197 protein-coding genes, 1 other RNA gene, 12 pseudogenes and 2 CRISPR repeat arrays (1 of these 212 cut by a window edge) are annotated in these 230,686 nt (G+C 49.1%); of the genes and pseudogenes, 130 read left to right on the forward strand and 80 right to left on the reverse strand.

Annotation, left to right across the window (positions count from 1 at the left end):
- Positions 1 to 393: 393 nt before the first annotated feature.
- The 8 genes and pseudogenes from ACMYUL_RS00005 to ACMYUL_RS00040 all read right to left on the reverse strand — a co-directional run bounded on the left by ACMYUL_RS00005 (position 394) and on the right by ACMYUL_RS00040 (position 10,661).
- Positions 394 to 762, reverse strand: a complete 369-nt coding sequence (locus ACMYUL_RS00005) for a hypothetical protein (RefSeq protein ID WP_070515436.1) — start codon at positions 760 to 762, stop codon at positions 394 to 396.
- Positions 763 to 785: 23 nt separating this feature from the next.
- Entirely contained in the window at positions 786 to 1,130 is a 345-nt protein-coding gene (locus ACMYUL_RS00010) for an HNH endonuclease (protein WP_415772993.1), read from the reverse strand.
- Positions 1,131 to 1,211: 81 nt separating this feature from the next.
- Positions 1,212 to 1,729, reverse strand: a pseudogene (locus ACMYUL_RS00015) (RHS repeat domain-containing protein); the annotation flags it as partial.
- Between the two features lie 2,556 nt (positions 1,730 to 4,285).
- Positions 4,286 to 4,861: a hypothetical protein gene (locus tag ACMYUL_RS00020; protein ID WP_415771409.1), complete on the reverse strand. Its 576-nt coding sequence runs from the start codon at positions 4,859 to 4,861 to the stop codon at positions 4,286 to 4,288.
- A gap of 9 nt (positions 4,862 to 4,870) precedes the next feature.
- Positions 4,871 to 5,527: pseudogene (locus ACMYUL_RS00025) on the reverse strand (RHS repeat-associated core domain-containing protein); the annotation flags it as partial.
- Positions 5,439 to 5,696: a type IV secretion protein Rhs gene (locus tag ACMYUL_RS00030; protein WP_415771411.1), complete on the reverse strand. Its 258-nt coding sequence runs from the start codon at positions 5,694 to 5,696 to the stop codon at positions 5,439 to 5,441. The pseudogene ACMYUL_RS00025 and the gene ACMYUL_RS00030, both read right to left, overlap by 89 nt.
- A gap of 254 nt (positions 5,697 to 5,950) precedes the next feature.
- On the reverse strand, positions 5,951 to 6,454 hold the full coding sequence (locus ACMYUL_RS00035) for an Imm26 family immunity protein (RefSeq protein WP_415771412.1): 504 nt from the start codon (positions 6,452 to 6,454) through the stop codon (positions 5,951 to 5,953).
- The gene (locus ACMYUL_RS00040) at positions 6,447 to 10,661 is read right to left on the reverse strand and encodes a DUF6531 domain-containing protein (protein WP_415771414.1); all 4,215 of its coding nucleotides are present in this window, start codon (positions 10,659 to 10,661) and stop codon (positions 6,447 to 6,449) included. The genes ACMYUL_RS00035 and ACMYUL_RS00040 overlap by 8 nt, the downstream gene beginning before the upstream one ends.
- A 378-nt stretch (positions 10,662 to 11,039) precedes the next feature.
- Here ACMYUL_RS00040 and ACMYUL_RS00045 point away from each other — a divergent pair, with 378 nt between their 5' ends.
- The 40 genes and pseudogenes from ACMYUL_RS00045 (at position 11,040) to ACMYUL_RS00240 (ending at position 63,359) form a co-directional block, all read left to right on the forward strand.
- Positions 11,040 to 11,591 carry a TagF domain-containing protein gene (locus ACMYUL_RS00045; RefSeq protein WP_415771416.1) on the forward strand — a complete coding sequence of 184 codons (552 nt, stop codon included), beginning with the start codon at positions 11,040 to 11,042 and terminating at the stop codon, positions 11,589 to 11,591.
- A gap of 4 nt (positions 11,592 to 11,595) precedes the next feature.
- A complete protein-coding gene (gene tssA, locus ACMYUL_RS00050; protein ID WP_415771418.1) occupies positions 11,596 to 12,663 on the forward strand; it encodes a type VI secretion system protein TssA in 1,068 nt (355 codons plus the stop codon).
- A 67-nt stretch (positions 12,664 to 12,730) separates the two neighbouring features.
- Positions 12,731 to 13,249 carry a type VI secretion system contractile sheath small subunit gene (gene tssB, locus ACMYUL_RS00055; RefSeq protein ID WP_003761725.1) on the forward strand — a complete coding sequence of 173 codons (519 nt, stop codon included), beginning with the start codon at positions 12,731 to 12,733 and terminating at the stop codon, positions 13,247 to 13,249.
- A 33-nt stretch (positions 13,250 to 13,282) separates the two neighbouring features.
- Positions 13,283 to 14,782 (forward strand): type VI secretion system contractile sheath large subunit, encoded by a 1,500-nt coding sequence (gene tssC / locus ACMYUL_RS00060; RefSeq protein ID WP_003761727.1) that lies wholly within the window; start codon positions 13,283 to 13,285, stop codon positions 14,780 to 14,782.
- Between the two features lie 87 nt (positions 14,783 to 14,869).
- Positions 14,870 to 15,352 carry an Hcp family type VI secretion system effector gene (locus ACMYUL_RS00065; RefSeq protein ID WP_003761730.1) on the forward strand — a complete coding sequence of 161 codons (483 nt, stop codon included), beginning with the start codon at positions 14,870 to 14,872 and terminating at the stop codon, positions 15,350 to 15,352.
- Between the two features lie 159 nt (positions 15,353 to 15,511).
- Positions 15,512 to 16,327 (forward strand): type VI secretion system accessory protein TagJ, encoded by an 816-nt coding sequence (locus ACMYUL_RS00070; RefSeq protein WP_070871337.1) that lies wholly within the window; start codon positions 15,512 to 15,514, stop codon positions 16,325 to 16,327.
- 33 nt (positions 16,328 to 16,360) lie between these two features.
- Positions 16,361 to 16,873 (forward strand): type VI secretion system baseplate subunit TssE, encoded by a 513-nt coding sequence (tssE, locus tag ACMYUL_RS00075; RefSeq protein WP_342032171.1) that lies wholly within the window; start codon positions 16,361 to 16,363, stop codon positions 16,871 to 16,873.
- The gene (locus tag ACMYUL_RS00080) at positions 16,870 to 18,846 is read left to right on the forward strand and encodes a type VI secretion system baseplate subunit TssF (RefSeq protein WP_415771422.1); all 1,977 of its coding nucleotides are present in this window, start codon (positions 16,870 to 16,872) and stop codon (positions 18,844 to 18,846) included. Before tssE ends, ACMYUL_RS00080 begins: the two co-directional genes overlap by 4 nt.
- Entirely contained in the window at positions 18,843 to 19,883 is a 1,041-nt protein-coding gene (gene tssG / locus ACMYUL_RS00085; protein WP_415771424.1) for a type VI secretion system baseplate subunit TssG, read from the forward strand. Before ACMYUL_RS00080 ends, tssG begins: the two co-directional genes overlap by 4 nt.
- A gap of 90 nt (positions 19,884 to 19,973) precedes the next feature.
- Complete coding sequence (gene tssH, locus ACMYUL_RS00090; protein WP_415771426.1) at positions 19,974 to 22,625, forward strand: type VI secretion system ATPase TssH; 2,652 nt, start codon at positions 19,974 to 19,976, stop codon at positions 22,623 to 22,625.
- Between the two features lie 143 nt (positions 22,626 to 22,768).
- Entirely contained in the window at positions 22,769 to 23,395 is a 627-nt protein-coding gene (tssJ, locus tag ACMYUL_RS00095) for a type VI secretion system lipoprotein TssJ (protein WP_342032173.1), read from the forward strand.
- Between the two features lie 25 nt (positions 23,396 to 23,420).
- On the forward strand, positions 23,421 to 24,764 hold the full coding sequence (gene tssK, locus ACMYUL_RS00100) for a type VI secretion system baseplate subunit TssK (RefSeq protein WP_342032174.1): 1,344 nt from the start codon (positions 23,421 to 23,423) through the stop codon (positions 24,762 to 24,764).
- A 24-nt stretch (positions 24,765 to 24,788) separates the two neighbouring features.
- Positions 24,789 to 26,054, forward strand: coding sequence for a type VI secretion system protein TssL, long form (tssL, locus tag ACMYUL_RS00105; RefSeq protein WP_415771429.1), 1,266 nt, complete (start codon positions 24,789 to 24,791; stop codon positions 26,052 to 26,054).
- Between the two features lie 31 nt (positions 26,055 to 26,085).
- The gene (tssM, locus tag ACMYUL_RS00110; RefSeq protein ID WP_342032176.1) at positions 26,086 to 29,643 is read left to right on the forward strand and encodes a type VI secretion system membrane subunit TssM; all 3,558 of its coding nucleotides are present in this window, start codon (positions 26,086 to 26,088) and stop codon (positions 29,641 to 29,643) included.
- A gap of 72 nt (positions 29,644 to 29,715) precedes the next feature.
- Complete coding sequence (locus tag ACMYUL_RS00115) at positions 29,716 to 32,058, forward strand: type VI secretion system Vgr family protein (protein ID WP_415771432.1); 2,343 nt, start codon at positions 29,716 to 29,718, stop codon at positions 32,056 to 32,058.
- A gap of 12 nt (positions 32,059 to 32,070) precedes the next feature.
- Positions 32,071 to 33,207, forward strand: coding sequence for a DUF2169 family type VI secretion system accessory protein (locus ACMYUL_RS00120; RefSeq protein WP_415771434.1), 1,137 nt, complete (start codon positions 32,071 to 32,073; stop codon positions 33,205 to 33,207).
- A gap of 82 nt (positions 33,208 to 33,289) precedes the next feature.
- Entirely contained in the window at positions 33,290 to 37,438 is a 4,149-nt protein-coding gene (locus ACMYUL_RS00125; protein ID WP_415771436.1) for a PAAR-like domain-containing protein, read from the forward strand.
- A complete protein-coding gene (locus ACMYUL_RS00130; RefSeq protein WP_049224943.1) occupies positions 37,435 to 38,139 on the forward strand; it encodes a hypothetical protein in 705 nt (234 codons plus the stop codon). The genes ACMYUL_RS00125 and ACMYUL_RS00130 overlap by 4 nt, the downstream gene beginning before the upstream one ends.
- Positions 38,140 to 38,287: 148 nt before the next feature.
- The gene (locus tag ACMYUL_RS00135; protein ID WP_415771438.1) at positions 38,288 to 42,475 is read left to right on the forward strand and encodes a DUF6531 domain-containing protein; all 4,188 of its coding nucleotides are present in this window, start codon (positions 38,288 to 38,290) and stop codon (positions 42,473 to 42,475) included.
- Positions 42,476 to 42,586: 111 nt separating this feature from the next.
- A complete protein-coding gene (locus ACMYUL_RS00140) occupies positions 42,587 to 43,039 on the forward strand; it encodes a hypothetical protein (protein ID WP_415771440.1) in 453 nt (150 codons plus the stop codon).
- 120 nt (positions 43,040 to 43,159) lie between these two features.
- Positions 43,160 to 47,380, forward strand: coding sequence for a PAAR-like domain-containing protein (locus tag ACMYUL_RS00145; RefSeq protein WP_415771442.1), 4,221 nt, complete (start codon positions 43,160 to 43,162; stop codon positions 47,378 to 47,380).
- Between the two features lie 58 nt (positions 47,381 to 47,438).
- Positions 47,439 to 48,083: a hypothetical protein gene (locus ACMYUL_RS00150; RefSeq protein ID WP_278601177.1), complete on the forward strand. Its 645-nt coding sequence runs from the start codon at positions 47,439 to 47,441 to the stop codon at positions 48,081 to 48,083.
- 144 nt (positions 48,084 to 48,227) lie between these two features.
- Positions 48,228 to 50,036, forward strand: coding sequence for an RHS repeat-associated core domain-containing protein (locus ACMYUL_RS00155; RefSeq protein ID WP_415771445.1), 1,809 nt, complete (start codon positions 48,228 to 48,230; stop codon positions 50,034 to 50,036).
- A gap of 12 nt (positions 50,037 to 50,048) precedes the next feature.
- Positions 50,049 to 50,381, forward strand: coding sequence for a hypothetical protein (locus ACMYUL_RS00160; RefSeq protein ID WP_415771447.1), 333 nt, complete (start codon positions 50,049 to 50,051; stop codon positions 50,379 to 50,381).
- A 30-nt stretch (positions 50,382 to 50,411) separates the two neighbouring features.
- On the forward strand, positions 50,412 to 51,419 hold the full coding sequence (locus ACMYUL_RS00165) for an IS5 family transposase (protein WP_415771449.1): 1,008 nt from the start codon (positions 50,412 to 50,414) through the stop codon (positions 51,417 to 51,419).
- Between the two features lie 425 nt (positions 51,420 to 51,844).
- Positions 51,845 to 52,582: pseudogene (locus ACMYUL_RS00170) on the forward strand (RHS repeat-associated core domain-containing protein); the annotation flags it as partial.
- Between the two features lie 135 nt (positions 52,583 to 52,717).
- Positions 52,718 to 53,038, forward strand: a pseudogene (locus tag ACMYUL_RS00175) (HNH/ENDO VII family nuclease); the annotation flags it as partial.
- A 15-nt stretch (positions 53,039 to 53,053) separates the two neighbouring features.
- Positions 53,054 to 53,521 (forward strand): SMI1/KNR4 family protein, encoded by a 468-nt coding sequence (locus tag ACMYUL_RS00180; protein ID WP_003762528.1) that lies wholly within the window; start codon positions 53,054 to 53,056, stop codon positions 53,519 to 53,521.
- A 225-nt stretch (positions 53,522 to 53,746) separates the two neighbouring features.
- Complete coding sequence (locus ACMYUL_RS00185; protein ID WP_415771452.1) at positions 53,747 to 54,274, forward strand: hypothetical protein; 528 nt, start codon at positions 53,747 to 53,749, stop codon at positions 54,272 to 54,274.
- A gap of 79 nt (positions 54,275 to 54,353) precedes the next feature.
- Complete coding sequence (locus tag ACMYUL_RS00190) at positions 54,354 to 55,976, forward strand: RHS repeat-associated core domain-containing protein (protein WP_415771454.1); 1,623 nt, start codon at positions 54,354 to 54,356, stop codon at positions 55,974 to 55,976.
- A gap of 47 nt (positions 55,977 to 56,023) precedes the next feature.
- Positions 56,024 to 56,871 (forward strand): IS630 family transposase gene (locus tag ACMYUL_RS00195; RefSeq protein WP_099048405.1). Its coding sequence is split into 2 segments (ribosomal slippage): positions 56,024 to 56,339 and positions 56,339 to 56,871, totalling 849 coding nucleotides; the frame shifts between segments, so codons are not numbered across the junction.
- 261 nt (positions 56,872 to 57,132) lie between these two features.
- Entirely contained in the window at positions 57,133 to 57,459 is a 327-nt protein-coding gene (locus ACMYUL_RS00200; protein ID WP_038149889.1) for a hypothetical protein, read from the forward strand.
- Between the two features lie 107 nt (positions 57,460 to 57,566).
- Positions 57,567 to 58,145, forward strand: a pseudogene (locus ACMYUL_RS00205) (RHS repeat protein); the annotation flags it as partial.
- 114 nt (positions 58,146 to 58,259) lie between these two features.
- Positions 58,260 to 58,634, forward strand: coding sequence for a hypothetical protein (locus ACMYUL_RS00210; RefSeq protein ID WP_070514432.1), 375 nt, complete (start codon positions 58,260 to 58,262; stop codon positions 58,632 to 58,634).
- 356 nt (positions 58,635 to 58,990) lie between these two features.
- On the forward strand, positions 58,991 to 59,524 hold the full coding sequence (locus tag ACMYUL_RS00215) for a hypothetical protein (protein ID WP_342031363.1): 534 nt from the start codon (positions 58,991 to 58,993) through the stop codon (positions 59,522 to 59,524).
- A gap of 193 nt (positions 59,525 to 59,717) precedes the next feature.
- Positions 59,718 to 60,248, forward strand: coding sequence for a hypothetical protein (locus tag ACMYUL_RS00220; protein WP_342031362.1), 531 nt, complete (start codon positions 59,718 to 59,720; stop codon positions 60,246 to 60,248).
- An 805-nt stretch (positions 60,249 to 61,053) separates the two neighbouring features.
- Positions 61,054 to 61,296 carry an RHS repeat-associated core domain-containing protein gene (locus ACMYUL_RS00225; protein WP_246830416.1) on the forward strand — a complete coding sequence of 81 codons (243 nt, stop codon included), beginning with the start codon at positions 61,054 to 61,056 and terminating at the stop codon, positions 61,294 to 61,296.
- Between the two features lie 699 nt (positions 61,297 to 61,995).
- Positions 61,996 to 62,391 (forward strand): hypothetical protein, encoded by a 396-nt coding sequence (locus ACMYUL_RS00230; protein WP_415771457.1) that lies wholly within the window; start codon positions 61,996 to 61,998, stop codon positions 62,389 to 62,391.
- An 83-nt stretch (positions 62,392 to 62,474) separates the two neighbouring features.
- Positions 62,475 to 62,612, forward strand: coding sequence for a hypothetical protein (locus ACMYUL_RS00235; RefSeq protein ID WP_415771459.1), 138 nt, complete (start codon positions 62,475 to 62,477; stop codon positions 62,610 to 62,612).
- A 255-nt stretch (positions 62,613 to 62,867) separates the two neighbouring features.
- Entirely contained in the window at positions 62,868 to 63,359 is a 492-nt protein-coding gene (locus ACMYUL_RS00240; protein WP_342031359.1) for a hypothetical protein, read from the forward strand.
- A gap of 90 nt (positions 63,360 to 63,449) precedes the next feature.
- On the opposite strand, the gene purM is transcribed toward ACMYUL_RS00240, so the two are convergent.
- Entirely contained in the window at positions 63,450 to 64,484 is a 1,035-nt protein-coding gene (gene purM, locus ACMYUL_RS00245) for a phosphoribosylformylglycinamidine cyclo-ligase (protein ID WP_415771461.1), read from the reverse strand.
- Between the two features lie 205 nt (positions 64,485 to 64,689).
- Between purM and ACMYUL_RS00250 the strand changes: the two genes are divergently transcribed.
- The 3 genes from ACMYUL_RS00250 to ACMYUL_RS00260 all read left to right on the forward strand — a co-directional run bounded on the left by ACMYUL_RS00250 (position 64,690) and on the right by ACMYUL_RS00260 (position 66,856).
- Entirely contained in the window at positions 64,690 to 65,760 is a 1,071-nt protein-coding gene (locus tag ACMYUL_RS00250; RefSeq protein WP_415771463.1) for an AI-2E family transporter, read from the forward strand.
- A gap of 84 nt (positions 65,761 to 65,844) precedes the next feature.
- Positions 65,845 to 66,561: an S-methyl-5'-thioinosine phosphorylase gene (locus ACMYUL_RS00255; RefSeq protein WP_415771465.1), complete on the forward strand. Its 717-nt coding sequence runs from the start codon at positions 65,845 to 65,847 to the stop codon at positions 66,559 to 66,561.
- A 22-nt stretch (positions 66,562 to 66,583) separates the two neighbouring features.
- Positions 66,584 to 66,856, forward strand: coding sequence for a hypothetical protein (locus tag ACMYUL_RS00260; protein ID WP_415771467.1), 273 nt, complete (start codon positions 66,584 to 66,586; stop codon positions 66,854 to 66,856).
- A 351-nt stretch (positions 66,857 to 67,207) separates the two neighbouring features.
- On the opposite strand, the gene ACMYUL_RS00265 is transcribed toward ACMYUL_RS00260, so the two are convergent.
- On the reverse strand, positions 67,208 to 68,578 hold the full coding sequence (locus ACMYUL_RS00265; protein WP_415771469.1) for a polynucleotide adenylyltransferase PcnB: 1,371 nt from the start codon (positions 68,576 to 68,578) through the stop codon (positions 67,208 to 67,210).
- A 401-nt stretch (positions 68,579 to 68,979) separates the two neighbouring features.
- Here ACMYUL_RS00265 and ACMYUL_RS00270 point away from each other — a divergent pair, with 401 nt between their 5' ends.
- The 4 genes from ACMYUL_RS00270 to purE all read left to right on the forward strand — a co-directional run bounded on the left by ACMYUL_RS00270 (position 68,980) and on the right by purE (position 71,151).
- Positions 68,980 to 69,165: a DUF3460 family protein gene (locus ACMYUL_RS00270; RefSeq protein WP_003761287.1), complete on the forward strand. Its 186-nt coding sequence runs from the start codon at positions 68,980 to 68,982 to the stop codon at positions 69,163 to 69,165.
- 12 nt (positions 69,166 to 69,177) lie between these two features.
- The gene (locus ACMYUL_RS00275; protein ID WP_415771471.1) at positions 69,178 to 69,846 is read left to right on the forward strand and encodes a class I SAM-dependent methyltransferase; all 669 of its coding nucleotides are present in this window, start codon (positions 69,178 to 69,180) and stop codon (positions 69,844 to 69,846) included.
- 1 nt (position 69,847) lies between these two features.
- Positions 69,848 to 70,588, forward strand: a complete 741-nt coding sequence (locus ACMYUL_RS00280; protein WP_107812757.1) for a tetratricopeptide repeat protein — start codon at positions 69,848 to 69,850, stop codon at positions 70,586 to 70,588.
- A gap of 77 nt (positions 70,589 to 70,665) precedes the next feature.
- A complete protein-coding gene (gene purE, locus ACMYUL_RS00285) occupies positions 70,666 to 71,151 on the forward strand; it encodes a 5-(carboxyamino)imidazole ribonucleotide mutase (protein WP_003778018.1) in 486 nt (161 codons plus the stop codon).
- Between the two features lie 112 nt (positions 71,152 to 71,263).
- Here the strand turns inward: purE and ACMYUL_RS00290 are convergent, their stop codons facing one another.
- Positions 71,264 to 71,749 carry a hypothetical protein gene (locus ACMYUL_RS00290; RefSeq protein WP_070513044.1) on the reverse strand — a complete coding sequence of 162 codons (486 nt, stop codon included), beginning with the start codon at positions 71,747 to 71,749 and terminating at the stop codon, positions 71,264 to 71,266.
- Between the two features lie 136 nt (positions 71,750 to 71,885).
- Here ACMYUL_RS00290 and ACMYUL_RS00295 point away from each other — a divergent pair, with 136 nt between their 5' ends.
- Positions 71,886 to 72,221, forward strand: a complete 336-nt coding sequence (locus ACMYUL_RS00295) for a hypothetical protein (RefSeq protein WP_070513041.1) — start codon at positions 71,886 to 71,888, stop codon at positions 72,219 to 72,221.
- Between the two features lie 658 nt (positions 72,222 to 72,879).
- Here the strand turns inward: ACMYUL_RS00295 and ACMYUL_RS00300 are convergent.
- Positions 72,880 to 74,673: a 2-isopropylmalate synthase gene (locus ACMYUL_RS00300; protein ID WP_070514060.1), complete on the reverse strand. Its 1,794-nt coding sequence runs from the start codon at positions 74,671 to 74,673 to the stop codon at positions 72,880 to 72,882.
- 427 nt (positions 74,674 to 75,100) lie between these two features.
- Here ACMYUL_RS00300 and ACMYUL_RS00305 point away from each other — a divergent pair, with 427 nt between their 5' ends.
- The 3 genes from ACMYUL_RS00305 (at position 75,101) to ACMYUL_RS00315 (ending at position 78,565) form a co-directional block, all read left to right on the forward strand.
- Positions 75,101 to 76,219, forward strand: a complete 1,119-nt coding sequence (locus ACMYUL_RS00305; protein ID WP_070514059.1) for a methyltransferase — start codon at positions 75,101 to 75,103, stop codon at positions 76,217 to 76,219.
- A gap of 40 nt (positions 76,220 to 76,259) precedes the next feature.
- Entirely contained in the window at positions 76,260 to 76,943 is a 684-nt protein-coding gene (locus ACMYUL_RS00310) for a 16S rRNA pseudouridine(516) synthase (protein ID WP_415771475.1), read from the forward strand.
- A gap of 362 nt (positions 76,944 to 77,305) precedes the next feature.
- Complete coding sequence (locus tag ACMYUL_RS00315; RefSeq protein ID WP_415771477.1) at positions 77,306 to 78,565, forward strand: glutamate-5-semialdehyde dehydrogenase; 1,260 nt, start codon at positions 77,306 to 77,308, stop codon at positions 78,563 to 78,565.
- Positions 78,566 to 78,668: 103 nt separating this feature from the next.
- On the opposite strand, the gene ACMYUL_RS00320 is transcribed toward ACMYUL_RS00315, so the two are convergent.
- Positions 78,669 to 80,078 carry a hypothetical protein gene (locus ACMYUL_RS00320; RefSeq protein ID WP_415771479.1) on the reverse strand — a complete coding sequence of 470 codons (1,410 nt, stop codon included), beginning with the start codon at positions 80,076 to 80,078 and terminating at the stop codon, positions 78,669 to 78,671.
- A complete protein-coding gene (locus tag ACMYUL_RS00325; protein ID WP_415771481.1) occupies positions 80,057 to 81,628 on the reverse strand; it encodes a VPA1262 family N-terminal domain-containing protein in 1,572 nt (523 codons plus the stop codon). The genes ACMYUL_RS00320 and ACMYUL_RS00325 overlap by 22 nt, the downstream gene beginning before the upstream one ends.
- Positions 81,629 to 82,451: 823 nt before the next feature.
- Here ACMYUL_RS00325 and ACMYUL_RS00330 point away from each other — a divergent pair.
- The 4 genes from ACMYUL_RS00330 to ACMYUL_RS00345 all read left to right on the forward strand — a co-directional run bounded on the left by ACMYUL_RS00330 (position 82,452) and on the right by ACMYUL_RS00345 (position 87,305).
- A complete protein-coding gene (locus ACMYUL_RS00330; protein ID WP_415771483.1) occupies positions 82,452 to 83,249 on the forward strand; it encodes a hypothetical protein in 798 nt (265 codons plus the stop codon).
- Complete coding sequence (locus ACMYUL_RS00335; RefSeq protein ID WP_415771485.1) at positions 83,236 to 83,454, forward strand: hypothetical protein; 219 nt, start codon at positions 83,236 to 83,238, stop codon at positions 83,452 to 83,454. The genes ACMYUL_RS00330 and ACMYUL_RS00335 overlap by 14 nt, the downstream gene beginning before the upstream one ends.
- Positions 83,455 to 83,866: 412 nt before the next feature.
- Positions 83,867 to 85,894 carry a BCCT family transporter gene (locus ACMYUL_RS00340; RefSeq protein WP_415771487.1) on the forward strand — a complete coding sequence of 676 codons (2,028 nt, stop codon included), beginning with the start codon at positions 83,867 to 83,869 and terminating at the stop codon, positions 85,892 to 85,894.
- 487 nt (positions 85,895 to 86,381) lie between these two features.
- On the forward strand, positions 86,382 to 87,305 hold the full coding sequence (locus ACMYUL_RS00345) for an RluA family pseudouridine synthase (protein ID WP_070514054.1): 924 nt from the start codon (positions 86,382 to 86,384) through the stop codon (positions 87,303 to 87,305).
- Between the two features lie 83 nt (positions 87,306 to 87,388).
- Here ACMYUL_RS00345 and ACMYUL_RS00350 read toward each other — a convergent pair whose 3' ends face one another.
- Complete coding sequence (locus tag ACMYUL_RS00350) at positions 87,389 to 88,642, reverse strand: D-alanyl-D-alanine carboxypeptidase family protein (protein ID WP_070514053.1); 1,254 nt, start codon at positions 88,640 to 88,642, stop codon at positions 87,389 to 87,391.
- Positions 88,643 to 88,857: 215 nt separating this feature from the next.
- Between ACMYUL_RS00350 and ilvA the strand changes: the two genes are divergently transcribed.
- Entirely contained in the window at positions 88,858 to 90,384 is a 1,527-nt protein-coding gene (ilvA, locus tag ACMYUL_RS00355) for a threonine ammonia-lyase, biosynthetic (RefSeq protein ID WP_070514052.1), read from the forward strand.
- Between the two features lie 132 nt (positions 90,385 to 90,516).
- Here the strand turns inward: ilvA and ACMYUL_RS00360 are convergent, their stop codons facing one another.
- Complete coding sequence (locus tag ACMYUL_RS00360; protein WP_070514051.1) at positions 90,517 to 90,849, reverse strand: hypothetical protein; 333 nt, start codon at positions 90,847 to 90,849, stop codon at positions 90,517 to 90,519.
- 10 nt (positions 90,850 to 90,859) lie between these two features.
- Positions 90,860 to 91,477 (reverse strand): hypothetical protein, encoded by a 618-nt coding sequence (locus tag ACMYUL_RS00365; RefSeq protein ID WP_246830428.1) that lies wholly within the window; start codon positions 91,475 to 91,477, stop codon positions 90,860 to 90,862.
- 89 nt (positions 91,478 to 91,566) lie between these two features.
- Between ACMYUL_RS00365 and rph the strand changes: the two genes are divergently transcribed.
- The 5 genes and pseudogenes from rph to ACMYUL_RS00390 form a co-directional block, all read left to right on the forward strand.
- Positions 91,567 to 92,292, forward strand: coding sequence for a ribonuclease PH (rph, locus tag ACMYUL_RS00370; protein ID WP_070514050.1), 726 nt, complete (start codon positions 91,567 to 91,569; stop codon positions 92,290 to 92,292).
- 417 nt (positions 92,293 to 92,709) lie between these two features.
- Complete coding sequence (locus ACMYUL_RS00375) at positions 92,710 to 94,146, forward strand: MBOAT family O-acyltransferase (RefSeq protein WP_009311342.1); 1,437 nt, start codon at positions 92,710 to 92,712, stop codon at positions 94,144 to 94,146.
- 15 nt (positions 94,147 to 94,161) lie between these two features.
- Positions 94,162 to 95,238: a peptidoglycan O-acetyltransferase PatB gene (gene patB, locus ACMYUL_RS00380; protein ID WP_415771492.1), complete on the forward strand. Its 1,077-nt coding sequence runs from the start codon at positions 94,162 to 94,164 to the stop codon at positions 95,236 to 95,238.
- A 113-nt stretch (positions 95,239 to 95,351) separates the two neighbouring features.
- Entirely contained in the window at positions 95,352 to 96,461 is a 1,110-nt protein-coding gene (locus tag ACMYUL_RS00385) for an SGNH/GDSL hydrolase family protein (protein ID WP_415771494.1), read from the forward strand.
- Positions 96,462 to 96,516: 55 nt separating this feature from the next.
- Positions 96,517 to 96,630, forward strand: a pseudogene (locus tag ACMYUL_RS00390) (IS5/IS1182 family transposase); the annotation flags it as partial.
- 104 nt (positions 96,631 to 96,734) lie between these two features.
- Here ACMYUL_RS00390 and trpD read toward each other — a convergent pair.
- From trpD to ACMYUL_RS00405, 3 genes are all read right to left on the reverse strand, one after another.
- Complete coding sequence (gene trpD, locus ACMYUL_RS00395) at positions 96,735 to 97,769, reverse strand: anthranilate phosphoribosyltransferase (RefSeq protein ID WP_415771496.1); 1,035 nt, start codon at positions 97,767 to 97,769, stop codon at positions 96,735 to 96,737.
- A 67-nt stretch (positions 97,770 to 97,836) separates the two neighbouring features.
- Positions 97,837 to 98,427 (reverse strand): aminodeoxychorismate/anthranilate synthase component II, encoded by a 591-nt coding sequence (locus tag ACMYUL_RS00400; RefSeq protein WP_415771498.1) that lies wholly within the window; start codon positions 98,425 to 98,427, stop codon positions 97,837 to 97,839.
- A gap of 14 nt (positions 98,428 to 98,441) precedes the next feature.
- Positions 98,442 to 98,777 carry a hypothetical protein gene (locus tag ACMYUL_RS00405; RefSeq protein ID WP_016686410.1) on the reverse strand — a complete coding sequence of 112 codons (336 nt, stop codon included), beginning with the start codon at positions 98,775 to 98,777 and terminating at the stop codon, positions 98,442 to 98,444.
- 142 nt (positions 98,778 to 98,919) lie between these two features.
- Between ACMYUL_RS00405 and ACMYUL_RS00410 the strand changes: the two genes are divergently transcribed.
- The 4 genes from ACMYUL_RS00410 (at position 98,920) to ACMYUL_RS00425 (ending at position 101,614) form a co-directional block, all read left to right on the forward strand.
- On the forward strand, positions 98,920 to 99,798 hold the full coding sequence (locus ACMYUL_RS00410) for a cupin-like domain-containing protein (protein ID WP_415771500.1): 879 nt from the start codon (positions 98,920 to 98,922) through the stop codon (positions 99,796 to 99,798).
- Between the two features lie 261 nt (positions 99,799 to 100,059).
- Positions 100,060 to 100,365 (forward strand): hypothetical protein, encoded by a 306-nt coding sequence (locus tag ACMYUL_RS00415; protein ID WP_415771502.1) that lies wholly within the window; start codon positions 100,060 to 100,062, stop codon positions 100,363 to 100,365.
- A gap of 98 nt (positions 100,366 to 100,463) precedes the next feature.
- Positions 100,464 to 100,814 carry a helix-turn-helix domain-containing protein gene (locus ACMYUL_RS00420; RefSeq protein ID WP_308862247.1) on the forward strand — a complete coding sequence of 117 codons (351 nt, stop codon included), beginning with the start codon at positions 100,464 to 100,466 and terminating at the stop codon, positions 100,812 to 100,814.
- A complete protein-coding gene (locus tag ACMYUL_RS00425; RefSeq protein ID WP_415771504.1) occupies positions 100,718 to 101,614 on the forward strand; it encodes an IS3 family transposase in 897 nt (298 codons plus the stop codon). Before ACMYUL_RS00420 ends, ACMYUL_RS00425 begins: the two co-directional genes overlap by 97 nt.
- Positions 101,615 to 101,695: 81 nt before the next feature.
- Here the strand turns inward: ACMYUL_RS00425 and ACMYUL_RS00430 are convergent, their stop codons facing one another.
- The gene (locus ACMYUL_RS00430; RefSeq protein ID WP_415772995.1) at positions 101,696 to 103,024 is read right to left on the reverse strand and encodes an anaerobic C4-dicarboxylate transporter family protein; all 1,329 of its coding nucleotides are present in this window, start codon (positions 103,022 to 103,024) and stop codon (positions 101,696 to 101,698) included.
- A 408-nt stretch (positions 103,025 to 103,432) separates the two neighbouring features.
- Between ACMYUL_RS00430 and ACMYUL_RS00435 the strand changes: the two are divergent.
- Together ACMYUL_RS00435 and ACMYUL_RS00440 are read left to right on the forward strand one after the other, a co-directional pair.
- Positions 103,433 to 103,495, forward strand: a pseudogene (locus ACMYUL_RS00435) (transposase); the annotation flags it as partial.
- Between the two features lie 186 nt (positions 103,496 to 103,681).
- A complete protein-coding gene (locus ACMYUL_RS00440; RefSeq protein WP_415771506.1) occupies positions 103,682 to 104,170 on the forward strand; it encodes a DUF456 domain-containing protein in 489 nt (162 codons plus the stop codon).
- Positions 104,171 to 104,230: 60 nt separating this feature from the next.
- Here ACMYUL_RS00440 and ACMYUL_RS00445 read toward each other — a convergent pair whose 3' ends face one another.
- The 6 genes from ACMYUL_RS00445 to ACMYUL_RS00470 form a co-directional block, all read right to left on the reverse strand.
- Entirely contained in the window at positions 104,231 to 104,890 is a 660-nt protein-coding gene (locus ACMYUL_RS00445; protein WP_070495735.1) for a YecA family protein, read from the reverse strand.
- A gap of 59 nt (positions 104,891 to 104,949) precedes the next feature.
- Positions 104,950 to 105,732 carry a TrmH family RNA methyltransferase gene (locus ACMYUL_RS00450; protein ID WP_415771508.1) on the reverse strand — a complete coding sequence of 261 codons (783 nt, stop codon included), beginning with the start codon at positions 105,730 to 105,732 and terminating at the stop codon, positions 104,950 to 104,952.
- Positions 105,733 to 106,153: 421 nt separating this feature from the next.
- On the reverse strand, positions 106,154 to 106,729 hold the full coding sequence (locus ACMYUL_RS00455; protein WP_415771510.1) for a sigma-E factor negative regulatory protein: 576 nt from the start codon (positions 106,727 to 106,729) through the stop codon (positions 106,154 to 106,156).
- A 16-nt stretch (positions 106,730 to 106,745) separates the two neighbouring features.
- Positions 106,746 to 107,345 (reverse strand): RNA polymerase sigma factor RpoE, encoded by a 600-nt coding sequence (rpoE, locus tag ACMYUL_RS00460; protein ID WP_049229611.1) that lies wholly within the window; start codon positions 107,343 to 107,345, stop codon positions 106,746 to 106,748.
- Positions 107,346 to 107,427: 82 nt separating this feature from the next.
- Positions 107,428 to 108,771 (reverse strand): tRNA lysidine(34) synthetase TilS, encoded by a 1,344-nt coding sequence (tilS, locus tag ACMYUL_RS00465; protein WP_415772997.1) that lies wholly within the window; start codon positions 108,769 to 108,771, stop codon positions 107,428 to 107,430.
- 93 nt (positions 108,772 to 108,864) lie between these two features.
- Positions 108,865 to 109,824 carry an acetyl-CoA carboxylase carboxyltransferase subunit alpha gene (locus tag ACMYUL_RS00470; protein WP_036491589.1) on the reverse strand — a complete coding sequence of 320 codons (960 nt, stop codon included), beginning with the start codon at positions 109,822 to 109,824 and terminating at the stop codon, positions 108,865 to 108,867.
- Positions 109,825 to 110,043: 219 nt separating this feature from the next.
- Between ACMYUL_RS00470 and ACMYUL_RS00475 the strand changes: the two genes are divergently transcribed.
- The 11 genes from ACMYUL_RS00475 to fdx all read left to right on the forward strand — a co-directional run bounded on the left by ACMYUL_RS00475 (position 110,044) and on the right by fdx (position 119,622).
- The gene (locus tag ACMYUL_RS00475) at positions 110,044 to 110,445 is read left to right on the forward strand and encodes an RNA-binding S4 domain-containing protein (RefSeq protein ID WP_003758524.1); all 402 of its coding nucleotides are present in this window, start codon (positions 110,044 to 110,046) and stop codon (positions 110,443 to 110,445) included.
- A 240-nt stretch (positions 110,446 to 110,685) separates the two neighbouring features.
- Positions 110,686 to 111,696 carry a tryptophan--tRNA ligase gene (trpS, locus tag ACMYUL_RS00480; protein WP_415771513.1) on the forward strand — a complete coding sequence of 337 codons (1,011 nt, stop codon included), beginning with the start codon at positions 110,686 to 110,688 and terminating at the stop codon, positions 111,694 to 111,696.
- A gap of 76 nt (positions 111,697 to 111,772) precedes the next feature.
- Positions 111,773 to 112,312: a hypothetical protein gene (locus tag ACMYUL_RS00485; RefSeq protein ID WP_415771515.1), complete on the forward strand. Its 540-nt coding sequence runs from the start codon at positions 111,773 to 111,775 to the stop codon at positions 112,310 to 112,312.
- 17 nt (positions 112,313 to 112,329) lie between these two features.
- Entirely contained in the window at positions 112,330 to 113,334 is a 1,005-nt protein-coding gene (locus tag ACMYUL_RS00490) for an adenosine deaminase (protein ID WP_415771516.1), read from the forward strand.
- Positions 113,335 to 113,652: 318 nt separating this feature from the next.
- Positions 113,653 to 115,515: a Fe-S protein assembly chaperone HscA gene (hscA, locus tag ACMYUL_RS00495; RefSeq protein WP_070514036.1), complete on the forward strand. Its 1,863-nt coding sequence runs from the start codon at positions 113,653 to 113,655 to the stop codon at positions 115,513 to 115,515.
- Complete coding sequence (locus ACMYUL_RS00500; RefSeq protein ID WP_342031333.1) at positions 115,515 to 116,351, forward strand: DUF695 domain-containing protein; 837 nt, start codon at positions 115,515 to 115,517, stop codon at positions 116,349 to 116,351. The genes hscA and ACMYUL_RS00500 overlap by 1 nt, the downstream gene beginning before the upstream one ends.
- 76 nt (positions 116,352 to 116,427) lie before the next feature.
- Positions 116,428 to 117,186 (forward strand): DUF2314 domain-containing protein, encoded by a 759-nt coding sequence (locus ACMYUL_RS00505; protein ID WP_107812833.1) that lies wholly within the window; start codon positions 116,428 to 116,430, stop codon positions 117,184 to 117,186.
- Positions 117,187 to 117,217: 31 nt separating this feature from the next.
- On the forward strand, positions 117,218 to 117,793 hold the full coding sequence (locus ACMYUL_RS00510; protein ID WP_240600174.1) for a hypothetical protein: 576 nt from the start codon (positions 117,218 to 117,220) through the stop codon (positions 117,791 to 117,793).
- Between the two features lie 125 nt (positions 117,794 to 117,918).
- The gene (locus ACMYUL_RS00515) at positions 117,919 to 118,281 is read left to right on the forward strand and encodes a TIGR02328 family protein (protein WP_070514033.1); all 363 of its coding nucleotides are present in this window, start codon (positions 117,919 to 117,921) and stop codon (positions 118,279 to 118,281) included.
- Between the two features lie 138 nt (positions 118,282 to 118,419).
- On the forward strand, positions 118,420 to 119,220 hold the full coding sequence (locus ACMYUL_RS00520; protein WP_070514032.1) for a hypothetical protein: 801 nt from the start codon (positions 118,420 to 118,422) through the stop codon (positions 119,218 to 119,220).
- A gap of 60 nt (positions 119,221 to 119,280) precedes the next feature.
- Positions 119,281 to 119,622 carry an ISC system 2Fe-2S type ferredoxin gene (fdx, locus tag ACMYUL_RS00525; RefSeq protein WP_003764447.1) on the forward strand — a complete coding sequence of 114 codons (342 nt, stop codon included), beginning with the start codon at positions 119,281 to 119,283 and terminating at the stop codon, positions 119,620 to 119,622.
- A 135-nt stretch (positions 119,623 to 119,757) separates the two neighbouring features.
- On the opposite strand, the gene ACMYUL_RS00530 is transcribed toward fdx, so the two are convergent.
- On the reverse strand, positions 119,758 to 120,369 hold the full coding sequence (locus tag ACMYUL_RS00530; protein ID WP_342031330.1) for a hypothetical protein: 612 nt from the start codon (positions 120,367 to 120,369) through the stop codon (positions 119,758 to 119,760).
- Between the two features lie 260 nt (positions 120,370 to 120,629).
- Between ACMYUL_RS00530 and iscX the strand changes: the two genes are divergently transcribed.
- The 4 genes from iscX (at position 120,630) to ACMYUL_RS00550 (ending at position 125,327) form a co-directional block, all read left to right on the forward strand.
- Positions 120,630 to 120,827 (forward strand): Fe-S cluster assembly protein IscX, encoded by a 198-nt coding sequence (gene iscX / locus ACMYUL_RS00535; protein ID WP_003742471.1) that lies wholly within the window; start codon positions 120,630 to 120,632, stop codon positions 120,825 to 120,827.
- A 342-nt stretch (positions 120,828 to 121,169) separates the two neighbouring features.
- Positions 121,170 to 122,048 (forward strand): methylenetetrahydrofolate reductase, encoded by an 879-nt coding sequence (metF, locus tag ACMYUL_RS00540; protein WP_070515064.1) that lies wholly within the window; start codon positions 121,170 to 121,172, stop codon positions 122,046 to 122,048.
- A gap of 135 nt (positions 122,049 to 122,183) precedes the next feature.
- On the forward strand, positions 122,184 to 124,460 hold the full coding sequence (gene metE / locus ACMYUL_RS00545) for a 5-methyltetrahydropteroyltriglutamate--homocysteine S-methyltransferase (RefSeq protein ID WP_415771521.1): 2,277 nt from the start codon (positions 122,184 to 122,186) through the stop codon (positions 124,458 to 124,460).
- A gap of 267 nt (positions 124,461 to 124,727) precedes the next feature.
- On the forward strand, positions 124,728 to 125,327 hold the full coding sequence (locus ACMYUL_RS00550) for a LemA family protein (protein ID WP_049231164.1): 600 nt from the start codon (positions 124,728 to 124,730) through the stop codon (positions 125,325 to 125,327).
- Positions 125,328 to 125,469: 142 nt separating this feature from the next.
- Here the strand turns inward: ACMYUL_RS00550 and ACMYUL_RS00555 are convergent.
- The 13 genes and pseudogenes from ACMYUL_RS00555 to ACMYUL_RS00615 all read right to left on the reverse strand — a co-directional run.
- Positions 125,470 to 125,592 (reverse strand): annotated as a pseudogene (locus ACMYUL_RS00555) (IS5/IS1182 family transposase); the annotation flags it as partial.
- Positions 125,593 to 125,655: 63 nt separating this feature from the next.
- Positions 125,656 to 126,252, reverse strand: coding sequence for an MlaC/ttg2D family ABC transporter substrate-binding protein (locus ACMYUL_RS00560; protein WP_415771524.1), 597 nt, complete (start codon positions 126,250 to 126,252; stop codon positions 125,656 to 125,658).
- A 110-nt stretch (positions 126,253 to 126,362) separates the two neighbouring features.
- The gene (locus tag ACMYUL_RS00565) at positions 126,363 to 126,914 is read right to left on the reverse strand and encodes a hypothetical protein (protein ID WP_415771525.1); all 552 of its coding nucleotides are present in this window, start codon (positions 126,912 to 126,914) and stop codon (positions 126,363 to 126,365) included.
- Positions 126,915 to 127,064: 150 nt separating this feature from the next.
- Positions 127,065 to 127,433: a nucleolar protein gene (locus tag ACMYUL_RS00570; protein WP_415771527.1), complete on the reverse strand. Its 369-nt coding sequence runs from the start codon at positions 127,431 to 127,433 to the stop codon at positions 127,065 to 127,067.
- 133 nt (positions 127,434 to 127,566) lie between these two features.
- Positions 127,567 to 129,489 (reverse strand): ATP-binding cassette domain-containing protein, encoded by a 1,923-nt coding sequence (locus ACMYUL_RS00575; protein ID WP_415771529.1) that lies wholly within the window; start codon positions 129,487 to 129,489, stop codon positions 127,567 to 127,569.
- Positions 129,490 to 129,681: 192 nt separating this feature from the next.
- Positions 129,682 to 130,449: an amino acid ABC transporter ATP-binding protein gene (locus tag ACMYUL_RS00580; protein WP_342031324.1), complete on the reverse strand. Its 768-nt coding sequence runs from the start codon at positions 130,447 to 130,449 to the stop codon at positions 129,682 to 129,684.
- Positions 130,450 to 130,458: 9 nt separating this feature from the next.
- Positions 130,459 to 131,175 carry an amino acid ABC transporter permease gene (locus ACMYUL_RS00585; RefSeq protein ID WP_342031323.1) on the reverse strand — a complete coding sequence of 239 codons (717 nt, stop codon included), beginning with the start codon at positions 131,173 to 131,175 and terminating at the stop codon, positions 130,459 to 130,461.
- A complete protein-coding gene (locus ACMYUL_RS00590; RefSeq protein WP_342031322.1) occupies positions 131,165 to 131,989 on the reverse strand; it encodes an amino acid ABC transporter substrate-binding protein in 825 nt (274 codons plus the stop codon). Before ACMYUL_RS00590 ends, ACMYUL_RS00585 begins: the two co-directional genes overlap by 11 nt.
- Positions 131,990 to 132,351: 362 nt before the next feature.
- Entirely contained in the window at positions 132,352 to 132,912 is a 561-nt protein-coding gene (gene efp, locus ACMYUL_RS00595) for an elongation factor P (RefSeq protein WP_002219406.1), read from the reverse strand.
- A gap of 40 nt (positions 132,913 to 132,952) precedes the next feature.
- The gene (gene earP / locus ACMYUL_RS00600) at positions 132,953 to 134,104 is read right to left on the reverse strand and encodes an elongation factor P maturation arginine rhamnosyltransferase EarP (protein ID WP_415771532.1); all 1,152 of its coding nucleotides are present in this window, start codon (positions 134,102 to 134,104) and stop codon (positions 132,953 to 132,955) included.
- 48 nt (positions 134,105 to 134,152) lie between these two features.
- Positions 134,153 to 134,431, reverse strand: coding sequence for a hypothetical protein (locus ACMYUL_RS00605; protein WP_415771534.1), 279 nt, complete (start codon positions 134,429 to 134,431; stop codon positions 134,153 to 134,155).
- Positions 134,432 to 134,588: 157 nt separating this feature from the next.
- The gene (locus ACMYUL_RS00610; protein WP_415771536.1) at positions 134,589 to 135,341 is read right to left on the reverse strand and encodes an alpha/beta fold hydrolase; all 753 of its coding nucleotides are present in this window, start codon (positions 135,339 to 135,341) and stop codon (positions 134,589 to 134,591) included.
- 144 nt (positions 135,342 to 135,485) lie between these two features.
- Positions 135,486 to 136,385: an NAD(P)H-hydrate dehydratase gene (locus ACMYUL_RS00615; RefSeq protein ID WP_415771538.1), complete on the reverse strand. Its 900-nt coding sequence runs from the start codon at positions 136,383 to 136,385 to the stop codon at positions 135,486 to 135,488.
- Between the two features lie 134 nt (positions 136,386 to 136,519).
- Here ACMYUL_RS00615 and ACMYUL_RS00620 point away from each other — a divergent pair, with 134 nt between their 5' ends.
- Positions 136,520 to 137,179, forward strand: coding sequence for a cytochrome b/b6 domain-containing protein (locus tag ACMYUL_RS00620; protein ID WP_415771540.1), 660 nt, complete (start codon positions 136,520 to 136,522; stop codon positions 137,177 to 137,179).
- A gap of 90 nt (positions 137,180 to 137,269) precedes the next feature.
- On the opposite strand, the gene aspA is transcribed toward ACMYUL_RS00620, so the two are convergent.
- The 4 genes from aspA to ybaK form a co-directional block, all read right to left on the reverse strand.
- Positions 137,270 to 138,667: an aspartate ammonia-lyase gene (gene aspA, locus ACMYUL_RS00625; RefSeq protein WP_415771542.1), complete on the reverse strand. Its 1,398-nt coding sequence runs from the start codon at positions 138,665 to 138,667 to the stop codon at positions 137,270 to 137,272.
- Positions 138,668 to 138,995: 328 nt separating this feature from the next.
- Complete coding sequence (locus tag ACMYUL_RS00630) at positions 138,996 to 139,871, reverse strand: EamA/RhaT family transporter (protein ID WP_415771544.1); 876 nt, start codon at positions 139,869 to 139,871, stop codon at positions 138,996 to 138,998.
- A gap of 160 nt (positions 139,872 to 140,031) precedes the next feature.
- The gene (locus ACMYUL_RS00635; protein ID WP_342031315.1) at positions 140,032 to 140,643 is read right to left on the reverse strand and encodes a DUF4870 family protein; all 612 of its coding nucleotides are present in this window, start codon (positions 140,641 to 140,643) and stop codon (positions 140,032 to 140,034) included.
- Positions 140,644 to 140,817: 174 nt separating this feature from the next.
- Positions 140,818 to 141,300 (reverse strand): Cys-tRNA(Pro) deacylase, encoded by a 483-nt coding sequence (gene ybaK / locus ACMYUL_RS00640; RefSeq protein ID WP_415771546.1) that lies wholly within the window; start codon positions 141,298 to 141,300, stop codon positions 140,818 to 140,820.
- A gap of 229 nt (positions 141,301 to 141,529) precedes the next feature.
- Between ybaK and ACMYUL_RS00645 the strand changes: the two genes are divergently transcribed.
- A complete protein-coding gene (locus ACMYUL_RS00645; protein ID WP_342031313.1) occupies positions 141,530 to 141,880 on the forward strand; it encodes a RidA family protein in 351 nt (116 codons plus the stop codon).
- A gap of 261 nt (positions 141,881 to 142,141) precedes the next feature.
- Entirely contained in the window at positions 142,142 to 143,188 is a 1,047-nt protein-coding gene (gene recA / locus ACMYUL_RS00650; RefSeq protein ID WP_049225386.1) for a recombinase RecA, read from the forward strand.
- 84 nt (positions 143,189 to 143,272) lie between these two features.
- Here recA and grxD read toward each other — a convergent pair whose 3' ends face one another.
- Positions 143,273 to 143,584: a Grx4 family monothiol glutaredoxin gene (gene grxD / locus ACMYUL_RS00655; RefSeq protein ID WP_415771549.1), complete on the reverse strand. Its 312-nt coding sequence runs from the start codon at positions 143,582 to 143,584 to the stop codon at positions 143,273 to 143,275.
- A gap of 292 nt (positions 143,585 to 143,876) precedes the next feature.
- Here grxD and ACMYUL_RS00660 point away from each other — a divergent pair, with 292 nt between their 5' ends.
- From ACMYUL_RS00660 to ACMYUL_RS00670, 3 genes and pseudogenes are all read left to right on the forward strand, one after another.
- On the forward strand, positions 143,877 to 144,149 hold the full coding sequence (locus ACMYUL_RS00660) for an ACT domain-containing protein (protein WP_415771551.1): 273 nt from the start codon (positions 143,877 to 143,879) through the stop codon (positions 144,147 to 144,149).
- Between the two features lie 14 nt (positions 144,150 to 144,163).
- The gene (locus ACMYUL_RS00665) at positions 144,164 to 145,519 is read left to right on the forward strand and encodes a PFL family protein (RefSeq protein WP_415771553.1); all 1,356 of its coding nucleotides are present in this window, start codon (positions 144,164 to 144,166) and stop codon (positions 145,517 to 145,519) included.
- Between the two features lie 74 nt (positions 145,520 to 145,593).
- A pseudogene (locus tag ACMYUL_RS00670) lies at positions 145,594 to 145,701 on the forward strand (IS5/IS1182 family transposase); the annotation flags it as partial.
- Between the two features lie 11 nt (positions 145,702 to 145,712).
- Here ACMYUL_RS00670 and era read toward each other — a convergent pair.
- On the reverse strand, positions 145,713 to 146,639 hold the full coding sequence (gene era / locus ACMYUL_RS00675) for a GTPase Era (RefSeq protein WP_415771555.1): 927 nt from the start codon (positions 146,637 to 146,639) through the stop codon (positions 145,713 to 145,715).
- A 67-nt stretch (positions 146,640 to 146,706) separates the two neighbouring features.
- Positions 146,707 to 147,426, reverse strand: a complete 720-nt coding sequence (gene rnc, locus ACMYUL_RS00680) for a ribonuclease III (protein WP_009311395.1) — start codon at positions 147,424 to 147,426, stop codon at positions 146,707 to 146,709.
- Between the two features lie 272 nt (positions 147,427 to 147,698).
- Here rnc and ACMYUL_RS00685 point away from each other — a divergent pair, with 272 nt between their 5' ends.
- The 7 genes from ACMYUL_RS00685 (at position 147,699) to ACMYUL_RS00715 (ending at position 153,960) form a co-directional block, all read left to right on the forward strand.
- Positions 147,699 to 148,022: a DUF2185 domain-containing protein gene (locus ACMYUL_RS00685; RefSeq protein WP_009311396.1), complete on the forward strand. Its 324-nt coding sequence runs from the start codon at positions 147,699 to 147,701 to the stop codon at positions 148,020 to 148,022.
- 76 nt (positions 148,023 to 148,098) lie between these two features.
- Complete coding sequence (ribH, locus tag ACMYUL_RS00690; protein WP_009311397.1) at positions 148,099 to 148,578, forward strand: 6,7-dimethyl-8-ribityllumazine synthase; 480 nt, start codon at positions 148,099 to 148,101, stop codon at positions 148,576 to 148,578.
- Between the two features lie 145 nt (positions 148,579 to 148,723).
- Complete coding sequence (nusB, locus tag ACMYUL_RS00695) at positions 148,724 to 149,155, forward strand: transcription antitermination factor NusB (protein ID WP_003744263.1); 432 nt, start codon at positions 148,724 to 148,726, stop codon at positions 149,153 to 149,155.
- Between the two features lie 29 nt (positions 149,156 to 149,184).
- Entirely contained in the window at positions 149,185 to 149,535 is a 351-nt protein-coding gene (locus tag ACMYUL_RS00700) for a hypothetical protein (RefSeq protein ID WP_107812854.1), read from the forward strand.
- 538 nt (positions 149,536 to 150,073) lie between these two features.
- On the forward strand, positions 150,074 to 152,155 hold the full coding sequence (locus tag ACMYUL_RS00705; RefSeq protein WP_342031511.1) for a carbon starvation CstA family protein: 2,082 nt from the start codon (positions 150,074 to 150,076) through the stop codon (positions 152,153 to 152,155).
- Positions 152,145 to 152,339: a YbdD/YjiX family protein gene (locus ACMYUL_RS00710; RefSeq protein ID WP_003744600.1), complete on the forward strand. Its 195-nt coding sequence runs from the start codon at positions 152,145 to 152,147 to the stop codon at positions 152,337 to 152,339. Before ACMYUL_RS00705 ends, ACMYUL_RS00710 begins: the two co-directional genes overlap by 11 nt.
- Positions 152,340 to 152,691: 352 nt before the next feature.
- Positions 152,692 to 153,960, forward strand: a complete 1,269-nt coding sequence (locus ACMYUL_RS00715; protein ID WP_342031510.1) for a DUF945 family protein — start codon at positions 152,692 to 152,694, stop codon at positions 153,958 to 153,960.
- A 247-nt stretch (positions 153,961 to 154,207) separates the two neighbouring features.
- On the opposite strand, the gene ACMYUL_RS00720 is transcribed toward ACMYUL_RS00715, so the two are convergent.
- From ACMYUL_RS00720 to ACMYUL_RS00730, 3 genes are all read right to left on the reverse strand, one after another.
- Positions 154,208 to 154,618, reverse strand: coding sequence for an MliC family protein (locus tag ACMYUL_RS00720; RefSeq protein ID WP_003761628.1), 411 nt, complete (start codon positions 154,616 to 154,618; stop codon positions 154,208 to 154,210).
- A gap of 275 nt (positions 154,619 to 154,893) precedes the next feature.
- On the reverse strand, positions 154,894 to 155,019 hold the full coding sequence (gene ykgO, locus ACMYUL_RS00725) for a type B 50S ribosomal protein L36 (protein WP_003685279.1): 126 nt from the start codon (positions 155,017 to 155,019) through the stop codon (positions 154,894 to 154,896).
- Positions 155,019 to 155,294 carry a type B 50S ribosomal protein L31 gene (locus ACMYUL_RS00730; protein ID WP_415771560.1) on the reverse strand — a complete coding sequence of 92 codons (276 nt, stop codon included), beginning with the start codon at positions 155,292 to 155,294 and terminating at the stop codon, positions 155,019 to 155,021. The genes ykgO and ACMYUL_RS00730 overlap by 1 nt, the downstream gene beginning before the upstream one ends.
- Positions 155,295 to 155,444: 150 nt before the next feature.
- On the opposite strand from ACMYUL_RS00730, the gene hemH reads away from it, so the two are divergent.
- Together hemH and ACMYUL_RS00740 are read left to right on the forward strand one after the other, a co-directional pair.
- A complete protein-coding gene (gene hemH, locus ACMYUL_RS00735; protein ID WP_415771562.1) occupies positions 155,445 to 156,455 on the forward strand; it encodes a ferrochelatase in 1,011 nt (336 codons plus the stop codon).
- Positions 156,456 to 156,584: 129 nt separating this feature from the next.
- Complete coding sequence (locus tag ACMYUL_RS00740; RefSeq protein WP_049229922.1) at positions 156,585 to 156,986, forward strand: c-type cytochrome; 402 nt, start codon at positions 156,585 to 156,587, stop codon at positions 156,984 to 156,986.
- 79 nt (positions 156,987 to 157,065) lie between these two features.
- Here the strand turns inward: ACMYUL_RS00740 and rpoH are convergent, their stop codons facing one another.
- From rpoH to cueR, 5 genes and pseudogenes are all read right to left on the reverse strand, one after another.
- Positions 157,066 to 157,929: an RNA polymerase sigma factor RpoH gene (gene rpoH, locus ACMYUL_RS00745; protein ID WP_003744881.1), complete on the reverse strand. Its 864-nt coding sequence runs from the start codon at positions 157,927 to 157,929 to the stop codon at positions 157,066 to 157,068.
- A 273-nt stretch (positions 157,930 to 158,202) separates the two neighbouring features.
- The gene (gene lnt, locus ACMYUL_RS00750) at positions 158,203 to 159,744 is read right to left on the reverse strand and encodes an apolipoprotein N-acyltransferase (RefSeq protein ID WP_342031508.1); all 1,542 of its coding nucleotides are present in this window, start codon (positions 159,742 to 159,744) and stop codon (positions 158,203 to 158,205) included.
- Positions 159,745 to 159,825: 81 nt separating this feature from the next.
- Positions 159,826 to 160,692: a DUF808 domain-containing protein gene (locus ACMYUL_RS00755; RefSeq protein WP_070515003.1), complete on the reverse strand. Its 867-nt coding sequence runs from the start codon at positions 160,690 to 160,692 to the stop codon at positions 159,826 to 159,828.
- A 441-nt stretch (positions 160,693 to 161,133) separates the two neighbouring features.
- Positions 161,134 to 161,506 (reverse strand): annotated as a pseudogene (locus ACMYUL_RS00760) (transposase); the annotation flags it as partial.
- 10 nt (positions 161,507 to 161,516) lie between these two features.
- Positions 161,517 to 161,909: a Cu(I)-responsive transcriptional regulator gene (gene cueR, locus ACMYUL_RS00765; protein ID WP_003742986.1), complete on the reverse strand. Its 393-nt coding sequence runs from the start codon at positions 161,907 to 161,909 to the stop codon at positions 161,517 to 161,519.
- 147 nt (positions 161,910 to 162,056) lie between these two features.
- On the opposite strand from cueR, the gene ACMYUL_RS00770 reads away from it, so the two are divergent.
- The 3 genes from ACMYUL_RS00770 (at position 162,057) to hisH (ending at position 165,415) form a co-directional block, all read left to right on the forward strand.
- Positions 162,057 to 162,266, forward strand: coding sequence for a heavy-metal-associated domain-containing protein (locus tag ACMYUL_RS00770; RefSeq protein WP_415771566.1), 210 nt, complete (start codon positions 162,057 to 162,059; stop codon positions 162,264 to 162,266).
- Positions 162,267 to 162,365: 99 nt separating this feature from the next.
- On the forward strand, positions 162,366 to 164,528 hold the full coding sequence (locus ACMYUL_RS00775) for a heavy metal translocating P-type ATPase (RefSeq protein WP_415771569.1): 2,163 nt from the start codon (positions 162,366 to 162,368) through the stop codon (positions 164,526 to 164,528).
- Positions 164,529 to 164,770: 242 nt separating this feature from the next.
- A complete protein-coding gene (gene hisH / locus ACMYUL_RS00780) occupies positions 164,771 to 165,415 on the forward strand; it encodes an imidazole glycerol phosphate synthase subunit HisH (RefSeq protein ID WP_415771572.1) in 645 nt (214 codons plus the stop codon).
- A gap of 261 nt (positions 165,416 to 165,676) precedes the next feature.
- On the opposite strand, the gene ACMYUL_RS00785 is transcribed toward hisH, so the two are convergent.
- From ACMYUL_RS00785 to gshA, 6 genes and pseudogenes are all read right to left on the reverse strand, one after another.
- Positions 165,677 to 166,396, reverse strand: coding sequence for an SDR family oxidoreductase (locus ACMYUL_RS00785; RefSeq protein ID WP_415771574.1), 720 nt, complete (start codon positions 166,394 to 166,396; stop codon positions 165,677 to 165,679).
- 393 nt (positions 166,397 to 166,789) lie between these two features.
- A pseudogene (locus tag ACMYUL_RS00790) lies at positions 166,790 to 167,293 on the reverse strand (DNA gyrase C-terminal beta-propeller domain-containing protein); the annotation flags it as partial.
- A 372-nt stretch (positions 167,294 to 167,665) separates the two neighbouring features.
- Positions 167,666 to 169,834 (reverse strand): annotated as a pseudogene (gyrA, locus tag ACMYUL_RS00795) (DNA gyrase subunit A); the annotation flags it as partial.
- 245 nt (positions 169,835 to 170,079) lie between these two features.
- The gene (locus tag ACMYUL_RS00800; protein WP_415771357.1) at positions 170,080 to 170,976 is read right to left on the reverse strand and encodes an IS3 family transposase; all 897 of its coding nucleotides are present in this window, start codon (positions 170,974 to 170,976) and stop codon (positions 170,080 to 170,082) included.
- Positions 170,880 to 171,230, reverse strand: a complete 351-nt coding sequence (locus tag ACMYUL_RS00805) for a helix-turn-helix domain-containing protein (protein ID WP_308862247.1) — start codon at positions 171,228 to 171,230, stop codon at positions 170,880 to 170,882. Before ACMYUL_RS00805 ends, ACMYUL_RS00800 begins: the two co-directional genes overlap by 97 nt.
- A gap of 107 nt (positions 171,231 to 171,337) precedes the next feature.
- Positions 171,338 to 172,690 carry a glutamate--cysteine ligase gene (gshA, locus tag ACMYUL_RS00810; RefSeq protein WP_342031502.1) on the reverse strand — a complete coding sequence of 451 codons (1,353 nt, stop codon included), beginning with the start codon at positions 172,688 to 172,690 and terminating at the stop codon, positions 171,338 to 171,340.
- A 267-nt stretch (positions 172,691 to 172,957) separates the two neighbouring features.
- Here gshA and leuC point away from each other — a divergent pair, with 267 nt between their 5' ends.
- The 7 genes from leuC (at position 172,958) to leuB (ending at position 178,556) form a co-directional block, all read left to right on the forward strand.
- Positions 172,958 to 174,367 carry a 3-isopropylmalate dehydratase large subunit gene (gene leuC / locus ACMYUL_RS00815; RefSeq protein WP_003765512.1) on the forward strand — a complete coding sequence of 470 codons (1,410 nt, stop codon included), beginning with the start codon at positions 172,958 to 172,960 and terminating at the stop codon, positions 174,365 to 174,367.
- A 121-nt stretch (positions 174,368 to 174,488) separates the two neighbouring features.
- Complete coding sequence (locus tag ACMYUL_RS00820; protein ID WP_049224328.1) at positions 174,489 to 174,710, forward strand: hypothetical protein; 222 nt, start codon at positions 174,489 to 174,491, stop codon at positions 174,708 to 174,710.
- 110 nt (positions 174,711 to 174,820) lie between these two features.
- Positions 174,821 to 175,186, forward strand: coding sequence for a VOC family protein (locus ACMYUL_RS00825; RefSeq protein ID WP_415771577.1), 366 nt, complete (start codon positions 174,821 to 174,823; stop codon positions 175,184 to 175,186).
- A gap of 55 nt (positions 175,187 to 175,241) precedes the next feature.
- A complete protein-coding gene (gene leuD / locus ACMYUL_RS00830) occupies positions 175,242 to 175,883 on the forward strand; it encodes a 3-isopropylmalate dehydratase small subunit (protein ID WP_415771579.1) in 642 nt (213 codons plus the stop codon).
- Positions 175,884 to 176,015: 132 nt separating this feature from the next.
- Positions 176,016 to 176,741, forward strand: a complete 726-nt coding sequence (locus ACMYUL_RS00835) for an SH3 domain-containing protein (RefSeq protein WP_415771581.1) — start codon at positions 176,016 to 176,018, stop codon at positions 176,739 to 176,741.
- 35 nt (positions 176,742 to 176,776) lie between these two features.
- On the forward strand, positions 176,777 to 177,238 hold the full coding sequence (locus ACMYUL_RS00840) for a YhcH/YjgK/YiaL family protein (RefSeq protein WP_415771583.1): 462 nt from the start codon (positions 176,777 to 176,779) through the stop codon (positions 177,236 to 177,238).
- A 247-nt stretch (positions 177,239 to 177,485) separates the two neighbouring features.
- Entirely contained in the window at positions 177,486 to 178,556 is a 1,071-nt protein-coding gene (leuB, locus tag ACMYUL_RS00845; protein ID WP_415771585.1) for a 3-isopropylmalate dehydrogenase, read from the forward strand.
- Positions 178,557 to 178,624: 68 nt separating this feature from the next.
- On the opposite strand, the gene ACMYUL_RS00850 is transcribed toward leuB, so the two are convergent.
- Both ACMYUL_RS00850 and ACMYUL_RS00855 read right to left on the reverse strand, forming a co-directional pair.
- Complete coding sequence (locus ACMYUL_RS00850; protein WP_342031496.1) at positions 178,625 to 179,008, reverse strand: hypothetical protein; 384 nt, start codon at positions 179,006 to 179,008, stop codon at positions 178,625 to 178,627.
- A 1-nt stretch (position 179,009) separates the two neighbouring features.
- On the reverse strand, positions 179,010 to 179,231 hold the full coding sequence (locus ACMYUL_RS00855) for a hypothetical protein (RefSeq protein WP_342031495.1): 222 nt from the start codon (positions 179,229 to 179,231) through the stop codon (positions 179,010 to 179,012).
- A gap of 163 nt (positions 179,232 to 179,394) precedes the next feature.
- On the opposite strand from ACMYUL_RS00855, the gene ACMYUL_RS00860 reads away from it, so the two are divergent.
- Both ACMYUL_RS00860 and ACMYUL_RS00865 read left to right on the forward strand, forming a co-directional pair.
- On the forward strand, positions 179,395 to 179,958 hold the full coding sequence (locus ACMYUL_RS00860; protein ID WP_342031494.1) for a YceI family protein: 564 nt from the start codon (positions 179,395 to 179,397) through the stop codon (positions 179,956 to 179,958).
- Positions 179,959 to 180,106: 148 nt separating this feature from the next.
- Positions 180,107 to 180,673 carry a peptidylprolyl isomerase gene (locus ACMYUL_RS00865; RefSeq protein ID WP_342031493.1) on the forward strand — a complete coding sequence of 189 codons (567 nt, stop codon included), beginning with the start codon at positions 180,107 to 180,109 and terminating at the stop codon, positions 180,671 to 180,673.
- 105 nt (positions 180,674 to 180,778) lie between these two features.
- On the opposite strand, the gene ACMYUL_RS00870 is transcribed toward ACMYUL_RS00865, so the two are convergent.
- Positions 180,779 to 182,170: a nucleobase:cation symporter-2 family protein gene (locus tag ACMYUL_RS00870; RefSeq protein ID WP_342031492.1), complete on the reverse strand. Its 1,392-nt coding sequence runs from the start codon at positions 182,168 to 182,170 to the stop codon at positions 180,779 to 180,781.
- A gap of 379 nt (positions 182,171 to 182,549) precedes the next feature.
- Here ACMYUL_RS00870 and dapA point away from each other — a divergent pair, with 379 nt between their 5' ends.
- Complete coding sequence (gene dapA, locus ACMYUL_RS00875) at positions 182,550 to 183,431, forward strand: 4-hydroxy-tetrahydrodipicolinate synthase (RefSeq protein WP_009311445.1); 882 nt, start codon at positions 182,550 to 182,552, stop codon at positions 183,429 to 183,431.
- Positions 183,432 to 183,511: 80 nt separating this feature from the next.
- A complete protein-coding gene (gene bamC, locus ACMYUL_RS00880; RefSeq protein ID WP_070514779.1) occupies positions 183,512 to 184,639 on the forward strand; it encodes an outer membrane protein assembly factor BamC in 1,128 nt (375 codons plus the stop codon).
- Positions 184,640 to 184,927: 288 nt separating this feature from the next.
- Here the strand turns inward: bamC and ACMYUL_RS00885 are convergent, their stop codons facing one another.
- Positions 184,928 to 188,761, reverse strand: coding sequence for an FAD/FMN-binding oxidoreductase (locus ACMYUL_RS00885; protein ID WP_342031491.1), 3,834 nt, complete (start codon positions 188,759 to 188,761; stop codon positions 184,928 to 184,930).
- A 488-nt stretch (positions 188,762 to 189,249) separates the two neighbouring features.
- Between ACMYUL_RS00885 and ffs the strand changes: the two genes are divergently transcribed.
- Both ffs and ACMYUL_RS00895 read left to right on the forward strand, forming a co-directional pair.
- An RNA gene (ffs, locus tag ACMYUL_RS00890) (signal recognition particle sRNA small type) lies at positions 189,250 to 189,346 on the forward strand.
- A 146-nt stretch (positions 189,347 to 189,492) separates the two neighbouring features.
- Positions 189,493 to 190,340, forward strand: a protein-coding gene (locus ACMYUL_RS00895) for an IS630 family transposase (protein ID WP_415771590.1) whose coding sequence is annotated in 2 segments (ribosomal slippage) — positions 189,493 to 189,808 and positions 189,808 to 190,340 — 849 coding nt in all. Because the reading frame shifts where the segments join, the coding sequence is not laid out codon by codon here.
- 57 nt (positions 190,341 to 190,397) lie between these two features.
- On the opposite strand, the gene ACMYUL_RS00900 is transcribed toward ACMYUL_RS00895, so the two are convergent.
- The 3 genes from ACMYUL_RS00900 to folB form a co-directional block, all read right to left on the reverse strand.
- Entirely contained in the window at positions 190,398 to 191,279 is an 882-nt protein-coding gene (locus ACMYUL_RS00900) for a DMT family transporter (protein WP_415771592.1), read from the reverse strand.
- Positions 191,280 to 191,576: 297 nt separating this feature from the next.
- Positions 191,577 to 192,110: an NUDIX hydrolase gene (locus tag ACMYUL_RS00905; protein ID WP_342031512.1), complete on the reverse strand. Its 534-nt coding sequence runs from the start codon at positions 192,108 to 192,110 to the stop codon at positions 191,577 to 191,579.
- Between the two features lie 133 nt (positions 192,111 to 192,243).
- Positions 192,244 to 192,594: a dihydroneopterin aldolase gene (gene folB, locus ACMYUL_RS00910; RefSeq protein ID WP_342031490.1), complete on the reverse strand. Its 351-nt coding sequence runs from the start codon at positions 192,592 to 192,594 to the stop codon at positions 192,244 to 192,246.
- 56 nt (positions 192,595 to 192,650) lie between these two features.
- On the opposite strand from folB, the gene plsY reads away from it, so the two are divergent.
- The 7 genes from plsY (at position 192,651) to ACMYUL_RS00945 (ending at position 200,737) form a co-directional block, all read left to right on the forward strand.
- The gene (gene plsY / locus ACMYUL_RS00915) at positions 192,651 to 193,262 is read left to right on the forward strand and encodes a glycerol-3-phosphate 1-O-acyltransferase PlsY (RefSeq protein WP_342031489.1); all 612 of its coding nucleotides are present in this window, start codon (positions 192,651 to 192,653) and stop codon (positions 193,260 to 193,262) included.
- A 163-nt stretch (positions 193,263 to 193,425) separates the two neighbouring features.
- On the forward strand, positions 193,426 to 194,877 hold the full coding sequence (locus ACMYUL_RS00920; RefSeq protein WP_415771595.1) for a patatin-like phospholipase family protein: 1,452 nt from the start codon (positions 193,426 to 193,428) through the stop codon (positions 194,875 to 194,877).
- A gap of 76 nt (positions 194,878 to 194,953) precedes the next feature.
- Complete coding sequence (locus ACMYUL_RS00925; RefSeq protein ID WP_415771597.1) at positions 194,954 to 195,697, forward strand: epoxyqueuosine reductase QueH; 744 nt, start codon at positions 194,954 to 194,956, stop codon at positions 195,695 to 195,697.
- Between the two features lie 147 nt (positions 195,698 to 195,844).
- Positions 195,845 to 197,068, forward strand: a complete 1,224-nt coding sequence (gene pncB / locus ACMYUL_RS00930) for a nicotinate phosphoribosyltransferase (RefSeq protein WP_342031486.1) — start codon at positions 195,845 to 195,847, stop codon at positions 197,066 to 197,068.
- 417 nt (positions 197,069 to 197,485) lie between these two features.
- Positions 197,486 to 198,727: an NAD(P)/FAD-dependent oxidoreductase gene (locus tag ACMYUL_RS00935; RefSeq protein WP_415771598.1), complete on the forward strand. Its 1,242-nt coding sequence runs from the start codon at positions 197,486 to 197,488 to the stop codon at positions 198,725 to 198,727.
- A 265-nt stretch (positions 198,728 to 198,992) separates the two neighbouring features.
- The gene (locus tag ACMYUL_RS00940) at positions 198,993 to 199,523 is read left to right on the forward strand and encodes a hypothetical protein (RefSeq protein ID WP_049230594.1); all 531 of its coding nucleotides are present in this window, start codon (positions 198,993 to 198,995) and stop codon (positions 199,521 to 199,523) included.
- The gene (locus ACMYUL_RS00945; RefSeq protein WP_415771600.1) at positions 199,523 to 200,737 is read left to right on the forward strand and encodes a beta-ketoacyl-ACP synthase; all 1,215 of its coding nucleotides are present in this window, start codon (positions 199,523 to 199,525) and stop codon (positions 200,735 to 200,737) included. Before ACMYUL_RS00940 ends, ACMYUL_RS00945 begins: the two co-directional genes overlap by 1 nt.
- Before the next feature lie 114 nt (positions 200,738 to 200,851).
- Here the strand turns inward: ACMYUL_RS00945 and ACMYUL_RS00950 are convergent, their stop codons facing one another.
- The 9 genes from ACMYUL_RS00950 to ACMYUL_RS00990 all read right to left on the reverse strand — a co-directional run bounded on the left by ACMYUL_RS00950 (position 200,852) and on the right by ACMYUL_RS00990 (position 210,185).
- Positions 200,852 to 201,220: a hypothetical protein gene (locus ACMYUL_RS00950; protein WP_070495644.1), complete on the reverse strand. Its 369-nt coding sequence runs from the start codon at positions 201,218 to 201,220 to the stop codon at positions 200,852 to 200,854.
- A gap of 105 nt (positions 201,221 to 201,325) precedes the next feature.
- Complete coding sequence (locus ACMYUL_RS00955; protein WP_415771603.1) at positions 201,326 to 202,942, reverse strand: NAD(P)-binding protein; 1,617 nt, start codon at positions 202,940 to 202,942, stop codon at positions 201,326 to 201,328.
- A gap of 85 nt (positions 202,943 to 203,027) precedes the next feature.
- Complete coding sequence (locus ACMYUL_RS00960; protein ID WP_415771604.1) at positions 203,028 to 204,818, reverse strand: hypothetical protein; 1,791 nt, start codon at positions 204,816 to 204,818, stop codon at positions 203,028 to 203,030.
- A 97-nt stretch (positions 204,819 to 204,915) separates the two neighbouring features.
- Positions 204,916 to 206,781 carry a hypothetical protein gene (locus ACMYUL_RS00965; protein WP_415771606.1) on the reverse strand — a complete coding sequence of 622 codons (1,866 nt, stop codon included), beginning with the start codon at positions 206,779 to 206,781 and terminating at the stop codon, positions 204,916 to 204,918.
- Between the two features lie 117 nt (positions 206,782 to 206,898).
- The gene (locus ACMYUL_RS00970; RefSeq protein WP_415771608.1) at positions 206,899 to 207,795 is read right to left on the reverse strand and encodes an IS3 family transposase; all 897 of its coding nucleotides are present in this window, start codon (positions 207,793 to 207,795) and stop codon (positions 206,899 to 206,901) included.
- A complete protein-coding gene (locus ACMYUL_RS00975; protein ID WP_415771610.1) occupies positions 207,699 to 208,049 on the reverse strand; it encodes a helix-turn-helix domain-containing protein in 351 nt (116 codons plus the stop codon). The genes ACMYUL_RS00970 and ACMYUL_RS00975 overlap by 97 nt, the downstream gene beginning before the upstream one ends.
- 80 nt (positions 208,050 to 208,129) lie before the next feature.
- A complete protein-coding gene (gene speD, locus ACMYUL_RS00980) occupies positions 208,130 to 208,513 on the reverse strand; it encodes an adenosylmethionine decarboxylase (RefSeq protein ID WP_070515302.1) in 384 nt (127 codons plus the stop codon).
- Positions 208,510 to 208,656, reverse strand: coding sequence for a hypothetical protein (locus ACMYUL_RS00985; RefSeq protein WP_003742187.1), 147 nt, complete (start codon positions 208,654 to 208,656; stop codon positions 208,510 to 208,512). Before ACMYUL_RS00985 ends, speD begins: the two co-directional genes overlap by 4 nt.
- A gap of 2 nt (positions 208,657 to 208,658) precedes the next feature.
- On the reverse strand, positions 208,659 to 210,185 hold the full coding sequence (locus ACMYUL_RS00990; protein WP_415771613.1) for a DUF4178 domain-containing protein: 1,527 nt from the start codon (positions 210,183 to 210,185) through the stop codon (positions 208,659 to 208,661).
- A gap of 621 nt (positions 210,186 to 210,806) precedes the next feature.
- Between ACMYUL_RS00990 and cas3 the strand changes: the two genes are divergently transcribed.
- The 9 genes from cas3 to ACMYUL_RS01035 all read left to right on the forward strand — a co-directional run bounded on the left by cas3 (position 210,807) and on the right by ACMYUL_RS01035 (position 226,806).
- Positions 210,807 to 213,299: a CRISPR-associated helicase Cas3' gene (gene cas3 / locus ACMYUL_RS00995; RefSeq protein ID WP_246830478.1), complete on the forward strand. Its 2,493-nt coding sequence runs from the start codon at positions 210,807 to 210,809 to the stop codon at positions 213,297 to 213,299.
- 7 nt (positions 213,300 to 213,306) lie between these two features.
- On the forward strand, positions 213,307 to 214,029 hold the full coding sequence (gene cas5c, locus ACMYUL_RS01000; protein WP_070515295.1) for a type I-C CRISPR-associated protein Cas5c: 723 nt from the start codon (positions 213,307 to 213,309) through the stop codon (positions 214,027 to 214,029).
- A complete protein-coding gene (gene cas8c, locus ACMYUL_RS01005; RefSeq protein ID WP_314271814.1) occupies positions 214,026 to 216,083 on the forward strand; it encodes a type I-C CRISPR-associated protein Cas8c/Csd1 in 2,058 nt (685 codons plus the stop codon). The genes cas5c and cas8c overlap by 4 nt, the downstream gene beginning before the upstream one ends.
- A 21-nt stretch (positions 216,084 to 216,104) precedes the next feature.
- Positions 216,105 to 216,944 carry a type I-C CRISPR-associated protein Cas7/Csd2 gene (gene cas7c, locus ACMYUL_RS01010; protein ID WP_314271815.1) on the forward strand — a complete coding sequence of 280 codons (840 nt, stop codon included), beginning with the start codon at positions 216,105 to 216,107 and terminating at the stop codon, positions 216,942 to 216,944.
- Positions 216,945 to 216,957: 13 nt separating this feature from the next.
- Positions 216,958 to 217,617 (forward strand): CRISPR-associated protein Cas4, encoded by a 660-nt coding sequence (cas4, locus tag ACMYUL_RS01015; RefSeq protein ID WP_415771616.1) that lies wholly within the window; start codon positions 216,958 to 216,960, stop codon positions 217,615 to 217,617.
- A gap of 119 nt (positions 217,618 to 217,736) precedes the next feature.
- Positions 217,737 to 219,533: a DUF262 domain-containing HNH endonuclease family protein gene (locus ACMYUL_RS01020; RefSeq protein ID WP_314597834.1), complete on the forward strand. Its 1,797-nt coding sequence runs from the start codon at positions 217,737 to 217,739 to the stop codon at positions 219,531 to 219,533.
- A 332-nt stretch (positions 219,534 to 219,865) separates the two neighbouring features.
- On the forward strand, positions 219,866 to 220,879 hold the full coding sequence (gene cas1c, locus ACMYUL_RS01025; protein ID WP_314597833.1) for a type I-C CRISPR-associated endonuclease Cas1c: 1,014 nt from the start codon (positions 219,866 to 219,868) through the stop codon (positions 220,877 to 220,879).
- A gap of 74 nt (positions 220,880 to 220,953) precedes the next feature.
- Entirely contained in the window at positions 220,954 to 221,247 is a 294-nt protein-coding gene (cas2, locus tag ACMYUL_RS01030) for a CRISPR-associated endonuclease Cas2 (protein WP_308019597.1), read from the forward strand.
- A gap of 189 nt (positions 221,248 to 221,436) precedes the next feature.
- A CRISPR array of direct repeats spans positions 221,437 to 226,108; the repeat unit is 32 nt; unit sequence CCAGCCGCCTTCGGGCGGCTGTGTGTTGAAAC.
- Between the two features lie 392 nt (positions 226,109 to 226,500).
- On the forward strand, positions 226,501 to 226,806 hold the full coding sequence (locus ACMYUL_RS01035) for a hypothetical protein (protein WP_415771619.1): 306 nt from the start codon (positions 226,501 to 226,503) through the stop codon (positions 226,804 to 226,806).
- 241 nt (positions 226,807 to 227,047) lie between these two features.
- On the opposite strand, the gene ACMYUL_RS01040 is transcribed toward ACMYUL_RS01035, so the two are convergent.
- Together ACMYUL_RS01040 and ACMYUL_RS01045 are read right to left on the reverse strand one after the other, a co-directional pair.
- Positions 227,048 to 227,296 (reverse strand): helix-turn-helix domain-containing protein, encoded by a 249-nt coding sequence (locus ACMYUL_RS01040; protein WP_415771620.1) that lies wholly within the window; start codon positions 227,294 to 227,296, stop codon positions 227,048 to 227,050.
- A 20-nt stretch (positions 227,297 to 227,316) separates the two neighbouring features.
- Positions 227,317 to 227,529, reverse strand: coding sequence for a hypothetical protein (locus ACMYUL_RS01045; RefSeq protein WP_415771622.1), 213 nt, complete (start codon positions 227,527 to 227,529; stop codon positions 227,317 to 227,319).
- Positions 227,530 to 227,857: 328 nt separating this feature from the next.
- Between ACMYUL_RS01045 and ACMYUL_RS01050 the strand changes: the two genes are divergently transcribed.
- On the forward strand, positions 227,858 to 228,622 hold the full coding sequence (locus tag ACMYUL_RS01050; protein ID WP_415771624.1) for a S24 family peptidase: 765 nt from the start codon (positions 227,858 to 227,860) through the stop codon (positions 228,620 to 228,622).
- Positions 228,623 to 228,822: 200 nt separating this feature from the next.
- A CRISPR array of direct repeats spans positions 228,823 to 230,686; the repeat unit is 32 nt; unit sequence CCAGCCGCCTTCGGGCGGCTGTGTGTTGAAAC; it runs 218 nt beyond the window's last position.

Genomic DNA, 230,686 nt, shown 5'->3' on the forward strand with positions numbered 1-230,686 from the left:
CTGCTTTAATTCCAATACAAATTTATTCATTAACTATATTTCCTCGCTTTAATTTTATAGATTACTCTATTTTTTCTTTCCATTTCTAGAATCTATTATATTACCCATTCTTCTTGAGAATGCACTTAATTTACCACCCTGACTATTAGAACAAGCCCCACAATGTAGATTATTTATCTAAAGAACAAATATTTCAGACGACCTCAATAAAATATTAAGGTCGTCTGAAAAAAGGTCATGTATACTCAACAACCCAATCAGATCCTGATTAAACAAACTGCCTAGTTTGAGACTCGTAGTCACGCATCAGGTTGTGATGTAGCTTCGTTTCTTTAGGCTGATATGTCAGTTAATCGCAGAGAGGGGATCTGAAATAATACCTGAATTATAGATTTAAAATTCAATGTAATCATCATTATCCATGTAATAATTTAGAGCATCAATAAATTGATCTTTTGTAAAATTTGGATACCGTTCATCTAAGTCATCGTAAATATCCATAAATACATCCCCACTACATAAAATATCCAATCCATTCTCATTTACAAAATCAGGAAAAACTTCTTTTCCATCCACTATTTTTGGACCGTTATCCAAATAACAAACCGTCTCTAAATCAAGGATACTCTCATCTTCATCAGAGGAAATATATATGTATGGAAATTTTGCAAATTTATCAGTATCTTCATCATTAAATAATCTAGCACAATCAATAATTTCTGATATGCTAATTTTTCTTCTAAAAAAATTATCTAAATTCATTTTTTGTTCCTTCTGTGGTTAAATTAACATTTACCTAATGGTTTACCAGTGCGACCGTTTAATTTTCCTCGCCGACCTGGTCTACCACCTCCCCATATACTTCTTCCGCCTTTTCTTTGTGGGTGATATAGACCATGATTTTTTCTATGGTCATTATAATCAACCAGTACCAACCTTTTTGTATCCTCATGATGATGCCATGTTAGTCCCTGTTTATTTTTACCTTTTCCCCAATTGGGACTTGAACTCATATCTCCAGATTTCATCCATTCTTTTAATTCAGGATAACGATTAAGCATATCCCGTTTAAATGATGGGTTAGATTCCATTTTTTTAATAAATGCCTTATTTGCATCATTAAATTGCACAGCATCACTTGAATATCTAATTCCTGAATCTAACTTATGGTCAAAGAAAATATGGTATTTCCCATTATTAGGTCGAGTAGCTAATCCTAACGGGTCAACCCAAGCCTGTACACTCGGAGCAAACCAATAAAGATTATCTCCACCCAGCAACCCAATCGGGTCCTGATTCACAAACCGACCCGCCTCAGGCTCGTAATACCTCATCAGGTTGTAATGCAGCCCGGTCTCTCCCAGACGAAGTGGGTGCGTTTCGGGTCGGTACTCGTCCAGGCGAGTTTGTCTTGGCGTTCTTTGGAAAGGCGTCGTCCGAACGGGTCGTAGGCGTATTCCCAAATCTCGGTATTGCCGGCTGGCTTTTTGATTTCGGCGCGGACGAGTTGGTTTTCGAGATCGTATTGGTAATATTGGTTTTCGCCGTCGGGCAGCTGGCGGTAGATCAGGTTGCCCAATGCGTCGTAGGTGTATTCGATGCCGTTGTATTCTTTGAGGCGGTTGCCGCTGACAGGGTTGGGCTTGGCGGGGGATTTCAGACGACCTTGAATTTTGGGGTCGTCTGAAATCGGGGCGGTCGTTTTGCCCTCTCCCCGGCCCTCTCCCACGGGAGAGGGAGTAGATGTCGGGATGTCGAGGATGTTGTGGGCGGGGTCGAAGGCGAAGGTTTCGCTGCGGCCGGTTTGGCTGTTGCGGGCTTCTTGAATGCGTCCGATTTTGTCGTAGATGTAATTGAGGACACCGCTTCTTTGGTCGGCGCTTTGAATCAGGTTGCCGGCTTTGTCGTAGGCGTAGCGGCGGTTGACGGCGCCGCCGGCCAGCGGGTTTTGTTTGCCGTGAAGCGTTTGTGTGCCGCTCCGGACGGTACGCTGGCTTTTCAGACGACCCATGGGGTCGTAGTCATACAGGCTGCTGATGCTGCCCTGCGTCCTTTGGATTTCGCGGTGCAGTTTGTCGCGTTCGATGTCGCTGACGACTTCGCCGTTAAGGCTGATTTGGTGCAGGTGTCCGCTGCCGTAGTACAGGTAATCGATATGGCGGCCGTCGGGCAGGATGGTGCGGATGCGGTTGCCCAACGGGTCGTATCGGTAGCCTACGGTGGCGCTTTGGCCGTTGTGGACGGTGGTTTCGCCGATGAGTCGGTCGAGTTCGTCGTAGGCGAGTTCGACGCTGCTGTGTTGGTTGCGGGCTTTGGTCAGGTTGCCGGTAATGGGATCGTATTCGAAACGGGTGCGGCTGATGCCTTCGTCTTTACTTTGTCCGTTGCGGTCGGAGACTTTGCGGCTTTGTTTTTCGATCAGTTGGCCGAGGATGTTGCGTTTGAACCGGTGGATGTGCCAAGTCTCGGGACGGTCTTTCAGACGACCTTGATCGGTGCTTTGGCCGTATTCGGTCTGTTGGACCAGTTGTCCGGCGGCATCGTAGCCGTAGGCGGTGATTTTGCCGTCCCAGCCGGTTTCTTGGATCAGGTTGTCGGTCGGGTCGTAATCGAGACGGTAGGTTTCGCCGTTTTCGTTGGTGAGGACGGTCAGACGGCGGGCTTTGTCGTAGGCGTAGGCGAAGGTATGGCCCAGCGCGTTGGTGCGTTTGAGCGGCAGTCCGTCCACCGCGAGTTCGTAGGCGGTTTTGGCACCGAGTCCGTCGATGTGGGCGGTCAGACGGTTGAGGCGGTCGTATTCGAAGGTTTCGTGACTGCCGTCGGGATAGTCGGTACGGACGGGGTTGCCCGCTGCGTCGTAGTGGTGGCGGGTGGTATGGCCCAGCGCATCGGTAACGGTTTCGAGATCGCCGTATTCGGTGTAACCGAAACGGGTGGTTTCGCCGGTACAGTCGGTAAAGCAGACGAGCTGGTCGAGGGTGTCGTAGTGTAGGTGTCGGGTTTTGCCTAAGGCGTCGGTAATGGTTTCGGGCAGCCATTGGGCGTTGTAGCCGTAGCGGGTAATGTAACCGGCGGGGTCGGTGATGCTGATGAGGTTGCCGCGTTCGTCGTAATCGTAGGCGGTAATCCTGCCTGCGGGATCGTTGACGGCAACCGGCAGGTTGAGGGTTTCGTGGTAGTCGATTTGGGTGCTGCTGCCGTCCGGCGCGGTGATGGCGATGACGTTGCCTTCGGTATCGTAGAGATAGCGGGTTTCGCGTCCGAGCGGGTCGCGTTCTACGGTAATGCGGCCGTAGCTGTCGCGTTCGCTGTCGCTGCGTTGTCCGTCGGCGTCGATGCGGTAGACGAGTTCGCGGTTTTCGTCGAAACCGTACACTTCCGTCCGTCCCAATGCGTCGGTAACGACGGTATGGTCTTTGCGGTAGTCGAACGTCCATTCTTCACCGAGGTTGTTTCTGCTTTTAAGCACTTTGCCGTCGGTGTCGTAACGGTCGTATTCGTAGCGGGACACCAGTCCGTCGGGCTGGCTGTGTTCGACCATGATGTGGTTGCGGTAGGCGAAACCGCGCAGTTTTTTGCCGTCGCGTCCGTAAACGGCGGTCAAATCGCCGTAGCCGTCGTAGTCGTAGCGCACCAGTTCCTTGCCGTTGAAGGTGACGGAGGTGAGGCGGTTGACGTAGAAACGTTCGTCTTCGGAAACGAAGACGTCCCGTTCTCCGGCCGGGTCGAAGTCGGGATCATTGTCGTGCAGACGGATGGAGGAGAATGCGGGTTGGAAGTGTCGGCCGCTGCCGTCGTAAATGCTGTGCGGCAGCCCGTTATCATCGTAGCAGAGGCGAATATGGCGGCCGTTGCGGTCGAGTTGTGCGACCAGTTGGAAAATGCCGCAGCCGGAATCAACTTCGGCAAACAGCAGCCGGGCACCGCCGTCGGGGGAGGCGATTTGGTAGAGGTCGTCTGAAAGTTGGTTTTCAGACAACCTCTATGTTAACTGCTAATGAGACTGTTAAAGAACAAATAGTTCAGACGACCTCAAAGAAGATAGTGAGGTCGTCTGCAAAACAGAAATCGCGTGCATACATACCGCGCACACATAACATCAGAATTGAAGGTTTGTGTGGGGCTACGGCTTGCTTTGAATGTGTAGGCTGCTTTTGAACCGTTTTGGGGCTTTGAAAGCAGCCTGCACTTTTGCAGGTAGCCGATGAGGCTACGTGGGCAGCAAGTGCCCGCCCTACGTCAGGATTGGAGGTTTTGTGCGGGCTACGGCTTACTAGACAAATAATCAAACTAAAACAAACTCTGAATTTTCATCATTAATATAATCTATTTTGGTGTAAAAAATTAAATCCCTAACCCCTGCAGAAATTAACCTATCCTTTAAATTATCATTTACTACAATTTGCGCAAATTTCTCTTTACTTTTAGCTATTGAAACATCCCAATCAAAACTTTCTTTAAATTTTTGTATTGAAAATTGATACTCCTCCTCATCATCCCATTCATCTTTTTCATAAATACTATTATTTAAATCCGTGGTGTTTTCATGATTGGTAATATGAACAACATAAAAACCATCTAACACCTTCTGGTTTTTAATATTTACAGGGAAAAACTGTACAAAACCAGCCTCTTGTTCTGGTTTAAGAATTTCTTTTACTTTCTGGCTGACAATTAATGGGCCTACTGTAAATAAAAAATCATACCTGTCTAAAGAATAGCTTTTATTAGGATTCAACTCATAGATCAATTGTACGCCCTGAGAGATTTTTCCTTCGTTATCTAACAACTGATAATTAACAGAGTTCCAGTTAAATTTCAAAAATTTTTGTTCTGACTTTGGATAAATTGCAAAAATCATTTTCAACTCCTATATAGCGTTGTTTAATTTAATTTTTCCTGACAATAGCAACCCTCTATACTTGTCCATAATGCTTTCCACATGCATTTTCTTGATATGAGAAGGGCATTTCATTTGACTAACCTTATCCAATTCCCTTCTAATTCTATTCTCGTAATCCATTTGATGCATCCCTCTATGAATAGTTCTCCCCTCTGGATTATTAGAAGAATGTGTTGGCAATTGAACAATATTTCGATAATTATTCAAGTCAATTTTTGCATCTATAATAGCGGGATGCTCTAAGAAATTGGTTAAAGGTATTATATGATGTCGTTGATGTCCAGATATTACTGGCATCTGTGCATAATCCCCCTGAGGTTTTTGCCTTTTTGCTCCTAATACATCGACCCATGCCTGTACATTAGGAGCAAACCAATAAAGGTTATCTCCACCCAACAACCCAATCGGATCCTGATTCACAAACCGCCCCGCCTCAGGCTCGTAATAGCGCATCAGATTGTAATGCAGCCCCGTCTCTTCATCGAAGTATTGGTTTTGAAGTCGGAACGGTTGATGTGCATTCCGATAGACGCATTCATCCTTTTTCAGACGACCCCAGGCGGTGTATTCGCCGTACCATAAGAGATTGCCGTGGATGTCGGTCATCTCGCGCGGGATGCCGACATTCTTCGCCGAGGTTGTTGCTGCTCTTGAGCACTTTGCCGTCGGTGTCGTAACGGTCGTATTCGTAGCGGGACACCAGTCCGTCGGGCTGACTGTGTTCGACCATGATGTGGTTGCGGTAGGTGAAACCGCGCAGTTTTTTGCCGTCGCGTCCGTAAACGGCGGTCAAATCGCCGTAGCCGTCGTAGTCGTAGCGTACCAGTTCCTTGCCGTTGAAGGTGACGGAGGTAGGCGGTTGACGTAGAAGAGGTCGTCTGAAAGTCGGTTTTCAGACGACCCCTATTTTAACTGCTAATAAGATTGTTAAAGAACAAATGGTTCAGACGACCTCAAGGAGGATAGTGAAGTCGTCTGAAAAACAGAAACAGCGTGAGTAGCGTATATCCTACGTCGGGACTGAAGTTTTTGCTAGACTACGGCTTGCTATTCGTATTTTATATACCACCTTTTAGCATCATCTCCTGTAACTGGACTGTAAGGTAAATATCCTTCTGCCTCTTTATCTGAAATTTCTTGATCATTCCCTAACAAATCAATTTTTCTTTTCATGCCACTTGGTCCATATTCAAAAAACACATTCTTAATTTCATCAGGGGTAAGTTCAAAATTGTCATAATGACCTAAAATTCTCCATTCGCCCTTTTGTATGTGTTTTTTATTATCCAATGTACTATATACATCCAATATAAATATTTTTCCTAGTTGTTTAGCCTCCATTATTTCTTTCGCTGTAATAGCATTAGGATTTGTATGTTGTATATCATATATCTTACAAGCAAACCAGCCATCCAATTTAGCAATTAAAATACCATAACCATATTTTTCTTCAAGTTCATTAATTTTAAAACAAAGAATATCCCCCACTTTAATAAACCTTAACATTGTACGTGTTTTCTTATCCCACTCCCATAAATTTACTTTATCCATTACACTTTCCTTTCAGTTTTTTAAGTAATTTCTTTCGAAACTTCTTAAAATATTCTTGGCGAGATTCTTTACGAGTTTTGCTATTTATATCAAAAGAATTAATTTTATTCTGTCTATTACTTTGAGAAATTTCTTTTCCTACCTCTCCATGTTTTGTATCGTAATATTCAATTAAGGCTTGTTCATACCCCCTTGCTTGGCCATATGTCAAATTACGATGCAAGGGCTCCATTCTTGTTAAGCCATCTTTGGTCAAACGCCCTGTATCTTGATGTTCAGCAATCCTTCTCGCTGTATCGTTCGTAATACCAATGTAATAAGGCTTATCTGCAATTTTTCCGGTATTTGGATCAACATCAAATAATCCGTAAACATGGTAGCCTGGAGTTTCCTCATGAACCAATCCCAATGGGTCAATCCATATCTGGCTGTTAGGAGCAAACCAATAAAGATTCTCGCCCCCCAACAACCCAATCGGGTCCTGATTCACAAACCGCCCCGCCTCAGGCTCGTAATAGCGCTTCAGGTTGTAATGCAGCCCTGTCTCTTCATCGAAGTACTGGTTTTGCAGTCGGAACGGCTGATGCGCGTTCTTGTAAACCCGCCCGTCCTTTTTCAGACGACCCCAGGCGGTGTATTCGCCGTACCAAAGGAGATTACCGTGGATGTCGGTCATCTCGCGCGGGATGCCGATTTGGTCGGTGTGGAAATAGGCGAGGTATTGTTTGCCGTCTTTGGCGTTGTCAAAGATTTGCGCCAGCGGTTCGTAGCTGTCTTGGTCGGTATAGATATAGGTGTAGCTGCCTTTGTAGGTGTACTCCTGAAGTAATCGCGTTCCGTCCCAGACGAAGTGGGTGCGTTTCGGTTCGGTGCTCGTCCAGGCGAGTTTGTCTTGGCGTTCTTTGGAAAGCCTTCGGCCGAACGGATCGTAGGCGTATGTCCAGATTTCGGTATTGCCTGCGGGCTTTTTGATTTCGGTGCGGACGAGTTGGTTTTCTAAATCGTATTGGTAATATTGGTTTTCGCCGTCGGGCAGCTCGCGGTAGATCAAATTGCCCAATGCGTCGTAGGTGTATTCGATGCCGTTGTATTCTTTGAGGCGGTTGCCGCTGACCGGGTTAGGGTTGGCAGGTGATTTCAGACGACCTTGAGTTTTGGGGTCGTCTGAAATCGGAGCGGTCGCTTTGCCCTCTCCCACGGGAGAGGGAGTAGATGTTGGAATGTCGAGAATGTTGTGGGCGGGGTCGAAGGCGAAGGTTTCGCTGCGGCCGGTTTGGCTGTTGCGGGCTTCTTGAATGCGTCCGATTTTGTCGTAGATGTAATTGAGGACACCGCTTCTTTGGTCGGCGCTTTGAATCAGGTTGCCGGCTTTGTCGTAGGCGTAGCGGCGGTTGACGGCGCCGCCGGCCAGCGGGTTTTGTTTGCCGTGAAGCGTTTGTGTGCCGCTCCGGACGGTACGCTGGCTTTTCAGACGACCCATGGGGTCGTAGTCGTACAGGCTGCTGATGCTGCCCTGCGTCCTTTGGATTTCGCGGTGCAGTTTGTCGCGTTCGATGTCGGTTATGACTTCGCCGTTAAGGCTGATTTGGTGCAGGTGTCCGCTGCCGTAGTACAGGTAATCGATATGGCGGCCGTCGGGCAGGATGGTGCGGATGCGGTTGCCCAACGGGTCGTATCGGTAGCCTACGGTGGCGCTTTGGCCGTTGTGGACGGTGGTTTCGCCGATGAGTCGGTCGAGTTCGTCGTAGGCGAGTTCGACGCTGCTGTGATGGTTGCGGGCTTTGGTCAGGTTGCCGGTAATGGGATCGTATTCGAAACGGGTGCGGCTGATGCCTTCGTCTTTACTTTGTCCGTTGCGGTCGGAGACTTTGCGGCTTTGTTTTTCGATCAGTTGGCCGAGGATGTTGCGTTTGAACCGGTGGATGTGCCAAGTCTCGGGACGGTCTTTCAGACGACCTTGATCGGTGCTTTGGCCGTATTCGGTCTGTTGGACCAGTTGTCCGGCGGCATCGTAGCCGTAGGCGGTGATTTTGCCGTCCCAGCCGGTTTCTTGGATCAGGTTGTCGGTCGGGTCGTAATCGAGACGGTAGGTTTCGCCGTTTTCGTTGGTGAGGACGGTCAGACGGCGGGCTTTGTCGTAGGCGTAGGCGAAGGTATGGCCCAGCGCGTTGGTGCGTTTGAGCGGCAGTCCATCCACTGCGAGTTCGTAGGCGGTTTTGGCACCGAGTCCGTCGATGTGGGCGGTCAGACGGTTGAGGCGGTCGTATTCGAAGGTTTCGTGACTGCCGTCGGGATAGTCGGTACGGACGGGGTTGCCCGCTGCGTCGTAGTGGTGGCGGGTGGTATGGCCCAGCGCATCGGTAACGGTTTCGAGATCGCCGTATTCGGTGTAACCGAAACGGGTGGTTTCGCCGGTACAGTCGGTAAAGCAGACGAGCTGGTCGAGGGTGTCGTAGTGTAGGTGTCGGGTTTTGCCTAAGGCGTCGGTAATGGTTTCGGGCAGCCATTGGGCGTTGTAGCCGTAGCGGGTAATGTAACCGGCGGGGTCGGTGATGCTGATGAGGTTGCCGCGTTCGTCGTAATCGTAGGCGGTAATCCTGCCTGCGGGATCGTTGACGGCAACCGGCAGGTTGAGGGTTTCGTGGTAGTCGATTTGGGTGCTGCTGCCGTCCGGCGCGGTGATGGCGATGACGTTGCCTTCGGTATCGTAGAGATAGCGGGTTTCGCGTCCGAGGGGGTCGCGTTCTACGGTAATGCGGCCGTAGCTGTCACGTTCGCTGTCGCTGCGCTGTCCGTCGGCGTCGATGCGGTAGATAAGTTCGCGGTTTTCGTCGAAACCGTACACTTCCGTCCGCCCCAATGCGTCGGTAACGACGGTATGGTCTTTGCGGTAGTCGAACGTCCATTCTTCGCCGAGGTTGTTGCTGCTTTTAAGCACTTTGCCGTCGGTGTCGTAACGGTCGTATTCGTAGCGGGACACCAGTCCGTCGGGCTGGCTGTGTTCGACCATGATGTGGTTACGGTAGGCGAAACCGCGCAGTTTTTTGCCGTCGCGTCCGTAAACGGCGGTCAAATCGCCGTAGCCGTCGTAGTCGTAGCGCACCAGTTCCTTGCCGTTGAAGGTAACGGAGGTGAGGCGGTTGACGTAGAAACGTTCGTCTTCGGAAACGAAGACGTCCCGCTCTCCAGCCGGGTCGAAGTCGGGATCGTTGTCGTTCAGTTGGATGGAGGAGAATACGGGTTGGAAGTGTCGGCCGCTGCCGTCGTAAATGCTGTGCGGCAGTCCGTTGTCGTCGTAGCAGAGGCGGATATGGCGGCCGTTGCGGTCGAGTTGGGCGACCAGTTGGTAAATGCCGCAACCGGAATCGACTTCGGCAAACAGCAGCCGTGCGCCGCCGTCGGGGGAGGCGATTTGGTAGAGGTCGTCTGAAATCTGTGAAAAGAAGATTTGTTCGTAAGGATCGAAATAGGCGTCATCCAGACCGTAGGGATCTTCTTCGGCGGAAGCAGGTCTTGGTGCGGCCTCTTCTTCATATAAATCGTCCTCATCGTCGTCGGCTGCGGAATAAGGCTCGTCCGCTTCGTCGCTGATATCCGGCAACGAAATTTCCCTGCCCTGCTCATCAATATAAAGGAAACCGTCGGCAGTACGGACAAGATGCATGGAGAACGGCAGCGACCAACCTTGTCCCAACCAGCCGTTGCCTATTTGGTCGGAATAGTAGCTGCGCTGCCAAACAAGGGGAAGCGGGGAATCGAAGGCAAAGTCGGTCTCGGTATCGTCAAATAGGACTTTGATACCGAGCACTGCGTTTACGGGGTTACCAACATTTGTGGCAGCAGCTACCTTACAAGGAATACAGTGACCATGACCCGAGGTAACCACCCCGCCATCGAAGCCCATGCCCATGCCGCCGCTAAAACCACTGACCATTTTACGGGAAGGCGGTTTGGGGCTCGGCTGACCGGGTATCATGGACGCAAGGGAAACCAGTTCGGATATGGCATCAACTGCATCGGCTGCAGCAGAATCAGGCGCAACTATGGAAAGGGCAGTGGAAGCAACATCGGCAACCATCTCTATCACATCAACCGGTCCGGCTGCATTGGTCAGCGGCTCGGGTGGATTGGCAGAGCCTTGAGACACCATGGCTGGTGCGGCTGGTTTGGGGATGAGAATACCGAAAGTATTACCGAAAGAGGCCATGGGTTTACTCTCTCCGTCGAGATTCTTTTATTTTTGAAATGAAAAACTGGAATATTTGAGAAACTTGAGAAACTAAGTCAAAATAATTATGACTGTTTTAGAATGGCATTGCAACAAAATTATAACAAATAACAAACTGTAAATACATTGTATCTTAAGACACTAAAATAACAATAAATGTTCCGTAAATATACTAATATCATAAAAGATTTACCTTACTTATTCTTTTAACAGATAAAAAAATATATTAATACATAAACCAAAATTATGGTAAAGTATATATACGGCAGCCATATTGGATATGTTTGAGGCAAAGGCATAATCAATACCTTAAGTAACTTTATCTTTTGTTAATTTTACATTATGTGATTGTTATTTATGCAGCGAATAAACACCTACTTTTTCGGAAAATTAAATCAATCTCGTGATTTTATTGTTTCTGAAAATCTCCAAGCTAACGATAAAAATTTTTGGGATGGATGGTTTGGTCGTTGCACCAACCAAGATAAGCTAATTCCATTTACCCGAAAGGCGCTTTTCGCATCTCGTATTTGGCTGTTTTGCGTTAAACTGCCTGCGAACATAACCTATACAGGTATAACAGCCCTTAGTTCGGACCAAACAGGTCGGCAATATCCTTTTGTATTATTTCAAAAGCCTTACACCCCTTCCGAACAGTTAAAATCTATTAATTTTTTTTACAAAAATATAGATTTTTTTAACCAAACATTGACTAATGGCAAATGTGTTTTAAAAGATTGCTTAGATACAATTCACAAACCTACCAATCCACTATCTGAATCTTTCCTCATTTTTTTATCCAAAACAGATAACATCGGTAGCTTTTGGATGGAATGCGAAAGTGGTAACTATATAGAAAGAGACGGAGAGCCAACGTGCTCTCTGTTTAATAAAATATTTGGATTATAAGTAGATGAGTACATTTCCCCTATGGGCTGAACCAATTTCCGCCGACACCCCTGAAGGGGTAAATATTGAATACGATAGCCGCTTTTTAGAGCTTCAAAGCGCTGCCGAAGGGAAACCGGAAAGACAATATGGCGATACCATCATCCCTGCTGAAGAGCCTGATTGGGCAACAGTAGAGAAGCTATGCAATCAACTGCTGGCTGAATCAAAAGACCTCCATGTTTTAGCCTATTACACACAGGCTCTTACCGCAAAACACGGGCTGGTTGGCTTTTGCGCCGGCTGCGAAGCCATCAAAACCAATGTGGATTTATATTGGAAATCCCTATATCCCAAACTCGAAGATGAGGACGGCGAACCCGACCCGTTTTATCGAATCAATGCATTAAGTGCATTCACGACACTTGATGGCATCGCCAAAGAAGTATTTTCAGCCAAGTTATTAGTAAACGGTCTGACCCAACAGCCCATTACCGTTAAAGAAGCAGTTTCTGTCTTGCAAGGCAATGACCCTCAAAGTTATCCGGGCGGCAAAGAACGTTTGATGCTCGATATCAGGGTAAGTGCCGATACCGGCAAACCGGAATTGATTGCCTTGATCCAAGCATTAGATTATCTGAAAGATATTCAAAACACCTTCTCAACGCAGCTGCAAGACGAACATTCGCTTAATTTCGAGGTGATTCAAAAACCGCTTACCCTGATCCACAAAGCCATCAATTACAACGATGGTAGCACGCCGCAGCTGCAACATGCTGAACAAACAGAACAACCCGCTGAAACGCCCGTTTCGACCGCTGCCCAAGAGCAATCAACCCTGCAAGAAGCGGATGCTTGGCGTCGTCTGAATATCAAAAATCGGGCTGATGTCGATTTGGCTTTGGAAAAAATCTGCATCTACTTTGAAACGCTGGAACCCAGCCACCCTGCCCCACTATTTATCCGTAGGGTACAGCGGCAAATGAATATGAACTTCTACGACATCATGAAAGATATCAGTCCTGAAAGCATTGCCAACCTGGAAGTTTTGATCGGGAAGCAGGACGAAGAAACGGGAACTTCCAACGAATAAGGTAGTCTATCCGCAATATTAAAGTTCGTTTCAATAAACAACTTTTATCATTTAAAGGTCATTGAATATGTCACGAAACAAATCATCCGGACAAAAATTTATTGCTCGTAACCGGGCGCCTCGCGTACAGATTGAGTACGATGTAGAACTTTACGGTTCTGAGAAAAAAATTGAGCTTCCATTCGTTATGGGTGTGATGGCAGATTTGGTCGGTAAACCCGTAGAACCGCTACCTGAATTGGCTGAACGCAAATTTCTGGAAATTGACGTAGATAATTTCGATGAGCGCATGAAAGCCCTCAAACCCCGTGTGGCATTCAATGTAAAAAATACGCTTACTGGTGAAGGCAATCTGAATGTAGAGCTTGAATTGGAAAGCATGGATGATTTCTCCCCGGCAGCAATCGCCAAAAAAGTAGGTCCTTTAAATGAACTCCTACAAGCGCGCACAGAGCTTGCCAACCTGCTTTCATATATGGATGGTAAGAGTGGTGCTGAAGAATTAATCGGAAAAGTCTTGGGAGACAGCGAGCTGCTGAAAAGCCTTGCAGCTGCGCCTAAAGCGACTACCAAAGACGAGCAGTAATTTCAGATGAAATCAATAAAGTGAGCGTGAATCATGACTGAAAAGCAATTAGATATCCAAGGGGATAGCGGCGCGAAAAGCGTATTTGCCGCAAATGAATTTGAACAGCTGCTGCAAAAAGAATTCAAACCCAAAACCGAAGAAGCTAAAAGCGCTGTAAATAATGCTGTGGCGACACTGGCCCAACAGGCCTTACAAAATGCCATTACTATTTCAGACGACACTTATCAAACCATCGAAGCGATTATTGCAGAGATCGACAGAAAACTTTCCGAACAGATTAATCTGATTCTGCATCATGAAGATTTCCAAAAGTTGGAAGGCGAATGGCGCGGCCTGCATCATTTGGTTACCAACACCGAAACTGATACCTTGTTAAAAATCAAGGTATTGCCCATTTCCAAAAAAGAAGTTGCCCGCAACTTAAAACGCTTCAAAGGCACTGCTTGGGATCAAAGCCCCCTATTCAAACGCATTTATGAAGAAGAATACGGTCAATTTGGTGGCGAGCCTTTCGGCTGTTTGATTGGCGACTACTATTTTGACCACTCTGCACCCGATGTAGAAATGCTCAATAGTCTTGAAAAAATTGCCGCCGCCGCACACTGTCCGTTCATCGCCGGCGCATCCCCCAAACTGATGCAGATGGAATCTTGGCAAGAGTTGGCCAATCCTCGTGATTTGAGCAAAATTTTCCAAAATGCCGAATATGCCCCATGGCGCAGCCTGCGTGATTCCGAAGATTCGCGTTATATCGGTTTGGCTCTGCCACGTTTCTTATCCCGTCTGCCTTACGGTGCCACGACAAATCCTGTCGATGAGTTTGACTTCGAAGAAGAAACTGAAGGCGCGGATCACAACAAATACACATGGGCCAATGCGGCTTATGCAATGGCAGTAAATATTAACCGTTCATTCAAATATTATGGTTGGTGTACCTCAATCCGCGGCGTGGAATCCGGCGGTATCGTTGAAAACCTTCCCTGCCACACATTCCCGACGGATGACGGCGGCGTGGATATGAAATGTCCAACCGAAATCGCCATCAGCGACCGCCGCGAGGCCGAATTGGCAGCATTGGGATTCATGCCGTTGATTCACCGTAAAAATACCGACTTGGCCGCGTTTATTGGTGCTCAATCGCTGCATAAACCGTCTGAATATTATGATCCTGATGCTACCGCTAATGCCCGTTTGTCTGCGCGTCTGCCTTACCTGTTTGCGTGCTGTCGTTTCGCGCACTATCTGAAATGTATCGTACGCGACAAAGTCGGTTCGTTCCGCGAGCGTGAAGACATGGAACGTTGGCTAAACGAATGGATTATGAATTATGTAGATGGAGACCCGATTAACTCCACTCAAGAAACAAAAGCCCGTAAACCGTTGGCTGCTGCTGAAGTGGTTGTGGAAGAAGTTGAAGACAATCCCGGATATTACACTTCCAAATTCTTCCTACGTCCGCACTACCAACTCGAAGGCCTTACCGTTTCGTTGCGTTTAGTTTCCAAACTTCCTTCGGCTAAACAGGAATAGTCGGGTTTGGTTTATTTAAGTGGGCATGTTCATGCCCTGTTGTTGAATCCCTTAATTTTTTAACCTTTTAACAAGGAGAGTAAAAACATGGCTATTGATATGTTCATGAAAGTTGAAGGTGTTAACGGCGAATCAAAAGATTCCAACCACAAAGACTGGACCAACATCGAAAGTTTTGACTGGGGTGCCGAGCAACCCGGTTCGATGACCAGCGGTGGTGGCGGTGGTGCCGGTAAAGTCAATTTCAATGACTTGACCGTAGTTGCCGCTATTGACAAAGCCGCTCCAACCATTCTGAAAAACTGTGCTACCGGCCAACACTTGAGCAAAGTAGAAATTTCCGTATGCAAAGCCGGTGGCGAACAGATCGAATATTCGCGCACTACTTTGGAAGATGTCTTGGTAACCGGCGTGAAATTCATCGGTGTACAAGACAACGATGCGCTGAAAATGCGTTATTCATTCCAAGCTGCCAAAGTGAAAAACCAATATTGGGAACAAACCGATAAAGGTTCTAAAGGCGCTGAAGTTCAAATGGCCTTCAACATCAAAGAAAACAAATCCGCATAACCACTATGCGCATTTAACTGCAGAAGCCTGGCTTAAAAGGCGTTTTAAGTCAGGCTTTATTACAATAAATTTACTTTTCAGACGACCTCTGTCTTCCTGAAAAGTTAATCGGGTTTCAACTATTACACACTTTATACAAATAAATAAGGAGTTGCTGGGATGGATTTGAAGACTAAATTAACGGACATGATTGAGCTTGTACGTTCAAATCCTGACAATCAGGAACACCGTTTGGCATTGATTCAATACCTCTGTCTGAGTGCCAAATGGGAACAGGCTTTAAAGCAAATCGGGCAATATCAAAAACTGTTTCCCGATACTCAAAAGCCTCTGATGCTCTACCTTATTGAAAACATTTCTGCCGAAATGCGTCGTCAAGCAGTCTTGGAAACACAGCAAAAACCCAAAACTCTGGAACAGCACGCAAGTAAACTCGATATTCTTCAAAAACAACTCTCTTTAGTCGCTCATGTTGCAGAGAAAAAAAGCTCTGCCCTTACTGCCGACTATGAAGCCTTATCCGACTGTATCGATGGCACACCAGCGCACATCACTTATCTTCTAGCAGATAAATCAGTTGCTGAAACCGACAGCAACTGGATTATGGACGGCGACGTGCGTACTGCTTTTGTTTATGAATTCTTCTATCAAGGCCACTACTATTGGCAAACTTGGGACTCTATTGAAAGTATAGCTTTTAAAGCACCAAGCTCGTTGCTCGACATCATCTGGAGGTCGTCTGAAATCAAATTTACCGACGGCGAATGCATTCAATGTACCAGCCCCGCCCGCTATGCCGTTTTACCGGACGCAGAAACCGAATGGTCGGATATGCTGATGAACTGTTCGCAAACAGACTGGATAGAAGTAGCCGAACAGCTCTTTACAGGCATGGGTCAAAAAACCCTGTATACCGACAGCCATGATTTTGGTCTCTTAGATATTCGTAATATCAAATTCGGACAACAGCGTTAAACCTTACCCATCCTCCGACTACCGCAATCCATCATGTCGCAATTCAGAAACCAACTGCTGCCTTCTTTGTTTGACAGACTGACAGATGAAGAACCGCGCAAGAAAAAAGAAGCACGCCCAGATCAGGTCATCAATCTTGATCAATATCGGCAGGCTGTTCTGCGCGATATTCTTTACTTACTGAATACCTGCAACATGCAAGCGGAAAGTATGGAGAAAGATCTGCCTGTCAATGTACGCTCTTCCACACTCAATTACGGCATACCGCCCCTGTCGGGAGTGAATTTCTCCGACATAGAATGGCAGGACGTAGAACAAAACATCAAACAAGCCATCATCGACTTCGAACCACGTCTCGAAAGCAAAACCCTGCAAGTTATCGTAAATACCGTAGACGATGATGACGATGCTTTACACAACAAACTTATTATTGAAGTCAAAGGTTACCTGAAACTCAATCCTTATCCCAAAGAGTTCCTGCTACGAACCAGTATGGATGTTGAGACCGGGTTGTTTGACTTGTTAGATGGGGGAAATAGGTCTTGAATAACAAGTTATTGTCTTACTACAATAAAGAACTGACCTTCCTGAAGGAAATGGGCAGGGAATTTGCACAGCAATACCCCAAAATCGCCTCCCGCTTGGCACTGGATACAACCGACATCCCCGACCCTTATGTCGAAAGGCTATTGGAAGGTGTAAGCTTTCTCACTGCCCGCACCCAACTCAAGCTGGATGCGGAATATCCCCGTTTCGTACAAAGAATCTTGGAAGTCGTTTACCCTGACTTCATCAATCAGAAACCGGCAGCAGCTATTGTCAATTTGGAACCTACCGGTCAATACAACGCCGACGTTATCAATCTGCTTGAACGTGGCAGAGTATTGCGCTCATTACCTATCGATGAATTCAAGGTAAGTTGTCCGTTTTCTGTAACTAAAACTACTGAAATCCTGCCTTTACACATAGAAAAAGCCAAATATACCGATTCGCTCGGCTATTTACCAAGCACGCTTCCTGCGCTCAAGGCATCTGCTAGGAAAAAAGTGCAATCTGCCTTGCGTTTGGACTTCTCACTCAGCGTACCTGGCGCATGTTCGGAAATGTTGCCGGATGAATTGTCTGTGTTTTTAGGTACGGAACTTTCTAAGTCATCTGCACTGCTGTTTTTACTGGCCTCAGAATGCGTAGGCGTCGTTTGCCACAGTTATGAGAACCCCAAACAATGGTATTACCCGTTGTCCTCCAAACCGGAACATCGGGGATTTCGGGAAGATGAAGCCTTATCGTTTAATTTGGACAAATCCGTCAGTGCATTCCGAATTATGCAGGAATACGCGCGTCTGCCGGAAAAATTCCTGTTTATCGCTCAAAAAGATATCAAACAGGCTGTCCGTCAGGCTGAGAATGACGGACATTTACCCAAAGTACCCGAACATTTGGAAGAAATCGTAAACGATAAGGGCGTCAATAAAAAAATCATTACTTACCGCAAACGCTATTTCAGTCTTTCATTTTTATTCAGCAACAAAATACCTGAATTGACAGAACTGATCGGCGTAGAGGATTTTTCTGTCAATGCGGTGCCGGTGGTGAATCTATTCAGAAAAAAAAGCTCCCGCTTTCCTGTAAATATCCAAGATCAGGAACACCACGTCATCATCGACCGTACGCAGCCTTTGAATTATGAAGTCTACGCCATCGAACAAGTAAAAGGTTTTGACACCAACAACCGTCAAACCGTTGCATTTTCGCCGATGTACAAAGCGCCGGATATGGGACTCTTCCCCGAAGTCCAAACTCAGCATGCTTATTTTTCAGCACGGCGTGCAGACAGAGTTCCATCGAAAAATTCTGTCAAAAATGGCTTCCGTTCTTCCTACTTGGGCAGCGAAGTGTTTTTGTCTCTGGCAGACAATCGGGATTACGCTTTCAATTCCGGCATACAACATCTTTCCGTAGATGCTTGGTGTACCAGCAGGGATTTACCGCTGATGATGCCGCGTGACGGAGAGTCCGATTTCCTGATTGAAGGTTTCCTGCCGGTTAACTCTATTAAGCTGATTTCTAAATTGACACGTCCTCAAGCTGCTGTGAGTGAGGATCGGACACTTTGGTCGTTTTTAAACCAATTAAGTTTGAACTATCTGTCATTATTAAACATCGATCAGGAAGATGCACCCGTCACCTTAAAAGAGCTTTTAATGGTGTTTGTCTCTTCTGAAAATGATTTGCTGAAAAAACAGATTGAATCGATCACACGTATTGAGACTTCCATTGTGAACAAGGTAGTCCGTCATTATGGAGTCGCAGCTCCTGTTCGAGGCATCAAAATCACGGTTACACTGGATGAAGCGCAATTGGGCGGTATCCATCCCTTCCTGTTCGGCTCGGTTTTGAACCATTACTTCCAGCGTTTGGTGTCGATTAACTCATTCATACAGCTTCAAATTGACACGCTCCAACAAGGACATATGGCTACTTGGCCGACTGCTGTTGGAGAGAGGGTAATCGTATGAGTCCGGTTAACGCTCAAACAGATTTTGGCGACACATTGGACGATACATGGGACGAAAAACTGACTGGCTTTTTAAACAAAGTCGCCTCCCAGCCCTATAAATACGATTATTTTTCACTCTTGCGCCAGCTTGAGTCCGTCAAATTTGTTACCGGCGGGAAATTATTGGGCAAAGCCGTCAGCCCGAAAATGGAAAAAATAAGGATTCGCCAAGAGCCATCACTTATTTTTGCTCCTCGCAATATCCAATCGGTTGCCTTATCGCCGCGTTATGTGGAAATTTCTATCAACGGATTTGGTTTGTTCGGCCCATCCGGCCCCCTGCCCTTACATTTGACTGAATATGCCTATGAGCGTCAACACCAGCACGGCGACCAAGCATGGACCGGTTTTGCCAATATGTTGCAACACCGTTTGGCTGTCCTGTTCTATCGGGCATGGGCCAACGCTCAGAGCATTATTTCTTTAGATAAAAATGCTGAAGACCGTTTTGGGAAATATATCGCCAGCTTTAATGGGCTGGATACACCGGCCATACATAACAAAGGCTTAATCCACGAATTTGCCAAGCGTTATTTTGCCGGTCTGCTGATGAAGCAAAGCCGTTCGGCAGCCAATCTTCAGCAATTACTCAACCGTTATTTCAAAGTCCCCGTTACCATTCAAACCAATGTTGGGTATTGGGTTGAGGTTGCGGAAGAAAAAACGCAAATCGGCATCATGGGTAACTATACGCTGGGAGATGGCCTGCTGCTGGGCGACAAGCTTTACGATGTTCAAAGCAAATTCCGCATTATCATCGGTCCGCTTACGCTACCCGCTTACCGATCATTCTTCAAAGACGGTATCAATACCGCCCGCCTACGGGAATGGGTAAGGCTGTTTGCCGCAGATGAATATGAATGGGATATACAGCCTGTTTTAATGCAAAAAGAAGTACCGCTCATGGACTTAGGCGGACAAACACAACTCGGCTTAACAACTTGGCTGGGGAATGTTTCCCGTGATGCCGAAGACTTGATCGTCAGCAACCATTAAACAGCTTTTTCAGACGACCCCTTTGTCGGGAAAAGCTTCTTTCAAAATATTTTTAGACATACTTGGAATAACTTAATTTAAGGACACATCATGTCAAACATCAGCCGCAGCGTATTATTTGGCAAGTTGAATACCACCTTGTATAAAACTCTGGAAAATGCCTACACCTTCTGCCGTCTTCGTGAAAACAGCTACGTTGAGTTGGTTCACTGGCTTCATTCTCTTCTACAAACCGAGAAAACCGACATCTTCTGTCTGATCAACAGTTTTAATTTAGACGAAGCAAGAGTCCGCAAAGATGTATTGACAGCTGTTGAAAAACTTCCTGCCGGCTCGACTGCCGTCATCGATTTTTCCGAACATATCCAAACCCTTGTCGAGCAAACTTGGACATACAGCTCGCTCAAATTCGGTACCGACAAAATCCGTACTGCTCATATTTTCTACACCATTCTGGAAAATAAAACTTTGCAGAGTATTGTGGCCAATATTTCATCCGAGTTTCTCAAAATCAAACCTGAAACATTGGCAAACAATATCATCGCTATTACTGCAAACTCTGAAGAAAATCTTGATGTTACCCAAAACGCCTTATCTTCGGAGCCTAACGCTACCCACAAAGAAAGTGCATTGGCCAAATACGGCAGCAATCTCACTGAAAAAGCCAAAAATGGCGAAATAGATCCCTTGACAGGTCGCGATGCCGAAATCAGGCAAATGGTTGACATCCTGATGCGCCGCCGCCAAAACAATCCAATTCTCACAGGTGAGGCCGGTGTCGGTAAGACAGCCGTCGTCGAAGCACTGGCATTGCGTTTGGCGGCCGGAGATGTTCCCCCCGGATTGAAAGACGTTCAATTAATTTTGCTGGATATCGGTTTGCTTAAAGCCGGTGCCAGCGTCAGTGGAGAATTTGAATCACGCCTTAGAGCGGTTATGGACGAAGTGGAATCCAGCCCGACCCCAATTGTGCTCTTTATCGACGAAATCCATACCTTAATTGGCGCCGGCGGTGCAGCCGGTACGGGCGATGCAGCCAACCTGCTCAAACCTGCGCTCGCCCGAGGCAAACTGCGTACTATCGGTGCGACAACATGGGCAGAGTACAAAAAATACTTCGAGAAAGACCCTGCCCTGACCCGCCGTTTCCAAGTGGTGCAAGTGGATGAGCCCGACGAAAACAAAGCCATCAACATGCTTAGAGCATTAAACGCTTCTTTGGAAAAACACCATAATGTGATTATTCTCGATGAAGCAATTCAGGCAGCCGTAAAACTTTCCCATCGCTACATACCTGCACGCCAACTTCCCGATAAAGCTGTCGGTTTGATTGATACCGCTTGCGCGCGTGTTGCAGTCAGCCAGCATGCTGTTCCCGGCCGTATTGAATTTTTGCGGAAGAAATCCGAGGCATTAAAACTTGAACAAGCAAATTTGGAACGTGAGAAAAAACTCAGTTTCGATTCTGAAACACGGATAACCAATATCGGCAAAGAATTAACTGAAGTCGAAGGTCGTCTGAAAAAATTAGAAGACAGATGGAAATCTGAAGCAGACTTGGTTACTGAGCTGTTAGAGGTACGTGAACAAATCATGCAAGCGGAAGAAGGAACAGCTGAGAAAGAAACCAAGCAGCTGCATACCCGCCAAAAAGAGTTGGTTAACAAACTGAAAAAACTGCAAGGCATCCAACCGCTGGTTATGCCCTTAGTGGACAGCCGCACCGTTGCTGACGTTGTAGCTGACTGGACAGGTATTCCCGTCGGCAAAATGATGAAAGATGAAGTTGAGGCAGTCTTGCAACTTGCCGATACTTTAAACAAACGCATCATTGGCCAACGTCACGGCTTGGATGCAATCGCCCGTCGTATCCAAACATCACGTGCGAATCTGGATAACCCCAACAAACCTATCGGTGTTTTCATGTTGGCAGGCCCTTCAGGCGTGGGTAAAACCGAAACAGCATTGGCTCTAGCCGATACATTGTACGGCGGTGAACAAAACGTAATTACCATCAATATGAGCGAATATCAGGAAGCTCATACCGTATCCACCCTGAAAGGCGCGCCTCCGGGCTATGTCGGTTATGGTGAAGGCGGCGTACTGACTGAAGCTGTACGACGTAAACCTTATAGCGTCATCTTGCTTGATGAAGTAGAAAAAGCACATCCGGATGTGCATGAAATCTTTTTCCAAGTATTCGACAAAGGCTGGATGGAAGATGGTGAAGGCCGTTATATCGATTTCAAAAATACCATCATTATCCTAACTACTAATGTGGGTACGGATTTGATTATGGATATGTGTGATGACCCTGAAATGCTGCCTACTCCGGAAGGTTTAAACAAAGCCTTGCGTACTCCCATGCTGAAAACTTTCCCTGCCGCGCTACTAGGCCGCATGCAAGTGATTCCCTACTATCCGTTATCTGACGATATGCTCTCAAAAATTGTGGAATTGCAATTAGGCCGTATCGTAGACCGAATTAAAGATAACCACGGTATCGACCTTCACTACACGCCAGAAGTGCTCAAGCTGATTACTTCGCGCTGCACAGAAGTTGAGTCAGGTGGCCGCATGATTGATGCGATTCTGACCAATACAGTTTTACCGCAAATCAGTCGTGAACTGCTTACTTGTGCAACTCAAGGCAAACAAGTTTTAAGTGTAAATATTGATGTAAGTAACCATGACTTTACTTATCAATATAAATATAAACCTCGCAAGAAAAATACTTTATAATTTTAGAAAATATTAAAAAAATTTAGTCTTTCTAATTAATTATAACGAACCTATTTATTTCTCCAGTAGTCATATATTGCATGACTGATTGAAGTATTTGTTGTCAGACGTAATCAATACTGATGGACTTGAAGGCAATTAAGATGCATAAACAACTAATAAAATATATATCGTTCTTAATGATATCTTTAATGGTAAGCTCATGTGCTTCCGATCATAAACCGCCTAAAGAATCTGATGAGAGCGGAGAAAAAATTGATGTACAAATCATAGTTTCCCCTGATGCGAATCCTAATATAGTTGGCCAACCTTCTCCCATCAGATTGGATTTATATCAGTTGTCTTCTGACGGGGAGTTCAAAAAATCAAACTATTTTGAACTTACTAACAACGCCAAAGAAAATTTAGGTGATAAATTAATTCAGCAAAACCAATTCATGCTGCATCCTGATACGGTTACCATATTGCCGATCAAAATGGATTCCCACCTGAAATATCTGGGTGTAGTCGCAAGTTATCGAGATTTGGATAACAGTCAATGGCAATTGGTATTATTGAAGCAGAAGAAACGATGGTATCAATTTGGTAAACATTATTTCTATGTAAACGTTGGCAAAAATAAATTAACCCAATTATCAAAGTCAGAAATGAAGGACATGTTAAAGGAATATAAAGAGCGGCACCCTGACGATAAAAAAATTAAAGAAAATGGAAAAGCGCGCAAATACGGCAGCGACCTTAGTAAAGGTGTTTTCCGTGAAGAAAAATAATAACTAAAAGATTAAGGATAAAGGCATGGCAATAGAAGCAAAAGTAGTTTGGTCGGAGGGTATCTTTATTACCCCCCAGCATTTCCAGCAATTTGAACGTTATCTTGAATCCGGCCTACGCCAATTAGCCGTTTCTCAAGAGGGGCATTTTTGGGGATTCTCTTCGCTGGTGTTAAATTCAGACGGCCTCAAACGAGGGGTAATCGGTATTAATGAAGCAGAAGGTGTTTTTCCTGATGGTTCTGTATTTTTGTTCTCTCAAAAACAACTCGAAAATTTGAGTCTAAAAGTTCCTGCAAATATTAAAGACACCAAAATCTGCCTAGCTGTTACTCTGCCTTCTTCTGTAAATAATGAGATTTATTTTCCCAATCAGGATTCTTCAGACTCATGTCGCTACAAAGCTTTTAATAAAACTCTAGCAGACACTACAAATACTGAATTAGATGGTCGTCAAGTAACACTGGCAGATCTTAACCCGATGTTAGTCTTAGAAAACGACTTAACCAGCGGACAAACTGCCCTGCCCATTGCTCTGATCCGTTCCAGCTCTGCGGATTTTGAAATCATTTTAGACGAATCATATATCCCGCCTTGCCTCGGAAGTCAAAAGCAACAACACCTAAAAGCCTATATTTCAGAGATTTATGGTTTATTGATGCAAAAAAGCAATAGCTTGGCTAATGCTGTGAACGATCCTAATACCGGTGGCTCTGTTGAAGTTATGGACTTCATGATGCTTCAAACCATTAATCGATATCTCGCATATTTACATCATGAAAATGAAGGCGCCCGACAAACGCACCCTGAACAATTATTCATTAATTTATCCAAACTATGTGCTGATTTAATGACCTTCCTGCCTTCTCGCAAAGTAGGCGATATCCCTGTCTATGAGCATAATGACCTAGCCTCATGCTTTAGCAACTTATTTTTCAATCTGCGTAAATCATTATCCATCGTTCTTGAACAACGCGCGATTAGGATTCCGCTGGATATGCGTGATGAAGCCACTCGTGTTGCTCAAACGCCAGATCAAAGCCTACTGGATAAAGCTTCATTTGTTCTTGCTATCAAAGCTGATATGCCAAACGAAGCATTACGTCAAAAAATTCCAAGCGTCGTGAAAATAGGTACTGTAGAAAAAGTAAAAGAATTGGTTGCTTACCACCTGCCCGGAATCAGAGTGCACGCTTTATCTGTGGCGCCAAGAGAATTGCCATACCACAGCGGTTATGTCTATTTTGAATTGGACAAAAAGCACGAGCTGTGGGACATGTTTGATACTTCATCAGGCATGGCCTTCCATTTAGCCGGTAATTTTCCGAATTTAGATGTTGAATTTTGGGCAATCAAGTCTTTAAGTTAATTTGGTTCAATTTGGAATTTCATTATGGATAACCAGAATAATGCTGCACACAGCATCGTAAGTATTTATAACCCTTTGATTGAGGCAGCCAAACCGGTTTTTATCTTAGTCAATGCGATGCAGCAAACTACCAGTCAATTGTCTACCGACAGTTTGATCAACAAATTTTCTATACTAATCAATAATTTTGAAGAAAATGCTGAAAAAAACGGAGCAAGGTACGACGCTATCCAAGCTGCAAAGTACTGCCTATGTACATTCGTAGATGAATTAGCTGTTCGTGCGGGTTGGGCAGATGAAACTTGGTCCAAAAACAGCCTGTTAGTCTCTTTCTATGACGAAACATGGGGCGGAGAGCGTTTTTTTGAGATTATTCAAAATCTGAAGCAGGATCCGAATAAAAATATTGATTTATTAGAGTTCATGTACTTATGTTTGCAATTTGGCTACAAAGGCAAATATCAAGTATTAAACAGTGGTGAACTCGAAATCGACAAGATTAAGAGAGATTTGCTTGCCTTAATTCACAGCAAACGGCCGGATCAAACTGCTGAGCTTTTCAAACACAATCCAATTATTACCAATACCATCCAACGAAAACAGAGGCTTTCTATTCCTTTATGGGTTGTAGGTGTTTTAGGGGCAGTCGTCTTGGGGGTGGGCTATTTTGCAATGCAATGGTCTTTAGGCGATGACTTTGATGTCGCCAGCACAAAAGTTAACAATCTCAAACTCCCTTCTGTTACGGCTAAACAGCAAGAAACACAAAGTACTGTCCGACTACGTCCTTTATTGGAAAATGAAATTGCTAGAAAGCTAGTCTCTGTAGAAGACTTTCAAGATAGAAGTACAGTCACTATTTTGGGTGACGGTCTCTTTGAGTCTGGTTCTGCACAAATTCAAGACCAATATTACCCTGTCTTGGCAAGAGTCAGCCAAGCTTTGGATAGCGTAGAAGGGCAAATCGTAGTGACCGGATATACTGACAATCAGCCTATTCAGAGCTTGAACTTCCCATCCAACTGGCATCTCTCTCAAGCTCGTGCAGACGCAGTAAAAGAAATTTTATTGAATTACATCAAAAATGGCGGAGCTCGTATTCGTTCTGAAGGACGTGGCTCGACCGATCCTGTTGCGCCAAATGATACTTTGGAAAATAGAGCCAAAAACCGAAGGGTTGAAATCACCCTATTCACAACTGGAACCGGCCCTAAACTGGGTAGCGCAGTGGAAGTAAAAACCAATACTTCAACTACTCAGCCAAGCAGTGATGTGAATACACATCAATAATCTGAAATTGGATTGATACGGAAAAACAAATATGAAAAAAATTCTTTATTTTCTAGGCTCCCGTTCTTTATGGGTAATGCTGGGTATCGCCGGTCTGATTATATTGGTATGGTTTATCGGCCCACTGATTTCCATAGGTGAAATTCGCCCCTTAGAAAGCAAGGTCATTCGCCTTGCTGTGTGCGCCGCCATTATCGGCATTTGGTTGGCTAAAGCTATATTTCGCCAATATCGTGAGTCACGCCGAAACGCTGCCTTACTGAAGGAAATCCGCGCAGCGCAAGAACCCATCTTGAAAAATGCAAGCGATGTTAGCTCAATGAGCCGTCAGTTTGCTGAAATGGATAAAGTACTGAAAAACGCTAAATTTTCCAGATCTAAAAATAGTTTATTGGCAAGATTGGAAGAGGGGCAATATCTTTATCAAATGCCGTGGTACGTTGTTTTAGGTGCTGCCGGTTCTGGTAAAACAACAGCATTAAAACGCTCTGGTCTCAACTTCCCTCTAGAAAGCACTTTAGGAACATCTGTAAGCGGCTTGGCAGGGACGCGCGATTGCGATTGGTTTTTATCCGATGAAATCGTACTTCTCGATACTGCAGGCAGATTGTCTTTACATGACAACCACAGCAATAAGGACTCCAGCGACTGGGAAGAATTTGTATCCCTACTGAAGCGCTACCGTCCCAAACAACCTATCAACGGTGTAGTAGTTACCGTAGGAGTGGACGACCTTTTAGGCGGTAAAACCAATATTACCGAAATTTCTGCAGAACTTCGCAAAAGAATCCACGAAATGCATACCAAATTAGGTATACATTTCCCTGTTTATCTTATGATAACCAAACTGGATTTGCTGCATGGTTTTGACAAATTCTTTGATCATCTGACGGAAGAACAAAGAAACCAATATTTGGGTATTTCTCTTTCTGATACCGAGGGAATGGAAACTCCAATTGCCACTGCTTCCAATGCTTTATCGGAAGTTGTTGATAAATTGCGCTCTTCTATGTTGGGTACCATCCATCAATTGGAATCTTCTGAAGATAAAGCAGCGGCTTTTGCTTTCCCTGAAGAATTTGAACGTCTTAATCAGGCGGTACTTTCTCTATTTAAAGAATTATCTAAATCTTCAAAATTTGAGCAACCTATCTCGTGGAGAGGTGTTTATTTCTCAAGTGGCACCCAAACGGGACAACATTTCAATCCCATATTAGATGGCTTGCAAAACGATTTTCAATTATCGAAAAAATACTTGGATTCGGATCGAACCAAAACTCAAAACAACGAGCGAAGCTTTTTCCTGCACAGGCTGTTCTCTGATGTCATCCTTAGTGAAGCAAACTTGGCGGGAGAAAATAAATCTTGGTTTGTCAAAAAACAAATGCTCTATTGGTTAGGAATTGGAGCTATTGTCACCATAGTCGCCGCCTGCTTAGCCATGATGCTGAACAGTTATTCAAATAATCGCTCATATCTTGAGCAGGTTGGCGATAAAGCAACCAAACTGGGTCAAGAGGCGAAGAAATACACTGAAGCTCCCGACCTGCTTAAAGCAGTAACATTTGCAGAACATGTCAAAGATACGACCAGTAGTAAAGAGATTCCGGATCTCTCTTCCCCTCCCCTCAGCTATCGTATGGGTCTTTACCAAGGCGGGCAAATGGCAGATGTAGGGGAATCTGCCTACCGCAGAATCCTGCAAGACAATGTGATGCCGTTAATCAGTTTTAAATTAGATGAACTTCTGCGTACAACCAGCGGCGCAGACGGCATCAATGGTTACAATGCTTTAAAAGCTTATCTGATGATGTATGACAAAGAACATTTTGATGCCGCTTTTATGCAAAATTGGCTGATGACTAATTTGTCTAAAGCAGAATCTTCAGGTATGAGTGAGCAACAGAAAAAATCTCTTGAGAAAGCTTTAAACCAAATACTCTCCAAACAAAGCATTACTCCCAGCGTACCCTATGATGAAGAATTGGTAGAACGCCGTAGGCAGGAAATTGCCCAAAGAGATATTGCTACCATGGTACTGGAAGATACCATCAACACAGTTGCTCTCTCAGGCAAAGAAGGAATCACACCTGTTTCTTTTTCAAGCATGGGCGGCGTACAAAGCCACTTATTGTTTCGTCGCAAAACTGGCGGAGCTTTAAAAGAACCGATTAACTTCATTTATACCAAAGAGGCTTACATTACCAAGGTCTTACCTACTATGGTCAAGTCGGCAGAACAGTTTTTTAATGAAGACAACTGGGTATTGGGTAGTTATGCATCACAAAGCCAAAGCAAAGCTTCTGTTCTTTCAGATGCTCAAAAGCTTTATTTTGGCAATTACATCAAGGCATGGAATAACTATTTGTCTGATTTGTCATTGGTTACGCCCAAGTCATCTCGAGAAAGTATTCAGATTGCCAAGCTTTTATCAGAGAAAAATTCTCCTTTAGTCAATATTATCAAAGGTATCAGCGACAATACGACGCTTACCATTGATAAAAAGATAACGGATAAAGCAGACAGTAAAATTGCCGACTGGTTGAATAGAGCAGGACTGTCAAAGCTCCTAGATGCTGAAGGAGAGGCTAATGTAAAAAATGAATTGTCTGCTTTAAAACTGGCCACTCCCGTTGATGATGCTTTTGCGGATTTCCATAGTTTAACTGAAACCGCAAATGATCAACCTCCAGCAATTAACAGTGTTACTGAAGCCATTAATGATTTGTACGTTTATTTGGTTGCCGTTAATGTCGCAGTCGAAAAAGGGGTAGATTTGCCTCCTGATGATCCGTTTGTGAAATACAAAGCTGAAGTAAACCGTCTTCCTATGCCCTTCCGCCCAATGTTAGACAGCTTTTCTGAGATTATTTTGAAAAACACCGACAAAATTGTTGATGAAAAGCTCATGTCCACCTTGGAAAAACAGTTGGCAACCGTAACAAACAGTTGCCAAGAAATACACGAACAGGGTTACCCTTTTGACAGAGGTTCTGAAAACAATGTTGCCTTAGAAAGCTTCACCAACATATTTGGTCCCAACGGCATGTATAGCAAGTTTACTAATTTATCAGGTGAGGCCGCCGTATTGGCGCGTTCAGAGAAACTGGAAACATTAACGGCCAAAAACAGCGCATTTAAAGACCGTTTTTCCAGGCTGAACGACATAGCGGCAATCCGACAAGGATATTTCGACAAAGGCTCGGAAACACCCACTTTTGACTTTACAGTCAAAGTCTTGATTCTTGACTCCAGCTTGGAAAGTGTGAATGTTTCTTATGCAGGGAAAAGCTATGTATACAGTCACGGTCCAGTCAATCCTGCAACCTTTACTTGGCCTTCAAAAGAAGAAAACGCCTTGGCAAAAATAGATATTTCCTCCCCTCAAATCAATAGTGCGGGTATCAGTTCAACCGGGCCGTGGTCAATATTCCGCCTGATTGAAAAAGGGAAAATCATTCGCCAGACAGGAAACACTACCGTTGTCGAATACAACATCCAAGGAAAAAACGTTGTACTTGAATTTACTACGTCCACAGCCTTTAATCCCTTTAATTTAAACAAATTAAGGAATTTTCAGTGCGTTTGATGGTCATAATGAGAATGTAAGCAGGTCGTCTGAAACCACTCATTCCAACATGCTTCTGCCGCAACCCTATGCATGATTGAAAATAGAAAAACCGACACTCAAACGAAATTGGTTTTTAATATCAACAAGGAATTTCCCGAAATGAATAGAACAGTCGTTGCTCATACACCTTTGGGATCACAACTTTTATTCAAAAAAATGCTTGGAACAGAATTTGTTTCCAACCTTTTTGAATTTAATATCACTTTAGTTTCCAAAGATTCCAATTTACAAGGCAAGGATATTATCGGTCAGCCTATAACATTGGAAATTGACACAGAAGCAGGCAGTCCGCGCTATCTGAACGGTTTAGTTACCGACTTCGGTTACATTGGCGAAGATGAAGACGAAGAAGACTATCACGCCTACACCTGTACAGCCCGTCCGTTTATGTGGTATCTCACCCAAAATACGGACAGCAGGGTATTTGTCGACAAGTCCGTTCTGGATATTGCCAATGAAGTCTTGTCGCCGTTCGGCTTTCCCTTCCAGGTAAAATGCCAAAAAGGCTATCGTACCAGAGGATTTTGTGTCCAATATCAGGAAAACAGTTTTAATTTCCTAAACCGCCTGTTTGAACAGGAAGGCATCTACTATTATTTTACCCACAGCAACGGTTCGCACGAGCTCGTCATCGCTGATGATGTCGGTACTCTAGAAGCCATTCCTTCTCCCAACATTCCTTACCATTCCAAAAATACTGCGCCCGGCGCACCCAACATCGCCTATATCGATGTATGGGAAGAACGTGATGCCCTGAAATCCAGCCAGTTCGTGACCCAAGAATACAATTATAAAAACGCCAAAGTCCCGATGAAATCTTCTGATTCGGTTCACGATTTCAGTTCTGTCCCGATGGAACATTATGATTTCTATACTGGTTTTAGCGATGTTTCCGAAGCGCAAAATTACAGTCAGGTACGCAGTGAAGATCTGAAAAGCCAAACCAAGATCATTACCGGTTCAGGTACTGCATTGACGGTGGCTCCAGGTTATACGTTTACCCTGAGCAAACATCCGCATTCATCATCCAATACCGAATACACCATTCTGAAAGCAGACTATGATTTTGAAGAGGCCGGCTATACCACTGGCGATCGTATTGGCAAATTCAGAATTTCATTCCGCGTATTGCCCAAATCCTACCCATACCGCCCTCCCCTTAAAACGCCAAAACCCAAAGTTTTGGGCACACAAGCGGCGACGGTAACGGGCCCTGCCGGAGAAGAGGTTTATACCAACGAGTATGGCGATATTAAAGTCCAATTCCATTGGGACCGCTACGGCAAAATGGATGAAAACAGCTCCAACTGGGTTCGGGTAACGCAAGGCTCTGCCGGCGCGGGATATGGTTCTATCAACACCCCGCGTATCGGTGAAGAAGTATTGGTCGACTTCATCAACGGCGATGCTGACCGACCGATTGTATTGGGTCGCCTGTATAACAGCGCAATGTCGCCACCATGGGGCTTTCCCGCTGCGGCCAAGCAGTCAGGTATCAAAAGTAAAAGTTTTAATTCGCCGCTTGCCAACTTCAATGAACTGATGTTCAACGATACTGCCGGTTCCGAGATGGTCAATTTCCAAGCGCAAAAAGACCTGACCTCGCTGGTTAAAAATAACGAAACCCGCAACGTCAACAACGACCGTACCACCACGATCGGTAACAACGAAACCGTTACAGTAGTGGGCGATCGGGCGAAAACCGTCCAAAAAAACGAAACGGCTTCGATTACCCAAAACCGCACAAAATCGGTGGGTCAAAACGAGACCTCCAGCATTACCCAAAACCAAAGCATTAGTGTGGGTGACAACCAAAGTACCAGCGTAGGTAAAGACCAAAGTGTCAACGTGGGTAAAAATCGCAGCCGTTCTGTTGGCTTGAACGAAAAAGTAGGCATAGGTCAGAGCCAAGCGCTGACTGTCGGACAAGACCAGAACGTTGCTGTCGGCAAAAACCAAGCGCTGACCGTCGGCGCCAACCGTAACAAGACCGTTGTTGCCAACGAAGTCAGCAGTATCGGCGGCAACAAACAGGAAACCGTCAGCCTGAACGGTATGAACAATGTCGGCATCGGACAGATGACCAACATCGGTGCCGGCTATATGCTGAACGTCGGTGCAGGCTGGATGACCAATGTCGTCGGTGCAGAAATGCATAGCGTCGGCTTGGTGATGGGTCTCAACGCCGGTATGAACATCGGCCTCAACGCAGGTCGAAACATCACCCTGTCCGCAGGCAAGAAAATTACCATACAAGTCGGTAGTTCCATGATTTTGATTGATAAAAACAAAATCAGCATCGTCAGCAAAACGATCAAGATCGTCGGCACCAAAGTAGTGGACATCGACGGCAAAAAAGTCGATATCAACTAGAGAAGATATGCCATGTTTGAGTTGCAGAACTTTACCTGCTTTCATACGCAGCAGTTTAAAAACATCGACCAAACAGATCGGGCTTATGATGTAGTCGTCGCCAAAGTCAGTTACGAGTTTGAAATTGACCCGGAAACAGGAAAAACGGAGCTTACGTTTGCCCGCAAGCAAACGCCACTCACGTTTGCCGATACCTATTACGGTGATCCCTCGCAAACCTCAACTCAGTTTGAAAGCGACTTCAGCCTCTACAAGCCCAAAACCGACTTGGTCGTCAATGCCACCGCCTATGCACCCGACGATGTCCCCTCTCGGCAATTTACCGTATCCGTAAGTATCGGCGATTACCAAAAAAGCCTGGCGCTTACCGGGGAACGTTACTGGGTGCGTGAGGCGGCAGGATGGTCTTTGAGCGAACCTGACCCCATCCTTTCCCTGCCTATCCGCTATGAGTTTGCCTTTGGCGGCAGCGCAGTCGAAGATGACCACACAGGCTATCAACAAAACGCCATCGGTATCGGCTACTATCCGAAGGCCGAACTCAAAAAAAACGGGTTCAAGCGGACGCTGAAAGCGCATCAAATCTACGACCCCGCACACCCCGTGCGAGATCCGTCCGATAAGGCCGCGCCCGAAGGCTTCGGCTTTATGCCCCGTTATTTCGCACTGCGAGCCAAACATACCGGCACTGCCGATGCGCAATGGATAGCCAACCGTGCCCCGCTACTGCCTGAAGATTTTTCTATGGCTTATTGGAACGGCGCCCATCCCTCGCTGCAGCTTCCCCATCTGAAACCCAACCATATTTACGAACTGACCTTTACCGGCATGGTGCATTCCTTCCAAGCACCCAACCAACGCTTTACCGTTGATTTGCCGGTAGAAACCGTGTTTGTCCACGCCCATACGGCAACCAACTCGTCATTGTGCAAAGATATGGTATTGGACACCATCCTCGTCGATGTAGAACAACGCCGCATTGATTGCAGCTACCGCACATCTTTTCCCGAAGAACTGGAAATTGCGGCATGCCAGCTCAGATTCATCGCCCGACACGAACGGGCAGATCAAATTGCAGCCGCCCAAGCTTGTCGGGATTCACGGGATGAATTTATCCCAATCCCACCATCTTTAGCAGCACACGCATAAACCACACATAGGTCGTCTGAAACCCTAAACCCTCATTCACCCAGCTTTCAGACGACCCCATCCCCAACAGGAGCAAGCCGCCATGGCATTCAATAAAATCGCCCGTAAAGACAGCGACTTCTATGTAATCTGTACCCTCCCCGATTTCTGCTGGGCGCCCCCTCCCGCTCCTCCTGTCACACCGCCCATCCCCTTCCCGCTCTTCGCCGACCTGGGCAATGCCAAAACCGTCGCCAAAGACGTCCGCCTCAACCGCAAGCCCGCCTTCGTCTTCAAGGCCAGTAAAACCAACCGCACTACCGGTGACGAACCCGCCCTTCCGGGCCGCAAGGGTGTGCTTTCCCGTACCGCCACCAAACCCGCCTGGCCGATGATGCACTCCTCTTCGGTTAAAATCCGCAAGCGCCACATCATTCGCGCCGGCGATATGTTCCACATGAACAACAAATTCAAAAAGAAACTGCCGCCCAAACCCTGTATTTCCTGTAAAGCCGCCGCAGGTGCCGGCCGCCCGGTCAATCCGATACACGGGCTGAAGTTTTTAGAGGATGAAACCGACTTTGCTTTTGAAGGCATCCTGCCGCTGGTCTGGAGCCGCAGCTATTATTCCGACCAAGACGGTACCGGCTGGCTCGGCGAGGGCTGGAGCGTGCCGGGCTGCCAACGCATCATCCGCGATACGGCGGGATTGGCCTATATCGACGATCAGGGCCGTCTGTTCCCGCTGCCGGAAGTCGATGAAGACGATGAAGAACCGGTCTTGTTCGAGAGCGAACAGATCTGGTTCAGTAAAAATCCGGACGGGCATTATGTCATCGCGTCGCTGGACGGTTCGATAGCGCTGCGTTTTGCGCCTTTGGTGGTGGCGGAAGACGGTTCGGACGAAGATTCCACCCTCTTCCCGCTGGTGGCGGTGGAAGACGCCAACGGCAACCATCAGCGTTTCGTCTATCATCCGCTGACCGGTCTGCCGCAATACGTCATCGACGGCAACGGCCGGGTGTTCTCGCTGAACTTCGGCAATGTGGCGGATGAGCAGTCGCCTAAAATGCGGCTGCTGTCGGTGTCGCTGCTGGAGGGTTTGCCCGCCTTCGGCGAAGCGGTCCGGGTCGGCAGTCCGCTGGTCCGCTACGAATACAATAATAGCGGCGACTTGGTTCGCGTCATCGGCCGCGACGGCAACGTCAAACGCAGCTTCGGCTATAAAAACAATCTGATGGTGTCGCACACGGATGCGGCAGGATTGGTATCGGAATACGAATACGACCATTACACCCCGACCGGCAAGGTGTTGCGCAACTGGACTTCTTTGGGCGAGGAATGGCGTTTTACCTATCACGACGGCTATACCGAGGTAACCGACGTGTTGGGCCGTACCGAGCAATATCATTACGACTACAACAACGAGCTGACCAAACGGGTGTTTGCCGACGGCAGCGCTGTATTGATGGAACGCGACGGTTTGGGCCGTCTGCTCAGCCATACCGATGCAATGGGGCGCGTTACCCGCTATCAGTACAGCAACGAGGGGCAGGTGGAGGCCATCGTCCGCCCCGACGGCGCCATCCTGCATTTCGACTATGACGACTGCTACCGCCTGATCCGTAAAAGCGATGCGGAAGGCCGTTATGACGGCTATACCTACGACGAAGCGGGCAATCTGCTGACCCATACCGACCCGCTGAAACATACCACCCGTTTCGAATACGCCGGCAACGGTCTGTTGCTGTCGGTGACCGACCCCAACGGCAGCAGTACCGCCTATCACTATAATGAAAACCGCCAGCCCGACCTCATTACCGACTGTTCCGGTTACGAAACCAAACTGGCCTACACCCCCGAAGGGCAACTGGCGCGCATTACCGATGCGCTGGGACAGCACACCGAATACCATTACGACGCCGACCAAAACCTTACCCTCGCCCTCTATCCCGACGGCAGCAAAGAAACCTTCGGCTACGATGCCGCAGGTCGTCTGAAAACCCATACCGACGGCGAAGGCCATACCACTTCCTACGAATACGGCCAAGACGGTCTGCCGACCCAACGCACCAATGCCTTGGGACACACCTTCGGCTACCACTACGACAAAGCCCGCCGCCTGGTCGGCCTCACCAATGAAAACGGTGCGCGCTACCGTTTTGCCTACGATGTCCTCGACCGCCTGATTGCCGAAAACGGCTTCGACCATAAGCTCACCGGCTACCGCTACAACGCCGGCAACGAACTGGTCGAGCAGCGCGAATTCGGCGACGACGCCTCCCTCGCCGCCAAACTGATGGCGCAACTGGGCGGACAGCCCGTCCCCAAAAAAGACGCATCCCCGCTTTCAGACGACCTCGACAGTCAAACCCCGCTGCGGATTACCGAGTTCAAACGCGATATATTGGGACGCTTAATCCACACCCTCGCCCGCGATAACGACAAGGTTCAGGAAACCGTTTACGGCTACGACTTGGACGGCAACCTCGTCCGCGCCGCCAACCGCCACAGCATCACCTGCTTCGACTACAACGAAAACGGCCAACTCATCGCCCAACACCAATGGAAGGTGCCAAGCAAGGAAGAGAACGCCCGAAACGGCTTGCCCGAAACCGACTGGCGCGATGCGCAGTACGACATGCTGTACCTGCCCGTTACCGAAACCGTCCGCTACCACTACGACTTCAACGGCAACCGTACCGCCACCGTCCTGCCCGACGGCAGACAGATCAACTACCTGTACTACGGCAGCGGCCACCTGCACCAAATCAGCCTAGACGACGAAGTCATCACCGACATCGAGCGCGACAAACTGCACCGCGAAATCTACCGCACACAGGGTAAACTCGCCAGCCGCTACGAACTCGACCCCTTAGGTCGTCTGAAAAGGCAAATCGCCACCCTCAATGATTTGACGGAAGGCGGAAAAGGCAAAACCAAAGTAGCGGCGGGCTATGCCCAAACCGCCGTCAAACGCAGCTACGGCTACGACCGCACCGGCAACCTGACCCACAGCACCGACCAGCGGACGGGAACGACACAGTTCGAGTACGACAAACTGGGCCGGATCACCCAAGCGGGTAACGAACTGTTCGCCTTCGACCCCGCGCACAATATCCTGTCCGATAACAATAGCCCTACCGTCTCGGACAACCGCCTGAAAACCTACAACGGCACGACCTATTACTACGACGAGCTCGGCAACCTGATCCACCGCGAGCTGGCCGACGGCGAAGTACAGAACTATTTCTACGATCTGCACGACCAACTGGTTAAGGCCGAAATCTTCAAAAAAGACGGCACGAAAGAAACTTGGTCCTACACCTACGACGCCCTGGGCAGAAGGATAGGCAAAGGCCGTCTGAAAACCAGTCAGGAAGTTTCAGAAACGTCATTCCCGCATGATTTAAGCGGGAACGACCTTGAAAACCAAACCCGCTTCGTTTGGGACGGCAGCCACCTCTTGCAAGAAATCCACTCGGACGGCAGATATACCTATATCTATACCGATCAAGATTCCTACGAGCCTTTAGCCCAAGTCCGCGATTGGACAACCAAAGACGGCGAAAGCCGACAACAAACCCGCTATTTCCACTGCGACCAAATCGGCATCCCTAGGGAGATGACCGATAAAGACGGCAATTTGCTGTGGTTCGGCAATTACACCGGCTGGGGTCGTCTGAAAGAGGAAACCAAGGTAACGGATAGCGCATATCAGCCGTTCCGCCTGCAAAACCAGTACGCCGACCGTGAAACGGGGCTGCATTACAACTTCTTCAGGTATTATGAGCCGGATGCTGGGCGGTTTGTGAATCAGGACCCGATTGGGTTGATGGGTGGGGATAATCTGTATTGGTTTGCGCCAAATGTTCAAATGTGGTTAGATCCCTTGGGTTTATTAGGAATTCCACATTTTAATGGTAGACGAGGAGAGGCCCGTGCTCTATTTGATGTTGCAAGAAATGGATTCAAAAATATTCGAACACAAGTACCCATGACTGTGAATGGGCAAAATATTATTGCTGATATTGTTGCTGAACGTGGCGGAAAGACTTATGTATTTGAATCAAAATTTGGCTCAGGTAGGCTTACTAAAAATCAACGAGCATCAAACGCGTTTCCAACTGGTCGTTGTGCAAATGCAAATACATCAAGAAAAGGAGGAGGAACTATTTTAACTTCTAAAGGCAAAGTTGTTAATGTAAATGGAAGAGATATAACATTTATTTTATTGAGGTATAAAAAATGAAGAAAAAAATATTAAATAGCTTCTGCTCATATTTGGAAGCTAACCATATTTCATTTAAAAAACACGATTGTATTATTTCACTTTTTTTTAATGACATTTTTTTTGGAAAAATTAACTTCCAATTTAAAAAAGGTAAGCATGTAAAAATTGGGGCATTATGCTCATTTTCTATCGTTTCTTATATAAATGAGCAAAATATTCTAGACCAAAAATTTATAGAATTAAGTACAATTATCCCAAAATTTTATCCTGAAATAAACGATATTTTTGATGAAAATGATACACCAAGTAATTTTAAAGTACATGGTTCAGAACTTGGAAAATTTGATTCTATTTTTAAAGATTTTGGCATTATTTCTTTATATCCAGAAACATCCGAAAATGAAATAAATGAGATAATTATTGCTATATTCGATAATTATGTATTACCAATGAAAAATTATTATTTCGGAAGTAATTTAGCAATAGAGGATATTTTAAAAAATCCTTCCTCATATAAATACCCGCTATCTACAATTTTACTAATAAGTCATTTACATAACTTGGAAATTAATAATTTCTTAAACATAAAAAATCCTAAAAAATTCCCTGACTCAAAGAATATATCTAAAATTTTAGATTTATTATTCACACATAAAAAAAATATTGAGATCAGCGATGATAACAATGGTAAAAATGACCAACAAGCAGAACTAGATTGAGTTAGCAAGCCGTAGCCCGCACGTAGGGTGCGTATCCCAAGGCACGCACGCGGTTTCTTTTCCAATGATTTATTCAGGCCGTCTGAAAAAACTTTTCAGACGGCCTGAGCAACAATGTTTTTGTTCTTTAACAATTCAATTTTCCTAGGTGCCGCCCATCCCCTTCCCGCTCTTCGCCGACTTGGGCAACGCTCAAACCGTCGCCAAAGACGTCCGCCTCAACCGCAAGCCTGCCTTCGTCTTCAAGGCCAGTAAAACCAACCGCACTACCGGTGACGAACCCGCCCTTCCGGGCCGCAAGGGTGTGCTTTCCCGTACCGCCACCAAACCCGCCTGGCCGATGATGCACTCCTCTTCGGTTAAAATCCGCAAGCGCCACATCATTCGCGCCGGCGATATGTTCCACATGAACAACAAATTCAAAAAGAAACTGCCGCCCAAACCCTGTATTTCCTGTAAAGCCGCCGCAGGTGCCGGCCGCCCGGTCAATCCGATACACGGGCTGAAGTTTTTAGAGGATGAAACCGACTTTGCTTTTGAAGGCATCCTGCCGCTGGTCTGGAGCCGCAGCTATTATTCCGACCAAGACGGTACCGGCTGGCTCGGCGAGGGCTGGAGCGTGCCGGGCTGCCAACGCATCATCCGCGATACGGCGGGATTGGCCTATATCGACGATCAGGGCCGTCTGTTCCCGCTGCCGGAAGTCGATGAAGACGATGAAGAACCGGTCTTGTTCGAGAGCGAACAGATCTGGTTCAGTAAAAATCCGGACGGGCATTATGTCATCGCGTCGCTGGACGGTTCGATAGCGCTGCGTTTTGCGCCTTTGGTGGTGGCGGAAGACGGTTCGGACGAAGATTCCACCCTCTTCCCGCTGGTGGCGGTAGAAGACGCCAACGGCAACCATCAGCGTTTCGTCTATCATCCGCTGACCGGTCTGCCGCAATACGTCATCGACGGCAACGGCCGGGTGTTCTCGCTGAACTTCGGCAATGTGGCGGATGAACAGTCGCCCAAAATGCGGCTGCTGTCGGTGTCGCTGCTGGAGGGTTTGCCCGTCTTCGGCGAAACGGTCCGGGTCGGCAGCCCGCTGGTCCGCTACGAATACAACGGCAGCGGCGACCTGCTGCGCGTCATCGGCCGCGACGGCAACGTCAAACGCAGCTTCGGCTATAAAAACAACCTGATGGTGTCGCACACGGATGCGGCAGGATTGGTATCGGAATACGAATACGACCATTACACCCCGACCGGCAAGGTGTTGCGCAACTGGACCTCCTTGGGCGAAGAATGGCGCTTTACCTATCACGACGGTTATACCGAGGTAACCGACGTGTTGGGCCGTACCGAGCAATATCATTACGATTACAACAACGAGTTGACCAAACGGGTGTTTGCCGACGGCAGCGCCGTGTTGATGGAACGCGACGGTTTGGGCCGTCTGCTCAGCCACACCGATGCGATGGGGCGCGTTACCCGCTATCAGTACAGCAACGAGGGGCAGGTTGAGGCCATCGTCCGCCCCGACGGCGCCATCCTGCATTTCGACTATGACGACTGCTACCGCCTGATCCGTAAAAGCGATGCGGAAGGCCGTTATGACGGCTATACCTACGACGAAGCGGGCAACCTGCTGACCCATACCGACCCGCTGAAACATACCACCCATTTCGAATACGCCGACAACGGCCTGTTGCTGTCGGTAACCGATCCGAACGGCAGCAGCACCGCCTATCATTATAATGAAAACCGCCAGCCCGACCTCATTACCGACTGTTCCGGTTACGAAACCAAATTGGCCTACACCCCCGAAGGGCAACTGGCCCGTATTACCGACGCGCTGGGACAGCACACCGAATACCATTACGACGCCGCCCAAAACCTTACCCTCGCCCTCTATCCCGACGGCAGCAAAGAAACCTTCGGCTACGATGCCGCAGGTCGTCTGAAAACCCATACCGACGGCGAAGGCCATACCACTTCCTACGAATACGGCCAGGACGGTCTGCCGACCCGACGCACCAATGCCTTGGGCCATACCTTCGGTTACCATTACGACAAAGCCCGCCGCCTGGTCGGCCTCACCAATGAAAACGGTGCGCGCTACCGTTTTGCCTACGATGTCCTCGACCGCCTGATTGCCGAAAGCGGTTTCGACCATAAGCTGACCGGCTACCGTTACAACGCCGGCAACGAGCTGGTCGAACAGCGCGAATTCGGCGACGACGCCTCCCTCGCCGCCAAACTGATGGCGCAGCTGGGCGGACAGCCCGTCCCCAAAAAAGACGTATCCCCGCTTTCAGCCGACCCCGGCAGCCAAACCCCGCTGCGGATGACCGAGTTCAAACGCGATGTATTGGGACGCTTAATCCACACCCTTGCCCGCGAGAACGACAAGGTTCAGGAAACCGTTTACCAATACGACTTGGACGGCAACCTCGTCCGTGCCGCCAACTGCCAAAGCATCACCTGCTTCGACTACAACGAAAACGGCCGACTCATCGCCCGGCACCAATGGAAGGTGCCGTCCAAAGAAGAGAACGCCCGAAACGGTTTGCCCGAAACCGACTGGCGCGATGCGCAGTACGACATGCTGTACCTGCCCGTCACCGAAACCATCCGCTACCACTACGATTTCAACGGCAACCGTACCGCCACCGTCCTGCCCGACGGCAGACAGATCAACTACCTGTATTACGGCAGCGGACACCTGCACCAAATCAGCCTCGACGACGAAGTCATCACCGACATCGAACGCGATCAGCTGCACCGCGAAATCTACCGCACACAGGGTAAACTCGCCAGCCGTTACGAACTCGACCCATTAGGTCGTCTGAAAAAACAAATCGCCACCCTCAATGATTTGACGGAAAGCGGCAAAGGCAAAACCAAAGTAGCGGCGGGTTATGCCCAAACCGCCGTCAAACGCAGCTACGGCTACGACCGCACCGGCAACCTGACCCACAGCACCGACCAGCGGACGGGCACGACGCAGTTCGAGTACGACAAACTGGGCAGGATTACCCAAGCGGGTAACGAACTGTTCGCCTTCGACCCCGCACACAATATCCTCGACATCCCGACGGAAAAGGTCAAACCATACCCTGCCCCCTCTCCCGCGGGAGAGGGTCGGGGAGAGGGCAAAACGACCACACCGCTTTCAGCCAACTCCAATGCCATCACCGACAACCGCCTGAAAACCTACAACGGCACGACCTACTACTACGACGACCTCGGCAACCTCATCCACCGCGAACTGGCCGACGGCGAAGTGCAGAACTATTTCTACGACCTGCACGACCAACTGGTTAAGGCGGAAATCTTCAAAAAAGACGGCACGAAAGAAACTTGGTCCTACACCTACGACGCCTTGGGCAGAAGGATAGGCAAAGGCCGTCTGAAAAACGAAGAAGCTTCGGACAGCTTCGAAAAGGAAACCCGTTTCGTTTGGGACGGCAGCCATCTGTTACAGGAACACAATTCAGACGGTCTCTATACTTACATCTACACCGACCAAGACTCCTACGAACCGCTGGCACAAGTCCGCGACTGGACAACCGCAGACGGCGAAAGCCGCCAACAGACCCACTACTTCCACTGCGACCAAATCGGCATTCCGAGAGAGATGACCGATAAGGACGGCAATTTGCTGTGGTTCGGCAGATACACCGGCTGGGGTCGTCTGAAAGAGGAAACCAAGGTAACGGATAGCGCATACCAGCCCTTCCGCCTGCAAAACCAATATGCCGACCGTGAAACAGGGCTGCATTACAACTTCTTTAGGTATTATGAGCCGGATGCAGGTCGGTTTGTGAATCAGGATCCGATTGGGTTACACGGTGGGGAAAACTTTTATCAGTTCGCCTCTAGTACACAAAGTTGGTTTGATCCTACTGGTTTAACAGCAAGTATCACTTTTGTAGATCCATTGGGTCTACCAAATAGAAGGCAAGCCTTTAATTTAGCAAAAGATCTAGCTGGTATACCTCGATCTCAACAACCTGATAGACAATGGACTGTTGGTAATAATGTTACTCGGAGGGGTATGGCGAATTATGAATTCGATCCGAACCCCGGTAGACATGGCCGATATTATGAATTTACCGATGCAAGGGGACATAAAAAAGTAGTTGTAGAACATACTAATGATGGCAATAGGAGATATAAGAAAAATGATAAGGATAAGAATAGCGGTAAACCATGTAAACACTTTCATGCAGGACAAGCTAAAGATAATGCTAATCCCAGGACATATGATTTTAAGAAGGATAGATATAAAAAAATAGATAGAGAAATAAAAGAAGGAGTTCTTGATCACCATATAGACTATATATAACCTTCAAGTTAATTCATAAATGCAGTCAATAAACTTACAAAATTAATTGATATGAACGAATTAATTCAGCGACTCAGTTCAAGAAGCCTCTAAATACTGGAGATTCACAATATGGAAAAAAATAACAAAAAGTTACAAGACAAACTATCTATACTGCATGCAAAAAAAATGATGGGAAGAGTGGATGGTATCAATCTCTTAGCAATATCAAATGAAATACCTAATAATTCAGAATGGATTCTAGAAATAGAGGACAAAGACATATGTACTAAAGAGCCAAAATTTAAATTCCCATATAAAATAAGCAAAGAGGATTTAGCTAAAAATCTAAATTTTATTTCTTCCCCTAAAAAAGAATTCTTAATAATTTTTTATGATTACATTCCTATATACATACATTTTCAAATTATAAATCTAGCTAAATTCTTAAGAACTTATTCATTAGAGCAAAAATCTTTAGATATGACTTTATTCTGTTTAAATGAACAAGAGGTAATTGATATCCACACCGAAGAAAATGACATTGAAGTTAGATTATTTAAAATACAAATTGCTGAAACCTAAAGCATAAAAGCAAGCCGTAGCCCGCATGAAACCTCCAATCCCGACGTAGGGTGCGTGCGGTACGCACGCACACGGGTTCTGCTTTTCAGACGACCCCATCCCCAACAGGAGTAAGCCGCCATGGCATTCAATAAAATCGCCCGTAAAGACAGCGACTTCTATGTAATCTGTACCCTCCCCGATTTCTGCTGGGCGCCCCCTCCCGCTCCTCCTGTTACACCGCCCATCCCCTTCCCGCTCTTCGCCGACTTGGGCAACGCCAAAACCGTTGCCAAAGACGTCCGCCTCAACCGCAAGCCCGCCTTCGTCTTTAAGGCCAGTAAAACCAACCGCACTACCGGCGACGAACCCGCCCTTCCGGGCCGCAAGGGGGTGTTGTCGCGCACCGCCACCAAACCCGCCTGGCCGATGATGCACTCCTCTTCGGTTAAAATCCGCAAGCGCCACATCATTCGCGCCGGCGATATGTTCCACATGAACAACAAGTTCAAAAAAAAACTGCCGCCCAAACCCTGTATTTCCTGCAAAGCCGCCGCCGCTGCCGGCCGTCCGGTCAATCCGATACACGGGCTGAAGTTTTTGGAGGGTGAAACCGACTTTGCTTTTGAAGGCATCCTGCCGCTGGTCTGGAACCGCAGCTATTATTCCGACCAAGACGGTACCGGCTGGCTCGGCGAGGGCTGGAGCATGCCGGGCTGCCAACGCATCATCCGCGATGCGGCGGGATTGGCCTATATCGACGATCAGGGCCGTCTGTTCCCGCTGCCGGAAGTCGATGAAGACGATGAAGAGCCGGTATTGTTCGAGAGCGAACAGATTTGGTTCAGCAAAAATCCGGACGGGCATTATGTCATTGCTTCGCTGGACGGTTCGATAGCGCTGCGTTTTGCGCCTTTGGTGGTGGCGGAAGACGGTTCGGACGAAGATTCCACCCTCTTCCCGCTGGTGGCGGTGGAAGACGCCAACGGCAACCATCAGCGTTTCGTCTATCATCCGCTGACCGGTCTGCCGCAATACGTCATCGACGGCAACGGCCGGGTGTTCTCGCTGAACTTCGGCAATGTGGCGGATGAGCAGTCGCCTAAAATGCGGCTGCTGTCGGTGTCGCTGCTGGAGGGTTTGCCCGCCTTCGGCGAAGCGGTCCGGGTCGGCAGTCCGCTGGTCCGCTACGAATACAATAATAGCGGCGACTTGGTTCGCGTCATCGGCCGCGACGGCAACGTCAAACGCAGCTTCGGCTATAAAAACAATCTGATGGTGTCGCACACGGATGCGGCAGGATTGGTATCGGAATACGAATACGACCATTACACCCCGACCGGCAAGGTGTTGCGCAACTGGACTTCTTTGGGCGAGGAATGGCGTTTTACCTATCACGACGGCTATACCGAGGTAACCGACGTGTTGGGCCGTACCGAGCAATATCATTACGACTACAACAACGAGCTGACCAAACGGGTGTTTGCCGACGGCAGCGCTGTATTGATGGAACGCGACGGTTTGGGCCGTCTGCTCAGCCATACCGATGCAATGGGGCGCGTTACCCGCTATCAGTACAGCAACGAGGGGCAGGTGGAGGCCATCGTCCGCCCCGACGGCGCCATCCTGCATTTCGACTATGACGACTGCTACCGCCTGATCCGTAAAAGCGATGCGGAAGGCCGTTATGACGGCTATACCTACGACGAAGCGGGCAATCTGCTGACCCATACCGACCCGCTGAAACATACCACCCGTTTCGAATACGCCGGCAACGGTCTGTTGCTGTCGGTGACCGACCCCAACGGCAGCAGTACCGCCTATCACTATAATGAAAACCGCCAGCCCGACCTCATTACCGACTGTTCCGGTTACGAAACCAAACTGGCCTACACCCCCGAAGGGCAACTGGCGCGCATTACCGATGCGCTGGGACAGCACACCGAATACCATTACGACGCCGACCAAAACCTTACCCTCGCCCTCTATCCCGACGGCAGCAAAGAAACCTTCGGCTACGATGCCGCAGGTCGTCTGAAAACCCATACCGACGGCGAAGGCCATACCACTTCCTACGAATACGGCCAAGACGGTCTGCCGACCCGGCGCACCAATGCGCTGGGACACACCTTCGGCTACCATTACGACAAAGCCCGCCGCTTAGTCGGTCTGACCAATGAAAACGGTGCGCGCTACCGTTTTGCCTACGACGTCCTCGACCGCCTGATTACCGAAAGCGGCTTCGACCATAAACTGACCGGCTACCGCTACAACGCCGGCAACGAGCTGGTCGAGCAGCGCGAATTCGGCGACGACGCCTCCCTCGCCGCCAAACTGATGGCGCAGCTGGGCGGACAGCCCGTCCCCAAAAAAGACGCCGCCCCGCTTTCAGACGACCTCGACAACCAAACCCCGCTGCGGATTACCGAGTTCAAACGCGATGTATTGGGACGCTTAATCCACACCCTTGCCCGCGAGAACGACAAGGTTCAGGAAACCGCTTACCAATACGACTTGGACGGCAACCTCGTCCGCGCCGCCAACTGCCACAGCATCACCTGTTTCGACTACAACGGAAACGGCCAACTCATCGCCCAGCACCAATGGAAGGTGCCGACTAAGGAAGAGAACGCCCGAAACGGCCTGCCCCAAACCGACTGGCGCGATGCTCAGTACGACATGCTGTACCTGCCCGTTACCGAAACCGTCCGCTACCACTACGATTTCAACGGTAACCGCACCGCCACCGTCCTGCCCGACGGCAGACAGATCAACTACCTGTACTACGGCAGCGGCCACCTGCACCAAATCAGCCTCGACGACGAAGTCATCACCGACATCGAACGCGATCAGCTGCACCGCGAAATCTACCGCACACAGGGTAAACTCGCCAGCCGTTACGAACTCGACCCCTTAGGTCGTCTGAAACGGCAAATCGCCACCCTCAACGACCTGGCGGAAGGCGGCAAAGGCAAAACCAAAGTAGCGGCGGGTTTTAGCCAAACCGCCGTCAAACGCAGCTACGGCTATGACCGTACCGGCAACCTGACCCACAGCACCGACCAGCGGACGGGCACGACCCAATTCGAGTACGACAGACTGGGCAGGATTACCCAAGCGGGTAACGAACTGTTCGCCTTCGACCCCGCACACAATATCCTCGACATCCCGACGGAAAAGGTCAAACCATACCCTGCCCCCTCTCCCGCGGGAGAGGGTCGGGGAGAGGGCAAAACGACCACACCGCTTTCAGCCAACTCCAATGCCATCACCGACAACCGCCTGAAAACCTACAACGGCACGACCTACTACTACGACGACCTCGGCAACCTCATCCACCGCGAACTGGCCGACGGCGAAGTGCAGAACTATTTCTACGACCTGCACGACCAACTGGTTAAGGCGGAAATCTTCAAAAAAGACGGCACGAAAGAAACTTGGTACTACACCTACGACGCCCTGGGCAGAAGGATAGGCAAAGGTCGTCTGAAAGACAGTCAGGAAGTTTCAGACGACCTCAGCAACCAAACCCGCTTCGTTTGGGACGGCAGTCATTTACTGCAGGAAATCCACCCGGACGGCAGATATACCTATATCTATACCGATCAAGATTCCTACGAGCCGCTGGCACAAGTCCGCGATTGGGTAACCGAAGACGGCGAAAACTGCCAACAAATCCGCTACTTCCACTGCGACCAAATCGGCATCCCGCGTGAGATGACCGATAAAGACGGCAACCTCTTATGGTTCGGCAACTACACCGGCTGGGGTCGTCTGAAAGAGGAAACCAAGGTAACGGATAGCGCATACCAGCCCTTCCGCCTGCAAAACCAGTATGCCGACCGTGAAACGGGGCTGCATTACAACTTCTTCAGGTATTATGAGCCTGATGCGGGTAGGTTTGTGAATCAGGATCCGATTGGGTTGTGGGGTGGGGAGAATTTGTATACTTTTTCTCCTAATACACAATCTTGGGTGGATTTTTTAGGTCTTCGCGGTGTTTATTTTTTTACAGACATGACTCAATCATATATTGGTAAAGGTCCTTTATCACGAATGAGACGATCAATTAGGTATAGAACTGGGCCTAAACAATCGAATCCAATGTCTAAACCTACTGCTTGTGTCCATGTTAAATTAAAAAGCGATAAAATGGCACTTATGGTAGAAGCCAGATTAATGGCGATCCATAATGCAAAATTGAATCCATCATTTATGAACAAAATACTCTCAAATGGTGTAAAACTATATGCTGATAAAAATACTACTGCTAGAGAAAGAAATATAGCCGATCGTTACGCAAAAGTAATTAATCAACGAATGGAAAATGTTAAATCAGGAAAATGCAAATCTGCTTGTTAACTTTTAAATAGAAGGTGTAAATATCTATTAACCGTTCATGTATTAATCGAGGTATATTATGAAAACCACGTGTGGATATAACAAACATATTAACTTAGTAGAAGTTCTACCTAATTATTTGAACGCTGGAATTAAGCAGGCAAAATTATATAAATGCGGGCTTCGAATCATGGGGAAACTTAGTGCATTATTTTTAGATTCTGATAAAATTGTAAATCCTGTAGATCTTGATTTTTCAGATTTAAAAAAATATCCTGAACTACCATACATTGCTATAGAAAATGATTTTGAAATTAAAAATATTTACAATCTTGAGACATTATACTCACTAGAGCAACTTGAAACCTTATTGCTACAAAAAGCCTTCGACATTGATATATCCCTTATTAAAAATTTAAAGGATATCAGATTCGATTACTCAAGAAAAATTAAGAATGTAGGCAAATCTCACAAACTGGAAAGATTACATATCTGGTCTTACAAAGGTAAAGATCTAAGTGAATTTCATGAACTTACAAACTTAAAAGATCTTCTGTTAGTACGACCAAGTATCAAGTCATTAGACGGAATTGAAAATATGACCAATCTAGAAAAAATCGAAATATGCTATGCAAGAAACCTAGAAAATATTTCTGCCCTTGAATTACTCCGTAGTAAACATGAAATTAAATATATCACTTTACCTAATAAATTTCGAACTTAAATAAATTATCTTGTTAAGCCGTAGGTAGGGTCAATATCCAACGAAACATCAAGGTCGTCTGAAAATTTTCAGACGACCTTTCCTGTTCTGACCTGCTTCGACTACAACGGAAACGGCCAACTCATCGCCCAGCACCAATGGAAGGTGCCGAGCAAAGAAGAGAACGCCCGAAACGGTTTGCCCGACACCGACTGGCGCGATGCGCAGTACGATATGCTGTACCTGCCCGTTACCGAAACCGTCCGCTACCACTACGACTTCAACGGCAACCGTACTGCCACCGTCCTGCCCGACGGCAGACAGATCAACTACCTGTATTACGGCAGCGGTCACCTGCACCAAATCAGCCTCGACGACGAAGTCATCACCGACATCGAACGCGATCAGCTGCACCGCGAAATCTACCGCACACAGGGTAAACTCGCCAGCCGTTACGAACTCGATCCTTTAGGTCGTCTGAAAAGGCAAATCGCCACCCTCAACGACCTGACAGAGGGCGGCAAAGGCAAAACCAAAGTAGCGGAGGGTTTGAGCCAAACCGCCGTCAAACGCAGCTACGGCTACGACCGCACCGACAACCTGACCCACAGTACCGACCAACGGACGGGCACGACGCAGTTCGAGTACGACAAACTGGGCAGGATTACCCAAGCCGGCAACGAACGGTTCGCCTTCGACCCCGCGCACAATATCCTCGACATCCCGACGGAAAAGGTCAAACCATACCCTGCCCCCTCTCCCGTGGGAGAGGGTCGGGGAGAGGGCAAAACGACCGCACCGCTTTCAGACGACCGTTCCGCCATCACCGACAACCGCCTGAAAACCTACAACGGCACGACCTATTACTACGACGACCTCGGTAACCTCATCCACCGCGAAGTATCCGACGGCGAAGTGCAGAACTATTTCTACGACCTGCACGACCAACTGGTTAAAGCCGAAATCTTCAAAAAAGACGGTACGAAAGAAACTTGGTCCTACACCTACGACGCCTTGGGCAGAAGGATAGGAAAAGGCCGTCTGAAAAACGAAGAAGTTTCAGAAACGTCATTCCCGCATGATTTAAGCGGGAACGACCTCGAAAACCAAACCCGCTTCGTTTGGGACGGCAGCCATTTGCTGCAAGAAATCCACCCGGACGGCAGGTATACCTATATCTATACCGACCCGGATTCCTACGAACCGCTGGCGCAAGTCCGCGATTGGACAACCGAAGACGACGAAAACCGCCAACAAACCCGCTACTTCCACTGCGACCAAATCGGCATCCCGCGTGAAATGACCGATAAAGACGGCAACCTCTTATGGTTCGGCAACTACACCGGCTGGGGTCGTCTGAAAGAAGAAACCAGAGTAACAGATACTGCATACCAACCCTTCCGCCTGCAAAACCAGTACGCCGACCGTGAGACGGGGCTGCACTACAACTTCTTCAGGTATTACGAACCTGATGCGGGTCGGTTTGTGAATCAGGATCCGATTGGGTTATATGGTGGAGATAACTTTTATCAGTTTGCACCAAATATTCAATTATGGTTGGACGTATTAGGTCTGTGCAGATATGGTCGTCGAAGAAAAGATGGTAAATGTCCTAAAAAACGTGGTCCCAAAAGAAAAGGTGGAGCGCATAATAAGACTATTAGCGCTCTAGCTAAAGAAGTTGAACGCTGTGGTGGTAAAGTTGTTGCAGGAGGCAGAAAAGGAAAACCAGAAAGAGTTATCGATACTCCAGGAGGGCATAAGGAATCCCGTAGACCAGATATTACATGGATTGATAGCTCTGGAATTACTCATCATGGTAATGTTGGAAAAGGTCATAAGAGACCAATTCTGAGAGAAAGGGAGGCTATTGAAGATTTAGAAAAAGCCTTAGCGGGACAGCCTGATACACATGAAAAAGTTACCTTCTGGTCTTATACCAATAGTAAATGTCAACCTAAGCTTTGTGATTAAACTGGAGATTTTATGTATTGCAATATTTGCTCATCTGATTATGATTTCATAAATTTTTTAAATACTTTTATTACAGAGAATGAATTATTTGTTTATGATCCTATAAATGAAAAATGGGTTAATTATATTGATAATAAACCAAATACAAAAAGCTCATTTATATATAATATAGCTGTTTATCAAACAGAAAATACCAAAAAGAAGCCTACATGTTTTGAGAAGTTTTTATCAGTTCATAAATACAGTGAAACTGACTCAAAAGTATATTGTGGCGTAATTTCATGCGTTAACAATGATGAATTTACACAAAAAGAGACCTTTGCAAAATTCCCCAAAATCCCCTAAATTTCCACCAAGACATTTAGGGGATTTTCCATGAGCACCTTCTTCCAGCAAACCGCACAAGCCATGATTGCCAAACACATCGACCGCTTCCCACTATTGAAGTTGGATCAGGTGATTGATTGGCAGCCGATCGAGCAGTACCTGAATCGTCAAAGAACCCGTTACCTTAGAGACCACCGCGGCCGTCCCGCCTATCCCCTGTTGTCCATGTTCAAAGCCGTCCTGCTCGGACAATGGCACAGCCTCTCCGATCCCGAACTCGAACACAGCCTCATCACCCGCATCGATTTCAACCTGTTTTGCCGTTTTGACGAACTGAGCATCCCCGATTACAGCACCTTATGCCGCTACCGCAACTGGCTGGCGCAAGACGACACCCTGTCCGAATTGCTGGAACTGATTAACCGCCAACTGACCGAAAAAAACCTAAAAGTAGAGAAAGCATCCGCTGCCGTCATTGACGCCACCATTATTCAGACCGCCGGCAGCAAACAGCGTCAGGCCATAGAAGTCGATGAAGAAGGACAAGTCAGCGGACAAACCACACCGAGTAAAGACAGCGATGCCCGCTGGACAAAGAAAAACGGTTTATACAGACTCGGTTACAAACAACATACCCGCACCGATGAGGAAGGCTATATCGAGAAACTGCACATTACCCCCGCCAATACCCATGAGTGTAACCATCTGTCGCCTTTGTTGGAAGGCATTGCCGAAGGTACGACCGTCTATGCCGACAAAGGCTACGACAGCAAGGAAAACCGGCAACATCTGAAAGAGCATCGGTTGTTAGACGGCATTATGCGCAAAGCCTGCCGCAACCGTCCGCTGACGGAAGCGCAAACCAAACGTAACCGGTATTTGTCGAAGACCCGTTATGTGGTGGAACAAAGCTTCGGTACGCTGCACCGTAAATTCCGTTATGCGCGGGCAGCCTATTTTGGTCTGCTCAAAGTGAGTGCGCAAAGCCATCTGAAGGCGATGTGTTTGAACCTGTTGAAAGCGGCTAACAGGCTAAGTGTGCCTGTTGCTGCCTAAAAGGTGGCCTGGATGCCTGATTATCGGGTATCCGGGGAGGATTAAGGGGGTATTTGGGTAAAATTAGTGGATATTTGAAACGAAAACAGCCGAAAATCTTTGTTTAGGTTTCGGCTGTTGGGGGAAAAGGAATTTTGCAAAGGTCTCAAAAAATGCTTTTGAAACTAAAACGAAAAGCCAACAAGAATTTTAATAAAGGCATGAAATGGCTAGATGAAAAATTAAATACTAAACCTAATAGAATATTGAAAAGTTATTTTTGGTCAAAATCCCTAGACCACAATAAAAAATATTTTTCTTCCGGTAATGGAGTTAATCAAATCATTCCTTTTTGATTGAAGTAGTCGTAGGTTGAGTCGAGCCCCAACAGCAAGCGTAGGTTGGGTCGAGACCCAATAAAATATCAAGGTCGTCTGAAATAACCTTCAGACGACCGCTCCGCCATCACCAACAACCGCCTGAAAACCTACAACGACACGACCTATTACTACGACGACCTCGGCAACCTGATCCACCGCGAACTCGCCGACGGCGAAGTGCAGAACTATTTCTACGATCTGCATGACCAACTGGTTAAGGCGGAAATCTTCAAAAAAGACGGTACGAAAGAAACTTGGTCCTACACCTACGATGCCTTGGGCAGAAGGATAGGCAAAGGTCGTCTGAAAGACGGAGAAGTTTCAGGTAGCCTCGAAAACCAAACCCGCTTCGTTTGGGATGGCAGCCATCTGCTTCAAGAAATCCACTTGGACGGCAGGTATACTTATATCTATACCGACCCGGATTCCTACGAGCCTTTAGCGCAAATCCGCGATTGGACAACCAAAGACGGCAAAAAACGCCAACAAACCCACTACTTCCACTGCGACCAAATAGGCATCCCGCGTGAGATGACCGATAAGGACGGCAATTTGCTGTGGTTCGGCAACTATACCGGCTGGGGTCGTCTGAAAGAGGAAACCAGAGTAACGGGAACGGCGCACCAACCTTTCCGATTGCAGAACCAATATTGCGACCGTGAGACGGGGCTGCACTATAACTTCTTCAGGTATTACGAACCTGATGCTGGGAGGTTTGTGAATCAGGATCCGATTGGGTTGATGGGTGGGGATAATTTCTACCATTTCGCACCCAATATTCTAAAATGGATAGATGCATTAGGATGGAGTAGATGGACAAAAACAGAAGTTTTAGGTAGAAGAGTATATAAAAATGACACTTTATTTACTCCTACTAGAAAAGTTAGTTGGAAGGATGCTACATCACCAACAGGATATAAATGTGGTACTAATTTAGATAGGATGTGTGAAGGAATGGCTCCTATTGGTAAAGATGGTAAATCTGTTGAATTACATCATCTTACCCAGCAAGAAGTGCTAAGAAATGGAAAGCGCGGTAGTTTGGCAGAGGTTTCTTGGACAATACATACGAAATATACAGCTATATTGCATATTCCTTTCCCAAGAAATCCAAACAAACGCTCACAAACTCTTCCAAGATTTCCGAGTTTTAGAAGAAATAACGATGGAACCCCATCGACATTAGCTGCTGAATTTGATAATTATCGCTCTGCATACTGGAAAGAAAGAGCAAAAGACTTTGGAAGAACATGTGATTAAAAACTGGAGATTTTTATGGATACTCAATTAATTAAACAAATAACCGAAATGCTTAATAAGCTACCAAATTCTATATGTAGAATAAATAATTCAATTGATGAAGGTTGGATTGCCGCTGGGGAGTCGGAATTTAATCTGAAACTACCTGAATACTATCGATGGTTTATTAAAAATTACGACTCCATAACATTATGGGGCGAACTAATCAAAACAGTATTTCCTCCTGAGTATAGAGATGATGCTGATCAGGATATTTTCTATACTTATAACTGGAACATTAATTATAACAAAGATAATCATGATAAACTTTTCTTTCTAGAAGTTAATGATATAGGATTTTTTTATTTTAAAGTTATAAACAATAAGGCAAATGAAGAAGTTTATTGCTTTGATTTATCCACGGGTAATCATGATTTATATGCAGAAAATTTTTTAGATTTTTTGAAAATAGAAATTCCTAAAATTTATTCTAACTATTTATAATGATAGTAGCCACAGGTTGAATTGAACCCTAACAAAACCTTAAGGTCGTCTGAAATCAATTTTCAGACGACCTTTCTCTATAATTTTCATCCAAAAATACCGGAGGAATTATGGATGGGAAAGTCGGTCAGCCATCAGCCTCGATTTACCGCAATATAGAGCAACTACCAGTTAAAATATTCAAATCAACTTAACTAACAAAATTTTGAAATAGGAAAATACAACATGGAGTATGACTTAAAAATATTGAATACTTCTCAAGTATTGGCTGATAAAAAATACTTGAAAGAATTTAAATTTGCAAATAGCAAATCATTTCCTTATTCTTATCAATCTTTCGCAGCACAATTTGGCTGGGGAAGGGTATTGGATAATTACTTAATTTACATCCCTCTAAATCCTAAGTTTCATGATTCGTGGCAAAATGCTCGTGAAGATATAAAATCAACATATATAAATAATATTAATGAATATATTGACTATTATCCAGATGAATTATTAGATTTAATGAAACGAATGGAACCATTTGCTAAAAGTGAGTCAGGTTATTATTTATTTTGGGATATATATAGTGAAGATTTACCTAATGAATTTAATATATACGCAACAGATTTTGTAGGAGATATATATCTACTAGGAAAAGATTTATTCGAAGTATTTTATAACTTGACCAATGACACTAAAATCTTAAAGGAATGTTTTAACAGAGCACCTTGGCCTAAAACATTCGAAGGATTTATGTCAATTTGTTAAAAACTCGACTATTTAATAAAATCTAAAATAAGCCGTAGGTTGAGTTGAGATCTAATAAAATATCAAGGTCGTCTGAAATATGTTTTCAGACGACCTTTTCCTCTATACATCACCACTTACCTGCTTCGACTACAACGAAAACGGCCAACTCATCGCCCAGCACCAATGGAAAGTGCCGACTAAAGAAGAGAACGCCCGAAACGGCCTGCCCGACACCGACTGGCGTGATGCGCAGTACGACATGCTGTACCTGCCCGTTACCGAAACCATCCGCTACCACTACGACTTCAACGGCAACCGTACCGCCACCGTCCTGCCCGACGGCAGACAGATCAACTACCTGTACTACGGCAGCGGTCACCTGCACCAAATCAGCCTCGACGACGAAGTCATCACCGACATCGAACGCGATCAGCTGCACCGCGAAATCTACCGCACACAGGGTAAACTCGCCAGCCGTTACGAACTCGACCCCTTAGGTCGTCTGAAACGGCAAATCGCCACCCTCAACGACCTGGCGGAAGGCGGCAAAGGCAAAACCAAAGTAGCGGCGGGTTTTAGCCAAACCGCCGTCAAACGCAGCTACGGCTATGACCGTACCGGCAACCTGACCCACAGCACCGACCAGCGGACGGGCACGACCCAATTCGAGTACGACAGACTGGGCAGGATTACCCAAGCGGGTAACGAACTGTTCGCCTTCGACCCCGCACACAATATCCTGTCCGATAACAATAGCCCTACCGTCCCGGACAACCGCCTGAAAACCTACAACGGCACGACCTATTACTACGACGACCTCGGCAACCTGATCCACCGCGAACTGGCTGACGGAGAAGTGCAGAACTATTTCTACGATCTGCACGACCAACTGGTTAAGGCGGAAATCTTCAAAAAAGACGGCACGAAAGAAACTTGGACGTACAGCTACGACGCTTTGGGCAGAAGGATAGGCAAAGGTCGTCTGAAAGACAGTCAGGAAGTTTCAGACGACCTCAGCAACCAAACCCGCTTCGTTTGGGAAGGCAGCCATTTACTGCAGGAAATCCACCCGGACGGCAGATATACCTATATCTATACCGACCCGGATTCCTACGAGCCTTTAGCACAAGTCCGCGATTGGACAACCGAAGACGGCGAAAGCCGACAACAAATCCACTACTTCCACTGCGACCAAATCGGTATCCCGCGTGAGATGACCGATAAGGATGGCAACCTCTTATGGTTCGGCAACTATACCGGCTGGGGTCGTCTGAAAGAGGAAACTAAGGTAACGGATAGCGCATACCAACCCTTCCGCCTGCAAAACCAGTATGCCGACCGTGAGACGGGGCTGCATTACAATTTCTTCAGGTACTATGAGCCTGATGCGGGTCGGTTTGTGAATCAGGATCCGATTGGGTTGTGGGGTGGAGATAATCTTTATCGGTTTTCGTCTAATATTCAGATTTGGATTGATCCTTTAGGGTTAGCATGTATACCCAATCCAAATAGAAAAAATGATGAGGATCTTGCAAGAAGAATTGATAAATTGTCTGATAATTTGACAGAAAAAAATAGAGATGGTTTCACTACGTTAGCCTTGGCAAGGGTAACACTTGCTGATGGAACCTCTCAAATATGGATTGCTCAAGCAGGCTCTTCTCTGTCATCAAAGCCTTCTAGAAGGCAACAAAGTCTTGCGGGTGCAGATGAAATATAGTCAACTAAAAACAAAATAGTACAATACTCAACTTTTAAGGTCTAACCATGGCATACTCTGCGGACTTAAGAAACAAAGCTTTAAACTATTACGAACAATGCAAAAACATCAGCCAAACCGCAGCAACGTTTAACTTGTCAAGAAACACGCTTTACCTGTGGATTCGCCTTAAAAAACAAACAGGCAGCCTAAAACATCAAGTTACCGGTCTAAATGCCGTCAAATTGGATAGGCAAAAACTGGCTCAATATGTTGGGCAACACCCGGATGCCTATCTGCATGAAATCGCCAAACATTTTGATTGTACGCCAGCCGCCGTTTGCTATGCACTCAAACAGATGGGGATGACGCGCAAAAAAAGACCACCACTTACAAAGAACAAGATCCGGCCAAAGTAACGCATTATTTAACACAGCTGGCCGAATTTTCTGACTACCAACGTGTTTATTTGGATGAAACAGGATTTGACCGCTACCTGTTCCGTCCCTATGCCCGCAGCCCGAAAGGGCAAATAGTGAAAGCGCAGATAAGTGGAAAAAGATACCGACGCTTATCTCTGGTGTCCGCACAAGTCGGCAACCGGCTGATTGCTCCGATGGTTTATCAAAATACGATGACCGGGGTCTTTTTTGAAGCGTGGTTTCAGCAATGCCTACTGCCCGCATTGACTCAAAAATCGGTGATTATTTTAGATAATGCACGATTTCACCGTATGGGTGTCTTACGGGAAATGGCGGAAAAATGGGGACATAAGGTATTGCCTCTTGCACCTTATTCACCTGAGCTCAACCCGATTGAGAAGGTGTGGGCGAATATTAAGCGGTATCTGCGAACCGTATTGTCTGATTACGCCCGATTTGACGATGCGTTACTGTCCTATTTTGATTTTAATTGACTATAATACAAAATTTACATTCAGCAGGAAGAAGCGGGAAAGATGGCAACCACTTAAATGATGCTGAACGTCAACTTATACGAGAAGCGAAAAAAAGAGGAGCTAAAATTAAATCTCTTGGAGCTACAAAACCAATGTGTGGCAGATGCGAGAAAGGAGCGAGAAGAGCAGGGATACTGAGGCGTATCATAACCCCAATTAAGAGTAGACACTGTTAGTATTTAATATTTTTAAATTTATTTAAAATTAAAGGAGTCCAATATGAAGCCGATAGAATTGGATGAAATGCCAAATGATATTTTTATTCAGGATATAAAAGAGTTAACAGAGAGTTTTTCAATAGATTTTCCTGATGTGTTTAGACAACTTTTGACAGAGTTAAATGTATCAAAAGATAATTTATTTATCACGGATTTTATTGAAAATCAGAAGATTGCCAACTCATATACAGGATATGTTTTTGACAAAACCCACAAAAAAATGTATGACTATACAATCAAAAATAAGAAACTTAGTTTTTTTGAAGTCGATATAAAAAAACTAACTACTAAGGACACGGATAGCATCCGAGTGTTGGATGAACTTTAAAATGCAAGCTATATTTGCATAAAGTGTCAGTGACTGTAGGTTGGGTCAAGACCCAACAGCCTAATAAGGTCGTCTGAAATAACCTTCAGACGACCTTTCCCTATACGCATACCCTTACCTGCTTCGACTACAACGAAAACGGCCAACTTATCGCCCAACACCAATGGAAGGTGCCGTCTAAAGAAGAGAACACCCGCAACGGCCTGCCCCAAACCGACTGGCGCGATGCGCAGTACGACATGCTGTACCTGCCCGTTACCGAAACCGTCCGCTACCACTACGACTTCAACGGCAACCGCACCGCCACCGTCCTGCCCGACGGCAGACAGATCAACTACCTGTACTACGGCAGCGGCCACCTGCACCAAATCAGCCTCGACGACGAAGTCGTCACCGACATCGAACGCGACAAGCTGCACCGTGAAATCTACCGCACACAAGGTAAACTCGCCAGCCGTTACGAACTCGACCCCTTAGGTCGTCTGAAAAGGCAAATCGCCACCCTCAACGACCTGGCGGAAGGCGGTAAAGGCAAAAACAAAGTAGCGGCGGGTTATGGCCAAACCGCCGTCAAACGCAGCTACGGCTACGACCGCACCGGCAACCTGACCCACAGCACCGACCAACGGACGGGTACGACCCGGTTCGAGTACGACAAACTGGGCAGGATTACCAAATGGAGATAAATTTGGCATTAGGCACTCGTCAAGACATGGTGAAACACTGGATTTCAATGTCAAAAGGCTTCCACGAAATTTTAAAATCCATCAAAAATGATATAACATTAGGAGATTTTTATTATGCATAATACTAGAGAACATATATATATTGATAAAAAGTTAAAAGCTAAAGGATACCGCGATTTAAATGATTATATTGATAAAAGGAGTAACGAAATATTAGATGATGAAGTTTGGCTATGGAGAACCAAGGCCGGCATACAAGATGATTTTCCTGAATTATCAAATTGCGAGATTATTGAAATATTAAAGGATGTAATGGTTAACATCGTAAAAAAGGGAGGAGTTATTTGTGATTATTCCAATGGAAAAGCATCACATATAATAAAAAAATATGATGACTTATCCTCTCCATTACTAATATCGGATATTGTTAATTTCTTGCTTCTCAATCCTGACTATGGAAGTGATGGAAATGGTATTTGGTATGAATAACAAACCTTGAGTGCCCCCCCCCCTAGCAAACCATAACCTATATGTAGAGTGCGTGTCCCAAGGCACGCACGCGGCTTCTTACTCCAAATTATTTATAAAGTGTAAAAATATGAAGTGTAAAAAGGTCGTCTGAAACCGCCGAACGGTGTTTTCAGCAAGCGTAGGTTGGATCGAGACCCAAAAAATGCCAGGTCATATAAAATCAATTTTCAGACGACCTTCTCTATCATTTTTATCCAAACAATACTGGAGGAAGTATGGATGGAAATTGGTCGGCTATCAGCAATGGCTTTCCGCAATGGATCAAGACGGCGAATTAAAATTAGATTTACAAAATAATTACAAAGGAAATGTTTATGAAAAAAATAAATGATATTTTTATTGGACAGCATTTTTGTTTACCTAACAATTTTTTAACATCAAACTATGATACTTTTTTGTTCTTTGATTTTGGGCTTGGAATGGAGCCAGAGTTTCTTGAATATTTTTCTGACTTGTTAGATTTAGGTGGCTTTAATAAGCAAGTTAATGTTTTTGATTATGATTTTAATATTATTGTAGATAACTGGATTCTTAAGCATGATGATTTATTGAAATATATAAAAAGAATAATAGGTTATGTGGACATTAATGATGATAATGGAATTATCATGGCAGATACTGATTTAAATTGGGTTGCGGTTCAGGATATACCTGTTAATTGGGGTGTTTTTGCATTTCAAAGCTCAAAAAAAGAATCTATAAGATTATTCCATATGATGAATAGAGATTGGTTTGTGGACATTGAAAGATTTAAGTCTATGGAGAAGGTATTAATAAGAGAGTTTGGAGAGGAGTTTATAAATATCTTATTAAGCAATTACGGTAATATTCGTAGCAAGCAAGCGTAGGTTGGGTCTAGACCCAACAAAACATCAAGATCGTCTAAAATCAATTTTCAGACGACCTTCTCTATAATTTTTATCCAAAAAATACTGGAGGAGGTATGGATGGAAATCAGTCGGCTATCAGCAATGGTTTTCCGCAATGGATCAAGACGGCGAATTAAAATTAGATTTAAAAATAGTTACAAAGGAAATGTTTATGAAAAAAATATATGATATTTTTATTGGGAAGAATTTTTCTTTACCCAACAATTTTTTAATACCAAATTATGATACTTTTTTGTTCTTTGATTTTGGGCTTGGAATGGATTTAGAGTTTCTTGAGGAATTTTCTGACTTATTAGATTTAGGTGGCTTTAATAAGCAAGTTAATGTTTTAGATTGTGATTTTAATATTATTGTGGAAAACTGGATTCTTGAACATGATAATTTAATAAAAAATATACAAAGAATAACAGGCAGTCTGAATGATTATGGTAACAGTGGAGTTATTATGGCAGATACTGATTTAAATTGGGTTGCGGTTCAGGATATACCTATTAATTGGGGCGTTTTTGCATTTCAAAGCTCAAAAAAAGAATCTATAAGATTATTCAATATGATGGATCGAGATTGGTTTGTAGACATTGAAAGATTTAAGGCTATGGAGAAGGTATTAATAAAAGAGTTTGGAGAAGAGTTTATAAATGTCTTATTAAAGAATTACGGTAATATTCGCAGGGATGGGTAACCGCCAAGTAAGCGTAGATATTGTCGCTTGAGTTAATCTCGAAAGTTGCAAATATTGATTTAAGCTGTAGGTTAGATCGAGTGCTCTCATCTTGATAGAGATTTGGCATGATAAATTTTCCTTTAGAGATTCGGAACATTGGAAAAAGGAGTTGTGCCGCTTTATGAATTTTTATAATACGGTAAAGCCACAGAAGAGCTTGAAAGGAGATACACCTTTTGAGGTCTTACCGGCTTATTTTTCTCAACCTGTTGTGTAAACAACGTTGTGTTTCCTTATAAAATACTATGTTGAAGTTACTTATCTCGTCATTTTTAAACCTATTATTTATTTTGTTCTTAACCAGGGAACTGAAAGGACTTATTAGTTTCATTCTAAATAATTATGATATAAATATAAGCAATTATATTTCAGGAATATTAGAGACTCTATTCTATTACTTTTTAAGTTTAAGTATTATTTTTTTATCAAAATGCTTAGCATCATTGATAGCAAAAAACCAAACTATTCAATTATTATTATTTGTTATAATTTGCTTGTTTTTAGATGTAATAGCCTGCTTATTTATATTTAGAATCTTCTTTATAACCTAATAGTAGCCGTAGATTGGGTCGAGACCCAATAAACACCAAGATCGTCTGAAATCAATTGCCAGACAATCTTTCCCCATACCTCCTCCTACTTCAACAACAACGAAAACAATCAAATCACCCGTTATCACCGACACCGAACGAGATGAACTGCATCGCTAAATCTAGCGTATTCAAGGTAGACTCGTCAGCCACTACGAACTTGATCCTTTAGGTTGAATTGTCCCCCCTCTGAGCAAGGCAGCAAAGGTCATCTGAAAGAGGAAATCAAGGTAACGGATATCAATTATCAACCCTTCCGCCTGCAAAACCAGTATGCCGACCGTGAATCAGGGCTATATTACAACCTCTTCAGGTATTACGAACCTGATGCAGACCGGTTTGGGGTCAGTATCCGATTAGGTTATTTTGAGATATTAATTTTTATGCTTTTGTACCGGATACTACGAAATAGATAGATACATTAGATTGGTTTAGATATTATGGGAATTGATGTGGACCAGACTGGACAAAGATGGAAGAAAAATACAGTAAACTTCGAGAAAATAATGGATATTATGTCGAACCAATGGGAGTATTGGATATAGATTGTAGACAACATGATATTTGCTATGTTAAATGTAGGGAACAATTCTCATATTCAGAATTAGAAAAATATAACTGTATGGTAAGGTGCGATGACACTCTTATGAATACATCTAAAAATATCCAACATGATCCTAATTCTTCATCCTGATTTTTCTATAAAGCGTTGGGACCTGAACTTGCCAAAATCCACTATCTACCAATAAAACCATTAAAAACATCTACAAACCGGTAATTTTATGAAAATCTTTAAATATTTTTTATTATATTTATTTATATATATAATCTTATTTATAATAAGCCCTTGGATTTTAGAATTAATTAATATTACTATAACACTTCCATGGTCCATTATTGAAGAAGATATTATTACTTATTTTGGACTAAACCTGAATCCTACTGTTGATAATATCTTTTATCGAAGAATAATACACTTTACTTACGGATCAACTAGCCTTTTTATAAATATATTTATTTTATATAATTTTATCTGCAAATTTAAGAAAATTTTTAAAACACCCAAAGAGAATAAATGAGAAAGGTGAATTATATCACATGAAAGATAATAGAAGATGATGAAAACAAAAAAATGGAATTGGATCCCTACAATTAAAATTAATGAATTGTATTTTGATAAAATTTATCTTGATTATAAGAAAATATTAGATGAGTTAAATGCAAATATTTTTTCAGAAAATGAAGATATTTATGACTCTTTTATTTTTGAAGAAAATGGAATTAAATCATTAATTTACTTTGAAAAAAATAGCCAATTTGCAGGAATGGAAATAAAAAATAATCTTTTTTACAAAGATATAAATTTAATTAGCAAGGATATTGAAGAAATAAAAAAAATTTTTGGTTATGATTCTTTAGTTTTAGATAAATATGATAGCGTAGATTGTGATGATATTAGAGCGATATTTTGGTTTGAAAATAACAAAGTCGAATCAGTTACAGTATTTTAATAAATAATGAGAAATATAAATATAGGGTAATTAGTGGTCCGTATGCACCCAATCCCGACGTAGAGTGTGTGCGGTACGCACAGATGCGTTTTCCGCTTTTCAGACGACCTCGAAGCCCAAACCCCACTGGGATTACTGAATTCAAACGCGATATATTGGGACGCTTAATCCACACCCTCGCCCGCGACAGTGGCGACAAGGTTCAGGAAACCGTTTACTGATACGACTTGAAGGCAACCTCGTCCGCGCAACCAACAGCCAAAGCATCACCTGATTCGACTACGACGAAAACGGCTGACTCATCGTCCAACACCAATAGAAAGTGTCGAGCAAGGAAGAGAGCACCCGAAACGGATTGCCCGATACCGACTGGCGCGATTTATAGTGACAACGAGGTCATCGCTGACATCGAACACGATAATGGGCTCTTTCTTATAATGCTGCCCCCTAAAAATAAAATGTTAAGGATGGGTTCTATGTGTAATGACGATTATCATACTGATGATTTTTTACAAGCTAGTTATTTTCTTGAACATGAAGATTATCAAAAAGCTTTTTATTTTTTAAAGAACGGAGCTTTGCAAGGAGATGTTAATTGTTATAATAATTTAGCAGTTTTATATGATCTTGGATATGGGGTTCAAAAAAATCCACTTTTGGCGCTTAAATGGTATAGAAAAAGTTGGCAATATGAAGGGAAAAGTGGTGGGGTATGTTCTAATATTGCATCACTTTATGCCGGTTTAGGTAATATAAGGCAGGCTAAATTTTGGTGGAATAAAGCAATATTAGAATTAAATGATGGAGATGCAGCTCTTGATTATGCAAAATTCTTAATTAATAGGAAAAACAAGAGGGATTATCATAAGATAATAGAATTACTTAAGTTTGCTATCAAGAGCGATTATATTACTGAAATCTCTAAGGAAGAAGCTGGTCAATTATTGAAAAATCTAGAAAGCACATAAACTTAGTAAACCATATAAAGATCAAACCGTACAGTAAGGTCGTCTGAAATTAATTTCGGACGACCTTTTATTTAGATTCAGGCTTTTGATTTAAGCGGCTTGGGTTTGATGTTCGTCGCCGTTGCGCTCGCGGATTTTACCCAAACGGTAAACCGTTTCGCCTTGTTCGGTTAAGAATGCCTGTACCGCATCAGCATCTTCTTCGGCAATCACGATCACCATGCCGATGCCGCAGTTGAAGGTGCGGTACATTTCTTGCGTTTCCACATTGCCTGCCTGTTGCAGCCATTGGAACAGCTTGGGCAATTCCCATGCTTTGGCATCGATTTGGGCGACGGTGTTTTCAGGCAGGATGCGCGGCACGTTTTCGGTGATGCCGCCGCCGGTGATGTGTGCCATGCCTTTGATGGTGAATTTTTCTAAAGCAGCTAGGATAGGTTTCACATACAGGCGGGTCGGGGCGATGATGGTTTCGCGAAGGGTTTTACCGTTGTCGAACTCGGCATCCAAATCGGGATTGTCGCGCGCGATGATTTTGCGGACGAGGGAGTAGCCGTTGGAATGCGCGCCGTTGGAAGCCAGACCCAACACGATGTCGCCCGCTTTGATGCTGCGGCCGTTGATGACGCGTTCTTTTTCGACCACGCCGACGGCAAAGCCCGCCAAGTCGTATTCGCCTTCGGGATACATGCCGGGCATTTCGGCGGTTTCGCCGCCGATGAGGGCGCAGCCGGATTCTTCGCAGCCTTGGGCGATACCTTTAATTACGTCGGTAGCGCGGGCGACATCGAGTTTGCCGCAGGCGAAATAGTCGAGGAAGAACAAAGGTTCTGCGCCTTGAACCAAAATGTCGTTGACGCTCATGGCGACGAGGTCGATGCCGACGGTGTCGTGTTTGTCCCAATCGAAGGCGAGTTTGAGCTTGGTGCCTACGCCGTCGGTGCCGCTGACGAGGACGGGATTTTTGTATTTTTTGCTAATTTCGACCAATGCGCCGAAGCCGCCCAAATCACCCAACACTTCGGGACGCATGGTGCGTTTGGCAAAAGGTTTGATGTTTTCGACCAGTTGATCGCCGGCGTCAATGTCCACGCCTGCGTCGCGGTAGCTCAATGAAGTGCTCATGAATGGGTTCCTTAATCGTGATTGGGACGGAAAAACGATGGGGCGTATTTTACCTTATTTTGCAGGCGCGGGCTTGGATTTTTCGGTGATTTTGTAAACAATCTGAGGTTTCAGACGACCTCATTTATTCTGTTATACTGGACGGCTAGGGGTCGTCTGAAAACAATTGCGGCGGCTCCCGCTAAAACACACATGGAAAGGTTTTATGTATCAGAAAAAAACGCGCGGCATGAAGCCGTGGATCATTATGGGCTGCGTGATTGCGGCTTTTGTCTGGCTGCTGTACGCGCTGGGCGATATCCTGACGCCGTTTATTGTGGCGGCGGTATTGGCTTATGTATTGAATCCGCTCGTGGAATGGTTGCAGAAAAAACGGATCAAACGCGCCCCGGCTTCGATGATTGTGATGGTATTGGCTTTGCTGCTCTTACTGCTGCTGATGCTGATTATCGTGCCTATGCTGATCAATCAGTTCAACAATATGGTCAGCCGCATTCCCCAAATCGTCGATTTTACGCAAAACAAACTATTGCCTTGGCTGAACAATGCCGCAGGCGATTATATGCAAATCGATCAGGAGTCGGTCATTGCTTGGTTGCAATCGCATACCGGCGAAATGAGCAACACGCTCAAGGCTTGGATGCCGACGCTGATGCGCCAAAGCGGCAACGTCATCAGCGGCATGAGCAACCTGATCCTGCTGCCGCTCTTGCTGTATTATTTCCTTTTGGACTGGAAACGCTGGTCTTACGGCATCAGCGCCTTAGTTCCGCGCCGCTTTATCGACACTTATACGCGCATTACAAGCAATATGGATGAAGTTTTAGGCGAATTCCTGCGCGGGCAGTTGATGGTGATGCTGATTATGGGGCTGGTGTACGGGATCGGGCTGATGTTGGTCGGACTGGATTCCGGCTTCGCCATCGGTATGATTGCCGGTATTTTGGTGTTTATCCCGTATTTGGGTGCATTTACCGGACTTTTGCTAGCAACCGTCGCGGCGTTGCTGCAATTTGGCACATGGAACGGTCTGATTATGGTGTGGGTAGTGTTCGCTATCGGACAATTCCTCGAGAGTTTTATCGTTACCCCGAAAATCGTCGGCGACCGCATCGGTCTGTCGCCTTTCTGGGTGATTTTCTCGTTGATGGCTTTCGGACAACTCATGGGCTTCGTCGGTATGCTCGCCGGTCTGCCGCTTGCCGCCGTAACCTTAGTCCTGCTACGCGAAGGTGTGAATGCTTATTTCCACAGCCGTTTTTACAAACACAAGTAAAAGGGCAAAAGGTCGTCTGAAAACGGATATGGGTTTTCAGACGACCTTTGTTTCTCCTTGCAAACACATAAAGGAACAGAAAACATGTTAGCCATCATCGGCGGCAGCAGCCTGACCAAGCTGCCCGAACTGAGCATCACCGACCGTAAAATCGTCCGCACCCCCTACGGACTGACCAGCAGCCCCGTCTTAAGCGGCAAACTGGGCAGTCAGGACATCATCTTCCTCGCACGGCACGGCTTCGGCCATACCGTCGCGCCGCATGAAATCAACTACCGCGCCAACATTTGGGCGTTGCATTCCATAGGTGCGGAATACATCGTCGCCGTTTCCTCCGTCATCAGCATCAACGACCGCTTTGAAAACGGCGCGCTCGTCCTGCCCGACGATTTGATCGACTACACCTACGGCCGCAAAGACACCTTTTTTGAAGGACAGGAAGAACCAGTCGTACACACCGATTTTCTCGACCCCTACACCGCCGAACTGCGCGAAAAAATCGTCGAACACGCGCAACAGCACCAAATGCCTCTATACACCCAAGCCGTTTACGGCTGCCTGCAAGGCCCGCGCTGGCCGACCCGCGCCGAAATCCAACGTTACCGCCGCGACGGCGTGGACGTATTGGGCATGACCGGAATGCCAGAAGCCGTCCTCGCCCGCGAACTGGGCATCCAATACGCCCACTTCTGCGGCATCACCGACATCCGCTGCCTCAGCGGAGGGACGGAAGGGGCGAAATGCGGCTTGGAAACCGAGCTTGCCATCGGCAAAATCCGCCGTTTGCTTGCGGGTTTGTAAAAGCTGAGGGAATGAAAAAAGTATGATTTTTGAAATTTCTCAAAAACATTCATCAATCCTTTTTCAAGCTATTAGAGATGCTGAAGATTTTGCCAAAGAATTAAATATTGATATTTACAAATGCCACATTGAATTTCATGAGAATATTCTTTGCAAGGATTTGCCATGCTATTTGATTTATTTTTATGAAGAAATAGTCAATACGAGTTGGATGGATGTTTCTACTTTAAATGACGTATGTGTGTATATTTCAATGGAAAGTTGTCAAACTATTTTACTGACTCAAAGTAGATAATTTGAATACATATCCTGTGAGTAATAAGCCGTCTCCAATCCTGACATATAGTAGATTAAATTTAAATCAGGACAAAGCGACGAAGCCGCAGACAGTACAAATAGTACGGCAAGGCGAGGCAACGCCGTACTGGTTTAAATTTAATCCACTATAGTGTGTGTACAGAATGTACACACTATGTTGAGGCTTCTCCCTTTATCCTTCAAACCACGCAAAAAGGTCGTCTGAAAATTTTCAGACGACCTTATCATTAAGATAGATACGGCAGAAACAATTTGGCATTCAAACCAACACTTCAGTCCTGCAGCAAATAACAAACCAATAAGACAGAACCGCTTATTATCCGCCGATTCATGATTCCGGCTTATCCGCCGCCGGTTTTTTCTTACGCGAACGACGGCGTTTGCGGTTAGGCTTACCGTCCGCACCATCGCCTTGTCCGTGTTGTCGGCGCTGTTGTGTGGCAAGCGTCATTTCCGCGCGTGCTTCCACATCCGCATGTTGGAACTTCGTCCACCATTCGACCAAATCCCGCTCCACTTCGCCGACCTCTCCGCGCAACACAAGAAAATCATAAGCCGCTCGGAAACGCGCTTGTGCCAGCATTTTGTGCGGACGCGCGCCGCGTGTGAAATCGAATTGCGGCTGAAGCTGCCAAATTTCCCTCATGGTCGCGGCAAAACGCTGCGGCACGCCCCAGCCTTTTTCCACCGTTTCACGCATAGTGTTCATCGCTTCGGATAAAGCATGCGCAGGCTTTTGACCACGTTTGATGTTGTCCTGCCAATGACGGTTCAAAACCGGCCACAATACGGCAGCGAGAACGAAGCCCACCGACACGGATTTGTCTGCGCGCAAACGTTCGTCCGTATTTTTCAAGGCGAGGGAGATAATGCGGTTTTCAGGTTTTGCGGCCGATTTGAGCGCAGTCAGAAGCGGATGGACGTCGTCTGAAACGCCGAGAGTATTCAATTGTTTCAGGCATTCTCTGGCATAACCGGAAAACAGCAGCTTCATGATTTCGTCAAACAGACGCGCTACGGGTTCGTGTTTCAGACGACCTGCCTGCTCCGGAATCGGCGCGGCGGTGTTTTCTTCCACTTCAAACCCAAGTTTGCCCGACAGCCGCACGGCTCGAAGGATGCGGACAGGGTCTTCCTGATAACGTTCTGCCGCATTGCCGATCATCACCAACTTGCGGTCGGCAATATCGCTGACGCCGTGATGGAAATCGACGATTTCTTCTTTAATCGGGTCGTAATAAAGTGCGTTGCAGGTAAAATCACGGCGCATGGCATCTTCTTCCATGCTGCCGTAAGTGTTGTCTTTCATAATCCTGCCGTGCGCGTTCTGCTGCACCTTGCCGCCGCCCCTGAAGGTCGTGACCTCTATGGTTTCGGGACCGACCATGACGTGGACGATTTGAAAACGTCTGCCGATGATGCGGCTTCTGCGGAAAATCTTATGAACCTGTTCCGGCGTCGCATCGGTGGCGATGTCGAAGTCTTTAGGTTCGACACCCAGCAACAGATCGCGAACCGCCCCGCCGACAACATAAGCCTGAAAACCTTCGTCATGCAGACGGCGGACAACTTTTTCCGCCGCAAAACTCAACATATCCGCACTGATGTGGTGCCTGTCGAAAGGAAGGATTTCCTTCGCCACAGGCACTTGCTTCGGCTGCTTTCCGGGTAAAACTTTATGCAACCATTTTTTCAACATAAAACTCTTTCCAAAATAAAAAAAGGTCGTCTGAAACCGGCGGCGAAGCCTTTGCGCAATATTCTGCCTGGAATACGAGCAAAATATTATGCAAAGGCTTCAGACGACCTGCCGTACCGCATTAAAAAATAAGGCGGCATTATACCCGAAACACTATAAACCCTGAAAATATAGTGGATTAACTTTAAACCAGTACGGCGTTGCCTCGCCTTAGCTCAAAGAGAACAATTCTCTAAGGTGCTGAAGCACCAAGTGAATCGGTTCCGTACTATCTGTACTGTCCGCGGCTTCGTCGCCTTGTCCTGATTTAGTTAATCCACTATATAGTCGAATATCTAAAAACCGTAACGGCGTTATCAGTTATAATAAAAGGCTGACGCAAACCTGCACGGAACCGTATCATGTATCACTACAAATCCGAAGCCACCCAATTCCTCGACAAACTCATCGAAGACAATCCGCAGCTGGAAACACAACGCCTTGAAAACCGCCATCTGTTGTGGGATGTCGAGCTGGACCCTCAAGAACAGAAAGAATTCGAAGCCGCCAAAGTCGCCAAAAAACCTTATACCTACTACCAAGACTGACGGCCAAACGGCATGACCACCCAGACACACAATATCGACCCGGCGCTGCAAGACTACCTCAACAGCATCGGCGAAAAAGAGCATCCCGTCCTGACCGCCCTGCGTTCGCGCACGCAATCCCACCGTTTAGGGAAAATGGCGATTGCCCGCGAACAGGCAGCCTTGTTGACTTGGCTCGCGCGCCTGCTCAAAGCCGAAAAATATCTGGAAATCGGCGTGTTTACCGGTTACAGCAGCACCACAGTCGCCTTAGTCCTGCCCGAACATGGCAAAATTACCGCCTGCGACATCAACGTCACCTTTACCGATATCGCCCGCGAAACCTGGCGGGCAGCGCAAGTCGCCCATAAAATCACCCTCCACCTCCAGCCCGCCCTGCTGACCCTGGACGACTTGATAAGCCAAGGCGAATCAGGCAGCTACGACTTGGCGCTGATCGATGCCGACAAACCGCCCACCCCGCAATATTTCGAACGCTGCCTGCAACTGGTTCGCAGCGGCGGCGTTATCGCCATCGACAATGTCCTGCTGAACGGGCGCGTTATGGGTGAAGCAGAACGCGATGCCCCGCCCAGCCTAAACATACTCCAGTCCTTCAACCGCAACCTGCCCGACGATTCCCGCATCGTACCCATTACCCTGCCCGTCGGCGACGGTCTGACTTTGCTGCTTAAAAAATAAAATGAACAAAACCCTTCCCATTCTGTTTGCCGGTATCCTCCTGCTCAACGCCTGCGCCTCTACCGCCCCCAAACCCAAATCCGGCGACACCTTCATGCTGCCCGATATTCCCACCGCCGCAGCCGAATCCTCCGCCATTCCCTATCCCGATTTGAACACGATGACTCAAATCGAACGCTTGGGTATGCAGGTCGAACGTTTGGAGCGCGAAATGGAAAACACCAACCAGCGCCTGCAACAACTTGAAAAACAAAACAAAACCCCGCGTCACACCAATAGGAAAGTGCCCGCCCAACGTTTGGACGACCAAAAACTCAAAAGCACCTATCTGGCAAACGGCGGCACCGCGCCTTCAGAAGCCGACTCTGCCGACCAAAACGAAACCCGCCTCTACAACCAAGCCCTCAAATACTATCAGCGCAACAATTACGCCGCAGCGGCCGCAGTCTTAAAAGGAGCAGACGGCGGCAACGGCAGCGAAAGCGCCCGACGCAATATGTATCTGCTGCTGCAAAGCCAACAGCGCATGGGCAATTGCGAATCCGTCATCGAAATCGGCGGACGCTTCGCCAACCGTTTCCGCAACAGCCCGCAAGCCCCCGACGCGCTCTTCAGCATCGGGCAATGCCAATACAAGCTGCAACAGAAAGACATCGCCCGCAACACCTGGCGCAAACTGATACAGAGCTACCCCGGCAGCGCCGCCGCCAAACGTGCCGCCGTCAGCATCAAGCAACGATAACTTTTCAGACGACCTCCCATATTCAAAGGTCGTCTGAAATCATTCATTGAATAACGTTTTATACACTAGGAGCAAATATGGCCAAAATCGGCATCATCATGGGCAGCAACAGCGACTGGCCCGTCATGCAGCAGGCAGCGCAGTTTCTCAAAGAGTTCGGCGTCGAATACGAAGCCCGCGTCGTGTCCGCACACCGCACCCCCGATTTAATGTTCGAATACGCCGAAACCGCCCGCGAACGCGGCATCAAAGCCATCATCGCGGGCGCAGGCGGCGCGGCGCACCTGCCCGGCATGGTTGCCGCCAAAACCACCGTCCCCGTATTGGGCGTACCCGTACCCAGCAAATACCTGCGCGGCGAAGACTCCCTGCTCTCCATCGTACAAATGCCCAAAGGCGTTCCCGTCGCCACTTTCGCCATCGGCGAAGCAGGAGCCGCCAACGCCGCCCTGTTCGCCATCTCACTGCTTGCCAACGAAAACCCCGAGCTGGCTCAAAAACTTGCCGACTTTCGCGCCAAGCAGGAACAAACCGTTTTAGACATGGAACTGCCTGAGGCATAACCATCGAGATTGCTGGGAAGGTCGTCTGAAAGGCAAATAGAAATCTTTGTATTTTGACGACCATACCAGCTGCGCTTTTTATATTGTGCGTGACAATCGCTGGATATAACTGCTAATCTGCGTCAGTTCCAAACCAAATCTTTTTAATTACTTCTAAATTAGAAGAAAATTTTTTATAGTCATCCTGAATTTTCGATACTAAAGAATTTAATTCAGTATATAACTCATGACTGAAATTTATATTTATATTTCTTTCTTTGCCAACTAACTCCTCCATATTTAGTATATTATTTTTCTTAAATTTCATATTCAAGATATTATTCTTCTTACTAATCTTAGCAGTATGTGATTCAAAGCTTAATTCGTCTTGATTATTATCTGAGACAAATTCTATAAAATCTAATAAATTGCCATAGTCTTCTTCACCGGCAATATATAGAGACAGACCATTTCCAAAATTGATATAAAAACCAGAATCAATATAGACTTGACTACACTGATTAAATTTCTCTAAATACAGAAAATTAAATTCCCAATTTATCTCAAAATAGAAGTTATATTGATTGAGTGAAAAATTATATGTACTATTTAAATTCATTATTTCCTTTATCCTTTTATAACTTGAAGATTTAAATAACCTAAAGATTTAGCTATCTTTCTAACTTTATCTTCCATAATTTCTGTTTACCTCATTTTCAGACGACCTTTTTAATCACTCAACCCTCTGAACAACAATGAACAAAACTTTTGCATTTATCCTACTCTCCGCCTTGCTCTGCGCCTGTCAAAGCCCAAGCAAACCGACCCAAGCGACTGAAGCAGTCCCCACCCGACAAGTACAAGCCACAACGGGCAATCTGATTATTTTCTACGATGAAGGCATCGGCTCAGATTCATTGATGAAGGCAGTGAAAGATTCCGGCGCAAGTTTGGTTTACGAATACAAAAACCTGCACGGAATTGCCATTCGTCCATCAGCCAAAACCAATATTCAAGATGCCATTGCTTATTTCCAAAAGATAAACGGCGTATTGTCAGTCGAACAAGACCGACTGATGAAACTTCAATAAGGGGTTGCACTTAAATCAGCAATCCTTTTAAAATTTGATGTTGTTTGATTTTTTATGATGTACTGATTTTTTCAATGTCTACTAATCTTCTTTTCAGGCAGGAATACGTTATAAAAAATACACAGAAAAAATAAAACGAATGGGAGCATGATGGCAAACCGTATTTTCAGTATAAAATTTATAAAACCAATTAATTACCTCATTTTATTGCTACTTATTTCGTTTTCATTTCTCCTTAATACTGATGAATTTTACATCATAGACTATATAACTGATGGGGATGTCTATAATTTATCCGATTTACAAGGTGAAATAAACAACAACCCCATGATTATTAAATTATTTTTTATAATAAACAATATTTCTATTCTATTCTTTCTATTAGGAAGAAAGTTTATTGGCATTTTCTGTTTCATCCTTACAGCGTATTTTTTTGTCCATTTAATAGGCGACCTAGATTTATTGTTTCATATCATTTACTCAAGTATAAAACTTAAAAATTTATGGCTGATTCTAATACTCGTTTTGTATTTTTTACTGTGTTTGATTAACCTTTTTCCCCTGTTCGGTTCTGTGAAAAAATAAAAAAAGGTCGTCTGAAAACCCAAAATCCGGTTTCAGACGACCTTTTTGCTTTTAAAAATCAAGTTATCTAAACTCAAATCGTACCGCTGCCTTGCGCTTTCGGTTTGGCGGCACCGAATTCCAGTTTGCTCAAGGCGGAGAGGTAGGCTTTGGAAGTGGCGACCAATACGTCAGTATCTGCGCCTTGTCCGTTGACGACGCGATTGCCGCGTGCCAGACGGACGCTGGTTTCGCCTTGGCTTTCCGTGCCTTGCGTTACGGCGTTGACGGAGTAAATCTGCAAAGTCGCACCGCTTTGCGCCACGCTCTCAATCGCTTTGAAAATCGCGTCGACAGGGCCGGAGCCGGTGGCGGAAGCGCGTTTTTCTTCACCTTTGATGCTGAACACGATGTCGGCGCGCGGCTCTTCGCCGGTTTCGGTGCTGATTTTTTGGGAGATGAATTTGTAGCTTTCGGCGCCCATGCTGCCCATTTCGTCGGACACCAGCGCGTGCAGGTCTTCATCGAAGATTTCGCGTTTTTTATCGGCGAGTTCTTTGAAGCGGGCAAACGCGGCGTTCAGCGCTTCCTCACTTTCCAACTCGATGCCCAAATCCGCCAGTTTGCTGCGGAACGCGCTGCGGCCGGACAATTTGCCCAAGGTCAGGCGGTTGGTTGACCAGCCGACCGATTCGGCAGTCATGATTTCATAGGTTTCGGGGTGTTTCAACACGCCGTCCTGATGGATGCCTGATTCGTGTGCAAAGGCGTTTGCGCCGACCACCGCCTTGTTGGGCTGAATCGGATAGCCAGTAATGGTGGACACCAGTTTGGATACCGGCACGATTTGCGTGGTGTCAATGCCGGTTTCCAAGCCGAAAAGGTCGTGGCGCACTTTCAAGGCCATCACGATTTCTTCAAGGCTGGCATTGCCCGCGCGTTCGCCTAAGCCGTTGATGGTGCATTCCACCTGACGCACGCCTGCCTGAACAGCGGCCAGCGAGTTGGCAACTGCCATCCCCAAATCGTTGTGGCAGTGGGTCGACCAGACTACTTTGTCGCCGTTGGGCACGCTTTTGATGATGTTGCTGATACGCTCGTACCACACGGAAGGGATGGAGTAGCCGACGGTATCGGGAATATTGATGGTGGTCGCGCCCGCTTCGATAACCGCCGTAAAGATTTTGGCGAGGAAGTCCAAATCCGAACGCACGGCGTCTTCGGCGGAAAATTCCACATCGTCGGTGTATTCTTTGGCGATTTTCACTGCTTTGACCGCCGCATCAATGACCTGCTGCGGCTTCATTTTCAGTTTGTGCTCCATGTGGATGGGGCTGGTGGCGATGAAGGTATGGATGCGTTTTTTCGGCGCGGGGGAAACGGCTTCGCCCGCTTTGCGCACATCGTTTTCAACGGCACGCGCCAGCGAGCAGACTGTGGATTTGGTGATGATTTTGGCAATCGCATTGACCGACTCGAAATCGCCCGGGCTGGCTGCGGCAAAACCGGCCTCAATCACATCCACACCCATTTTCTCCAACTGGCGGGCAATGCGGATTTTCTCCTCTTTGGTCATGGATGCACCGGGCGACTGCTCGCCGTCGCGCATGGTGGTATCGAAAATAATTACGCGGTTGGTCTGTGTCATTTCTGTTCTCTCCAGAGATTCGTTTTTTTGTAAAAAAGCATTCAAATCCAGCGGCCTGCCTTGCGCTTCCGCCAGCGCGGTCAGCTTTTGCAGTTGCGCCAAAGGCAGCGACCCGCGCGTGCGCCATTTATAGATGGCGGCAGTTGTTGCGGCATTTTCGGGGTCGTACTGTTTCAACGCTTCGGCAAGTGCATTCACGCCGCCGAAATAAGCAACTAAGCGGTCAATGTCTAATTGCATGATGTTCCTTGTCCAAACTTTATCGAAATTATGGTTTGCTTTGGAAGGGGATTATACGCATTTTAGACAAAACGACAATCTATTTTTCTAAAAATACGGATTTACTTTTTAAATCCAGAATTATTTTATACATTTTGTCCAATTTTATTTCAATATCTGAGTACAAAAAGGCAGGCGACACATAACTGCCCCTAAAAAATGAATAGGCATCACTGCCCAAACTACGCTCGCTTATTTTGAATGTCCTGCACACCATAACGGCAATACATCGTAAGCCGAAATATATAGTGGATTAAAATAAAAATGAGACAAGGCGGCAACGCCCGCCGTGTACGGGTAGTACATAAAGGCGTTGGCAACGCCGTATCATTGCAATTTTAATCCACTATAGTAAACTTGCCGCCGGTTTCCCTTCCTCCTTCCCGCCATGTTTCCCATTATCCCCACCGACCGCGCCGCTGCCGAATGGCGCAACGAAAGCACGCAGAAGCCGCCCAAACAGGCGGTTTATGTGCATGAAAGCAATGCCGCCGATATTCTGAAAAACGCCCACGCCCAAACGGCAACCGTTTGGACGGGCGATTTCCACAACGCCAAGCAAGTGTTGGCGGCGATGAAAAAACGCGTCCGCAGGCCGTCTGAAAAAACAAAAAACACGCTTGCCGATATTCAGACGACCTTCCACACCCACCGCATGAAACAGGCGCAGCAAAGCCGTGTGTTGAACATGCTTGCCGTCGAAATCGGCGCGGGTTTTCAGTTAAGCAACCCGCGCGCGCCCGACGTCCGCGCCGCCCTTGCCGATGTGTACGCCGAGCCAAACGACACGCCGTTTTTACTGCCGCTTAACCAGCTTTTGGGCTTTATCGGCGCACACGAATGGCACAAAAAAGGCATAGACATTCCGCAGCTTGGCGGCAAAATCCATGTTCCCTTCGGCGTGTTCTCACCCCTGCGCGGCGAATATTTGGACTTAATCGCCCAAGCGCCGTTGAATCCCCATATTCAGACGGCGTTCGACATCGGCACAGGCTCCGGCGTTATCGCCGCCATCCTCGCCAAACGCGGCATTCCCGACATCACCGCCACCGACACCAACCCCAAAGCCATCGCCTGCGCAACCGCCAACCTCGCCCGCTTGGGGCTGGACAAACAAGTCGCCGTCAAAGCTGTCGATTTATTTCCCGAAGGACGCGCCGACCTGATCGTCTGCAACCCGCCGTGGCTGCCCGCCAAACCGACTTCTGCCGTCGAAACCGCCCTCTACGACCCCGACAACGCCATGCTGACCGCCTTTTTAAACGGCGTGCGGCAACATTTAAACCCGCAAGGTGAAGCGTGGTTAATCATTTCCGACTTGGCGGAACATCTACACCTGCGCGACCGCGATTTTCTGGAACAATGTTTTCAGACGACCTCTTTAGAAGTGGCCGATATTCTGAAAACCAAACCGCGCCACCGCAAAGCCGCCGACGAATCCGACCCGCTCGCCTTCGCCCGCAATCGGGAAACCACATATCTCTATCGTTTGAAAGCGAAGTCCTGATATACAATTAGGTCGTCTGAAACCCGTTTCCGCCATTCCCATGCAACTGATCAAATACCTCCAATCCCAAGGCATAGGTAGCCGCAAACAATGCCAGTGGCTGATTCAAAACGACTGTGTCGAAATCAACGATACGATCCGCAACGACACCAAAGCCGATATCGATCCCGCCGAAGTCCAAACGCTGCGCATAGACGGAGAAGACATCGTCGTCGTGCCCATGCCCTATTTTTATATCCTGCTCAACAAGCCTGCCGATTACGAAACCTCGCACAAACCGCAGCAATACCCCAGCGTTTTCAGCCTTTTCCCCGACCATATGCGCAATATCGACATGCAGGCAGTCGGCAGGCTGGATGCGGATACGACGGGCGTTTTGCTGATTACCAACGACGGGCAGTTCAACCACCGCGTTACCTCGCCGAAACACAAAGTGCCCAAAATCTACCGCGTTACCCTGAAGCATCCTGCGGACGACAGCTTGTGTGAAACGCTGAAAAACGGCGTCCTGCTGCACGACGACAACGAAACCGTCCACGCAGCCGAAGCCGTTTTGGAAAACCCGACCACCCTGCTGATGACCATTACCGAAGGCAAATATCATCAAGTCAAACGCATGATCGCCGCCGCCGGCAACCGCGTCGAACACCTCCATCGGGACGAATTTAACGGACGAACGGTAGAAAATTTAGCCTCAGGGGAGTGGAAATTCATCACAGTTTGAAAATTTTGAAGTTTTTTCAAAAAAATTTTAACCATTATGGTTTTTTTATTTGTTTTAAAACATGATGATATGATTGTTAAGATGTCATTAACCAAACTTAACGTCATCATTCGTGAACTATTATATAATTCGCGTGTCTGAGTAACACTTGCTTCGAGAGAAGTGAGTAAGTGAGTAAGACGTTTTCCCCGTAATGTGTTTGGCCATCTATACTTTTCCCCTTAGTATAGATGGTTTTTTTTATCTGCGATTTTCTCAATCCCCTTCCCCAGTATCATTTGAACCGTCTCCCTGCATCCTATTGAATTCCCGTTCAGACGACCTTATCATCAACCCATTCCCACTTTATCCGCAGAAACACCATGCAAAATATCCAAGACTATGTCCGCCGCACTGCGTCCGCCGCCAAGCAGGCTTCCTATATTGTCGCTGCCACCGAGACCGCGCAAAAAAACGCCGCGCTCCTGCGCACTGCCGAACTCATCAAACACCATCAAACCGCCATCCTCGCTGCCAACGCCCAAGACATGGAACAGGCCGCGCAGAAAGGTTTGAACGACGCCCTGCTCGACCGCCTGCGGCTGACCGAAAAAACCATAGACGCCATGTGCGAAGGTTTACGCCAGATTGCCGCCCTGCCCGACCCCGTCGGCGAAATGGACGAATTCCGCACCCGCGAAAACGGCCTGCAAATCGGCAAAATGCGCGTACCGCTGGGCGTTGTCGGCATCATTTACGAATCCCGCCCCAACGTAACCGTCGATGCCGCCGCCCTCTGCCTCAAGTCCGGCAACGCCTGCGTCCTGCGCGGCGGCAGCGAAGCCTTCAACAGCAATATGGCGCTTTCCAAACTGATTACGCAGGCGTTAGTTGAAAACGGCCTGCCCGCAGCAGCCGTCAGCCTGATTGAAAATACCGACCGCGAAAGCGTCGGCGCCATGCTGCAAAGCCCAGAGTTTATCGACGTCATCATCCCGCGCGGCGGCAAATCGCTGGTTTCCCGCATCGCCGCCGAAGCCCGCGTGCCCGTCATCAAACACCTCGACGGCATCTGCCACGTCTATATCGACCGCGCCGCCGACGCCGACAAAGCCGTCAACATCGCCTTCAACGCCAAAACCTCGCGCTACGGCACCTGCAACACCATGGAAACCCTGCTCGTCCACCAAAGCCGCGCCGCCGAAATCCTGCCCGTATTGGCGGAGAAATACACCGCCCGCGACGTCGAGCTGCGCGGCTGCCCGCGTACCCTTTCCATCCTGCCACACATTCAGACGGCCTCCGAAGAAGACTGGGACACCGAATACCTCGCCCCCATCCTCTCCGTCAAAATCGTCGACAGCCTCGAAGAAGCCGTCGCCCACATCAACACCCACGGCAGCCACCACACCGACAGCATCGTCACCGAATCCTACACTGACGCCCGTACCTTCCTGCGCACGGTCGACAGCGCCAGCGTCATGGTCAATGCCTCCACCCGCTTCGCCGATGGTTTCGAGTACGGCCTCGGTGCGGAAATCGGCATTTCCACCGACAAAATCCACGTCCGCGGCCCCGTCGGTCTGCACGGGCTGACTTCGCAGAAATGGATTGTGTTGGGCGACGGGCAGGTTCGGTCGTAATCCATCGCTTTCTTGAGTGATAAAACGACAAAAGGTCGTCTGAAAAACAGTTTTCAGACGACCTTTTTGATCGTTGACTATCAATCCAACTTCCGTTTGGAAGTCAGCTATTTATCTTAAGTAAATTGTCTAAATGAATCCAATTTTTCCATCTTAAATCATTGTTAAATTGGTTAGGGTAACGAATACCATTCCGAATATCTTCAAACGATAGTGATGAATCTTTTTCCAATTCTTCTGCAATATAGGCTGGTTGTATTCGGGATAAATGCAGATAAACAAATTTATTCAGCTCTACAATCGAAGCAAACCATTTTTGTTGGAAATTCAGAATTTGATTAATTTCGTTTTGAATGAAATTTTCTCTATCCTGTTTAGGAAGCATTATTTGGAAATATTTCACTAAAGCCCTATCTAGGACACTTCTAGCAATTGAGTAAGAATTCCCAAAATTCCAACCTTCCCATTTATCATAAGCTAATTTACATAAATACCGAACCCTATGCTCATCGGCATGATCGAAAAAATATGCCAAACATTCTTTGATAGTTGCCTCATTTTGATTTAATTGCAAACTGTCAATATAGATGCGGATTTTCTCATCGGTAGCATTACTCAAAAATGCACCGAATCCTAGCTGTAAAGAAGGGTATCTGACCGGATATTGGTTAAAAATATAAATCCATTCATCAGGGCAATTTTGCCAAATACCTGACAATTCGATTTGCTCGTCTTTCATCTCGTTTCTAGATAAATGATCTAATCTAAGCAGCAAAAGAAATTTTGCTAACTTATTGGTTGTTTGTAATGAAAAAGGTTGGCGATATTTTTCTGGTAGCAAAGCAAGCCAATATAAAAGATTACAAACGTTCGTTTCTTGATTAATCAGTAACAAGATCTCATCGCTATGATTTTCAGATATAAATGAATATGATTGATGAAAATTCCGAGATAGTTTTTCATATAGTGCTTCTAACTGCCACCAACTTTCTTCAAGATTTTTCCATTGTTTATTTTCCAAGTTTTCTAATAGAGCATCTATCATCTCATTATCATTAATTGATGCATTCTGGAGAGTAGACAACTCAATTTCCAGATGAGATAAATATCTCATCGCTAAATTTTTAGAGGATTGAGAGAAAATAATTCCTTCTTCGTAGCTGATTGCCCAAAATTTAGGAAGAAGACAAGTCAATTCAAAAGCTATCTTTTGATCTTTCTCACTAGGATGCTCATCTTGCAAAATGTTAATCAGCCATGAAATACTTTCTATCAACGTATTTTTCTTATCTATATCATCAATATAAATAACTGCATCTTGATAGTCGAAGCTTGATGGATAGAAATTATCCTGATATTGCCAAAAATGGGATTTATCATCCCATTTCCAACTAGCAAAATCAAAATGCTCATCAAAGAATGAAAATATTCCATCAGGAACGCTGACATCATACTCATGAGATTGAGCGAGGCAAAGTATTTGGGCAGTAGTTAATTGTTGTTGGATTTCCATATAATATTATCCTCATCATTAATTGATTGTTCCCACATTTCTTCAAAGGCATCAGCAATAATCTGTCCATCTTCAACTTCTTGAATTATATGAAAGCTGTTTCCTAGACTATTCACCGATGTTCCCAATGACCAAGCTCTAACAGGTTTATCTATTGCTTGTGGAAAAATAATAAAACGGTCATGAAAATCCCCGTCCTTAGAGCAGTCAGCATTGACAAAGGTCAGATCCAATTGGCTAGCTTGAAGAATTGCTTGGTTAATTTTGTTTGCAAAGTCGGCTTTATAAGATGATGTTTTATTTTCTTGTGGAGCAATTTTTAAGCCTGTTAGTGCTTTGATTGGCGAATCATCATGCGGGTTAAAAAATACGGTTTCCAATAAATCTTGCGCATTCAAATAGGGATCCCAAAGATAAATACCATTTTTCCCATATTTTTTAATCAACTCTCTAATAAAATCCAAGGCCTCTTGGCGCATACCCCGCTTAAATGGTCTCAAACTTAGAGAATTTTGCAAATCATGTTTTCTTTTTTTTAGCAATCTGTCAGTAACCCAGTCTCGATAATCTTTGACATGGTTACCAATATGATTTTTTGATGTTTGAGCAACAATATCAATTTTTTGCTTAGTTTTATCTGGTAATTTGGATATTCTCTGAATTTGTTCTTGCATACTTATAGAAAAATTTACCTGCTCCAAAAAAAACGTTATTTCACCACCAGCACAAATTATCTGATTACTTTCATCCCAAATTGTATAATACCCTCCCCCATTAATTTGCTGAAATGGAATGATATTTCTCCCCTCAACTAATGGAATTTTCTGAAAATCAATCATACTGCCATGTTTTTCCCTCCAAAAAATACCTGAAAAGTTTATCTCTCCTGAGAAATGGGGGCTAACTGCTAAATTAGATAATAACTGATGGCTTTGTTTATCTTTTCTTTCTATTGAAAACGCCACGGCAGCACAAGGAATTTGCACGATGATATTGCCCAATCTATCAGAATGAGTACTGATTTTAATGGGTAAGTATTTCTGTAGCTCTCCAGAAAGCTCATCCAAGGCAGCAAGATTTTCTATCAGTGGCGTAACATATTCTTTGCTTTCGTCAAACCATTCAAAAAGATGTGAACCACCAAAAAAGTTATTCTTGAGCAAACCTAAAAACTCATTTTTTCCTCGCTCTAAGGCCGGAACATAAACTGGAGGAATAGCTTTTAAATGACCATAACAAAGTTTATTGCCATTATCTTCATTTGCCTCTGTAGTAACTAAATCAGAAATGATATTGACAAAACCTTCTATAGAAACAATTCTTTTAAAAACTCCAAATTTTAGAGATTTATCAGCCTTTAACTTAATAAGTTTTGGTGTAATTTTCTCTTTCTCTGTCAAAGGCAAATCTGTTTCATGAGCAACTGCTAGTGAGAAAATATTAAAAGGCGGGTTACTATCTTTTATGCCAATCACTTCAAAAAGCTCAATACATTTAAAATTACCGATAGACGGTATTGCTGATATTTTTTCCATCGATTCAATAGTCATTTAATTTCTCCATACGAAATATCTGAAAAATTCTAAATCATTTCGTTTCCATCAAAATCTTAACTTACAAAACTTGAAATAGTTCACAATTTTGACTATTACCACCTTGATGCTATTTTACTATATTTAAAATTAAAAACCCTAAAAAACACTGCACTTTGTCGCTATCAGATGTCTTTCTTTCACTAAAGCATTTCAATTACCTACAAAATTAAATTAAAAAATAAACGACTGATTTTTATATAAACTATTTAAAAAAAGAAAAATCAGCCTGCACTCCAATTTTCAAGTCTAGGCTGATTTCTAGCTTTAAAAAACTCCATATTCAGGCAACTCCGAACAGTCGAGGATAGTCTAAAAAATCTAGAATAGAGCCATAAAGGTAGTCAAACATTATTAATACTAAAACAATCCGAAACCTAAACTACTAATTCTCATAAATTATCTAAGACAGATACCTTCACTTCAAACATACTGCTGGAAAGCAAAATTTGGCTTGGATGATAACAGTTACTCACATTAGTATGAAATGATACTGGCGAACTATTATGAAAAGGTCGTCTGAAAAACAGTTTTCAGACGACCTTTTTTGCTGCAACAGCAAATCTTGTCGCTGTTTCTTAGTTTTGCGGAAACGCAATATCAGCATACGGCTGTCATCAAACCAAACTATTCCATTATAATCATTCAAATTTCCATAACGGCTTAACCTCAATCCGATACGACGATTTTGAGTTCGATGTATCCGCGCTCAGTATCTGCGCCCAAGAGGTCGTCTGAAACCACCCCGATTCCGATAAATCATCAAAAGGAAACCAGCATAATGTCGGACAAACCCGCTCTGAAGGACGAAAAACCGCGCAAGCCGTACCTTACACTGCTCTTTACCGTTTATGCCTTGTGTTACGGCGTTTTACTCGTGTTTCTCACCGTTCAGCTTACCGTAGCTTCCGGCGGGGTGGCAGCTTTTTTTGCCTCTATGCTCCATTTCGGTATTTTCGGACTGGTGTTCGGCAGTCTGGCTAGTGTGGCTGCAATAATTAACGGTTTACTCTATATGCTTGGCTATATGCTGGTTTGGGGCATACTGACCGGTATGGCGATGACGCAGCTTCGTTTGCGTAGGAACTTGAAGCATATCTTGACCGCCATGCTCATCGGCTTTGTCTGTTCCTACATAAGCACGATATTGTTTGCGCTGTTTTTGTCAAAAGATATAGAGATGCTGTTTAATTTTTATTTCGAAGGATTAACGATATTCAGCCTATTGAATGCGTTTGCCGTTATTCCCTTTGGGCTGGTGTTTTTACCTAGTGAAAGCGGGTATAAACGGGAGCGGGAAATTGCCGTGAAAACCGTGAAGGCGGGCATTCATGCGGGGCAAGTCATTTTTGAACATGCCACTGAAAAAAAAAGGCGTTTTTTCTTACCGCTGGTGGATTCCGCTTGCTTTTGCTTTGGCAGGCACACCGATTTTCCTGACTTGCGCCTTCCTGATGCAGCCGGACTCCGCCTTCCCCGACACACAAGCTTGGAGCGCACACTTTATCCCGATGACTTTCTTTGGCTTTGCCGCCATGGTGGCAAGCGGTTTGACGGCAATGCTGATGCGTCTGCGTAAAGACCAAAAAGGCATTTTGAGCGGCCTTGCCCTATCGTCTGCCTACTTCGGTGTTATGGTTTATCTGCCGCCCATCAAGAATCCCGATTTGAACCCCTACGCCCATTTGCTCAACCCGTATTGGCTGCTGGCGGCTTGGCTGATATCGGTCGGCGTCTGCATTTGGTTGTCGTTTAAGAAAGTAGATGGCGGCAATAGCTCATAAAACTGATGAGGGGTCGTCTGAAATACCTTTCAGACGACCCCTTTGCCCATTTTATTGCCGCCATCTTTCTTGTCCAAATACACACAAATCTTTCCCAATTTGAAACAATCCCCTGATTTTGTTATTATTCCTTCAAACAAAGAAATAATCATCATCCATTTTGTCTCACCCGGCCCTCATTACGGCTCATTCATCTGTGCGTTTTTACTCTCTTTTTCCCTTGTTTTTCATCCGGCAGGACGGTTTAAACGCTATTCGTTTTTTGTCTGCGTTTTATAGTGGATTACCAAAAATCGGGAAAGTCTCGGACCCTGTCCGACAGACCATGTTTTATTCCTAGTTTTTGTTAATCAACCATATACAGCCTTGCGCCCGCGTCCGCCTGCCTCACCATCCCAAAGGAGGTCAAGGTTTGTCTTTATTTCATTTCTTACGCAACCGCTCTTCGTTCAATCCCTTCGTTGTTTCCGTTACGCTGTCCTTCGTGCTGCTGGTCATCGGCATCGCACTTTTGATTCCGCAGCAGGCAGAAACCGTCCTCAATGCCGCCAAAACGGGCATTTTCAAAAACTTCAGTTGGTTTTACATCTTGGCGTTTTCAGCCTTCTTCTTCTTCCTGCTCGCACTTTCGGTCAGCAGCTTCGGCAACATCAAACTGGGCAGCAACGAAGAAGAGCCTGAATTTAGCTTTTGGTCTTGGCTCGCCATGCTGTTCGCGGCGGGTATGGGCGTTGGGTTGATGTTTTTCGGCGTCGCCGAACCGCTCACCCACTATCTGTCCCCAATTACCGAAGGAGGCAGCGGCGCAAGGCAGCAGGATGCGTTGCTCCACACCCTCTTCCACTGGGGCGTACATGCCTGGTCGGTTTACGCCGCCATGGCGTTGGCGCTCGCCTATTTCGCCTTCCGCTACAAGCTCCCGCTTTCCCTGCGTTCCTGCTTTTATCCGCTGCTAAAAGAGAAAATCGACGGTAAGGCGGGCGACATCATCGACATCCTCGCGCTGGTCGCCACCCTGTTCGGTATCATTACCACGCTCGGCTTCGGCGCGACGCAGTTGGGTGCGGGCTTGGCACAAATCGGCTGGATAAGCGAAAACACTTTTTCCGTACAAACCATCGTGATTTTCGCCGTCATGGGTTTGGCGGTCGCCTCCGCCGCCTCCGGCATAGGCAAAGGCGTCAAAATATTGAGCGAGATGAACTTGACCCTTGCCTTCGTACTGATGGTCTTCGTCCTCGCTACCGGCCCGACCCTCCACCTGCTCTCCGCCTTCAACGACAACCTCGGCACTTACCTGAGCAACCTCGTACAACTCAGTTTCAAAACGTACAGCTACGAACAAAACCATACCGAATGGTTCGGCGGCTGGACCATCTTATACTGGGCATGGTGGTGTTCTTGGGCGCCTTTCGTCGGACTCTTCATCGCCCGCATCTCGCGCGGACGCACCATACGCGAATTCATTTTCGGCGTTTTGGCGGTTCCCTCCCTGTTCTGCGTCATCTGGTTCACCATCTTCGGCGACACCGCCATCTGGATTAACGACCACACCGCAGCAGGCGCATTGGGCGCATTGACCGGCACGCCTGAAAAACTCCTCTTCCGCTTCCTCGAATACCTGCCGCTGCCGACCATTACCGGATTCGTCAGCCTCACGGTCATCGCCCTCTTCTTCATTACCTCCGCCGACTCCGGCATTTACGTCCTCAACAACATCGCCTCCCGCGACAAAAGCCTGACCGCCCCGCGCTGGCAGGCAGTAATGTGGGGGTTGTTGATGTCTGCCGCTGCCATCGTCCTCTTGCGCTTCGGCGGGCTGCCCACCCTGCAAACCATGACCCTCATCGTTGCCCTGCCTTTCGCCATGCTCATGCTGGTCATGTGCCTCAGCCTCATGCGCGGACTAAACGCCGACCACAAATACTTCAGCACTGCCGTTACCGCCTCCAGCGTCTATTGGAGCGGCGACAACTGGCAGGACAGGCTCGAGCGTATGCTGAACCAAACGCAGGAACAAGACATTCTAAAATTCCTCAAAACCACCGCCCTGCCCGCCATGCGCGAACTGGGCGAGGAACTGTCCGACAAATACGGCCTGAGCGTCGACATCCAAACCCACTTCGACCGCGAAGAGCCTGCCGTCGAATTCACCATCCACAAAGAGTCCCTGCGCGACTTCATGTACGGCATTAAAACCATCAAGCGCGAAGTGTCCGAACAGCTTATCAAAGACGGCCACCTCCCGCACATCCGCCACAACGTAACCTACGAGCCCTACACCTACTTCTTCGACGGCCGCAGCGGCTACGACGTGCAATACATGAACCGCCGCGAACTCATCGCCGACATCCTCAAGCAGTACGAGCGTTACCTCAACCTCCTGACCGATGTCGGACAAGAACTCATGTCGCACCAGCAAACCGAATTGGCAGAATAAGTTTTTGTTAAACAGGTGGTAACCAAGGTCGTCTGAAAACAGATTTCCCGTTTTCAGACGACCTTTCTTCATGTATTCAAACAAACCACACGTTCCATCCACAACCCAACCGTAGCGTGGGCTTTGCCCACGAAAAACACCGCCCAATCTATTATCTTTAAAAAAAAACAAATAAAAACGTCGTCTGAAACGGGTTTCCCATTTTCAGACGACCTTTCTCCATGCGTTCAAATCAAACCACACGTTCCATCCACAATCCAACTGTAGCGTGGGCTTTGCCCACGAAAAACCACCGTCCAATCCATTTTTAAAAAAACCAAATAAAAAACGTCGTCTGAAAACCCAAAATCCGGTTTTTCAGACGACCCCTTTTTCCATAACCCGTAACACCAATCCGCCCCACACAAAGCACTCTTTCATTACCCGACTGCCTTAACCCGACTTAGGCCGTCTGAAAAAAAGACCGAAACCGAGTACAATCCGCCACATGAAAAAACGCTCCAATCCCCTCCCGCTTTTAAACGGCGTCAAACCCAGCTATTTGGTTCTGCCGCACGAAAAACCGTTTTACGGCCTGCCCCTGTTGCATTTCCTCTGCATCCGCTTCCCCTTTGTCGGCGAAGACAACTGGCGCAGGCGTTTGAACAGCGGCTTCGTCGTCGATGCAGACGGTGCGCCGTTTGACGAACACACGCTGTTCGAGCCGGGCAAAACCATGTTTTATTACCGCGAAACCAGCAGCGACAACGAACCCATCATTCCGTTTGAAGAAAAAATCCTGCACATCGACGACCATCTGATTGTCGTTGACAAACCGCATTTTCTGCCCGTTATTCCCAGCGGACGTTTTTTGCGCGAAACCCTGCTCACCCGCCTGCGCCTGCGGCCGGAATTGCAGCATTTGAACGTAGCAGACATTACGCCGGCCCACCGTTTGGACAAAGATACGGCGGGCGTGATGCTGCTGTCGCACAATCCTGCCACGCGCCGCGATTATCAAACGATGTTTCAGGAAAAAAGCGTCCGTAAAACCTATCACGCCGTCGCGCCGACGCGGACGGATTTGGTATATCCGTTGGACGTAGTTTCGCGCATGGTGCGCGGGGAACGGTTTTTCACGACGCAGGAAACCGAAGGCGAGCCGAACGCCCATACAACGGTCGAATTGCTTGAAAACCGCGGCGAATTCAGCCTCTACCGGCTGACGCCGCATACGGGGAAAAAACACCAGCTTCGGGTGCATATGATGCGTTTGGGTATGCCGCTGCTAAACGACGCGCTTTATCCCACCCCTTTGGCGGCGGGGGATGAAGATTATGAAAAACCTTTGAAACTACTGGCAAAACGCATTGAATTTACCGACCCGATCAGCGGAGAAGAACGGATGTTTGAAAGCGGATTTGAGTTATAAAGACTTTGCCGTCGTCCTGTTCACATCCAAAACAAAGGTCGTCTGAAAACCATTTTCAGACGACCTTTACACATCAACTCAGCTTATTTCGAACTGCTGCCGAACAAGCCTTTGAACCACAATACGATATCATCCCACATCCGTCTGAACCAGCTGCCTTCTTCAACGGAATGGAGTGCGACGACGTTTTTCTCGGTAATGACTTTGCCGTCTTTGACGATTTTGAGTTTGCCCAAGCTTTGACCTTTTCGTATCGGAGCGACAACAGGCTGGACGGTTTCTAAAATCGGTTTGATGTTTTGTCCGGCATCGTGAGGAATCGTGATGTATACGTCTTCGAGGAAGCCGACGTTCACCGATTTGCTGCTGCCTTTATAAACTTTGACCTTGGAAATGATTTCGCCGCCGTTGTAGAGCTTGGGCGTGTCGAATGCCTGCAATGCCCAGTTGAGCAATTTGCCGCTTTCGGACGCGCGGGCTTCGGTGGAATCGGTACCGACAACAATGGAAACGATGCGTCTGCCGTTGCGTTTGCTGGACGCGGCAAGGTTGTAGCCTACGCTTTCGGAATGTCCTGCCTTCAGGCCGTCCACGCTGGAGTCGCGGTAGAGCAAAAGGTTGCGGTTGGGCTGTTCGACATTGTTGTATTTGAAGGATTTAATCGAAAATACAGGATAGTATTTCGAATAATCGTGTATCAGCGCGGCGGACAAAATGGCTAAATCGCCGACGGTGGAAACGTGGCCTTCGGCAGCCAATCCGGTCGGGTTTTTAAAGTGGGTTTTGGTCATGCCCAAACGCTTGGCTTCTTCGTTCATTTGTTGGACGAACACATCCACCGAGCCTCCTCCCATGGCTTCGGCAAGCGTAGTGGCGGCATCGTTGCCGGATTGGACAATCATGCCTTTAATCAAATCACTCACGCTGGCGGGGACTTTGGGATTGAGGAACATCCGCGAGCCTTCGATTTTCCAGCCTGCGTCAGACACGGTCAGCATTTGGTCGGCGCGCAATGTGCCGTTTTCCAAAGCCTTGAACGTGAGGTAGGCGGTCATCATTTTGGTCAGCGAAGCCGGTTCGATCTGCGTGTCGATATTGTTAGAGGCAAGCACTTGATGGCTGTGCAAATCGGTAACAATGTATGCGGCGGCGGCAATGGCAGGCGGCGCATCGGGGCTGTTGATGCTGGGCATCATGGCTTCGGGCTGGGACGCGGCGGCAGGAGCCGGCTCGGAAGCGGCAACTGCGGGAGCTGCGTTGTTTTTAGCCGCTTGCGGCGCGGCTTGCGCGGCGGTAATCATCATCGCCGCGATCAATACGGATAATGTTTTTTTCATTGGAATGTGGTGCGGAAATAGAAATAAAAACAACTGCGTTGTGCGGTTTGGCGCAAAAGGCTGTCATTATACCGCCGCATCTTCGCTTTGCTAAGATTTTTCTTGATTTCAGACGACCTCGCGGGTATGGTTTTACCTTTCCGCCGTTTTGTTGACAAAGTTTGACGCGGACGGCGGACACTCCTTTCGAAAATAATCCTCCGGCACACAAAACCATGAACAACCGCCCATCTTATTCCGATTACCTCATCCGCATCCTGACCGCCTCCGTTTACGACGTTGCCGTCGAGACCCCGCTCGAACCCGCCATCGGGCTGTCAGGTCGTCTGAACAACAACGTCCTGCTCAAACGCGAAGACCTGCAACCCGTGTTTTCCTTCAAAATCCGCGGCGCGTACAACAAAATGGCGAAGCTGCCAAAAGAAGCACTCGCCTGCGGCGTGATCGCTGCCAGCGCGGGCAACCACGCACAAGGCGTCGCACTTTCGGCACAGCGTCTAGGCTGCCGCGCCGTCATCGTCATGCCCGAAACCACGCCCCAAATCAAAATCGACGCCGTCAAAAGCCGCGGCGGCGAAGTCGTCCTCAAAGGCGTTTCCTACAACGATGCCTATGATTACGCGATGGAATTGGCAGAAAAAGAAAAACTGACCTACATCGCCCCATTTGACGACCCCGACGTGATTGCAGGACAAGGCACGGTCGGCATGGAAATCGTTCGCCAGCGTCCCGACGACATCCACGCCATCTTCGTCCCCATCGGCGGTGGCGGACTGGCGGCAGGCGTTGCCGCGTTCGTCAAACAAGTCCGACCGAGCATCAAAGTCATCGGCGTGCAAACACACGACTCCTGTTGCATGAAACAATCCGTCGAAGCCGGAAAAGTCGTCAGCCTCAAAGACGTCGGACTCTTCTCCGACGGCACTGCCGTCAAAGTCGTTGGCGACGAAACCTTCCGCCTCTGCCGCGATCTCTTGGACGACATCATCACCGTCGACACCGACGCCATCTGCGGCGCCATCAAAGACATCTTCGACGACACCCGCAGCATCACCGAACCCGCCGGCGCGCTCGCCCTTGCCGGCTTGAAAACCTATGCCACCCGCAACCGCATCCAAAACCAAACCCTCGTCGCCGTCACCAGCGGCGCCAACATGAATTTCCACCGCCTGCGCCACGTCTCCGAACGCAGCGAATTGGGCGAAGGCAACGAAGGTATTTTCGCCGTTACCATCCCCGAAGAGCGCGGCAGCTTCCTCAAATTCGTCAACCTGCTCGGCAGCCGCAACATCACCGAGTTCAACTACCGCTACGGCGACGACCAAAAAGCCCACATCTTCGTCGGTCTGCAAACCGCAGGTTCCCAAGACCTTGCCGTCATCAGCCGCCAACTGACCGAAGCCGGACTGCCCAATGTCGACCTGACCGACGACGAAATCTCCAAAATCCACATCCGTTATATGGTCGGCGGACGCACAACAAAAGTTGCCCACGAACGCTTAATCAGCTTCGAGTTCCCCGAACGCCCCGGCGCACTCGCCCGCTTCCTCAACCATATGCAGGGCGGCTGGAACATTACCCTTTTCCACTACCGCAACCACGGCGCCGACTACGGCCGCATCCTCGTCGGCATCGATGTCCCGTCCACTGACGATGAAGCATTCGAAGACTTCCTCGAAAGCCTCGGTTACAGCTATCAGGACGAAACCCAAAACGCCGCATACCGCCTGTTCCTTGCTTGATTGGAAGGGAAAAATAAAGGTCGTCTGAAACCCTGTTTGATGGTTTCAGACGACCTTTATGATTTGCACAGACTTGGTTTACAAATAAATTTCTACAAAAAAGGAAATACAGGCTGCAACTTGCCATACCAACTACGCAGCTTGATTTTCACACACAATGACTGCTTCCAGCCCCACCGATGATGAAATATAGTAAAAATCATATGACTCATGCCGTCTTTGTTCTACATAAAAACTGATGGATGGAAACCACTCAATCAACCATTCAGGACATGATTGATTGTGATAGGTCTGAATATCAAAAATAACATTCTGCGTACCGATATTATCAAAATCAAAAAACACTACATCCTGAAAATCCAATATTGAATCATCGTCGAGGAAAAATTTTAGGATTTGTTTTTTTTCCTTATAAACATAGCCGATAATTTCTGCGTCGTGGTAATCCTTATCAAAGTTTTTCATACTCTCCTCACTAACCTAAAGCTATACGTGCATCTTCCGAAAAAACTGATTTATCTTCAATTAGCTGCTTAAGATACAATTTAATGAAAGGCAGTTTCCGATGAAATGTCAAAACTTGGAGTGCAGCACTGCTTATTAACTCATTTTCATTTTTCTTGATGACATTCATTGCAAACTCTGCTTCCTTAACAGTTATTGGCGCTCTTTTTAAAATACTCAGCGCCTCAATCCTAAGATAAATATCCTCATCAAGACTCCCAACAAAATCAATTATTTTTTCAAAAATATAACTATAATCAAATTCGCCTATATACACCCTCAAGATACTGAATGCTTCATGGCGGGCAATATCGGATTCTTTTGAACTTAGACCGATATCCAAAAGAAAATTCGCCAACTCCTCAGACATATCCTCATCAACGTAATTTTGTAGAAATTCTTCTTTCTCACTATCATTCCTAAGTTTTTGATAGGATGATTTAAATTCTGCACCATTCATAATAATGATCTCAAAAATATTTTTTGAATTTAATTTTAGTCCCAATTTGGTCAGTTCATCAGACGCATATTTAAATTGCAGAGGATACTCAACGCAATCCACTATACCGCCCCATTTTTTGGGATTCAACCTTTGTTTTCAGACGACCTTCCCATCTCGTTTAGCTTCTGCCCTATAATACCGACCACAAATTTTTACCGTTCCCCTAAGGACAAATCATGAGCAATTACACCCGCACCTCGCGCGCTGCCGACAGCCTGCGCGACATCAAAATTACCCCGCACTTTCTGCCGCACGCCGACGGTTCGTGTCTGATCGAATGCGGCAACACCAAAGTTATCTGTACCGCTTCCATCGACGAAAACATCCCGCCGTTCCTTCGCGGCAAGGGTCAGGGTTGGGTTACTGCCGAATACGGAATGTTGCCCGCTTCCACTGCCTCGCGTATGCGCCGTGAAGCCGCGGCGGGCAAACAGTCGGGGCGCACCCAAGAAATCCAGCGCCTGATCGGGCGCTCGCTACGCGCCGTCGTGGATATGGAAAAACTCGGCGAACGCCAAATCCTGATTGACTGCGACGTGATTCAGGCAGACGGCGGAACGCGCACCGCGTCTATTACCGGCGCATTCGTCGCCCTGCAAATTGCGGTCAACAAGCTGCTTTCAGACGACCTCATCAGCGAAAATCCCATCCGCGAAGCCGTTGCCGCCGTATCCGCAGGCGTAGTAAACGGCGTGCCGCTTTTGGATTTGGATTACCCCGAAGACTCCGGCTGCGACAGCGACGTCAACATCGTTATGACCGCTTCGGGCAAAATCATCGAAATCCAAGGCACGGCGGAAGGCGCGCTGTTCAGCTTGGACGAATTGGGCAAACTGATTGCGCTGGCGCAGAAAGGCATTGCCGAGTTGACGGCACACCAGCAAAACGCCCTGTCCTCTTAAGCAAATTATATAATCTATTGAAATAAAATATTTTTCTTAAAAACCAACCTTATTAAAAGCAGATTCAAGGTAAAACCCGTCAAGGTTTAAACACCTTACGGGCGTCTCTACCCCGAATCTGCTTTTTTTTCATCTTAAATCAATTCATTGCTTGAAATTGAGTGTCGAAAAAAGGGCAATCAGCATGCCCTGCCCAACCTGCTTTTTATCTCTGAAAATTTAAAAAAAGCCTGCTTATCCAATACGATATTTATGACAAAAGATTTCAAAATCCGCCCCAAGCTCTGACGAGCGGTTCTAAAACGAGATTAGCGTTAGTTGTATAAATTCAAACACTTATTTAAAATATATGGTTCGCTTCGACTTGCCAAACCTATATTCGGGGCATCTGAATAATAAAAATTTCAAGGAACACTTATGCCGTTGCTGTCGATTGAATTCGCGGTATTTTTTATTGCTTTTTTGCCTATTTATTGGGCATTTGTCCGTATGCCGTCGGTGCAGAATGTTTTGCTTCTGCTGGCTGGGATGGGCTGGCTGTATCACTTGAATCCCATCTTTGCCGCCATAATTACCTGCTATTCGTCCTGCGTGCATTTGCTCGGTCTGTTGATGTCGTCTGAAAACGAAAACGTACGGAAATTCTGGCTGGGCTTCGGCGTAGCGACTGCTTTGGCAGTATTGTGTTTCTTCAAATATTTCGACTTTTTCCGCCCGTTTATCCGCCAGTACACGGGACAGAGCGAGATTGTCGATATCTTGATGCCTTTGGGGCTGTCTTATTACACGTTTCAATCTTTGGCTTATTTGGTGTACTGCTGCCGCCATCCGATGGGCGACCGCTTTGCGTGGCATGAGTTGCTGCTGCATTTGAGCTTTTTCCCGACGATTACTTCCGGGCCGATTATCCGTGCGGCGGCGTTTAAAAGCATAGACGGCGAACAGGCGGGGGCTTTGGAACAGATTCGGACTGCCGAACCGCGCGCATTGGTGCGACCCGCGCTGGCGGTGTGCTTGATTTTGCTGGGTATTGCAAAGAAATGGTGGCTGGCGGGTGCGCTGGGAGACGGCTGGGTATCGCCCGTTTTCGAGAATCCCGCCCAGTTTGACGGCTGGGGCGTGTTGTCGGGGGTGTACGGCTATACTTTCCAGCTTTTCTTTGATTTTTCAGGCTATTCGGATTTGGTAATCGGGATGGCGATGCTGCTCGGTTTCCGCCTGCCGAAAAACTTTGCCGCTCCGCTGCGCGCGTTCAATATCCGCGACTTCTGGAACCGTTGGCACATCAGCCTTTCCACTTGGATACGCGACTATATTTATATCCCTTTAGGCGGCAGCAAACACGGCTTCGTCCTGACGCAGTTCAACTTGCTGCTGGCGATGGTGTTGTCGGGCGTTTGGCACGGCTACGGCTGGAATTTCCTGCTGTGGGGCGCGCTGCACGGCGTGGCATTAATTTTGCTCAACTGCGGCGACAAAATATTCGGTCGGGACGGCTCACGTCGTCTGAAAATCTTGCGTCCGCTTGCCTGGTTCGTCACTTTCCATTTTGTCTGCTTCACTTTCGTCGTGTTCAACACCGGCAGCCTCGCCGATACGCAGATGGTGTTTGATGCCTTATTCGCCAACGAAGCAGGTTGGGCTGCACCGAAACAGGCGGATGTCCTGCTGCTTGCCGCGTTCGGCCTGATGATTTTGCTCTACCCGTATTTGCTTCGCCTGTTTGACGGCGCAGTAGCGACGTTGGAAAAAATGCCGATGTGGCTGTGGTTTATACCGCTGACGCTGGTGTTGGTGTTGATTATCGTATTGGCGCCGTCGGGCATCCCGGGCTTTATTTACGCCGATTTTTAAAAGGACAATCAGAATATGAAACGCTTTATTTCCCTGTTTGCCTCCCTTTTGGTTTGCGCCTTTGACGCGGCGTGGTTCAGTCAAGATTCCATTAATGCCTATTGGCAGCAAACCTATCATCAGGCTTCACCGCTGGAGCCTTTGTCCGAATACGAATGGTGGCGCACGGGCGCGAAGCTGCAACAAGACGCATACGCCTTTTCAGACGACCTCAAAGCACGTTTGGCAGGACAGCCTGTGATTGCCGAACCGGAACCTCAAATCGCTGAAGACGACTGGTCGTCTGAACAAAATGCGCAGCTTAATGCGTCCGAACCGTACGAAAAAAACCGTCCCGCCGACGGACGTCAACCTCAAACGGCACAAAACGGTGGACAACCCGAAGCACATCACCTCCCTATTACGCCGCCCGCCAATATCGTTCTCGGACAAGGCGACAAAGTCTTTTTTGCCGGCGACTCGATGATGCAGGGCGTTGCACCTTTTGTAGAAAGAAGCCTGAAAAAACAATACGGCATCCAGTCGGTGAACCTAAGCAAACAAAGCACCGGATTGTCCTATCCCAAGTTTTTCGACTGGCCGAACACCATCGAACAAACGCTGAAACAACAAACCGACATCCGCCTTCTGGTCGTCTTCCTCGGCCCCAACGACCCGTGGGACTTCCCAAAAGGCAAAAAATACCTGAAATTCGCCTCGCCCGAATGGTCGGAAGAATACCTCAGCCGCGTCAACCGCATCCTGACCGCCGCCGAACAACACCATGTGCAAGTCATTTGGATGGGCATCCCTTATATGAAACAGGCAAAACTTAACAAGCAAATGCGATATCTCGACAAACTTTTAGCAGACGAGATCAGTCCAAAAGCCCTGTGGATACCGACCGACAAACTCCTCAGCAACGGCTCGGACACCTACGCCGACTCCGTCAACATCAATGGAAAAATCATCCGCTACCGCAGCAAAGACGGCATCCACTTCTCTGCTGAAGGACAAAAACTGCTCGCGGATAAAATCATGGAAAAAATCGTTTTTCAGACGACCCCTGAAATGAACGGCGAAGAACGCACGGAACAATTATCCGCACGTTAAGCCCGTATCGGCAGCAAAAGGACGGCGTTTTGTTTATCCGATGCCGTCTTTTTCGTTACAATAGCCATCCGCCGCGTCAAAAGACGTCGTCTGAAACCACACACAGGAAACTCATGAACATCAAAACCCTGTCCGTATCCCTTACCGCATTGTGCCTGTCTGCCGCCGCCCCCGCTGCCGATATGCTGCTGGAAAACTACGGCAGCAGCCGTCCCGCATGGCTCTCCAAGCTCAAAAAACTCGACCGCAGCTCAGACGGCAAATTCCGCGTCCTCCAAATCGGCGATTCACACACCGCCGGCGACCTTTTCACCGAACAACTGCGCCTGCGCCTCCAACAAAAATGGGGCGACGGCGGCATAGGCTGGGTTTACCCCTCTACCGTCAAAGGCCAGCGCAGCGCAGCCGTCCGCTATGACAGCTCATGGCAAACCGTCAGCAGCCGCAGCGTTTCAGACGACTTCCCCTTAGGCGGCATCATCGCCAAAGCGAACGGCAGCAGCGTTACCATCAGCGCCAAAGACGGCAGCAGCGGCGATAAGCAGATTTCCGTCTTCGCCAAACCCGTCCTGCCCGAACAAACCCTGTCGTTTAACGGACGCGAAGTTCCCGCCGGAAGCAGCGGCTGGCAAATCATCCGCAGCAACAGCCGCCTGCCGCTGACCCTCAGCAGCTCCATGCCTTGGGACATCGGCTACATCAATATCGAAAATCCCGGACGCGGCGTAACCGTTTCCGCACTCGGCATCAACGGCGCGCAACTGACCCACTGGTCCAAATGGCGTCCCTCTTGGCAGGATGACCTTGCCCAAACCCGCGCCGACCTCGTTATCATCGCCTACGGCACCAACGAAGCCTTCGCCCGCGATTTGGACATCACTACCACCGAACAAAGCTGGAGCAGCTACATCCGCCAAATCAAACAAAGCCTGCCCGACGCAGGCATCCTGATTCTTGGCGCACCCGAATCCCTTAAAAGCACTTCAGGAAGCTGCGGCACACGTCCCGCCACTTTAAGCAGCATCCAACAAATGCAGCAGCGCGTCGCCCGCGAAGAAAAAATCATGTATTGGTCGTGGCAGAACGCGATGGGTGGAGAATGCAGCATGAAAAGCTGGATGAACCAAGGTCTCGCCGCCAAAGACGGCGTCCACTTCTCAGGCAAAGGCTACCGCCAAGCCGCCGACCGTCTCGCCGACAGCTTGATACAAATGGCAGATTAAACAAAAGGTCGTCTGAAAATTTTCAGACGACCTTTTTTTGATGACGACACTGTTCTATAGTGGATTAACTTTAAATCAGGACAAGGCGACGAAGCCGCAGACAGTACAGATAGTACGGCAAGGCGAGGCAACGCCGTACTGGTTTAAATTTAATCCACTATATCTTCTCTTGAAGACGGTCTATCCTCCTCAACTGCCTATCGAACGGTTTCGCAGCGTTTCAGCCCGTTCCCGATAATCAGTATCGAATTTCCGTTTTCAGACGACCTTTGCTTACTCTTTGGCAAATTGCTGTGTAAAGCGGATAAATTCTTCTTTTTTCGCTTTTGCCTTGCCTGAATCGATGGCAGCTTCGGCGGCTTTGACACCGTCCGCCAACGAAGGCACGACATTGCCGGCATAAAGGGCGGCGGCGGCGTTGAGCAGGACGATGTCGCGTGCCGCGCCATGTTTGCCGCTCAACACTTCATCCATTTTTTCCAAAGACTCTTGCGCATTGGCGACTTTGATTTCGTCTAAATCGCGGCGGATTTCAATGCCAAAATCGGCGGGGCTGATGTCGTATTCGCGGATTTCTCCGTCTTTCAGCTCGGCAACGCGGGTTTTGCCGGTCAGCGTGATTTCGTCCAAACCGCCTTCGCCACACACGACCAAAACGTGTTTGGAGCCAAGCTGTTTCAATACACGCGACAGGATGCCGCACAAATCGATGTGGAACACGCCCAAGAGCTGGTTTGGAGCGCCGGCGGGGTTGGTCAGCGGACCCAAGATATTGAAAATACTTCTAAACCCGAGCGAACGGCGCACGGGCGCGACATGGCGCATCGCGCTGTGGTGGTTTTGGGCAAACATAAAGCCCAAGCCTGTTTGACGGATGCTTTCGGCAACTTGCTCCGGCGTAATGTTCAACACCGCGCCCATCTGCTCCATCACGTCTGCCGCGCCGCTGGACGAAGAAACGGAACGTCCGCCGTGTTTGGCGACTTTCGCGCCTGCCGCAGCAGCGACAAACATGGAAGTCGTGGAAATATTGAAGATTTTTGCACCGTCTCCGCCCGTACCGACAATATCGACGAGGTCGTCTGAATTTTCCAGCGGCACTTTGGCGGCAAATTCGCGCATGACGGCGGCGGCGGCGGTGATTTCCGATACGGTTTCGACTTTAATCCGCAATCCGGTCAAGATGGCGGCGATTTGTTCGGGCGGTACCTGTCCGCTCATAATCTGGCGCATCAGGTCGGTCATTTCGTCGTAAAACAATTCGTTGTTGCTGATTAATCGTTCGATGGCTTGTTGCGGTGTAATCATGGTTCAATCCTTTTTACGGGTATTTTTACGTCAAACGTCGTCTGAAAGTTTTCAGACGACGTTTGGTTTAAGCGGCGGACGCTTGGAAGTCTTTAAATTCTTCCAAAAAGTTTTTCAACATATCGTGTCCATGTTCGGTCAACAGGGCTTCGGGGTGGAACTGCACGCCTTCAATGGCGTATTCCTTGTGCCGCACGCCCATGATTTCCTGATCTTCCGTCCATGCGGTGACTTCCAAACAATCGGGCAGCGTATCGCGGGCGATGACAAGGCTGTGATAACGCGTGCAGGTAACGGGATCGGGCAAATCTTTAAACATGCCTTTGTTCAAATGGAACACGGGCGAAACTTTGCCGTGCATCAGCGTTTTTGCCCGCACCACATCCCCGCCGAACGCTTCGCCTATCGTCTGATGCCCGAGGCACACGCCCATAATCGGCAGCTTACCGGCGAAATGGCGCATGGCGGCAACCGAAATGCCCGCCTCTTTCGGCGAACAAGGGCCCGGCCCGATAACGAGATATTGCGGTTTCAAAGCTTCGATTTCTTCGAACGTAATATCGTCGTTTCGGCGGACGACGACTTCCTGACCGAGTTCGGCGAAATATTGGACGATGTTGTAGGTGAAACTGTCATAATTATCAATGAATAAAAGCATGGGGGTACGGCCTTTTAGGGTTGTTTGACGGCGGCGATGTTTTCGGGCGAATTGATAAACGCCCACATCTGCTCTTCGGTTCGGAAAACGCCGTTACGGACAATATAATGCAGCGGATGCTTAATCAGCGCATCCGCTTTGCGGACAAAAACACGCATATTGCAGCTGTTTGCCGCCATTTCCAACACTTTGGCGGCAAAAGCGGGGCGGTGCAGCTTGTCGTGCATCAGCGGATGGCGGGCGATGTATTCGTTCAGAGGCTTGCCGCTGCTGTGGAAATCCGTGTGCAGCGGGTCGAGGAATACAATAAAAAAAGGCATCTTGCCCAAATAATCGTCTGCATCGTTCATAAGCGTTTCGGACGGAATATTTATATCGCCATAATATCACAACCACGATTTTTGATTCGCATCAGGTCGTCTGAAACATCGCTTGCCACCTTCCGAAATATTCACTTAAAATCAGTCTTACATTCCAAAAAGAGATTTGCTTATGGGTTTCAAACTTACTCCGATTGATGTTGTAGAAAACATCAGCCGCGAAGATTTTTATCAAAACTATCTCAAGCCCCGCCGTCCTGTCGTGATCAAAGGACTGACCCGCAACTGGCCCGCCCGCGACAAATGGTCACTGGACTATATGAAAGAAACCGTCGGCGATATCGTCGTTCCCTTGTACGACAGCGCCAAAGCCGACCCTTCCGCGCCGATTAATGCCGCCAGTACGGAAATGCGCTTCAGCGATTATATCGATCTGATCAAACGCGAGCCGACGGATTTGCGGATTTTCTTATTTGACCCCATCAAACACGCTCCCGCCTTGCTGAACGACTACGTTTTTCCCAAAGAGCTGATGGGCGGATTCTTAGACCGATACCCTACCCTGTTTTTCGGCGGTGCAGGTTCGGAAACCTTCCTACACTACGACATCGATATGGCGCACATCTTCCATACGCATTTCGGCAAGAAACACATCATCTTGTTCGATTACAAATGGAAAGAGCGTCTGTTCCGCATTCCTTTCGCCACTTACGCGCTGGAAGACTACCACGTTGACAATCCCGATACGGAACGTTTCCCCGAACTTGAAGGCATCGAAGGCATCGAATGCTTCCTTGAATACGGCGACACCCTGTTCATGCCGACCGGCTGGTGGCATTGGATGAAATACCTTGACGGCTCATTCTCCATCTCCCTGCGCGCATGGGATGAAAGCTGGGCGGTTAAGGCGCATAGCCTGTGGAACCTGACCGTACAGCGCAAGTTCGACGACTTCATGAAAGCCCGCTTTAAAGCACGCTACATGAATTGGAAAGAACAGCTTGCCTGCAAACGCGCCCGCCGCGCATGGGAACGCGGCATGCCTCGTTAAAACAAACCTAGAGGTCGTCTGAAAACGGTATTTCAGACGACCTTTATCCGCAAATTGCCCCGTATCCAGCGCAAAACTTGAAGCAATGGATGGCATTGTTTCCTCAATATCGGCGCAGTGCATAAGGCAAAAATGCAACAAGTGTGAGATACAAGGCGCATATTTTTTTAAACGTCGGCGATAGCTGAAACCAATCTGTCAAAGCAGGCGGACTGACCTTGCCCCAGCCTGTTTTGCCCCATTTTTTAACCGGAGTGCATCATGCAAACACCTCTAAAATTCTTAACCGTCCTTGTTTTAACGGCATCGGCATTCTCTGCGTCCGCTCACGGCATGCATAAACATAAACCGCTGACTTTTGAAGAGCTGCCTAAAATCTGCCAGCAATACTTCACGCGCGCGGAGAATTGTTACAAAAAGGCGGGCGCCAAATCCGATTTTCAACGCAACAATACAAAATTCCTGTTCCAAGCCCTGCCTGCCGCCGATTTAACGCAGCGTGAAACCATGTGCAAAATTGCCATGGATTCGTTCGCCGACAAAACGCGCTCGCTTCATTGCGAATAAGATTTTTGCCGGAAAGATATAGCAAAGGTCGTCTGAAAACTGAACTGCACCCCAAAAGTTGGACATCCCCCCTCCAACTCACAAGGTGCAGTTTTTTTATGAGCAAATATACATTACACTTCAAATACCAAGCCGTACTTCACTACCTGCATATACGCAGCCAACAGCGTACTGCAGACCACTACGGCATTTCCCGAACCCACCTGAGACGATGGATACGCGCCTATCAAGAAGGCGGCATCGGCGCACTCGAACATCCCCAATCCAAAACCATGACCGACCACCGCAAAAACCCCTTCATCGCAGATAAACCCGACCAAGAAAAAACACAGGCAGAGCTTATTGAAGAGTTGTGCTATATGCGCGCAGAGGTCGCCTACCTAAAGGAGTTAAAAGCCCTCAGCCAAAAGCGGACCGAAAAGGACAAAGCCAAACCGTCCAAACACTGAGGGCGCAACACCCGCTCAAATACCTGCTGCACATCGCAAACCTGCCCAAAAGCAGCTTTTACTACCACCACCAAGACCGACCCGACCCCGACACAGCCGACAAAGCCCTCCTCGTCGAAACCTACCGGCGGCATAAAGGACGCTACGGGCAAAGGCGCATTGCCGCAGCATTGGGTTGGAACCGCAAAAAAGCGGCGCGGTTGATGAAACAGATGGGGCTGAAAGCCCTCATACGGGCGAAAAAAGCCTACCGCCATCCCGCCATGGGCGAGATATCGGAAAACCTCCTCAAACGCCGGTTCAAAGCCCGAAAGCCCAACGAAAAATGGCTGACCGACGTTACCGAACTCAAAGGGAAGGACGGCAAACTGTACCTCTCGCCAATCTTGGATTTGTTCAACCGCGAGATCGTCGCCTACGCCATGAGCCGCAGAGCCGACAGTGAAATGGTGAAGGAAATGCTCGAAAAAGCCGCACCCCGTCTGACTGATAAGGCAACGATGCTTCATTCGGACCAAGGCGTGCTGTACCGTACGGCGGGGTATAGGGAATTGCTTGCACAACATTCCATGGTTCAAAGCATGTCGCGTAAGGCGAACTGTTGGGACAATGCGCCGATGGAAAGCTTCTTTGCGGTGTTGAAGACGGAGTGTTTCTATAACGCAGGTGAATTGACGGTGGACGAATTGATGAAGCAGATAGATGACTATATGGATTACTACAACCGGGAGCGTTGCAGTTTGAAATTGAAAAAGCTGAGTCCTGTCGCATACAGAACCCAGCTTACACAGAGCGCCTGAAAAGGCTTTTATGAGTGTCCAAGATTTGGGGGCCAGTTCAAACCTATTTTGTGTTTTCAGACGACCTTTTTTCAGACGACCTTAAAAGAAGTAATTCGCCAGCAGCAAACCGAATGCCAAGCTGAATGCCATGCTCAAGAGGCCGGGGATCATAAAGCTGTGGTTGAAAATGAATTTGCCGATTTTAGTCGAACCCGTGCTGTCAAAATCAATCGCCGCGATAATCGGGCCGTAGTTCGGAATGAAGAAATAGCCGTTCACCGCGACAAACGTGCCGATGATAATCGGAGCGGGAATGCCCAGCGAAATACCGATGGGGAACAGCGTTGCAACGGTCGCCCCTTGGCTGTTGACCAAGACAGACAAAACGAACAGGGCAAACGCAAAAGTCCACGGCGCGGTTTCGACCAGATGCGATACGGTTTCTTTGACTTCGGCCAGATGACCGTGCATCAATGTGTCGCCCAGCCATGCTACGCCGAATACGGCGATAACGGCGCGCATCCCCGCATGGAACACCGAGCCTTTGGTAATCGCGTTACCATTCGGTTTGCAAAGCAGGATAATCAGCGCGGCAGCGGAAAGCATGACGATTTCGATGGTGTGCGCCATGCCCATCAGTTTCGGGCCTTCTTCTGTTTGGAAGGTCGGACGCAACTCCGGTACGGCACCCATGACGACCACCAGCAATGCGGCAGCAAGGAAAATCCCGACTGAAAGTTTCGCCTCTTTGCTAACGGGCGCGTTGGAAACTTCAGCCGAATCTTTTTCGTTGGCTTTTACATATTCCGGGTCTTTCAGCAACGTCTGATAATGCGGGTCATCTTTCAACTCTTTGCCGAGCTTGTTGACGAATATGCAGGCAAGGCCGATACCTAAAATAGTTGAAGGAACCGTTACTTTCAGCACATCAGCCATCGTAATGTGTTGCGGCTCAAGGTAGGTAACGCAGGCAACGACCGCGGCCGCAATCGGGCTGGCAACGATGGCAAATTGCGACGCGATGACCGCCATCGTCAACGGACGCGACGGGCGGATACCGTTGCGGCGGCTGACTTCGGCAATAACGGGCAATACCGAATAGGCGACATGTCCCGTGCCTGCCAATACGGTAAACAGGTATGTGACCGCAGGCGCGATGAAGGTGATGTATTTCGGATTGCGGTGTAAAACGCGGGTGGCGATTTTAATCATGTAGTCCAAACCGCCGCTTGCCTGCATCGATGCAGCAGCGGAAACGACCGCCATAATCATCAGCATCACGTCAATCGGCGGACTGGTCGGCTCAAGATGAAAACCAAAAGCCAAAACCGCCAGCCCGACACCGCCAAGTACGCCCAAACCGATACCGCCGACCCGTGCGCCGATTAAGATACACACCAGTACGATGGCGAACTGGATAAAAAACATTGTGGACATGAACACTCCATTGTTTGTAAAAAAATCTTGAAGAGGAAACGGATTAAAGCGGATATCGGCGGAAGCTGCTGTTGCATTACATCTGATATCCATATTTTTGTTTTTATTTTAAATACCAACACTTTATCCGATTAAATCGGGCGTGATTATAGAGTAAGCACTCGTTATTAACAATGTTTTACTGAAATTAAGACACCAAAGGTCGCCTGAAGACACCGAAATTCATTTTTTCAGACGACCTTTTTTCAAGAAAGCCTGTTCAACGCAAGAATGTCTGGCTTGTTTTGCATACAAGGATTTATGTTCATACAAAAATCTATTTGAAGTCTCTTAAACCGACTTTGAATGAAATCATCCCGCAATGCTCAATTCCCCATCTCAAGCTACAACATCCCGATATATAGTGGATTAAATTTAAATCAGGACAAGGCGACGAAGCCGCAGACAGTACAGATAGTACGGAACCGATTCACTTGGTGCTTCAGCACCTTAGAGAATCGTTCTCTTTGAGCTAAGGCGAGGCAACGCCGTACTGGTTTAAAGTTAATCCACTATAAATTTTCATTTTCTTGCATCCCGCCTTATCGAAATCAGCCGAAACATCCCCATAATACTGCCGTTATACCACTTCATATTTGAAAGAAAGCGATGACTGCCATCCTGATTATCCTCGGTCTGATTGCCATAGCGGTCGGCATTTTTGGCACGATTTACCCCGCCTTGCCGGGATTGGGTCTGATGTTTGGTGGCGCATGGCTGTTGGGCTATGCCGGCGATTATCAGATTTTCGGCTCCGGCACACTCATTTTCCTTGCCGTTGTCGCCATTATCGGCACGGCAATGGATTATGTCGCGGGCGCGCTGGGGGCTAAATATACGGGGGCGAGTAAAACTGCTATCTGGGGAGCGTTTATCGGCGGCATTGTGGGCGCATTCTTCGCCATCCCCGGCCTGCTGTTAGGCCCTCTGATTGGTGCAGCCAGCGGCGAATTCATCGCCCGCAAAGACAGTTGGCAGGCTGGCAAAGTCGGCATCGGTACGTTTATCGGCTTTATCATCGGTACGGTTGCCAAAATCGGCTGCGCGCTGACCATTATGCTGACTGTCCTATCCGTATGGCTGGCTTCGTTTTTCTAAGCCATATCTTCAAAACCAAAGGTCGTCTGAAAATTCAGACGACCTTTGGTTTTTGAACGCTTATTTGTTACAGCAGGCTTTGTATTTCTTACCGCTGCCGCAAGGGCAAGGGTCGTTGCGTCCGGTTTTGTCGCCTTCGCGGCGTACCGTTTGCGGTTTGTTGATGATTGCCTGCCAATACCAATAAATATCCAGCAACACATGCGGCAGCTCGGATTCGAGCTGGGCGAGTTCTTTTTCGGTCAGGTGCAGGATGACTTCGCCGTTTCGCTCTTCATCGTAAATGCCGCCCAAAGCCATAATCGGATAGAACAAATCTTCAAATTCTTCCTGATCGACCGCCTCAAACCAATCGGTCGGAACGATATCCAAGGCATAGAGATACGCGTTACACCAAGTATAAATATCAGGATTGGAGGCGGCATCTTCGTATAACCACAAATCGGGCAGCATTTTTTTACTGAGTTTGATGCGCAAATCTGCCGCCAAACCGATGACCAAACGCTCGATTTCGGTGCGCTCTTTGGCATCAAACAACGATTCGTCGCCCAAAACTTCAGGCAGCCAGTCATTCGGGTTCAACGCATCCGGACCGCTCAACAAAGCCATCATAAACGCCTGCACTTCATCGCAGCGCATGGTGTTGTGGTGTTCTGATTTAGCATCGAGCAGCTCCATCAGGCGTAAGCGCGATGCTTCATCAAATGCTTGCAATTGCATGTTTTTTTCCTTATTTTTAAACGATATGTTTGTTATCCGAGGGTTCGTCTGAAAACGGTCTAGGCGATGCGTTGGCGCATTTGCTCGAAAAGGCATACGGTTGCCGCCATGGCGACGTTTAACGACTCAGTCTGGCCCAGCATCGGGATTCTGACGCTGCCGTCGACTTTTTCCAAAATTTCCCGACTCACGCCGCTGCCTTCATTACCGAAAACCCAAGCGCAAGGGGCGTTTAAATCCAGTTGGTACAAGTCGGAAGGATTGCGCCCATCCAAAGCAGTCGCCCATATTTTGTCCTGATAAGCATCCAGCCACTGCAGTAGAAAAACGCGGCTGTATATATTCAGCAGAAAATGCGCCCCCATACCCGCACGCAATACCTTGGGCGACCAAATATCGACGCAGTCATTACCCAACACAATCTGCCTGATGCCCGAAGCTGCCGCGCTGCGTAAAACCGTACCGACATTGCCCGGGTCTTGCAGCCTATCCAACACCACGCAGTCGCCGCTTAAAGGCAAATCTCCTTGCGGCGGAATCTCTATCCAAGTCATCACATCGTCAGCATCGTTCAGACTGGTGATTTTAGACAAGGCTTCGTTTCCGACCCAAGTAATACCATCTTCGTCCAAACTACTGATTAAATTTCGGATTTCAGGATGCGTGTTTTTACTTTCGGGCAAATACACTTGTTTGGGCTTGTATCCCGCCTCTAAATAGACCTGCAAAAGATGTACGCCTTCCAACACGGTTTGCCCATATTCCAGGCGTGCTTTAGATTGTGTCAGCAGCTTGGACAAATGCTTGAGCTGCTCGTTTTGCGCGGAGGTAATTGATTTCATGTGGCGCATTATATAGCGGATTCAAATAAAAAGGATACAGAAAGGCAGCCGCACGATACCGTCGGACTTTTTTCAAACCGCTTTTTCAGACGACCTCTTGACGCATATAGTGGATTAACTTTAAATCAGGACAAGGCGACGAAGCCGCAGACAGTACAGATAGTACGGAACCGATTCACTTGGTGCTTCAGCACCTTAGAGAATCGTTCTCTTTGAGCTAAGGCGAGGCAACGCCGTACTGGTTTATAGTTAATCCACTATAAAAAGGATACAGAAAGGCAGCGGCACAATACCGTCCGACTTTGTTCAACCCGCTTTTTCAGACGACCTCAAGATGCATCCGATCAAAAACAAAATCCCTGCCCGAATAGCTCGGGAAGGGATTTTCTCTACTTGATGGAAATCTGTATCTCTATGCAGCCTAATGAACGACGGAATCCTGTTGAACCTGCGTTTCGGTTCGAACCGTAGTCTGACTCACACCTTTGTCATTCTTTGCGGATTCAGGCATTACCACGGCATCCGAAGCATTTTTGGCTGTCGGATTGGCGGCTACGGGTACGATATTTTCCTGTTGGTTTTTGGTTTCAACAGCTTTTTCAGCAACCATGCCTGAAGAGTCGCCCTTCACTTGCGGACCGAATTGCCATACGGCTACAGCAACCGCTGCCACGCTGGCGGCGACGGCGAAGGATTTGAAAAAAGAGTTGTTCGCAGCCTGTACTTCCTTAACAACAGGCATCACAGCAGCAACTTCGGCTTCATGACGCTGTTTGTGTTCTTCGCTAATTTCCGCAAGCGTAGCGGTAAATGCCGCGCTTTGCATGAAATCCGCATCACGCCCTGTCCCTGCTTTATAGCGCATGCAATCGCCTAACAGATGGTACTCATACCACGCTTCGGCAGCGGCATCGTCGGACAACAGACGGTCAAGCATCTCTTCGCTTACTTGGTCTCCATCCATCAGCATGGAAACATATTCTCTTGTTGTATCCATAGTTGTTACCATTTTTTTACCACCTTTGATTTTCAGAGGTTTCCAGCAGCGGCCTCAAATCTTTTGCTATCACTTCCCGCGCCCTGAAAATACGGGAGCGGACCGTTCCTATCGGACAATCCATAATTTTGGCTATTTCCTCGTAAGACAAACCGTCCATTTCCCGCAGGGTAATGGCTTTGCGTAAGTCTTCGGGCAAATGCGAAATCGTTGATTCGACTGTTTGCAGGATTTCCCGATTGATCATTTCAGCTTCCGGCGTATGGTAATCCGCAATCTGATCCGATAAATCCAGAATATCCCCGTCTTCATTAGCAGCCTCTGCACTGACGAACGGCTGCTTTCCTGATGTTACTAAGAAGTTCTTGGCGGTATTGATGGCAATCCGATACAACCAAGTATAAAAAGCGCTCTCGCCTCGGAAGTTCGGCAAGGCCCGATAAGCCCTAATCATTGCCTCTTGCGCCACATCGTTGACTTCGTGTTCGTCTTTGACAAAACGGGAAATCAATCTGATGAGCCGACGCTGATATTTGGACATCAGCATCTCGAATGCTTTTTGTTCGCCCTTCTGTGCGCGCTCTACCAAGGCCTGATCAATCTGGCGATCATTCATATCTTACCTTTTGTAATAACTGCATTATAAGCTATAAAGTAGTAAAGCGTGCTGTGCCAGTTAAAGACAGCTGCCGCCGTATTTAGTTCCATTTATATCTCAAAAATTTTCCGTAAACCGGTAAAAAACCGTCAAACCCTTGAAAATCGTGGCTTACCGTAAGGTTAACAATAGCAATGCAGTTTCCGTCAGTATTTGTGATAATCGGCCAGCATTTTCTGACGAACGGTACAATATGGTTTTCTTGCAACACTTTCTTAACGTTTTTATACAAAAAACCTACATTCATCATATCATCACTGCCCGCCGTCCGAATGATCCCTTCTTCTTCCAAGACCGATTCCGGCAATCCGTTGCGGTGCGGCACCAGAAAAAAGCCGTTTTCTTGGAGAATATCTTTCAGACGACCTCTGACTTCTTTTCCCTTTATCCAATCTGCGTCTGCAAACTGGCTTTGTTTCAATATAAATAAAAAATCCCGATATAAACATACCGATGTTTCGCCGAAATGCCATTGTGCAGTTTCTGCTTCCAACAGTATCCGCGCGAAATCCGCCAGCTTTCTCGGAGAACTTTCCACAATCTCATTCTCTTTAAAAAACCGCCAAAGAATCCGGCTGCGGCGTGCTTCGCTGAATGTCTGCCAACGGCTGACTTGGAAACGCCCGCTTTGGCAAACCGTCTGATAATCCGCATCGACAACTTCGTCCAAAATCGCCAAATCGGTTTGTAACGAACGAATGTTGGCACAAACATGATGGTCGAAATTCGGAATGCGCTCCCGCCAAACCGGCAACGCCTCGTAACGCATCCAATTTCTTAAAAAGGCTGTATCGGCGTTACTTTCATCTTCGATGTTCGGCAGGTTGCAGGCAGCGGCGTAGTTTTCCAATTCTTTTCGGGAAAACGTCAGCAGCGGCCGCCAAATTTGCTTTTCCTCATTCAATTTGCGCCATTGCGGCATGGCGGCAAGTGCTTTGATGCCGCCGCCGCGAACTGCCGCGAGCATGAATGTTTCAATTTGATCATCCTGATGGTGCGCCAACGCGATGACACCGGAGAGGTCGTCTGAAAACGCCTGATAACGTGCTTTCCGTGCGGCGGCTTCGATTCCCAAGCCGTCTTTTTTGACTTCAACTTTTACGCTTCTGAACGGCACATTCCATTCTTGGCATAAACGTGTGCAAAACACCAGCCAGTCATCCGCATTGCGGCTCAATCCATGATGAACGTGCAACGCGTGTACGTCCAATCCAAGCTCTTCCCGCAAACACGCGAGCATATGCAGCAACACCACCGAATCCAAACCGCCGCTTAGTCCAACCGTTACCATGCAACCATCCGGAAGCGAACGCGCCGAAAGACGCAGAGTTTCCAACAAACTGTGGCATTGAGGCGGAAGGTTTTCAGACGACGTCGGGTTCATATGGCGTAATTTATGCTTTGTCGGCAAGGCAAGTTCTCAGAAATGAAAAAGCAGGCAGGGGGGCTTCTGCCTGCTTTTCTACACATTAACTGTTTACTTATCCGTAAACTTGCCGTAAGCCATAATCCGGTCGAAACGGCGCGCCAGCAAGTCCGCCATCGGCATATTTTGCGCTTCGTGCAACTGGGTTTCCAACACCGTTTTGACGTTTTTCATGGTCGTTTCAAAATCGCGGTGCGCGCCGCCCAAAGGCTCGCTGATCACGCTATCGATTAAATCCAATTCTTGCAGGCGTTTGGCGGTAATACCCAAGGCTTGAGCGGCATCTGCTGCTTTTTCAGCAGTTTTCCACAGAATAGACGCGCAGCCTTCCGGAGAAATAACCGAGTAAGTCGAATACTGCAGCATATTGACGTAATCGCCGACTGCAATCGCCAGCGCGCCGCCGGAGCCGCCCTCGCCGATGATGGTACACAAAACCGGTACACGCAGGCGGGTCAGTTCGTACAGGTTGCGTCCGATGGCTTCAGACTGACCGCGCTCTTCTGCGCCGATGCCCGGATACGCGCCCGGCGTATCGACAAAAGTCATCACGGGAATATTGAATTTCTCGGCGGTCTGCATCAGACGCAGTGCTTTACGGTAGCCTTCAGGGCGCGGCATACCGAAATTGCGGCGGATTTTTTCTTTGGTATCTCGACCTTTTTGATGGCCGATAACCATCACACTTTGTCCGTTGAAGCGCGCCAAACCGCCGACGATGGCATGGTCGTCTGAATAATGGCGGTCGCCGTGCAACTCTTCAAAATCGGTGAAAATGGCTTGGATGTAATCTAAGGTGTAAGGACGTTGGGGATGGCGTGAAACCTGCGAAATCTGAGCGGGCGTCAGCTTGTTGAAAATCGATTTGGTCAAGTCGTTGCTTTTCTTCTGCAATCTGGCGATTTCATCGGAAATATCGACGGCGGACTCGCCCTGCACAAAGCGCAACTCTTCGATTTTATTGGTTAATTCGGCGATGGGTTGTTCAAAATCCAAAAAAACTGGTTTCATAGGGTGAAGCTCTCGGTAGGGACGCTGCCGCTATCATACGCCAATCAGGCATATTTGGCAGCATTTCTCATGGAGGATATGCCGTGCAAAACGGCAGATAATCGGGCGAATGCCTTTTCAGACGACCTTTTGCGGATGATATAGTATATCTGCACTAAACAAATGAAGTGCCGTATCTTATGATAAACTTCCATTCAGTTCAATCATTTCAAACAGGCTATGAAAAACGAACACGACAATACGGCGATGCGGCTCGACAAATGGCTTTGGGCTGCGCGCTTTTTCAAAACCCGCGCACTGGCTCAAAAACATATCGAATTGGGCAGGGTTCAGGTCAACGGTGCCAAAGTCAAAAACAGCAAAAATATCAGCGCAGGCGACATCATCGACCTGACGCTCAATTCACTGCCTTACAAAATCAAAGTATTGGCACTCAACCACCAGCGCCGCCCCGCACCCGAAGCGCGTCAGCTTTACGAAGAAGACATGAAAACCGCCGCCGAACGCGAAGCGCAAAAACAGCTCGACCAAGCAAGCCGCATCAGCGCGGCGTATCCCGACGGCAGGCCGACCAAACGCGACCGCCGCCAACTCGACCGCATGAAACGCGACAGCTGGTAGGGTTTTGTAAATTCAGTTTCAACTGCGATGTACAGCAGAACGGATATATTTGACCCCCGCCAAAAACAAATCATCCGTTTTTATTATTTCACGCAACTGACTTGACGGTTTTATCCGTCCGTTGTGTTGAGACTCCTGCCTGAATCCGCCGATTTCCGTAAAGTTGAAACGCATCAGAATCAGGTATAATCCATCCCTATTTCATTTTCAGACGACCTTGAGCCATTTAAGGATATCCCCATGAGCAAGAAACGCGTCCTCACAGGCGTAACCACCACCGGCATCCCGCATCTGGGCAACTACGTCGGCGCCATCCGCCCTGCCGTCCGCGCGGCGCAAAACCCCGATACCGAATCCTTCCTCTTCCTCGCCGACTACCACGGCATCATCAAATGCCACGAGCCGGAGATGATTCACCAATCCACCCAAGCCGTTGCCGCCACTTGGCTTGCCTGCGGACTCGACCCCGAGCGTACTACCTTCTACCGCCAAAGCGACATTTCCGAAGTGATGGAATTGAACTGGATTCTGACCTGCATCACCGCCAAAGGCCTGATGAACCGCGCCCACGCCTATAAAGCCGCCGTGCAGGCAAATGTCGAAAACAATCAGGAAGACCCCGATCACGGTGTAGAAATGGGTCTGTACAGCTACCCCATCCTGATGACTGCCGACATCCTCATGTTCAACGCAAACGAAGTGCCCGTCGGCCGCGACCAAATCCAACACGTCGAAATGGCGCGCGACATCGCCGGACGCTTCAACCACCGCTTCAAAGAAGTCTTCACCCTGCCCGAAGTGAAAATCGACGAAAACGTCGAACTCTTGGTCGGCTTGGACGGACGCAAAATGTCCAAATCCTACGGCAACACCATTCCGCTTTGGGAAAACGACAAGAAAACGCAAAAATCGGTCAACAAAATCATCACCAACATGAAAGAGCCGGGCGAGCCGAAACAGCCCGATGAAAGCCCCTTGTTTGAAATCTACAAAGCCTTCTCCACGTCGTCTGAAACCGCAGCGTTCACGCAAATGCTTGCCGAAGGCTTGGCATGGGGCGAAGCCAAAAAACTCTTGGCCGCCAAAATCAATACTGAGCTGGCAGAACCGCGCGAACGCTACAACGCGCTGACCGCCAATCCTTCGCAAATCGAAGACATCCTGCAGGCAGGTGCCGCCAAAGCGCGCAAAGAAGCGCGCGAACTGCTGGACAAAGTACGCGACACCGTCGGCATCCGTCCATTGAAGTAAATCTCAAAAGGTCGTCTGAAAAGCAACCCGCTCATATTTCAGACGACCTTTTCCTGTTTAGAACAAGGAATATCCGATGAAAGCCTTTCCAATTCTCTTATCCGCCCTTTTGCTCGCCGCCTGCGGCAAATCCGAAGCCCCCGCCGAGCCCGCACCAAATGCCGCCGAAGCCGCGCCAAAGCCCGCGTTTAAAGTCAAATACATCGACAACAACGCCATCGCAGGCTTGGATTTAGGTCAAAGCAGCGAAGGCAAAACCAACGACGGCAAAAAACAAATCAGCTATCCGATTAACGGCTTGTCCGAACAAAACGTCATCCAACTGATCGGCAACCACCCCAACGATTTGGAAGTCATCAGCGGCAAATGTATGGAAACCGGCGACAAAGGCGAGCCTTTGGGCTGGACTGAAAACGGCAAATGCCATGCCTTGTTTGCCAAACTGGTCGGCAACATCGCCGAAGACGGCGGCAAACTGACAAATTACCTCCTATCCCATGCCGCCTTGCAACCTTATGAGGCGGGCAAAAGCGGTTATGCAGCCGTTCAAAACGGCCGCTACATCCTCGAACTCGACAGCGAAGGAATGTTCTACTTCCGCCGCCGCCACTATTGACCGAGCGGGTGCCGCCCATGACCGTACACACCTTAATCCGCGCCCTGCCTAAAGCCGAATTGCACGTCCATATCGAAGGCACGTTCGAGCCGGAATTGATGTTCGCCATCGCCGAGCGCAACGGCGTTTCCATTCCCTACGCGGATGTGGAAGCCGTGCGCCGTGCTTATGATTTTCACAATCTCCAGTCCTTCCTCGATATTTACTACGCGGCTGCAGCGGTCTTGCTTCACGAACAGGATTTTTACGACCTGACCACCGCCTATTTCGCCCGTTGCCGCGAAGACAACGTCGTCCACACCGAAATCTTCTTTGACCCGCAAACCCATACCGCGAGCGTAGTACCGTTTGAAACCGTCATCAACGGCATTACCCGCGCCCGCCTGGATGCGCAGGAAAAATGGGGCATTTCCAGCAGGCTGATTATGTGTTTCCTGCGGCATTTGAGCGAAGAATCCGCGTTCGAAACGCTTGCCCAAGCGCAGCCTTTCAGACGACATATCGACGGCATCGGACTGGATTCGGGCGAACTCGGCAACCCGCCCTCGAAATTCGAGCGCGTCTTCGCCCATGCCCGCGTGCAAGGTTTTCCCGCCGTCGCCCACGCCGGCGAAGAAGGCCCGCCCGAATACGTTTGGGAAGCGTTGGATTTGTTGAAAGTCGTCCGCATCGACCACGGCGTGCGCTCCGAAGAAGACGAAACCCTTATGCAGCGACTGATTGCCGAACAAATGCCCCTGACCGTCTGCCCATTGAGCAATCTCAAACTCAAAGTCGTCAGCGACCTGTCCCGACACAACCTGCGCCGTATGCTTGAGCGCGGCGTATTGGTTACCGTCAATTCAGACGACCCCGCCTACTTCGGCGGCTACCTCAACCAAAACTTTATCGAACTTGCCGACGCATTGGATTTGAATGAAGCAGACCTCCGCGCCTTGTGCAAAAACTCGTTCAAAGCCTCGTTTTTAAACGAGGAAGAAAAAGCAAAACGGTACGCCGAAATCGACAGCATCCATGTTTAGACACAAAGCCGACCTGAAAAACAATCCGGTCGGCTTTGTTTTTATAGTGGATTAACAAAAATCAGGACAAGGCGACGAAGCCGCAGACAGTACAGATAGTACGGAACCGATTCACTTGGTGCTTCAGCACCTTAGAGAATCGTTCTCTTTGAGCTAAGGCGAGGCAACGCCGTACTGGTTTAAATTTAATCCACTATATCTAAAAATGCAAATCCTCTAACCACAGTCAATTCCCTACCAAACCACTCAACTATCCGCCTGAAATCTGTTAAAATACCGACCTATCCTAATAAATATAGCATCAAAAGGCACACAATCATGGCTCTTTTGCAGATTTCCGAACCCGGCATGTCCGCCACTCCGCATCAACACCGCCTCGCCGTCGGCATCGACTTGGGTACGACCAACAGCCTGGTTGCCACCGTCCGCAGCGGCAGCCCGGTTTGTCTGACCGATATTGACGGGCGCACCACCCTGCCCTCCGTCGTCCGCTACGGCGAAGGCGACGCTGTCGAAGTCGGCAAAACCGCCCTTTCCGCCCAAAAAACCGACCCGCTGAACACCGTCAGTTCCGCCAAACGCCTGATTGGCCGCACACTTACCGACCTCGCGCATGAGGCGCAATACCTGCCCTACCGGTTTACACCCAACGAGCGCGTGGTTGAGTTGAACACCCGTCAAGGTGCCAAAACGCCTATCGAAGTGTCGTCTGAAATCCTCAAGGCCCTCAAATCGCGTGCCGAAGAAACTTTAGGCGGCGATTTGGTCGGCGCCGTCATTACCGTTCCCGCCTATTTCGACGATGCCCAACGCCAAGCCACCAAAGACGCCGCGCGTTTGGCAGGCTTGAACGTCTTGCGCCTCCTTAACGAGCCGACCGCCGCCGCGATTGCCTACGGGCTGGACAACGCCTCCGAAGGCACGTTTGTCGTTTACGACTTGGGCGGCGGTACGTTCGACGTATCCGTATTGCAACTGACCAAAGGGCTGTTTGAAGTCAAAGCCACCGGCGGCAACAGCGCATTGGGCGGCGATGATTTCGACCACCGCCTGTTCTGCAACTTACTCGAACAAAACGACCTTTCCAAACTCAACGAGCGCGACAGCCAGCTTCTGCTTTCCCTTGTCCGCGCCGCCAAAGAACAATTAACCAACCAAACCGAAGCCGTCGTCGAAGCCACGCTTTCAGACGACCGCAAAATCCATACCGTCATTACCCGCCAAGAATTTCACCACCTGACGCAAAATCTGGTGCAAAAAACCATAGAGCCGGTCAAACAGGCCCTGAAAGACGCGGGCGTGACCAAAGCCGACATCAAAGGCGTGATTATGGTCGGCGGTTCCACCCGTATGCTGCACGTTCAACAAGCGGTCGCCACCTTCTTCGGACAAACCCCGCTGAACAACCTCAACCCCGACGAAGTCGTCGCGCTCGGCGCCGCCATACAGGCGAACATCCTTGCCGGCAACAAAACCGACGGCGAATGGCTGCTGCTGGACGTTACCCCCTTGTCGCTCGGCTTGGAAACCTACGGCGGTCTCGCCGAAAAAATCATCCCGCGCAATTCCACCATCCCCACCGCGCGCGCGCAGGATTTCACCACCTTCAAAGACGGTCAAACCGCCATGACGATACACGTCGTACAAGGCGAGCGCGAACTCGTTTCCGACTGCCGCAGCCTTGCCAAATTCACCCTGCGCGGCATTCCACCCATGACCGCAGGCGCGGCGCGTATCCGCGTTACCTTCCAAGTTGACGCCGACGGCCTGCTGTCCGTTTCCGCCCAAGAACAAAGCACCGGCGTACAGGCGCAAATCGAAGTCAAACCTTCCTACGGCTTGGACGACGACACCATCACCCAAATGCTCAAAGACAGCATGAGCAACGCCGCCGAAGACATGGCGGCACGCGCCCGCGCCGAAGCCGTCGTCGAAGCCGAAAGCCTGACCGACGCCGTCAACGCCGCCCTTGAATTGGATAGCGATTTGCTGGATGCCGAAGAATTGCAACAAATCCAGCAAGACATCGCCGATTTGCAAGGTCGTCTGAAAAACGGCAACGCCGAAGACATCCGCGCCGCCGTCGCCAACCTCAGCCGCAGCACCGACAACTTCGCCGCCAAACGCATGAACCGCAACATCCAACGTGCGCTGACAGGGCAAAGTGTGGACGATATTTGATGGCAAACAGTTTCAGACGACCTCGAAAGACACAAAGGTCGTCTGAAAAAATTCAAACACTATTTTTCAGACGACCCCATCCTATGCAAAACCCTTCCATCCCCCAAGACTGGAACGTTTATTTCAGCCGCATTGGCGACGCACCCGCCGCCTTACGCATCAACCTTGCCTTAATCGAAGTCGCGCCGCTGGCAGAGTATCCGCAGCATGTGCGCGTCAGTATGAAATTGGAACAAACCAACGAACACGGCTTCCCGACGCCCGAAGAAAGCGAAGCGGTTTACGACCTCGAAGACCAAATCGACCGACTGGCGGGCAACGACAACATTCCCGCAGGCATAGTCACCACAAACGGCGCGGCAAATTGGCATTTTTACAGCCGCGATGCCGAAACCTTCGCCCAAGCCTGCCGTACCTTGCTGACACAAAACGACCGCGTTTGCGACATCACAATCAGCGAAGATGCCGAATGGTCGTTTTATCAAGAATTCCTGTATCCGGACAGCTACGAGTTGCAAGCTATCCGCAACGAGCAGGTTTTACGCCGTTTCCGACAAGACGGCGACCGCCTCGATAAGCCCCGCCCCATCGACCACTGGCTGTTTTTCCACACCGAAGCAGACCTGAATGCAGCAGCCGCCAAAGTCGGCACATTAGGCTATACCGTCAGCGACAGCGGCCGCATCGAGCAGGAAGAAGACCACCCGAGCTACCGTCTGCAACTTTCCAAAAACGCCCCGCTCACCGACATCGACAACGACACATGGGAGTTGATCGATATCGCCCAAGAAAACAACGGCGACTACGACGGCTGGGGCAGCATATTAGTCCAATAAAGCATCAGGTCGTCTGAAAACACACCGGCAGCCCCGTTCAGACGACCCGCATCCACTTTGACCTTAGGAGAATCCCATGAGCGAATCCATTGTTTACGGTATCGATCAGGAAAATGAACTCATGAACCGCGCCTTCGAACAGGCACGTTCCACATTCAAATATTTCTGGCGCGAGCTGTATTGGGAAAACCGCCGCATCATACCCGCCTTGGATTTTGCCATGGTCAAAGTACCTTTTTTCCAAGACAGCGAAGACGGCGAAATTTGCGAACATATGTGGATAAACGACATCTACTTCGACGGCCTCCACATTTTCGGCACGCTGGTCAACGAACCCAACGACCTGACCAATGTAGAACAAGGCGAAAGCGTTTGCGTTCCGGTTGACGATATCAGCGACTGGATGTTCCTGTGTAACGGCATCCCCTACGGCGGCTTCACCGTACAGGCAGTCCGCATCCAAATGACGCCGCAAGAGCGCGCAGAACACGATGCTGCATGGGGAATCGACTTTGGCGATCCCGAAGAAGTCTTGCTGGTTTACGAAGAAAAAGAACACCCCGAAAATCTGGACGAACATCCGATGTGCCGAAACTGTCTGGACGACTTCCGCCAACAGCTGGCACAAAACCCGGATTACCTGCGCGAGCAAGACGAAGACGGCTACACACCGCTCCATCACGAAGCCATCGCAGGCAACGCGCCCCTGGTCAAAGCCATGCTCGAATTGGGTGCAGACCCGGCCGCCACCACGCAAGAAGGACTGACCGCCCTAGACTTTGCCCGCCTTATGGACTGGCAAAACGTCATCGAGATACTCGAACCACGCCACTAAACCATAGGTCGTCTGAAAAAAGAAAAGAAAAATGTCCGATCGATTTCGACTAATCATACCGACAATACTGAAATTCATTTGGGCCCTTGTTTGGCGGCTGACCGTCTCTATTTCGCTCGGAAAGACCGTATCTCATTTTTTACCACACGAACACGAAACTTACACCCAAGGCAGCAAAATAAACGCCTTGTTTCAAATCGCCGTTCGCCCAACTGATGACAGTAGTTGTGCAGTGAAACCATGGAATGAGTTCAATGCCGAGCAGGATAAAGTGTGTACGTACCGCCTTGATCAAAATGATTGCTACGTAAATTCGAAAATTACTTGCAATGTAAAACGTATCAGTACTGAAGAATACGAACTCATTTATACTGACCCCTTCTTCACAGAGGAAAGAACCAGTCATTACCGTATAACTGAAGGTCGTGTAGAACCCTTGTCTTTTACCTTCGACTCATCCTCACGCAGATTTGAAGCAGGACTACTAGCCGGCATCTTCACCCTTCTTCTGACTTTAGTACCGCTACTTTACTGTACGTGGCGACGCCGTAGAAAAATTCAGGCGGCAGCCAAGAAAGCAAGAATGACCGAACAACATAAAGACTGACCATACTCAATGCCGCACACCTTCTTGACCGACAAACAGTCATCAAGATATTTGAACCACCCGACTAAACAAAAGGTCGTCTGAAAACCAAGATACAATTTCAGACGACCTCCAACCCACCAAACATGAGACTTTGGCACCAAACCCTTATCCCGCTACTTCCCCGCGCCCAGCTTCTAGGGCAACACCGCGAATGCGCCGCGCTTCGCGGAGCAGGCTGGGGCAGGCCGCACGCGACGGTGAATTACGTTTTCACCCATTCGCCTTACAAACTCTATCTGTATCACGCGCTGATTATGGAAGAAATGGAAAAACGCGGCTACAAACCCGACCCGTTGTGGAAAGACCCGCTGTACCGCGGCAAGGCGGTTGCCCCTTATGCCGCACACGATACCGAAGCCGCCGATTCGCCGATTTACCCCGAACACGATGACGCTTATTTGGACGAATGTCTGGAAAATTTAAAAAGCAAAGGCATCGTGTTATAGTGGATTAAATTTAAATCAGGACAAGGCGAGGCAACGCCGTACTGGTTTAAATTTAATCCACTATATAAACGGTTTCAGACGACCCCTTCATTACAAAAGGTCGTCTGAAATAATAAACAGCCTAAATATGAGCAAACCATGAACAAACTTACAAATCTCCCGTTCAAGGAAAAAGTTAACGAACTCAATGAAAATCTCATTGCTTTTGCAGAACCAGAAACTGTATTCTGTGAAAAACAGTCATGGCTAAAAAATCATTTTTTGCCCATGATGAGTATAGATTTAGGAGAATTTAAAACAGAATGGAGTGGCACTATCGTCCATCTTATCAACCCAATCGAACCTTATGGATACAATATAGGTGGCTGCACACCCGCTTACCACAATGAATTTATTGGTGAAAACTGGCTGGCTTTCCGTTTGACAGACGATAACAAATATGAATTTTTGGGAGAAGAAGGCTATTTCACCCGCAGTCCTCAATACAGAGAGAACTTAAAACAAATACTTTGCGCCGATTTCGATCCCAATGCTTTTGAAAACAAAGACATTCTGGAAACGTGTAAAGAAGAATTTTATCAAGAAGCACTGAAGTATTTCGATGAATCTGTTCAAATCTATCAAGAGAACAAATCAGATTTTGAAAAACGAGAGGGGCTGTACGGCGACGAGCCTTACGATAATACCTATTCTGGTCTATATCTTGATAGATTAGGCGGAGTGATTAAAGGTGGAAATTGGGTAGATACTAGTCCCATTCCTCCCGCCTTCACTCTAAAAGAAGACAAGGATTGGAACGTATTCATAGAACACCAGGGCAATCCTTTCTACCATATTGCCTCATGCTCAGGATATGGATACTCCAACGGAGCAGATGACGTAATTCTGCTCTACGAACCCGTCAGCCGGATTGCATTATTTACATTCGAATGGACATAGAACACAGAATATTGTTAAACCCCACCATTATCAAACCACTCATTACAAGAGACAATAAAAATGCCCAAAATCACCGTACTCCCACACGCCGTATTATGTCCCGAAGGCGCTGTCATTGAAGACGCACCCGAAGGCAAAACCGTCCTTGACGTGCTGCTCGACCACGACATCGAAGTCGATCACGCCTGCGAAAAATCCTGTGCCTGCACCACCTGCCACGTCATCATCCGCAAAGGCTTCGACAGTTTGGAAGAACCGAGCGAGCTTGAAGAAGACCTGCTCGACCAAGCATGGGGCTTGGAAGCCGACTCGCGCCTGAGCTGTCAGGCGGTGGTTGCCGACGAAGACTTGGTGGTGGAAATCCCCAAATACACCATCAACCACGCGCGCGAAGATCATTGATGCAAAGAGGTCGTCTGAAACGGATACAGCAATGTTCAGACGACCCCTGCCAAATTTTGAGCAAACAAAAAGTCGTCTGAAACTGCCTTACCGACCGTTTTCAGACGACCTTCCTTCAAATCGCTGCCAAATCGTTTATTTGGAACGTGGAACGACAAACCTTAAGCGGGATACTTTCATCGAAGCGACGGTTTGCGCAACAGGGTAATTTTCCACTCTGCCTTTAGCGTTCAGCATACTGAGGCTGCTGCCATGACGGGTAATGATACTCTTAGGTTCGGGCTTCGGTGCCGGTTCGTTTTTTGTTGCGGTTGTGACGGATTTTGGCGGCTCGGGGACATATCCCGCCAAGCCGAAGCGTTTGATGATTTCGTTTGCGGCATCCATATAACGCTGTTTTGCTTCTTCGTTCTCCACCGCCATATCGTCAAGCGCCACAGACACGTCGTTTCCGCAGCCGACAATGCGTTCCGCAATACGCGAATACACCATCCAGCGTTTCAAACGCAAAGCGCCCGCATCTTCGTCCGGAGCGGCAGCATCCAAAGCAATCATGCCGTAACGCTTGCCATAACGGAGGCGCAAGGAAAGACGCTTCAGCCCTTCGCTATCATCCAACATCTGATAAAGCTCGCGGATAAGCAGCAGCAGGCGGTCGAACACCCCCGCTTTGGCAAGATAATTAGGATCATCGGAGGCGAGCGCGTAAATAAGTTTGGATAATTTGGCATTGAGTGCGTTGTTCATCGATTTTCCTGTTATTCATACTATAATGGATTTCTTTAAGAACCATTCCAAATGATTTGGTTGCATGACAAAGTGTAAATTTTCCTTAGTGAAAGTCAGAAAAATGTATTAACGTACGCCTTGAAAATATTACATAGGAAAATACCATATGCGATTTCAGACGCATTAATCATTGCCGACACGAATTTTCCCCAAAGCATTAAAACCTAAACAAGCCATCCCGAATCAACCCATTCGGACACTCCAAAAGGAACGACATCATGAAATGGACAGACACCCAACGCATCGCTGAGGAACTCTACGACCTGCACGGCGACAGCATCGACCCGAAAACCGTTCGCTTCACCCAACTGCGCGACCTGATTATGGCGCTGCCCGACTTCGACGACGATCCCGCACGCTGCGGCGAACGCATCCTCGAAGCCGTACAACAGGCATGGATTGAAGAGGCTGAGTGAGGCAACATCATTTGCAAGCTAAAAACCAAGACGTCGTCTGAAAATTTTTCAGACGACGTTTGAATGGGTTGATAGCCAACTCAAGCACAAAACATCTATTGCTTTTGCTTTACCAACAAGAATACAAGCCATTGAAATCCATTTAATTTCAAAGTATTCCCACACATCAGAATATGTATTTTCTCCCCGGCTTGCCCTCATATGAATAGAGGCAAACATAATGGCAACCATATTAAAATAATTCATAAACTTTCTGAAAATTTTGAATTTGACTCATACACAAGGCAAATTTATCATACAAGCCTGAAAACGTTTAAAAAAGACAACCGAGGTACACAGCCAATGAGTTACGCAAAAGAAATCAATGCGTTAAACAACAGCCTTTCCGACTTGAAAGGCGACATCAACGTTTCGTTCGAATTTTTCCCGCCGAAAAACGAACAAATGGAAACCATGCTGTGGGACTCCATCCATCGCCTGCAAACCCTGCATCCCAAATTCGTCTCCGTAACCTACGGCGCAAACTCCGGCGAACGCGACCGTACGCACAGCATCGTCAAACGCATCCAACAGGAAACCGGCTTGGAAGCCGCGCCGCACCTGACCGGCATCGACGCCTCTCCCGACGAATTGCGCCAAATCGCCAAAGACTATTGGGACAGCGGCATCCGCCGTATTGTCGCCCTGCGCGGCGACGAGCCGCCCGGCTATGAGAAAAAACCGTTTTACGCCGAAGACCTGGTCAAACTCCTGCGCTCCGTCGCCGACTTCGACATCTCCGTAGCGGCATACCCTGAAGTGCATCCCGAAGCGAAATCCGCACAAGCCGACCTGATCAATCTGAAGCGCAAAATCGATGCGGGCGCAAACCACGTCATCACCCAATTCTTCTTTGATGTAGAACGCTACCTGCGCTTCCGCGACCGCTGCGTAATGCTGGGCATCGACGTCGAAATCGTTCCCGGCATCCTGCCTGTCACCAACTTCAAGCAACTCGGCAAAATGGCACAAGTAACCAACGTCAAAATCCCGAAATGGCTGTCGCAAATGTATGAAGGTTTGGACAACGACCAAGCAACGCGCAATCTGGTGGCGGCAAGTATCGCCATCGACATGGTCAAAGTCCTGTCCCGCGAAGGCGTGAAAGATTTCCACTTCTACACGCTCAACCGCAGCGAGCTGACTTACGCCATCTGCCATATTTTAGGCGTGCGTCCTTAAAGCCGAAAACGGTTTCAGACGACCTCAGGGGTCGTCTGAAAAACAAAACGCCGCCCCATCCGCTCTATTCTGATTTACAATACCGACCGATTCGGATTGAACCGGTCCTTACAAAATCCAACTGGAGAGTTCAACATGACAACATTACATTTCTCAGGCTTCCCGCGTGTCGGCGCCTTCCGTGAATTGAAATTCGCCCAAGAAAAATACTGGCGCAAAGAAATCAGCGAACAAGAGCTGCTCGACGTCGCCAAAGACCTGCGCGAAAAAAACTGGAAACACCAAGCCGCCGCCAACGCCGATTTCGTTGCCGTAGGCGATTTCACTTTCTACGACCACATCCTCGACCTGCAAGTCGCTACCGGCGCGATTCCCGCCCGTTTCGGCTTCGACAGCCAAAACCTGTCTTTGGAACAATTCTTCCAACTGGCGCGCGGCAACAAAGACCAATTCGCCATCGAAATGACCAAATGGTTCGACACCAACTATCACTACTTGGTGCCTGAATTCCATGCCGATACCGAATTCAAAGCAAACGCCAAACACTACGTTCAACAACTGAAAGAAGCCCAAGCTCTCGGTCTGAAAGCCAAACCGACCATCGTCGGCCCGCTGACCTTCCTGTGGGTCGGTAAAGAAAAAGGCGCAGTCGAATTCAACCGCCTGAGCCTGTTACAAAAACTGCTGCCCGTTTACGTTGAAATCCTGAACGCTTTGGTTGAAGCCGGTGCCGAATGGATTCAAATCGACGAGCCTGCTTTGGCTGTTGACCTGCCTAAAGAATGGGTGGAAGCCTACAAAGACGTTTACGCCACTTTAAGCAAAGTAAACGCCAAAATCCTGTTGAGCACTTACTTCGGTTCTGTTGCCGAACACGCCGCATTGTTGAAAGCCCTGCCCGTTGACGGCCTGCACATCGACTTGGTACGCGCTCCCGAACAACTGGACGCATTTGCCGACTACGACAAAGTCCTGTCTGCCGGCGTTATCGACGGCCGCAACATCTGGCGCGCCAACCTGAACAAAGTTTTGGAAACTGTCGAGCCTCTGAAAGCCAAACTGGGCGAGCGTTTGTGGATTTCCAGCTCTTGCTCGCTGTTGCACACCCCATTTGACTTGTCAGTTGAAGAAAAACTGAAAGCCAACAAACCCGACCTGTACTCTTGGTTGGCATTTACCCTGCAAAAAACCCAAGAATTGCGCGTTCTGAAAGCCGCATTGAACGAAGGTCGCGATTCCGTTGCCGAAGAACTCGCCGCCAGCCAAGCTGCCGCCGATTCGCGCGCCAACAGCAGCGAAATCCACCGCGCAGACGTCGCCAAACGCCTTGCCGACCTGCCTGCCAACGCAGACCAACGCAAATCACCGTTTGCCGACCGCATCAAAGCGCAACAAGCATGGTTGAACCTGCCCCTGCTGCCGACGACCAACATCGGTTCTTTCCCTCAAACCACCGAAATCCGCCAAGCACGCGCAGCCTTCAAAAAAGGCGAACTGTCTGCCGCCGATTACGAAGCCGCGATGAAAAAAGAAATCGCCTTGGTGGTTGAAGAGCAAGAAAAACTGGACTTGGACGTACTGGTACACGGCGAAGCCGAGCGTAACGACATGGTCGAATACTTCGGCGAATTGTTGAGCGGTTTCGCGTTCACCCAATACGGCTGGGTACAAAGCTACGGTTCACGCTGCGTGAAACCACCGATTATCTTCGGTGATGTAAGCCGCCCAGAAGCCATGACTGTCGCTTGGTCTACTTACGCACAAAGCCTGACCAAACGCCCGATGAAAGGCATGTTGACCGGCCCCGTAACCATTCTGCAATGGTCTTTCGTCCGCAATGACATTCCACGCTCTACCGTGTGCAAACAAATCGCACTGGCTCTGAACGACGAAGTATTGGATCTGGAAAAAGCAGGCATCAAAGTCATCCAAATCGACGAACCTGCCATCCGTGAAGGCCTGCCTTTGAAACGCGCCGATTGGGATGCCTACCTGAACTGGGCCGGCGAATCCTTCCGCCTGTCCTCCAGCGGTTGCGAAGACAGCACACAAATCCACACCCATATGTGCTACTCCGAGTTCAACGACATCCTGCCCGCCATCGCAGCTATGGACGCCGACGTCATCACTATCGAGACTTCACGTTCCGACATGGAACTCTTGACCGCGTTCGGCGAATTCAAATACCCGAACGACATCGGCCCGGGCGTTTACGACATCCACAGCCCGCGCGTACCGACAGAAGCCGAAGTGGAACACCTGTTGCGCAAAGCCATCGAAGTCGTACCGGTTGAACGCCTGTGGGTGAACCCGGACTGCGGTCTGAAAACACGCGGTTGGAAAGAAACTCTGGAACAACTCCAAGTGATGATGAACGTTACCCACAAACTGCGTGCCGAATTGGCAAAATAAGTTTGAACTAGCGTAATCAAAAGGTCGTCTGAAAATTTTCAGACGACCTTTTTACCAACTTGATATTTCATTTTCCTATCGAACTGAACCGCCATAGCCTATCCTCCTATTGTCTTCCCCAATAATCTTTTATGACTAATGGGCAAAATAATTTATTTGGGGTATAATTACACGCAACTAAATTAAAAACAGCGGCTAACTGTATCTACTCACAAACAGCAAAATCCGCATATATCAAACAACACATTACTGCAACAAACAATAAGGATGCACACTATGGGAATCATCAGTCTTATCTTCATCGCCGTAATACTGACCGTTTTACTGCTCAACTTCAAACAAAAATTAGACCGCTGCAAAAAAGATTATCAAGAATCTTTTGTCGCACTCCGTATCGCCCTAGCGTGCCGCCATCAAGCAGTCAGACATGTTTTGGATGCTTCAAAAATTTACCTTGGACGTGAAGACGACAATGTCGACAGCAATTTATTGTCCTCATGTGGCGATGCCGAAGCCGTATTGACCCAAGCATCCAAATCGTTTTCACCGGAATCTCTTTCACGCTTGTGCAACGCAGAAGCAAGCTTGAACAACTCACTCCGCGCCCTGCAAGAAGTTTTAGAAAAAAGCCTGAAACAACGTCCCGATCAAGGCCTGAAAAGTCAGCTTGAAATGCTGGACGCCGCCGAAACCGATGTTGTATCTGCGCGACGCGCCTACAATCGTTCTGCAGAACGCTACAACCGCATGTTGAGAAAAACCATGAGCGGACTTGTTGCCAAAGTATTGGGTTATCACGCGAAAGCCAGCCTGATTAAATTTGAGGACAACAGCGTTCCGCAAATGAGCAAACACTTGATGGCTTGATAAACGTGGCGCAAATAGATCAGGATGCAACGTTGTAATTTGGTCTTAATCTGAATGTCACAAGCCATAGAAATAGCACAGAATCCATCCATTCTGTGCTTTACTATTTTCAAAAATCATTGCCTTTGGACCAAGTTACAATAACAAAGTATAGTGGATTAACTTTAAACCAGTACGGCGTTGCCTCGCCTTGCCGTACTATCTGTACTGTCTGCGGCTTCGTCGCCTTGTCCTGATTTAAATTTAATCCACTATAATATCCCTTATCCTCAAATGGAAAAACTATCCCAATCCTTTTCTTGAGAAAACAGGAAAATTATCAATCAAATTATTGCTTTTTCAAACCCTTGGCTTTAACGACGGCAATCGTACCGTCAATACCTTTCTGTTTGATCAACTCATTGAATTGATTGCGGTATACCGTTACTAAGCTTGTGCCATCCAAACGGAAATTGTAGATTTTATAAGCAGAACCTACCCGATAAAGCTGATACGCCACTTCGTATTTCTTACCGCTTTTCGTTTGAATCTCCGAGAACACATCAAACTTATTGCCGTTTTCAGTCATTTTAGGCAGCAATTTAACCTTCGCATCGGCAGCACCCACCAAAGCGGAATGGGAATACATCGAAACCACCATCTCTTTGAATGCCTGAATAAAATCTGTTTTCTGCTGTGCTGAGAAATTGCGCCAAGGCGCGCCGACTGCCAAAGCGGAAATGCGTTCATAATCCAAATAACGATCGGCATACTGCTGTATTTGTTTGACACGTTGCAGCTCACTCAAGGAAGTATTGCGTGCGATTTTCAAAACAGTATCGATATTTTGCTGCATCTGCTCTTGTGCAGGATGTGCAGCGGCAACATACGGAGCGGCAAGCACCATAGGTGCAGCCAGTATAAAAGCGGACAAATAGGATGCCATATACGTACCTATTTCTAAAAGTTTTAAAGGTTAATTGTAAAACTTTATATTTTAGAAATATTTAACGTAATGTAAAACCAAGAAAGGCAGGTAAAGAAGGCGGGAACAGCCTACATCCGACTCAATTCCCTTTGCAGGGCTTGGATGTTTTGCTGGCGGTCGAGTACCGCGCTTTGCAGACTGGTGATTTCCTGTTGGTTGACATGACCGCCTTTGGCTACGCGGGCTTGCGCCAGAGATTTTTGCGCTTCACCCAACGCTTTACGTTCATTGCTCAATTCCGTTTCCAAAATCGAACGGCGGCTAGTGCTGCCGGAGGATTTGGGCGCAGGCGTTGCTGCGACTTCAGGAGCAGGTCGGATGGGCGCAGGTGCAGGATTCGCCTTAGCGGTATTTTTAGGGGCAGGTTTTGCGTTACCGGCTCGTTTTGACGGAGCTTCGGCAGCAGGCTCTGGCATTTCTAAAGCGGGAGCATCGTAGCGCGTGCTGCTGTATTTGCCGATGGTCGGTAAATCTGCCGAATGGCAGTTTCCAGATGGGCGTGAAGTATAGACAACTTCGCCGTTGACTGTGCAGGTATAGATTTTAGAGGAAGCTTGTGCGCCTGATGCGGCGACAAACATCAGCAATGAAGCTGCCAATGCGTGAAGTGATTGTTTCATGGCAAGGTCGTAATGTGAAATAAGTAATTGTTCGATAGATATTGCATTCAGCTGTAATAGTATAACAATACCAGCATATTCTCTCAAATAGGACAGCTGACTTTTTTAATTTCAAATCAAACCGCCTTATTTGTTATAGCGAAAATTGCCTCACTCGTTTTCAGACGACGTTTTTGCGGCTTTATCCGATTTTTTGGCGCGTGATTTGGCGTTTTTGCTCTTTGTCTCTTGCTCTTGCACCTTTTCCCGCAATTTTTCTTTTGAACGCGCCTTCTTGAGCTTGGCTGCCTTTTCTTCGGTATCGCTGCTTAATTTGTTGATTTTCAGACGGTATGCACCGCCTTGATGGCTGCTGATTTTGGGCAGGTCTGCGCCTGTGCAGTTTCCCGAAGGTTCGGATGTATAGGTTTTACTGTTGCCGGAATGGCAACTGAAGACGGCTGCTGCGGTGTGGAGGGATAAGCCCAAAATGAGGGAGGATGCGACGATAAGTGCCCCTTGCTTGATTCGTGAACGCATGAGTTTTCCGTAGCTTGAGTTTTCAGACGACCTATTTTTGTTTTTATGCAGTTCGACGGTCTGAAATGACCATGCCGAACTGTATTTTTGGCGGCTTCTGAAGGCAGATACGGAAACTCGGGCAACGGGATATTTATATTTGTGTAAATTCTGCGTCGATTTCCGTCAGGATTTGCTCCAGCTCTTCTTGCCACAAAAGCCAGTTTTCTTCTATTTGTGTTAATTTTACTTTAATTTCTGTTAATTGTGTGAGTGTTTGTTGTAATTTTGTTTTATTTTCGTCCGAATAGGCTTCTTCTTGTGCCAAAAATGCTTCACATGCCGTTTGAATTTCAGAAAGCTGCGCCATTTCTTTTTCGGCTTTATCGATTTTCTGCTGTATCGGCTTGCCGCGTCGGGCTTTTTCTTGACGGATTTGTGCTTCGATACGCTTGGTATCTTTGCGGTTTTGGCTTTGCGCGGAAGCAGCAGGGGCGGCTGTGGCGTTTTCCTGCGCCAACCGCCATTGACGATAATCGTTTAAATCGCCGTCAAAGTTTTTCAGACGACCTTTGTCAATCAGGAGGAAGCTGTCGGTAGTGGCTTCAAGCAGGCTGCGGTCATGCGACACGACGATTAATGCGCCTTGGAAACTTTGCAACGCGAGCGTCAGGGCGTGGCGCATATCCAAATCCAAATGGTTGGTCGGCTCGTCAAGCAGCAGCAGATTTGGCTTTTGCCAGATGATCATGGCAAGGGCGAGACGGGCTTTTTCTCCGCCGGAAAAAGGTTCGGTTTTCTGCAACGCCATGTCGCCGACAAAGTTGAAGCCGCCGAGAAAATTTCGGATTTCTTGTTCGCGTACTTCGGGAGAAAGTTGCTGGATATGCCAAACAGGGCTTTGGTCGGCGCGGATGGTATCGAGTTGGTGTTGGGCAAAATAACCGATATTGAGTTTTTCGGAACGGACGATGCTGCCGGAGAGCAAATCGATTTTGCCCGCCAAGGCTTTGATAAACGTAGATTTACCGCTGCCGTTGACACCCAATAGCCCGTAACGTGCGCCGCTTTCCAGCGACAGGGTAATGTCGTGCAGGACGGTTTTGCCTTCGTAACCCAAATCAGCGTGTTCTAGCTTCAGCAAAGGATTGGGCAGATGATCGGGATTGTAAAACTCAAAGGAAAACTCGCTGTCCAGATGCGCGGGAGCGATGCGTTCGAGCTTCGCCAACGCCTTCATGCGGCTTTGCGCTTGAACGGCTTTGGTGGCTTTGGCTTTGAAGCGGTCGATAAACAATTGCAGATGTTTGATTTGCGCCTGCTGTTTGATATAGGCAGCTTGTTGCTGCGCCAAACGTTGCGCGCGTTCGTTTTGGTAAAAATCGTAATTGCCGCCGTATTGCGTGAGCTTTTGCTGGGACAATTCGATGGTTTGGGTGGTGGCCGCATTGAGGAAATCACGGTCGTGGGAAATGATTATTTGCGTGCAGGGTAAAGAGGCAAGGTGGTTTTCCAACCACAAGACAGTTTCCAAATCCAAGTGGTTGGTCGGTTCGTCAAGTAAGAGCAAATCGGCGCGGCAAATCAAGGCTTGCGCAAGATTCAGGCGCATACGCCAGCCGCCGGAAAAGGATTTGACGGGACGGCTGTGTTCTTCTTGCGAAAAACCCAGTCCGTTCAACAATTTCGCCGCACGGGCCGGCGCGGTATAAGCGTCGATTTCTTCCAATTTGGCATGATATTCCGCCTGTTTCATGCCGTCATTTTGCGCTTCTGCCTGCGCCAAGGTCGTCTGAAAAGCCTGCAACTCGGCATCACCCTGCAAAACGTAGTCCAACGCGGAGATGTCCAAGTCCGGCGTTTCTTGGGAAACGGAAGCAATCCGCCAATTTTTCGGAATCGAGATATCGCCGCCATCCTGAGTGATTTCACCCTTGATTAAGGCAAACAGGCTGGATTTGCCTGTCCCGTTTTTACCGATCAAACCGACGCGCTGACCGGGATTGACGGTGGCGTTGGCTTTGTCGAGCAGGACTTTCAAACCGCGTTGCAGGGCGAGGTTCTTGATTTCAATCATGATGGTAAAGGATGGGGGGAAAAATGGGAAAGGCGGTATTTTATAGCGAAAACAGCATTATGTCGCCGTTGGTTGGTGCCGTTGCATTTCAACGTGAATCCATGATGGAAAAAGGTCGTCTGAAAACGGCAGAAGCTTTAGCGAAACCCGCTGTACTCGTTTTCAGACGACCTTTTGATCGAATGAAACGGTTTAATTTTGATAATCTGCCGAATCTTTACGGATTTGCCGCAGGAATTTCCGCGTCCGTTCATGTTTGGGGTGTTCGAACAATTCTTTCGGACTGCCCTGCTCTACAATGACGCCGCCGTCCATGACGACGACGGTAGTAGCGACCTCCAGCGCAAACTTGATTTCGTGGGTAACGACGACCATCGTCCAACCTTCCTGCGCCAATTCTTTCATGGCGTTCAATACGTCTTGCACCAATTCGGGATCCAGCGCGGAAGTGGGTTCGTCGAATAACATCAGCTCGGGCTGAATTGCTAATGCGCGGGCGATGCCGACGCGTTGTTGCTGACCGCCGGAAAGCTGGTAGGGATAAAGGTCAACCTTATCGCCCAAGCCGACTTTTTCCAGCAATTTCAAAGCTTCTTCGCGTGCTTGTGCGGCAGGTTTGCCCTGTACGGCAACCGGACCTTCCATCACGTTTTCCAACGCGGTTTTGTGCGGAAAGAGGTTGTATTGTTGGAACACCATGCCGGATTTTCGGCGCAATGCCAAAATGTCGTGCTTTGTCGTTTTTTTAGAAAAATCGATTTTCAGCGGTTGCTCGTTGTCAAACTCGATTTGTCCGTCTTCAGGCATTTCCAGCGCGTTTAAACAGCGCAGAAACGTCGTTTTCCCCGAGCCGGAAGGTCCGAGGATGACTACCACCTGCCCTTTGCCCACATCCAAATCGATGCCGCGCAAAATGGTGTTTTCGCCGAAGGTTTTGCGGATATTGCGGATTTTAATCATGGCTTCCCCTTATTTGGCGACATAGCGGTCGAAGCGTTTTTCCAGGCGCACCTGAATCAGGAACAGAACCTTGCAGAAACACCAATAAACCAAAGCGGCTTCGATATAGACGGGTAGGAAGTCGTAGGTACGGTTTGCCGTTTCCTGCGCGACGCGGAACAATTCCGTTACCGTCACCACTGCTGCGAGCGAGGTGTTTTTGAACAAGCCGATAAACTCGTTGCTCAAAGGCGGCACGGCAACTCGGAATGCCTGCGGCGCGACGATGCGGCGAAAAGTCTGCATATAGGTCATGCCGATGGAGAAACCCGCCTCCCACTGCCCTTTCGGCACGGACAAAATCGCCGCACGGATGGTTTCGGAAGCATATGCGCCGACATTGAGCGAGAAGCCGATGATGGCGGCGGGAATCGGATCGATGAAAATACCGACGGACGGCAGCCCGTAAAACACAATCACAAGCTGCACCAACAGCGGCGTCCCCCTGATGATGGAAATATAAGTTTCCACCAGCTTCAGCAGGATTTTCCGCACGATGCCGCCCGAAGGCATAATCCGCACCAAAGCCACGGCAATGGCAATCACCATCCCGATCAGGAACGACGCCACTGCCAGCGGCAGCGAGACCATAAAACCGGCTTTTACCATAGGCAAAAACGCGCTGACAATCATATCGGCGCGTGTTTCCGTCATAAACGGCAGCGAAGCAAGAAAATTATTTAACACTGATGTCTTTTCCGAAGAATTGTTCGCCCAGTTTTTTCAGCGTGCCGTCGGCTTTCAGCTCGTTGATTGCCGTGCTGAATTTCGCCACGACTTCGTCATTGCCTTTATTGACAATCAAGCCGGAACCGACTTTTTCATCAGCAGGCGCAGACCAAACGATTTTCACGCCCGCATTCGGGTTTTTCTTCAGATAGTCCAAAACCGCCAATTCATCGTTCAGAGTCGCATCGGCGCGTTTTTGTTCAATCAGGGTCAGCGATTGCGCCAAACCGTCCACTGCCACAAGCTCCGCACCCGCAGCTTTGGCTTTTTCGCCGTAGTTGCTGGTCAGGGATTGCGCTGTTTTGACGCCTTTTATGTCATCAATAGATTTGATGTTGCTGTCGTTGCGCGCAACCAAAACCGCACCGCTCCAGCTGTAAGGTTCGGATTTGTCGAATGTCGCTTGGCGTTCGGGACTGGTCAAACCGACTTGGTTTGCCACCACGTCGAAACGTCCCGCCTTCAAACCCGCCATCATCGAATCCCATTGCGTTTCTTTAAATTCGACTTTCACGCCCAGTTTGTCCGCAACTGCGCGAGTAACTTCCACATCGTAACCGGTCAGCTTGCCGTCTTTGTCGTGGTAGGTAAACGGCGCGTAAGTGCCTTCGGTACCGACGGTAATCGTCCCTTTATTGTTGATGCGCTCGATTAAAGAACCGGAAGCGCCGGCAGATTGAGCGGGAGCAGAAGAAGACGCGCTACCGCCCTCTCCGCCGCAGGCCGCCAAAACCAATGCGGTCATACCGCCGAGTACGAATTTTTTCAACATAATCTTCTCCTGAAGAAAAAGTGTGCAAGGGCAGCATTCTAAGTGAAATTACGGCAAACACAAAGAATACTTTTTTATATTGCTTATTCCGAAACGGATAAAGGAAGCCGTAAAACCCCCATCCATCAAGTAAAGGTCGTCTGAAAACAGCCTTGAGGCCCCTTTTCCGTTTTCAGACGATCCTCTGCATCATTCGTATTACACGGCGGCTTGGTATTCGCAACGATGATGCTGCGTTCAGATTCAAAGGGAGTGTTGTCTCATCTTATTTTAAAATTCGCGTCTTGACTTAACACGCAGAGATGGAAAAAGGTCGTCTGAAAATTTTCAGACGACCTTTTATCTTTAATCGCAGCTGATGCTTAAGCGCGTTTGCGGAATTCGCCGGTACGGGTATCGATTTCGACTTTGTCGCCGTTTTCGATGTAAGACATCACTTGGATTTCAGTGCCGCCGACCAGACGCGCGGTTTTCATCACTTTGCCGGAAGTGTCGCCTTTAACGGCAGGCTCGGTGTATTCGACTTCGCGTACGATGATGGTGGGCAGCTCGACAGAAATAGGGTTACCTTCGTAGAAAGTTACTTCGCATTGGTCTTCCATACCGTCAACGATGAATTTCAACGCGTCGCCGATGTTGTCGGCTTCGATTTCGTATTGGTTGAATTCTTCGTCCATGAAGACGTACATAGGATCGGCAAAGTAGCTGTAAGTACAGTTTTTGCGGGACAGGATAACGACGTCGAATTTGTCGTCGGCTTTGTAAATGGTTTCGGAAGCGGCACCGGTCAGCAGGTTTTTCAGTTTCATGCTGACTTTGGCGGAAGAGCGGCCGCCTTTGATGTATTCGGTTTTTTGAACGACCATAGGATCGTTGCCGACCATGAATACGTTGCCGGCGCGCAGTTCTTGTGCTGTTTTCATGTATTGTCCAATCAAATCGGTTGTAAATAAACGCGCTATTTTAGCGTATTTTTTTAAGCTTTGAAATAAAGGCGGCGAGTTTTTCAAGGGCGGAAGGTTGCTCAAAAAGATGACAGCTCCATTCCTCCGCGCCTTGCCGCCAGTCGTTTTGGTGTTGTTGCAGGATTTGCCAACATTTGAGGCGTTGTATTGCGGATAATGCCTCTCCACCGTTGAGGTCGTTTGAAAGGCAGCGGTGTGCCGAGGCGGTTTCGGGCGTGTAGAAGCCGTGTGCCTTATCCCAAAAGGCGTGGAGCTTGTCGAGATGGACATTTTCATCTTGCGGATAGATGTGCCAAAAGAAGGGTTTGCCCGCAAGCTGGGCGCGCACGAAACTGTCTTCGCCGCGTATCACAGCGCAGTCGGCGAGGTGTAACAGTTTGTCGAAGTCCTGTTGCGGAACGAAAGGGATTTTGACAAGGCGGACCGAGGTCGTCTGAAAAACATCGCCGTCGTTTTGCAGGGCATCTTGCGGAATAACGCCGCTTTGTTTGAGGCTGTCGATGATTTGCGCCCCCGCCAGCAGCAGGGTCAACGCGCTGCCTGCCTGTTGCCACATGTCCAGCCACTTCGCCCAAACATCGCTCCGATAGCCGAAAAGCAGCCATTCGGGCGCGTTTTTTTCGGGAAGCATCAGCCACTGACGCAGGGCTTCGGTATCAAAACGGACGGCATCACGGTAATCGCGTTCGCGTATCAACCCGCCGCTTTTTTCGCTGAAACCCATAAACCAAAAATATTTTTGAACGCCCTCCTGCGGCGAAGGCATCAGGTGCAGCCTTTCGTTGCTTTCTTCCGCGCTCAAATATTCCCAATTCAGCCAAAGCGGCTTGTGTCGGCGGATGATGTGCAACACATTTTCGGGCAGGTCGCAGGCAAAAGTTTCGATGACGACATAGGGAACGGGCGCAGCATCGATGTCCGCCGCTTCAGAATACCAAGTGCGGACATAAATATCCTGATGAACGCAGGGAACGTCGGGCAAATCGGGACAAAGCGCACGCAAGGCGGATACATCGTCCGTCCACAAATGCACCTGCCAACCGAGTTCACGGTGCAAAACACGGGCAAGCCGCATGGAAACACCGATATCGCCGAAATTGTCGATAACGTTGCAAAAAATCCAACAAACAGGAAAAGCATGTGTATTCATAAAAGACTCGAGGTCGTCTGAAATCGGTTTCAGACGACCTTTTCAAAACTAAAACGCGCCGAAATAGTGGAACAAATACACAATCAGCAAAACGATCGGAATAAACAGCAGCATGGTTTGACGTTTCAAATCAAACTCTTGCTTAAGATGATGCTTGATGGTGTCGAAAAGGACGAATTTGAACAGAAACGTCGCTTCGCAGGCAAGGATAATGCCGTTGATTAAGTGCTGCGTCTCGTCTTCGGGCGGATTGACGACGAAAATAGCAAGCGTGATTAAAGGTATCAGGCAGACGATAAGCCAGCGAATGATAAGCGGTTTGGACATGGTGTGTGATGGATAAAATAAGGATGATGGGAAAAGAGCAAGTCGGCAGTTTAATCGGGACGAGGGAGGATTTCAAACGGATGGATAGGTCGTCTGAAATCCTGTTTCAGCAAACCTAAACCCGTTTTCAGACGACCTTTTTATTCAATACCGCCTTTTACAATGCCTGAAATGCCTGTACTGCCGCCCAAACGATTTCGGGCTGCTCTTTAATCGCTTCATGAACGGCAAACGGCACATTCATCAGATGCACATCAGGCAATTCGGTTTTCAGTTCTACCCAATCATCGAAGGCAAGCATAAAATCGGCTTCTCCGCGTATTGCCAAGACATTAGCTGTGATTTCACGGACGCTTTCGTTGGGATAACCGCTTGCGCTTTCGTCCAGCCACATGGCTTTCAATGCCGCAATCCATTTTTCGGCATCGGGTTCGGGATTGGCTGCCTGATAAGCGGCAAGCTGTTCCGACAGTTTTTCTTCTACAATATTAAGGTTCAGCGCTTCAAACATCGACCGTACACGATTCAAGTGTTTTTGATGCCACTCTGCGCCTACCGTGATGATTTTCTCAACATTTTCATCTTCCGCACCAAGACGGTAAGCAGTAATTCCTCCGTCGCTGAAACCGAACAGACTGTAATTTTCCACACTTTCACTGCGCAGGATTTGGCGCACGTCATCGGCGGCTTGGGCATAGGTCAATGCGGCGGTGCCGAGCGTAGAGCGTCCGTGTCCGCGCGTATCGACGGCAATCACGCGGTAGTGTTGCAACAGGCGCGGCAGCAGCGGTTCAAAATCGCTAATCGAGCCAAAACCGCCGTGAAGCAAGACCATGACGGGAGCGGCTTCCTTACCGCCAATTTGGTAGTGCAGGCTTGCACCTTGATGGTTAAAAAATTTGGACTGCATGGTTTACCTTTTCAATCTATCCGGAGTATCTGCATAGGAAACATCAAAAAGCTTTTGGATTCCAACACAGATATTGAACATTTGCAAAGGGTCGTCTGAAAACGGCTTAGGAGCTGTATCTCCGTTTTCAGACGACCTCTTCCTTTAAACTTTTGTTTTATCCGCCATCAGCCGATTCCTCAACCATCTGGCGGCAGGTGCGATTTCGCCTGCCAGCATACCGGCTTCTACACCTGTCGAGTGTTTGATGACATCCGCTGCTGCGCCGTGCAGCCATACGCCGGCACAAGCGGCTTGGAACGGCGGAATGCCTTGTGCGAGCAGGCTGCCGATGATGCCGCTTAACACGTCGCCGCTGCCTGCGATGGCAAGTCCGGCGTTGCCGCTTGGGTTGGTATAGACCGTGCCGTCGGGCGCAGCGACTAGCGTGTGGTGTCCTTTTAGGACGGTTACGGCTTGGAATGTTGCGCTGATGGTTTGGACGGCGGACATTCTGTCTTGTTGGACGGCTTGGGTGAATGTGCCGAGCATGCGGGCAGCTTCGGCGGGGTGCGGGGTCAGAACCAGATTGCTGCGTTTTTGAGCGGCTTCTCGTGTTTCTGAATTCGACCTTGCCAGCAGGGTCAGTGCGTCGGCATCAAGCAGCAGCGGCACGTCCTGATTTTGTGTCAACACGTTATTTAAGATTTGGTTGGCGGTTTCGTCCAAACCCATGCCGCAACCGACCGCCCATGCGCTGATGTCCTTGCGTTTCAGCAAGTCTTCAGCGGTTGCCAGCATGATTTCGGGGCGTTCGGGGATAACGGCGAAGGGCAAGGCGGTTTGATTAAAGCCTGCCCACACTTTGCCGCTGCCTTGATAAATCGCGGCGGTGGAAGCGAGGACAACCGCTCCGCTCATGCCCGATGCGCCGCCGACGATGGCGAGCGTGCCGTATGTTCCTTTGTGCGACTCCGCTTGGCGCGGGGTGAATACGTCTGGGAACTGCGAGGTCGTCTGAAAAAAATCGGGCGTATCGGGGAGCGTATAGGACGGGTTCATCATCAATCTGCCTGAGTTTGGTAAAATAGCGGTTGCGTGGCGAAAAGAGGATGAAATGCCCTCTTTTATCGACTGTTGTTTTCACGATTCTACCGCCCCGTATAGGAACACTACAACCGCACAACAAGGAATATTAAATGAAACAAAAAATCAAAGTCTGGGATTTGCCGACGCGCCTGTTTCACTGGCTCTTGGTCTTATCGGTCGGATTTATGTGGTACAGCGCACAGGCTGGCGGCGGGATGCTGGTTTGGCACTTGCGCTGCGGGCTTCTGGTGGCAGGGCTGATTATCTTCCGCCTGTGTTGGGGCTTGTGGGGCAGCGATACGGCACTGTTTTCGCAATTCGTGCGCGGTCCGTCGTCCATCCGCCGCTACCTGCAAGGCAGTCTGACGGAAAACGAACAGCCCGGACACAACCCTTTGGGCGCGCTGATGGTCATCGCGCTGATTGCGGCAGTCTTGCTGCAAGTAACGACGGGCTTGTTTGCCGCCGATGAAAACACGTTTACCGACAGCGGCTATCTAAACCATTTGGTCAGCTCGGACACGGGTAGTCTGATGCGCAAAATCCATGTCAATTTCTTCAACCTACTGGCGGCTTTGGCAGGTCTGCACGTCATCACGGTTTTGGCGTATAAGTTTTTGAAGAAAAAAGATTTGATCCACCCGATGATCAGCGGCTACAAACATATCGAAGGGCAGACCGTTGCCTTGAAATTTGCTTCCTCTGCCAAACTGATTTCCGCATTGGCGGTCGCGGCAGCGGCGGTGGCTGCGATTTTGATGTTGAAATAGAAAGAGTCGGCAGGTTTTCATCATGCCGATACAAAAGGTCGTCTGAAACGGCAATTCCGTTTTCAGACGACCTTTTCTTTATGCCCTATCTTACAAATGCGGGTTCATCAGATTTTCGGGCGATAGGATGCGGTCGAGTTCCGCTTCGCTCAAGAGGCCGCGTTCGAGCACGACTTCGCGCACGCCTTTGCCGGTTTGGGCGCAGATTTTGCCGACCAAATCGCCGTTGCCATGGCCGATATACGGGTTCAGGTAAGTGACCAGGCCGATGGAGTTGAACACATAGCGTTCGCAGATTTCGCGGTTGACGGTAATGCCTTTGACGCATTTTTCAGCGAGGTTTACCGCAGCGTTGCCCAAGAGGGAGATAGTTTCAAACATGCATTGCGCAATGACCGGCTCCATCACGTTTAATTGCAACTGCCCCGCTTCGGCGGCGAAGGTGATGGTGGTGTCGTTGCCGATGACTTTGAAGCAGACTTGGTTGACCACTTCGGGAATCACAGGGTTGACTTTGGCGGGCATAATCGACGAGCCTGCCTGCATTTCCGGCAGGTTGATTTCTTTCAAACCGGCGCGCGGGCCGGACGACAAGAGGCGCAAGTCGTTACAGATTTTCGATAATTTCACCGCCGTGCGCTTCAATGCGCCGTGTACCATCACATACGCGCCGCAGTCGGAAGTCGCTTCAATCAGGTTTTCAGTCAGTTTGCAATCCAAGCCACTGACTTCGGACAATTTTTTCACCGCCAAAGCCGCGTAGCCCTTCGGTGTGTTCACGCCCGTGCCAATGGCGGTTGCGCCCAAGTTGACTTCCAACAACAAGGCGCGCGTGCGGTCCAGATTCAAAATCTCTTCTTCCAGCAACACTTGGAAAGACTGAAACTCCTGCCCCGCCGTCATCGGCACGGCATCTTGAAGCTGAGTACGCCCCATTTTCAAAACATCTTTAAATTCATCGGCTTTGGCGGCAAACGCGTCTTTCAGCAACGCTAGTTTTTCCAGCAGTTCACCGACGCTGTAATACACCGCCAGTCTGAAGCCGGTCGGATACGCGTCGTTGGTAGACTGGCTGGCGTTCACATGATCCATCGGATTGACGATGTCGTAGCGGCCTTTCTCGTAGCCCAATATTTCCAAAGCAAGGTTGGCGATGACTTCGTTGGTGTTCATGTTGACCGAAGTCCCCGCGCCGCCCTGATACACGTCAGACGGGAATTGGTCGAGGCAGCGGCCGTTGAGCAACACTTCGTCGCAAGCCTTTTCGATGGCGGCGGCGATTTCGGGCTTCACTGCACCCAGTTCGCCGTTTGCCTGCGCGGTCGCTTTTTTCACCATCACCATGCTGCGGACAAACTGCGGCACGTCGGAAATTTTTTGATTGGAAATTTTAAAGTTTTCCACCGCGCGCAAAGTATGGATGCCCCAATACGCTTCGGCGGGGATTTCACGGTCGCCCAGCAAATCGTGTTCGATACGGACAGTCATTTCTCTTACCTTCTCATTCGTTTGTTTATAAAGTAATGTGCATATGCAGGCGGAACATTAGACCGTTTTGCATGGGTTGTCTAGCTGCAAACGCGCCGTTGTTATCAAAGTATAGTGGATTAACTTTAAACCAGTACGGCGTTGCCTCGCCTTAGCTCAAAGAGGACGATTCTCTAAGGTGCTGAAGCACCAAGTGAATCGGTTCCGTACTATCTGTACTGTCTGTGGCTTCGTCGCCTTGTCCTGATTTTTGTTAATCCACTATAGAAAAAACATTCTGCAAGACAAAAGGTCGTCTGAAACCTTTTTCAGACGACCTTTTACATACTTACATCCCGACCAGTCCCCGTATCTGCGGCCAGTAAAACAAACAGGCGATGGCGCAGACGGCGACACTGATGCCTGCGGCGTTGATGCTGCTGATTTTCTCTTTAAACGCCATTGCGCCAACCAGCGTTCCCAAGACGATGACGCCGATGTTCATGCCTGCGAAGACCAGCGTCGGGTTGTCTTTCATCATTTGGTGGGCGGTAATGTAGGTAACGATGTTGGCGAAGTTCAAGCCGCCCAAGATAATGCCTCCGATTACGCCTTCTTTCGTCCATTTGGTCGATTGGGAGAAAAGGTAGCCGAACATCAAAATACCGGCGAGACTGAAGGCGACCAAAAGATTGCCGGAAAACGCCGCGCCGCTTTTGGCGAGCTGTTTGAAGAGGATGTCGATGATGCCGTAGCCCGCCCAAACGCCTGCGAGCAACATGATTTGCATGCCCAATCCGCCTGATTTCTTGCCGCCGTCTGCTTTCCACAACAGGCAGAACAAAGCCACAAACGCCAAAGCGATACCTATCAGCCGCCCTTCGGTCAACGCTTCGCCAAAAATGACGAACGCGGAAATAATCGGCAAAATCAAAGACAAACGTTGCGCTGCATCAGACTTGACGATACCTGCCGCATCAACCGCCTTGCCCATAATCACAAACACCGAAGGCAGTAACACGCCCAGCGCGCCGAACAGCCACCAAGTCGGCAAAAAGGCTTTCGGGTTGCTCAAATCGGGTTTCAACACCCAAGCCGTCAACGCCACTGCGACGATGTAGTTCACCGCCACCGCCTGCGCGACGTCGATTTTGTTCTTACGCGCCAATTTGAGCAATACCGACACAGACACGCTGCACAGTATGCTTGCCAATAAATAAATCATGTTTTTCCTTTGATTGAATGTGTCGGATGCGTGGACAAATTTTCAGACGACTTTCTTGGTGTCCTGTTTTGATATTTAGTTTCCCGCAAACGACCCATACAAAAATTTCAGACGACCCCGGGATGCGAAGGTCGTCTGAAAACAAGGCGGGCGGTTGCGCTTAGAACCAAGTATCCAAAGACATACGCTTGTTGTCCGTCAGTCTGACGAAACCTGCCGCCAGACGGTAAGCAAACCAAACCGATACCAAAAACAGCAATACAGAGTCGATGCCGATAAACGCGGTGATTTTACTCAAAACAAACCCCGCCAGACCGCCCCAGAAGGTTTTAATCAGATAGTCTGCGTGGTTATTATAAACCGAGTCTCCCATATCGCCACGTTTTACATACGCCAAAACGATGCCGGCAACAGGCATCACCAAGGTCGCAAATGCCAAGGCAAACAAGGCATACATCGCCATCACATAAGTCCGGTCGCCGTCTTGGCGCGGCGCTTCCGCCGTATGCTCGCTACCGGTCTGCTGGCTGGCGGTCTGCCCGCTTCTACCGCTGAATTCACGGAGCGACTCGTCGTACCATGCCCGACGTTCGGGATCGACCAGCGTATCGTAAGCCTGACGGATTTCCTTAAAACGCTCTTCCGCGTCCGGATTTCCGGGATTACGATCGGGATGGTATTTCATTGCCGAATCGCGATAGGCTTTTCTGATTTCTGCAATGTCCGCATCCGCCGAAATGCCGAGAATTTCATAAAAATTACGGTTTTCCATATTAGGGTGTGCCTCTTTGGTTTGTGTTTGCCAAAGCCCGATACCGTGAAATCACGCCAACAGGCTGTTTGACAGAATGAAAACAGATATAAAATCAGGCATTGTGTTCTTTTTATAAAACCTTCAAATCTGCCCGAATCTGCGTTTCCCGACTTAAAACCGTTTTGCATCCCTTTAGACGGCGACCTGTACATCCTGCGGATTCAAAGCCCGCAAAGCCTGCGGACTGATACCGATGATAAATCCGCGTTTGCCGCCGTTGATATAAACTTTCTCCAAATCCCAAATACTTTTTTCAACATACACAGGCAACTGGGTTTTCATACCGAAAGGCGTCGTCCCGCCCACCAGATAGCCTGTCCATTTGTTTGCCTGTTTCGGATCGGCAGGCTCGATGTGTTTCATGCCCAAATCGCGCGCCAGATTGCGAGTGGAAATCTGCTTGTCGCCGTGCATCACGACAACCAGCCCTTTCTTCGCTTCGTTTTGCAGCACGATGGTTTTGACCACCTGATGCTCGTCCACGCCGAACAACTGTGCAAACTGCCCTGTCCCGCCGTGTTCCTCATAAACATAAATATAAGGCTCAAAATCAATTTTATGTGTACGCAGGAAACGGACGGCAGAAGTAACCGGATAATCGGTATTTTTGCTCATGATGCAGTTCCAATATTATTCAGACGACCTAAACTCAATATGACAATGACGCGTAAAAATAGTTTCCGCATCTTTTCAAAAACAGCCCGCCTGCTGTGGCAGACAATCAAGCTGAATGTTACCATAAGCCCCTGCACAATACCCGTCATCTTATTCCGACCCAATCGGAAAACCGAAATCCGACGACGGAACAAAATACCCCATGCGCCCCAACTTCAAGGAATATCAAATGAATATCCGATACCTCGGTACGACCGAACGCTACTCCGAAGCCGTCTGCGCGGGAGGATTCGTCTTCCTCTCAGGCATGGTTCCCGAAAATCCCGAAGCCGATGCCAAAGCCCAAACCGAAAACGTTTTGGCACAAATCGACCGCTGGCTTGAAGAATGCGACTCCAACAAAGCACACATCCTCGAAGCCACCATCTTCCTGACCGATATGAACGACTACGCCGCCATGAACGAAGCATGGGATGCTTGGACAGCCCCCGGCCGTGCCCCAGCCCGCGCCTGTATCGAAGCCAAACTCGCCAAACCGGAATGGGCGGTCGAAATCAAAGTATCCGCCGTGTGCAAGTGATTGGATTGAGCAAGGGGTCGTCTGAAAACCGCAGTCGATTTTTCAGACGACCTCTGTAACCAAAGAATCCGCAATACTGATACTATCAAAAACTAGAAATATTTAATTTTATTAGAAACAGATAGTTATCTGAAAAATATCCAGCAAACCCGCCTATATTCCAAAATAAAAGCGAAATAAACTATACTTTTTCTTAATTTATGAGATAATAGCTAAACAAATTCTTAGCTAACTTCCTTAACATCAACCGAGAACAACACTATGTCAGACGAAAAAAGCAAAGCCCTAGCTGCCGCCCTTGCCCAAATTGAAAAAAACTTCGGCAAAGGTTCCATCATGAAAATGGACGGCAGCCAGCAAGAAGAAAACCTTGACGTCATCTCCACCGGATCGCTCGGTGTGGACTTGGCGCTCGGCGTCGGCGGTCTGCCGCGCGGCCGCGTCGTCGAAATCTTCGGCCCCGAATCCTCCGGTAAAACCACGCTCTGTCTCGAAGCCATCGCCCAATGCCAAAAAAACGGCGGTATCTGCGCCTTTATCGACGCCGAACACGCCTTCGACCCCGTTTACGCCCGCAAACTCGGCGTTAAAGTAGAAGAACTCTACCTCTCCCAACCCGACACCGGAGAACAGGCTTTGGAAATCTGCGACACGCTGGTACGTTCCGGCGGCGTGGACATGGTCGTTGTCGACTCCGTAGCCGCCCTCGTTCCCAAAGCCGAAATCGAAGGCGAAATGGGCGACAGTCACGTCGGCCTGCAAGCCCGCCTGATGAGCCAAGCCCTGCGCAAACTGACCGGCCACATCAAACGCACCAACACACTGGTCGTCTTCATCAACCAAATCCGTATGAAAATCGGCGTGATGTTCGGCAGCCCCGAAACCACCACCGGCGGTAACGCCCTCAAATTCTACGCCTCCGTCCGCCTCGACATCCGCCGCACCGGACAAATCAAAAAAGGCGACGACGTGATCGGCAACGAAACCAAAGTCAAAGTCATCAAAAACAAAGTCGCCCCCCCGTTCCGCCAAGCCGAATTCGATATCCTGTACGGCGAAGGCGTAAGCTGGGAAGGCGAACTGATCGACCTCGGTGTCAAATACGACATCGTTGAAAAATCAGGCGCATGGTACAGCTACAACGGCGCCAAAATCGGACAAGGCAAAGACAACGTCCGCGTATGGTTGAAAGAAAACCCCGAAATCGCCAACGAAATCGATGCCAAAATCCGCGCTGCCGTAGGCATCAACGTTGATATTACCGAAGGCAAACTGGACGACACCGATGGCGAACGTCCTGAGGAATAAACCCCTCTTGAATCTTGGTTAAAATGAAAAAGAGGTCGTCTGAAATATTTCAGACGACCTCTTCATGATTCCGCATCGGGCAAATCAAGCTTTCAGCAATTCTTGCAGCTCACCTGCTTCGTACATTTCCATCAAAATATCGGAACCGCCGACAAACTCGCCGTTCACGTAGAGTTGCGGGATGGTCGGCCAATCGCTGTATTCTTTGATACCTTGGCGGACGGCATCGTTTTCCAAAACATTCACGGTAACGTAATCAGTGCAGCCTGCGGCGCTGAGGATTTGTACGGCGCGTGAAGAGAAGCCGCATTGCGGAAACTGCTTCGTACCCTTCATAAACAAAACAACGCGGTGGGTGGTAACAACTTCTTTGATTTGGTCGTGGATAGATATCATGGTTTAATCCTTATTTACATGAATCGGTTAATCGGAATTTGCGCCATTATACGCAAATTGACGTGTTTGGGTACGCCTGTTTGCATGGATATTTGAACAAATTAATATCGGTTTACCCAAAATCCCTCAATCGCAAACCTGCCGATCATCCTCAGCCCATCCTATTCAATACGCAGCCGCCCCAACCGACAAAACCTGAAAATTGTCAACAATCCAAGCCATCTTATTTTAAAGCGGTGCTATAATTTCCCGAACCAGATTTTTCAGACGACCCCTACAAGGACCCTGACTTATGAATAATTCAGTCATCACCGTCATCGGCAAAGACCGCGTCGGCATCGTGTACGACGTTTCCAGAATTTTGGCGGAAAACCAAATCAACATCCTCAATATCAGCCAGCAGCTGATGGACGATTTCTTCACCATGATTATCTTGGTGGATACCTCGAAATGCCCGAAATCGCGGCAGGAAATGCTGGATTTGTTTGCGGAAGAGGGCAAAAAACTCGCGCTCGACATCCGCATGCAAAACGAAGAAATCTTCCAAGCCATGCATCGCATTTGAGTCGGAGGAATGTGATGAGTATCCAATCCGGCGAAATTTTAGAAACCATCAAAATGGTTGCCGACCAGCATTTCGACGTCCGCACCATTACCATAGGCATTGATTTGCACGACTGTATCAGCACCGACATTGATATGTTGAACCAAAACATTTACAACAAAATTACCACTGTCGGCAAAGATTTGGTCGCTACGGCAAAACACCTTTCCGCCAAATACGGCGTGCCGATTGTGAATCAGCGTATTTCCGTCACGCCGATTGCCCAAATCGCGGCAGCGACCAAAGCCAATTCTTACGTCAGCGTGGCGCAGACTTTGGATAAGGCAGCCAAAGCCATCGGCGTATCTTTTATCGGCGGCTTTTCCGCGCTGGTACAAAAAGGCATGTCGCCTTCAGACGAGGTGTTAATCCGCTCCATTCCTGAGGCGATGAAGACTACCGACATCGTGTGCAGCTCCATCAATATCGGCAGCACGCGCGCCGGGATTAACATGGATGCGGTCAGACTGGCGGGCGAAACCATCAAACGCACAGCTGAAATCACGCCCGAAGGTTTCGGCTGCGCCAAAATCGTCGTGTTTTGCAACGCGGTGGAAGACAATCCGTTTATGGCGGGCGCGTTTCACGGTGCGGGCGAAGCGGACGCCGTTATCAATGTCGGCGTATCTGGGCCGGGCGTGGTCAAAGCCGCGCTGGAAAATTCGGACGCGGTCAGCCTGACCGAAGTCGCCGAAGTCGTGAAGAAAACCGCCTTCAAAATCACCCGCGTGGGCGAGCTCATCGGTCGCGAAGCCTCGAAAATGCTGGGCATTCCGTTCGGCATTCTCGATTTGTCGCTGGCACCGACCCCTGCCGTTGGCGACTCGGTAGCACGCATCCTTGAAGAAATGGGCTTGAGCGTCTGCGGTACGCACGGCACGACGGCTGCTTTGGCATTACTGAACGATGCCGTGAAAAAAGGCGGCATGATGGCTTCCAGCGCGGTCGGGGGTTTGAGCGGCGCGTTTATCCCCGTTTCCGAAGACGAAGGCATGATTGCCGCCGCCGAAGCAGGCGTGCTGACGCTGGACAAACTCGAAGCGATGACCGCCGTCTGTTCGGTCGGGCTGGACATGATTGCCGTTCCCGGCGACACGCCCGCGCACACGATTTCCGGCATCATCGCCGACGAAGCCGCCATCGGCATGATCAACAGTAAAACCACCGCCGTACGCATCATTCCGGTAACGGGCAAAACCGTCGGCGACAGCGTCGAGTTCGGCGGCCTGTTGGGCTACGCGCCTGTGATGCCGGTTAAAGAAGGTTCGTGCGAAGTGTTCGTCAACCGAGGCGGCAGGATTCCCGCGCCAGTTCAATCGATGAAAAACTGATGGCTTGACCATGAAAAAGGTCGTCTGAAAACTTGCCATGCTCGTTTTCAGACGACCTTTTGTTTATCTGACTGTATAGTGGATTAAATTTAAATCAGAACAAGGCGACGAAGCCGCAGACAGTACAAATAGTACGGCAAGGCGAGGCAACGCCGTACTGGTTTAAATTTAATCCACTATATTTTCAGACGACCTACAAACCCAATTCCCTCAGGAAGCGCACATCGTCCGCCCAGCCTGATTTGACTTTGACCCAAACTTTTAAAAACACTTTGGTATCAAACAGTTTTTCCATATCGAGGCGGGCTTCGGTGGAGATTTTTTTCAGTTTTTCCCCACCTTTGCCGATTAAGATGGCTTTTTGGCTGTCTTTATCGACCAATACGGCGATGTAAATTCGGTAGAGGCCGTTTTCCTCTTCTTCGAATTGTTCGATTTCCACATTCATGGCGTAGGGCAGCTCTTCACCGAGGTAGCGGAACAGTTTTTCGCGCACGATTTCGGTGGCGAGGAAACGGCTGGAACGGTCGGTCACCATTTCTTCCGGATACATCGGCACGCTTTGGGGCAGGTAAGGTCTGAGGCGAGTGAGCAGGTTGGCGATGCCCAATCCGTGTTTGGCGCTGACGGTTTCATGCCCTGCAAATTTGAATTCTGCGCTGATTTGGTCGATAAACTCCTGCAAACCGCTGCTGCCCGCTTTGTTTTTGTCGATTTTGTTGATGACGAGGATGACGGGCGTGTTTGTCGGCAGTTGTTTCATCACGATGCGGTCGGCATCGGTAAAGCGCATGGCTTCGACGACGAAAACGACAGCATCGACGCCGCTCAACGCTTCGGTGACGTTTTGATTGAGGCGGTCGTTCAGGGCGTTGCGGTGTTTGGTTTGGAAGCCGGGGGTATCGACGAAAACGAATTGGGCGGTGTCGTTGGTGTAAATGCCGGTAACGCGGTTGCGCGTGGTTTGGGCTTTTTTACTGGTAATGCTGATTTTTTGCCCGATGAGGTGATTCATCAGCGTGGATTTGCCGACGTTGGGGCGTCCGACGATGGCGACGAAGCCGCAGCGGTAGTCGGCGGGGTGGTTGGATTCGTTTTGCAGGAAGGTTTCGATGTCCATGATGACTTTCTGTTTGACGTTTCAGACGACTTTTTTGTATCCATAGGTCGTCTGAAAAATAAATCGGCTATTTTTTTGCTTTTTTCAAAGGATGGTGTTGCTCGAGCCATTGCAGCGCTTCTTTGGCGGCTTGCTGCTCGGCAACTTTGCGGCTGCTGCCTTGTGCTTTGCAGATAAAGCCCAGTTCGCCTAAATCGCATGAAATCAAGAACATACTATCATTGGCATGACCGATTTGTTCTTCAATTCGGTATTTGGGCAGCGCAAGGCGGCGGGCTTGGAGGGCTTCTTGCAGAGCGGTTTTGTTGTCTTTACCCTGCGTTTTGAAATCAGCGCGTTTGACGCGTTCGGCAAACAAGTGCCGCACCACTTTCTCCGCCTCGGCAAAATCCGCGTCAAAGCTGACAGCGGCAAACATTGCTTCCATAGCATCGGCAAGGATGGAGGGTCGTCTGAATCCGCCGCTTTTCAATTCGCCCGCGCCCAAATAAAGCCCGTCGCCGACATTCATTTCCAACGCAATTTCCGCCAATACGCCTTCATTGACCAAGCTCGCGCGCAAACGCGACAACTCGCCTTCGGTCAGCTTGGGGAACGCGTCAAACAACATTTTGGCGACGGTGTAGTTCAAAATCGAATCGCCGACGAACTCGAAACGCTCGTTGTTTTTCGCATGGTAGCTGCGGTGGGTCAACGCCTGCTGCAAGAGCGCGGTATCTTTGAAATGGTAACCCAGTTTATTCTGAATGGCGGTATGCGCCTGCTGTTTTAACACATCTGTTTTCATGAGGACGTTTGTCTTTCTTCTTGCTTCGGCGTATCGGGCGGGAGGCGGCAAAAAATCGGTCTCCCAAACCAACCCGAATGCGTTTCGGCACTTCATGCAAATACGGAAACACTTTAAGGCTGCAATAGTCGTCTGAAATACAGTTCAGCCCGTTTCAGACGACCAGCATTGTACCATCAAACCATAAGCGGCAAATATAAAGATACACGGTGCAGAGCCAGCCCTAATCATGATAAAATCCGCACAATTTTTACGGCACGCAACACACCACAATGAACAAATTTGCCCAAGCCCTCTCAGCCGCACTCGACCGCTGCATCGTCACCAACACGGTAGCCAAACAAGGCGAACCCGTCGGCTTCCTCTACCGCGAAGCCCCCGTTTTCGAAAACGACAGCGGCTGGCGTTTCTTCAGCGGCGACGAGACCGACGAATACACCGACGATCCTGACAATTTCAGCGTCGTCAGCCTTTCCGAAATCACCCAGTCCAATCCCGCCATCGCCGCGCTCATAACCCAACCCGAAGGCAGTGCATGGGAAATAGGCAAAGACGGCGAGTTTCAAGCCGTTGCCGACTGGCAGCCACAAGAATAAATCCACCAATATCGTTTTCAGAAAAGCCAAACGTCGTCTGAAAACCCGTTTACCGCTCAAAATACAAGGAAACACCATGAACATCATCGCCCCGAACCTCGACGGCGCACACCTACGCATCGGCATCGTACAAGCCCGCTTTACCAACGAAATCGGCAGCGAAATGCTCAAAGTCTGCTGCCGCACCCTGCAAGAATTGGGTGTAGCCGACAACAACATCACCATCGCCACCGTACCCGGCGCGCTCGAAGTACCGCTCATCCTGCAAAACATGGCAGCCTCCGAGCAATACGACGCACTGATTGCCATCGGCGTCGTCATCCGCGGCGAAACCTACCATTTCGAACTCGTTTCCAACGAATCCGGTTCAGGCGTAACCCGTGTCGGACTCGACTACAACATCCCCATCGCCAACGCCATCCTGACCACCGAAAACGACGAGCAAGCCGTCGCGCGTATTGAAGAAAAAGCCGCCGACGCTGCCAAAGTCGCCGTCGAGTGCGCCAACCTCGTCAACCATCTGATTGAAGAGCAGTTTGACGACGAAGAAGAATAAATCCGAACGCGAAACCCGCCGCTTTACAGCATCTCGGTTTCGCTCCATCCGCCGGACAAACCGTTTTCAGACGACCCGTCATCCGAAAGAGGTCGTCTGAAACATTCATTACCGCACCCACCGTGCCGCCAACGAAGGAATCCCCATGAAAACCCCACGCCGCCGCGCCCGCGAGTTAGCCGTACAAGCCCTCTACCAAGCCGGCATCAACAACACCGCCGCCCCCGAAATCGCTAAAAACATCCAAGACCAGCCCGACTTCGCCAAAGCGGACGAAGAGCTGTTCAACAAACTCTTCTTCGGCACACACACCCATGCAGCCGAATACATCCAACAAATCCGCCCCCTGCTCGACCGCGACGAAAAAGACCTCAGCCCCATCGAACGCGCCGTCCTGTTGATGGCATGCCACGAATTAAGCGCGATGCCCGAGACCCCCTACCCCGTCATCATCAACGAAGCCATCGAAGTGACCAAAACCTTCGGCGGCACCGACGGACACAAATTCGTCAACGGCATCCTCGACAAACTCGCCGCCCAACTGCGCCCGAACGACCCGAAACGCGGAAACGTATAATTTAATTGATTGAGCATAAAAGGTTTTTAATGAAAATCGCACTCCGACTTCTGACCACCGCCGCGCTGATGCTGTCGACACAGGTCTTTGCGAAAACCCCGCCTCCCGGCGTTTACATGACCATGGATTCGCAGATGATCGGCATACTGAACAATGGCAAATATTGCATGGCTTTAAACAACGAAGTCAAAAACGGCAGCTGGCAGAAAACGCCGGACAGTCTGCAACTGGATGACAACAAAACAGTCATTACCGACAACGGCAGCGAAGGCTACGCCATCAACGGAGAACCTGCCATGCTGATGAAAGGCAGCAACACTGCCGGCATGTGCGCCACCCTTAAGCAACATGCCAACGAAAAACAACGCAACCGACAGTAAGCCGGCAAATATAGTGGATTAACTTTAAATCAGGACAAGGCGGCGAAGCCGCAGAAGTACAGATAGTACGGAACCGATTCACTTGGTGCTTCAGCACCTTAGAGAATCGTTCTCTTTGAGCTAAGGCGAGGCAACGCCGTACTGGTTTAAAGTTAATCCACTATAACTCCTGAAGCTTTCGCTTTCCCTACAAAAGGTCGTCTGAAAACCCAAAATTCGGTTTTCAGACGACCTTTCTCTCTGTCAGGATATTGTGTAAAGAATCTGTCAAAAAATAAGCGGTAATATCGTAATGAATGACGATTGTTTGAGTTAAATCTAGCCCGCACGTTATCGGATTGTGTTAACCTTACGCTAGGCTTGATAATAGTTAACATTCTAGGACTTTAGTTCCCTTGTTTATTAATTATTTCAAGCCAGGGTTCCCGTACCATCATCGCTTCATTTTTTTCTTCCATAAATGCTTCGGGATGCAGTTTGTCCCCCCGCAACAATAAGAACCCGAATATTCTCACTCTTGTATTTTAAGGATTAAACAATGAAATCGCTCAAAACGTTCCTCATTTGGGGCATTGTGGTTTTGGTCGGCGTAGCGTCCTTTACCACTCTGGCTCTCAGTCGGGGCGAGCAGGTCAGTGCGGTATGGATGGTCACCGCCGCCGTATCGGTGTACTGCATCGCTTACCGTTTTTACAGTCTCTACATCGCCAAATATGTGATGCAGCTTGATCCGAACCGCCTTACGCCCGCCGAGCGGCACAATGACGGTTTGGACTATGTGCCGACACACAAAGGCGTATTGTTCGGACACCACTTTGCCGCGATTGCGGGTGCAGGTCCGTTGGTCGGTCCCGTACTGGCTGCGCAAATGGGTTATCTGCCGGGTACGCTGTGGATTATCTTCGGCGTAGTGTTTGCCGGCGCGGTACAAGACATGATGGTCTTGTTCGTCTCCATGCGCCGCGACGGTAAGTCTTTGGGCGATATCGTAAAACAAGAACTCGGCACTGTACCCGGCGTGATCGCGTCCATCGGTATTTTGATGATTATGGTCATCATCATGGCGGTGTTGGCGCTGATTGTGGTGAAAGCACTGGTTCACAGCCCTTGGGGTACGTTTACGATTGCCGCCACCATGCCGATTGCGCTGTTTATGGGCATTTACACCCGCTATATCCGTCCGGGCAAAATCGGCGAGATTTCCATCGTCGGCTTTATCCTGCTGATGCTGGCGGTGATTTACGGCGACAATGTGGCACACAGCTCCATCGGTCATTGGTTTGACCTTGACGGCATCCAGCTCACTTGGGCGATTATGATTTACGGTTTCGTGGCATCAGTATTGCCGGTATGGCTGCTGCTGACTCCGCGCGACTATCTCTCTACCTTCCTGAAAATCGGTACGATTGTCGCACTCGCCATCGGCATCCTCATCGTCAGCCCTGCGCTGCAAATGCCTGCCGTGACCCACTTCATCGACGGTTCCGGCCCGGTATTCTCAGGCGCATTGTTCCCATTCCTCTTCATTACCATCGCTTGTGGTGCGGTTTCAGGCTTCCACGCGCTGATTTCTTCCGGTACTACGCCGAAAATGCTGGAAAACGAAACCCACGTCCGCATGATCGGTTACGGCGGTATGTTGATGGAAAGTTTCGTGGCCATTATGGCGCTTGCCGCTGCTGCATCGCTTGATCCCGGCGTGTACTTCGCCATGAACAGCCCCGCCGCCCTGATCGGTACAGATGCCAATACCGCCGCCGAAGTGATTACCACCAAGCTGCAATTCCCTGTCGATGCCGCAACCCTGTTGCACACCGCTAAGGAAGTGGGCGAAAACACCATCCTTTCCCGTGCGGGCGGTGCGCCAACCCTCGCAGTCGGTATGGCACACATCATGAGCCGCCTGATTCCGGGCGAAGCCATGATGGCATTCTGGTATCACTTTGCCCTGTTGTTTGAAGCCTTGTTCATCCTGACCGCCGTCGATGCCGGTACTCGCGTCGCACGTTTCATGATTCAAGACTTGGGCAGTATTTTCTACAAACCTTTCGGCAACACCGACTCCATCCCTGCCAACCTGATTGCGACCTTCTTCGCCGTGGCATTGTGGGGCTACTTCCTCTACACCGGCGTAACCGACCCGCTGGGCGGCATCAACTCGCTCTGGCCTTTGTTCGGCATCGCCAACCAAATGCTGGCAGGCGTAGCCTTGATTATGTGTGCCGTTGTGCTGATTAAGATGAAACGTGACCGTTATGTCTGGGTGGCACTCGTTCCTGCCGTCGGCGTACTGTTTGTAACCTGCTACGCCGGTCTGCAAAAACTGTTCCACAGCGACCCGCGCGTCAGCTTCCTTGCCCATGCCGGCAAATACAGCGAAGCATTGGCTAAAAACGAAGTCCTCGCTCCCGCTAAAGACATCGGCGAAATGTCGCAAATCATCTTCAACGACCAGATCAATGCCGGTCTGACCGCATTGTTCCTCTCCGTCGTCGTCGTCGTTGCCATCTACGGCCTGCGTACCGCTATGAAAGCACGCAAAGTCGGCTGGTCAACCGCCAAAGAAATTCCGGCGGTGTACCGCGACGGCAAACAACCGGAGGCACAAAGTGAAGCGTAAACTCGCCGCTTGGTGGAAAACCGCCAAACTTACCGCCAACCTCATGGCAGGCGTACCCGATTATGAAAACTACGTTGCACAACAACGCAAACATAATCCCAACGCCCCTGTCATGACCGAGCTGCAATTTCAAGACTACTGTCGCAAACGCCGCTGCGGTGCGAACGGCGGAAGATGTTGCTAATCGCTTGAACGGTTGAAAAAAAGGTCGTCTGAAAGTTTTCAGACGACCTTTTTATATTACAATATTGGCATTTTTAAAATCGGCATAGGCAAATATAGTGGATTAAATTTAAATCAGGACAAGGCGACGAAGCCGCAGACAGTACAGATAGTACGGCAAGGCGAGGCAACGCCGTACTGGTTTAAAGTTAATCCACTATACCGTCAGTTGATCCAATTTCCGCCAAGGCGTAACCCGGCAGCGTCGCAGTTTGAGTCCAACAGGAAAACGGCCCTATCTGCCGCCAGCCGATTTGAATCGACCCCATTCCAATCCATCCATTACATTTTTACCACCTGCTTAAGGACAAGACATGAAAAAAAGCATCATTGCGACATTAGTCGGCATCGCCGCATTGGGAGGAGCAACCGTTGGCGGAGGCATTTATGCCGACAACAAATTGAAACAAGAATACTACCTCCAAAACAATCCCGATGCCGACAAGCGCATGAAAATTACTTTGGATAAATTCGACATGGGACTCACTTCGGGCAAAGTTTCATGGAGAGGCGACATCACGCCCGACTTATGCCATCAGGATACAAAATTCTCAATTCGCGGCGAAGACATCATCACCCGTGGTTTGAACGGTTACACCATCCAAAGCAAAGTCTATTTGATTGGAGAAGACAATAAAGAAATATTCCAGTTGGACGGCAATACCGCGCTTTCTTGGGGCGGCGAATTAGACAGCAAACTAACCGTACCTTCAGGTTCACGAACCATCGATACTGATGAAATCAAATGGGAAGCGGCGACTTTGACTGTCAAAGGCCACAAATCCGACCATCAGTACCATCTCGATAATTTCAATTTCGAATGGCCCGGCATGACTGCCTCACATCCTGACAAACCTGATAGCCCGGGATACCAATTTAGTTTGAAAAACTTTAAATATCAGGCTGATATGGAAAAAGGCGACACCACTGCATGGCGCAACGGCACATCCCTCTTCACCCTAGACTCCGCCGCATTCAAAATGGGCAACCAAACCTTTGATTTCGCTGTCGACAAAATCAAAGCAGAAAGCAAACAGTCTGCAAAAGACAACAAATACGCTATGGAAGGACAAAGTGAAGTCGAAAACTTCCGCATCAACAACATCAAATTCGACCGCATCCATTACAACTTGAACCTCCGCGATATCAATGGCGAAGGTATCGACCGCATCAATAAATTCTTCGACCGTCAAGGTAAAGAGTGCGTCGATATGAACAGTCCCGACACACAAAAAGAACTGATGGAAGCCGTAAAAACCTTTTTAAAAACCGGCATCAAATTCGACTCAAAAGGCAATCAAATCTACTTGAACAACAGCGCGGTTAAAGCCGATGCAGACGCCTCCATTCCGCCTATCGAATATAAAAACGACGAGCAGCTTCAACAAGACCTCCTCAGTAAGCTGAAATACAACGTCAACGCGGAGGTCGATAAAAACTTCATCAGAGAAGTGCTCAAACTGGCTTCTCAATACGACCCCAATATCAAAGAAAGCGATTTGGACAACGTCGTCAAAGAAATGGCAACCGCGCTCAATGCCGAAGTCACCGAAGACAAGCTGATTATCAAACGTAGCCAATAATCCGCCGGCAAACCTGTTGGAAAATATAGTGGATTAACTTTAAACCAGTCGGCGTTGCCTCGCCTTGCCGTACTATCTGTACTGTCTGCGGCTTCGTCGCCTTGTCCTGATTTAAAGTTAATCCACTATACCGACAGGTTTCGCATTTACCCATAGCAAAAGGTCGTCTGAAATTTTCAGACGACCTTTTTGGTTTCACGGAGATAGGCATCGCAAACCCGCCATCCCCTAACAATTCACGCAGTCATTAACGCTGATTGCAAGAAGTGTCTACTTTGTTGCCATAAGGATCAACGAAGCTGAAGAAGGCTTGGCTGCCTTTTTGATGCCATTCCGCACCTTTACCGAACAAGCCGCGGTTGGAAACATAACGCTCGCCGGAACCGGAAACCGCAGAAGACAAGACAGCGCGTTTGTCATCCAGGCTCAACTCGACGCGGTTGGTGTCCAGATTGCGTACAGTCACAGACAAACCGTTTTCACACTCAAAAGATTGGGGCGAACGGCGGTCGCTAGACTGACCACGATCATCATAGTTGCGATCTCCATGGTCATGACGGTGCTCGTGGCGAGGAGCATCATTATCATCATAATCAGGGGCAGCACAAGCACCCAAGGACAAAACAGCCGCTACGGCCAATACAGCTTTAAGTTTCATATTAATACTCCTGAAAAATGTGGAACTGCATAACAGTCGTTCCATGTTATAAACATCCTTATAGTCTAGCAAGGAAGCTTACTCTAATTTACCTGCGAGCTCCAAATGTAGCCTTTTCCAAAACTCCGTATTCTTTTCGCAAACATCAAAACTTCTTTCAGCCATGGTTTCACGCCGCCCCCTCTGCCCGCAGGTCGTCTGAAAACAAAAAAAGACCGCTCACGAAAATCATCGCGAGCGGCAATCCATTGAGAGCATTACAAAATATGAAAACATTACCGCTGACGGGCTTTGAAACGGGGATTGCTTTTACAGATGACGTAAACTTTACCCTTGCGTCGAACGATTTGACAGTCACGATGGCGCTTCTTCGCCGTTTTCAATGAAGACAAAACCTGCATCATTTATCCTTTCTAAAAGAAGTAATCATAGATTGGAATCTTTGGTTGAACTTGCTGGCTCGACCTTCGGTATTCACATTACGCTGTTTGCCCGTATAGACGGGATGCGAGGCAGAAGAGGTATCCAATGAGAATAAAGGATACTCTTTGCCGTCGGTCCAAACCATCGTTTTGCCATGTGTATCCGCACAAGAACGGATCAGCCAGCCTTCATTGGCACCACTGTCGTAAAAAAGCACAGTACGGTAATTTTCAGGGTGGATATTCGCTTTCATCATTCCTCCGATAGATGTTATGGTATAACATTATACATCACAATCCTTAAAACACAACCCCGAAAAAAGGTCGTCTGAAAAATCAAACCATATTCAGACGACCTTCACATTGCTACAATACAGGCTTCCCCCAAAATCCAAAGGCACATTATGCCGCATTTCCACATCGAACCCTCTCTGTCCTATACCCAGCAAAACCGTGTAGGCGTCCTCCTCCTCAATCTCGGCACGCCCAATGCTCCGACTGCAGCCGCCGTCAAACCGTATCTTCGAGAATTTTTATCGGACCAACGCGTCGTCGAACTGCCCAAACTCATTTGGCAGCCGATTTTGCATGGCTTGGTATTGACGCTGCGTCCCAAGAAAAGCGCACACGCTTACGCCAAAATCTGGTTTGAACAAGGCTCTCCGCTTGCCGTCTATACCCAACGCCAAACGGACGCCCTCGCGCAAGCCATGCCCGACACCATCGTCCGCTATGCCATGACCTATGGCAACCCGAGTGTAGAAACCGTCCTTGCCGAAATGAAAGCCCAAGGCGTAGGCAGATTGCTGATTGTCCCTTTATATCCGCAATACGCCGCCTCCAGCACCGGCGCAGCCTTAGACAAAGTATTCCAGCAACTATTGAAGCAGCGAAACCAAATGAGCCTGCGCACCGTTTCCCGTTTTTACGACGACGCAGCCTACATCGATGCTATGAAGCAACAGATCGAAGCCTATTGGAAAGAACACGGGCGTGGCGAGAAACTCATGTTGAGCTTTCACGGCATTCCGCAAAAAAATTACGATGACGGCGACCCTTATCCCGACGAATGCCGCCACACCGCAAAACTTCTTGCCCAAGCGCTCAACTTAGACGAGCAAGAATACATCGTTTCCTTCCAAAGCCAATTTGGCAAAGCAAAATGGGTAACGCCCAGCACACAAGCCCTGTTTGACCAACTGCCCAAACAAGGCATCAGCAAATTAGACGTATTCTGTCCGGGCTTTATGGCAGATTGTTTGGAAACCATGGAAGAGATTGCCATCATGGGACGCGAGCAATTTCACGCAGCCGGAGGCAAAGAATACCGCTACATCCCCTGCTTGAACGACCACCCCGCATGGATTCAGGCTTTGACCGAACTGGTCAAAAACAATCTGCAAGGTTGGCAATGATCGGATACATCATGTTTCCAATGAACGCGTTACATTTGATTTAAGTCTAAGGTCGTCTGAAAAATCTGTTTTCAGACGACCTTTATTGTATTATCAATAAACAGACCATACCGATAAAAAGGACACATCATGACCACAACAAAAAAAATATTGGCGGCTGTAATTTTTACCCTGTCCGTCCACAGCTCCTTTGCCGCCGATGCTGCCCAAATGACGCAAGGCCAAAAGATTTATGAAAGCAACTGCGCCGCCTGCCACGGTAAAAAAGGGGAAGGCAGGGGAACCATGTTTCCCCCTCTTTACCAATCGGACTATATTATGAAAAAACCGCAGGTATTGCTGCAAAGCATGACCAAAGGCATCAACGGCCCCATCAAAGTCAACGGTAAACCTTACAACGGCTTTATGCCCGCGACCGCCATCAACGATACCGATCTCGCTGCCGTTGCCACCTATATCATGAATGCGTTTAACAACGGCGGCGGTACCATTACCGAAAAAGACGCCAAACAGGCTAAAGCGAAAAAATAAGGCATTTATACAAAAAAGGTCGTCTGAAACCAATATTTCGGGTTTCAGACGACCTTTTTCCTTCTACTGAACTGTTTTTTTAAACCGCTTCCGCTTCTTCCGCGAGGAAACCGCGCAGTTTTTGCATGGCTTTGGCTTCGATTTGGCGGATGCGCTCGGCAGATACGCCGTATTCGGCTGCCAGCTCGTGCAGAGTCAATCCGCCATCGTCTTGCAGCCAGCGGCTTTCTACGATGCGACGGCTGCGGTCGTCCAGTTGCGCCAATGCGTTTTGCAGACCTTCGGTTTGCAGGGCGTAATGGGCTTGTTTGGACAGTTGGCGGCTGGGTTCGGCATCGTGGTCGGCAAGCCAGTCGATGGGGGCGAAGCTGTCTTCGTCATCGTTGTTGTCCGCCATAATGGCGATGTCGTGTCCGGTCATGCGTTGTTCCATTTCCATGACTTCGGACAATTTGACGCCCAAATCGTCGGCGATGTCTTGCGCTTCTTTCGGAGACAAGGCATTCAGGTTTTTACGCATGCTGCGCAGATTGAAGAACAGTTTGCGTTGCGGTTTGGTGGTCGCTACGCGCACCAGTCGCCAGTTGCGCAGGATAAACTCGTGGATTTCGGCCTTAATCCAGTGTACGGCGAATGAAAACAGGCGTGCGCCACGGCTGGGCTCGTAACGTTTGACCGCTTTCATCAGTCCGATGTTGCCTTCTTGAATCAGGTCGGCTTGGTTCAGGCCATAGCCGTCGTAGCCTCGTGCGATGGAGACGACGACACGCAAATGGGAAAGAATGAGTTGTTTGGCGGCGTTAAGGTCGCCTTTTTGCTGACGCTCCGCGAGTTGGCTTTCTTCTTCGGGCGTCAACATAGGAATGCTGTTAACAGTGTGAATGTATTGCTCAAGGCTGCCGTTGCCGCTGTGAATGACGGGTAATGCAAAGGCGTTGTTCATAAGAGGTGCTTTCCTTTATATGATGCAGAGACTGTTGTTTACTTGTTGTTTGCCGTGCAGTATATCACTGCCTGTTGCCCTATCGTATGCTGTCAAATGCCTTTTTCTGTAAAAGACTGTTTGATAGGTGAATTTTTATCTTTTATAAAATTCGATTGATTTTGAAAATTTGACTGGTTTACTGGGAATAAGTTCAGTATATTACAAACATTCTTGTATGTAAATAATAAATTTCAAGAAAAACGGCATTATAAAAAGACCGCTTTTTCAAACTCAATCTGCTTGTTTCCTGATTAAAAACAGCGCGATGGCAATAATCGACAATACCCCGATCAGCCACAGCGAACCGCCTGCCTTCATATAAGGGGTTTCGCCGACATAGCCTTTGACATGCCCTTCCAAGACGGCATCGGTATTGGGTTCGCTCTCGGCGATGATGCTGCCTTTGGGAGAAATAATGGCGGTTGCACCGGTATTGGTGGCACGGACCATATAGCGTCCAAGCTCCATCGCGCGGGCTTGGGATTGCTGGAGCTGTTGGTACATCGCGTTGGAATCGCCGTACCACGCCATATTGCTGACGTTGGCAAGCAGCGTAGCGTTTTTGGCAGTAGCGATGAGTTCGTCGCCGAAACCGTCTTCATAACAGATATTAAAGGCGACTTTTTGACCTTTCATGGTTAAGGGAGCTTGTGCTACCCCGCCGCGACGGAAGTCGGCAAGCGGCATATTCATCAGCTTATACAGCGGTTCGGTCAAAAAAGGCAGCGGTTTATATTCGCCAAAGGGGACCAGATGATTCTTGGCGTAATACGGGAGGTCGTCTGAAATATCATCGTAGTCGCTCAAATTGATTACGGCGTTTTCGTATCCGCTGCCGTCGGCAGTGTATTGACCGATACCGACAGCCAACGCGCTGCCGTTCGTGCGCGCCTGCTCGGCAAACTGGGTCAGGATGTTTTCCGGCAAATCCTGACGCATCACAGGCAACGCGGTTTCAGGCAGGATAACGATGTCGGCGGATGTTTTGCTGATTTGACCGTAGTATTTCTGAATCGTGGGGACAACTTGTTCTTCGTCCCATTTCAGGCTCTGCTCAATATTGCCCTGCACGAGCGCGACGGTACTGGTGCTGCCGTCGGGTTTGGTAAAGTCGGTTTGCTGGGCGATATAGCCGACGGTACACAACATGACAATCATGCACATCGGCAGCAGGCGCTGTTTCAGACGACCCGTATTGTCGATCAGCAACACCAGCCACGCGCTGACAAATGCCGTCGCAAGCGTGACCAGATGAATACCGCCCAAAGGTGCAAAGCCGGCAAGCGGGCTTTCTTTGACGATTTGCGAATAGCCGAGCGCGCCCCAGCCGAAGCCGGTAAATAAGCGTTCACGGGCAAATTCCGCCAGAGTCCACAAAATCGGCAAAACGATGCCGACCTTAACCCAACGCGGCAGATGAAATTTCTTCCACAACCAAAAACAGGCGGCAGGATACAGCGCTAGAAACGCAGGCAGCAGAAAAGTCAGCGGAATCGCGTATAAATTAGGCAAGCCGGAAACATCGTGCAGCGCGGTATGTATCCAATAAAACTGTGTCGTATAAGCAATCAGCCCAAACAGATAGGCGGTGGAAACAGCAAAACGCGGACGCAGTTCAATCAGTCGGATCAGCGCGCCAAACAGCAGGGGCATCAGCCAAAAATGGTAATACGGCGCGAAAGTCAACGGCGTGGCGGCGGCAATCAGGATCACCAACGGCCAGTACAGCACAGGATGCTGCCAATATTGTTCGAGTTTACGGAAAATGTTCATTGCAGAGAAAAGAAAATAAGAGGTCGTCTGAAAATACAGCCTCAACAAAGTTGAACCATTTTCAGACGACGTATCGGTTGTTTAGTGTTTTTGAAATAGCTTCATCAAAGGCAACGCTACGGCGCAGGCGATGGCACCGGCAATCAGCCCGACGGCAAGGTTGGCGATATGCTCCATCAAGCCGCTGTCCCAATGGTGCGCGTGTAAGAAATCATGCAAAAAGCCCAAGTTGTGCGCAATCAGACCACCGCCGACAAGGAACATGGCAAGCGTACCCACCACGCTCAAACCGCGCATGAACCAAGGCATAAAGGCAATCAAGCCCTGTCCGACCGTTTGGATGCCCGTACTTTTTTGACGCATCAGCAGCATACCGAAGTCGTCGAGTTTGACGATAACACCGACCAAACCGTACACAAAAACCGTCATACCGACGCCGATTGCCGTCATCACCAGCGAACGGGTCATCAGGTCATATTTTTCGACCACGCCCAAAGCAATAATAATGATTTCGGCAGACAGGATGAAATCGGTACGAATCGCGCCTTTAATCTTGGTTTTTTCGTCCAGCGTTTCGGCGGCAGCCTCCTCGTCTTCATGCGCTTCGTGGCGGTGTAGAAACTTATGCAGCAGCTTTTCCACGCCCTCGAAACACAAATAAATCCCGCCTATCATCAATAAAGGCGTGATCAGCTTCGGCAAAAAGGCAGACAGCAGCAAAGCCAGCGGCACCAAAATCAGCTTGTTCACCAAAGAACCTTTCGCCACCGCCCAAATAATCGGCAGCTCGCGTTCCGCCGACACGCCCGTAACCTGATTTGCATTGAGCGCCAAATCATCGCCGACCACGCCCGCCGTTTTCTTGGCGGCCATTTTGGTCATCAGGGCAACGTCGTCCAAGACAGCGGTAATATCGTCCAAAAGGGTGAAAAGCGAGGCAAAGGCCATGATATATTTCCGAAAAAGGGTCAAATTGAAGAAGCCGGCTATTATAACCGAGAAAGTATGACACCGAAGGCTTTCAGACGACCTTTAATGGAAATTAACGGAATTTGGCGCGGCTTAATTGAAAACCTGCCGCCTCAGCATCAGATATCGCTTGGGAAAGATTTGAATCGGATGGCAAGACAGCACTTCGCCAACTCAAAAAGGTCGTCTGAAAACCGCCCTCCTCTTTTGAACTGCACCCCAAAAGTTGGACACATCCCCTCCAACTCACAAGGTGCAGTTTTTTTATGAGCAGAGACCTTTGCAAAAAAGCCCTTCCCTCGACAGCCGGAACCCAAACACAGGTTTTCGGCTGTTTTCTCCCCAAATCACTCCTAATTTTACCCAAATACCCCCTTAATCCTCCCCGGATACCTGATAATCAGGCATCCGGGCCGCCTTTTAGGCGCAAACAGGCGCACTTAGCCTGTTAGCCGCTTTCAACAGGTTTAAACACATCGCCTTCAGATGGCTTTGCGCACTCACTTTAATCAGCCCGAAATAGGCTGCCCGGGCATAGCGGAATTTACGGTGCAGCGTACTAAAGCTCTGTTCGACCACATAACGGGTCTTCGACAAATATCGGTTGCGTTTGGTTTGTGCTTCCGTCAGAGGGCGGTTGCGGTGGGCTTTGCGCAATGCCGTCTAACAACCGATGCTCTTTCAGATGTTGCCGGTTTTCCTTACTGTCATAGCCTTTGTCGGCATAGACGGTCGTACCTTCGGCAATGCCTTCCAACAAAGGCAACAGGTGGTTGCACTCATGTGTATTGGCCCCAAGCCGCCTAACGCTCCTCCAGCCCGGCCAAAATCGCACAATCCGGGCAGTCGTCTCCCGCGCAGGCATCATGCCAGCGTTGCAGCTCGGCCACCATGCCCTGCAAGCGTTCGATTTTGGCTTCCAGCTCGGCGATGTGCCGCGCGGTGAGCGTTTTCACTTCGCGGCTGGTGCGCTGCGGGTTGTGTTGCAGGCTCAAAAGCTGCCCGATCTGCGGCAGCGAAAAGCCCACTTCCCGCGCATGGCGGATAAAGCGCAGCCGGGCAAGGTCGGCCTGTCCGTAGCGGCGGTAGCCCGCTTCGCTGCGCGCGGCCGGGGCGATTAGGCCGTGCTTTTCGTAGTCGCGGATTTGTTTGGCGGAAAGGCCGCTCTCGGCCGCGGCCTGGCTGATGTTCATCATGATGCTTGACCTTTACTTCGGGTGAAGCTTTATAGTGGCGGCACTTAGCGGGAAAGCAAGAGCAGACCCATCATTTCAGGCTACCTGAAAGCTTTGGCTGCAACGGGCTTTAAAACCTCAGCCTCATTCCAACAGAAAGGAAACCCTATGCAAACCATCACATTAAACATCGAAGGCATGACCTGCGGCGGCTGCGTGAAAAGCGTTACCAGCATCCTCGAAGGCGTAAACGGCGTGGACAAGGCCGAAGTGAGCCTGGAAAACAAGAACGCCGTCGTGGAATTCGACCCCTCCCAAACCAACCCCGCCGCGCTGATAGAAGCGGTGGAAGACGGCGGCTTTGATGCGGCTTTGTAAATCGAATCGCAACAAATCGACTGCAACACCCCAAAGGCTACCTGAAAACCCTGCTCCGCTTTTTTCAGGTAGCCCAACCACATTCAGAAGGAAGAAACCATGCAACAAAAAGTCCGTTTCCAAATCGAAGGCATGACCTGTCAGGCCTGCGCTTCGCGCATTGAAAAAGTGTTGAACAAAAAAGACTTTGTCGAATCGGCGGGTGTGAACTTCGCCAGCGAGGAGGCGCAAGTGGTGTTTGACGACAGCCAAACCTCCGCTGACGACATCGCCAAAATCATCGAGAAAACCGGCTACGGCGCAAAGGAGAAGACGGAAGAGGCTCTGCCACAGCCCGAAGAAACCGCGCATGTAAGCTGGCGGCTGTGGCTGCTGTTCGCCATCAACGTCCCGTTCCTTATCGGCATGGCGGGGATGATGATCGGTCGGCACGATTGGATGATTCCGCCGGTATGGCAGTTTGCGCTGGCAAGCGTGGTGCAGCTTTGGCTGGCGGTGCCGTTTTACAAAAGCGCGTGGGCGAGTATTAAAGGCGGGCTGGCGAATATGGACGTGCTCGTTACCATTGGCACGGTGTCGATTTATCTGTATTCCGTTTATATGCTGTTTTTCAGTCCGCACGCGGCACACGGCATGGCGCACGTTTATTTTGAAGCGGGCGTGATGGTGATTGGTTTTGTGTCGCTGGGCAAATTTTTAGAACACCGCACCAAAAAATCCAGCCTCAACAGCTTGGGCTTGCTTTTGAAACTTACGCCGACCCAAGTCAACGTGCAACGCGATGGCGAATGGAAACAACTGCCCATCGACCAAGTGCAAATCGGCGACCTTATCCGCGCCAACCACGGCGAACGCATTGCCGCCGACGGCATTATCGAAAGCGGCAGCGGCTGGGCGGACGAGAGCCATCTCACCGGCGAATCCAATCCCGAAGAGAAAAAGGCGGGTGGCAAAGTGTTGGCGGGCGCGCTGATGACCGAAGGCAGCGTGGTGTACCGCGCCACACAGCTCGGCAGCCAAACCCTGCTCGGCGACATGATGAACGCGCTCTCCGAAGCGCAAGGCAGCAAGGCGCCGATTGCGCGTGTGGCGGATAAGGCGGCGGCGGTATTTGTGCCTGCCGTCGTAGGCATCGCGCTTTTGACTTTTATCGCCACTTGGCTGGTGAAAGGCGATTGGACGGTTGCACTGATGCATGCCGTTGCCGTTTTGGTGATTGCCTGCCCGTGTGCGCTCGGTCTAGCGACGCCCGCCGCGATTATGGTCGGCATGGGCAAAGCAGTGAAACACGGCATTTGGTTCAAAGACGCGGCGGCGATGGAAGAAGCCGCCCACGTCGATGCCGTCGTGTTGGACAAAACCGGCACGCTGACCGAAGGCAGACCGCAGGTTGCCGCCGTTTATTGCGCCCCCGACAGCGGCTTTGACGAAGATGCTTTGTACCGCATCGCCGCCGCCGTCGAACAAAACGCCGCCCACCCGCTCGCCCGCGCCATCGTCTCCGCTGCCCAAGCGCGCGGCTTGGAAATTCCCGCTGCACAAAACGCGCAAACCGTCGTCGGCGCAGGCATTACTGCCGAAGTCGAAGGCGTGGGCTTGGTGAAAGCGGGCAAACTTGATTTTGCCGAATTGACCTTGCCCGAGTTTTCAGACGACGTCTGGCGCATCGCAAGCATCGTTGCTGTTTCTGCCAACGGCAAACCCATCGGTGCATTCGCACTCGCCGACGCGCTGAAAGCCGACACTGCCGAAGCCATAGGTCGTCTGAAAAAACACGGCATCGACGTTTACATCATGAGCGGCGACAATCAAGGCACGGTCGAATACGTCGCCAAACAACTGGGCATCGCACACGCCTTCGGCAACATGAGTCCGCGTGACAAAGCCGCCGAAGTGCAGAAACTCAAAGCCGCCGGCAAAACTGTGGCAATGGTCGGCGACGGCATCAACGACGCGCCTGCGCTCGCCGCCGCCAACGTCAGCTTCGCCATGAAAGGCGGCGCGGACGTTGCCGAACACACCGCCTCCGCCACGCTGATGCAGCATTCGGTCAACCAACTCGCCGATGCCCTGCTGGTATCGCAAGCCACTTTGAAAAACATCAAACAAAACCTGTTTTTCGCCTTCTTCTACAATATCTTGGGCATCCCACTCGCCGCACTCGGCTTCTTAAATCCCGTCATCGCAGGCGCGGCAATGGCGGCAAGCTCGGTGTCGGTGTTGGGTAATGCCTTGAGGCTGAAACGGGTGAAGATTGAGTAATATGGAAAAGGTCGTCTGAAACAAGGTTTTCTCTTTCAGTTGCCTATTTCAGACGACCCATCATCCGGTAAACGATATAAAGAGCCAAGTTTTCAAACTTGGCTTTGTAACATATATAGTGCCGCGTCACCCGCCACCATGCAACGTAACGATTTTCCGCGCTTGGGGTTTGCTATAAAATCATTACCATCGCAATGTCCTTCCCCGCCTTGCCCCATTACCAAAAAAACCAAGGAGAAAATATGAAAACCGCTATTGTCGATTACGGCATGGGCAACCTGCATTCCGTCCTCAAGTCCGTACAGGCCGCGCAAGCCTTGTCCGGCAAAGCCGCCGAAATTTTTCTGACCGACCGCCCCGAAGACATCCTTGCTGCCGACAAAATCATTTTCCCCGGTCAGGGCGCGATGCCTGACTGCATGGCGGCACTGCGGCAAAGCGGTTTGGGCGATGCAGTGGAAGACGGCTTGAAAAACAAACCGTTTTTCGGCATCTGCGTCGGCGCGCAATTATTGTTTGAACACAGCGAAGAAGGTGACACTACCGGACTGAGCTGGTTTAAAGGCAGGGTCAAACGCTTCGCCGCCAACCAAACCGATGCACACGGAGGTCGTCTGAAAGTGCCGCACATGGGTTGGAACACAGTACGCCAAACCCGCCCGCACCCGCTGTTTAAAGACATCGGACAAGAAACGCGCTTTTACTTTGTCCACAGCTACTACTTTGCCCCCGAAGCCCCCGAAACCGTCCTCGCCACCAGCGAATACCCGCACGAATTTGCCTGCATCGTCGGCAAAGACAATGTGTTCGCCACCCAGTTCCACACAGAAAAAAGCCATGACGCGGGGTTGCTGCTGTTGCGCAACTTCTTGGATTGGCAGCCCTAACAGTCTGTTTATAGCAAAAGGTCGTCTGAAATATTTTCAGACGACCTTTCATATCACAAACTCAGATTCAGTTAAAAACCAACACTTCTTTTCTATTCACAAAAAATCGTCTGAATACCAAACTTGATTTCAGACGACCTCTTACATCGCTTGCCTGACATTTCAATCGTAAAAAACTGCTTTCAGACATAAAGATAATGTTTTGAAAATCAAAACGCGGCAGAGTCATCAAATGATGTTTTGCCGCGTTACCGTTCAAGCCTAGAGGTACACAATCTCGCCGCTGCGCCCTTTGCTTTCCTGACTTGCCCACCAAACAAACTGCGGCAATACGTCGGTATAGTTTTTACGTTCGCTTTTCGACTCGCCCGGATGCGATTTGATGCGTTGCGGCGAGTTGATCGGGCCCGGAATCAGAACATTGGCGCGCAGGTTGTCAAAACGTTCCCACTCGTCGGCAGCGACTTTGCACAAATAATTCAACGCGGCTTTAGACGCGCCGAATCCGCCCCAATAAGCCTTGGGATCTTCGCCATGACTCTCTCCGACAAAAATCACAGAGGCATCGGAAGATGCTTTGAGCAAAGGCAGCATCGCGCGTGTCAAACCCATCGGCGCGACGGTGTTGATCCGATATTGGTTGACCCATTCGGATACGGTTTGGAAATCCAAAGGAGAAAGCGCATAGAAATAGCTGGCGCAATGCACGATACCGTCCAAACGCCCGTTTGTCGCTTCGGCAATGGTTGCGGCAAATTGGTCAAACTCTTTTTCTTCCGCACTCATTAAGTCAAAACAGATGGCAAAGGGTTCGGGATAGCCGGCATCGACAATGGCATCATAAACTTTTTCCAACTTCTTTTGATGGCGCGCCACCAAAATGACAGTCGCGCCAGCCGCCGCATAAGCCTTGGCAACCTGCTCGCCCAAACCTTGGGACGCGCCGGTTACCATGATGATTTTATCGGATAAAGTTGACATGATTTTCTCCATTTTTAGATTTATAGTGGATTAACTTTAAACCAGTACGGCGTTGCCTCGCCTTAGCTCAAAGAGAACGATTCTCTAAGGTGCTGAAGCACCAAGTGAATCGGTTCCGTACTATCTGTACTGTCTGCGGCTTCGTCGCCTTGTCCTGATTTTTGTTAATCCACTATATCAATAAATTATCGACAAGCTGAAAGAAGACTGAAGCATTGCTGATACATCAGAAACCGACTGTGAAACCGTGCAACCTATTGCCTGCTCATCCACTTTTTTATTTAAAAAGAAACGATAAACAGGCAATCGTTCGGTCGATATTCTCAATAGTGTGAAACCTATTGTTTCAGACGACCCCGCAATCAATCGGCTTCAGTAAATCGGAAGCTTGATTTACGCTTCGCCGCCTTCGATATCCGATACGGCGTTCTCAGCTTCATTGCCTTCCGGATTTCCCGCTTCGGGATTTTCATCTTCCGCTTCTTCGGCAACGCGTTCCAGCGATACCAAGGTTTCGCCTTCGTCCAGATTAATCAGGCGCACGCCTGCTGCGGCGCGGCCGGTTTCGCGGATTTGTTCGACTTTGGTGCGGATGAGGACCCCGCCGCTGGTAATCAGCATCAGGTCGTCGGTTTCGCTAACCAAAGTTGCGGCGACCAAATCGCCGTTGCGCTCGCCGGTATTGATGGCGATATTGCCTTGTCCGCCTTTATTTTTACGGCTGTAATCGGCAATCGGGGTACGTTTGCCGTAGCCGTTGGCAGTGGCGGTCAGCACTTGCAAATCGCTTTGCGCGGCTTCGGGAGCAAAGGTAATCAGGCTGACGATTTTGCCGTCGGCAGGCAGGCGCATACCGCGCAGGCCGCCACTGCCGCGACCGGACGGACGCACGCCGTTATTTGCTTTTTTTAGGTAAGAATATGTCGAAGGTCTGCGAATTATTTTTTCAAAATACTCGTTCACATCGCCATCTACATTTTCATCGTAAGTACGATAATCTTCTTGTTCGTTATCTTCATAATCATGTTGATGAATATCATTAGGACGTCCATTAACTACGATAGTGGCAACTTTAATTTTTTGTTCTCGAGAAAAAGTTGAAGTGAACTCAATAACCGGCTTTAAGAGTTCTTCCATTTCTTCATCCCATTCCAAAGAATTTTCTTCGTTTCCTAACAGTAACTCGGAAACTACGCCATTGTTTGCGCTGCTTTGTTCATTAAATCGATGTATAAAAGGTTCATATAATTCAACTAACTGCTTGATTACTTCATCGTTGGATTCACTAAATCTCAAAGCTTTACCTAAATTAGAAAATAACATTACATCATCTGAACCAGTGGTGCGTGATGCTCCTATCAAGTAATCTCCCTCGTTTAATGCGATGGCTTTGATGCCTTGGCTGCGGACGTTTTTAAAGGCTGAAAGCTGGACTTTTTTCACCATGCCTTGTGCAGTGGCGAAGAAAACATATTGGTCTTCGGGAAATTCGCGCACGGCGAGGATGGCGCTGACTTTTTCGCCTTCTTCCAACTGGATAACGTTGTTAATCGGACGGCCGCGGCTGTTGCGTCCGCCTTCGGGCAGTTTGTAAACCTTAATCCAGTGGCACTTGCCGAGATTGGTGAAACACATCAAATAGTCATGCGTATTCGCAACGAACAAGGTTTCGATGAAGTCTTCGTCTTTGGTCGCCGCCGCCTGTTTGCCGCGTCCGCCGCGACGCTGCGCCTGATAGTCGGTGGTCGGCTGGGTTTTGATATAGCCGCCGTGAGTCAGGGTAACGACCATTTCGCGTTGCGGAATCAGGTCTTCATCGGCAATGTCGCCGCCGAACGGATTGATTTCGCTGCGGCGTTCGTCGCCGAAATTGGTTTTGGTTTCTTCCAATTCTTCGCGGATGATTTGGGTGATGCGTTCCGGTTTTGCCAAAATGTCCAAAAAGTCGATGATTTTTGCCATGATGTTTTTGTAGTCGCCGACGATTTCTTCTTGGTCGAGGCCGGTCAGGTTACGCAGGCTCATGCGCAGGATAGCGTCAGCCTGGATTTCGCTCAGATAATAGCCTTGTTCCTGCAAGCCGAGGTTGGCGGGCAGGCCTTCGGGGCGTGCCATGCGCAGGTCGAGGTCGGTACGGCTCAGCATGTCTTCCACCAAACCGCTGCGCCATGCACGGGAGAGCAGTTTTTCTTTGGCTTCGGGCGCGTCGGCGGATTCTTTAATCAACCGAATCATCTCGTCGATATTGGACAGTGCGACGGCTTTACCTTCGGCGATATGACCTTCATGACGCGCTTTTTTCAGGCGGAACAAAGTGCGGCGGGTAACGACTTCGCGGCGGTGGCGCAGGAATTCCGCCAAAATCTGTTTCAGGTTCAACAGGCGCGGCTGACCGTCCACCAAAGCAACCATGTTGATGCCGAAACTGTCTTGAAGCTGGGTGAGTTTGTAGAGTTGGTTTAAAACGACTTCGGCGTTTTCATTGCGTTTCAATTCGATAACGACGCGCATGCCGGATTTGTCGGATTCGTCGCGCAGGTCGGATACGCCTTCCAATGTTTTTTCGCGCACCAACTCGCCGATTTTTTCCACCAGTTTGGCTTTGTTCACCTGATACGGAATTTCGTCGATGATGATGGCTTCGCGTTCGCCGTTTTTACCTATGGGTTCGATATGGGTTTTACCGCGCATAACGACGCGGCCGCGGCCGGTTTTATAGCCTTCGCGCACGCCGCTCAAGCCGTAGATGGTTGCGCCGGTCGGGAAATCGGGCGCTTGAAGGATATTGATCAATTCGTCGATTTCGATTTCGGGTTCGTCCAAAAGACGCAGACAGGCGTTGATAGTGTCGGTGAGGTTGTGCGGCGGGATGTTGGTCGCCATACCGACGGCGATACCGGACGAGCCGTTGACCAAAAGCGCGGGGAAGCGGGTCGGCAACACCAGCGGCTCGTGTTCGCTGCCGTCGTAGTTTGGGCCGAAATTGACGGTTTCTTCTTCGATATCCGCCAGCATTTCATGGGCGATTTTCGCCATGCGGATTTCGGTATAACGCATCGCCGCAGCGCCGTCGCCGTCAACCGAACCGAAGTTGCCCTGACCGTCGATTAAGACGTAGCGCATCGAGAAATCCTGCGCCATGCGCACGATGGTGTCGTAAACCGCGGAATCGCCGTGCGGATGGTATTTACCGATGACGTCGCCGACGATACGCGCCGATTTTTTGTAGGCGGCGTTCCAGTTGTTTTTCAGCTCGTGCATGGCGTAAAGCACGCGGCGGTGCACCGGCTTCAAACCGTCGCGCACATCGGGCAGCGCGCGGCCGACAATCACGCTCATGGCGTAATCGAGATAGCTTTTGCGCATTTCGTCTTCAAGGCTGACGGGCAGGGTTTCGAGTGCGAATTTATGGTCGTTGCGGATAGTTGCGTCGGTCATGGTTTTCTTTATTTCGTATGGCAAAAATAGATGGGAATTTTAGCATAAAACCGTGCTTTTCGGGCTTTTTGCATCCCTTTCGAATCATATGGCGAATAAACTGATTTTTTGCCATAGCTGCCGTACTCCCGTACCGTCCGCGGCTTGTTGCTTTAATGGTTACCTGCTATTCCTACCTGCCCACATAAAAAGGTCGTCTGAAAACTGAACTGGCCCCCAAATCTTGGACACTCATAAAAGCCTTTTCAGGCGCTCTGTGTAAGCTGGGTTCTGTATGCGACAGGACTCAGCTTTTTCAATTTCAAACTGCAACGCTCCCGGTTGTAGTAATCCATATAGTCATCTATCTGCTTCATCAATTCGTCCACCGTCAATTCACCTGCGTTATAGAAACACTCCGTCTTCAACACCGCAAAGAAGCTTTCCATCGGCGCATTGTCCCAGCAGTTCGCCTTTCGCGACATGCTTTGAACCATGGAATGCTCCGCAAGCAATTCCCTATACCCCGCCGTACGGTACAGCACGCCTTGGTCGGAATGAAGCATCGTTCCTTTATCAGTTAGACGGGGTGCGGCTTTTTCGAGCATTTCCTTCACCATTTCACTGTCGGCTCTGCGGCTCATGGCGTAGGCGACGATCTCGCGGTTGAACAGGTCCAATATCGGCGAGAGGTACAGTTTGCCGTCGCTCCCTTTGAGTTCGGTCACGTCGGTCAGCCATTTTTCGTTGGGCTTTCGGGCTTTGAACCGGCGTTTGAGGAGGTGTTCCGATATCTCGCCCATGGCGGGATGGCGGTAGGCTTTTTTCGCCCGTATGAGGGCTTTCAGCCCCATCTGTTTCATCAACCGCGCCGCTTTTTTGCGGTTCCAACCCAATGCTGCGGCAATGCGCCTTTGCCCGTAGCGTCCTTTATGCCGCCGGTAGGTTTCGACGAGGAGGGCTTTGTCGGCTTCGTCGGGGTCGGGTCGGTCTTGGTGGTGGTAGTAAAAGCTGCTTTTGGGCAGGTTTGCGATGTGCAGCAGGTATTTGAGCGGGTGTTGCGCCCTCAGTGTTTGGACGGTTTGGCTTTGTCCTTTTCGGTCCGCTTTTGGCTGAGGGCTTTTAACTCCTTTAGGTAGGCGACCTCTGCGCGCATATAGCACAACTCTTCAATAAGCTCTGCCTGTGTTTTTTCTTGGTCGGGTTTATCTGCGATGAAGGGGTTTTTGCGGTGGTCGGTCATGGTTTTGGATTGGGGATGTTCGAGTGCGCCGATGCCGCCTTCTTGATAGGCGCGTATCCATCGTCTCAGGTGGGTTCGGGAAATGCCGTAGTGGTCTGCAGTACGCTGTTGGCTGCGTATATGCAGGTAGTGAAGTACGGCTTGGTATTTGAAGTGTAATGTATATTTGCTCATAAAAAAACTGCACCTTGTGAGTTGGAGGGGGGATGTCCAACTTTTGGGGTGCAGTTCAAACTTAAACTATGATTTTCAGACGACCTTTTACTATTTTAAGTAATCATTTACGGAGCGGTTTGTTCCAACTCAAGCGCGGCGGCAAGCAGCGACAGTCGCGCCATCACGCCGTAAACGTAGAGGCGGTTGTGTTCGTTGTCCACATCACAGTCTTTCTCGGAGCGCAGCATGCCGAGCGAGTCCCATTGTTCGAATACGCGTTTGCAGGCTTCGGGGGCTTCTTGAGAGTTGTCGCCGCTGCCGGTGGGGATACTGTTCGACAACGGAACGAACACCATACCGCCGGCGTTGAGGTTTTCGTCCGCACCACGCCCTTCGTGTACGCGGAAAAAGCCGCCGATAACGAAACGGTCCATCATATAAACAACGGGTTCGCACACGGCGCCATTCATGGTTTCATAGGTATAAATGCCTTCTTGGACAATCACTTCGCTGACTTCCAAGCCTTCTTTCACCTTCGCCATTTTGTTGCGGTTTTTGCGGTTCAATCCGCGCACTTCGTCGGCGGATTTGACGCTCATCACGCCCATGCCATAAGTACCTGCGTCGGCTTTGACAATCACGAAAGGCCGGTCGGTAATGCCCAATTCGTCGTATTTGGCTTGAATTTTTGCCAGCACGCGTTCTACCGCTTCCGCCAACGCATCTTCACCTTCGCGCTCTTGGAAGTCCAAACCGCCGATTTTTTCAAAATACGGGTTAATCTGCCATTCGTCGATGTCAATCAGCTTGGCAAATTCGGCGGCGACTTGGTTGTATGCGCTGAAATGCTCTGTTTTGCGGCGCGTCGTCCAACCGCCGTGCAGCGGAGGCAATACGGTTTGGTTGATGCCTTTGAGAATGTCGGGAACGCCCGCGGACAAGTCGTTGTTCAACAAGACGACGCAAGGCGAGAAACCGTCTGCAAGATGGACGCGCTCGCGGGTACGCAATAAGGGCTCCAGCAGGATTTTATCGCCCAACGCGGTTTCAAATTCGGTCGGTTCGGTAACTTCCGGATTCAGGCTGCCCAAACGGACTTCATACCCTGCCGAGCGCAAAATCTCGCTGAGTGCGTAAACGTTTTGCAGGTAGAATGTGTTGCGGGTATGGTTTTCGGGAATAATCAATACGGATTTTGCCGTTTCGCAAGCGCGTTGTACCGCATCTTGAGCCGCCACTGCCGCCAGCGGGATGAAATTCGGATTCAGGTTGTTGAAACCGCCAGGAAACAAGTTCATATCAATAGATGAAATTTTGTAACCGGCATTGCGGATGTCGACCGAACCGTAAAATGGCGGGCGGTGCGCGTTCCATTGCGAACGGAACCATGCTTCGATTTTGGCGTGGTTGCACAAGATTTTCGCTTCAAACGCCTGAAGTTGCGACAGATGTTCGGCAGCCATAACCGGTAATTTCATTCTCTATACCTCTGTTGTCGGATGTAGGATACGGATGGAAATGATAGTGCTTTTTTAGGCGGTACGACAAGCATTGTTTCAAATAAAATACCTCTTTTTGTCAACAATTCTACAATTTGTCTAATTTTTGAAAGTTATTTTTAGATTTTTATGTGAAAATGTAGAAATTAGACAAGTTTCTATTGCACTACCCCTATAAAAAGCCTAAAATCCGCCCATTAAAACAAACCATCTACTCCTATTATTAATAAGCAAAGATAACCCATCATGAGCGCACAAACCCTCTACGACAAACTCTGGAACAGCCACGTCGTCCGCGAAGAAGAAGACGGCACTGTCCTGCTCTATATCGACCGCCATTTAGTGCACGAAGTCACCAGCCCGCAAGCATTTGAAGGCCTGAAAATGGCGGGACGCAAGCTGTGGCGTATCGATAGCGTCGTCTCCACCGCCGACCACAACACCCCGACCGGCGATTGGGACAAAGGCATCCAAGATCCGATTTCCAAGCTGCAAGTCGATACTTTAGACAAAAATATCAAAGAGTTCGGCGCACTCGCCTACTTCCCGTTCATGGATAAAGGTCAGGGCATCGTTCATGTTATGGGTCCGGAGCAAGGCGCAACCCTGCCCGGCATGACCGTCGTCTGCGGCGACTCGCACACCTCTACCCACGGCGCATTCGGCGCGCTGGCACACGGTATCGGCACTTCCGAAGTCGAACACACTATGGCGACCCAGTGTATTACCGCGAAAAAATCCAAATCCATGCTGATTGCCGTTGAAGGTCGTCTGAAACCGGGCGTTACCGCCAAAGACGTCGCCCTCTACATCATCGGACAAATCGGTACGGCAGGCGGTACGGGCTATGCCATTGAGTTCGGCGGCGAAGCCATCCGCAGCCTTTCGATGGAAGGCCGCATGACCCTGTGCAACATGGCGATTGAAGCAGGAGCGCGCTCCGGCATGGTTGCCGTCGATCAAACCACCATCGACTATGTCAAAGACAAACCCTTCGCACCCAAAGGCGAAGCATGGGACAAAGCCGTCGAATACTGGCGCACGCTGGTTTCCGACGAAGGCGCGGTATTCGACAAAGAATACCGTTTCAAAGCCGAAGACATCGAACCACAAGTAACATGGGGCACATCGCCTGAAATGGTTTTGGACATCAGCGGCAAAGTACCGAATCCTGCCGAAGAAACTGATCCCGTCAAACGCAGCGGCATGGAGCGCGCCCTCGAATACATGGGTTTGGAAGCCGGCACGCCGCTGAACGAAATCCCCGTCGACATCGTATTCATCGGCTCCTGCACCAACAGCCGCATCGAAGATTTGCGCGAAGCCGCCGCCGTCGCTAAAGGCCGTAAAAAAGCCGACAACGTACAGCGCGTGTTAATCGTTCCCGGCTCCGGCTTGGTTAAACGGCAGGCGGAACAAGAAGGCTTGGACAAAATCTTCATCGACGCCGGTTTCGAATGGCGCGAACCAGGCTGCTCGATGTGCCTCGCCATGAACGCCGACCGCCTCACTCCGGGCCAACGCTGCGCCTCCACCTCCAACCGTAACTTCGAAGGCCGGCAAGGCAACGGCGGGCGCACGCACTTGGTCAGCCCCGCTATGGCTGCCGCCGCCGCGGTAAACGGTAAATTTACCGACATCCGTACTATGGCATAATCTTTCAGACGACCTCATCAATAAAGGTCGTCTGAAAACACGTTGCTCAAGCAAATCTCCCTATCGTTGCGCAAAACGTCTGAAACCTTTTCAATCATTTATCACTTGAAAGGAATCCATTATGAAAAAACTTTTTGCATTGGCTGCCGCAGCTTTCATCTTGTCTGCCTGTTCCAGCACATGGTCCGGAGCAAAAGATGATACCAGCCGCAACTGGGATAAAACCAAAGAAACCGCCGGTCATGTAGCCGACAAGACTGAGGAAGCCGTTAAAAAAGGCGGCAATGCCGTAGGTCGCGGCATGACTCATGTCGGCGAAAAACTTGAAGCCGCTACCGAATAAACCGGCAACCAAGGTCGTCTGAAAAATCCAAACCTTTTTTCAGACGACCTCTTACCCTACATCAATAAGGCATCCAGAAATATTCAGCATCTCATAAAAAGGAAGAAACCATGAGCAATCCGTCAAGCTGGTTTGGTATTCACGCCCAAGATTTGGATCGAGCCAAAGCGTTTTACGAATCTGTCTTCGGCAAACCTTTGCAAGATATCGGCGGTAACGGCTTCCGTTTCATCATTTTTCCTGCCGATTACACGCAACACGGTACTGCCGGCATGATTTGGCACGACAGCAACGCCCAACCCGGTCACGGCGGTACAACCATTTTCTTCAATTGTCCGGATTGTGCCGAGACCGCAGAAAAAGCCGTTTCAGCAGGCGGAAAATTGTTGCAGGGAAAATTCCCCATCGCCAACGGCTTTGCCGCCTTTATCGAAGATACCGAAGGCAACCGAATCGGTTTGCACAGCACACGTTAATCCAACCCGCCAAACAACTATCATTTTTTTCACATTATTCCTATAAGAACCTGACATGAAAGCCTTTACCAAAATCAACGCCATCGTCGCCCCGCTCGACCGCAGCAACGTCGATACCGACGCCATCATCCCCAAACAATTTTTAAAATCCATCAAACGAAGCGGCTTCGGCCCCAATGCCTTTGACGAATGGCGTTATCTCGACCACGGCGAACCGGGCATGGACAACAGCAAACGCCCGCTGAACCCCGATTTTTCTCTGAACCAGCCGCGTTACCAAGGCGCGCAAATCCTGTTGACGCGCAAAAACTTCGGCTGCGGCTCCTCGCGCGAACACGCCCCTTGGGCATTGGACGACTACGGCTTCCGTGCCGTTATCGCCCCCAGCTTCGCCGATATCTTCTTCAACAACTGCTACAAAAACGGCCTCCTGCCCATCGTGTTGACCGAAGAACAAGTTGATCAGCTTTTCAAAGAAGTCGAAGCCAACGAAGGCTATCAGCTTTCCATCGACCTTGCCGAGCAAACCTTAACCACGCCTAGCGGCGAAACGTTCAAATTCGACATTACCGAGCACCGCAAACACTGCCTCTTAAACGGTTTGGACGAAATCGGCTTAACCCTGCAACACGCCGACGAAATCCGCGATTTCGAAGAAAAACGCCGCCAAAGCCAGCCTTGGCTGTTTAACGGTTGATAAACGATGAGGTCGTCTGAAAACGAGCGTAACGAATTTTCAGACGACCTCTTTTATTAACACACAATCAGGTCGTTACTCTTTACCATCATATTTGAAAAACATACCCAACAATTTCACACACACAACACCATGAAAAAAATTATCCTGCTCCCTATACTTTTTATCAGCCTCGCCGCACATGCGGAATTCTCAGAAATTCAAGATCCTGACGGATACAGCAACTTACGCGAAAAACCGAACACCCAAAGCCGAATCCTGACCAAAATTCCAAACGGTACCCATGTTTATACCCCCGAGATGGACGGAAAGCTTCATTTAGAACACGGTTGGCAGATGACCTACGATTTGCGCGGCAAAAAAAAGCTAGATGGCTGGGTGCATACTTCGCGACTGATTCCGTTGTCGCGTTATGAAAGCATCCCCGTTACGGCCACTGCCGACGGCTTTACCTGCCAAAAAAACGGTATGGGCGTGCGCATTAAATCGGAACGTTTCAACTATAAGAAAGAAAAACATCTGTTTACACACGATCAATACGGACTTTCCCATTATCGCGGAAAAGAAATGTTCGGCACTGACGGTACAATTCCATTCAGCCACTATCGTGAAATTGCCTTTTTCCGCAACGGTAAAACACAAATCGCTCCCCGAGCCCAATATGACCACCTGTTCGACCCATATTTTGAAAAGGCAGGCGATAATACACAACTGAGCCACTGTTACTACCGCGCTAAAGACGATACCCTTTTCTTAACGACCGTCATCGGAGATGGTGCCGCCTATACTGAAGTCTTATTTGTCTTCCGGCAAGGCATCTTGAAGAACGTATTGGCTTCGCTACACCCTGAGGTTTAATTTTCAGACGGCCTTTTTATCTCTTTCTGCAAAACATGATTACCGACATCATCAGCAATGCCACCCGCTACGCCGCACTGCACCCCGACTTCGCCGACGCCGTCCGGCTGTTGCAAACGCTGGATTTCGCCGCCCTGCCTGACGGCCAAGTGCCGTGTGAAAATCCAAACATCCGCCTCTTTATCGGCAGCGAACCGATGAGGAGCAAAGCCGATGCCAAGCCGGAAGCGCATTTGAAACATATCGACATCCAAGTCCCCATCAGCGAGGAAGAAACCTACGGCTGGATAGACAGAGGTCGTCTGAAAAACGGTTTGGGCTACGACGAAAAGCGCGACATCGAATTTTTCGACTGCGAACCGGAAACCTGGCTCACGCTCCAACCGGGCGAGTTCGCCCTCTTCTTTACCAACGACGCGCACGCCCCATTGGTGGGCGAAGAAAAGTCCATACGCAAAGCCGTATTTAAAATCCGCATCGAAACCGAACGTTACTGATTCCCTTCAATTCTTCGCCAATACTGTAAAACTCGGCTACATTGCTCATTGCGTTCCTGAAAAATCTGCCTGCATGATTTCCACGCAGCTTTCTCGATGCCGCAATGGTACAATCAGCCTCGTTTAAGCAAACCGACCTGCAAACAGACACAAAAGGTCGTCTGAAAACACCATTCTTACAAATGGAAAACACATCGCCGTTTTCAGACGACCTTCCCCTTTTCCAAACCCTCATAAGGATTTTGCCATGACCAAACATATCGCCATCCTCCGAGGCGACGGCATCGGCCCCGAAATCGTCGCCGAAACCGTCCGCGTACTCGACAAACTCATCGCCCAAGGCTTGGACGCCGGCTACGAATACGCCCCACTAGGCGGCGAAGCCTACGACGAATACGGCCATCCCTATCCCGAATTCACGCAAAACCTCTGCCGCAAAGCCGATGCCGTCCTGCTCGGCGCAGTCGGCAGCCCGCAATACGATAACCTCGACCGCCCGCTGCGCCCCGAACGCGGCCTATTGGCAATCCGCAAAGACCTGAACCTGTTTGCCAACCTGCGCCCCGCCATCCTCTATCCCGAGCTTGCCAACGCCTCCACGCTCAAACCCGAAATCGTCGCAGGCCTCGACATCCTCATCGTGCGCGAACTCACCGGCGACATCTACTTCGGCGAACCGCGCGGCATCCGCGTTTTGGAAAACGGCGAACGCGAAGGCTACAACACCATGAAATACAGCGAAAGCGAAATCCGCCGCATCGCCCACGTCGCCTTCCAATCCGCCCAAAAACGCAGCAAAAAAGTCTGCTCCGTCGGCAAAGCCAACGTCTTGGAAACCACCGAACTGTGGCGCGAAATCTTTGAAGAAATCGGCAAACAATACCCCGACGTCGAACTCTCCCACATGTATGTGGACAACGCCGCCATGCAGCTCGTGCGCGCGCCCAAACAATTCGACGTCATCGCCACCGGCAACATCTTCGGCGACATCCTCTCCGACGAAGCCTCCATGCTGACCGGCTCCATCGGCATGCTGCCCTCCGCCTCGCTGGACGAAAACGGCAAAGGCCTGTACGAACCGTCACACGGCTCCGCCCCTGACATCGCCGGACAAAACAAAGCCAACCCGCTGGCCACCATCCTCTCGCTTACCATGCTGCTGCGTTACAGCCTGAACGACGAAACCCGCGCGCAACAAGTCGAAAGCGCCGTCCAAAAAGTGCTGCAACAAGGCTTGCGCACCGGCGACATTTACGAAGAAGGCACAAAACTCGTTTCCTGCTCCGAAATGGGCGACGCCGTACTCGCCGCCTTGTAAAAGGTCGTCTGAAAACCAAAAGCGCGGATAATTCCGCGCTTTTTTCATTAACTTTAATAACAGAAGTTTTAATCACTACTTGCCAAAATTTTAGCTCCTTCTGGCAATATTGCCTTTAGTTCAGTCTTTGTGAATAAACCTTGTGCTTCAGGATTTACCGTTAAAGCTTCTGGATATTGCCGCCAAAAATTTTTATCCGCTTCTAATTGTGTCACATTCGGTGGCCAAAAATCATTCTGAGCTTTAAATAACAAATCATTCCCTGAGCGTTCCCCGGATAGATATGCTTCGAAATCCGTGGTGTTTATTTCAAAAACTCGCCTCACAGAAGCAATACCAAGTTCAAAAAACGTATAGTATTTTCCATCATGCTCCCGAATATAAAGATTGTCTGGCGTATGGACTTCCTTAAAGTTCTCATATTCTTCCCATGCTATTTTTGTTAAGCCCATTTTAATTATCACCTAATTTTCTAATTGTAAATTGTCCCCAAGGCACCTCATCAATGACTGCTTCGGGCATATCGCCTGGATAAGTGCGGCCACCTGGTTTCCAATATCCTTTAAAAGCTGACGCTTCGTTACCACTTGGAACTTTCAAATTTTTAATTGAATCATAAGGAATTTCTATTGTCACAGGTGTATTACCTAAATCACCAGGATGTAATTCTAGCAAATCTTCAAGAAGTCTAGGGTTGCCTTAATATTGCTCTTCTCAGTTTTCAGACGACCCCATCATCAAATCCAAGTAAATCCACCATTCACCCTTAAGAAATGATATGCATTCTTTCCTATGTTAAGATAAACGTCTTTACAACCTCATACAAAGGACAAGAATCATGAAAAAAATCATCTTCGCCGCACTCGCAGCAACAGCCATCGGTACTGCCTCCGCCGCCACTTACAAAGTGGACGAACACCACGCCAACGCCCGTTTTGCCATCGACCACTTCAACACCAGCACCAACATCGGCGGTTTCTACGGTCTGACCGGCTCCGTCGATTTCGATCAAGCAAAACGCACCGGCAAAATCGACATTACCATTCCCGTTGCCAACCTGCAAAGCGGTTCGCAACACTTCACCGACCACCTGAAATCCGCCGACATCTTTGATGCCGCCAAATATCCGAACATCCGCTTTGTTTCCACCAAATTCAACTTCAACGGCAAAAAACTGCTCTCCGTTGACGGCAATCTGACCATGCACGGCAAAACCGCCCCCGTCAAACTCAAAGCCGAAAAATTCAACTGCTACCAAAGCCCGATGGCGAAAACCGAAGTTTGCGGCGGCGACTTCAGCACCACCATCGACCGCACCAAATGGGGCGTGAACTATCTGGTTGATGCAGGCATGACCAAAACCGTCCGCATCGACATCCAACTTGAAGCCGCCAAACAATAAGCCGCGGCGCAACACAAAAGGTCGTCTGAAACGAAGTTCGCTGTATCCGTTTTCAGACGACCTTAAAATATTTCACAACGCCTTTTAGAGATTTCACATAAAATCCGCGATAATAACGTTTAATTTTCACACTACGAGAAACACTCCAATGAACAAAACCCTTAAACTCACTTTCGCCGCCCTTGCCCTTGCCGCAGCCTTCAACGCCCAAGCCGAGACACACGCCGTCATCGAAACCAATATGGGCAACATCAGCCTGTCGCTCGACGAAACCAAAGCACCGAAAACCGTCGCCAACTTCGTCAACTACGCCCGCAAAGGCTTTTACGACAACACCGTCTTCCACCGCGTTATCGACGGCTTCATGATTCAAGGTGGCGGCTTTACCCCTGATCTTGCCCAAAAAGCCACCGACAAAGCCATCAACAACGAAGCGGACAACGGCTTGAAAAACACCGTCGGCACCATCGCCATGGCGCGTACCGGCGATCCTAATTCCGCCACCAGCCAGTTCTTCATCAACACTGCCGACAACGCATTCCTCGACTTCAAAAACAAAACCCCGCAAGGCTACGGCTATGCCGTCTTCGGCAAAGTGACTTCGGGCATGGATGTCGTGCAGCAAATCAGCAAAACCCCGACTGCAACACGCGGCTTCCACCAAAACGTCCCCGTCAAACCGGTCATCATCAAGCGTGTAACCATCGGCAAATAAATCGTAAACCGACTTCTTCGACAGAATACGGTTTCAATCCAAACCCGATAGAAAAGGTCGTCTGAAAATCAAATTTTCAGACGACCTTTCGTTTACGTTTGAAACTTAATGCTCCAGCCCCTCGATATTGATTTCGACGACTTTGTCGGTTTTATCCTCCGGCAAAAGCAGGTTCAGGATAACTGCCGTGATGCCGCCGGCGGAAATGGAGTTTTGAAACAAGACAGGCAGGTTCTTAAACACTTCCGGCTCAAACGCCACGCCCAAGCCCAGACCGACCGACGTTGCCGCAATTACCGCCTCGCGTCTGCGGATACCGTGACTGACCAAAATCCGCACGCCCGCAATCGCAATCAAGCCGAACATCAAAACCATCGCACCGCCTAAAACCGGACTCGGAATCGTCGTAAACGCGCGTCCGACCACGGGGAACAAACCCAGCAACACCAAAATCACGGCAATATATTTGCCCACATGGCGCGAAGCCACGCCGGTCATCTGAATCACGCCGTTGTTTTGCGCGAAGGTGGTCAGAGGCAGCGAACCCAAAGCCGTCGCAATTACCGATACCAAGCCGTCCGCCAATACGCCGCCGCGCAAGCGTTTGGTGTATTCCTCGCCTTCAATCGGCTGGTCGGATACCATTGCCGTCGCGGTCAAATCGCCGACCGCCTCAAACACGCTCAACAGGAAAATCGCACCCGCCACAATAAATGCGTGCCAGTCAAAAGCAAAACCATATTTAAACGGTACGGGCAGCGTAACCAACGGCAGGTTTTGCAGCGCGGAAAAATCCACCTTGCCCAAAAACAGCGCGACGATGTAGCCGACAATCAACCCGACTGCGATGCCGCTCATACGCAGCAGCGGATTTTTCATGCAGTTGAATATCAACACAATCAGCAACACCAGCGACGCCAGCCCCAAGTTTTCCATCGAGCCGAACGTGCCGTTCGCCTTCGCGCCGAAGCCGCCGCCGAAATCGGTAATGCCGACGTGTACCAAACTCAGACCAATCAGCATCACAACCACGCCGCTGACCGTAGGCGTAATCACTTTTTTCAAATACGGCAGAAGCCACGCCGAGAAACACACCAAAAACGCGCCGACAAACGATACGCCCAGCAGCGTCGAAATCATCGCATCCTTGGTCAAACCGCCCTCTTTCATCCCCGCGCCCAGCGCAATCATGACGGTAACGAACGAGAAATTCACCGACTGGATAGACAGCATCCCCGAACCGACCGGCCCGAAGCGGTTGACCTGCAAATAAGTGCCGACACCCGACGCAACCATCGCCATCGACACGAGATACGCCGTCATCTCCACCGGCAATTCCAGCGCGCCGCCCACAATCAGCGCGGGCGTAATCATCGGCACAAAAATCGCCAGAAGATGCGTTATCGCGCTTAATAAGGCATTTCCGAATGGCGGTTTGTCTTCCAAACCGTACACCAAATCGGGTGAATCCGCCTGTTTTTTCATTGTTCCAGCCATTGCAGTCTTCCTGTCCGCCGTGAAGCGTTAAAAATTTTTAAGAAACGAAATTGTAGCGAATCAAAGATTCCTTATCAATTCAAATACTCCAGCGCAAAAACATCTTCAGTTGCCCAAACTCAAATTTCTTTGAATTTCCGCTCTAGGCAATCCCTCATTTTCAGGCAGCCTTCATACGCTTAACACATTTTAATTCTTGACAGCACTTCCACCGCCAAAAACCAATAATTTTATGATTATAAAAAATATTATTTATTAAGATATGATAGCCCTTAAGCTTCCAAACCAACCGCCCGGCCGATATGTTTCACACAAACAACAAAGTAAGCTACAATCCCAAGCATAATCGACCTCACACAATGAATAAAAAGGTTTCCGTATGTTACAAGGTAGCTTGGTTGCCCTGATTACACCCATGAATCAAGACGGCAGCATCCATTACGAACAACTCCGCGATCTGATCGATTGGCACATCGAAAGCGGTACTGACGGCATCGTCGCCGTCGGCACGACAGGCGAATCCGCCACCCTCTCCGTCGAAGAACATTTAAGCGTAATCGAAGAAACGGTCAAACACGTCAACAAACGCGTTCCCGTTATCGCCGGCACCGGCGCCAACAACACCCTTGAAGCCATCGCACTCTCCCGCGCCGCCGAAAAAGCCGGCGCAGACTACACCCTTTCCGTCGTCCCCTATTACAACAAGCCCTCCCAAGAAGGCATTTACCAACATTTCAAAACCATCGCCGAAGCCACTTCGATTCCGATGATTATCTACAACGTACCCGGCCGCACCGTCGTCAGCATGACCAACGACACCATCCTGCGCCTTGCCAAAATCCCGAATATCGTCGGCGTCAAAGAAGCCAGCGGCAATATCGGCAACAATCTCGAACTGATCAAACACGCACCAGAAGGCTTCACCATCCTTTCCGGCGACGACCCAACCGGTCTGCCCTTCATGCTCTGCGGCGGACACGGCGTCATCACTGTTGCCGCCAATGTCGCCCCCAAACTCTTCGCCGACATGTGCCGCGCCGCCCTTGCAGGAGATATTGCGACCGCTCGTCAATTAAATGACCGCCTGATTCCGATTTATAACACTATGTTCTGCGAACCAAGCCCTGCCGCGCCCAAATGGGGCGTATCCGCGTTGGGCAAATGCGAACCTTATGTCCGCCTGCCGCTCGTTTCCCTGACCGAAGCCGGACAGGCAAAAGTCCGCGCCGCATTGCAAGAATCCGGACAACTCACCGCATAAACCGCAAAGGTCGTCTGAAAACCGTTTCCAAGTTTTCAGACGACCTGCCGTTAACCCATCACATCCCACAGGAAACCAATATGACCTATATGAAACCTGTCGTCGTAGCAATCGCCCTGATCAGTATGACCGCTTGTTCGGGCAACAAAAAAGACCTGCCCAAGCTGGATTACCAAACCCAGACCCGAAAAATCGTCAAATTAGAAGTACCGCCTGATTTGAACAATCCCGATCAAGGCAACCTCTATCAAGTACCCGCCGGCAGCGGTGCCGTCCGCGCCAGCGATTTGAGCCGCCGCACATCGGCAACCCAACAAGCCGCCAATTCTGAAGTCCTCAAATCCGTCAAAGGCGTCCGTTTGGAGCGTGACGGCAACCAACGCTGGGTTGAAGTCCAAGGCAAATCCCCTGCCGAAATTTGGCCTCTGTTGAAAGCATTCTGGCAAGAAAACGGCTTCGACATCAAATCCGAAGAACCCGGCATCGGTCAAATGGAAACCGAATGGGCCGAAAACCGCGCCAAAATCCCGCAAGACGGTCTGCGCCGCCTCCTGGACAAAGTCGGTATGGGCGGTGTCTATTCCACCAGCGAGCGCGATAAATTCATCATCCGCATCGAACAAGGCAGAAACGGTACAACCGACATCTTCTTTGCCCACAAAGGCATGAAAGAAGTTTACGCCGACAAGAAAAAAGACACGACCATGTGGCAGCCTGCCGCCAACGACCCAAATCTTGAAGCCGCCTTCCTCGCACGCTTCATGCAATACTTGGGCGTTGACCAGCAACAAGCTGAAAACGCGCTGACCCAAAGCGTTGCCAAACGCAGCGGCAACGATTTGGCTCGAATCGACGGCAACACCCTGCTCGTCTCCGGCGACTACGGCCGCAACTGGCGCCGCACCGCGCTCGCCCTCGACCGCATCGGCTTGAACGTCTTGGGTCAAAACATGGAACGCCACGCTTTCTTGGTTCAACAAGCACCTACCGAAAGTGAAGCCGTTTCCACGAAAAAACCGGGCTTCTTCGGCCGTATGTTGGGCAAAGGTAAAAAAGCCGAAAAACCTGCCGCCTATCCCGAAATCATCGTATTCGTTGAACCTGTCAACGGCGGTTCACGCATCAGCCTCTTGAATAAAGACGGCAGCGCGTACAAAGGCAGCGATGCCTCTACGCTCCTCAGCCGCCTGCACACAGAGCTGCGTTAAGCAATCCGGTATGACAAAAGGTCGTCTGAAAACCTGAAACATGGTTTTCAGACGACCTTTTTCTTTGAATCGGTTTTATAGTGGATTAAATTTAAATCAGGACAAGGCGACGAAGCCGAAGACAGTACAGATAGTACGGCAAGGCGAGGCGAGGCAATGCCGTACCGGTTTAAAGTTAATCCACTATAAAAATGCACCATGACGGCTGGAGGGTACAGCCGTCACGGTGCCATTCAAACTGTTTTCATCTGTTTAAAACGTAGGGGTCGTCTGAAAACCATACAAGCCTTACAGCAACACTTTCTCTACGCCGCCGTTGTTGGCTTTTTTCACAAACTCGTCCAGCCAGTTTTCGCCGAGGATATGTTTCGCCATTTCGATAACGATGTAGTCGGCAGGCATGTCGTTGTCGTCGACGTAGCGGCTCAGGCCTTGCAGACACGCCGGGCAGGAGGTGAGCATTTTGACGGGTTCGCCCTGCGGCAGCTCTTTGAGGTTTTTCTCGATTTCTTCCTGTTTGCGGAATTTGACTTGGGTGGCGATGTCGGGGCGTTTGACGGCGAACATGCCGGATTCGCCGCAGCAGCGGTCGCTTAAGACGACTTTCTGCCCCATGAGGCTGCTTGCCATTTGGGTGGCGTTCATGGTTTTGATGGGCGTGTGGCAGGGGTCGTGGTAGAGGTATTGCTGACCTTTTACGCCGTTCAGTTTCACACCTTTTTCGAGCAGGTATTCGTGGATGTCGATGATGCGGCAGCCGGGGAAGATTTCTTCGAAGCGGTATTTTTCGAGCTGGTCGTAGCAGGTACCGCAACTGACGACGACGGTTTTGATGTCGAGGTAGTTGAGGGTGTTCGCCATGCGGTGGAAGGCGACGCGGTTGTTGGTACTCATCTGCTCGGCTTTTGCCTTGTTGCCGCCCGCGTCCTGCGGATAGCCGCAACACATATAGCCGGGCGGCAGGACGGTTTGTACACCGACGTGCCAGAGCATGGCTTGAACGGCGAGTCCGATTTGGCTGAACAGGCGTTCGGAACCGCAGCCGGGGAAGTAGAACACGGCTTCGGCATCTTCCGGCGCGGCGGGATTGCGGATGATGGGGATGCTTTTGTCGTCTTCGATGCCGAGCATGGAACGCGGTGTTTTGGCAGGCACGCTTTTGGGCAAAGGACGGTTGATGAAGTGGATGATTTGTTCTTTGACCGGAGCGGTGCCGACGGTGGCTTTGGGTTCGGCTTTTTGTTTTTTAGTGCCGACGGGCAGCAGTTTGCCGATTTTGTAGGCGAAGTTCTGCGCAGGGAAACCGGTCTGTATCATGGCAGCGCGCAGGGCTTTGATGGTTTTCGGACCGGTGGCGTTCAGGAATGCCATGCCCATCGATGCGGCGGGTGCAAAGCGTTTGTGGCCGGAATCGGCAAGGTAGTTGCGGATGGCTACGGTTACGTCGCCGAAGTCGATGTTGACGGGGCAGGGTTTGACGCAGCGGTGACACACGGTGCAGTGGTCGCCGATGTCCATCAGTTCTTCAAAGTGTTTGATGGAAACGCCGCGGCGGGTTTGCTCTTCGTATAAGAATGCTTCGGTCAACAGCCCCACGCCGAGGATTTTGTTGCGCGGACTGTACAGCAGGTTGGCGCGCGGAACATGGGTGGAGCAGACGGGTTTGCATTTGCCGCAGCGCAGGCAGTCTTTGACGGAATCGGCGATGGTGCCGAGGTCTGATTTTTCCATAATCAGCGATTCCGCGCCCAAAAGCTCGAAGGACGGCGTGTAGGCGTTGCGTAAGTCCGAACCTTTCATCAGTTTGTGACGGTTGAAGGTGTGCTTGGGATCGACTTGGTTTTTGTAGTCCCAAAACGGCTGCAAATCTTCATCGGTCAGAAATTCGAGCTTGGTGATGCCGATGCCGTGTTCGCCGGAAATCACGCCGCCGAGCGAGCGGGCGAGTTTCATGATGCGCTCGACCGAACGGTAGGCCGTCTGAAGCATTTGGGCGTCGTCTGAATTGACGGGGATATTGGTGTGGACATTGCCGTCGCCGGCGTGCATGTGCAGGGCAACGAAGACTCTGCCGCGCACGGTTTTGGCGTGGATTTTGCCCAAACCTTCGATGATTTTGGTGTCAGTTTTGCCGCTGAAGATTTCGGCGAGCGGTTTCATTACGTCTTCTTTGACGGACACGCGCAGGCGGAAGTCGCGGAATGCGGTGAAACAGCTCTCGTCGTCTTTGGCTTCGGGCGCGGCATGGACGGTTGCGCCGTAGCGGGCTTTGTAGTCGGCAAGCGGCGTATCCAGATTAGCGAGCAACCAGTCCCAACGCGCTTTGACGGCGGAAACGTGGGCAAGGGCGTGTTTGCCGCGTTCGCCCAAAAGTTCGGCAGTCGGCAGATCCGTGCCCATTTTGTCGATGGGGAGTTTGCCGGAAAGATATTGCTCCAATGCGGCGCAGAGGGTGAGTTTGTTTTGGATGGAAAGCTCGATGTTGATGCGTTCGATACCGTCCGAATACTCGCCCAGCCGTTCCAGCGGAATCACCACGTCTTCGTTGATTTTAAAGGCGTTGGTGTGCTTGGCGATGGCGGCGGTGCGGCTGCGGTCGAGCCAGAAGGTTTTGCGCGCTTCGGGCGACACGGCGATAAAGCCTTCGCCGTCGCGGGCGCGGGCAAGTTCGCAGATGTGTTCGGCGGCTGCCTCTACGGCGGCTTCGTCGTCTGAAACCACGTCCGCCAGCAAGACCATTTTCGGCCGCCCCTTACCTGCCGCTTTGGTGGCGTAGCCGACGGCACGGACATAACGCCAGTCCAAATGTTCCAAACCCGCCAGCCGCACGCTGTCGTGGGCGAGCAGGAAATCGCGGATTTCGACGATAGAAGGTGTAGCAGTAGCGACCGTGCCGAAAAACTCCATACACACGGTGCGCGTGTATTTCGGCATTTTATGTAACACGAAGGCGACGCTGGTGATGATGCCATCCGTGCCTTCTTTCTGCACGCCGGGCAGGCCGCTCAAGAATTTGTCGGTAACGTCTTTGCCCAAACCGACTTTGCGGAATTTGTGGCCGGGGATTTCCAAGCGTTCGGTTTTAACGATATTGAGGCCGTCTGAATCCAGCGTGTGAACGTCGAACACGGCGGTTTCTTCGTCGTGGATTTTGCCGAAATTGTGGCGCACGCGCTCGATGCGCAGCCATTCGCCCTGCGGGTTGACCATCTGCCAGTAGGCGAGGTTGTCCAACGCCGTCCCCCACAGCACGGCTTTTTTGCCGCCCGCGTTCATCGCTACATTGCCGCCCACGCAGGACGCATCGGCGGAAGTCGGATCGACGGCGAACACCAAACCCGCCTGATGCGCGGTTTCTTCCACCCGCCGCGTAACCACGCCCGCGCCGCAATGGATAATCGGATATTTGCCGTCCAAACCCGCCAGTTCGACAAATTCGACGCCGCGATGCTTGTCCAGCTTTTCCGTATTGATGACCGCGCTGTTTGCATCCAAAGGCACGGCGCCGCCGGTATAACCCGTGCCGCCGCCGCGCGGGATAATGACCAAATCCAGCTCGATTAAGGCGCGCACCAAAGGCGCGACTTCCGCCTCCGTATCGGGATTGACGACGACAAACGGATATTCGACGCGCCAGTCGGTCGCATCGGTAACGTGCGTTACCCGCGCCAGCCCGTCAAACATAATATTGTGCGGCTTGGTGATTTTGCTCAAACGCTCCAAAATCTGCCGCCGCTTTTGGCGCGTTTCGTCAAAGCTACCGTCAAAACGTTCGACCGCCTTTTCCGCCGCAGCGATCAACACATCGACTTGCGGATTGTCATCGCGGCGTTTGCGGATTTCGTTCAAACGGTGGTGCATTTCACGCACCAGCGCGGCGCGGCGTTTCGGATGCTCCAGCAAATCATCGACCAGATACGGATTGCGCACGACCACCCAAATATCACCCAACACTTCAAACAGCATCCGCGCCGAACGCCCCGTCCTGCGCTGTCCGCGCAAGTCCTGCAGAATCTGCCACGCCTCATCGCCCAACAGGCGGATGACGATTTCACGGTCGGTGTAGGAAGTATAGTTGTAGGGAATTTCCCGAATACGCTGCGGGGCGGTAGTCGTGGTCATGGTGGCGGTGTGTCCGTATGATTATTGGTACGGCGAAACTGCGGAAAGCTGCGGCATGATTTCGCCGTATTTTTATGAAAAGGTCGTCTGAAAGCGCAACTTCAACGAAGTTATAGTGGATTAACTTTAAATCAGGACAAGGCGACGAAGCCGCAAACAGTACAGATAGTACGGAACCGATTCACTTGGTGCTTCAGCACCTTAGAGAATCGTTCTCTTTGAGCTAAGGCGAGGCAACGCCGTCCTGGTTTAAAGTTAATCCACTATAAAATGATTTTCAAAACAATCAGAACAACTCGTTGGAAAAGCGATAATGTAGTTTAAATTCCGATGTTTTTCAACGGAAAAGGCGAAAAATGTTTCAATAGGAATAATTTTCAAAAAGCAAATATTGTTGACAATTTAAAGGTAAAAAGACTTTTCAGACGACCTTCGACGCCGTCGCGCTTGAGTTTTCCCGTAAAACAGTTATAATGCCACTCTCTTACGGCGGGTCTCCCCGCATGGTAATTCGGAACACCGGGTCAGGGGCGGAAGCCAGCAGCCCACTCCGATGCGTCAGTGCCGGGGGTCTGGCTCGCCACCCTATTAAAAAACACCGAAGATTAATTGGTCTTCGGTGTTTTTGCTTTTGCAGAATCTGGGATGGGGAAAAGGTCGTCTGAAAATCTATTGAATGTATAGTTAATTAAAAACAAAATAGTACAATACTCAACTTTTAAGGTCTAACCATGGCATACTCTGCGGACTTAAGAAACAAAGCTTTAAACTATTACGAACAATGCAAAAACATCAGCCAAACCGCAGCGACGTTTAACTTGTCAAGAAACACGCTTTACCTGTGGATTCGCCTTAAAAAACAAACAGGCAGCCTAAAACATCAAGTTACCGGTCTAAATGCCGTCAAATTGGATAGGCAAAAACCGGCTCAATATGTTGGGCAACACCCGGATGCCTATCTGCATGAAATCGCCAAACATTTTGATTGTACGGCAGCCGCCGTTTGCTATGCACTCAAACAGATGGGGATGACGCGCAAAAAAAGACCACCACTTACAAAGAACAAGACCCGGCCAAAGTAACGCATTATTTGACACAGCCGGCCGAATTTTCCGACTACCAACGTGTTTATTTGGATGAAACAGGATTTGACCGCTACCTGTTCCGCCCCTATGCCCGCAGCCTGAAAGGGCAAATAGTGAAAGCGCAGATAAGTGGGAAAAGATACCGACGCTTATCTCTGGTGTCCGCACAAGTCGGCAACCGGCTGATTGCTCCGATGGTTTATCAAAATACGATGACCGGAGTCTTTTTTGAAGCGTGGTTTCAGCAATGCCTACTGCCCGCATTGACTCAAAAATCGGTGATTATTTTAGATAATGCGCGATTTCACCGTATGGGTGTCTTACGGGAAATGGCGGAAAAATGGGGACATAAGGTATTGCCTCTTGCACCTTATTCACCTGAGCTCAACCCGATTGAGAAGGTGTGGGCGAATATTAAGCGGTATCTGCGAACCGTATTGTCTGATTACGCCCGATTTGACGATGCGTTACTGTCCTATTTTAATTTTAATTGACTATACCTACTCGAATAACAGCAAGGCATTGCATCCGTTTGTGCCGGCAAGGCAACATCAAGCATTTTTCTCGTTGGCACGCCCTAAGTAAATAGCAATCAGGGTCAACACGGCGCCGCTCCATTGGTGGGCGTTAATCGGTTTATCCAACCAAAAATAGTCTATCAACAAAGCGGCGACAGGCTCGGAGAGCAGCAGCAGTCCGGTCAGCGAGAATGACAATAAGGGAATGGCGTAGGCTATCATGCCCCATGCGAAACACTGCATCACTGCGCCGTAAATCAATACCAGTCCGATATCGCGCATGGTGGCGGGATAGAGGGCGTGGCTGTCAAACAGTATGGACGGGATGATGAGGGATAACGCGCCGCCAAAGCTCAAAATCATCATCATGGGGAACAGGGAGGTTTTCTCGATTTGGTGGGTTTTGTGGATACACACCATAGACAATGCAAGCATCCCGCCCGAAGTGATGCCGCTGATAAAGCCCCAGACGGCGTTGCCGTTGTGTCCAAACTCAGGACTGCCGATAAGGGCGACGCCGCTGATGGCGAGAATGAGACTGAACATTTGCGATTTGCTCAAGCGTTCGCCGAAAAAGAAGAAACCGATGGCGGAGAGGAAAAATATCTGCAAGCTGTTGAGCAAGGTGGAAATACCGGGACCGACGGCATGTATGCTTTCGTGCCACAGCGACAGGTCAAATGCCAGAAACACGCCGGAGAGCATGGCGGTGTAGATGGCTTTTCTGCTTTTGGGCAGCTTTTGCCCAAAGAGGCGCGACAGCAGCCAGAAAATCACCGCCGCTATCGCCAGCCGCCAAAATGCGATGGCGTAAGAGCCGATTTCGACAAACTTGACAATCAAGCTGCCTAATCCGAAAACGACGCAGCCGACGACCAGCAAAGGGGCGGCATGCGAATGATGCGGCTTATTCATAACGTTCTCTATTCTCTTTGTTTTATAGTGGATTAACTTTAAACCAGTACGGCGTTGCCTCGCCTTAGCTCAAAGAGAACGATTCTCTAAGGTGCTGAAGCACCAAGTGAATCGGTTCCGTACTATCTGTACTGTCTGCGGCTTCGTCGCCTTGTCCTGATTTAAATTTAATCCACTATATAAGGCGGATTTGAAATCCGTCGGTTTTATGGGTATTGCTATACAGCCGGTTTGCAGAAAGGTCGTCTGAAAACGTGCAACCTGCTTTTCAGACGACCTTTTTACATCCTTTTCACATCAATCCTGCATCAGCCAATATTGCAGGCCGATTAGGGTTTTGCCGTCTTTGATTTCGTTGTGTGCCAAAGCGGTGCGGGCTTCTTCCTTGCTCATCAGGACGGTTTCGGTGATTTCGTCTTCGTCGTTGCTCAGAGTGCTGCCGAGGCGCACGCCTTCTGCTTGGTAGAAGTACATTTTTTCGTCGCAGAAGCCGATGGCAGTGTAGAAGCTGCTGATGAGTTTGACGCGGTCGGCGGTGTACGGGGTTTCTTCCGCCAGCTCGCGCAGGGCGCATTCGGCGGGGTCTTCGCCTGCATCGAGTTTGCCGGCGGGCAGCTCGAGCGTGGCAGCGTCTGCGGCGTAACGCCATTGGCGCACGAGTACGGCTTTGCCCTCTTCGGTAACCGCCAAAACGCAGGCCGCGCCAGGATGGCGGATGACGATGCGCTGGCTTTCGTTGCCGTTGGGCAGGCGGACTTTGTCGCGGTTGATGGTAACAAATGAGCCTTGGTAAATTGATTCGCTGCTGAGTTTGGTTTCTTTCAAATCCATTTGCGTGTTCTCTTTATTAAATTGTGGTACGGGGTTGTCTGAAAATCGGGAATGGGTTTCAGACGACCTTATTGTGTCAAGAAGGTCGTCTGAAACGAGCGAAGCGGGTTTTGCCAAAACGATTTTGTCGTTTTTAAACCTTGCTGCGTTCGATTTCAATGCCGACTTCTTTGACATCGGGCAGGATGCCGGGCTTGATGATTCTGACGCGTACACTCAACGCGCTGAAATTGTCGAGAATCAGCTTGGCGATGTGTTCCGCCAATGATTCGAGCAAAAGGAAACTTTGTTCGGCAAGGCTTGCCCTGACGGCTTCGCAGACTTCGCCGTAGTGGACGGTATTGCCGATGTGGTCGTCTTGGCCGCTTTGTTCGGGGATGCCGATGTCCAAATCCAAAATCAGGGTTTGGGGGCGTTCGCGTTCCCAGTCGTACACGCCGATTAAGGTGTCCGCCTTCATGCCGCGTAAAAAGATTTTGTCCATTTGCCTGCCTGTTTTTTTGATAAAATGAGCGTCCCATTTTAAGTAAAGCATCTGAAATGTTCAATGTATCCGCCGTTATCGCGGCTTATTTAATCGGTTCGCTGTCGTTTGCCGTCATTGTTTCCAAATATTACGGCATGGACGATCCGCGCACTTACGGCTCGGGCAACCCTGGCGCGACCAATGTTTTGCGCAGCGGCAAGAAAAAAGCGGCGGCGCTGACTTTGCTGGGCGACGCGCTCAAAGGTTTGGTGGCGGTGATTTTGGCACGCTGTCTGCAAGATGCTTTGAATCTGTCGGACATCGCCATAGCCGCAGTTGCCGTAGCTGCACTGGTCGGACATATGTGGCCGCTGTTTTTCGGCTTTAAAGGCGGCAAGGGTGTGGCAACTGCTTTGGGCGTATTGCTGGCGCTTTCTCCCGCAATGGCTTTGGTTTGCGCGGCGATTTGGCTGGTGATGGCGTTCGGCTTTAAAGTGTCCTCGCTCGCCGCACTCGCTGCCACCGTAGCCGCGCCACTCGTCGCCTTTTGGCTGATGCCTTACCCTTCTTGGGCTTGGGCGACCGTCGTCATCGCCGTGCTGGTGTTGTACCGCCATAAAAGCAATATCCAAAACCTGCTTCAAGGCAAAGAAGGCAAAATCGGAGACAAGGCGGACAAACCTTAAACCTGATTTTATTTTTCAGACGACCTGTCCGATTGCGGAATGAACCAAGGTCGTCTGAAAACCTTTCAATCTACGCTGCGGCATGCCCTTAACCTGCCGGCAGGTATCGAAAACCGATTTAATCCATTATAATCAAGCTCTTTTGTTTCACAGCCGAACTTCCATGCCGAAACGCTCGTTCAAAACCGTCCTGACCGCCTTTACTTTGGCCGCGCTGTCTGCCTGCTCGCTGGTCAAGTATCAGCCTGTCGCCACCATCAATAAAATTGATATGAACCAAGGCTATCGTTTTGAAACCAGCCAGTTTCGGCGCGAAGAAGACGACACCTTCATCATCCTGATGCTCTCCGGCGACGGCACGCGCGCGGCGGCGTTGGGCTACGGCGTGTTGGAACAGCTTCAGCAGCAAAAAGTTACCATCGGCGGCAAAAGCAAATCGCTGATGTCCAATGTCGATTTGGTGGTCGGCGTATCCGGCGGCTCCGTCCTCGCCGCCTACTTCGCGCTCAAAGGCGAAGAAACCATCCCCATGTTTTACAAGCGTTTCCTTCACCAAAACTTCCAACGCCAAGTCGTCAAACAAGCCTTCTCCATGACCAACCTGCCCCGCCTTGCCTCGCCCGAATACGGACGCGGCGACCTCTTGCAGGAGCAGTTTGAAAACCACCTTTTCGGTAAAGCCACCTTCCGCGATTTGGAAAAATACGGCAAAGGCCCGTTCGCCATCATTTCCGCCACCGACATGGGCGCGGGCGAACGCCTGAACTTCACGCAAGAATACTTCGACCCCATGTGTCTCGACTTGGGCGGTTTGCGCCTTGCCCGCGCCGTTGCCGCCTCTAGCTCCGTGCCTATGGTGTTCGCTCCGATTACCCTCAACAACAACGGCGGCAACTGCGGCTACATCCTGCCGCCGCAGCTGCAAATGACCGGCCTTGAGTCCCAAAAGCAGCAAAACGCCACTTATCAAGAGTTTAAAAACAGGTTCAACAAATACAGCGACAGCAAAACCCGCCCTTACATCCACCTGATAGACGGCGGGCTGACCGACAACCTCGGCATGCGCAGCCTTTTGGACATGACCGAAATCTATCCCGACAAAGTGTTGGAACAACAAATCCGCAGCCGCAACCTGCGCCACATCGTCGTCATCAGCGTCAACGCCCAAAACCAAATCAGCAGCAATATGGACAAAACCGCAGCCGTACCCGGATTCCGCGACGTCGTTACCGCCATCGTCAACATCCCCATCGACCAATACACCCAAGAATCCCTGCGCCGCTTCCGCGCCTTTGTCGATCAACGTAACGAAGCCAACCAACAAAGCGGCGACGGAATCAGCTTCTCCTTCGTCAGCCTCAACCTCAAAGACCTGCCGCCGTCCGCGTTGCGTGACAAAGTGTTAAACATTCCCACCAGCTTCTACCTCCCGCCCGAAGACGTGGACAACCTGCGAACCGCCGCAGCCGAGCTGATGAAACAGTCCCAAGACTACCAAAAACTGCTGCAAGAATTTGCCGCACACCCCAACCCCGAAACCATCTTCGCCGAGCCGCCGCCACCCGATCCCAAAGACGGCAAAGCAGCCAAAAAACAAAACAAACCCATCGAATAACCATACCACAACCATTTTCAGACGACCCATAAAACCCAAGAGGTCGTCTGAAACACCAAAACGGAACACCCCAATCATGAACGACAAAAACAGCCCCATCGTTACCGACATCAACCGCCCCGTCCTCGTCCCGCCCGGCGGCAATAAAAAAGTCCTCTTGCATTCCTGCTGCGCCCCGTGCAGCGGCGAAGTGATGGAAGCCATGCTCGCCAGCGGCATCGACTACACCATCTACTTCTACAACCCCAACATCCACCCGCTCAAAGAATACATGTTGCGCAAAGAAGAAAACATGCGCTTCGCCGACAAATTCGGCATCCCCTTCATCGACAAAGACGACGACTACGAAAACGACCGCAAAGAATGGTTTGCCAAAGCCAAAGGCATGGAATTCGAACCCGAACGCGGCATCCGCTGCACCATGTGTTTCGACATGCGTTTCGAAAAAGCCGCCCAATACGCCCACGAAAACGGCTTCCCCGTCTTCACCAGCTCGCTGGGCATTTCCCGCTGGAAAAACATGGCGCAAATCAACGACTGCGGCCACCGCGCCGCCGCACCCTACGACGACGTCGTCTATTGGGATTTCAACTGGCGCAAAGGCGGCGGCAGCGCGCGCATGATCGAAATCAGCAAACGCGAACACTTCTACCAACAAGAATACTGCGGCTGCGCCTACTCCCTGCGCGACTCCAACGCCCACCGCAAATCGCAAGGCCGCATCCCCATCAAACTCGGCGTACTGTATTACGGCGACGAATCCACACAATACGAACCCTCGCCTGACGAACAGACAGCCAAAATCGTTGTGGACAAATAATTGATATCGGTTTTATATGAAGAAAAAGGTCGTCTGAAAGATTTTCAGACGACCTTTTCAGCATTTACCCATTCAAAAAAAGTAACACCCGCCCGTCTAACCGTGTTCTAATAATGCTTTACATTTACGCTGAACGAGAGAAAAGCCATGACCGCACCTCAAACGCCCGTTATCCGCTCCCTGCTCGACACCGACCTGTACAAGTTCACCATGCTTCAGGTGATACTGCACCAATTCCCCCAAACCCACAGCCTTTATGAGTTCCGCTGTCGCAACAAAGACATGGTTTACCCGCTTGCCGACATCCAAAGCGACTTGGAACGAGAACTCGACGCGCTCTGCCAACTGCGCTTCACCCACGACGAACTCGACTACCTGCGCAGCCTGCGCTTCATCAAAAGCGACTTTGTCGACTATCTCGAACTCTTCCAGCTTCAACGCCGCTTCGTCAAAGTCAGCCCCGATTTAGAAGGTCGTCTGAATATCCGCATCGAAGGCCCCATGATTCAGGCGATGTTCTTTGAAATCTTCATCCTCGCCATCGTCAACGAACTCTACTTCCGCCGTCTCGAAACCCCCGCCGTCATCGAAGAAGGCGAACGCCGCCTCCAAGCCAAAGCGCAACGCCTCAAAGAAATCTCCGCCGCGCAAAACCCCGACGATCCGCCGTTCCTCATCTCCGACTTCGGCACCCGCCGCCGCTACACCCTCGACTGGCAGGAACACGTCATCCGCACCCTGCTTGAAGCCGCCCCCGACATCGTGCGCGGTACCAGCAACGTTTATCTCGCCAAAAAAATCGGCATCACCCCCATCGGCACAATGGCACACGAGTTCCTCCAAGCCTTCCAAGCCCTTGACGTACGCCTGCGCAATTTCCAAAAAGCCGCCCTCGAAAGTTGGGTACACGAATACCGCGGCGACCTCGGTATCGCACTGACCGACGTGGTCGGCATGGACGCCTTCCTGCGCGACTTCGATCTCTATTTCGCTAAACTTTTCGACGGTCTGCGCCACGACAGCGGCGACCCTTATGTATGGGGCGACAAAGCGCATGCGCACTATAAAAAACTCAAAATCGACAGCCGCACCAAAATGCTGACCTTCTCCGACGGTCTGGACATCGAACGCTCATGGGCGTTGCACCAATATTTCAAAGACCGTTTCAAAACCAGCTTTGGTATCGGCACAAACCTTACCAACGACATGGGTCATACCCCGCTGAACATCGTTTTGAAACTTGTCGAGTGCAACGGTCAGTCCGTCGCCAAACTCTCCGACTCCCCGGGCAAAACGATGACCACCAACAACACCTTCCTCGCCTACCTGCGTCAGGTGTTTGACGTTCCCGAGCCGAAGGCAGAGGAGTGATTAATTGAAAAACGGCAAGAGGTCGTCTGAAAACCTTGATTCAAGGTTTTCAGACGACCTTTTTTATAGTGGATTAACAAAAATCAGGACAAGGCGACGAAGCCGCAGACAGTACAGATAGTACGGAACCGATTCACTTGGTGCTTCAGCACCTTAGAGAATCGTTCTCTTTGAGCTAAGGCGAGGCAACGCCGTACTGCCGTACTGGTTTAAAGTTAATCCACTATATCAGACAAATTGACAACAAAACCATCCATTCCAAGCCGCAATCCGCCCTATCCTGATATAGGGCTGTTGTCGTTTATGCAACCATTTCATTTGAGTCATAATGTTGCATTTAAAATTCATTTCAGATATGTCTATTAAGGAGTAAAATAGCCACCGTTTTATTTTGTTATGTTTTGAAAGTATATTTAAATGTCCGCACCTCAATTCGACGTCGCCGTCATCGGCGCAGGTCCTGCAGGCTCGGTAGCATCCGCCCTGCTTCACAAAAAAGGTTATAAAGTCTGCGTGTTGGAAAAACAGCACTTCCCGCGCTTCGTCATCGGCGAAAGCCTGCTGCCGCACTGCATGGAAATGCTGGAAGAAGCCGGTTTTGCCGACGCCGTACACGCCGAACCCAGCTTTCAGTTTAAAAACGGCGCGACGTTTTCATGGGGCAGCCGTTATACCGAATTTGATTTTACCGATAAATTTTCAGACGGCCCCGGCACGGTTTACCAAGTGCGCCGCGGTATTTTCGACAAAATCCTGATTGACGAAGCCGCCAAACAAGGCGTAGAAGTACGTTTCGGACACGGCGTGACCGCGTTCGACAACAGCGGCGACTTTGCCCGTTTGAGCGTGGAAGCCGACACGGGCGAGAGCTACGAGCTGACCGCGAAATTCGTATTGGACGCCAGCGGCTACGGCCGCGTGCTGCCGCGCCTGCTGGACTTGGAAACACCGTCGCACCTGCCGCCGCGTCAAGCGCATTTCACGCATATCGACGACAACATCACCAACCCGAAATTCGACCGCAGCAAAATCCTGATTACCACCCACCCGCAACACCGCGACGTGTGGATTTGGCTGATTCCCTTCGGCGACAACCGCTGCTCCATCGGCGTAGTCGGCACGCCCGACGTACTCGCGGGCGAATCGGAAACGGTGTTGAAAAAATTTGTCTACGAATGCCCGATGCTGAAAGAAATTCTGGACAAAGCCGTCTGGGAAAACGACTTCCCGTTCCGCTCCATCCAAGGCTATTCCGCCAACGTCAAATCGCTGCACGGCAAACATTTCGCGCTGTTGGGCAATGCCGCCGAGTTCCTCGACCCCGTGTTCTCATCAGGCGTAACCATCGCGCTGCACTCCGCCAAACTCGCCGCCGACCTGTTGGCAAAACAGCTTGAAGGCGGTGCGGTAGACTGGGATGCCGAATTTGCCAAACCGCTGATGATCGGTGTGAACGCGTTCCGCACCTACGTCGACGGCTGGTACGATTTCCGCTTCCAAAACGTCGTGTACGCGCCCAACCGCAGCCCTGAAATCAGCCGCATGATTTCTTCCATTTTGGCAGGCTACGCATGGGATACCGAGAATCCGTTCGTGGCAAAATCCGAACAACGCCTGTCCACACTGGCGGCTTTGGTCGGCGACCTGAAAATCGAATAAAGGGGCAACCGACGCCCTCTCGCAACCGCTTCCGCCCCAGTGCGCCAATCGTTGTCCACTGGGGCAAGCTGTTTTATAGTGGATTAACTTTAAACCAGTAGGCGTTGCCTTGCCGTACTATCTGTACTGTCTGCGGCTTCGTCGCCTTGTCCTGATTTAAATTTAATCCACTATACATTTTCAGACGACCCCTGAAAAGGTCGTCTGAAATACTGTCCGACATCGGTTACAATACTTCCTTACTCCGCACCGACAAAGGAACCCCATGCGATTTCCAAGCCTAGCCCTTGCTGCGCTGACCCTTAGTGCCTGCGCCCTTTCCCCTTCCCTGCCTCATCCGCAAACTCTGCCGACGCTTGAGCAATCGGGTTTGTGGTTCAAGCTTGAGCAGACCGATGCTTCGGGCAATGCCGCCCAAACCAGCCTGCTGGCGGTTGAACAGTTGCCGGAGGGCATACGCTTTGTGCAGACCGACGCACTGGGTGCGCCCGTATCGCGCCAGTTTGTCAGCACAAAAGGCTGGAAAAACGACGGCTTCATCATGCCCAATTCCGCTTCGCGCCGCCTGTTTGCCGCGCTGCTGCCGCTGCTTGCCGCCGACCGCGCCGCCGAGCTGTATCCCGAAGTGGAACAAAAAACATCCGAACACAACACATTCTGCCCTGACGGCAACGGCGCGGTATTCCGTTATAAAGAACAAGATTTATGGTGCGTCGCACAAGATAACGGACGTTTCGTGATTGCCTTCCCCGACAAAACCCGTTGGACCGTCAGCCCGATCAAAGAAGAAGAATAATGAAATCCCCTGTTTACCTCAGCCGCCCCGCCGTAACCAGCGCGCTCGGCAGCGGCCTGCAAACCCATATCGACGCGCTGCTGGCGCCGTCTGAAACTTCGCCGCTGACGTTTTCCGACCAATGGGTCAAAGGCAAAAACTTCGCATTCGGCGCGGTAAGCGAAACGCTGCGCCCGCTGCCCGACAATCTGCCCGCCGCATACCGCAGCCGCAACAACCAACTGCTGTGGCACGCGTTGGAACAGATTGAAGACGACATCCATGCCGCCGTCCGCCGTTACGGCGCAGCGCGGACCGCCGTCATCATGGGTACATCCACCAGCGGCGCAGATGAAAATATGCCCTTGTTCCAACACGTTGCCGACGGCGGCAGCTGGACGGACAAACCATTCAACCAGCTTCAACACGAAATGGCATCGCCTTCGGAATTTGTTGCACACGTTTACGGCATTCACGGTCTGTGTTACGCCGTTTCCACCGCCTGCACATCGGGCGCGCGCGCCTTAATCAGCGCGGCTCGGCTGTTGCGTGCGGGTTTGTGCGACGCGGTCATTTGTGGCGGTGTCGATACCCTCTCGCCGTTGACCATCAACGGTTTCGCTTCGCTGGAAGTGCTTTCAGACGACCTCGCCAACCCGTTTTCCGCTAACCGCAACGGTATCAATATTGGCGAAGCCGCCTCAGCCTTCGTCATGACCCGCGATGCCGATTTCGGCGGCACGATGCAGCTGTTGGGCTACGGCGCAAGCAGCGACGCTTATCATATGTCCTCGCCCCGCCCCGACGGTTTGGGAGCGGCGCAGTCTTTTCAGGCAGCGCTGAACAATGCCGGTTTGCAGCCGCAAGACATCGGTTGGATCAACCTGCACGGCACCGGCACGAAACACAACGACAGCATGGAAAGCCGCGCCGTCGCCGACGTGTTCGGCAGCCAAACCTTCTGCACTTCGACCAAGCCGCAAACCGGACACACGCTCGGCGCCGCCGGTGCCATCGAAGCCGCATTCGCTTGGGGCATCGCCGACCGCGGCTGCAACCCTGAAGGCAAACTGCCACCGCAACAGTGGGACGGTATCCCCGATCCCGAACTGCCCGCCATTGCCCTGACCGACGGCAACAGCGTATGGTCGTCTGAAAAACGCATCGTCGCTAGCTCGTCTTTCGCCTTCGGCGGCAGCAATGCAGTATTGATTATCGGGGAATCAGCCGAATAAATCGCTTCCGGCTCTGCCTCAACGATAAAAAGGTCGTCTGAAAACAGTTTTCAGACGACCTTTTTCATTACCGCAAACAAACCCGCTCAAATATGATGCGGCTTGATATTTACCTTAATTGGCTGCGTTGACGCACAAAGAATCAATCTTGCCCGCGCGCGGGAAGCGGATGGTGTAGCGTCCTTTTTGGTCGATTTCGGCAAAGCTGAAGCGGTCTTCAGGCGTATCGCCGTCCGCGCCCACTTCCAAAGCAACGCGTTTGCCTTTCGGGTCTTTCACGACCACATTAGGGCTGACGGGCGCGAATGAAAGCATCAAACCATTGCCTTCCGTCACCTTAAAGCTGTACACCTCGCCGCGTTTGACCTTCAGCGGTTGGTCGATACAGCCCGTTTCATTGAGGGGCAAACTTTTTTCCGCATAGGCAAAGGCAGTGCTGCCCAAGCCCAAAGCAAGCATCAGGGAAAAACTCAGAGATTTCATACGGTTTCCTTTGAGATTTAAATATTCAAACGAAGCGGGATTATAGCACTGATTATTTGGCATCCGCGCTAGGCGAGACGAAAAATAATCCAATCAACATAAAAATCAACCATCCCTCCGTTCCAACACCTTCCTAGCCGCTTCCACGCCCCAATATAAAGCTTCTTCGAATACCGAATAGCCGCTCAAATCGCTGTGGGCAAACAGCAAGCCTGACGCCCGGTTTCTGATTTTTAACAAAGATTCTTCGTTCAGATACCCGACTTTCGGTACACTCATGCCGTGTCCGCGAACTGTAACATCAACGTGGGAAACGTGTTGCCAGAAGCCTTCTCCGTAGGCGGCGATCAAGTCTTTGGCTGCCAAGTGGCGTAGTGCTTCATCGGAGGCGTCGAGCAGTTGGCGGCGGACGGCTTGCGGGGTGTCGTGGTTGAGTGCGGCGTAGGCGGTGAAGATGGTGCGTTCGGGGCGGGCGACGCGGATGAATTGGTTGGTGGCAACGACGTAGCCGAGTCCTTGAGTGCCGTAGATGACGTTATCCCATGCGGTTTCGCTGTTGTTTTTTTCTTTCGGAAAGCTGTGCAGCTCGAAATTGGCGACCAACCACGGGGCGTATTCGGGAATGTTCAAACTGTATTGCGCGGGATTTTCGACAATGCGGGCGGCGACCATCAGCGGCATGGCGGAAATAACGTGTTGCGCGGTCAGGGCGACGGTTTCGCCGCTTGAATTGTCGCGCAGCCAAACTTCGATACGGTCGTCTGAAAGGGGCTTGATTTTGACGGCGGATGCGTTGACGGAAGCGGGTTTGTCGAGGCGGATGCGGTTTTCAGACGACCATTGCCAACCTTCCTGCAAACCGGCATGGCGGCGCAGGTTTTCAGAAAGGTGCGCCAGACCTTCGGGCCAGGTCAGGACGGTTTCCGCGCTGTTGCGGGCGGCGAAGTAATGCAGTCCGGCAAAAGCGGATACTTGTGCTATGCCCTGCCCGTAATCGTCGCGACAGCAGTAATCGAGATACCACAAGAGTTCGGGCGAGGTGTAGCCCTCTTGCGCAAGCCATTGTTTGAACGTCAGGCTATCAAGTTTGCGCCACGTTTCGTCTGCCGAAGACAGAGCTATCGGAATGGCAAAAATCTTTTTGCCGTCGCTGCCGTAAGCCTTTTTCAGACGACCGATTAAACCAAAAAAGCGTTTGGAATCCGCATCTTCTTTCGGCAACAGGTGTTCCTGCCATTTATCCTGATAAAAAAGGCGCGACTCGGGCGCGTAAACCAAATCGGTTTCCCTGAAACTGCCGTCCGATTGCAAGATACCAAAATCCGCCAGCATCTCGCGCACATACGCGCTCTCTTTCGACGGCAAGGCAAGATAATGCGCGCCGCTCGGCGCTTGCAGGCCGTCTGAAGCGGCGTAGGCGGCATTGTTGCCGTTGCGCTCGAACCCTTCCGCCAGCAATACATCGCGATGACCGTGTTTCGCCAAATACCACAACGCCCCCAAACCCGCCGCGCCGCCGCCGAGTATCAACGTATTGCATTCGTAACGGCGGGTCGGCGGGCTGAGCAATTTCCCGTCGCGCAACAAATGCCCCAACGGCAGCCCGACGCGGTTGACGGAAACCGGCGGTTTGCAGTTGAGGCGGTTGTAGGTCAGCCAAGAGAAAGAGGACGCGGCGGCAAGCGCGGCGGTGTAACTGAGAAATTGACGGCGTGTCGGCATGGAGTTGAATGTCGGTTTATGGTTCTGACAGGTCGTCTGAAAACATCAAGACGGTTTCAGACGACCTTTTGATGAAATGTTTCCATCAATTTTGTTTGACTGCGGATGCTTGTTGGAAACGTTTTTTATTAAGCAGGGTGTCGATGAAAAAATCAATTCGTTCCCCATCAAAAAACACAGCCCCTTTGATGTTTTTACATACCGGATCCCGCGAAACATACGAAAATCCATTATCCTCTTCTGAAACGTCTGATTCTTGAATGATGCCACTGATATTTTTGAGACATTGTCTATATACCGCTTCTCGTTTGGCATTGTCTTTCATCCACTCGCTGTACTGTTTTTGCTTTTTCTCCTGCAATACTAACCTGTAAAACATCCCAATTCTTGGAAACTCTTCTTCATATTTGGCCTCTGAAATCGAGAGCTCTTCTACAGTCTGATCCTGAAATTTTTTAAAGAGCACACGGATATGTATCTGGCACGATACGCCTTTTACCCAGTTTATTGATGCCTTACCACCACTACAATGCTCTGCTTCTTCCGCAATCAATTCATCGATACTTTTTTTCTGCAACTCTTCCTCTAGAGACTTGGTTTTGTCAGCAAGTACCTGTCCCAATGCGATGTCAATTAATACCGGCTCCCTCTCTTCCGTACCCAATGCATCAGTTACCATGCGCGAATGGTCTTCTTTCATGATACTTTCGAAGTCTTGCCAAGGTATTTGGGCATATTTCTGCGCCAAAATTTCTTTGATTTTTGCAACTTCAGGTGATTTTTCCAGCCGCTCCCATTCTGGCCGTTCCCCCTCTTTCTTTTTCAAATTTTGTTTGATCTGTTTTATCAGAACTTCTCTGTCAACAGCCTTGCTTAAATTTATAGGCAGCTCCAACTGCTCCATGACCCGATTCGCAATGGCGCATTCTGGAGCAAACACATAATAGTAGGAAGAGTCTTCGTATTCGGATTCGTCAACTTGGGTTACTGCAACTTTATCCTTAAGTTGTTTAAAGCATCTTCTGTATTCAGCCTCGAGTTTGCCATGGTCCAACATTAATGTCTTCTCAATGTTCTTCCAATCTGCCTCTGTGGCGGCGCGGTAGGCGGCTGTCAAGATGGGCGTAGGAATGTGCCTGCCGTCGCTATATCCTAATTCTATATGCACAAGTTCAAATAATGTCTTTTCTGAGAATTTCTCTTTTAAAACATAATAATAAGCGTTACACAAAGGAATATGATCCCAAGCTTCCTTCTGGCAGCTTTGCGGGATTTCTTTGGTCAGTGTTTCGATATTTTTTGTTTTCAATTCATTCAAAAGCGGCGCCGCCTTATCAGCAAAGATGCGGTCTATGGCTTCTCTTTTAGCCTGTTCTTCCAACGAACTGTCGGCAGTTATGGAGTGGACGGATTCTTGATGTAAAGCCTTGGAATAGAATGTGTTCCAATCTTCATCGGCATATTTCTTTTCCCATTCGGTTTTGAATTGCATGGCTTGCTTTTCAATTTTTTGATTAAGCGCTTCTTTTTCCGCATTTTCTTTCTGCCATTCATGAAGCGGTTCTGCGGAGTCAACAGCCGTCCATGCGGAGAAACAGGGTAATAACTCAGTGTTGTCAGGGTTCAACATCAAAAGATCGTCGGGATACGCCGCAATCATTTGTCGTCCATCGGCGTTTTCTATATCAACGCCCGCCTTCTTAAACACGTCGTCTTTCAAACATTGTTCTTTTTTAGCTTTGGCTTCGTCGAGATGCTGGAAATAATACACGCGGTCTTTGACGGGAGGCGTGATGGGGGCCGAATTTGGCTGACTGATACACGCGCCTAACGAGAGGGCGGATAAAGCGAGGATGGCAGAAGTGCGTAAGTGCATTGTTAGTTCCTTGGTCAGGATATTTTTAAAATTTAAAAATGGGGTCGTCTGAAAACGTAAAGACGGTTTCAGACGACCTTTTGATGAAATGTTTCCATCAATTTTGTTTGACTGCGGATGCTTGTTTGAAACGTTTTTTATTAAGCAGCGTTTCAGTAAAGTAGTCGAAACGTGACTCTTCAACTGGAAGACCAGAGCTAAACGCTAGACATCCCGGCGCCCGCCTAGCATACGAAGAAGCACTATCCTCTTCTGAAATATATGATTTTTCGATGATTCCACTGATATTTTTGATACATTGCCTATATGCCGCTTCTCGCTTGGTATTATCATTGCTCAGTTCAAGGTATTGTTTTCTCTCTTTTTCATGCAATGCCAAAGAGTAGGCTGTATAAACCCGTGAAAGCCCCTCTTCATCTTTATTTTCATATTTATCTTTTGAAGCGGAAAGCTCTTCTAACGTCTGATTCTGAAATTTTTTTGAGAGAGCGCGGGAATATGCATCACATTGACTATCTGCTAACCAATCTATTTTTCTTTCATCGCGACAGCTGGCAGGTATTTCGGCAATCAGTTGATCGATGCTTTTTTTCGCCAATTCATCCACGAGAGGCTGGATTTTGTCAGTAAACACCTGGTTCAATGCTATGACCATTATCTGATGCTGCTTTTGTTTCTGCTTCTGTTCCTCTTTCGTACCCGAGAAAATGTCTGCTATAGTCGTCGGATAGTCTTTTTCTACGGTACTTATGAAATTTTGCCAAGTGAAATTTTGCCAAGGTGTTTGGGCGTATTTCTGAGCCAAGATTGTTTTGGTTTGTGCGACCTCAGGCGTTTTTTCCAACTGCTCGTATTCTTTTTCGTGGTTTGCTTCCGTTTCCCAGATGTGTTTGCCTAACTTCATCCATACTTCTCTGTCAACAACCTTACTTAAATTGGATGGCAGCTCCAACCTTTCCATGACTTGATTCGTAATGACGCATTCTGGATAAAGTTCTGAATAAAAGGAAAAGGTGTAATCTCCGGTTTTATCCATCTGGAACGGTGTTGCTGATATTTTACCGCCGATTTTTTTAGTACATTGCATATATTCGGTATTGAGTTTGCGATAGTCCAGCATTAATGCTTTATCCATTCTTTTTGAATTTCCCTCCACCGCAGAACGGTAGGCAGCTGACAAAACGGGAGCAGACAAATGCTTGGCACCTTTATATTGTTTTTCCATACCCGCCAATTCGGATAATGTTTTTTCTGAGAATTTATCCTTTAAAACATGATAATAGGCTTTACACGAAGGAATAAGGTCCCAAGCTCCCTTACGACAGCTTTGTGGAATTTCTTGGGCCAATGTTTCAATGTTTTTTGTTTTCAATTCATTCAAGAACGGCTCTGCCTTATCGACAAAAATGCGGTCGATGGCTTCTCTTTTGGCCCGATCTTCCAATCGGTTTTTTCTATTCCGCGCTTGAACAGATTCTTTACGCAAAGCCTCGGGATAGAATGTGTTCCAATCTTCATTGGCGTATTTCTTTTCCCATTCGGCTTTGAACTGGCTGACCTGCTTTTCAAATTTTTGATTAGTCGCTTCTTTTTTCGCATTTTCCTCCTGCCATTTGCGCAACGGTTCTGCAGCATTGTTTGCCGTCCATGCGGCGAAACAGGGGGATAATTCGGTGTTGCCGGGATTGAGCATCAAAATATCGTCGGGATACTCCGCAATCATTTGTCGTTCATCGGCGTTTTCCATATCAACGCCCACCTTTTTAAACACGCCGTCTTTCAAACATTGTTCGTTTTTAGCTTTGGCTTCGTCGAGATGCTCGAAATAATAGATGTAGTCTTTGACGAATGGGTTGATGGGTGTTGATGATGAAGAACTGGTGGGTGCCGAACTTGGGTTGCTGATACACGCGCCTAAAGAGAGCACGGATAAAAAGAGGATGATGGAAGTGCGTAAGTGCATTTTGGTTCCTTGATGTTCTTAGTGAGGATATTTTTGGGATTTTAAAATGAGGTCGTCTGAAAACAGATTGAGCCTGTTGAACTGCCCCCCAAATCTTGGACACTCATAAAAGCCTATTCAGGCGCTCTGTGCAAGCTGGGTTCTGTATGCGACAGGACTCAGCTTTTTCAATTTCAAACTGCAACGCTCCCGGTTGTAGTAATCCATATAGTCATCTATCTGCTTCATCAATTCATCTACCGTCAATTCACCTGCGTTATAGAAACACTCCGTCTTCAACACCGCAAAGAAGCTTTCCATCGGCGCATTGTCCCAACAGTTCGCCTTTCGCGACATGCTTTGAACCATGGAATGCTCCGCAAGCAATTCCCTATACCCCGCCGTACGGTACAGCACGCCTTGGTCCGAATGCAGCATCGTTCCTTTAGCAGTCAGACGGGGGGCGGCTTTTTCGAGCATTTCCTTCACCATTTCACTGTCGGCTCTGCGGCTCATGGCGTAGGCGACGATTTCCCGGTTGAACAGGTCCAATATCGGCGAGAGGTACAGTTTGCCGTCCTTCCCTTTGAGTTCGGTAACGTCGGTCAGCCATTTTTCGTTGGGCTTTCGGGCTTTGAACCGGCGTTTGAGGAGGTTTTCCGATATCTCGCCCATGGCGGGATGGCGGTAGGCTTTTTTCGCCCGTATGAGGGCTTTCAGTTCCAACTGCTTCATCAACCGCGCTGCTTTTTTGCGGTTCCAACCCAATGCTGCGGCAATGCGCCTTTGTCCGTAGCGTCCTTTATGCCGCCGGTAGGTTTCGATAAGGAGGGCTTTGTCGGCTTCATCGGGGTCGGGTCGGTCTTGGTGGTGGTAGTAAAAGCTGCTTTTGGGCAGGTTTGCGATATGCAGCAGGTATTTGAGCGGGTGTTGCGCCCTCAGTGCTTGGACGGTTTGGCTTTGTCCTTTTCGGTCCGCTTTTGGCTGAGGGCTTTTAACTCCTTTAGGTAGGCGGCCTCTGCGCGCATATAGCACAACTCTTCGATAAGCTCTGCCTGTGTTTTTTCATGGTCGGGTTTGTCGGCGATGAAGGGGTTTTTGCGGTGTTCGGTCATGGTTTTGGATTGGGGATGTTCGAGTGCGCCGATACCGCCTTCCTGATGGGCGCGTATCCATCGTCTCAGGTGGGTTCGGGAAATGCCGTAGTGGTCTGCGGTACGCTGTTGGCTGCGTATATGCAGGTAGTGGAGTACGGCTTGGTATTTGAAGTGTAATGTATATTTGCTCATAAAAAAACTGCACCTTGTGAGTTGGAGGGGATGTCCAACTTTTGGGGTGCAGTTCATGTTTCAGACGACCTTTACAGGTTTTATTGTTCTATTGGCGGCTGCGTATCGTCCAGTATTCCTTCGCCACGTTGCGCAACTGTCCAAACGGCCCGTTCCGCCGCCAATTCCCTGCACAATACTTCCTTCACTTTTTCCAACTTCATGCCGCCGCAGATAAATGCGTCTATGGCGGCGAAGCGGTGTTCCGGCCAAGTGTGGATGCTGATGTGGGATTCGGCGAGCAATAAGATGCCGGTAATGCCGCCTGCACCGCCAAAGGTGTGGAAACGTTCGGCGAGAACGGTGGCTTCTGCGGCTTGGGCAGCGGCTTTAAGGGCGGTTTTCAGACGACCTTCGTCTTTCAAGACAGCTTCATCACAGCCATATAAATCTAAAAGACCGTGGTTGCCGGGGATATGGGTCATTTATGACCTCCGGAGAAACCTCCGCCGCCGTAGTAGCCGCCGGAGTGCATACGCGAGCCGTCGGAATCGGAAGAGCCGTAGCTGATGATCATGGAGATGATGATGATGATGGTGCTGAAAATGATGTAAGTGGCTCTCGACATGATTAATCCTCGTCCTCGTCTTCTTTGCCCATGCTCCACAATAACCATGTTCCTATAAAGATGACGGCAAGTGTGGCAGAATTGCCGTCGGCCAGCAGCGCAGGAAGGTTGACGACAACCAAGATGGCGGTCATGACAAGCCTCAATTGGTTGTCGACGCCGTCCGCGCTCATTTTCGCCGTGTATCTAGGCGCTTCAGCCTGCAAACCGAAGGCACTGGCAACTTTGCCGTAGGTCGTGAGCGTGCTTTTACTCCATGCCAACTCGTGTTCGGTCAGCTCGGCACACAGTTTGCTGTTGCTGCCGACTTGGTAGTCGGTGTAATACGCCAAATCACCCGAACGGATATGCCAATAAAACGCGCCGGCAGCGACTTCGACTTTGCCGCCGTAGGAATAAAGTTCATCACAACCTTGCGGTTTGCGGGCGCTGTTTAAACGTGGCCAGTTATTTTGAGTTTCGGATTGGCTCCACTCGCCGTCGGACGATTCGACCAACCACGCAAAGCCTTTCTGCGGATTGTAAAGCAGGTATTCGACCCACCAACCGACCGGCGTCAGTATCCGCCGTTTGCCTTCAAACATATATTCATAAGTCGCATCGGGATCCAGCTCGGAATACCTGACCGCACCCATCACAAAATAATCATTGTTATTCAGACGACCCTGCGTGCCGATAGGCAGGGTAAACAGTTTACTCTGCGACAGACGCATGGCGTTGGCAGTAATCACCCGCGCTTTTTCCTTGCCGACTTCCAATTCGCTGCCGCAGCTCGGGCAAATCAGAAAATCGGTGACACCGCTCAACCAATGGACGGACGACCCGCAATTCGGACAATTTTCCGAATGATAGCTGCCTTTCAGACGACCTGCTGTTTCACGGATTTGGTCATCGGTACGGGTATTTTGCAGCTTCAGTTCATTTAGACCGACCATACTGCCGTAATAGATTTCGGGAGGATCCTCGCCGTAATCTATCGTCAGGAAAAGACCGGCGTGTCGCCAGTCTATGACTTTACTTGTCGTATCCTCAGTCAGCTTAAACGGCAATTCGCCCTGCGCCGCCGATTTTCTGAGGCTGATTTCACGTTTATCCGACGGAACAAAGTTTTTATTTTGAAAATTGAAATTGCAACCGCCCGGCACGACGTCGTGAAACTCCGGCACCACTTCAGTCGTCTCGACCAAGCGCGTCATGGAATACAAGTCGCCGGATTCAGACAGCCAGCCGGTTTGCCCGTCGTCAAACAGCGCGTACCACTCGTTCCACACGCCGTCGTCGTATTGCACCTGAAGCCGTCCGACCAAGGTAAATGGGCGGGTAACGTATGTCCCTGTCGTGCCGATTTGAAGCGGGCTGAAATCTTCCAACAAAGCGGAATCGCGTCCGGAATCGACGATACTGTCATCCTGCCGCACCAGCATGCTGTTGCAGTAGCCGCACACCAGCGTAACGGCTGTCGCGGAATGCGCCTCAACAGGCGCGCCGCAGCTCGGGCAGTCGGTTTTGAAGAATGGGGTGTTTGACATGAATTTTCTTTTTCGGAATTTCAGACGACCTGGGACAAACCGATACAGGCTTCAGCCGATGCTTAAAAAATACTGGCAAATAAATATCTTGCCGCATTTTCCAAAACGCAAACAGCGTCCGCACTATCCGTATGCCGATGCAGACTGCAGCAAACAAGCAGTCGGCAGCAATATGATTGTATAGTAAAACAAAACGGCTTGGGTACGGAATCAGGCAAGCACAGCCGCATCCTACCGAATTTAACCCATCTATACGACAAAGGTCGTCTGAAAACCTACCTCCATTCTATCTATGTCCCACTATTTTAGGAATTTACGCCATAACTTGATTCGCTTCCTTTATCCTAAAACTTCAGAAATAGTCAAATTGATATTGTTATTTATTACAAATGCTGTATTATTCTCGGAAAATATAACAAATAAAATAATAACATCTTAAATCCCTAAATATCTCCTTTATCCGTCATTCAGACGACCTCATTCCACAGATTTTCGATTTTCAATCCTTTAAGCCATTTATAGGGCTTGTTCGTTAAATTTTGCGCGTTTTAAATTTGGAGAATCGATGTGAATTTCGACTATATAGCCCACATCAGAAAATCGGACCAAAAACCACAACCTTTGCAGACTCACCTGACCGAAGCCGCCGCTATCGCAAAATTATTGGCGACTAAGTTAAATTTAGAACAAGCAGGCGAACTGCTTGGGTTGATGCACGATTTTGGCAAATATTCCCAAAAATTCCAAAACTACATTCGCAGGGTTAATAATATTGGGTTCAATTTTGATCAAGATGACGAAGATAGTTTTAAAGGAGGAGACCATTCCACCGCCGGAGCACAATGGGTTTATCGCAAATTGAGGAAGTTTGGCGCAGCACAGGGTATCGGCGAATTGTTCGGACAAATGCTGGGTTTGTGCATTGCATCACACCACGGCGAAGGCTTGATTGACTGTTTGGATGGAGAAGGTAATCAGAAATGGATTGAGCGGTTTAATAAAACTGATGAACTGACACATTTGGTGGAATGCGAACGAAATGCTGATGAAGTCGTTCAGCAAAAAGCATATGAATTGGCAGGAGAAAACCTGATTCGCAGCCTGCTCAAAGCAGTGAAACCGATTCTTTCCGATCCAGCAAGCAACGACAAAATCAAAGAATTTTACCTCGGCTGCCTGACCCGTTTCCTGTTTAGCTGCCTGATTGATGCTGACCGTATCAACAGTTCGGATTTTGAACGGGAAGCGCAAAAAGAAGTCCGCCGCTTGGCGGAAAAACCAGATTGGCAATCAGCAATTGATAAATTGGAAGCCAAATTAGCAGGTTTTGAAAATCGTCCTGCCGAAGAAATCAAACCTATTGACGAAATCCGCCGCAAAATTTCAGACGACTGTCTAAAAAGAGCATCAGATTCTCAAGGCATTTATACACTCACAGTACCGACCGGTGGCGGCAAAACATTGGCCAGTCTGCGCTACGCTCTGCATCATGCGCAAAAGCACAATCTTGACCGCATCATCTACATCATTCCCTATACTTCCATCATTGATCAAAACGCGGAAGAAGTCCGTAAAATTTATTGTTTAGATTTGAAAGAAGATGACAATGGTGAATTTCATTCATGTAGAGAATGTTCAGAATGTGAGAAGTGGGTGCTCGAACACCACTCCAATTTAGAACCCGAAAAGCAAAGCTGGCAGGACAAACTGCTGTCCGAAAACTGGGATAAGCCCATTGTATTTACCACGATGGTGCAGTTTTTGGATGCTTGGTTCGGCGGCGGTACGCGCGGCGCGCGGCATATCCACCCGATGACCAATGCGGTGCTGATTTTTGATGAAATCCAAACCCTGCCCGTGAAATGCGTACATTTGTTTTGCAATGTGCTGAACTGGTTGACGGCATTTGGCAAAAGCACGGCGGTTTTGTGTACGGCGACGCAGCCTTTGCTCGGTGAATCGGGTTTGCAGAATTTCCCTGAAGGCAAAAGGGAAAGCATTGCCGCGCGCGGTTTGTTAAAGCAGCCTGCACATGCCGAAATCATGGGAACTGATGAGCAAAGAGAAGAGCTTTATAAAAAGTTATCGCGCGTAGAAATCCGATTCAACGAAAAATCAGGCGGTTGGAATGTGGATGAAGCGGGCGCGTTTTTGCTGGAACAGTTTCAGACGACCCCAAGCTGCCTATTTATCGTCAATACCAAAAAATGGGCGCAGGAGCTTTATCAATATTGCCAAAGGCAAAATATGCCGTCCGAATCCTTATTCCATCTCAGCACCAACCAATGCGCGGCGCACCGCAAAGCGATTTTTGACACCATCAAAGCTCGTCTGAAAAACAAAGAACCCGTTATCTGCATCAGCACCCAGTTGATTGAAGCAGGCGTGGATATTTCAATGGCTTGCGTGATTCGTGCCTTAAGCGGATTGGACAGCATTGCCCAAGCGGCAGGGCGTTGCAACCGGCATGGCGAGAAAAAAGGCAAAGGGCTGGTGTGGGTGTTGAATTTGCAGGAGCAGGATTTTACGCGGATATTGCCCGATATTCAGGCAGGCAAAACCCATGCCGAACGCGTGTTTCGCGATTTTGCCGGGCAGGATATTTTGCAGCCAGAAGCGATGAAGCGATATTTTGAATATTATTTTTACCAGCGCAGTGATGAAATGTTGTATTCCGTCAAAAACAGCGAAACAGGTTCACTGCTGGATTGGCTGAGCGATAATAAAAACAATCCTGGCGGTAATATAAATATAAATAACCGCAGAACTGGAAAAATCCAACTGCTGATGCAATCCTTCAAAAGCGCAGGGCGTGCTTTCCAAGCCATAGACGCGCCGACACACGCCGTGATTGTGCCGTATGGTGAAGGTGCGGAGCTCATTGCCAAACTTTGCGGCGAATGGGATCCAAAAGAAATGTATGACGCAAAGAAAAAAGCCCAGCGTTACAGCGTGAACGTCTTCCCCAACGTTTGGGATAAATTACAAAAAGAAAACGCCCTGTATGAAACCATTGAAGGCTCGGGTATTTATTATCTGAATGAACGCTATTACAACGATGAATTCGGCTTGTCTTTAGATGAAACAAGCGAAATGACTTTTTACGATTTATAGGAGCAATATGGACAGCAAAATCAGTTTCCGCGTATGGGGGCGGCAAGCCTTGTTTACCGACCCTGTTACCAAAATTGGCGGCGAAAAATTCAGCTACCAAGTGCCGACATACGAAGCCATTAAAGGTATCGTCAAAAGTATCTATTGGAAACCCACCTTGATTTGGCATATCGACCGCATTCGTGTGATGAAACCCATCCGCACCCAAAGCAAATCCACCAAACCCCTGGACTGGAACGGCGGCAATACCTTGGCGATTTACACCTTTTTGCAGGATGTGGAATATCAAGTGGAAGCCCATTTTGAATGGAATGAGCATTGGGAAGAATTGGCAGGTGACCGCAATTTCGGCAAACATATCGCCATTGCCAGAAGAATGTTGGAACGCGGCGGACGGCAGGATATTTTTCTCGGCACGCGCGATTGCCAAGGCTATGTCGAGCCTTGTGAATTTGGCGAAGGTGAAGGCTTTTACGATGGATACGGCAATTTGGATTTTGGCCTGATGTTCCACAGCTTCGGCTATCCCGAAGAAACAGGAAAGCCCGAATTGCTCAGCCGCTTTTGGATGGCGAATATGCAAAACGGCGTGATTGAATTCCCCAGTGTAAACGAAAGTGCAGGCTGCCTGAAAACCCGATTTATCCGCAAAATGCAGCCTGAAAAACCGTTCAAGCGCGGCGAAAACATCAAGCCTGTGGAAGATGAAGCCAAGGAGCTGGAATTATGAGCTGGATGCAGAAACTTTATCGGACGTATGAAAGCATTTTGGAACAGGGTGTTACCGATGATGCCGAGCCACTGACGCCGGTTGGGCATACCATCCAAAACGCGCATATCGTTATCGTGATTGACGGACAGGGCAATTTTCAGACGGCACGCGTTATGCCGCCGAAAACGGCGATTCTGCTGCCTGCCACCGAGTCGTCTGAAAACCGAACCAGCGGCGAAGCCCCGCATCCGCTTGCTGACAAAATCCAATATGTCGCCAAAGATTACGCCGATTACGGTGGCGAAAAGAAAGCCTATTTTGAAGGCTACCTGAAACAACTCAAAGCATGGTGCGAATCGCCTTTTGCCCATCCTAAAGTGCAGGCTGTGTTGCACTATGTTGCCAAAGGACGGGTGGTTGCCGATTTGGTGGAAGCAGGCATATTTCCGCTTGATTCGTACGGCAAAGTGTTGAACAAATGGGAAACAGAAGGCGATGCGCCGCCGATTTTCTCCGTGCTGCCTAAAACCAAGGGCGAAATCGAATTCGGCTCGGCATTGGTGTGCTGGCAGGTGGAAATTGCAGGCGACGTACACAGCCAAACATGGACGGACAAAACCATACAGCGATCTTGGGCGGATTACGCCGCTTCGGAAAAAGCCGAAAAAGGTTTTTGCTTGGTGCAGGGCGAAGAAACTGTCATTTCCACCATGCATCCCGCCAAGCTGCGCCACACGGGCGATAAAGCCAAACTGATTTCTTCCAACGATACGGCGGGTTACACCTTTCGCGGGCGTTTTGCCACCGCCGAAGAAGCCGCCAGCGTATCGGCAGACGTATCCGCCAAGGCACACAGCGCGCTGCGTTGGCTGATTTCCCGCCAAGGCATCCGAAACGGCGACCAAGTTACCGTCGCCTGGGCAATCAGCGGCAAACCTATTCCGTCGCCGATGAAAGACATTTCCGCCGAACTGAATTGGGCGGATATGGAAAACTGGGACATCAGTGCGGTTGAAAATCCCGATGAAGCCACCGCGCAAAGGCTACCTGAAAATTCGGAAGCATCCCCCGATTGGTCGGTAAATATCGGGCGTGCTGCTGCGCAAATCATCAAAAAGAAACTGCACGGCTATCAGGCAGAATTGAAAGAGCACGAACAAATCTCCCTGATTATGCTCGATTCTGCCACACCAGGGCGCATGGCACTGACCTATTACCAAGAATTTCTGCCTGCCGATTATTTCGCCAATTTAGACGCGTGGATTGACGATTTTTCCTGGTATCAGCGTTACAGCGTTGAAGTTTCAAATGGCAAGAAAACCAACAAACGTACCCAATGGCGCTTCGTCCCGCCATCGCCTTACAGCATTGCCGAAGCCGTGTACGGCAAATCCCTGTCCGATACGCTCAAAAAACAACTTTATGCCCGCCTTCTGCCTGTTATCGCAGGCGGAACATCCGTGCCGATTCCCGAAGATTTGGTGCGTCAAAGTTTTCAGGCAGCCTGTAACCCGAATGGCTGCGAAAACTGGGAATGGCAAAGAAACATCGGCGTCGCCTGTGCTCTATACAAAGGCTGGCGCGCCCGTCATCACGATTTATCACAACGGAGAACTTACCCTATGAGCTTGGATACCCAAAATCGCTCGCGCGATTATATATTTGGTAGATTACTGGCAGTTGCCGAACACTTAGAACGCACCGCGTTGAGAATAGCCAACGAAACCCGTGCAACCAACGCAGAAAACTACATGCAGCGTTTTGTTATGCGTCCGTTTCATACCTGGGAGCAGCTTGAAACCAATCTGAAACCGTATAAAGACCGATTGCGTAAAGACTACCCAGTTAGGATTTCGGAAAAATTTGTTTTAACCAGCCCGATAGGCTTTTTGAACAATCGAGAAAACGAAATTAATCAGCTTATATGCGTGCTGGATGATTTGAAACAGGAAGGATGCGATTTAGACAAACCTTTGGAACCGGAGTTCCTATTGGGATACCACAGCCAAAAAATGGCGTATCGCAACAAATCCAACCAACCCGAGCAAGAAGTAACCGAAACCCACGAATAACCTATTTAAAGGAAAACTAAAATGAGCTTAACCAAAAAAATCGACTTCGCCTTAATCCTGAAAGTAACCAACGCCAACCCAAACGGCGACCCCTTAAACGGCAACCGCCCACGTGCTGATTTCCAAGGTTTTGGCGAAATGACCGACGTATGCCTGAAACGTAAAATCCGCGACCGCCTGCAAGACAGTGGCGAGAGCATTTTTGTGCAATCGGACGAAAAGAAAACCGACGGCATGACCAGCCTGGCCAACCGCGCCAAAGACAAAGATGTCGGCTTGGGTGCGGATGCCTTTAACGCCAAAAAAGCCAACAAAGACGATACCGCCAAAAAGGCCTGTGAAAAATGGCTGGATGTACGCAGTTTCGGGCAGGTCTTCGCATTCAGCGGCGACGGCAGCAGCGGCATTTCCATTGCTGTGCGTGGGCCCGTTACCATTCAATCCGCATTCAGCGTTGAGCCGATTAACATCACCAGTACCCAAATCACCAAAAGCGTCAGCGGCGAAGGCGACGGTACGAAAAAATCTTCCGACACCATGGGCATGAAACACCGCGTCGATCAGGGCGTGTACGTTGCCTTCGGCGCGATGTCGCCGCAGCTTGCCGAGCGCACCGGCTTTTCAGACGACGATGCCGAAAAAATCAAAGCCGTACTCACCAAACTCTTTGAAGGAGACGCATCTTCCGCCCGCCCCGAGGGCAGCATGCAGGTGCTGAAACTTATCTGGTGGGAACACAACAGCAAAGCAGGGCAATATTCTTCCGCCAAAGTGCATAGCAGTCTGAAAGTGAATGCCGATGGCAACTATGAACTGGAAAACCTTGACGGTTTAACTCCGCAGGAAATTGACGGTTTCTAAAGCATTCAAAAAGATGACCGCACTTTTAACCGAAAGCCAAAGGGAAAATCAGGACACGCGCCTGATTCCCCTTTCCGCCCTGCAACACTATGCCTTCTGCCCGCGTCAATGCGCCTTGATTCATAACGAGCAGGCGTGGGCGGAGAACTATTTGACCGCGCAGGGCAAGGCGTTGCATGAGCGGGTGGATTCGGGAGAGCCGGAAACGCGCAAAGGCGTGCGCTTTGAGAGGACGGTGCATGTGTCGGCGGAGAAATTAGGCATCAGCGGCGTGTTGGATTTGGTGGAAGTGGACACGAAAACAGGCCGTCTGAAACCCGTGGAATACAAACGCGGCAAGCCCAAACACGACCCGATGGATGAAATCCAGCTTTGCGCCCAAGGCTTGTGCCTAGAAGAAATGACGGGGCAAACCGTCTCTGAGGGCGCGCTGTGGTATATGCAAACCCGCCACCGCGTCCCCATCATATTTTCAGACGACCTACGCGCCCAAACCCTCGCCACCATCGCTGCCGCGCGCGAACTTCTAAACAGCGGCCAAACTCCGCCGCCCGACTACGGCAAACGCTGCAAAGCCTGCTCGCTGGTGGAGATTTGCCAGCCGGAGTTGTTGGGGAAGCGGGATAGGTCGGTGGGGTATGTGGAGGAGTTGTTTGGGATAAAAGATCCATAACTTTTTCTGAGAAAGCTAGGTATTTTAGATAAATTAACTTAGTGTATTGCAACTGAAGTAAATTAGTAAGAAAATATGTTAATTATGATTTTGAAGTTATATAAATAGGAGATTTAATTATGAGTTTTTATGCAGATGGCACTAATGTTAAAGGGTTGTTAGAAGTAACGAGAGTTTATCGGATTCCACGTTTCCAAAGAGATTTTTCATGGGATCTTCAGAATTATAAGGAGTTTTTCAATGATATGCTTTCTCAAATTAAATTTAATAAAAGTTTAGAGAAATTCGAAACTAATCAGTATTTTCTCGGAAATATGCTTTTTTTAGGTGGCCGTGATAGTTTAGAAGTTGATGTTGTTGATGGGCAGCAACGACTTACGGTAATAACTATTGTATTGGCAGTAATTAGGAATGCTTTAGATGAAGAATGTAAAAAAGAAGGTTTATCTGAAAATTTAAAAACTAAAGCTCAAGATATTGCAGAGACAACGCACACCTATATCATAAAAAAACACGACGGGAAAATTCAAAGAAAAATAGAAACTTTAACAAGTTACCCTTATTTCACTCAAACAATTCAAGATTTCCATACTCGAAATGAGAATGTTGTTGCAACAACAGAAGAGGAAGAGTTATTGAAATCTGCTTTTGATTTTTTCACCAAACAAATTATTGCTAAAAATTTGATAAAAGAGATGTCTAAGAAACATGGAATAAAAATAGAATATACTAAATACATAGATTTATTAATTTGTTTACGTGATCAAATTTTAGTTTCTCAAGTCATAGCAATTTTTGCAGATCAAAAAGATCAAGCAAACCAAATTTTTAGCAATATTAATTCTAAAGGAAAACCTTTATCTCAAGTTGACTTGATAAAAAATAAATTATTCGAATATGTTGATATAACAGATGCAGGTGTTGATGAGCTATCAATATTTTGGCAGAATATGCAAAAAGAGATTGCGAATCTAGACACTTCGATTAGTGAATATTTTATACATTATTGGAAGGCAATTTACCCCAAAGATTCAGTAACAGGTAATAGTTTATTTAATAAGTTTTATAAGAAGATAAACTCAGAAGAAAAGTGTCGTAAATTTATTAAGGATATTGAAAAATCTTTCCCAATCTATAAAAAAATAATATCTCCGGATTTGCAAGATTATAAGCCTAAACAGTATAAATATGAGTATGAGGCTTTATTAGCTATAAGTAGATTTAATGGTATACAAATTCGCCCTGCAATACTCTCATTTATGATTAAAGAAAACTTAAACCCAGAAAAAAATAAAATAAACAATAAGATTCGAGTTTCTCTATTCAATTTTTTAAGTGACTTTCACTTTGTTGCATTTGGTACGGGATTAGGATTAAGATCGAATCAAGTGACTACACATTGTAAGATATTCTCGGAAGAGATAGATAAGGCAGAATCAAAAGATGAAATAATAAAAGCAGTAAATAATTTGAAAAAAAACCTATTTAAACTGATTGATAAAGAAAAATTTATTTCGGAATTTAAAAAATTGTCATTTGAAAAATCCACTGCAAGAAAATCTTTTAAAGATTCTTTTTCTAGTTCTTTTGCAGTTAAAAGAATTGCAAAATATCTAGATAGAAGAGATTATGAAGATAGTGATTACTCTATTGAGCATATTTTAAATGAAAGTGAAAATGAGGTTACAACAAATATAGGAAATCTTATGGTTCTTGAAGAAAAAATTAATAATTCTTTAAGCAAAATTTCTAGTTTTGAAGATAAAAAGGAAACTTATCAAGAAAGTAAGTACACTATGGTAAAAGAATTATGTAAAAGGGAGTCTTTTAATCTTAATGATATAGATGATAGAGCTACTGAATTGGCTGAAATATTTTGGCGTATTTTTGAAGCTGAAAGTCAAAACGGCAATTAAAATTTGATTATGATTGAAATAAATTCATGAGCAAGAGTAACAACTGTGTTGTCGACCGACGGGTTAGCAAATCAGTTACTACAAGAGTATTTGAAAGTTCTGATGGTGGTTAGTTGGCAATCATAGGATAGCTTGGCGATGTAACCCAATAAAATGTTGAAATTTCAAACTGAGGCCGTTTGAAAAAGTAATCTTCCAGCCGTTCTGATGGATTACGGTGTTTTAGCTAACGCAACTAAAATTTTCAGATGGCCTTTATATTAAGCCAATCAAGAAATATAGCGATTAAGAAATATAAAGAGAGTAGTTCAAAATCAAAGGGAATTTAAGCCATGCGCAAACTGCAAAACACGCTCTATATCACCACCCAAGGCAGCTATCTGCATAAAGAGCGGGAGACGCTGGTGGTGGAGCAGGAGCGTAAGAAGGTGGCGCAGTTGCCGGTGCATTCCATCGGGCATATTTTCTGCTTTGGCAATGTGTTGGTGTCGCCGTTTCTGCTGGGGTTTTGCGGTGAAAATAATGTGAATTTGGCGTTTTTTACCGAAAACGGGCGTTATTTAGGGCGGCTTCAAGGGCGCCAAAGCGGCAATGTGCTGTTGCGTCGGGTGCAGTATCGGGTGTCGGAGCAAAATCCCGTGCCGATTGCGCGCAATATCATTGCGGCGAAGATTCAGGCGAGTAAGCGGGTGCTTCAGCGGCAGATTCGCAATTATGGCGAGAATGCGGCGATTCAAAGTGCAGTTGATGCTTTGAATATTTCGCTGCGGCAGTTGAAGGGTGCAGCGGAGCTGGACGTGGTGCGCGGTATTGAGGGCGATGCAGCGGCGCGTTATTTCGGCGCATTCAGGCAGCTTTTGAGCGAAAAAAGCGGTTTTTCTTTTGACGGGCGCAACCGCCGTCCGCCTAGAGATGGGGTAAATGCTCTGTTGTCGTTTGTGTACAGCATCTTGGGCAAGGATATAAGCGGCGCGCTGCAAGGCGTGGGGCTGGACCCGCAGGTGGGATTTCTGCACGCCGACCGACCGGGACGAGACAGTTTGGCGCAGGATATTTTGGAAGAATTCCGCGCATGGTGGGCAGACAGGCTGGTGTTGTCGCTGATTAACCGCGGGCAAATCAAACCGCAGGATTTTGTTACCGAGGCAAGCGGCGCGGTAAGCTTGAAAGCGGAGGCGCGTAAGCTCTTGTTCCAAGCCTTGCAAGCGAAAAAGCAGGAGAAAATTGTGCATCCGTTTTTGGGGGAGGAAGTGGAAATCGGACTGCTGCCGTATATTCAGGCGATGCTGTTGGCGCGCCATTTGCGCGGGGATTTGGCGGAATATCCGCCGTTTTTGATGAGATAGGTTTGCAGGTCGTCTGAAAGCGGGTTGGACATTTTCAGACGACCTCTAAAGCAGCCTGCACATGGGAATACAAAATGCTGATGCTGATTACTTACGATATTTCGCTGGAAGACGCAGAAGGGCAGGCAAGGCTGCGGCGCGTGGCAAAATTGTGTCTGGACTACGGCGTGCGCGTGCAATATTCGGTGTTCGAATGCGACATCGCGCCCGACCAGTGGGTTGTTTTAAAAGACAAACTCTTAAAAACCTATAACCCCAAAACCGACAGCCTACGCTTTTACCATCTAGGCAGCAAATGGCGGCGCAAAGTGGAACACCACGGCGCAAAACCGGCGGTGGATGTGTTTAAGGATACGTTGATTGTGTGAATCGCCAACCTACGGTTCTCATGAAAATGCGACAGGGTTGGCGAATGGGGATTGTTCTTTAACAATCAGGATATTGCGAATACGGGTGTAACGGAAAAGGCTGTGTTATACTCGCGTTCGCGCTTTTCTTGTGAGCTTAGCGAAATCGGGGCTGCGAAACCTGATGGAGCAAGGCTTTTGAGAGAGGCTCCAGCCGCCTTCGGGCGGCTGTGTGTTGAAACCAGCACCTTATCCAAATTGCTCACATTACGAAGACCAGCCGCCTTCGGGCGGCTGTGTGTTGAAACAAAGATTCACCATTACCAAATTCATCCAAATCATCCAGCCGCCTTCGGGCGGCTGTGTGTTGAAACTGTATCAGTCAAGGAAATACCTGCTTGAACCAAGCCAGCCGCCTTCGGGCGGCTGTGTGTTGAAACAGGATATTCCTTACCAAAGAGTATGGAGCAACAGCCAGCCGCCTTCGGGCGGCTGTGTGTTGAAACTGAACTTTTTCCGCAGCTTCACGCGAATCCATGTTGAGGGCCAGCCGCCTTCGGGCGGCTGTGTGTTGAAACTGAACGTCCGCCAATATCGGTTAGTGCTGATAGGGCCAGCCGCCTTCGGGCGGCTGTGTGTTGAAACGAAGTCGGCGTTGTAGTCAATACAGTATTTGAACCAGCCGCCTTCGGGCGGCTGTGTGTTGAAACCACAGACATCTAAAAAAAAGACCGCCCAAAGGCGCCAGCCGCCTTCGGGCGGCTGTGTGTTGAAACCATCATTGTTATGTTCTAAAGCTCCATCTTGTGTACCAGCCGCCTTCGGGCGGCTGTGTGTTGAAACAATCTCTGAACATCACAAAATTTTCGGTCACGCACCAGCCGCCTTCGGGCGGCTGTGTGTTGAAACATGGATTAACCTACGAAGACCCCGAACAATAGTATCCAGCCGCCTTCGGGCGGCTGTGTGTTGAAACTGGCATAAATATATTAATACTCACAAAATCGAGCAGCCGCCTTCGGGCGGCTGTGTGTTGAAACATCAATTCAGCGAAGAGATGCCGACCCCGTTAGGCCAGCCGCCTTCGGGCGGCTGTGTGTTGAAACGCCATATTACAAAGGTTGTTGACTTATATCGTCGTACCAGCCGCCTTCGGGCGGCTGTGTGTTGAAACGTCCCTACGCTCGCCGAAAAGCCCGAAAGCAAACCCCAGCCGCCTTCGGGCGGCTGTGTGTTGAAACAAAGCAAAAGACATCGTTATCCCTTTCGAAGTTCCAGCCGCCTTCGGGCGGCTGTGTGTTGAAACAGCCACGTCAAGGCAGCTAAGCTCGAAGGCGATCCAGCCGCCTTCGGGCGGCTGTGTGTTGAAACCCTTTGGTTACAGCCTTGATTTTATTAGAGTTTACCAGCCGCCTTCGGGCGGCTGTGTGTTGAAACCAGCGTTTTCAATTAAAGAACGATTAAGGTTATTCCAGCCGCCTTCGGGCGGCTGTGTGTTGAAACCCTGTAGTATATCCGTAGGTAATACTGTATCTATCCCAGCCGCCTTCGGGCGGCTGTGTGTTGAAACCAATGTTAATTTGCGTTAAGTACTAGTAAAGCATCCGCCAGCCGCCTTCGGGCGGCTGTGTGTTGAAACACCTACGGTAAGCTACGGGTAAGCTACGGGTAAGCCAGCCGCCTTCGGGCGGCTGTGTGTTGAAACTTTTACTGTTCGGAAACAGTAGCCGCCCGTTACCCCCAGCCGCCTTCGGGCGGCTGTGTGTTGAAACAAGCATTGCAAGGCATCTCTGTCGATAGCGGTTTCCAGCCGCCTTCGGGCGGCTGTGTGTTGAAACCATTTAAAAATTAATATTCCGCCATCCTCCAACACCAGCCGCCTTCGGGCGGCTGTGTGTTGAAACAAGAGTAATCCGTGCAGACCGTCCGAAAGGGCGCCAGCCGCCTTCGGGCGGCTGTGTGTTGAAACCTTACAGGCAAACTCCACGCTTTTCTCGTTTGCTGCCAGCCGCCTTCGGGCGGCTGTGTGTTGAAACAATCCGTCCCACGCAACGGATACCGCCTCTATACCCAGCCGCCTTCGGGCGGCTGTGTGTTGAAACAAACCGATGTGTTTTCGTGCTTCTTTAATCCATTCCCAGCCGCCTTCGGGCGGCTGTGTGTTGAAACAATTCTTTCTTTTAAAGAATCGTTTAAGCCAAGAACCAGCCGCCTTCGGGCGGCTGTGTGTTGAAACTGGTAGGCTTTGGCAATTTTTGCCGCAAACTGCAACCAGCCGCCTTCGGGCGGCTGTGTGTTGAAACGATTTCTTTCGGGTGGTGTCTGTTTTGTTTCGACCAGCCGCCTTCGGGCGGCTGTGTGTTGAAACAGGACTTCGCGCCGTTGGTTTGGCGACAGGTCGTCCAGCCGCCTTCGGGCGGCTGTGTGTTGAAACCAAGTCGATAATCCGCGAACATAACTGCGTGATACCAGCCGCCTTCGGGCGGCTGTGTGTTGAAACAGTACTTGTTGAATATCAGTATTTACTAGTGTCCCAGCCGCCTTCGGGCGGCTGTGTGTTGAAACTTCCTGCACGCACTAAATGCGGTGGGTCGAAAACTACCCAGCCGCCTTCGGGCGGCTGTGTGTTGAAACGTCGATTGAAACAGCAGAGGAGTTTGTCAGGCTGCCAGCCGCCTTCGGGCGGCTGTGTGTTGAAACGAGGAAAACACGGGAATCAGCCTGATTAATTACAACCAGCCGCCTTCGGGCGGCTGTGTGTTGAAACGATATGAGCGAGAAAGAAAAACGCCCTGTCGGGCGCCAGCCGCCTTCGGGCGGCTGTGTGTTGAAACCCACTTTTAAGCCCTGCGTATTGGAACACAGGCGCCAGCCGCCTTCGGGCGGCTGTGTGTTGAAACGAAACTATGGCGTTATCGCTTCAGGCTCGAAGGCCCAGCCGCCTTCGGGCGGCTGTGTGTTGAAACATCACGCAACGCCGCCAAATGCTGCAAGATTGGCCAGCCGCCTTCGGGCGGCTGTGTGTTGAAACCCCGATAAACAAAACGGCATTGTCCCCGTGGTTGCCAGCCGCCTTCGGGCGGCTGTGTGTTGAAACATCTCCTCGCGGTCGTCTGAAACCATCTCAGACGCCAGCCGCCTTCGGGCGGCTGTGTGTTGAAACTACTACGAAGATAGTAACATCGAGATTTCGCGAACCAGCCGCCTTCGGGCGGCTGTGTGTTGAAACAGCGGTCATGGCTTTAGCGTGGGTTATTTCGGGTCCCAGCCGCCTTCGGGCGGCTGTGTGTTGAAACGGCAAACCCCTTTTTAATGTCATTCCTCCAATCCCAGCCGCCTTCGGGCGGCTGTGTGTTGAAACAATCATTACCCATGTCGCGCCATCATAATCAGGCCCAGCCGCCTTCGGGCGGCTGTGTGTTGAAACCAAAACGGAAGTGGAATTGTCCTCAGACGGCAGTGCCAGCCGCCTTCGGGCGGCTGTGTGTTGAAACGCAGTCGTGCCGTCAAATGGGCGCATGACCGAGCCCCAGCCGCCTTCGGGCGGCTGTGTGTTGAAACACCTACGGGGATACTACGGGAATATACGGGGATCCAGCCGCCTTCGGGCGGCTGTGTGTTGAAACTGTATTTGTAGTAGCCTTTGTCTTGCGTATCTGCCAGCCGCCTTCGGGCGGCTGTGTGTTGAAACCCCATATATCCCCCGTATATCCCCATATACCCCCCCCAGCCGCCTTCGGGCGGCTGTGTGTTGAAACAAACTTGCACCACTTTATACGGAAAAACAACAACCCAGCCGCCTTCGGGCGGCTGTGTGTTGAAACTCAGTCTTGATTTTGGCTAACTCGTCTTCAACCGTCCCAGCCGCCTTCGGGCGGCTGTGTGTTGAAACAATTCGCGGCATAATGTCTGCGCGGCTCTCGCCCCAGCCGCCTTCGGGCGGCTGTGTGTTGAAACATTTATTACTGCGTCGGGGCAGTTTGGTTTTCTCCCAGCCGCCTTCGGGCGGCTGTGTGTTGAAACCTGCAAATCAACTATCCCAATGCCGACCCAAACCCCAGCCGCCTTCGGGCGGCTGTGTGTTGAAACCTGCAAATCAACTATCCCAATGCCGACCCAAACCCCAGCCGCCTTCGGGCGGCTGTGTGTTGAAACGACATCGCGCTCTGATAAAGCAATGACCGAGCAGCCAGCCGCCTTCGGGCGGCTGTGTGTTGAAACTTTGGAGTACACAATGGCAAAGTTATATGCAGAAATCCAGCCGCCTTCGGGCGGCTGTGTGTTGAAACTTATTACGTTTTGCGGATTTTTTATTGCCTATCGCCAGCCGCCTTCGGGCGGCTGTGTGTTGAAACCTGATAGAATCAGGAAATAGATTCATTTGTTGTTCCAGCCGCCTTCGGGCGGCTGTGTGTTGAAACTATGAACGGAATCCGCACCTGAAAGGGCTTACCCCCAGCCGCCTTCGGGCGGCTGTGTGTTGAAACTTTTGAATGACCTTGCCTTAAAGCCGCTTTCCTAACCAGCCGCCTTCGGGCGGCTGTGTGTTGAAACACTGAGTCTCAGAATAGACCTGATTATCTTGTCCCAGCCGCCTTCGGGCGGCTGTGTGTTGAAACATCTCCGAACATCACAAAATTTTCGGTCACGCACCAGCCGCCTTCGGGCGGCTGTGTGTTGAAACAAATTTGAATAATGATTTTGTTAAATATAGACTTCCAGCCGCCTTCGGGCGGCTGTGTGTTGAAACATATTTGTACCTAAAAAACTTGTTATCCTATTGACCAGCCGCCTTCGGGCGGCTGTGTGTTGAAACCTGCTTTTTCAAACGCGCGGTCGATTTTAATACTCCAGCCGCCTTCGGGCGGCTGTGTGTTGAAACAATTACACCTTTCTTCATCAAATGTATGACCGTCGGCGGTGTAGATGGCGGCAGGTTTCAAGTGCAGGAAATCGCGCCGTTTGTGCGGCAGGATATTCTTCAAATCCCGCGCGCCGCGGCGTCCGCGTTCACGCTCCACATTGCCAAGCTTGCCCAACCACCGGCGCACCTGATGGATACTCGGCACATCGCCCCGTCTCCCCGTGGGAGAGGGTTGGGGAGAGGGCAAAGCCTCCAGCCTATTCACAAACAAGCGGTAAGCTTCGGAAACAGAAGGCTTCATCGGCAGCCGGTAGCATTCCAAAAACACAGGCAGCCAAGACGGGACGTTCATATCCTCGGTTCTGGATTTCGGCGCGAGGCTGTTAGATTCCCGCGCCGCAAACCACCGCTTGATTGTCCGTACGCTCGGCAGCTTCCCACCGCCGCCGCGCCCGTCGGCAGCCAAAGAAAACAGCTTTGCGATATGTTCGAAGCCCGGCATCTTCGCCTGCGTCAAAACAGTCGTCATCGCCGCCTCCTTCGATACACCCGATTCCGCCATTACCCGCTCGACCGCAGACAAAACCCCGCGTCGTGCCGATTCGCACAGCCGTTGTTGCTCCGTCGATCCGTCCGCAACGCCGATGGTCAGCTGTCCCCCATTCACATCGGGAGAGGGCAGCCCCGCCGCCTCGCCGCCTTTTTCTTCAGAATAAGACAGTGGGGTGGGTAAATCTGACAAACCGCCCAGAACCTCGTTCAACTTCTTCGCCTGAATCAGTTTCAATACTTCAGGGGGCGGTGCATATTCGCGGCGTTTGCCGTTTTTCCCACCCTGACAAGAGGCTTCAATAAAAGACCACTTCTCTCGTTCAACCTTATATAAGATTGCTCTATTCGTTTTAGGAAATTTTTCCAAGTTCATTTCCAACAACTCGGAAATTGAGTAATGCGTTTTCATGCTGCTGCCTCTTTATATAAATAAGCGTAGCGGGGTCGGATGCGCCGCCCGTCTTTTGTCCACCGCTCAGGCCACAACTCACACAAGGGCTTGCCCAATACTTCCGCTATCGCCATCTCTCCGGCAGTCGATGGCTTTCTTAAAGCCTGACGCACTGTGCTTTCGCCTATACCTGCCATCGCAGCCACATCGGCAAGCGTCAGCCCCTTCATCTTAATTTCAGCCCTAATCAGTTCTGGGTGCATAAACAACCTCCTGTTAAATATTAGACGGGGCGGATGAAATTCCACGTATCGGCATTCAGTGCGGTGGCGCATGCGTCGTAATAGTTACCGCCAAACACTTCTTTTTTGCCGTTCAGCCATACAATCAGGTGCTTTTTGGTTTCCCCACGCCCTTGGGCAAAGATTCGCCCTACCGTGCTTTCCTGATTTGTATTCCAATCATTCATTCTCATAACATTTGCAACATGTTTCATTTTTTAAGTCCTTTCGCATTTGTTGAATATTTCAATAAAACCGTTTAATCGGTCGTCCGAACCGTTTCAGACGACCTGTTAAACAGTCTCCTTCCTGACGGGGCGAATACCCGTCATTTTTTTGGCTATTTCCAAATTGTTAAAGAACGCTGCAAAATCGGTTATACTGTTTTAAAGTTGCCGTTTCGCTGTTTTTAAAATTATATAACTTGGAAATTATTTCGCAACTAAAATTTCCATGCTTTTCCATGTTGTTTTAACAAGTGATTGTTTTAAATATGAAAATAATTTCTAAGATTTTTTCCATGTTTTTGATTGGAGCATGGAAATGAAAAAGCCAAAATTCAGCATCTCTGAAATTCAGAATTTGATTACCCAGTTGAATCTAATAAGCCTGCCGAATACAACACGTGCCATTCAATACAGGGCAGAAAGAGAACATTGGGAATATGAAGAAGCACCTTCACGAGGTGGGAAGAAAGGTGTTAAAAGAATCTATCCTCTTCCTCCTTACGTTATTGATGAATTGGAACAAAAAGGCTTGCTCCATTTGATAGATGGCGCGGAAACAGACACGCCGCTTGAAGTCCGCAACACTCAACCCGATGTGGCGTATATCGAAAATATAGATTACGCCGACTGGGCGGCGAGTCAGGATACGCGCGACATCGTACCCGTCCGCTATTACAAAGAAGTCTTCGCCAGCGCAGGCAGCGGCGCAATACCGTGGGATACTAACCCCGAAGCCATGTGGTTCCGAACAGCCTTCTTCAAACACCTGCAGCTCTCCCCCGCAGACTGCTTCTGTACCCGTATCGACGGGGACAGCATGTTTCCAACCCTAATCGACCAAGGCACCGTCCTATGGCAAACCGCCACGCGCTACACCCGTGAAGGAATCTACCTGTTCCGGCAGCAAGACGAACTCCGAGTCAAACGCCTGCAACGCCTGACCGCCGATACACTCAACATCATCAGCGACAATCCAAATAAATCCATCTACCCGACAACCCAACTAACCCTGTCCGCCACTACCCCCGCCGACTTCCAAATCCTCGGCAAATACCTCTGGAGCTGCGGCATATCAAAATAAACAACTTCCCGATAATTCCCATGACAAAAAAAGCGCGAAACCGACAAAAAACTGTCAGATTTCGCGCTTTTTTCGCAATTCTAAAATTTCCCCCACTTTTTTAAATTTCCTTAGCCTTTCAATAATTTCCGCCTTTTTTTCTCGTTATATATCTATGACAAAACTAACACCACCCCACACTTAGGCGTTGCCATAACTCGCCAGCCGCCTTCGGGCGGCTGTGTGTTGAAACCAAAGATTAACCGTAAAGTTTGGGCGGTGGTCATCCAGCCGCCTTCGGGCGGCTGTGTGTTGAAACTGTCGGAACACCCGTAGAATCATCAACTTTATTCCCAGCCGCCTTCGGGCGGCTGTGTGTTGAAACTTTTTATGCAATGTATCATATTATGACACTTTGCCAGCCGCCTTCGGGCGGCTGTGTGTTGAAACCGCTGGCAGATGGCGGGAAAGATGTGGCGGAGAACCAGCCGCCTTCGGGCGGCTGTGTGTTGAAACCTGTTTCTGCAACATCACGCCGCCTCTTTAACTCCAGCCGCCTTCGGGCGGCTGTGTGTTGAAACATCGACACGCTTAGTTTCACGTTTAAAGAAAAATCCCAGCCGCCTTCGGGCGGCTGTGTGTTGAAACTTGATGTCGTGCAGCGAGTAAATACGAACACCTTCCAGCCGCCTTCGGGCGGCTGTGTGTTGAAACCATTATCATCAGAACCACCCATTTTTGAATTGCCCCAGCCGCCTTCGGGCGGCTGTGTGTTGAAACAGTCAATAACCCACGATAAAGAAAGGTCGTCTGAACCAGCCGCCTTCGGGCGGCTGTGTGTTGAAACTTTCGACCTGGGTCGCACTGGGTAAGCTTTCGACCCAGCCGCCTTCGGGCGGCTGTGTGTTGAAACTTCAATGCTTCTGATTGCAAAGTATGAAGGATTCACCAGCCGCCTTCGGGCGGCTGTGTGTTGAAACATCGGAGTCGAACCGCAAATGCGTGTCTTTGAACCAGCCGCCTTCGGGCGGCTGTGTGTTGAAACTCTTCCAAGACGGCCAACCGCTGCTTTTCGTCTTGCCAGCCGCCTTCGGGCGGCTGTGTGTTGAAACCACTGTACTCGCCCAATAAATCTTCTTGGAATCACCAGCCGCCTTCGGGCGGCTGTGTGTTGAAACGATTTCTCCGACAGCGAGCTCCATTCCTTCTCCCCAGCCGCCTTCGGGCGGCTGTGTGTTGAAACAATGAAGATTTTTCTATCTGCCCATTCCTTTTTGCCAGCCGCCTTCGGGCGGCTGTGTGTTGAAACTGCACATTCTCTGTTGAAAAGATGTTGATAAATTGCCAGCCGCCTTCGGGCGGCTGTGTGTTGAAACTTGGAAGACCATGCAGGAAGTGACTTTCAATTTCCCAGCCGCCTTCGGGCGGCTGTGTGTTGAAACTGCATTCAATCAGCCTTTCTTAACGGGTTGAAAACCCAGCCGCCTTCGGGCGGCTGTGTGTTGAAACATTTCAGAGGTGTCTTCTTGCACCATATGAGCCGTCCAGCCGCCTTCGGGCGGCTGTGTGTTGAAACCATGACTATCAGAAAAAGTGTAGCCGCCGTGTGCCCAGCCGCCTTCGGGCGGCTGTGTGTTGAAACGCAGGTGTATTCGACCGAGTTGCTGTTGATGTAGCCAGCCGCCTTCGGGCGGCTGTGTGTTGAAACCAGGTCGGCGGTTTTGGTGCGCACGTTTTCCAGCTCCAGCCGCCTTCGGGCGGCTGTGTGTTGAAACCATTTGCTCTTTCGAACGCTGGACGCAAACCTTGCCAGCCGCCTTCGGGCGGCTGTGTGTTGAAACTACATCGTGGCTCATTCCATTATCGACGTGAAACCAGCCGCCTTCGGGCGGCTGTGTGTTGAAACAGTCCCAATGATTGTCAAGATTTTAAAAATGTGTACCAGCCGCCTTCGGGCGGCTGTGTGTTGAAACATCAAGGAATCGCTACAAGCCGTACCGTCAATTTCCAGCCGCCTTCGGGCGGCTGTGTGTTGAAACATTCAAAGGTTTCATTTCGTATCCTCGAACACTTCCAGCCGCCTTC

It is taken from the genome of Neisseria sp. CP9, assembly GCF_047758525.1.
In the GTDB taxonomy this organism is placed as follows: domain Bacteria; phylum Pseudomonadota; class Gammaproteobacteria; order Burkholderiales; family Neisseriaceae; genus Neisseria.

Excerpts from the sequence above, each read along its gene's own strand:
- ACMYUL_RS00005 (WP_070515436.1), bottom strand. The coding sequence starts at position 762 with ATGAATTTAGATAATTTTTTTAGAAGAAAAATTAGCATATCAGAAATT.
- ACMYUL_RS00020 (WP_415771409.1), bottom strand. The coding sequence starts at position 4,861 with ATGATTTTTGCAATTTATCCAAAGTCAGAACAAAAATTTTTGAAATTT.
- ACMYUL_RS00035 (WP_415771412.1), bottom strand. The coding sequence starts at position 6,454 with ATGGATAAAGTAAATTTATGGGAGTGGGATAAGAAAACACGTACAATG.
- ACMYUL_RS00040 (WP_415771414.1), bottom strand. The coding sequence starts at position 10,661 with ATGGCCTCTTTCGGTAATACTTTCGGTATTCTCATCCCCAAACCAGCC.
- ACMYUL_RS00045 (WP_415771416.1), top strand. The coding sequence starts at position 11,040 with ATGCAGCGAATAAACACCTACTTTTTCGGAAAATTAAATCAATCTCGT.
- tssA (WP_415771418.1), top strand. The coding sequence starts at position 11,596 with ATGAGTACATTTCCCCTATGGGCTGAACCAATTTCCGCCGACACCCCT.
- tssB (WP_003761725.1), top strand. The coding sequence starts at position 12,731 with ATGTCACGAAACAAATCATCCGGACAAAAATTTATTGCTCGTAACCGG.
- tssC (WP_003761727.1), top strand. The coding sequence starts at position 13,283 with ATGACTGAAAAGCAATTAGATATCCAAGGGGATAGCGGCGCGAAAAGC.
- ACMYUL_RS00065 (WP_003761730.1), top strand. The coding sequence starts at position 14,870 with ATGGCTATTGATATGTTCATGAAAGTTGAAGGTGTTAACGGCGAATCA.
- ACMYUL_RS00070 (WP_070871337.1), top strand. The coding sequence starts at position 15,512 with ATGGATTTGAAGACTAAATTAACGGACATGATTGAGCTTGTACGTTCA.
- tssE (WP_342032171.1), top strand. The coding sequence starts at position 16,361 with ATGTCGCAATTCAGAAACCAACTGCTGCCTTCTTTGTTTGACAGACTG.
- tssG (WP_415771424.1), top strand. The coding sequence starts at position 18,843 with ATGAGTCCGGTTAACGCTCAAACAGATTTTGGCGACACATTGGACGAT.
- tssH (WP_415771426.1), top strand. The coding sequence starts at position 19,974 with ATGTCAAACATCAGCCGCAGCGTATTATTTGGCAAGTTGAATACCACC.
- tssJ (WP_342032173.1), top strand. The coding sequence starts at position 22,769 with ATGCATAAACAACTAATAAAATATATATCGTTCTTAATGATATCTTTA.
- tssK (WP_342032174.1), top strand. The coding sequence starts at position 23,421 with ATGGCAATAGAAGCAAAAGTAGTTTGGTCGGAGGGTATCTTTATTACC.
- tssL (WP_415771429.1), top strand. The coding sequence starts at position 24,789 with ATGGATAACCAGAATAATGCTGCACACAGCATCGTAAGTATTTATAAC.
- tssM (WP_342032176.1), top strand. The coding sequence starts at position 26,086 with ATGAAAAAAATTCTTTATTTTCTAGGCTCCCGTTCTTTATGGGTAATG.
- ACMYUL_RS00115 (WP_415771432.1), top strand. The coding sequence starts at position 29,716 with ATGATTGAAAATAGAAAAACCGACACTCAAACGAAATTGGTTTTTAAT.
- ACMYUL_RS00120 (WP_415771434.1), top strand. The coding sequence starts at position 32,071 with ATGTTTGAGTTGCAGAACTTTACCTGCTTTCATACGCAGCAGTTTAAA.
- ACMYUL_RS00125 (WP_415771436.1), top strand. The coding sequence starts at position 33,290 with ATGGCATTCAATAAAATCGCCCGTAAAGACAGCGACTTCTATGTAATC.
- ACMYUL_RS00130 (WP_049224943.1), top strand. The coding sequence starts at position 37,435 with ATGAAGAAAAAAATATTAAATAGCTTCTGCTCATATTTGGAAGCTAAC.
- ACMYUL_RS00140 (WP_415771440.1), top strand. The coding sequence starts at position 42,587 with ATGGAAAAAAATAACAAAAAGTTACAAGACAAACTATCTATACTGCAT.
- ACMYUL_RS00145 (WP_415771442.1), top strand. The coding sequence starts at position 43,160 with ATGGCATTCAATAAAATCGCCCGTAAAGACAGCGACTTCTATGTAATC.
- ACMYUL_RS00150 (WP_278601177.1), top strand. The coding sequence starts at position 47,439 with ATGAAAACCACGTGTGGATATAACAAACATATTAACTTAGTAGAAGTT.
- ACMYUL_RS00160 (WP_415771447.1), top strand. The coding sequence starts at position 50,049 with ATGTATTGCAATATTTGCTCATCTGATTATGATTTCATAAATTTTTTA.
- ACMYUL_RS00165 (WP_415771449.1), top strand. The coding sequence starts at position 50,412 with ATGAGCACCTTCTTCCAGCAAACCGCACAAGCCATGATTGCCAAACAC.
- ACMYUL_RS00180 (WP_003762528.1), top strand. The coding sequence starts at position 53,054 with ATGGATACTCAATTAATTAAACAAATAACCGAAATGCTTAATAAGCTA.
- ACMYUL_RS00185 (WP_415771452.1), top strand. The coding sequence starts at position 53,747 with ATGGAGTATGACTTAAAAATATTGAATACTTCTCAAGTATTGGCTGAT.
- ACMYUL_RS00190 (WP_415771454.1), top strand. The coding sequence starts at position 54,354 with ATGTTTTCAGACGACCTTTTCCTCTATACATCACCACTTACCTGCTTC.
- ACMYUL_RS00200 (WP_038149889.1), top strand. The coding sequence starts at position 57,133 with ATGAAGCCGATAGAATTGGATGAAATGCCAAATGATATTTTTATTCAG.
- ACMYUL_RS00210 (WP_070514432.1), top strand. The coding sequence starts at position 58,260 with ATGCATAATACTAGAGAACATATATATATTGATAAAAAGTTAAAAGCT.
- ACMYUL_RS00215 (WP_342031363.1), top strand. The coding sequence starts at position 58,991 with ATGAAAAAAATAAATGATATTTTTATTGGACAGCATTTTTGTTTACCT.
- ACMYUL_RS00220 (WP_342031362.1), top strand. The coding sequence starts at position 59,718 with ATGAAAAAAATATATGATATTTTTATTGGGAAGAATTTTTCTTTACCC.
- ACMYUL_RS00230 (WP_415771457.1), top strand. The coding sequence starts at position 61,996 with ATGATGAAAACAAAAAAATGGAATTGGATCCCTACAATTAAAATTAAT.
- ACMYUL_RS00235 (WP_415771459.1), top strand. The coding sequence starts at position 62,475 with ATGCGTTTTCCGCTTTTCAGACGACCTCGAAGCCCAAACCCCACTGGG.
- ACMYUL_RS00240 (WP_342031359.1), top strand. The coding sequence starts at position 62,868 with ATGTGTAATGACGATTATCATACTGATGATTTTTTACAAGCTAGTTAT.
- purM (WP_415771461.1), bottom strand. The coding sequence starts at position 64,484 with ATGAGCACTTCATTGAGCTACCGCGACGCAGGCGTGGACATTGACGCC.
- ACMYUL_RS00250 (WP_415771463.1), top strand. The coding sequence starts at position 64,690 with ATGTATCAGAAAAAAACGCGCGGCATGAAGCCGTGGATCATTATGGGC.
- ACMYUL_RS00255 (WP_415771465.1), top strand. The coding sequence starts at position 65,845 with ATGTTAGCCATCATCGGCGGCAGCAGCCTGACCAAGCTGCCCGAACTG.
- ACMYUL_RS00260 (WP_415771467.1), top strand. The coding sequence starts at position 66,584 with ATGATTTTTGAAATTTCTCAAAAACATTCATCAATCCTTTTTCAAGCT.
- ACMYUL_RS00265 (WP_415771469.1), bottom strand. The coding sequence starts at position 68,578 with ATGTTGAAAAAATGGTTGCATAAAGTTTTACCCGGAAAGCAGCCGAAG.
- ACMYUL_RS00270 (WP_003761287.1), top strand. The coding sequence starts at position 68,980 with ATGTATCACTACAAATCCGAAGCCACCCAATTCCTCGACAAACTCATC.
- ACMYUL_RS00275 (WP_415771471.1), top strand. The coding sequence starts at position 69,178 with ATGACCACCCAGACACACAATATCGACCCGGCGCTGCAAGACTACCTC.
- ACMYUL_RS00280 (WP_107812757.1), top strand. The coding sequence starts at position 69,848 with ATGAACAAAACCCTTCCCATTCTGTTTGCCGGTATCCTCCTGCTCAAC.
- purE (WP_003778018.1), top strand. The coding sequence starts at position 70,666 with ATGGCCAAAATCGGCATCATCATGGGCAGCAACAGCGACTGGCCCGTC.
- ACMYUL_RS00290 (WP_070513044.1), bottom strand. The coding sequence starts at position 71,749 with ATGAATTTAAATAGTACATATAATTTTTCACTCAATCAATATAACTTC.
- ACMYUL_RS00295 (WP_070513041.1), top strand. The coding sequence starts at position 71,886 with ATGAACAAAACTTTTGCATTTATCCTACTCTCCGCCTTGCTCTGCGCC.
- ACMYUL_RS00300 (WP_070514060.1), bottom strand. The coding sequence starts at position 74,673 with ATGCAATTAGACATTGACCGCTTAGTTGCTTATTTCGGCGGCGTGAAT.
- ACMYUL_RS00305 (WP_070514059.1), top strand. The coding sequence starts at position 75,101 with ATGTTTCCCATTATCCCCACCGACCGCGCCGCTGCCGAATGGCGCAAC.
- ACMYUL_RS00310 (WP_415771475.1), top strand. The coding sequence starts at position 76,260 with ATGCAACTGATCAAATACCTCCAATCCCAAGGCATAGGTAGCCGCAAA.
- ACMYUL_RS00315 (WP_415771477.1), top strand. The coding sequence starts at position 77,306 with ATGCAAAATATCCAAGACTATGTCCGCCGCACTGCGTCCGCCGCCAAG.
- ACMYUL_RS00320 (WP_415771479.1), bottom strand. The coding sequence starts at position 80,078 with ATGGAAATCCAACAACAATTAACTACTGCCCAAATACTTTGCCTCGCT.
- ACMYUL_RS00325 (WP_415771481.1), bottom strand. The coding sequence starts at position 81,628 with ATGACTATTGAATCGATGGAAAAAATATCAGCAATACCGTCTATCGGT.
- ACMYUL_RS00330 (WP_415771483.1), top strand. The coding sequence starts at position 82,452 with ATGTCGGACAAACCCGCTCTGAAGGACGAAAAACCGCGCAAGCCGTAC.
- ACMYUL_RS00335 (WP_415771485.1), top strand. The coding sequence starts at position 83,236 with ATGCGTCTGCGTAAAGACCAAAAAGGCATTTTGAGCGGCCTTGCCCTA.
- ACMYUL_RS00345 (WP_070514054.1), top strand. The coding sequence starts at position 86,382 with ATGAAAAAACGCTCCAATCCCCTCCCGCTTTTAAACGGCGTCAAACCC.
- ACMYUL_RS00350 (WP_070514053.1), bottom strand. The coding sequence starts at position 88,642 with ATGAAAAAAACATTATCCGTATTGATCGCGGCGATGATGATTACCGCC.
- ilvA (WP_070514052.1), top strand. The coding sequence starts at position 88,858 with ATGAACAACCGCCCATCTTATTCCGATTACCTCATCCGCATCCTGACC.
- ACMYUL_RS00360 (WP_070514051.1), bottom strand. The coding sequence starts at position 90,849 with ATGAAAAACTTTGATAAGGATTACCACGACGCAGAAATTATCGGCTAT.
- rph (WP_070514050.1), top strand. The coding sequence starts at position 91,567 with ATGAGCAATTACACCCGCACCTCGCGCGCTGCCGACAGCCTGCGCGAC.
- ACMYUL_RS00375 (WP_009311342.1), top strand. The coding sequence starts at position 92,710 with ATGCCGTTGCTGTCGATTGAATTCGCGGTATTTTTTATTGCTTTTTTG.
- patB (WP_415771492.1), top strand. The coding sequence starts at position 94,162 with ATGAAACGCTTTATTTCCCTGTTTGCCTCCCTTTTGGTTTGCGCCTTT.
- ACMYUL_RS00385 (WP_415771494.1), top strand. The coding sequence starts at position 95,352 with ATGAACATCAAAACCCTGTCCGTATCCCTTACCGCATTGTGCCTGTCT.
- trpD (WP_415771496.1), bottom strand. The coding sequence starts at position 97,769 with ATGATTACACCGCAACAAGCCATCGAACGATTAATCAGCAACAACGAA.
- ACMYUL_RS00400 (WP_415771498.1), bottom strand. The coding sequence starts at position 98,427 with ATGCTTTTATTCATTGATAATTATGACAGTTTCACCTACAACATCGTC.
- ACMYUL_RS00405 (WP_016686410.1), bottom strand. The coding sequence starts at position 98,777 with ATGAACGATGCAGACGATTATTTGGGCAAGATGCCTTTTTTTATTGTA.
- ACMYUL_RS00410 (WP_415771500.1), top strand. The coding sequence starts at position 98,920 with ATGGGTTTCAAACTTACTCCGATTGATGTTGTAGAAAACATCAGCCGC.
- ACMYUL_RS00415 (WP_415771502.1), top strand. The coding sequence starts at position 100,060 with ATGCAAACACCTCTAAAATTCTTAACCGTCCTTGTTTTAACGGCATCG.
- ACMYUL_RS00420 (WP_308862247.1), top strand. The coding sequence starts at position 100,464 with ATGAGCAAATATACATTACACTTCAAATACCAAGCCGTACTTCACTAC.
- ACMYUL_RS00430 (WP_415772995.1), bottom strand. The coding sequence starts at position 103,024 with ATGTTTTTTATCCAGTTCGCCATCGTACTGGTGTGTATCTTAATCGGC.
- ACMYUL_RS00440 (WP_415771506.1), top strand. The coding sequence starts at position 103,682 with ATGACTGCCATCCTGATTATCCTCGGTCTGATTGCCATAGCGGTCGGC.
- ACMYUL_RS00445 (WP_070495735.1), bottom strand. The coding sequence starts at position 104,890 with ATGCAATTGCAAGCATTTGATGAAGCATCGCGCTTACGCCTGATGGAG.
- ACMYUL_RS00450 (WP_415771508.1), bottom strand. The coding sequence starts at position 105,732 with ATGAAATCAATTACCTCCGCGCAAAACGAGCAGCTCAAGCATTTGTCC.
- ACMYUL_RS00455 (WP_415771510.1), bottom strand. The coding sequence starts at position 106,729 with ATGGATACAACAAGAGAATATGTTTCCATGCTGATGGATGGAGACCAA.
- rpoE (WP_049229611.1), bottom strand. The coding sequence starts at position 107,345 with ATGAATGATCGCCAGATTGATCAGGCCTTGGTAGAGCGCGCACAGAAG.
- tilS (WP_415772997.1), bottom strand. The coding sequence starts at position 108,771 with ATGAACCCGACGTCGTCTGAAAACCTTCCGCCTCAATGCCACAGTTTG.
- ACMYUL_RS00470 (WP_036491589.1), bottom strand. The coding sequence starts at position 109,824 with ATGAAACCAGTTTTTTTGGATTTTGAACAACCCATCGCCGAATTAACC.
- ACMYUL_RS00475 (WP_003758524.1), top strand. The coding sequence starts at position 110,044 with ATGAAAAACGAACACGACAATACGGCGATGCGGCTCGACAAATGGCTT.
- trpS (WP_415771513.1), top strand. The coding sequence starts at position 110,686 with ATGAGCAAGAAACGCGTCCTCACAGGCGTAACCACCACCGGCATCCCG.
- ACMYUL_RS00485 (WP_415771515.1), top strand. The coding sequence starts at position 111,773 with ATGAAAGCCTTTCCAATTCTCTTATCCGCCCTTTTGCTCGCCGCCTGC.
- ACMYUL_RS00490 (WP_415771516.1), top strand. The coding sequence starts at position 112,330 with ATGACCGTACACACCTTAATCCGCGCCCTGCCTAAAGCCGAATTGCAC.
- hscA (WP_070514036.1), top strand. The coding sequence starts at position 113,653 with ATGGCTCTTTTGCAGATTTCCGAACCCGGCATGTCCGCCACTCCGCAT.
- ACMYUL_RS00500 (WP_342031333.1), top strand. The coding sequence starts at position 115,515 with ATGGCAAACAGTTTCAGACGACCTCGAAAGACACAAAGGTCGTCTGAA.
- ACMYUL_RS00505 (WP_107812833.1), top strand. The coding sequence starts at position 116,428 with ATGAGCGAATCCATTGTTTACGGTATCGATCAGGAAAATGAACTCATG.
- ACMYUL_RS00510 (WP_240600174.1), top strand. The coding sequence starts at position 117,218 with ATGTCCGATCGATTTCGACTAATCATACCGACAATACTGAAATTCATT.
- ACMYUL_RS00515 (WP_070514033.1), top strand. The coding sequence starts at position 117,919 with ATGAGACTTTGGCACCAAACCCTTATCCCGCTACTTCCCCGCGCCCAG.
- ACMYUL_RS00520 (WP_070514032.1), top strand. The coding sequence starts at position 118,420 with ATGAACAAACTTACAAATCTCCCGTTCAAGGAAAAAGTTAACGAACTC.
- fdx (WP_003764447.1), top strand. The coding sequence starts at position 119,281 with ATGCCCAAAATCACCGTACTCCCACACGCCGTATTATGTCCCGAAGGC.
- ACMYUL_RS00530 (WP_342031330.1), bottom strand. The coding sequence starts at position 120,369 with ATGAACAACGCACTCAATGCCAAATTATCCAAACTTATTTACGCGCTC.
- iscX (WP_003742471.1), top strand. The coding sequence starts at position 120,630 with ATGAAATGGACAGACACCCAACGCATCGCTGAGGAACTCTACGACCTG.
- metF (WP_070515064.1), top strand. The coding sequence starts at position 121,170 with ATGAGTTACGCAAAAGAAATCAATGCGTTAAACAACAGCCTTTCCGAC.
- metE (WP_415771521.1), top strand. The coding sequence starts at position 122,184 with ATGACAACATTACATTTCTCAGGCTTCCCGCGTGTCGGCGCCTTCCGT.
- ACMYUL_RS00550 (WP_049231164.1), top strand. The coding sequence starts at position 124,728 with ATGCACACTATGGGAATCATCAGTCTTATCTTCATCGCCGTAATACTG.
- ACMYUL_RS00560 (WP_415771524.1), bottom strand. The coding sequence starts at position 126,252 with ATGGCATCCTATTTGTCCGCTTTTATACTGGCTGCACCTATGGTGCTT.
- ACMYUL_RS00565 (WP_415771525.1), bottom strand. The coding sequence starts at position 126,914 with ATGAAACAATCACTTCACGCATTGGCAGCTTCATTGCTGATGTTTGTC.
- ACMYUL_RS00570 (WP_415771527.1), bottom strand. The coding sequence starts at position 127,433 with ATGCGTTCACGAATCAAGCAAGGGGCACTTATCGTCGCATCCTCCCTC.
- ACMYUL_RS00575 (WP_415771529.1), bottom strand. The coding sequence starts at position 129,489 with ATGATTGAAATCAAGAACCTCGCCCTGCAACGCGGTTTGAAAGTCCTG.
- ACMYUL_RS00580 (WP_342031324.1), bottom strand. The coding sequence starts at position 130,449 with ATGATTAAAATCCGCAATATCCGCAAAACCTTCGGCGAAAACACCATT.
- ACMYUL_RS00590 (WP_342031322.1), bottom strand. The coding sequence starts at position 131,989 with ATGTTGAAAAAATTCGTACTCGGCGGTATGACCGCATTGGTTTTGGCG.
- efp (WP_002219406.1), bottom strand. The coding sequence starts at position 132,912 with ATGAAAACAGCACAAGAACTGCGCGCCGGCAACGTATTCATGGTCGGC.
- earP (WP_415771532.1), bottom strand. The coding sequence starts at position 134,104 with ATGAATACACATGCTTTTCCTGTTTGTTGGATTTTTTGCAACGTTATC.
- ACMYUL_RS00605 (WP_415771534.1), bottom strand. The coding sequence starts at position 134,431 with ATGTCCAAACCGCTTATCATTCGCTGGCTTATCGTCTGCCTGATACCT.
- ACMYUL_RS00610 (WP_415771536.1), bottom strand. The coding sequence starts at position 135,341 with ATGCAGTCCAAATTTTTTAACCATCAAGGTGCAAGCCTGCACTACCAA.
- ACMYUL_RS00615 (WP_415771538.1), bottom strand. The coding sequence starts at position 136,385 with ATGATGAACCCGTCCTATACGCTCCCCGATACGCCCGATTTTTTTCAG.
- ACMYUL_RS00620 (WP_415771540.1), top strand. The coding sequence starts at position 136,520 with ATGAAACAAAAAATCAAAGTCTGGGATTTGCCGACGCGCCTGTTTCAC.
- aspA (WP_415771542.1), bottom strand. The coding sequence starts at position 138,667 with ATGACTGTCCGTATCGAACACGATTTGCTGGGCGACCGTGAAATCCCC.
- ACMYUL_RS00630 (WP_415771544.1), bottom strand. The coding sequence starts at position 139,871 with ATGATTTATTTATTGGCAAGCATACTGTGCAGCGTGTCTGTGTCGGTA.
- ACMYUL_RS00635 (WP_342031315.1), bottom strand. The coding sequence starts at position 140,643 with ATGGAAAACCGTAATTTTTATGAAATTCTCGGCATTTCGGCGGATGCG.
- ybaK (WP_415771546.1), bottom strand. The coding sequence starts at position 141,300 with ATGAGCAAAAATACCGATTATCCGGTTACTTCTGCCGTCCGTTTCCTG.
- ACMYUL_RS00645 (WP_342031313.1), top strand. The coding sequence starts at position 141,530 with ATGAATATCCGATACCTCGGTACGACCGAACGCTACTCCGAAGCCGTC.
- recA (WP_049225386.1), top strand. The coding sequence starts at position 142,142 with ATGTCAGACGAAAAAAGCAAAGCCCTAGCTGCCGCCCTTGCCCAAATT.
- grxD (WP_415771549.1), bottom strand. The coding sequence starts at position 143,584 with ATGATATCTATCCACGACCAAATCAAAGAAGTTGTTACCACCCACCGC.
- ACMYUL_RS00660 (WP_415771551.1), top strand. The coding sequence starts at position 143,877 with ATGAATAATTCAGTCATCACCGTCATCGGCAAAGACCGCGTCGGCATC.
- ACMYUL_RS00665 (WP_415771553.1), top strand. The coding sequence starts at position 144,164 with ATGAGTATCCAATCCGGCGAAATTTTAGAAACCATCAAAATGGTTGCC.
- era (WP_415771555.1), bottom strand. The coding sequence starts at position 146,639 with ATGGACATCGAAACCTTCCTGCAAAACGAATCCAACCACCCCGCCGAC.
- rnc (WP_009311395.1), bottom strand. The coding sequence starts at position 147,426 with ATGAAAACAGATGTGTTAAAACAGCAGGCGCATACCGCCATTCAGAAT.
- ACMYUL_RS00685 (WP_009311396.1), top strand. The coding sequence starts at position 147,699 with ATGAACAAATTTGCCCAAGCCCTCTCAGCCGCACTCGACCGCTGCATC.
- ribH (WP_009311397.1), top strand. The coding sequence starts at position 148,099 with ATGAACATCATCGCCCCGAACCTCGACGGCGCACACCTACGCATCGGC.
- nusB (WP_003744263.1), top strand. The coding sequence starts at position 148,724 with ATGAAAACCCCACGCCGCCGCGCCCGCGAGTTAGCCGTACAAGCCCTC.
- ACMYUL_RS00700 (WP_107812854.1), top strand. The coding sequence starts at position 149,185 with ATGAAAATCGCACTCCGACTTCTGACCACCGCCGCGCTGATGCTGTCG.
- ACMYUL_RS00705 (WP_342031511.1), top strand. The coding sequence starts at position 150,074 with ATGAAATCGCTCAAAACGTTCCTCATTTGGGGCATTGTGGTTTTGGTC.
- ACMYUL_RS00715 (WP_342031510.1), top strand. The coding sequence starts at position 152,692 with ATGAAAAAAAGCATCATTGCGACATTAGTCGGCATCGCCGCATTGGGA.
- ACMYUL_RS00720 (WP_003761628.1), bottom strand. The coding sequence starts at position 154,618 with ATGAAACTTAAAGCTGTATTGGCCGTAGCGGCTGTTTTGTCCTTGGGT.
- ykgO (WP_003685279.1), bottom strand. The coding sequence starts at position 155,019 with ATGCAGGTTTTGTCTTCATTGAAAACGGCGAAGAAGCGCCATCGTGAC.
- ACMYUL_RS00730 (WP_415771560.1), bottom strand. The coding sequence starts at position 155,294 with ATGAAAGCGAATATCCACCCTGAAAATTACCGTACTGTGCTTTTTTAC.
- hemH (WP_415771562.1), top strand. The coding sequence starts at position 155,445 with ATGCCGCATTTCCACATCGAACCCTCTCTGTCCTATACCCAGCAAAAC.
- ACMYUL_RS00740 (WP_049229922.1), top strand. The coding sequence starts at position 156,585 with ATGACCACAACAAAAAAAATATTGGCGGCTGTAATTTTTACCCTGTCC.
- rpoH (WP_003744881.1), bottom strand. The coding sequence starts at position 157,929 with ATGAACAACGCCTTTGCATTACCCGTCATTCACAGCGGCAACGGCAGC.
- lnt (WP_342031508.1), bottom strand. The coding sequence starts at position 159,744 with ATGAACATTTTCCGTAAACTCGAACAATATTGGCAGCATCCTGTGCTG.
- ACMYUL_RS00755 (WP_070515003.1), bottom strand. The coding sequence starts at position 160,692 with ATGGCCTTTGCCTCGCTTTTCACCCTTTTGGACGATATTACCGCTGTC.
- cueR (WP_003742986.1), bottom strand. The coding sequence starts at position 161,909 with ATGATGAACATCAGCCAGGCCGCGGCCGAGAGCGGCCTTTCCGCCAAA.
- ACMYUL_RS00770 (WP_415771566.1), top strand. The coding sequence starts at position 162,057 with ATGCAAACCATCACATTAAACATCGAAGGCATGACCTGCGGCGGCTGC.
- ACMYUL_RS00775 (WP_415771569.1), top strand. The coding sequence starts at position 162,366 with ATGCAACAAAAAGTCCGTTTCCAAATCGAAGGCATGACCTGTCAGGCC.
- hisH (WP_415771572.1), top strand. The coding sequence starts at position 164,771 with ATGAAAACCGCTATTGTCGATTACGGCATGGGCAACCTGCATTCCGTC.
- ACMYUL_RS00785 (WP_415771574.1), bottom strand. The coding sequence starts at position 166,396 with ATGTCAACTTTATCCGATAAAATCATCATGGTAACCGGCGCGTCCCAA.
- ACMYUL_RS00805 (WP_308862247.1), bottom strand. The coding sequence starts at position 171,230 with ATGAGCAAATATACATTACACTTCAAATACCAAGCCGTACTTCACTAC.
- gshA (WP_342031502.1), bottom strand. The coding sequence starts at position 172,690 with ATGAAATTACCGGTTATGGCTGCCGAACATCTGTCGCAACTTCAGGCG.
- leuC (WP_003765512.1), top strand. The coding sequence starts at position 172,958 with ATGAGCGCACAAACCCTCTACGACAAACTCTGGAACAGCCACGTCGTC.
- ACMYUL_RS00820 (WP_049224328.1), top strand. The coding sequence starts at position 174,489 with ATGAAAAAACTTTTTGCATTGGCTGCCGCAGCTTTCATCTTGTCTGCC.
- ACMYUL_RS00825 (WP_415771577.1), top strand. The coding sequence starts at position 174,821 with ATGAGCAATCCGTCAAGCTGGTTTGGTATTCACGCCCAAGATTTGGAT.
- leuD (WP_415771579.1), top strand. The coding sequence starts at position 175,242 with ATGAAAGCCTTTACCAAAATCAACGCCATCGTCGCCCCGCTCGACCGC.
- ACMYUL_RS00835 (WP_415771581.1), top strand. The coding sequence starts at position 176,016 with ATGAAAAAAATTATCCTGCTCCCTATACTTTTTATCAGCCTCGCCGCA.
- ACMYUL_RS00840 (WP_415771583.1), top strand. The coding sequence starts at position 176,777 with ATGATTACCGACATCATCAGCAATGCCACCCGCTACGCCGCACTGCAC.
- leuB (WP_415771585.1), top strand. The coding sequence starts at position 177,486 with ATGACCAAACATATCGCCATCCTCCGAGGCGACGGCATCGGCCCCGAA.
- ACMYUL_RS00850 (WP_342031496.1), bottom strand. The coding sequence starts at position 179,008 with ATGGGCTTAACAAAAATAGCATGGGAAGAATATGAGAACTTTAAGGAA.
- ACMYUL_RS00860 (WP_342031494.1), top strand. The coding sequence starts at position 179,395 with ATGAAAAAAATCATCTTCGCCGCACTCGCAGCAACAGCCATCGGTACT.
- ACMYUL_RS00865 (WP_342031493.1), top strand. The coding sequence starts at position 180,107 with ATGAACAAAACCCTTAAACTCACTTTCGCCGCCCTTGCCCTTGCCGCA.
- ACMYUL_RS00870 (WP_342031492.1), bottom strand. The coding sequence starts at position 182,170 with ATGGCTGGAACAATGAAAAAACAGGCGGATTCACCCGATTTGGTGTAC.
- dapA (WP_009311445.1), top strand. The coding sequence starts at position 182,550 with ATGTTACAAGGTAGCTTGGTTGCCCTGATTACACCCATGAATCAAGAC.
- bamC (WP_070514779.1), top strand. The coding sequence starts at position 183,512 with ATGACCTATATGAAACCTGTCGTCGTAGCAATCGCCCTGATCAGTATG.
- ACMYUL_RS00885 (WP_342031491.1), bottom strand. The coding sequence starts at position 188,761 with ATGACCACGACTACCGCCCCGCAGCGTATTCGGGAAATTCCCTACAAC.
- ACMYUL_RS00900 (WP_415771592.1), bottom strand. The coding sequence starts at position 191,279 with ATGAATAAGCCGCATCATTCGCATGCCGCCCCTTTGCTGGTCGTCGGC.
- ACMYUL_RS00905 (WP_342031512.1), bottom strand. The coding sequence starts at position 192,110 with ATGGATTTGAAAGAAACCAAACTCAGCAGCGAATCAATTTACCAAGGC.
- folB (WP_342031490.1), bottom strand. The coding sequence starts at position 192,594 with ATGGACAAAATCTTTTTACGCGGCATGAAGGCGGACACCTTAATCGGC.
- plsY (WP_342031489.1), top strand. The coding sequence starts at position 192,651 with ATGTTCAATGTATCCGCCGTTATCGCGGCTTATTTAATCGGTTCGCTG.
- ACMYUL_RS00920 (WP_415771595.1), top strand. The coding sequence starts at position 193,426 with ATGCCGAAACGCTCGTTCAAAACCGTCCTGACCGCCTTTACTTTGGCC.
- ACMYUL_RS00925 (WP_415771597.1), top strand. The coding sequence starts at position 194,954 with ATGAACGACAAAAACAGCCCCATCGTTACCGACATCAACCGCCCCGTC.
- pncB (WP_342031486.1), top strand. The coding sequence starts at position 195,845 with ATGACCGCACCTCAAACGCCCGTTATCCGCTCCCTGCTCGACACCGAC.
- ACMYUL_RS00935 (WP_415771598.1), top strand. The coding sequence starts at position 197,486 with ATGTCCGCACCTCAATTCGACGTCGCCGTCATCGGCGCAGGTCCTGCA.
- ACMYUL_RS00940 (WP_049230594.1), top strand. The coding sequence starts at position 198,993 with ATGCGATTTCCAAGCCTAGCCCTTGCTGCGCTGACCCTTAGTGCCTGC.
- ACMYUL_RS00945 (WP_415771600.1), top strand. The coding sequence starts at position 199,523 with ATGAAATCCCCTGTTTACCTCAGCCGCCCCGCCGTAACCAGCGCGCTC.
- ACMYUL_RS00950 (WP_070495644.1), bottom strand. The coding sequence starts at position 201,220 with ATGAAATCTCTGAGTTTTTCCCTGATGCTTGCTTTGGGCTTGGGCAGC.
- ACMYUL_RS00955 (WP_415771603.1), bottom strand. The coding sequence starts at position 202,942 with ATGCCGACACGCCGTCAATTTCTCAGTTACACCGCCGCGCTTGCCGCC.
- ACMYUL_RS00960 (WP_415771604.1), bottom strand. The coding sequence starts at position 204,818 with ATGCACTTACGCACTTCTGCCATCCTCGCTTTATCCGCCCTCTCGTTA.
- ACMYUL_RS00965 (WP_415771606.1), bottom strand. The coding sequence starts at position 206,781 with ATGCACTTACGCACTTCCATCATCCTCTTTTTATCCGTGCTCTCTTTA.
- ACMYUL_RS00975 (WP_415771610.1), bottom strand. The coding sequence starts at position 208,049 with ATGAGCAAATATACATTACACTTCAAATACCAAGCCGTACTCCACTAC.
- speD (WP_070515302.1), bottom strand. The coding sequence starts at position 208,513 with ATGACCCATATCCCCGGCAACCACGGTCTTTTAGATTTATATGGCTGT.
- ACMYUL_RS00985 (WP_003742187.1), bottom strand. The coding sequence starts at position 208,656 with ATGTCGAGAGCCACTTACATCATTTTCAGCACCATCATCATCATCATC.
- ACMYUL_RS00990 (WP_415771613.1), bottom strand. The coding sequence starts at position 210,185 with ATGTCAAACACCCCATTCTTCAAAACCGACTGCCCGAGCTGCGGCGCG.
- cas5c (WP_070515295.1), top strand. The coding sequence starts at position 213,307 with ATGGACAGCAAAATCAGTTTCCGCGTATGGGGGCGGCAAGCCTTGTTT.
- cas8c (WP_314271814.1), top strand. The coding sequence starts at position 214,026 with ATGAGCTGGATGCAGAAACTTTATCGGACGTATGAAAGCATTTTGGAA.
- cas7c (WP_314271815.1), top strand. The coding sequence starts at position 216,105 with ATGAGCTTAACCAAAAAAATCGACTTCGCCTTAATCCTGAAAGTAACC.
- cas4 (WP_415771616.1), top strand. The coding sequence starts at position 216,958 with ATGACCGCACTTTTAACCGAAAGCCAAAGGGAAAATCAGGACACGCGC.
- ACMYUL_RS01020 (WP_314597834.1), top strand. The coding sequence starts at position 217,737 with ATGAGTTTTTATGCAGATGGCACTAATGTTAAAGGGTTGTTAGAAGTA.
- cas1c (WP_314597833.1), top strand. The coding sequence starts at position 219,866 with ATGCGCAAACTGCAAAACACGCTCTATATCACCACCCAAGGCAGCTAT.
- cas2 (WP_308019597.1), top strand. The coding sequence starts at position 220,954 with ATGCTGATGCTGATTACTTACGATATTTCGCTGGAAGACGCAGAAGGG.
- ACMYUL_RS01040 (WP_415771620.1), bottom strand. The coding sequence starts at position 227,296 with ATGCACCCAGAACTGATTAGGGCTGAAATTAAGATGAAGGGGCTGACG.
- ACMYUL_RS01045 (WP_415771622.1), bottom strand. The coding sequence starts at position 227,529 with ATGAAACATGTTGCAAATGTTATGAGAATGAATGATTGGAATACAAAT.
- ACMYUL_RS01050 (WP_415771624.1), top strand. The coding sequence starts at position 227,858 with ATGAAAAAGCCAAAATTCAGCATCTCTGAAATTCAGAATTTGATTACC.